This window comes from Labedella populi (genome assembly GCF_004078655.1).
Taxonomy (GTDB): Bacteria; Actinomycetota; Actinomycetes; order Actinomycetales; family Microbacteriaceae; genus Labedella; species Labedella populi.
On record NZ_RZNC01000001.1, the window covers coordinates 1 to 224188 of the forward strand.

A 224188-nucleotide genomic window follows, 5' to 3' on the forward strand; every position below is an offset into this window, starting at 1 on the left:
CGGGCGACGATCGAATCATGAACACCACACCCCGACGCACTGTCGCCACCCTCGCACTGACCCTGATCGCCGCCGCGCTCACCGGCTGCTCCGCCACCGACGCCCTCATCCACAAGGAGAAGACGGGCGAGTACGCCGACGTGACCGCCCTGGCCGACTGGGACGGGAACGCGCCGTGGGTGCCGTCGGACGCGACGGACATCCGCACCCACGAGTCGACCGACGGAAAGTCCGCCGTCCTCCTGCTCGACAGTTCCACCGAGCTCGATCCCACCCTGTGCGCCGAGATCGATCGGCAGTCCGCGCCCGCCTTCTCGATCGAGGGCGCTCCCGATGTGTACAAGACCGACCGCGTGTTCGCGTGCGGCGACTGGACCGTCGCGCCCGCCGAGGACGGCTGGTACGGCTGGACCCCGAGCGACCCGGACGAGAAGGACCAGTCGCCGAGTGCGTGACGCCGAGTGGTCAGGCGCGGGTGAGCGCGCGGCAGCTCCGGAGGAATGACGCCGCGAGAGTGTCGCGGTCGTCAAGGTAGCCCGCCACCATCGCGCCATCCCGGATGAGCATCAGGTCGTCCGCTACGGCGTCCGGATCCTCCAGTTGCAGCGGCGCGACGATCTCGGTGAAGGCCGACTTGCACCACGTGCGGTGTTCGTCGACCGTCCTCCTCACGGCGCTGTCTGCGTCCGGATACTCGGCGGACGCGTTGATGAACGGGCAACCACGGAATCCCGGTTCGCACGCCATCGATCCGACCGCCTCCGAGATGAGCTGGAACGCTCGATCGGCATCGCCGGCCGCATGCTCGATCGCGGCGGAGATGCCTTCGCGTTCCAGCTGCGCCCGGCGCTCGAGGTGCGCGACCACGAGGTCGTCCTTGCTCTTGAAGTGCCGGTAGAACGTGACCTTCGTGGTCCCTGCGCGCTCGATCACCTTCTCCACGCTCACAGCGCGCAGACCGTCGGCGTAGAACAGCTCGGTCGCCGCCTCGATCAACTGTTCCCGCATCGACACCTTCACGGCCCCGATCATAAGCGCCTCCTGTCGCTCTTGTGCATTCCCCGGCTCGGCACTATCGTCGAGCCATGTAGAGTGACTAGTCATTCTACCTCAATCACACAGACAGGAACACTCATGACCGACACCCTTTCCGAACGGCGGCCCATCACCGTCGGCCTCCGCAACCTCTACGCCACCCGCTTCGGCTTCGCGATCGTGTGGGCGGTTCTCTTCGCCCTCACCGCGTCGACACTGAATCCGCTCAGCATCGCGCTGCTCGTGCTCTATCCCGCAGTCGATCTCGTCGCGGCCGTCATCGACCACCGCACGTCACGCGCCAGCCGCCCCGCACCCCTGCTGTTCGTGAACATGGCGCTCAGCCTGCTCACCGCGATCGGCCTCGCGGTCGCTGTGACGTCCGGTCTGCCGGCCGTTCTCATCGTGTGGGGCGTTTGGGCGATCACGACGGGAGGCGTCCAGCTCGTCGTGGGAATCACGCGCCGCTCACTCGGCGGGCAGTGGCCGATGATCCTGAGCGGCGGTATCTCCGTCCTCGCCGGCGCCGGCTTCATCCTGATGTCGGGCGGCCCCTCGGCTTCTCTCGTCGGCCTCGCCGGCTACGCGACGCTCGGCGGCATCTTCTTCCTGATCTCCGCACTCCGGCTCAACAGCACAACCAAGGCGGCGACACGATGACCGAGTACGACGTCATCGTGATCGGCGCCGGCCCGGTCGGTGAGAACGTCGCGGATCGCGTCGTCCGCGGCGGGCTCACCGCCGCGATCGTCGAGGCGGAGCTCGTCGGCGGCGAATGCTCCTACTGGGCGTGCATGCCGACCAAGGCACTCCTCCGCGACGCCGCAGCCCTCCGCGCCGCACGGCGACTGCCCGGAGCCGCCGCCGCGATCACGGGTGACCTCGATCCCGCCGCCGTCTTCGCGCGTCGCGATCGCTTCGCCTCGGGTTGGAAGGACGACGGTCAGGTCGCGTGGCTCGACCAGGTCGGCATCTCCCTCGTCCGCGGTCACGGGCGACTCGCGGGCACCCGGACGGTGACCGTCACCGCGGACTCCGGCGACGTCGTCACCCTCACCGCTCGGCATGCAGTCGTCCTGGCGACGGGCACGAGCGCCTCGGTGCCCGCGGTCCCGGGACTCGCCGACGCCGGGGCGTGGACGAACCGGGAAGCGGTCTCCGCCACCCGTGCACCCGAGCGGCTCGCGATCATCGGCGGCGGCGTGGTGGGCTCGGAGATGGCCACGGCGTTCAGCGCGCTCGGCTCCTCCGTCACCCTCATCGCGAGGGACGGCGTCCTGCCGAACGTCGAGCCGTACGCCTCCGAGCACGTCCTCGCGGCGCTGCGCGACGCGGGCGTCGACGTCCTCATCGGTGGGAGCCCGACCTCGGTGTCGAGGGACGCCGCCGGAACGGTGCACATCGCCCTCGCCGACGGCGGCGTGGTGGAGGCGGACGAGGTGCTCGTCGCCACCGGCCGGACGCCCAACAGCGCCGACCTCGGCCTCGATCGGGTCGGGCTCACTCCAGGGACCTGGCTGACGGTCGATGACACGCTCCGTGTACTCGATGCGTCGGGCGAACCCCTCGGCGACGGCTGGCTGTACGCAGCCGGCGACATCAACCGGCGGGCGCTCCTGACCCACCAGGGCAAGTACCAGGCTCGCGCCGTGGGCGACGTCATCGTGGCGCGCGCGACCGGCGCGGCGGTCGAGGACGCACCGTGGGGCCGTCACACCCCCACTGCAGATCTCCGCGCCGTACCGCAGGTCGTCTTCACCGAACCCGAGATCGCGTCCGTCGGCCACACCGTCGCGAGCGCGGAGCGGGCCGGGCTGAAGGTGCGCTCGGTCGAGTACGACCTCGGAGCCGTCGCGGGAGCCGCGCTCCACGCCGATGGGTACGCCGGGCGCGCGAGCATCCTGATCGACGACGAGGGGGACCGCATCGTCGGCTTCACCGCCGTTGGTCCGGACGTCGCGGAACTGCTGCACGCGGCGACGATCGCCATCACCGCCGAGGTTCCACTCGACCGGCTCTGGCACGCCGTGCCCGCCTACCCGACCGTCAGCGAGGTCTGGCTGCGTCTTCTCGAGACCGCCGGTCTCTGACGCGAGGCCCTGGTCCACACCTTCATCAATCCGCAAGACCACATCAACAGGAGATCATCATGACCACCAAGATCACGTTCATCATCGACAACCCGGCGGACCCCGAGGCGTTCGAATCCGCGTACGCGGAGGTCACCGCTCTCGCCGACCGCCTCCCGGCGCTTCGCCGGCGCGAGTCCGCGAAGGTCTGGCCGAAGGAGGACGGCACGCCGACTACGGCGCACCGCACCCTCGACCTCTATTTCGACTCCTACCAGGACGCCTCGGCGGCGGTCACCACGCCTGCGGCCGGCGAATTCGTGGGAAAGCTCGTCGCCACCGGCGCGTCGTTCACCGGGCTCTTCTCGGACGTCGAGGCGGACTGAGCCCGCCGTTCAGTTCGCCACGCGCGGGACGGTTCCCCGACCCGCGCACGAGCCGACACGAACGGCCCGCCGTCTCCGAGGAGAGGGCGGGCCGCTCGTCTTCTGACAGGCTCAGGACCGGGGAACCGGCTAGACCAGGCGGCCTTCGGGGGACTTCGTCTCCGACGGGTCGGTTTCGGGCAGGTCACCGAGCGCCTCATCGATCGCCTTCAGCACGGACTCGTCGAGCTTCACGCCCGCCGCTGCCGCGTTCGACTCGATCTGCTCGGGCTTCGACGCACCGACGATCGCGCCCGCGACGTTGTCGTTCGACAGCGTCCACGCGACGGCGAGCTGCGCCATTGTGATGCCGAGGTCGTCCGCGATGGGCTTGAGCTTCTGCACGGCGGTCAGGGTCTCGTCGTTCATGAACCGCTTGATCATGTCCGCACCACCCTTCTCGTCGGTGGCGCGGCTGCCCTGCGGGAGTTCCTCGCCCGGCTTGTACTTTCCGGTGAGCACGCCCTGCGCGATGGGCGACCAGACGATCTGCGAGATGCCGAGATCACGCGAGGTCGGGACGACCTTCTCCTCGATGACACGCCACAGCATCGAGTACTGCGGCTGGTTCGAGACGAGCTGGATGCCGAGGTCTTCGGCGAGCTCGTGGGCCTCCGAGAGCTGCTCGGCCGTCCACTCGGACACACCGATGTAGAGGGCCTTGCCCTGCTCGACGACGTCGGCGAAGGCGATCATCGTCTCTTCGAGCGGGGTCTCGTAGTCGTAACGGTGCGCTTGGTAGAGGTCGACGTAGTCGGTCTGGAGACGCTGCAGCGACTCGTCGATCGAGTGCCGGATGTGCTTACGGCTGAGGCCGGTGTCGTTGTGGCCCTTCGGGCCGGTCGGGAAGTAGACCTTCGTGAAGATTTCGATGCCCGCGCGACGCTCTCCCTTGAGGGCCTCGCCGAGGACCGTCTCCGCCGCACCGTTGGCGTAGCCGTCGGCCGTGTCGAAGGTCGTGATGCCCGCATCGAGGGCCGCGCGCACCGACTTCATGGCGGTGTCGTTCTCCACCTGGGAGCCGTGCGTGAGCCAGTTGCCGTAAATGATCTCTGAGATCTTGAGTCCGCTGTTGCCGAGGTATCGGAATTCCATGGTGCAACGCTACGCCTGCCGCTGGAGCGCGCTCACGGGATTGCACGCATTCCCTCGCCGCGCTACGCCGCGAAAGGGCTACACCCGCACGAGGGCGCCACCTCTACCGGGCGCCCTCGCAACCGAACTACCGCCGTCGGGCACATCCCCCGACGAGGCAGACTCCGGCAGATCACCGCTCGGTGACGACACCGCCCTCGACGCGCCAGTGGCGATCGAGTCGTACGGTGTCGAGCATGCGGCGGTCGTGCGTCACGAGGAGCAGCGTGCCGTCGTAGCTCTCGAGCGCCTGCTCGAGCTGCTCGATCGCCGCGAGGTCGAGGTGGTTGGTCGGCTCGTCGAGAACGAGCACGTTGACCCCGCGCGCCTGCAGCAGCGCGAGCCCGGCACGGGTCCGTTCTCCGGGCGAGAGTTCGTCGACGGGGCGCGACACGTGATCGGCGCGCAGCCCGAACTTCGCGAGCAGGGTCCGGACCTCTCCCTGCGGCCACTCGGAGAGGATCGCCTCCACGGCCTCGGCGAGCGGCTTCGAGCCGTCGAGCTGGGCCCGCGCCTGGTCGATCTCCCCGATCGCAACGCTCGTCCCGATGCTCGCGGTGCCCTCGTCCGGCATCTGGCGCCCGAGGAGGCCACGGAGCAGCGTCGACTTGCCAGCGCCGTTCGGGCCGGTGATGCCGATCCGGTCGCCACCGTTGATCTGCAGTGACACCGGGCCGAGCACGAACTCACCGGTCTCCGAGTCGCCCTGCTGGAAGACCGCACCGCTCAGCGTCGAGACGACGGCGCTCGAGCGGGGAGCAGCCCCGATCGAGAACTCGAGCTTCCACTCCTTGCGCGGTTCGTCGACCTCCTCGAGTCGCGCGATACGGCTCTCCATCTGGCGGACCTTCTGGGCCTGCTTCTCACTCGACTCGGTCGCCGCCTTGCGTCGGATCTTGTCGTTGTCCGGCGACTTCTTCATCGCATTGCGGACACCCTGGCTCGACCATTCCCGTTGCGTCCGGGCGCGGCCCACGAGGTCCGCCTTCTTGTCGGCGAACTCGTCGTACGCCTCGCGCGCATGCCGGCGAGCGGTCTCACGCTCCTCGAGGTATGCGTCGTAGCCGCCACCGAACACGCGGTTCGCGGACTGCGCGAGGTCGAGTTCCAGCACCGTCGTGACGCAGCGAGTGAGGAACTCCCGGTCGTGACTCACGAGTACGACGCCGCCGCGCTGCTCCCGCACGAACCGTTCGAGCCGGTCGAGTCCGTCGAGGTCGAGGTCGTTCGTGGGCTCATCGAGCAGGACGATGTCGAAGCGGCTGAGGAGCAGCGCGGCGAGCCCGACGCGCGCCGCCTGACCCCCGCTCAACGCGGTCATCGCGCTGTCAGGGCCGACGGTGCCGCCGCTTCCAAGGCCGAGGTCGGCGAGCACGACGGGGAGGCGCTCGTCGAGGTCGGCCGCGCCACTCGCGAGCCACCGGTCGAAGGCGATGGAGTAGGCGTCTCCCGGGTCGATGCCGGGAGGGGCCGCCTCGGGTGTCGCGAGGAGCGCGGCGGCCGCATCCATGTCGAGGGTCGCTTGGGTGCAGCCGGTGCGCCGACCGACGTAATCCGCGACAGTCTCGCCGGGCACACGCTCGTGCTCCTGCGGCAACCAGCCGACGAACGCGTCGCCCGGATTGAGAGTGATCGTGCCGGCCTGCGGCTCGTCGACGCCGGCGAGCAGCCGCAGCAAGGTCGACTTCCCCGCCCCGTTCGCCCCGACGACGCCCACGACATCGCCGGGCGCGACCGTGAAGTCGAGGTCGTCGAACAGGGTGCGGTGGCCGTATCCGCCGGCGAGGCCGCTGGCCACCAAGGAAGCGCTCATCCGCCCATTCTCCCTGGTGGTTTAGCTGACTCTCCCCGCTCTCGGCGAACCGTTGGTGTGCTAACAAGGGAAACGATCTGAGTTCGTGACGACAGCAGCCAACGTAAGCCCGTGCACGATTGCACCTCAAGCCGCCAGCCCTTCGCACCGGGTACAGCCGTATGGTTTGACACGTGGACTATCTCGACGAAAACGAACTGATGACAATTCGTCGACGTCTCGCAACCGGTGAACTCGCAAGTCTTGATTTCGGCGCGACCAATCCATTGCGGCCGAACGGGCTGGCCAGTGCTCTTGCTCGCCAGTCCGCCGGGCTCGGCAGCTTTCGGAAGTACGACACCGTCCCGCTGGTGGCGGCAACGTTGTTTTACGGCCTCGTGCTGAACCACCCGTTCGAGAACGGGAACAAGCGCACGGCACTCGTTGCGATGCTCGTGTTCTTGCAACAGAACCGGACTCTGCTCGTCGGCGCCTCAGAGAACGAGCTTTATGACATGGCGACTGGCGTCGCAGCGCATAGTTTCCCCCTTCCGCCAGGTGTCGAGCGCGACGCCGACTCCGAGGTTGCATCGATCGGCGCGTGGCTTGCTCGGCGGACGCGCGCGCTCGAGCGCGGCGACAAGACGATGCAGTTCAAAGAGTTTCGCGCGCAGTTGGAGTCGCAAGGGTGCTCCTTCGGCGCTCCAGCAGGCAACTACATCAAGGTTTACCGCCAGACGGCAGACGGTGAGCTATCCGCGAAAATGGGCTACCCGAAAGCAAACTTCAGCGTAGGAGTTCAAGACGTCAAGCGCGTCCGCGGGCTACTCAAGCTCGACGAAACGCACGGCTTCGATTCAGGAGCGTTCTACGAAGATGAACTGGACGCTGTGGTCGACGGCTTTGTGAACACGTATCGCCAAGTACTAGACCGCCTCGCGCTGACCTAATCCGATCGGGTTATCTGCGATGAGGCGTCGCGGCCGCGCGCATCTCCTTGACGTCAAGTCATTCCGTGGGACAAGCGAACTGCCGTTCCGTAGAGACGCTTCACCGTTCAAAGCGAAACAACGAACGCTGGACGATAGCGAAATTTCGTTCTCGCTCGTACTGCATCGTGACGAGCGCATCGTCGTGCGCTGCCGCAACTTCTCCATCGCTATCGTCGTATCCCGTGAACTCGATGAGCATCTTGGCAGTCACGCTGGAGGCGATGAAAGCAGTTTCCGAACAATACTCAGCAAGCCACGCTGGCATCCCGACTACATAGTGCGGGGTCCGCGTTCCGGTAGTTACTCCAATGAAATCTCCGATGCCAAGCGACTCGCCATGAGCTACTGCAGAGAAACGAGAGTATCGGAGACGGCCATCTGGGCCGAGCAGGTTTCCAAACTCGGACGCCAGCCATGTATCACTAGCGACAGCTGGCCTTTCGCCAGCTAGTAGCGTTCGCAGATCATCAGCGACGACGTCTCGGAAGGATGTGACGCTTCTCTCGACACCCGAATCCACCGAGGCCAAGACAGCGTCGGGCTCAAGTTTGTGACGAAGATTGAGTTCACGCTCGAGAGAAGAAAGCCACCGGACCGTTATCTCCTTTTGACTCGGGGCACTCATCAGCCACCAAGCCTTCGCGAAACTCTCGATACACCCGCGACTTGTCGTCACAATGGCGAAAGATGCTCGTTCGTCGGGGAGAGCTGTTGCTACGAGCCGCGCGTGATCAAGCCCCGCGCGGAAGGCAAACACGATTCTGTCTAGGGCGTCGTCAATTGGCGTCGATGTTGTTCGTATGGGAATGGCAGATTGTTGCGCCTTGAGCCTTCCCGCCCGCGAAGTTGCCGTCGGACCGCGATCGACACACCACGCAAACACCTTCAAGAAGGCGTCGGAGGCTCGCAGGTAGCTTGCCGTTAGGCGCCTACGACTCTCGAGCGGCAATCGTACAAGGTGTCCATTTCCGGCGTTCGAGGAAAACTGCACGGCGAGAGAATACTCCTGGGCGAGCAGTCTCTCTCCTCGGGCACATTCCGATTGCGCCTACCGCATCCCATGTCACTCACGCGAATGAGGACGAGCCAAGGTCAATCAACTGCCGGTGGCCGCGAGCGAGGCGAGCAGCCCGAGCTTCTCGGCGGCGTCGCTGTCCTCGTCGGGGTAGTAGAGCACGAGGATGACGTCACCGACGGGCAGTTTCTCGCGGTGGAGTCGGAGTTCGCCGACCGTCGGGTGGTGCAGCGTCGTCGTGCCGCCCTCGAGCGGGCGGAGGTCGTGGCGCGCCCAGAGCGAGCGGAAGCGGGCGCTCGCGAGCGAGAGTTCCCCGACGAGCGCCACCGCCCGCTGGTCCGTGACATCATCACCCAGCGTGTGACGCGCGAGTGCGACGAAGCCCTCAACGGCCCGCTCCCAGTCCTCGTGGAAGTCTCGCTCGGCGGGATCGAGCAGGAGCGAGCGCAACCGGTTCTCGCCCGGAACGAGTCGCGGTGAGAGCGCGACGGCGAGCGGGTTGGACGCGAGCACGTCGAAGTGACGGCTCTCGACGAAGGTGGGCACCCCGATCGCCGCGAGGAGGTGGTGCAGGCGATCCGGGACACGGTCGAGTCGCCGGGAGCGGCGCGGGCGCGGAGCGGTCCCGCCGAGCCCGCGCAAATGGTCGGCCTCGACGTCGTCGAGCTGGAGCACACGCGCGAGGGCATCGAGCACGTGCGGCGAGGGGTTCTTGTCTCGACCGCGTTCGAGCCGCACGTAATAGTCGGCGCTGATTCCGGCGAGGAGAGCGACCTCCTCGCGCCGGAGCCCCGGCACCCGACGGTTCGACCCGACGGTCAGGCCGAACGTCTCCGGCCGGACGAGGGCGCGACGCGCTGCGAGGTACTCGCCGAGCCGCCCCGGCTCCTCGTTCCCGTCCACGCTCCCACGGTACGCGCGTCGCTCGCACCGAGAGAGGCCCTGCCACTCCTCGTCTCAGCCCTCCTCGTCTCAGCGGGGACGTTCCCCGCCGCAGCGGACGGGGCGAGGATTCCGGTGTACCGATCAGAAGGAGATTCACCATGGACATCACCCACCGCACCGTCCTCATCGTGGGAGGCACGTCGGGCATCGGGCTGGGGCTCGCGCGACGATTCGCCGCAGCTAGCAGCACCGTGGTCGTCGGGGGTCGCGACACCAGTCGGGTCGACGACCTCGAGACTGTCGCGATCGACGTGACCGACGCCGATTCGATCGCGCGTGCCCGCGACGAGGTGCTCTCCGCGCACCCCGACCTCGACGTCGTCGTGACGATGTCGGGCGTCATGCTCATGGAGGACCTGCAGGACCCGGCGCACGCGGCGAGCGCCGAGACGACGATCGCGGTGAACCTGCTCGGCACGATCCGCGTGATCGACGCCTTCACTCCGCACCTCCTCGCGCGGGGCGACGCGGACATCATCACGGTGTCGTCGGGGATCGCGTTCCTCCCCTTCCCACCCATGCCGTCGTACGGCGCCTCGAAGGCCGGGGTGCACGCGTACACGGAGTCACTGCGCGCCCAGCTCGACGGCACGGGCGTCCGAGTGACCGAGGTCGTCCCGCCGGCCGTCGCGACGGCCGGCCAGGAGAAGGTCAACCCGGCTGCCCTGCCGCTCGACGCCTACCTCGACGAGGCTCTCGCGCTCCTCTCGGCGGACCCGACGCCGAACGAGATCGTGGTGACCGCGGCACAGCGCTTGCGCTGGGCGGAGCGCGACGGCACCTACGCCGAGCTGCTCGCGGTCCGGTCGCAGGCCCTCTCGATGCTGTCGGGCCGCGCAGGCTGAGCGCTGGGCCGAGCATCGGGGGCCGATCGGGTTCCTGTCACGCCACTACAGTCGGTGTCATGCAGCGACGCGACGATGCCCCCGCACCCCACACGACAGACGGAACACCCGCTCCCCGCACGGTCTGGGTGAGCGGATCGTCGGGCAAACTCGGCAGCGAGGTCGTGCGGCAGCTGCGGGAGGCGGGTGACCAGGTCATCGAGGCCGACCTCGTCGGCGAGTCACCCGTCGACCTGCTCGATCCCGCGGCCGTCGCCGACTCGATGCGCGGGGCCGACGCCGTCGTCCACTGCGCGGCGATCCCCGCGCCCGTGAACATCGAGCCCGTCGACCTCATGCGCATCAACACGTTGTCGTGCTTCAACGCTCTCGAGCAGGCCTGGCTTGCGGGAATCCAGGTCGCCGCCGTAGCGTCGAGCGCCTCGATCTACGGCCCGGCCTGGTCGGAGGAGTGGGCGTCGCCACCCTTGCGCTTCGACTCCGTCCCCGTCGACGAGGACACCCCGCTCATCTTCGTCGACCCCTACGCGCTGTCGAAGGACGTGACCGAGAGCACGAGCCGCATGTTCGCGCGCCGCGGCATGACCGTGACGGCGCTGCGCTTCCACTGGATCGCCTCCGTCGAGCAGGCGCGCGAGCGGGCGGCGACCGAGCCGGAGGAGGAGGGAGCGGTCGGTCTGTGGGGATACACGGATCTGAACGACGCCGCCCGCGCGTGCATCCTCTCGCTCGATCCGCTCCCCGCGCACCGCGGCTACGAGGCCCTCGTGATCGTCGCGGACGACACCCTCTCGGACGTGCCGACGGAGGAACTCCTCGACCGACACCTGCCGACGATCACACGACTCCGCCCGATCGCCGGGGCGGGAAGCGCGTTCGACTCGTCGCGAGCGGCCGAGACCATCGGTTGGCGGCCGGAACGCTCCTGGCGCTGACCCCCCTGGGCTGTACCACCTCCTTCGGAGACGGCTTTCCGTCCGTCATCGCTCCCGAGCGGTTCGAGGAGTTCGCGCCGGGCCTCGACCCCGAGCTGTTGAAGCTCATCCAGAAGACGGCCGCGATGGAACCCGACGAGATCAGCTCGTTCTACGGTCCGGTCAGCGCCGAGAGTCCGGCAGGGACGGCGAACGCCCGGCGACTCGGTCGGCTCCTCACGACGAGGATGGGCCGCCGGACGTTCGGCATCTGCGCGCGCATGGACTGAGCGCGGAATCTCGACGACTCAGTGTGCGTCGACCGGGATCGCCGACCCGCGCACGGTCCTCGCCCATGCCTGCGTGGCGACCTGGACGGCGTCCCACGGGGAGCCGAGCGGAGGCGTGTAGGAGAGGTCGAGGTCGCTCATCGCCTCGACCGTCATGCCGTGGTGGAGCGCGGTCGCGAACGTGTCGACGCGCTTCGCGATCTCCGCACCGCGGGTTCCGACGAGCTGCGCGCCCAGGAGCCGTCCGTCGCTCGTGTCTCCGGTGATGCGGATGCTGATCGGCGTCGCGCCCGGGTAGTACGCCTTGTGGTCGTCGGCGACGGCCGTCGCACTGCGGGGCGCGAGACCGGCACCGACGGCCTCGAGGTCGCGGAGACCGGTGCGGGCGGCGACGAGGTCGAACACCTTCACGACCTGCGTGCCGAGGCTCCCCGCGAAGCGCGCGTCGCCGCCGATCGCGTTCTCCCCCGCGACCCGGCCCTGCTTGTGCGCGGTGGTCCCCAGCGGGAGGTAGGTGACGCCGAGCAGCCGGTGATGCGTCACGACGCCGTCGCCGGCGGCCCAGACGTGAGGGAGGCCCGTGCGCATCCGCTCGTCGACCACGACGGCTCCACCCGGACCCGTCGTCGCGCCAGCGGCGGTGAGCAGACCCGTGTTGGGGCGGACGCCGACGACGACGAGCACGAGGTCGGCGGTCCGCGCGAACGACCCGGAGTCGTCCTCGCCGGCGACGGTGAGTCGCCCGCCGGCTCGAGTCACGGCGCCGACGCGGGCGCCGGTCACGACGTCGACGCCGTTCCGCGTGAGCTCGTCGTGAACGAGCGATCCGAGCTCGGGGTCGAGCGTCGACAGCACTTCGGGTCCACGCTGCAACTGCGTGACGGCGAGCCCGCGGACGGTGAGGGCCTCGGCCATCTCGAGACCGACGTATCCGGCACCCACGATGATCGCGGTGCGGGGATCGCGCTCGTCGAGGTACCGCTCGAGAGCGAAGGTGTCGCCCATCGAGTGCAGCACGTGCACGCCGTCGTCGGGTCCGAGACCGTCCTGCCCTCCGATCCCCGCGATGCCAGCGGTGGAAGGCGACGCCCCGGTCCCGACCATCAACTCGTCGTAGGCGAGGACGTCATCGGAGCCGTCGGCGTTCCGCACCGTGAGCTTCCGCCCGGACACGTCGATGCCCGTCGCGAGGGTGTCGAGCCGCAGCCGCATGCCGGTCGCTTCGAGGTCGGCGTGGGTGCGGTGCGCGAGCGACTGCCACGGGTCCACCTCGCGCGAGAAGTAGTACGGGATCCCGCAGATGGAGAAGTTCGGGAACGAGTCGGCGACGACGACGGTGACGTCGACCGAGGGGTCGAGTTCGCGGGCGCGCAGTGCGGTGGAGATTCCGGCGTCGCTTCCGCCGATCGCTACGAGATGCATGACGTGGCCTTTCAGAGTTTCGCGTCGACGGAGTGGGGGACCACGACGTCGTCGGCCGCGCGAGCGGCGGTGGGATAGAGCACGAGCACCAGGGCGAGGCCGACGACCCCACCGAGGAGCTGCATGAGGATGAAGGGCGGCACGGAGCCGGGCGCGATGCCGGCGAACGTGTCGCTGAACACGCGACCCACGGTCACGGCAGGGTTCGCGAAGGACGTCGAGCTGGTGAACCAGTACGCCGCCCCGATGTATGCGCCGACCGCGGCCGCCGTGACCGAGCCGCTCGCCGTTCGAGCGAGAGAGAAGACGAGAAGCACCAGTCCGGCCGTGGCGACCACTTCCGCGACGAGATGCCCACCGGTTGCGCGGTCGGTCGAGGCGAGCTGCCATGGCACGTCGAACATGACGTTCGCGAGGACCGCCCCGGCACTCCCGCCGAGGACCTGGGCGACGATGTACGGAGCGACGTCGCGCAGCGGCAGTCCCGTATCGGATCGTGCTCCGATCACCCAGTCGACGAGGGTGACGACGGGATTGAAGTGCGCGCCGGACACGGGTCCGAACATGAGGATCAACACCGCCAAGCCCAGTGCGGTCGCGAGGCTGTTCTCGAGGAGCTGCAGGCCGACGTCGTCGGGCGACAGCTCTGCAGCCGCGATCCCGGAGCCGACCACGATCGTCACGAGCAGACCGGTGCCGAGGAATTCGGCTACGAATCGTCGAGCCAGATGCGGACGCGCGGGTGTCGGGTCGGGGAGTGAGTGATCCATGTTGAGTGCCATCTTGACCGATCATCATAGTTCAGTCAATATTGAAACAATGAACATTGAGAGAAGCGACGCGATCGATCGGCGAGCAGCGAAGCACGCCGCACTCGGCGAGCCGGCAAGACTCCGTATCGTCGACCTGCTCACGTTGGGCGACCTCTCGCCCTCCGAGATCCGTGCCGCACTCGGCATCCCCGCGAACCTCGTCACTCATCACCTGAACACCCTCGAGGCCGTCGGCATGGTGTCCCGCTCCCGATCCGAAGCGGACAAGCGACGCAGCTACGTCCACCTCTCCGACGAAGCCCTCGAGGGCCTGACACCGGGGGCCGTGGAGCGCGCCGACAGAGTCGTGTTCGTCTGCACGGCCAATTCGGCTCGGTCGCAGCTCGCGGCCGCACTGTGGGGGCAGCAGTCCGCGATCCCCGCCGTATCCGGGGGCACACATCCTGCTGATCGGATCGACGCCGGTGCGATCGCCGCGGCCGAGCGGCACCGCCTCCCCCTCGCTCACGAGCAGCCGCGCGCCCTCAGCGATGTACTGACCCCGAAGGACTTCGTCGTCACCGTCTGTGACAACGCCCATGAAGAGTTGGGCGTCGCCGGGAACCTCCACTGGTCGATCCCGGACCCGGTTCGAATCGGCACCGCCGCCGCATTCGACACCACATACGCCGAGCTGCAACGACGCATCTCGGAACTCGCACCGCGGCTCGCCGCATCCTGAAAGCGAAGAAGCTCCGACGAGGTCGAGCGTCGCGTACTCACACTGCTCGACGAGCTCAGTGTCTCCCCTCCGTTCACCCGCACGACCGCCTGACCTCCCGCCGGCACCACCAACGAAAGCGAACCATGAGCGACAAGCCCACCATCCTGTTCATCTGCCAGCACAACGCCGGTCGCTCCCAGCTCGGGGCCGCGCTGCTCGAGTACCTGGCCGGCGACCGCTTCGCTGCGACGTCGGCGGGCCTTTCCCCCGCCGAACACGTCAACGAGGCGGTCGCCGCGACGGTCGCCGAGCTCGGCGTCGACATCTCCGACCGCGTCCCCCGCGCGGTGACAGAAGCCGACCTCGACACCGCCGACATCGTCGTGCTCATGAAGCCCGGACTCAGCCTCCCGTCGACGCCGCGCGGTGAGGTGTTGGAGTGGTCGTTCCCCAACCCCGAGGCGTGGGACGTCGACGCCGTCCGGCCTTTGCGAGACGCCGTGTCGGACAAGATCCGGGCGACGATCCTCGCAGACTGACGGTCACGCGTTCGCCGAAGCGCGACCGATCTGAATGGCGGGTTCCTCAGGGAGGGCGCAGCAACTGCCGTAGATCGCCTCGTGGACACCGGCCAGCTCGGCGACGACCGACTCGTGGAATCGGCGTTCCCGGACCACTCGCGCGGGGTAGCGTGACCGTGTGACCACCCCCGATGCCGCGCTCGATGCGTCGCTCGACGCCGCGCCGCTCGACGCCGCCGATCCGCTCGCGTCTTTTCGGGACCGCTTCGTGCAGGGCGGCGACACCGTCTCCTACCTCGACGGGAACTCCCTCGGTCGGCCACTGCGGCGCACCGTCGAGCGGTTGCCCCCGTTCGTGCAGCAGGAGTGGGGCGAGCGACTCATCCGCTCGTGGGACGAGACATGGATGGGGCTGCCGTTCGAACTCGGCGACGCGATCGGCGCCGCGACGCTCGGGGCGGCGCCCGGGCAGACGGTCGTCGGCGACTCCACGACGGTCCTCCTCTACAAGCTCATGCGGGCCGCCCTCACGGCTCGCCCGGGCCGCTCCCGCGTCGTCGTGGACGACGACAACTTCCCGACCGACCGCTTCCTCATGGAGGGCATCGCGCGGGAACTCGGCCTCGAGCTCGACATCATCGAGGTGGACCGCTCCATCGGGGTGACCCCCGACCAGCTCTCGGCGGTGGTCTCGGACGAGACGGCACTCGTCGTCCTGAGCCACGTCGCCTACCGGAGCGGCTACCTCGCGGACATGCCCGGCCTCACCCGCCTCGCGCACGACGCCGGCGCCCTCATCCTCTGGGACGTCTGCCATTCCGCTGGCGCGGTCCCGATGCAGGTGGACGAGTGGGGCGTCGACATCGCGGTCGGCTGCTCATACAAGTACCTCAATGGCGGGCCGGGAGCACCGGCGTTCGCGTACGTCCGCCGCGGGCTCCAGGCCGAGCTCGAGCAGCCGATCCAGGGCTGGATGGGAGCGGCCGACGTCTTCGCGATGGCCGACGTCTACGTGCCGGCCGAGGGGATGCGGCGCTTCCTGAGCGGCACCCCGCCGGTCCTCGCGATGCAGCCGATAACCGACATGGTCGACCTCGTCGCCGAAGCCGGTATCGAGGCGATCCGGACGAAGTCCGTCGCCCTCACCGAGTACGCGTTGCGCCTGACGGACGCCCTGCTCGCGCCTCTCGGCGTCACCGTCTCCACCCCGCGCGACCCCGAGCTCCGCGGCAGCCATGTCACGGTGTCGCACGCCCGCTTCCGCGAGGTCACGGCGGCGCTGTGGCGCCGAGGGATCATCCCCGACTTCCGCTCACCCGACGGCCTCCGGATCGGACTGTCGCCGCTGTCGACGTCGTTCGCCGAGGTGCGCCTCGGCGTCGACGCCATCCGCGAGGAACTCGAGCGGGAGACGGCGGTCTGATGGCGACCTTCGGCGGGCGTCCCACGATCCTTCGATCCATTCAGCCCGGCCAGCTCATCGCCCTCGCGTTCGCCGGCGTCCTGGCGATCGGCACCGCGCTACTGTCGTTGCCCATCGCCGTGCACGGTCGCTCGGCGACGTTCATCGAGGCACTCTTCACGGCGACGAGCGCGTTGTGCGTCACGGGGCACATCGTCGTCGACACCCCGGTCTTCTGGTCGCCGTTCGGCCAGGTCGTCATCCTCGTCCTGATCCAGATCGGCGGGTTCGGGGTGATGTCGCTCGCGACCCTCCTGGGGCTCTTCGTCGCGCGCCGCCTCGGCCTCCGCACGCGGCTCACCGCCGTGAGCGAGACGCACACGGTCGCGGTCGGCGACGTGCGCCGGGTCCTCACCGGCGTCGCCCTGATCACCCTCACGATCGAAAGCGCGGTCGCCGTTCTGCTCGCCCTCCGCTGGTGGCTCGGCTACGGCGAGGACCCCGGGCGAGCGGTCTGGCTCGGTGTCTTCCACTCCGTCTCGTCGTTCAACAACGCCGGATTCGCCCTCTTCAGCGACAACCTCATGGGCTTCGTCGCGGACCCCTGGATCTGTCTGCCGATCTGCGCCTCGGTCATCCTCGGCGGCCTCGGCTTCCCCGTGATCATGGAGCTGCGGAAGAAGTTCCGCTTCCCGCGCGCGTGGACGCTCAACACCATCACGGTCGTGGTCGGGTCGATCGTCCTGCTCGTCGTCGGCGCCGTCGTCTTGACGATCCTCGAGTGGTCGAACCCCGCGACGCTCGGTGCGCTCGACCCCGCCGGCCGCGTGCTCGGCGGGTTCACGGCGTCGGTGATGCCGAGGACCGCGGGGTTCAACTCGATCGACGTCTCGCAGATGCACCCGGCGAGCTGGCTCGTGACTGACATCCTGATGTTCATCGGCGGCGGACCGGCGGGCACGGCCGGTGGGCTCAAGATCACCACGTTCGCCGTCCTCTTCTTCATCATCGTCGCGGAACTGCGCGGAGACACGGCCGTCAACATGTTCGGCAAGCGGCTGCCCCGCTCGACGCACCGCGAGGCGCTCACGGTCGCCCTGCTGTCCGTGGCGCTCGTGATCGGTGCGACGCTCGCGATCATGCTCATGACGGACTACTCGCTCGACCGCGTCGTGTTCGAGGTCATCTCGGCGTTCGCGACCGTCGGGCTCTCAACGGGGATCACGGCCAGCCTGCCGCCCGCCGCTCAGGCGATCCTCATCGTCCTCATGTTCATTGGGCGCCTCGGTCCCGTCGCCCTCGGCTCGGCCCTCGCTTTGTCCACGCAGAAACGTCAGTACGAACTCCCGAAGGAGCGTCCGATCATTGGATAACCGCAACTCATTCCTCGGCCGCCGCAAGCAGCGCGACGGCGACGCGACGTCCGTGGTCGTCATCGGCCTCGGTCGTTTCGGCGGAGCGCTCGCGACCGAGCTCGTCCGATCGGGCACCGAGGTCGTCGGCGTCGACGCCGACGAGGACACGGTGCAGTCCCTCAACGGGATCCTCACACACGTCGTCCGGGCGGACTCCACACGGCAGGCCGCTCTCGACCAGCTCGGTGTCGCGGACTTCGACCGCATCGTCGTCGGGATCGGGTCCGACATCCAGGCGAGCATCCTCACCGCCTCCCTGCTCAAGCGCATGGGCGTGCGCTCGATCTGGGCGAAAGCGATCAGCGAGCAGCACGGGCTGATCCTCGAGCAGCTCGGGGTCGACCACGTCATCTACCCCGAGGCTGACATGGGGCGGCGCGTCGCCCACCTCGTGCGCGGTTCGATGCTCGACTACGTCGAGTTCGACCAGGACCTCGTCGTCGCGAAGACGATCGCTCCGCGCGAGATCATCGGAAAGACCCTTCAGGACGCCGCTGTCCGCCGCCGGCACGGCATCACGATCGTCAAGATCAAGGGCGCCGACGGCGCCTGGCACGCCGCGGGTGCAGCGTCCGTCGTGAACGAGGGCGACACGCTCATCGTCATCGGACCGGTCGAGCGCACGGAACGGTTCGCCGCGCTCCAGTGAGCTGTTCCCTCTGCGGGCGCCAGACGTCGGTCGTGACGGCAAGGGGGCACGAGCCCTCCAGGTCGGAGGCGCAGACCTAGGCGGCGATGCTCAACTCGCGGATGAGGCCGTCCTGCGCGAGGTGGAACGTGTACCGCAGCTGCACACGGCCGCCGGGGAAGTCACCCTCGAGAAGGATGTCGATCACCGCGACGCCGTCGGTCTCGTCCGAGCCGACCCACGTCGACGTGTACGTGTATGCGCTCGCCTCGCCCCGCAGCCAGTCGAGGAGCTCCTCGCGGCCGCGGTAGGTCCGGCCGTTGTCGGTGACGACGGCGTCGGGGGTGAAGACCTCGACGGCGAGCGCCTTGTCGGCGCCGTCCATGAGGTCGAAGTACGTGGTGATAACCGGGGAGAGGTTCGTCGTTGTCATGGCTCGACCCTCCACCTTCCCGTTGGGGGAAGGTCAAGCGGCCGCGGTGGTCAGCGCGAGACGCGGAAGATCGGCCAGCCGATCTCGGTGACGACGTCCTCTGAGCCGTCCGACGGCTCACGGATGTACGTCTCGCGGACCGGACCCGCGACTCCGAGCTCGTGCTCGGCGACATACGCCCCGAGAGCTCCGTAGGTGTGCGCGATCGTCGCGTCGGCTCCGCGGTGCACCGCGACAGCGAGTTCCGCGGGCGGGAGTGTCTCGGCGCGAGCCCTCCCGGTGAGTCCGGGCAGGCCCTCGAGGGAGATCAGTGACTGGAACATCGCCGCGTCGCCACGCTCGTCGAGGAACAGTTCCGTGGCCCACAGCCCGCCGAGCGGGCCCGCCGGCCGCACTCCGGGCCGATCCGTGGCCTCCTGGAGTTCGGCGCGCGCATCGTCGTACCAGGCGCCCAGATCGGCGAGGTCGATGGTCGCCCGGATGACGAGCGCGGGTGTCTCCGGAACGCTCCGGTGCTCGACCGGAACCGGCGCCGACGGCTCGAGCAGGTTCCGCAACGCGCCGACGGCTGCCCGGGTCTCCGCGAGCCGCGCTTCCAGCCGGTCGAGATGCGCGGCGATGAGCGTCGTCCGCGAGTCGACGTCCGCCGTCTGGAGGATCGCACGCACGTCATCGACGGGAACCTCGAGGTCCCGCAGGCGGCGGATCACCTGGGCGTCGGCTATCTGTTCGGGGGCGTAGAGCCGGTACCCGTTGTCGGGGTCGATCGCGGCCGGAATGAGGAGACCCTCGCGGTGGTAGAACCGCAGCGCCTTCGCGCTCAACCGCGTCGCTTGCGAGAAGTCGCCGATCGTCATCGTGGGTGCCACGACACCATCCTCGCGGGTCACGTGGCCTGGGACCAGCGCCCGTCAGGGCCTCGGCAATTCCTCGTCGACGAGCAGTTCGCCGTCGACGAAGCGCACGGCGGAGAGGTCGGGTACGACGACGTCGGGCACACTACCGTCCGACCACGGCGTGTACGCGCCGGCGCCCACACCGATGATCCAACCGGCCCCTGCTGCGCGGGCGGCGGCGATGCCCGCCGGGGCGTCCTCGAAGACGACGCACTCGCCGACGGGCACACTCGCCTGCTCGGCTCCCCGCTCGTAGGGCTGCGGGTCGGGCTTGCCGCGGTCGACGTCCTCGGCGGTGACGAGCCGCTCGGGGAGGGAGATCCCGGCCGAGTTCAACCGCGCGAGCGCGAGTTCCCGGGGCCCGGAGGTGACGGCGACCCAGCGGCCGGACGGCAACGACTCGGTGAGCGCTGCGGCTCCCGTGATCGCGACGGTGCCGTCGACGGTGTCCATCTCGCGGGCGAGCAGATCGTCGAACGCCTGCTCGACGAGGGCGGTCTCGACGAGTTCGGCGATGGTGTCCACCGCCCGGCGGCCGTGCTGCAGGTCGCGCTCCATGTCGAAGTCGGGCTTGTAAGTGGTGGCCCACGCCACCCAGGCGGCTTCCGCCGAGGCGAGCGAGTCGACGAGCACGCCGTCGCAGTCGAACAAGAAGGCAGACGGGCGGCCGAGAACGCGAGGGGACGACATCCCCCCATCCTGTCGCACCGCGCCCGCTGCCGTCCCCTTCGTGAGGTGTCGCTTCTCGCGGCTCATCCGGCCGTTGAGGCGACGAATAGTGACACCTCGCGGGCGGGAGATCAGATCGTGTCGCCGCGGGCCTCGATCTCCTCGACGAGGATCGGGACGGCCGTCGTCGCCGCGTGGATGCCGATGACGCTCGCGATCTCGAGCACTTCGAGCAGCTCGCCGACGGTCGCGCCGTAGCCGAGCGCGTTCTCGTAGTGGAGCTTGAGGCCGGGGACGTAGAGGTGCGTCGCCGCCGCATCGAAGGCGATGTACACGAATTCGCGCACCTTCGGCTCGAGCGTGCCCGTCTTCCACGGCACCGACGAGAAGTTCGTGTACGCCTCGAAGAGCTCCGGGTCGAGCTCGAGCATCTCGTCCCAGAACGAGTGCCAGTAGCCGCGGTTCTCCGTGAATTCGGCCTTCACGCGCTCCTGGTTCTCGTCGAGCGGCGACGGACCGGTCCGCAGACCCTTCTCCTCGAGGACCTTCACGAGCAGCGGCACGCCGATGTTCATGGCGTGGATGCCGAGCGTCGACGTCAGCTCGATGACCTCCATGATCTCCTGGGGCGTCGCACCGACGCCGAGCGCGGCCTTGATGTGCTGGCGGATGCCCGGCTGGTAGAGGTGTGTCGCGGCCGCGTCGACCGCGATGTACATGAGCTCCTTCGTCTTCGCGTCGAGGTGGTTCTTCTTCCACGGCACCATCGAGAAGTCGAGGTACGACAGGAGGAACTCGGGGTCGAGGCGCAGGATGCTCTCCCACAACGGGCTCCACGTGCCGCGCTGCTCGACGAAGGCGTCCTTGATCTCCTGCTGGCGGGGGGTGAACTCGGTCATGTCTGTACTCCTGGTTCGCGGTGGGGTGCACGATTCGTGTGCGAAGTAGTCACTTTGAGCGCTTTGCATCGGGTAGAGGCGACGCAATCCACTCGAAGTGACTACTTCAATGAGGGGAGGGCCCGCTTGGGGCGGGTCAGGCGTTGTCGCGGAGGGTGCGGAGGGCGAGGCGCGCCGCGGTCTGGATGTGTTCCGTGAGCAATCGGGCGGCGCGGTCCGGGTTGCGGGCGGCGATCGCGGCGACGATCTCGCGCATCTCCGTCACGACAGCGGGCAGGCGGTGCCGTGTCGCGAGCGACGTGACGCGGAGCACGCGGACACGCGCCTGGATCGACTCGAGGAGTTGCGTGAGCGACGCCGACTGTGCGCCCTCCACGAGCACGTCGTAGAACACGTCCTTCGCCGCCAGGAACTCCCGGATCTCCGAAGCCGAGTAGCCGTCGGCGTCGTCCGGTGACTCCCGTTCGAGCAGCGACGCCATCTCGTCGACCGTACGGCCGAGTCGGGCCACCTGCTCGTCGGTCGCGCGTTCGACGAAGCGACGCACGACGAGCGACTCGAGAGACGCCCTCACGTCGTAGAGGTCCTCTGCGTCGTCCAGCGACGGTGCAGCAACGTGGGCGCCGCGTTGCGGGATCACGGCGACGAGGCCCTCACTCGTGAGGACGCTGAGCGCCTCACGGACGGTCGTCCGAGACACCCCCATACTCTCGATGAGTTCGCGCTCGACGAGGCGTTGCCCCGGCTTCAACTGGAAGTCGAGGATCGCCTGCCGGAGTGCGGCCACGACCTGCTCCCGGACGGGCGCTGCCGTCCGGCCGAGGAGCGGGAAGCTCCACGGTTCTGCGAGAGGGTCGTCCAGCATGATGCTCCACTGTATCGGCGGGATGGGTCGGAACGGCCAGGGAATCCGGCGGGAGATCGGCCGCCAACCCGGCGGGGGACGGGCCGCCGCTCCGCGAACGGCGCAGCCCGTTTGCGTCACGTCATCGGCGTACCCCCCTCGGTGGTGCGGGATGCGTCGCCTGCCGTGTGACTCGCGATCCACTCGGCGACCCGGGTGTGGTCGGCGGCGGCGTCGAGTTCGTCGGCCGCGGTAGCCCAGAAGCCGATCGCGTCCTCGCCGAGCCCCGTGGGAGCGCCGACCGCACGAGCGAGTCCCGCCGCGATCCGCATGTCCTTCAGCATGAGTCGCAGCCCGAATCCCGAGTCGAACGTCCCGGGCAGAATGAAGTTCGGCCACTTGTTCTCGGTCGAGCCGCTCCGCCCGCTCGAGCCGTTGAAGACGGAGAGCATGACCTCGGGATCGAGCCCGAAACGTTTGCCGGCCTCGATCGCCTCACTCGTCACCCACAGATGCGTCGCGGAGAGCAGGTTGTTGAGCGCCTTGACCGCGTGCCCGGAACCGACCGCTCCGGTCGGGACCACCCGGCCGAGGTGCTCGAGGGCCACGCCGGCCTCAGCGACATCGTCGTCCGCGCCTCCGACCATGATCGTGAGGGTGCCGCCCTGGGCGCCCTTCACTCCGCCGGAGACGGGGGCGTCCACGAGGCGGACGCCGTACTCGGAGAGCCGCTCGGCGAGCGCTCGCGTCTCGAGCGGCTCGGACGAACTCATGTCGACGACCAGGGCACCCTCGGCGAGCGCCTCCGCCGAGAGGAGCTCGTCGGCGACCGCGTTCACGATCGCCGAGTTGGGCAGCATGAGCACGATGAGGTCCGCTCCTGCTGCGGCCTCGGCCGCCGACGCCGCCGGTGTCCCGCCCGCCTGGGTCAAGCGACCGCGAGCGTCCTCACTCAGATCGAACCCGCGCACCGCGTAGCCCGCCGCGATGAGCCGCGCGGACATCGGCGTACCCATGTTGCCGAGGCCGACGAACGCAACGGTCGCCGCGGTGCCCGCCGTCTCGTCGCTCACTTCCCCGCCTGCTCGTTGATGACCTTCTCCGCGACGCGGAACGACTCGAGCGCCGCCGGCACCCCCACGTAGATCGCCGTCTGCAGCAGCGCCTCCTGGATCTCCTCGACGGTGCAGCCGTTCGTGAGCGCCCCACGGACGTGAACGGCGAGTTCGTGCGAGCGGTTGAGCGCCGTCAGCATGCCCAGGTTGAGGAGACTGCGCGTCTTGCGGTCGAGGCCCGGTCGCGTCCACACCTCGCCCCAGCAGTACTCCGTCACGAGCTCCTGGATGGGACGGGCGAAGTCGGAGACGTTCTCGAGCGACTTCTCCACGTGCGCGGCGCCGAGCACGGACTTGCGCATCTCGATGCCGCGCTCGTACGACTCGGCGTGGGTTCCTTCGGTCGTCACGGTCATGCCTCCTGGGTGTCGGGCGCCGCGGGGGTCTCCGCGTCGCCGGGTTCGATCGCGGGCGCCGCGTAGTCGGCGTCGTCCACGGGGTCAGCCCACACGGTCGTGCCGAGTGAGATCGCGGTGTGCGTCATGAAGGAGTCGGGAGCGGCGCCGTGCCAGTGCCGCTCGCCGGGGGGACACCAGACGGTGTCGCCGGCCCGCAGCACACGAACGCTGCCGTCGCCCGCTTGGATGAGCCCACGCCCGGCGAGCACTTGAAGGATCTGACCGTTCTCGTGGTGGTGCCAGTACGTGCGGGCACCGGGCGTGAAGTTGACGGTGTTGATGGTGACACCGTCGGTCGCGGGCATCGTCACGTAGGGGAAGACCGATCCCGTGAACTGGGAGCCGGGCTTGCCGGCGGTTCCCGCGTGCGCGGTGGGCGGAGTGATGATCATGCGTTCGTCTCCTTCTCCTGCGCACCGTCGGGGATGGCACCGTCCGACCCGTCGTGCGATGGGTCGTGGAGGCGGACGCCTCCCGAGATGTCGCCGATCGCGTCGACGACGGTGTTGCTGATCTCGTCCGCGTAGCCGAGCGCCCGTGCGAGCCCGAAGCTCGCGACGGGACCGGCGGAGTTGAGGCTCGCGACACCGAGTCTCGTGACGAGCTGGGTGTAGAGCGTCACGTCCTTGAGCATGAGCGTGTTCGTGAGGCCGCCCTTGAGGTAGTCACCGTGGATGATCTTCGGGAACCTGTTGAGGCTCGCGAAGCTCACTCCCGAGCTCGCGTTGATGACGTCGAGCACCGTCGCGAGGTCGAGCCCCGCCTTCTTCGCCGCGACCATGACCTCCGCCGTGGCCGAGAGCGTCACGGCGTTGAGGAAGTTGTTGAGCAGCTTGACCGTGTGGCCGGCGCCCGACTCCCCGCAGTGGAAGACGGTCGACGAGAAGTGGTCGAGCACGGGACGGACCTGCTCGAGAGCGTCGCCGTCGCCACCGACCATGAGCGTGAGCGCGCCCTTCTCGGCAGCGGCCGCACCGCCCGAGATGCCCGCGTCGAGGTAGACGCCGCCGTGTTCGGCGACCTTCGCCGCGATCGCGCGCGTCGAGTCGGGTGACGAGGTGCTGAGGTCGACGATCACCTGGCCGTCGTGCACGGCGTCGAGGAAGCCCTCGGCGTAGACGATCGCCTCGACGACGCGGCTGTCCGGCAGCGACAGCAGGACGACGTCGCTCGCCGCGACGACATCGACGGCGCTCGCGGCCGCGTCGGCCCCCGCGCCGGAGATCGACTCGGCACGCGTGTCGAAGCCGAGGACGGGAACGCCCGCTGCGGTGATGCAGCGGGCCATCCGGCCGCCCATGTTGCCGAGCCCGATGAACCCGATGCTCGGTGTGGTCGTGTCCGCATCCGTCATGATGCGCTCCCCTCGTTCTCGTGGCCGCTCGGCGTACCGCGCCAGCCCTCTCCGTAGAGTCCGTCGTCGATGCTCGTGGGGTCCCAGGCCCCGGCTCCGCCGGACGGACGGACCGTGTTGACGATCGACGCGCCGCCGTCGGCGCTCACGATCTCGCCCGTCGTGTACGCGGCGTCGTCGCTCAGCAGGAACGCGACGACTCCGGCGATGTTCTCGGGGGTGCCCGCTCGCCGCAGCGGCGTGGTCGAGGCACGAGCTGTCATATCGTTGCCGCCGCCCTTCGTGGTCGCCGCGGCGGCGAAGAGCTCCGTCGGCACGATGCCGGGCGCGACGCCGTTGACACGGATGCCGAGGGGACCGCCGTAGACGGCGGCTCCGTGCACGAGTCCCGTGACCGCGTGCTTCGACGTCTGGTAGGGCAGCAGGTCGGCCGAGCCGCGCAGGCTCGCGATCGACGCGGTGAAGACGATGGATCCGGGAACGGGCTCGCCCGCCGACTCCGACCGGTCGCGGTAGTGCCGCAGCGCCGCGCGGAGCCCGAGGAACTGCCCGCGCACGTTGACCGCCATGACGCGCTCGAAGTCGTCGACCTCGAGATCGGGGATCGGCGCGAAGCTTCCGAAGATGCCGGCGTTGAGGTGGAACACGTCGATGCGGCCGAAGGCCTCGATGCCCGCCCTCATATAGCCGACGACCGCCGTCTCGTCGGAGACGTCTGCGGTGACCGCGATGCTCGCGGTCGGCAGTTCCGCGACGAGCGCCTCGACGGCCGCCGTGTTGACGTCGACGGCGACGACGTGCGCCCCCTCGCTCGCGAGGCGGACGGCCGACGCGCGACCGAGGCCGCTACCGGCCCCCGTCACGACGGCGACAGCCCCCTCGAAGCGGCGGGTCGTGCTGGTGGTTCCGGTCATGCGATGGTCTCCTTCGTCGAGTGCGTCGGCGTCGTCGCCGTCGTCCCGCCGATCGTCGCCGCGAGTCCCGCGAGCGGGCCATCCGCCACCGGCGTGAAGCGATTGAGCGTGTCGGGGTCGTGTCCGGGCACCACGTGGGCGACCTCTCCGGAGGCGACGAGTTCGGTGATGAGGTCGAAGCCCCGGTACATCGCGGGGAGGTCTGCGACGAACGCGAACGGGATGTCGTCCTCGTATTCCTCGTAGTAGTGCACGGCGTCTGAGGCCAGGAGGACCCGACCCTCGGCGGTGTCGACGAGAACGACGCTCTGACCGGGCGTGTGGCCGCCGACCTCCCTCATCGTGATGCCGGGCGCGATCTGGATCTCTCCCTCGAAGGTGCGAAGCCGACCGCCGTCGTGGACGGCTCGCAAGGCGTCGAGCTCCGCGTCCTCGACGGAGTGGTGGAACTGCTTCCGCACGGCGAGCGGCGACGTCCAGAACGCGTACTCGGAAGCCGCGATCGTGACGGTGGACGAATCGAAGTGGTCGAGGTTGCCGATGTGGTCGTAGTGCGCGTGCGTCACGAGCACGGGCGGCGCCTGCTCGGGGGTGATGCCGAGGTGGGCGAAGGCCTCGGCCGGCTGGATCAGGAAGGTGCGCTTGCGGTTGTCGCCGCCGGCACGGGAGAACCCGGTGTCGACGACGATGGTGCGCTCGGCGTTCCGGACGACCCACACGAAGTAGTCCATGTCGAGCGGTTCGTCCGGCCGCCCGTACAAGTGGTGGTTGAGGTAGATCTCGCTCCGGTGGCCCTGCCTCGTGCCGTACTTCACGATCGTGACCTCGTAGAGGGCGTCCGACTCCGCTGTCGTGTGCGTCACCGCGTTCCTTTCCTGTCGCTCCCAGCCGCTGCCGCTGCCGCTGCCGCTGCCGAGATGATGGCCGCGTGCGCCTGAGATGGGCGCACGCGGCCTGCTCATCCGTCTCGTCGCACTATCGCACGAGCGCGTCGTCCGTCTCGGCGGCGTGGTGCTCCGCCGAGATGTCGCGACCGGCGGTCTCCGGAAGCCACTTCCACACCACCGGCAGCGCGAGGAGCGCGACGAGCACCATGTATCCGGCCGGCGCGACGGCGCTTCCCGTGGCTCCCGCGATCCACGTCGCGATGAACGGGCCGGGGCCCGCGATGAACGCGAGCGCGAAGTTGAAGCCGATGGCGCTCGCGGACGAGCGGCTCGAGGCAGGGAAGAGCTCGACGAGCATGACCACCGTCGTGACGCTCACGAGGCACTGCGCCATCGAGAGCAGGACGATACCGAGAACGACCGCTGCACCGTTGCCGCCCGACATGAGCATGAAGACGGGGATCGGCAGGATCACGTAGAGCGCGGTACCCGTGAGGTTGAGCTTGCGACGGCCGAGCCGGTCGCTCAGCGCACCGGCGATGGGGCACAGGATCATGTACACGGTGAGGCCGATAGCGCTCATCGTGAGGGCCGGTCCGCGCTCGATCTCGAGCGTCGTCGTCAGATAGTTCACGACGTACGTCGCCAGGTAGTAGAACCCGAGTCCCTGCACCGCGGCGATCGCGAGGGTGAGCAGGATCGGCTTGAGGTTCCTCCGGAAGTGCCCCGTGAGGGGGTTCTTCTTGACCGAACCCTGGGCCTGCACGTTCTGGTAGACGGGCGTCTCGCCGAGCTTCCACCGGATGTAGAGGCCGATGAGCGCGAGCGGCGCCGCCATGAGGAACGGCACGCGCCAGCCCCAACTGAGCAGCGCCTCCTCCGTGAGCGTGTTGTTGAGGAAGAGCGCGAACAGGCTGCCGACGATCGTCGCGAGGGCGGCGGTGCCCGAGATGATGCTCGCGTAGACGCCGCGGCGGGCCGTCGGGGTGCTCTCGACGAGGAAGGCGGCGGAGCCCGTCCACTCGCCACCGGCGGAGAGGCCCTGCAGGCAGCGGAACAGCACGAGGAGGACCGGGGCGAAGACGCCGATCGTCTCGTACGTCGGGGTCAGGCCGATGAGCGTCGTCGCGATGCCCATCGTGAGCACCGAGACGGAGAGAGCGATGCGGCGGCCGTACTTGTCCCCGATGGGTCCGAGGATGAACCCGCCGAGCGGACGCATGACGAAGCCGACGGCGAAGACGGCGAGCGACGAGAGGATCGCGACGAATGGCGAGGTCTCGGGCGGGAAGAACAGCGCACCGATGATCGCGGCGAAGAAGCCGTAGACCGCGAAGTCGAACCACTCCATGAAGTTGCCGATGCCGACGGCGATTCCGACCTTCGCACGACTCTGCTCGGCAGAGTTGGTGGACTGAGCCACGAGTACCTCCTTGTACTGGGACCGACCCTGGTGGCGGCCGGTGCTGCACGCCAGTGAACAGGATTGTCCGACAATCTGTCAATACCGAATGTCGACCACCCGATCGGACCGCTTGTCTCCGTCGGGATCTTGGGGGTCCTCAGCCTGACGGCACCTACCCTCTCTTGCGCCCGCGACGGCGCGCGGCGTATTGTCGGACAATCCGAGAACTCGCTGCGCGCAACGCCGCCGCGCCGCGCCCGTCGACGACGACACCCCGGTCCCCGTCGTCGACTGCTCGGCGAGCGCGAGAGGAGCACCGTGGAGATCTCGATCACGGAGGCCGCGACACTCGGCGCTCGCTCGCTCGAACGCCTCGGCTACTCCACATCGGAGTCGCGCACCGTCGTCGACCACCTGATCGACTGCGAACTGCGCGGGCTCGCCTACAGTGGACTGGCGCGGGTCCTCAGCATCGCCGATCGACTCTCGACGAGGCCGCGCGGCCACGAGCGGTCCGAAGTCGTGCGCGATTCCCCGGTCGCCGCGACGATCGACGCCCACGACGAGCTGGGCTATCTCGCGGCACCTCTCGCTGCGAGCCTGGTCCGCGAGAAGGCATTCTCGAACGGGATCGCCGCCGTCGCGGTGCGGGACACCTGGTACACGGGGATGCTCTCGTACTACGCCGAACCGCTCGCCGACGCCGGTCTCGTCGTGATGGCCGTCTCGAACGCGTCACCGTGGGTGGCGGTGAGCGGCGGCAGCGATCCGCTCGTGGGCACGAACCCCATCTGCATCGCCGTTCCGACGGCGGACCGCCCCATCGTGTGGGACATCGGCACGTCGGCGATCACGCACGCGGACACCGTGCTCGCCGGCCGGGAGGGGCGATCGCTTCCGGGCGGCGTGGCCTTCGGACCGGACGGGGCTCCGACGACGGACCCGGCGAGTGCTCTCGCCGGAGCGCTGGCACCGTGGGGCGGTCACCGCGGGAGCGGGCTCGCGATGGCCGTGCAGCTGCTCGGCATGCACGCGGGGTCTGCCGCTCTGCCGTCGGAGCTCTCGGGCTTCGGCATGTCGATCGTTGCGATGCGCTCCGACCTCTTCGCCGATGAGGGCCACCTCGAACGGGAGGCGAGCGCGTTCTCCGATGCGGTGCGCACCTCGCGCCCGCTCGACCCGTCCGCTCCCGTGCGTCTGCCGTTCGGCCGCTCCCGCGCGCTCCGGACCGACCGTCGCCGGCGCGGCACGATCGACGTGAGCGATGCGGTCCTCGACGCGGTCGCCGCCCTCTGAGCCACCTGAGGTGACAGCTCTGGCCGCTGTTCCGGCTGTGAAAGCGACCGAAGCCGTCACCCCGCGGGTCTCCGGCGGGAAACACGCGTCATGATCCCGATGCACTCCCCTCTCTCAGGGTGAGCGACACGATGGACGTCGTCGCGATCTGACAACCGGGGGCCCAGCGATGGGAGAGATGGAAGCAGGGGATGACATGGTCAGCATGGAACTTCTCGACACGGTCGACATCGACGCGCGCATGTACTCGGGCGGACCGATGATCCGCGGCCACGTCGAGGTCATCACGACCCTCGAGACCCGACGCTCGATCCGGGTCTGGTGCGATTGCGAGATCGGTGAGGACCACGAGTTCCGCCGCCCTGTGCAGCGCCACCCCGGATCCTCCCCCGGGGTGCACGGCATCTGATCGGCCCTCGCCCTCGGGGGCGGCGGGGCGACGCACTGCATTCGGGCGTATGGAATAACCGGGCGCGCGCCGGCGCTCTACCCCGCATGACACGCATCGGCTTCCTCTCGTTCGGCCACTGGCACCCGGGACCCGGCTCACGGACTCGCACGGGCGGCGATGCCCTCCTCCAGTCGATCGACCTCGCGGTCGCGGCCGAGGAGCTCGGCGTCGACGGCGCATTCTTCCGCGTGCACCACTTCGCGCGCCAGCTCGCCTCGCCGTTCCCTCTGCTCGCCGCGGTCGGAGCGAAAACGAGCCGCATCGAGATCGGCACCGGCGTCATCGACATGCGCTACGAGAACCCCCTCTACATGGCGGAGGACGCAGGGGCCGCCGACCTCATCTCCGCCGGCCGACTGCAGCTCGGGGTAAGCCGTGGCTCACCCGAGACAGCTGTGAACGGCTACGAGGCGTTCGGGTACGTTCCCGGCGACGGCGAGACCGACACCGACCTCGCCCACCAGCACACCGCGGTCTTCCGCGAGGCGATCGCGGGCGCCGGCATGGCCCGCTCGAACACGCTCATGACCGGTGTGGATCAGCCGCTCGCCATCCAGCCGCAGTCCCCCGGCCTCTCCGAGCGCATCTGGTGGGGAGCGGGTTCCCGCGCCACAGCCGTGTGGACGGCGCAGCAGGGCATGAACCTCATGTCATCGACGCTCCTCACCGAGGACACCGGCGTGCCGTTCGACGAGCTGCAGTCCGAGCAGATCGCGATGTTCCGGTCGGCCTGGGCCGAGGCGGGCTGGAAGCGGGAACCCCGCGTCTCGGTGAGCCGCAGCGTGCTCCCCATCGTGACCGACGAGGACCGCGCCTACTTCGGGCGGCGCGAGGCAGCCGACTCGCGGGACCAGGTGGGTTACCTCGACGCGAACACCCTCGCGCGCTTCGGCCGTAGCTTCATCGGCGAGCCCGACGTGATCGCGGCGGAGCTCGCGAAGGACGCCGCGGTCCAGGCGGCCGACACTGTGCTCCTCACCGTGCCCAATCAACTCGGCGTCGAGTACAACACCCACCTCCTCGAGACGATCACGAAGCACGTCGCCCCCGCGATCGGCTGGTCGCCGAACCTCTGATGCCGCGATAGGGTCGCGGCATGTCCTCGCCGACACCGCAGGAACCCTCTCCTCAGGAATCGACGCCACGACCCGTGCGCCCGGGCGACCCGCCGGGCATCGCGACCGCACTCATGCAGGCGAGCCTCGGCCGTTGACGCCGCCGGGAGACGGCAGAGTCAGGCGCGTTTCGACCGCATCGCCTTGAGCTGCTTCAGTGCGGGGTCCGCGGAGAGGGCCTCGTACTGGTCCGACCCGACTGGAACCAGCGCGACGCGTCCGTCAGCGTCGTGATGCGTCCCCCAGCCGTACCGCTTCCCGAGCGGCGATGACCGCAGACACGGCTGATCCTTGGCGAAGAACGCCTCCCGCGCAGCCGAGCGCTCGTCGGCGGGGATCCCCTGACGGATCGCGTAGACCTCGAAGAGCACGTCGTCGCTCGTGAACTCGTAGGGGTGCTGCTCGATGAGTTCATACTGGAGCGTCGCGATCGTCGGACCCTTCGCCGAGACGGGCGGTTCTTCCGCGCCGCTCACCGGGCAGTCCTCAGCGACGGCGATGAAGGTCGAGTGGTAGACGGTGCTTCCCATGTGCCCAGTCTGGCCCTGACAGCCCGGACGATCCACCCCGAGGTCAAGGGCCTCCAGCGCGCGAGCGTTGGCCGTACGCTCGGAAGTCGCGCACCGTGGCGCCGAGCTCCTCCACGACACCCCACAGCGAGAAGGCCCCGAATGACTGCGAACGACACCCCCAACCGCCCCGCGGACGATGAGCCGGAGCTGAACGCGGGCATCGCCGAGGTCACGACGGGCGACGACGACGTCTTCGCGATGAACGAGTCCGAGGCGACCGGCGGCCCGGAGACGGATTCGGAGCCGCCCGTCGAGGCAGCTGAGGACGCACCGGCGACGCCGCCCGAGCCCCAGCACAAGCTCGCCGCCGTCATCTACAACCCGATCAAGGTCGACGTCGAGGCGCTCAAGGCCACCGTCGCCCGCGAGGCCCAAGCGGCCGGGTGGCAGGAGACCCTGTGGTTCGAGACGTCGGTCGAGGACACGGGAGCCGGCGTCACGAAGGAGGCTCTCGAGGCCGGCGCGACGATGATCCTCGCAGCGGGAGGCGACGGCACCGTCCGCGCCGTCGCGGAGGCGATGTGGGACAGCGACGCGAGCCTCGCACTGCTGCCGTCGGGAACGGGCAATCTGCTCGCGCGCAACCTCAACCTCACGCTCGACGACCTCGACACCTCGGTCAACGCGGCCTTCGCGGGCAAGAACCGCAACATGGACATCGCGCTCATGGACATCCGCGGCGAGGACGGGAAGGTCCGGAAGCACGCCTTCCTCGTGATGGCGGGCCTCGGTCTCGACGCCAAGATGCTCGCGAACACGGATGAGGACCTCAAGAAGAAGGTCGGCTGGCTCGCCTACGTCGACGCGATCTTCAAGGCGCTGCGCGACAAGAACCAGCTGCGGCTGCGGTATTCGGTCGACGGCAACCCCGCCCGCTCGCTCCGCGCCCACACCATCATCGTCGGCAACACGGGGACCCTGCAGGCGAACGTCCTCCTCCTGCCGGAGGCCGTGATCGACGACGGCTACTTCGAGATCGTCCTTCTGCGCCCCGAGGGCTTCATCGGTTGGCTGCAGATCGGCGTGAAGGTGCTGTGGGAGAACGGCGTGCTGCGGCGGAGCAGGCTCGGACGCCTGATGCTGAGCAAGGACGTCGACGCCCTCAACTACGTCAAGGGCCGCGAGCTCATCGTGAAGCTCCGGCGCCCGGAGCAGATCGAGCTCGACGGCGACGACTTCGGCAAGGCGACGGCTTTCAAGGCGCGCGTCGTCCCCGGCGGCCTGACGGTACGCGTCCCCGCCGACGCGTAGCCGGGTGCGAGGTCGGCCCTCGCCGTCACGGTGCTCACGCGCCGTAGCCCGTCGTTCTAGTCGGCTGGACGCGAGAACAGATTCACGAGGTTACCGTCGGGGTCGCGGAACAGCGTGGATCTGTTGCCCCACGGCATTGTCGCTGGCTCGAGCACGATGTCCTCGAGCGCATCGCGCAGTCGAGCGAACTCCGCGTCGACATCGACGACGAGGAATTCGATGATGACGGAGCTGTTGGCGGCCGGTCTCGGGGCGTGGGAACCGAGCATGTCGACCGTGACCGTGCTCGCGATCGCGAGGGTGCCGGTGGTCGTTCGGAACTCAGCGAAAACGGGAGCGGGCCGTTCAGCGGCTGCGCCCGTGACCGACTCGTAGAATCGGGCGAGCCGGTCGACGTCGTGAGTGATGATGCGGATCGATGCGAGGTCCATGGTCTTCCTTTCAGCCGCGCCGTCCGGAGCGGTGTCCCCATCGTGGGCAGACCCGGCGACAACGTCCTGTCGGTGTTTAGAGCCGGTTCCCGCGGGGATTCACCGCTCGCAGTTCTCCCTGCACGACGCCGAGATCCTCCGCTCGGAGCGAGCGTCGCTGCGTTCGCTCGCCTGTGAGCTTCACCTCCGCTATGCGGTCACCCCGGAAGGCGCGCAGACCGTCGCGCAGTCGGCACCAGGCGACCAGGTACCAGTCGCCACCTTTGCCGACGAATCCCATGGGCTCGACGCTCCTTGAGGTCGCGACTCCAGCACGATCGACATAGGCGATCTGGAGAACGTGTCCCGTCCGGAGAGCCTCTCCGATCCCTCGCGTCTCTGCATTCGCCGGGCGCTCGTCGAGCAGATGGATGCGGGTCGCAAGCTCAGCTGTCTCCTTCAGGCTCCGATCGTCGGTGACCGCGACGACCTTTCGGAGCGCCGAGATCGCGGCGTCACGGAAGGGGCTGGTCTCGAGCATCCCCAGCGAGATCGCCATGGCGAGGGCCTCATCGACCGTGAATCCCAGTGGTGCGAGCGTGTGGGACGGGTCGAGGCAGTATCCGCCGGTACGGCCGGGTTCCGCCCAGATGGGGACCCCGCTGCTCTGCAGCGCCGAGAGGTCGCGCTCGATGGTGCGCGAGCTCACCTCGAATCTGTCCGCCAGCCACCGCACGCTCCGAGGTCGGGGCGCGACAGCCCTCAGCTCTTCGACGAGCGCATAGAGACGATCGGTGCGGTTCACACCTCGACACTAGATTCCGCGTGGACGCATCACCGACTCCCGGACGAAAACCCATCGCCCACCGCGACACGATGCCGAAGAGGGTGCTCCCTCTCCCGTAAACTCGACGCGTGTCCAAGGTCTTGAGCAGTCTCCCCGTCGGTGAACGAGTCGGCATCGCGTTCTCGGGGGGTCTCGACACCTCCTGCGCCGTTGCCTGGATGCGGGAGAAGGGCGCCGTCCCCTGCACGTACACGGCCGACATCGGTCAGTACGACGAGCCCGACATCGCGTCGGTACCCGGCCGCGCCACCGAGTACGGTGCGGAGATCGCCCGCCTCGTCGACGCGAAGAGCGCCCTCGTCGAGGAGGGCCTCGTCGCCCTCCAGTGCGGCGCGTTCCACATCCGCTCGGGCGGGAAGACCTACTTCAACACCACGCCGCTCGGCCGTGCCGTCACGGGAACGATGCTCGTGCGCGCCATGAAGGAGGACGGTGTCGACATCTGGGGCGACGGCTCCACCTACAAGGGCAACGACATCGAGCGGTTCTACCGCTACGGCCTGCTCGCGAACCCGCGCCTGCGCATCTACAAGCCCTGGCTCGACGCGGACTTCGTCACGGAACTCGGCGGGCGCACCGAGATGAGCGAGTGGCTCGTCGCCCGCGGCTTCCCCTACCGCGACGCGACCGAGAAGGCCTACAGCACCGACGCGAACATCTGGGGCGCCACCCACGAGGCGAAGCTGCTCGAGGAGCTCAGCTCCGGACTCGACCTCGTCGAGCCGATCATGGGTGTCGCCGCGTGGCGTGACGATGTCGAGGTCGCGACCGAGGTCGTCTCCGTGCGCTTCGAGGCCGGTCGCCCGGTCGCGATCAACGGTGCCGAGTTCGACGACGCCGTGCAGCTCGTGCTCGAGGCCAACGCGATCGGCGGCCGTCACGGCCTCGGCGTCTCCGACCAGATCGAGAACCGCATCATCGAGGCGAAGAGCCGCGGCATCTACGAGGCCCCGGGCATGGCGCTGCTGCACATCGCCTACGAACGCCTCCTCAACGCGATCCACAACGAGGACACCGTCGCGAACTACCACGCGGAGGGCCGCCGCCTCGGCCGCCTCATGTACGAGGGCCGTTGGCTCGACCCGCAGTCGCTCATGCTGCGCGAGTCGATCCAGCGCTGGGTCGGCTCCGCCGTCACGGGCGAGGTCACGCTGCGGCTCCGTCGTGGCGACGACTACACGATCCTCGACACCACGGGTCCGTCGCTCAGCTACCACCCCGACAAGCTCTCGATGGAGCGAGTCGGCGACTCCGCATTCGGCCCGGGCGACCGCATCGGTCAGTTGACGATGCGCAACCTCGACATCGCCGACTCGCGCGCGCGCCTCGAGCAGTATGCGGCCTCCGGCATCATCGGCGGCGCGACGGCTGAGCTCGTCGGAAGCCTCGAGGCCGGCCACGCGAACGAGATCGTCGAGTCGGAGGAGCCCTTGGAGGCCGGCGCCCTCGAGCGCGCGACCGACGTCGCCTCCGAGGGTGCCGCGTTCGACTCCGGCACCGACTGACGTTCTCCGGCACCACCCCCGGGTTGTCGCACATCCGCGGTAAACACTGTCACGACCGCGGTCGTGACAACCGAGGACGGGATGCCAGGGACCTGCCCCGGCGCGAGAGACCTGCCATGGCATGCGCGCCCGGCGGGGCGGCGACACCGCCTTGGCGACCGTGTGCGGTGGAACCGCCGCGGATCAGAGGCGCAGGAGAGCGTCGGCGCGGTGGGAGGATCTCTCGACGAGGCGGGCGTTCGCCTCGTCTGGGCCGAGACTCCACGCGCGCGCGTCATCCGGTGACTTGCCGAACGCGATGTGACGGGCGATGAGCCGCTCCACCCTCACGTCGTCGTCGATTTCGAGGTGATAGCGCACGTCGATCACGCGGTCGAGTTCGTTCCACGGGGCCGCGTCGAGCAGGAGATAGTTGCCCTCCGTGAGCACGACGCGCGCCGAGGACGGAAGGGCGATCGCTGCCGCGTACGACTCCTCGATCTCGCGGACGAAGCGCGGAGCGTAGATCGTCTCCGGTCCCGCCGCTCGGCACCGTTCCAGCAGGGCGACGTAGCCCGCAGCGTCGAACGTGTCCGGTGCGCCCTTCCGCTGACGCCGCCCGAGGCGCTCCAACTGCTCGTTGGCGAGATGGAAGCCGTCCATGGGAACGAGGACCGTCTCCACGCGGAGCCGGTTCTGAAGAACCACGGCCGCCGTCGACTTGCCCGAACCCGGCGCCCCCGCGATCCCCACGACGAGGCGCGCCCCCGCCGCCGCGGTCAGCCGGGCCTCGACGTCGGCCACGAAGGCATCCATCCCCACGATCGTCGGGCGCCCACCGTCTGGCCGCCGCGCGGACACGAGCTCGTTCGACATCCGTTTCCTCCGACTCCGTCATTCCTCCCGGCACCGCCTCCCCCGACGCTACGCGAGCGTGCGGGGTGCCGCGCGCAGCGCGCGTGTAGCGGACGACACGCCAGTCGCGCATCCCCTGCAACGGGGGACGTGACAGAGTCGGCGGCTCGGTATCGAATGGAGGAGAGCCTCCGCGGATTTCGTTCGGCCATGGCCGCGGTGGCGTCGGGGGGTGCGGCAGACGCACAGCGGGCGCTGGACCGACACGGCGCCCGTTGCGTCTGACCGGCCGGTACTCCCCGGGTACCCCGCCAACGCCACTCGTCGCCTCTGTGCAGCGGCCCCGCCCGGGCGTACGATGTGGGCGTCCGCGTCGATGCGGACCACCCCAGCCGACGTACCACGAGCGGAGGTCCTCGTGAGCCCTCGTCCCACCGGTCGCATCCAGCGTGCCCCTGACGGCTTCGACGTCGCCCTGTCGCGGCAGTTCGCGGATCCTCCCGCATCCGTCTGGCGCGACGTCACCGCTTCCGAACGAACGGCGCGGTGGTTCGGCCCGTGGGAGGGTGAACCGAGGATCGGCGGCATCATCGCGGTGCGCCTCGCGTTCGAGGACGGAATGCCGACGAGCGAATTGCGGATCGACGCGTGCGACGTCGGGCGGCGACTCGCGGTCACCATGCTCGACGACTACGGCGAGTGGCGGCTCGAGCTCATCGTCGATCCCCCGGCGGACGGACACGAGGATCTCGGAGCGACGAGACTGACCCTCGTCCAACATCTCGGGAACGATCGGGAAGCCGTCGCCGACATGGTCGCGAGCGTGGGCCCGGGGTGGGAGTACTACCTCGACATGCTCGTCGCGGCCCGGGCCGATCGGCCGCTACCCGAGTTCGACGACTACTACCCGTCGCAGTCGTCGTACTACGCGGGCCAGATCGCACAACTGCAATGAGCGTCGAGGCCCGGCGAGCGATGCGTCAGGCCTCGACGACTCCGCTCACATAGCGCCAGAGACCGTTTTGGCGCACGAACCGACTGTTCTCGTGCTGAACGCCTCGCCCCTCGGGGGTGCGGAAGATGGCCTCGAATTCGACCGTGCCCTCGTCGTCGAAGGGGCCGCCGGCGGAGTGACCGAGGATCAGCAATCGTTGCCAACGCACGTCGGCATCGAGGTGCAGTCGAGGCGGCCGCGTCGTCGGATGCCATGTCGCGAGCAGGTAGCGCGCGTCATGGAGGACGAACGCCGTGAAACGGGAGCGCATGAGGCGCTCCGCCGTCGGGGCGGCGGCTTCACCGCGATGCAGCGGACCGCAGCACCGTCCGTAGGGGTCGCCGCTTCCACAGGGGCAGCGGTCGTCGTCGGACAGCGTGACCCCGGCCGTGTCCGATCCCTTCGTCGCCATTCCCCGCACGCTACCAGCCCCAGAAAGCTACACCCGCATGAGGGCGCCAGTTATACATGCCGCCCTCGACACCGAACGGGCGCCGTCGTCGAGAGTACCCGGCCTCAACCGACGCGTCGCCAGGTCCCGCCATCCCGCTCCGTGACGACGGCGTCGAGGGCCTGCGCCACGTGATCCGTCGACGTGACGATGTGTCGGGCGACCTGCAGTGCGAGCTCAACGTCATCGGCGGTGAACCGCACGACGAGGCGTGCTTGCCCTCGGACGACGTCGACACTCGAGGACTCGAGCACGGCGACCTCCTCCGCCGCGTCGGCGGCCGTCGGCTGCACCCGCTCGGGCGAGACGCCGGGGCGCAGCATCCCTATCGTCATCGTCACACGATACGAGGGCACCGCTCGACGGTAGCCCATAGGCTCGGAGAACTGTGAGCATGTCCGATCCCTCCTCCCCCGCGAGCGCGTCCCACGCCGCCTCGACGCCCTCGCCACCCGACGGCTCCACGCCGCGCGGCATCCTCGCCGGTGGACTCGCCCTCACGACGGTCGGTACGTGCGCCCTCATCACGCTCTCGGCGTTCGAGTCGCTCGCCGTCACGACCGTCATGCCCGTCGTGAGCGACGAGCTCGACGGCGCCGCGCAGTACTCTCTCGCGTTCGCCGCCCCGGTCGCCTCGAGCGTCGTGGGCATGGTGGGGGCCGGGATCTGGGCGGACCGCCGGGGGCCGGCCCGCCCGCTCGTGGCCGCCGTGCTCGTCTTCACGGTCGGACTCATCGTCGCGGGACTCGCGTTCGGGATGCCCATGCTGGTCGCGGGACGATTCGTGCAGGGCTTCGGCTCGGGAGCGATGACCGTGGCGATCTACGTGCTCGTCGCGAAGCTCTACCCGCCGCCGCTGCATCCGAAGATCTTCGCCGCATACGCCGCCGCGTGGGTCGTGCCGTCGATGGTGGGGCCCCTCGTCGCCGGCATCGTCGCGGACACGGTCGGGTGGCGGTGGGTGTTTCTCGGCGTCGTCGCCCTCGTGGCTGTCGCGCTCGTGCTCGTCGCGCCCGCGCTGCGCTCGCTCGGCAGCGATGCGGGTGGAACGGTTCCCGAGGAGACCGCCGCCCCGAGCGCGACGCGTGGACTCGGCGATTCCGCTCGTCTCGCCCTCGGCGCAGCCGTCGCGGTCGCCGTCGTCAGCCTGAGCCTGAGCAGCGAGCTGCCCGGCGGCGCGCGGTGGGTCGCGGGGGCGATCGCGCTCGTTCTCATCGCTGTGCTCGTGCACCGTCTCCTACCGCTCGGCACGTTCACGGCCCGCCGCGGGCTTCCCGCGGCGGTGCTTCTGCGCGGGCTCATCGCCGCGACGTTCTTCGCCGCCGAGGTGTACCTGCCACTCCTGCTGCACGACCGCTACGGTCTCCCGCCGTGGCTCTCGGGGGTCACCCTCACGGCTGGTGCGATCGCCTGGGCGAGCGGATCCGCGATCCAGGGTCGAGCTGGCGACGGCACCCCGCATCGCGTCTTCATGCGGGCGGGCGGGGGCTTCCTGTTCCTCGGAACCGTCACGCAGGTCGTCATCGCGGCGCTCTCCCTGCACCCCCTCGTCGCGGTCGTCGCCTGGTTCTTCGCGGGCCTCGGCATGGGACTCATGTTCCCGCGCATCACGACGATCGTGCTCGCCTCGTCCGAGCGCGGCGAGGAGGGGCGGAACACCTCGGCGCTCTCCCTCTCCGAGGCCGTGGGCGCGAGCGTCTCGCTCGCGATCTCGGGTCTCGTGTTCACGCTCGTCACGTCCCTGAATCCGCTCGGCGAGGTGAGCGCCGGTGCCCGTGCGAGCGAGTGGGTGATCGGCTTCGCCTCGGGAGACCCGACGGCGCCCTTCGTTGCGACCCTCGGCTACACCGCGATCATCGCGCTGCTCGCGCTCGTGGTGTCCTTCGTCGTGGGAGCGCCCGCGCGCTCGACGACCACGACACCGACCGCAGCGGCGACTGCGGGCGACGACACCTGACCGGCCGGCTGGCTGGCTCGTCAGATCTGTCAGGCCGCCGGCCGGTGAAGCGGCCAGGACGGATCGGTGTCGACCGGCCCGGAGCCCCTACCGAAGAGATCGCGGGCGCCCTCGATCTCTTCGTCCGTCACCACGTCTCCGACGATGTCGAAGCCGCTCGACGTCGACGAGGCGCCCGACGAGGCTCGTGCCCGCTCGGCGATCCGCGTCGCCGTCCGGGCGATGGATTCGAAGATCCCGGCGACGGTGCCGAGAACCGCTGATCGCCACGATCGTCCGCGCACCGGCTCCGTTCCGTCGAGAGAATCGAGAGGGAACGAGTCGGGAGCGGTTGGGGGCACCGGATTACGCTAGCAGCGGTGCACTGACGCCCCCTACCACCGGTGGTGAACGGCGGTCCGGAAGTACTGGTCGTAGAGGTCGCGCACGGACGATTGGAACCCGTCGCTGAGTGGCGGGATGTCGCCCGCGGCGGCATTCGCTTGCGCCTGCTCCACCGACCGCGCACCGGGGATGACCGTGCTGACACCGGGCTGCTGGGCGACCCATGCGAGGGCGACCTGCGCGGTGCTGAACTCGGCCGAGTCGGGTTCGCCATCGGCGCCCGCGAGGGGCTCGCCGGCCACGAGCGCCGCGAAGTCCTGAGCGGCAGCGACGCCGGTCTCGAAGTCGACACCCGCAAACGTCTCGCCCACGTCGAACGCGTCACCCGAGCGGTTGTAGTTGCGGTGGTCGTTCTCCGCGAAAGTCGTCTCGGTCGTGTACGTGCCGCTCAGCAGGCCGGACGCGAGCGGGACGCGCGCGATGATGCCGACGCCGGCCTCCGCCGCGGCGGGCAGCACACGGTCGAGCGGCTTCAGCCGGAATGCGTTGAGGATGATCTGGACCGTAGCCGTGCCCGGTCGGGCGATCGCGGCGAGTGCCTCGTCCGCCGTTTCGACGCTCACGCCGTAGTGGCGGATCGCGCCCTCCTCGACGAGGGTGTCGAGTGCGTCGTAGACCGCATCGGACGAGAAGACCGGCGTCGGCGGGCAGTGCAACTGCACGAGGTCGAGGGTGTCGACGCCGAGGTTGCGGCGCGAACGGTCGGTCCACGCGCGGAAGTTGTCGAGCGTGTAGTTCTCGGGCACCTGGTCGACGCGGCGGCCCATCTTCGTTGCGACGGTGAGGTCGAGCCCCGGATTCTGGGCCCGGTAGCGACCGATGAGGGTCTCACTACGGCCGTCGCCGTACACATCGGCCGTGTCGAAGAACGTCACGCCCGCCTGCACCGAGGCATCGAGCACCGCGAGGGCGTCCGACTCGGAGACGTCACCCCAGTCCGCTCCGAGCTGCCACGTGCCGAGTCCGATGACCGAGACGGTCGCACCAGTGCGACCGAGAATGCGCTTCTCCATGCGTTCAGCGTACGGGCTGCCCCTGACAACCGGCGACGGGTGGACACCGCCGCTCAGAAAAGCCCGCCCCCGACGTCGGGCGCTCGCAATGTGGTTATGTCGAATCTCTCGAGGGCTGGGTCGATCAGACGGAGAACAGGTTCGTGGTCACGAACTCCGTTCAGGGGATCAGCACCGGGGAGCCGTAGCGGCCGAGCACGGAGTCGTTGGTCAGGAGCGTGGCACCCAGATCTCGCGCCTGGGCGACGAGAACACGATCGAAGGGGTCGGCGTGGTGGCGAGGCAGCCGCGCAGCGTCGATGCCCTGGGGTCCGGTGACCGAGACCTCCCGCCAATCGTTCGCCAGTAGTCCGCGGCGCAGAACGCGTGCGTCAACCTCGAAGTCCGATCGGCCGAGCTCGGCCTTGATGGCGACTTCCCAGATGCTCGCGGCGCTGAAGAGAAGTTCATTGCGTTCGTCCTCGATGAGGCGGAGCGTTCCGTCGCCGAGCCGACGGGGATCGAACGCGGACCACAGTAAGAGGTGCGTGTCGAGGAGGAGCTTCACGGACGCCCGTCGAAGAGCCGGCTCATCTCGTCCGAGGCCCACTCGTTGAAGTCGTCGGGCACCGACGACTGACCCTCCAGGAACCCGACGCGCTGGTGGCGGCCGCGTCCCTCCGGCTCGATGGGCACGAGTCGGGCCACCGGCACCCCGGCCCGAGCGATCACCACCGTCTCGCCCGCGGCGACGCGCGAGACGAGGCGGGAGAGGTGAGTTTTCGCGTCGTGCATGTTCACAACGTCCATGGTGGGCCTCCTCACCGGACTAATAGACCGGACTAACTAACGTGACTCAACGATAGCTGACAGAGGTCACGAGCAGTCAGGTCCGTCCACAGCGCGGCCCCGTAGTGGGGCGAGCGGTGCTCTCGGGAAGGTCGGTAGGAATGAGGAATCGACAACCGACTGCCGGAGAATGATGGAACGAGAACCTGGTCCTCGCGACTGGACGCCCAGCCAGAGCGTCGACGACTCGCCGCCGACGAACACCCGGGCGCGCACGTGGAGTTCGCAACCGGAACCCTGGTCCGCGGGCAGCAGCTATCCCTCTGTCGCTCCGAGGCGACGCACCGCACGCGGATACGGGTGGGTGTCGCTCCTCCTCGGCACGGCGGCGCTCATCTTCGCCTTGCTGGGGATGCTGTCGGCTCAGTCTCACCACGCGGCGGGGATCTCCGGAGCGGGTGTGCTCGCCGTGGGGTTCGGCGTCGCCGCTTTGCGAGCCCGGGCCAATGAACGCCTCGTCGCCCGCGCGGGCATCACGTTCGGCGTCCTCAGCGTCGGTGCGATGGCGTGGTCCGTCGTCTCGCTCATGCTGGCCTCTAACGGGGTTGTCCTTCCGAACGTCGCGTTCTTCGATCGCCTCACCGCGAGTGAGCAGGCCATCACGAACACGGAATACGTTCTCGATGACGCGCCCCAGCCGGTTTCGTCCGTGGACGCCGCCACCGGAACCGCCGTGACCTTCGCAGATGCGGACGCGGAGTGGAACGGCATCAACGTGCTGCTCGGAACCGCGGCTTACACGACTCTTCCCTCGGCGGATGGGCTGTGGCCGACGGCGTTGGCCATCACCACGGATGGCCAGACACTCCTCGCTCCCGACGGGACGCCGCTCGTCGCGATCCCGGCCGGAACGACCGTCGACTACTCGGTGTCACCGGACCGGTCGTCGTACGTGCTCACGGTGACGGCGGTGCAATTCGGGACGGTCGGTCGTTACGATTCGTCGACCCGCACCATCTCCCTGTCGCAGTGAGCGGCTTTCGGCCAGTCAGTCGGTGACCCCGCGGTCGAGGAGGCGGAGGAAGGCGCTGAGTTCGGTGAGTGTGGCTGGCGTGTGCGGCAGGTAGTCGACGAGGGTGGGGCTGTAGACGAGGAACGCCGCCCATTTCGCCCGCGAGATCGCGACGTTGAGGCGGTTCTTCATGAGGAGGAACGACATCCCCCGCGGCGCGTCCGTGGGTGAGGAGGCCGCGAGTGACAGGATCGCGACGACGGCCTCCTGACCTTGGAACTTGTCGACGGTCCCGACGCGCACGTCCGCGAGTCCGGCCCGGCGCAGCGCCTCGTGGACCTCTCCGACATGGGCGTTGTAGGGGCAGACGACGATCACGTCGGACTGCGCCAGCGGATGACGGTCGAGCGGGGCTCCGTCGACGATCGTGCCGGGATCGCTCCACTCGAGGCCGAGCGCTCGGCGCACGATGCTGACGACCGCCTCGGCCTCCTCCGGCGAATGCGTCGCGTTGCCCTCGTGCTCGACGGGGACGACGTGGACGCCGGGTCCGAGCCCGGCGAGGTGACGCTCGGTGGTCGCGGGCGCCGAGTGCAGTTGACCGGCGTAGGACAGGTCGGAGACGGCCGCCGTGACGGCCGGGTCCATGCGCCAGCTCTGGGCGAGGAAGTAGCCGAGCTGGTGCGGGAGGACGTCCTCACCGTCGGCGACGAATCCGAGCGCAGACGTGTCGATGGGTTCGGGGTGGATTCCTTGCGTGACTTGCGGTAGCTGCTGGGGGTCGCCGAGGAGCAGCAGGTTGCGCGCGGCGACACTCGCTGCGATGGTCGGCGCGAGAGAGAACTGGCCGGCTTCCTCGACGACGAGCAGGTCGAGCTGGTCGCGCTCGAAGCGGTCGGTGTTGCTGAAGTCCCACGCTGTTCCGCCGATGACGTAGCCGGTGCCGCCAGCGACACGCTCGGCCGCGAAGGCCGCATGACCGTTCTTCGGCAGGACCGTGAAGGGCCGCTCGGCGTCGTCCGTGCTGACGCTCGCGCTCAGCGCCTTCGCGACGAGCGACGGGGCGAGGCCATTGCGGACGAGCCCCGCGAGCAGGTTCTCGACCGCGGCGTGTGACTGGGCGACCACGCCGACGGCCCAGCGATGGTCGCGCACCAACTCGGCGATCACGTGCGTGGCGACATACGTCTTTCCCGTACCGGGAGGCCCCTGGACGGCGACGTACGAGCGATCGAGATCGAGCAGTGCTGCGACGACGTCCGGCACCGTGCGGGGCACACCGTCTTCGCCGAGCGAGTGCGGGAGCGGGCGGCCGCTGCGTGTGCGGGGCGGACGACGACGGAGGATGTCGACGACGGGATCCGCCGGCCACGCGGCTCCGTCGACTTCGCCGCCCGAGGCCGTGATGGCGTCGACGATGCGATAGCCCCAGTACTCGATGGCTGTGGCCTGTGCTCCCGCTCGCGGCGGCGCCCCGGGCGTGAGTGCGACGGGGACGTCGTCGTACGGGTCGCGGCCACCACGGAGGTTCTCGACGATGACGAGCGTGCCCTCCTCGTCGTTCTCCTGCACGGTGACACCCGTCCACGACCGCGCACCCTGGCTGGACCCGGGATTGGCGAACGGCGCCGGGTAGGCGTAGAGGGCGTTGAGCTCACTGCCCGCCTTGAGCGAGCTGCCGGGCGCGACCGTTCCGCGCAAGCGAAGCACGCGACGGTCGGTGCGCTGATTGCCCTCGCGGAACCAATCGCGCACGACCTCAGCGCTGTCGACGACGAAGACGTCGCGCACGTCCGCCCACTCGTCGAGCGGCGCGACGAGACGGGTGAAGTGCTCCTGCCAGAACACCTTCTGCTCGCGGCGGTGGTAGTCGATCGCGGCGGCGGCGAGAGCGAGCGCGGCGTGATCGGCGTCGCGCTCCGGGTCGAGCGGGTCGCCCGCCAGCCGACTGAGCTCGTCGTGCAGCGGCGAGGGCTCGGCCACCTGCAGTTCTCCGGCCGCCGGAACCGGCTGCCCCGGTTCCACGCCGACCTCGCGGGCGAGGGAGAGGAGATAGTCGCGCAGACGGATGGTGGAGACGCAGTCGTAGCGGTTGTAATCGCCGATCTCGTCGAGTTCCGCCTGGCCCTGCGCACGCTCCACGGCGTCGGGCGAGGCCAGGAGCTCGCGAGCGTGGACGTACGCGTCGATGGAGGCCGCACCGTCCTTCACATCGCTCTCGCGGTGCTCATCGCCCATGTAGAGCGGCTCGAGCTTCTTGATGGAGTACGACCGGGACCCCACACGGACCGACGCGCGGACGATCGGATAGAGGTCGACGAGCACACCGTCGCGCAAGAGCTGGTCCACCTCCTCTTCGCCCGTCCCGTGGCGGGCCGCGAGGGCGAGCAGGTGGGTGCGTTCGTACGCCGCGTAATGGTAGATGTGGAGACCGGGGAACCGCGCGCGACGCTCGGCGATCCAGTCGAGGAAGCCGCGCAGCGCAGCGCGCTCGGCGGCGAAGTCGTGCGCCCACCACGCCGTGAAGCGCTCGTCCACGTCGACGAGGCCGAAGAGGTAGTCGAGACCCCAGCGCGTGCCGACCGGATGACCGGCGCTGCCCTCGGTGTAGAGCGGGTCGCCCTCGAAGTCGAAGAACACGTCACCCGGATCCGGTAGCGGAAGGTGGGCGATGGGCTCGGTGTCGATGAGACGGACGGGCGGCACACCGCCATCGACCGGCGCCTGCAACTGCAGCTCGGCCTGCTCGCGCAGACCCTCGAGCGTCGCCGCGGGGATGCCCTCGACGGGTTCCGTGCGGGCGGCGAGCTGATCGATGGTCGTGACGCCCGCGGCATGCAGCTTCTCCCGCTGGGTGAGCCGCATGCGCGCCACGAGGAGGACGTCGCGCCGCTCCTGGATCTCGCGCTCACAGTCGGCACAACGGCCGTCGATCGCGTAGCGCGGATCGTCCCACCGCACGGGTTCGGTGTCGTCGAGGCGCTCCTGCACGATGCGGACGAGTCGCTCACGCCGACGACGGTAGACCGGCAGGATGTCGGCGACGAGATGGGTGCTGACGGTGCCGTCGCCGAGGATCACGTCGACCTCGTCGTCGACCGGGATGCCCTCGTTCGAGAGCTGTTCGACGTAGGCCGCGAGCTGAAGGAGAGCCGTCACCTTGGGAGACCGCGCGAGCTTCGTGTCCTGCACGCGGTACCGTGCCGGCTTGTCCTCCGTGGCGGGCACGCGGATGATGAAGTCCGCGAAACCGACGAAGGCGCCGTCGAAGAAGACCGCTTGGAAGACGAGCGGCGCACCGTCTCGGAAGGCCTGGATGGTGTCGCGGTGCGCCTGCTCCATCGCCGCGCGGTCGCGCACGTCGGGGCGGTCGAACTCCCGCACGGCATCGCCGAACTCCGCCCGGTACTGCTCGAGCACCCGGAGTTCGTGCTCGTCACCGAGCTTCGAGGAGCGCGCGTACATCGGGTCGTCCTCGACCGTCGCCTCGACCCGGCCGAGCTTCGCATCGATCGATCGCAGGAAGGCGAATTCGCACTTCGATGCCGCGGTGAGATCGCTCGCGCTCGTGATCGGCGTGGTTCCGTCGAGGAGGTACATGCAGTCGGTCCGATCGTCGGGAGGGGGTGCGATTCGAGGCTAACCGTCACCACCGACGGCCGTTCGACTCAAGCTTGGACTTGCCAGAGAACCGCCGGTGCGCCCGTGTGGACGACGAGCGCACGGGCGTTGTCACTACGCCGTGCCCGGCTGCCGCAGCACCGTCCGCAGGAGCGTCGCAACGGCCTCGCGCCCCGCACGGTTCGCGCCGACCGTCGATTGCGACGGACCGAACCCGATGAGGTGCACACGCGGCTCACCCGCGACCCGGGTGCCCTCGAGAGCGATGCCACCGAGCGGACCGCGGAGATCGAGCGGGTCCAGGTGCCCCAGGGCCGCTCTGAAGCCCGTCGCCCAGAGGATCGCGTCGACGGCGGTGAAGGACCCGTCCGCCTCCCGCACACCCGTCGGCTCGATCGCCGTGAACATCGGCCGCCGCTCGAGGACGCCGCGCTCGCGCGCGGCGATCGTGTAGCTCGTCCAGCCGAGGCCCGTGTAGGAGACGACGCTTCCCGTCGGGCGTCCCGCCTCCACGTCGGCGAGGACCTTCTCGATCGTCGCGCGCCCCGTCGTCTCCGGCTGGAAGCCGTCCGCCAGGAAGACCGGCTCCCTGCGCGTGTACCAGAACGTCGTCGCGACGCGGGAGATCTCCTCGAGCTGCTGCACCGCCGAGATACCGCCGCCGACGATCGCGACACGCTGCCCCTCGAACTCGGCGTTCGAGACGTAGTCGCGCGTGTGCAGTTGCCGTCCCCGGAACGTCTCCGCTCCCGGGTGGTCTGGGAGCAGCGGGTTGGTCCACGTGCCGGTCGCATTGACGAGCGCGCGCGTCCGCCACACGCCGGCCGAGCTCTCGACGAGCAGGTCGCCCTCGGGGTCGTCGTCGTCGCGCCGCACGGCCGTCACGCGCACCGGCCGCAGGATCGGGAACCCGAACTCCTCCTCGTACGCCGCGAAGTAGCGTGGCACCGCCTCACGCGACGGGTCGGTGGCGCGGATCGGCGGCTTCGCCATCCCGGGCAGATCGAAGATCCCGTTGACGGTCGCCATCTGGAGCGATTCCCAGCGGTGCTGCCACGCGCCCCCCGGGGCAGCTTCGGCGTCGAGGACGACGAAGGTCCTCGCGCCCGACGGGTCGGCGATCGCGGAGGAGAACCCCCGCCGCCTCAAATGGAACGCTGCCGAGAGCCCCGCCTGGCCGGCTCCGATGACGACGACGGTGGCGCTGCGTTCAGTCATCCTGCGACGCGCCCCCGTCAGCCGACCGGACGTGACGTCGGAGCGTCGCGGACGCGGTGCGCACGCCTTCGAGTTCGTCGTCGTCAAGGGCGTCGACGAAAAGGCGGCGGATCACGCGGAAGTGCGCGGCGGATGCCGTACGGAACAGCCGGGAGCCCTCCGTCGTGAGGACGATCCAGGCGCCACGGTTGTCGTCGCCGCAGCGGTCGCGACCGACGAGTCCGCGCTTCTCCATCCGCCCGAGGTGGTGGGAGAGCCGACTCCGCTCCCAGCCGATCTCGTCGGCGAGGGCGGAGGAGCGCAAGCGATGGCCGTCCGCCTCGGAGAGGGCGAGCAGCACGGAGTAGTCGCCGGACGAGACCCCCGACTGCTCCTGCATCGCCGACGACACCGCGCGCTTCAGCTCGTCGGCAGCTTCGATGTACTCGCGCCAGGCCGCGAGCTCCGTGCTCGTGGGCGTCTTGCGGGTCGCGCTCGCCGTCATGGCTCCTCCTAGTTGACATGTCAATCATAAAGGAGTAGTAATTGACGCGTCAACTAAAAGGAGCACGACATGCAACCCGTCCAGTTCGGTCTCGACACCTTCGGCGACGTCCCCACCCGGGACGACGGCGAGGTCATGAGCCACCCGGAAGCGATCCGTCAGGTCGTCGACGAGGCGGTCGTCGCCGACGAACTCGGCGTCGACGTCATCGCCCTCGGCGAGCACCACCGCCCGGAGTACGCCGTCTCGAGCCCGGACACCGTCCTCGCGGGCATCGCGACGCGCACCTCCCGCATCCGGCTCGCTTCGGGAGTGACCGTGCTGAGCTCCGACGACCCCGTCCGCGTGTTTCAGCGCTTCGCCACGGTGGACGCGCTGTCGAACGGCCGCGCGGAGGTCATTCTCGGTCGCGGCTCGTTCACCGAGTCGTTCCCCCTCTTCGGTTACGACCTCGCCGACTACGACGTGCTCTTCGAGGAGAAGATCGCCCTCTTCGCGAAGCTGCTCGAGGAGAAGCCCGTCACGTGGAGCGGCACGACGCGCGCCGCCCTCGACAACGCCGACGTGTTCCCGAAGACCGCCAACGGCCTGAGGACGTGGGTCGGCGTCGGCGGTTCCCCGCAGTCGGTCATCCGCACCGCTCAGTACGGCCTGCCGCTCATGCTCGCGATCATCGGCGGCCAGCCGGAGCGATTCCTCCCCTACATGGACCTCTACCGCCGCGCGGCCGACCAGCTCGGCACCGTCGCGCACCCGGTCGGCGTGCACTCCCCCGGCTTCGTCGCCGACACCGACGAGGAGGCCGCCGAGATCGTGTGGCCGCACATGAAGGTCATCCGCGACCGGATCGGCGCCCTGCGCGGCTGGCCGCCCATCCAGCGGCACGAGTTCCAGTCCGAAATCGAGCACGGTTCGCAGTACATCGGCTCCCCCGAGACGGTCGCACGCAAGATGGCGAAGACGATCTCGAGCCTCGGCGTGGGCCGCTTCGACCTCATCTACACGGCCGGCACGGTCCCGGCGAGCGCTCGCCTGCGCAACGTCGAGCTCTACGGAAGTAAGGTTCTGCCCATGGTGAAGGACATCCTCGCGAACGCGAAGGCCGACGGGTCGGTGGCGGCATGAGCGGCGTGACGACGGAACGGCTCACGATCGGCATCCTCGGTTCCGGGAAGGTCGGCACCGTGCTCGCGCGGCTCGCACTCGCGGCCGGCCACCGCGTGCTGATCTCCGGCTCCGGCGACCCGGACAAAATCCGCCTCATCGTCGGGGTGCTCGCTCCGGGCGCCGAGGCCGTCTGGAGCGCCGAAGCGGCTCGTGACGCCGACCTCGTCGTGCTGGCCCTCCCGCTCGGGAAGCTGCCGGGCGTGCCCGTCGCTGAGCTCGACGGAAAGATCGTCGTCGATGCCATGAACTACTGGTGGGAGGTCGACGGCATCCGCGACGACCTCACGGACCCGCGCGTCTCGACGAGCGAACGCGTGCAGTCCTTCCTGCCCGGTTCGCGCGTCGTGAAGGCGTTCAACCACATGGGGTACCACGACCTCGACGAGGGGCCGCGCCCCGCGGGAGCGGCCGGCCGCAAGGCGATCGCCGTCGCGGGTGACGACGACGAGTCCGTCGCCGCGGTCGGACGCCTCGTCGATGAGCTCGGCTTCGACGTCGTGTTCGCGGGATCTCTCCGCGACAGCATCCGACTCGAACCGCACGCCGAGGCGTTCGGCGCGAATGAGGACGCGGCGACTCTCGCCGACATGATGGCCCGCTTCGACGAGACGGAGCGCGGTCGCGTCGTCGCCGCGGCCCGAGGGGTCGACGCGTCCGTCTAGTCCCGAGCACGCAGGCCCGGAGCAGGTCGGGCCCGGGCTGTCCAGGCGGTGGGGCGTGTCGGTCGTCGTGGCTAGGCTTGCTGCATGACTGACGCCCTCTTCCAGAGCCTTTTCGCCGCCCTGGAAGCGAGCCCGACGAACGTCGAGTTGCGGGTCCAGGTCGCGCAGCTCCTGCTCGACCGCGGGCGGCTCGACGACGCGGTCACTCAAGCGGCCACGGCGCTCACCCACGAGCCCGGCAACCCCGCGGCGATGCGGGTCCTCACCGCGGCCACAGCCGCCATGAGGGCCTCGGCCCCGGCGGACACCCCCGCTCCCCCCGAGGTCGAGTCCAGGGCGGACGACGTCCGGACCGGCAGTACTCCTCGCGATGAATTCGGCACGGGCGACGCCTCCGCCGGTCTCGAGCCGGGTACGCCGCGCGGCGCTTCGGACCACGGCGACTTCGACTGGACCGCAGCGGAGTCGGACCTCGGCGCCTCGCACGTCCCACCGCCCTACGTGAGCCCTCCCGCTTCCGACGCCGAGCCGTCGGTCATCACCCCCGGCGGCGACGAGGCCGCCGCCGTGGTCGACGAGTACCGCGACCGCGTCACCCTCGCCGACGTCGGCGGACTCGAAGCCGTCAAGCAGCGCCTCCGCGAGAGCTTCCTCGAGCCGATGCGCCACCCGGAACTCGCGAAGGCGTTCGGCAAGACGCTGCGCGGCGGCCTCGTCCTCTACGGCCCTCCCGGTTGCGGCAAGACGTTCATGGCTCGCGCGATCGCGGGTGAACTGGGTGCCCGCTTCCTCACCGCGAGCCTCGCCGACATCCTCGGTTCACACTTCGGCGAGACCGAGAAGAACCTGCGCGCCCTGTTCGAGCACGCACGCAGCCTCACCCCCGCCGTGTTGTTCCTCGATGAGATCGACGCGATCGGTGCGAAGCGTTCGAGCATCGGCACGGGCTGGTCGGGCATGCGCGCGATGGTCGATCAGCTTCTCATGGAGCTCGACTCGATGACGGCCGACAATGACGGTCTCTTCGTGCTCGCCGCGACGAACAGCCCGTGGGAGGTCGACCCGGCGCTCCTGCGTCCGGGCCGCTTCGACCGCATGCTGCTCGTGCTGCCGCCCGACGAACCCGCACGGGAGGCGATCCTGCGGATGCACCTCGACCGCCGACCCGTTGCGGGTATCGACCTCGGCGAGCTGGTGCGTAGCACCGACGGCTTCTCGGGAGCCGATCTCGAACACCTCGTCGCCTCCGCCGCCGAACAGGCGATGCTGCGCTCGATCCAGTCGGGCGAGGTGCAGCCGATCGGGATGGCCGAGCTGCGTCACGTGTTGCGCGAGATCAGACCGTCGACCGGCCCCTGGCTCGCCGGCGCGAAGAACGTCGTCGCCTTCGCCAACACCGACGGGCGCTACGACGACCTCGCGACGTTCCTCGAATCCCGCGGCATCCGATAACCGGTGGCGGACCCGGTCGAGGGCGTCGTCTATCGCGCCGAGTCGTTCCTCGCCGTCGGGCAGGTCGACCGCGCGGACAGCCTGCTCCGCGATGAACTCGTTCAGCGACCGGACGAGCCGGCTTTGCTGCTCACGCTCGCGAAGGTCTTCCAGGTGCGGCGGCAATGGCCCGACGTCGTGCAGACGGCGACCGCCGCCCTCGAGTCGAATCCCGATTCGCTCGCCGCGCGCATGATGATCGCCTGGGCCGCCTACCAGATCGGCGACCTCGCGCTCATGAAGCAGCACCTCGACGTCGTGCTCACCCACCGACCGGATCAACCGACGGCGCTCATGTACCTCGCACTGCACGGCGAGCGCGACCATTCGACGGCCGGCAAGCGGCGCACGCGAGAGATCTACCGCTCAGCCCTGGAACGCAGCGGAGGCGATCCCTGGTATCTCCTGATGGCCGCGAAGATCGAGGTGCGACTCGCCGACTCCGCCGGGGCCCGCCGCCTCGTCGACGCCGGTCTCGCGGAGAACCCGACGGACGTCGACCTCCTGCAGATGAAGGCCGGTCTCGCGACGACCTCGATCGAGGAGTCGATGGGGATCGTGAGCGGACTGCTCGCGGGCTCCCCGGCCGACCCCGCGCTGCGCGCCCGGTTCGACGCCCTCGTCTCCGCACGCCGCCGCGCCGTCCTGTCGATGCTGTGGCTCGCTCCCGCTCTCATCGCCCTCGTGATCGCCTTCCTCGACGGGCCGTTCCGCACGGGTGCGCTCGTCGCCGTCGGTGCGGCGTCGTTCACCGTGTGGGGCGTCCGCAACGCATCGATCCAGGCTCTCCCGCCGGGATACCAGGCCGAACTCGCATCGAACGCGCCGTGGCGACTGGCCGTCCGAAGCGGCGGGCGGACGGCCGCCGCGCTCACGGTCGTCGGGGCGATCCTTCTGGCCTTCCAGGTTCCGTTCGGCGCGTGGTTCCTCGTTCTCGCTGCCGGGAGCTGGGCGGTCGCACGGCTCGCGAGCCTCTCGCACGAGCGCCGGCTCGCGGCGAGCGCCGACGCGGATCTCGCCGCCCTGCAGCCGGGGATCGTGAGCGCGGCCGGAGAGGGCTCGACCATCGGTCCCGCGACGCGCGCCGTTCACCGGCTGCGGTGGCGGCACGCCGTGACGACGCCACTCCTCCTCATCCCCTTCTGCGTCGTGGGCCTCATCCCGGCCGGATCGCCCGACGAAGCCCCCGCCGCGCGAGCGGCGCTCGGCATGATCGCTGCGATCGTCGGGCTCACCGCCATCGCCGCGGCGACCCCCTGGGTGCGCGAACCCGGTCGACAGTCGGCCACGGTGTGGCGGGTCGTCCGCCTCGCCGTTCCCGGGGTGCTACTGACACTCGTCTTCCTGGTGGGGCTCGCGAACGCCGTGTGGGTGACGGGCGCCTGGGCGAGCGGGCAGGCCGAGACTCCGGCCGAGGAACCGACGACCCCGGCGACGATTCCGCCGGGGTACTTCGACGATCTCGAATCGCCGGCCCCGATCCCGACGTTCACGATCCCCGAGTTCGATCTCCCGTCGATCCCTCCGCTCGAGCCGGAAGGGTGAGCGGAGTCCGTCGCCGAGCGCGGCCGCCGGGAACCCCGTACGGCGAGTCGTGGTCGACGACGATCACGGGTCTCGCCGACGACGAGCACCGCGTCATCGTCCGGGGAGGACCACGGCCTTCATACTCCCCGGCGCACGCCCGCTCGTGAGCGCCGCCTCGACGTCGTCGAGTCCGAAGCGACCCGTCACGAGAGCGTCGAGGTCGACCCGCCCGGCCGCGAGGAGCGCGATGGCGATCGGCCACGTGTTGGCGTAGCGGAACACGCCCGTGAGCGCGAGCTCGCGGTTCTGCAGCAGATTCACCGGGATCTCGAGACCGTCCGCCCCGAGACCCACGAGAACGACACGACCGGCCGGCCGCACCGCGGCGATCCCGCCGCGGATGGCCGGCGCGGCTCCCGAAGCGTCGATGAACGCGTCGACACTCAACGCGGAGAGGTCTTCGCCTGCGACATGACCATGAGTGGCGCCGTGCTCAAGAGCGAAGGCGAGTCGCTCCTCGGAGATGTCGGTGACATGGACCTCCGTCGCGCCGAACTCCCGGGCGACCTGGGCCGCGATGACACCGATCGGCCCGGCTCCCGCGATGAGAACGCGGGAACCGGCCGTGACACCGGCCTTCTGCGAGGCCCAGATGCCGACGGAGAGCGGCTCGATGAGCGCGGCTGCCTCGTCCGAGATCGAGTCGGGCACGTCATGTGCGAAGTCGTGGTCGATGAGCGCGAACTCGGCGAACGCGCCGTCGATCGGAGGCGTCGCGTAGAACTCCATGTTCGAGCAGAGGTTGTATCGTCCGGCCTTGCATTCCGTGCACTCGCGACAGGGTTTCTGGGGCTCGATCGACACCCGGCTTCCGATGCGTCCGGGGTCAACGTCGGACCCCACTGCGACGATCGTGCCGGAGGCCTCGTGGCCGAGGACGAGCGGCGAGTCCACGATGAACGGGCCGATACGGCCGTGTTCGAAGTAGTGGGTGTCACTCCCGCACACACCGACGGCGGCGATGCGCACGAGCACCTCGTGCGGGCCGGGGACCGGAACGGGACGATCCGCCAACGAGAGTCGGTGCTCACCCTCCAGGAGCGAGACGCGCATCGTCTCCGGCAGGACCTGCGCTGTCATGGTGTCTCCCGTCGTCGTCATCGCCAGTCCTTCCCCCACGTCGCGGTCGTCATCGAACTCGACGCACGCCAGTTCGCGATCGCCTTCTCGAGTCGCACGCGCGTCTCGCGATGGGTCTCGTCGCCCCACAGGTTGTGCTCCTCGAACGGGTCGTCGACGAGGTCGAAGAGCTGGCCCTCGTCGTAGTCGATGAACTCGACGAGTTTGAACCGCTCGTCGCGGACCATCGTCATGAGGGCCGTCTCCGTAAGGATGAAGTCACGAGCGTGCTCGGAGAACACGTACGTGCGTCCCGTCCACTCGTCACCGCGCAGCGCGGGCAGGAGCGATTCGGCCTCCATCCACTCCGGAGCCGTGAGGCCCGCGAGTTCGAGGAGCGTCGGCGCGAAGTCCATGAGCGAGATGAGACCGGGCAGTTGCTGGTCCGCCGCCACTCGGCCTGGTCCCCAGATGATCCCGGGCACGTGCACGCTCGGCTCGTACATCGTCCACTTCTGCGAGTGCCCGTGGTCGTTGAGGGCGTCGCCGTGGTCGGACGTGAACACGATGATCGTGTCGTCGAGCACACCGCGGGCGTCGAGGGCGTCGATGAGACCGCCGACCTGCTCGTCGATGAGCGACACGTTCGCGAAGTAGTGCCGGCGCTGGCGGTCGAGCTGCTCGGCGGTCGGGTTCTCGAGCTGCACGATCGCGTCGTGGTCGTTCGCCTGGTGGTGCTTCCGCAGTTCCTTGAGCGGCGTCGGTTGCGAATCGAGGTCCTCGTGCGTGCGTTTGGCCTCCGGCATCTCGCGGTCCCGGTACGCATCGAGGTGCCGGGACGTCGGGTCATACGGCGGGTGCGGGCCGGGGAACCCGATCTGGAGGAAGAACGGGGCGTCGTGGCCGGGGTACGTGTCGAGCCAGTGACGGGCCAGGTTGCCGACGAAGTTGTCGGCGTGGAGGTCGTCCGGAAGTTCCCACTCGAAGGCGCCGAGGCGCTCGGCGTAGTCGGGGAGCGTGCGGTACGTCACCCGGCTGGGCTTCTCGTGCCCGCGGATCCAGATCGCCTTGTCCCACTGGTCGAGGAAGTACGGCAGGTTGGGGTGCGCCCTGTCCTTGTTCTCGATCACGTGGCGCTCGTGGAAGCCGACGGGCGCCTCGTACGGATAGGTGTGCATCTTGCCGATGCTCGTGCAGCGATAACCGGAATCGGCGAGCAGTTCCACCCACGAGTGTGACCACTTGTCGTCGTTCCTCAGGACACCGGAGCTGTGCGGGTACAGGCCGGTGAAGAGGCTCGCGCGCGATGGCGCGCACGAGGGCGACGCGACGTAGGTGTTCGTGAACGCCGTCCCCTCTCGCACGAGCCGGTCGAGGTGAGGGGTGTCGACGTGGGTGTGACCGAGCGCCGCGATCGAGTCGAAACGCTGTTGGTCGGTCATGATGAGCACGATGTTGGGTCGCTTCGACCCTGGTGTCGATGTCATGTCTCCCGTTCCTTCCGATGGGGCGTTCGTGGTGGCGGCGCTCACGCGCGGACCCGCTTCGAGCGCGCCGTGGTGATCGACGCGGTGTCGCTCAGGTCGACCTTGGAGTTGTCCGCGGCGATGAGCACGCACACGCCACTGATGACGCACATCGCGACGAGGTAGATGACCGCCGGCCAGAACGAGCCCATGAACACGGAGGCGAGCGCCACGGCGATGGCCGGGGTCGGGGCGCCTCCGAGGAGGGAGGAGCTCTGGTACACGACGCCGAGGCCCGTGTACCGCATGCGCGTGCCGAACATCTCGGCGAAGAACGCGCCCTGGATCGAGAACATCATGCCCGTGCCGACGGCATGGATCGCGATGATGATGAGCCAGGTGGTGAGCGGCTGGTTCAGCTGGAGGATCGGGAAGTAGACGAGTCCGCCGATGGCGCAGATGATGATGCCGGTGAGGTAGACGGGCTTGCGGCCGACCCGGTCGGACCACGTCCCGAAGAGGGGCAGCAGGAAGATCTGGACACCGGCGGAGATCGTGAAGCCGACGAGGATGAGGGTGCTCGGGAGACCGAGGTACGTCGTGACGAACGAGATCGCGAAGACGTTGATGATGTTGTACGTCACGGCGTCCGCCATCCGGGCGCCGATACCGAGGAGCAGATTCCTCCAGCTCTCGCGGATGAGTGAGAAGAACGGGATGCTGCGCACGTCGTCTTCGTCCTTCTCGAACGCGGGTGTCTCGGGGAGCGACCGCCGGATGAGGAAGGCGGCGATGACGAAGACGCCGCTCAGCAGAAACGGGACGCGCCAGCCCCACGACATGAACTGGTCGTCGGGGAGCAGCTGCATGAGGCTGAAGACACCCGTCGAGACGAGCAGGCCGGCGGGCGTGCCCATCTGGTGGAAGCTGCCCATGAGGCCCCGCTTGCCGGCCGGCGCGTTCTCGAGCGCGACGAGGGACCCTCCCCCGAACTCGCCCCCGATGCCGAAGCCCTGGATGAGGCGGGCGAGGAGGAGCAGGACGACCGCCCAGACGCCGATCTGCTCGTAGCCGGGCAGGAGACCGATGCCGAACGTGCAGATGCCGATGAGCAGCACGGTGAGGATGAGCATGTTCTTGCGGCCGATCCGGTCGCCGAAGTGGCCGAAGACGACGGCGCCGAGCGGGCGCATGAGGAAGCCGGCGGCGAAGGATCCGAACGACTGCAGCAGCGACACGGTCGGGTCGGACTCGGGGAAGAAGACCTGCGGGAAGACGAGGGCGGCGGCGGTGCCGTAGAGGTAGAAGTCGTACCACTCGATGAAGGCGCCGGCGAACGCCGCACTGACGGCCTTCCGCGGGCTCGGAGCCTCGGGCGCGGCGCGGCTTACATCCGCGGGAGCGGCGGGGTTGTTGTGTGACGACATGGTTCTGATGCCCTTCCTTGGACGACAGTATGCTCAAATGTGCAGCTTGCGCTGCTCTTCAGTGAAGCGACCGTAGCGCGCCGCCGCGCGGCCTCACAAACGGAAGTTCTGCAAACGCACATTTGAGCGATAATGGACTCGTTCCGATCCGGAGGTACTCCCATTCCCCGCCCGATCCCTGAAGCACGTCGCCCTCCGACCGACGCACAGCAGATGCTCCGCGTCGCGCGCTCCTATTACCTCGATGATGTGTCGAAGGTCGCCATCGCCGAGCGCGAAGGCCTGAGCCGCTGGCAGGTCGCACGGATGCTCGACGAAGCGAGGCAACTCGGCCTGGTGCGCATCTCGGTCGGTGATCCCGCCGACACCGACCGCACACTCGCCGATGCCGTGACGGCGGCTCTCGGGGTGAGGGAGACGATCGTCGTCGGGCGATCCCGGCGGCTCGGCCTGGAGCCCTCGCTGGATTCGATCGGTTCAGCCCTCGCCGGCGTGCTCGCCCGGACCGTCCGAGAGGGTGACGCCGTGGGCTTCACCTGGAGCCGCGCGATCGAGGCGATGGTCACCCACCTCACGGAACTCGCCCCGTGCGATGTCGTCCAGCTCGCGGGGGCCGTCACCCTGACCGGCGACCGGCTCGGATCCGTCGAGATCATCCGGCAGGTCGCACGCCTGTCGCGAGGCACCGCCTACCCGATCTACGCGCCGATCGTCGTCGACAGCGCGGCGACGCGCCACTCCCTCGAAGCGCAGCCGGAGATCGCGGAGTGCCTCGATCGCGCCTCCCGCCTCGACCTGGCGGTCGTATCGGTCGGCACGTGGTCGACGGACGGCTCGGCGCTCTACGGACTCGTGCCGCCGAAGCTCGCGGAGGAGATCTCGCGAGCGGGAGCGGTCGGAGAGATCACCGGCAGGGTCTTCAGTTCGGATGGACGCCTCGTGAGCTCCGAATTCGACAGCCGAGTGATCGGTATCGGGGCAGCGCAACTGCGTACCGTTCCGCACATCGTTGCCACGAGCTACGGTCCGCATCGAGCCGACGCGACCATCGCCGCGGCGCGAGCGGGTTACGTCCACACCCTCATCGTGGACGCTCCGCTCGCGGAGGCGATCATCGACCGCGTCGAGGGCCGCTCCGCGGCGCGCCGGTCGCCGTCGTGACCCCCACCTCCCCTTCGGCAGGCACATCCCCGACACCCGCGATACCAGGAGAATCCATGCAGAGGAACGACGACGCGTCGGAACTCCACCCGAGTGAGCCGCCGGAACTCGGCCCGGTGCACAACGCCGAGCATGCGGCGATCGATGACGGTGGTCATGCCCTTCCCGACTGCTGCGCCCCGAAAGGACGGGAGGCGTTCCTCGCCGCCCCGCCCGCCGGTGAGATCCCCCCGCTCCCCGTGACTGCTGCTCCGTCCCGCCACCGGATCGAACAGGCGGCCATTCCCGCGCAGACCTTCCGCATGGGCGACGCACACGGTGACGAGAACCGCGGCGACGGCGAGACACCCGTGCACGACGTGACGCTCGAGGCGTTCTCCATCGACGCGACGAGTGTCACGAACGATGACTTCGCGCGCTTCGTCGACGCGACCGGCTACCGCACCGAGGCCGAGACCTGGGGTTTCTCCGCCGTCTTCCACCTCGCCATCACCGCTCCCGTCGAGGACATCATGGGTGCGCCGCCGGCGACTCCGTGGTGGCGGGGCGTGAAGGGGGCCGATTGGCGTCATCCCGGCGGCCGCGGTTCCCACATCGACGGCCTCGGCGACCATCCCGTCGTCCACATCAGCTGGAACGACGCGCTCGCGTACTGCGTCTGGGCCGGGCGCTCACTGCCCACGGAAGCGCAGTGGGAGGCGGCGTCGCGGGGTGGCCGCGACGGCTCACGCTTCCCGTGGGGCGACGATCCTCATGGGAACGAGGACGCGGCGGCGCCCACCACGAGACCGCGGCCGGGGGAACCGTGGCGCATGAACATCTGGCAGGGCGTCTTCCCCACGGAGAACACGCTCGACGACGGATTCCTCACGACCGCCCCCGTACGCACGTTCGAACCCAACGCCTACGGCTTGTGGCAGACGATCGGGAACGTCTGGGAGTGGTGTGCCGACTGGTGGCACCCCGGCTACTACAGCGTCTCGCCGCGGATCGACCCGCGCGGCCCGGAACGTGGCCAGGTGCGCGTCATGCGCGGTGGCTCCTACCTGTGCCACGACTCCTACTGCAATCGGTACCGCAACGCGGCGCGCTCGTCGAACACGCCGGATTCCTCGATGGGCAACGGCGGCTTCCGCACCGTTGAGCGCCGCTCCGACGACGAGACGCTGGCGAGTTCGCCGGCAACCAACGCTTCGGGGGCGGTGACAGCGTGAGCGCACACGACCGGAGGTTCCCGAAGAGCGTCTATCGACACGGCGCCGAGCCCGACGCGCGATTCTCGCTCGCGAACGAGCGCACCTTCCTCGCCTGGATCCGCACGTCACTGGCCCTGCTCGCCGGTGGTGTCGCGCTCGAGACCCTCGGGCTCGGCCTTCAGCCCGGGTTCCGGCTCGCCGCCTCGGTGCTCCTCATCGTCGCGGGCATCCTGACCCCGATTCAGGCCTGGCTCGGCTGGACCCGCTCCGAGCGGGCACTGCGACTCGACACGCCCCTGCCCTCGGCGAACCTCGCGTTGCCGCTCGGCGTCGCCGTGCTCGTCGTCGGCGTGCTCGTCCTCCTGGGGGTCGTCTTCGCGTGAGCGGTGATGGGACGGGCGCCCCGGAGGACGCGGACGACCGCGGAGCGCGACCGTTCGACGCCGGTCTCCAGCCGGAGCGGACGGCGCTCGCGTGGCGCCGCACCGCCCTCGCGCTCGTCGTCGCGGCCGTCGTCGGCATCCGGGTGCTTCCGACTCTTCTCGGCGCGTGGGCGGTCGTCCCCGCGGGGGCGGGGGTCGTCCTCGCGGTCGTCGTCCTCGTCGCATCGCATCATCGCTATCGCGAGCAGCACATACGCCTCACGACGGCGTCGACCGATCGCATCGCGCTCCCCGACGGGACGCTGCCCGGCCTGGTCGCCGCGATGACACTCAGCGCGGCGGTCGCGTGCGGCGTCGTGGTCGTCGCCGTCGCGACGCGCTGAACCCCACCTCCCGCAATCAGCGAGGGTTGTGATGGTGGTGCGGGTCAGCCCGGAAGGCACGCTCGTAGATTTCGTACACGATCGTCGCTTTGAGGTCGTTGTAAGCGGCCTCCGCCGTCGTTCTCGACCGCAGCGAGCTTCGCCTCGGCGTACCGCTCACGATCCGCGGGGTTCAGCCGCAACCAGTCCACGAAGAGCGCGTGACGCCGCGGCTCCGCGGCCCCCGGATTCCAGACGTGCAGATTGGTGTTCGGCTGCGCGAGCGTCAGGTGCCTGTGAGGGTCACCGGCCATCTCGTCGCGGAAGATCAGCCGGGAGCCCGCCCGCTCGAGTGCGGGGAGGTAGCGAGACTCGTCGTCGACGTCGGGGACGGTGAGGTCGACGTCGATGACCGGCTTGGCGACGAGCCCGTCGACCGCGGTCGACCCGACGTGGCGGACGGTGAGGGCGTCGTCGCCGATCGCCTCGCGGACGAGTTGCTCGACCGCCGCGTAGTCGGCACTCCACGACGGGTCATGCGCTCGCAGCGGCCCGGGCTCCGTCTGTCTGCGGGCGATGCGCTGCCCCTGTCGGGCCGCGTTCGCCCCGGTGTGGAGCGGCCGCCACAGCGGATGCATCGTCATAGCTTCCACGATCACGGCGCCGGGGCGAGGGCGCAACCCGTCCGGTCACGCCGACCTCATCCGCCGCATCACCGGCACGGGAGCGGTCGCAATGCCGAGATGCGCTCGCGCTCGAAGGTCACCCTCACACCAGCTCCATCACGGGCCCCTCGTGCACCGCCAGATATATCCGGTTGCGGATCGCGTTGGCCTGGTCGGAGGTGAGCGTTCGGTCGATGGGACGTAGGACGATCCTCAGCAGAAGATTGACCTGACCGCCTCGCGTGCCGAGACGAGTGCGCGCCGCCTCGGGTAGTTCCTCATGAGGTGTGCGGCCGAGTACGTGGACGGACTCGATAACGTCAGCGTCGTCCCCGAGTGCAGTGCGGATCCGATCGCCCAATGTCTCTTCGTCCTCCTCCGCTGCCAGGACCACGGAGATGTCCCGTCGGGACGCTGGGAGCATCGATACGGGCTGCCAGGGTTCCAGCGTGAGCATCTGGGAGGCGATCCGGGGGTCTCCCGCCCTCAAGTAGCGGATATCGGGGATGCCTTTCCGCAGCATCAACGCCCGTTCCAACCCCATGCCGAGCGCGAGGCCCGACCACTGCTCAGGGTCGAGGCCCGATCCGCGCAACACATCGGGGTGGATACGCCCGCACTCGGCCAGTTCGAGCCACTCGCCGTTATGGAGCACGTCGATCTGGCGGCCCCCGACCGTGTACGGGTGCGTGACATCGGTCACGGTCCATTCGGCACCCGGGAGCACCGCGCGAACAAGCCCGTCGATCATCGTGAGCATGTCGCCGTCGTCGGTGTCCGCGGTTTCGCGAACGCGCCAGAGATCGACCTGGTGTGGTTCGCCCACGTGGCTGCGGTCGACCACGTCCCGCCGGTAGACCAGACCGGGAGCAACGATCAGCTCGTCGACCCCGTCCTGGCCTGCGTAGTCCTCGAGCGCAGTCGGGAGCGCCGCGCTCGTGTGGCTTCGCAGCATCACCGTGGGGCTGATGTACCGGGTGTAGCGGCGCGCGCGCGTGACGTCACCGGCGTCGTAACCGAGACGGTCGTAGTTCTCGCGCACGGGCACGATCGGCGAGTTCCGGACGTAACGAACGGTGCTGCCCCACTGGGTTTGCAGCGCCGTCACCACCGCATCGAGAAGAACGTGGATGGCGTGTGGACCCTCCGTGGGGTCCGTGAGGTCGCGCATATCCAGCGCGCGGGAAAGCTGGTCAGAAGTCAGATAGTCGGCGTGCGACATGAGAAGGTCTCCGAGACGTTTGCAGGATGGCGAAGGGTGAGAACTTCCCCCCGGCCGCGCCTGCGGAGACCTAGAGCGCTATTGGCGCACGTCGATGACCCCGCGGCCATATCCCGGCCGGGGGTCACGAAATCGCTGCTGCCTGAACACGGCACCAGAGTACATGCCACTGGGCGTGCCGCTCTCGGCCTCGAGACCGTTCTTCCCCAGCAGCAGCGGCCACGGGGACCCCAACTCCGGACCGACACCCGACCGCCCCGGAACGGGTTTCGTCTCAGCCACCCCACGATCGCCTGAACCCGAGAACTCTCGACGTTCAGGTCTGCTGCAGCAGAATCCACACTGCCAGTGAATTGCGAACGGTCACAGGCCCAGATGACTGGAATCGCCGGCGACGCGCGACGAGTCGGGATGCTGGGCCTCAACTCGATGGCTGACGAAGAGAGGAATGGCTGAGACGAGCAGCACCGCAGCACCGATCCAACCGCTGGCTCCTCGCAACGCCGGAACTACGAATATTGCGGCCGCGCCCACGGCTACAAGAACCCCAGCCAGGACGCCATATAGACGCATTCCATAGAGCGAGATGAACGTGAGGTAGTGAGCGCCCACGATGATGAGCGAGGCCGGCAGGAACAACGACGGCGCCAGAGTACCGAGTGCGATCGCCACAAGCAGCCCGAGCGGCACAGTGAACGCGCTCTGCATAGCGAGGGCGATGGAAGGGTGTCCCTTGGGCAGGAAGGCCGGCCCTTTCATGGCCTTCAAGATGAGCGAAGACAGCGGAAAGATCAGCATCCCCCCGATAAACAGCACAGTCATGGCCGCTGCGGCCGCCACCCACTGGTAGGCCGCAGCGGCCGCGGCCCAGATCACCGCGGAGACAAGCGGACCTGAAAACCCACCACGATAGACGCGGCGGACATCTCGTTGTGCAGCTTCCACATCCACACGCTCATCCTCTCAGAGCGCGCAACATCTTCACCGCACCATTGCCAGTTACGCCCGAGGTCCGAGGTCGAATCGACCCTGGGAAGCGACTGGTCTATTCGCTAGGCAGTCGTCAGTCGAAGATGTTGTCTATGAGACTGAAGCTCGCGGCCCTGGACGACTTCGCGACTCTTCGTCGCTTGTTTGACGACCCGTCGTTGTCCGGGTGGGGTGGTCTAGGACGACCGTCCGACGCCCTCATCCGCGCCAAGTACCTCGGAACGCGTCTTTCCGAGGTCGAGTGCTTCATCGTCCTGGTCGAGGAGGAAGCGGTCGGAATCGTCCAGATGCACTCAGAGGGCGGCGGGAGCGCCGGGATCGACCTCATCCTGTCGTCAGCAGCGCGAGGTCAAGGGACCGGTCGACTCGTGGTCGACGCCATAATCGCCCCCGCTCGAGAAAGGGGCATAGATCGGCTCACGGTCGACCCTGACGTGAAGAACGAGCACGGCATCCGATTCTGGCGAGCCGTCGGCTTCGAGCTCCGCTCGACCACTGGCGAAGAGGTCGGCCGAGAGCCCTACCTACTGATGTGCCGCGAGGTCGAGTGATCGAAACAGCTCGATGACCGTCAGTTGCGAAGTCCCAGAGCGGACGGCATGTCGATCAGCTTGTCGTCGCCGTTTGGGAGTTCGATGAAGCCGAGATCCCGCTTCCGGAGATAGTCGGCTGCTGCGCGTGCGTCGTCGGAACCGGCGTGGGGGACGATCCGTGTGCCGGTCAGGTTCACGGTCAGCGCACGCATTTCGGGCCGGTAGCCGGGAGGATACGTCGAGTCGTCATCCATCATGTGGATTCCGCGTAGATCCGTCGAGGTGAGACAGGCGCCCGCCGAGTAGCCGGCGTAGTCGAGGTGCGGTGAGCGGGCGAGCGCGGCCCCCAACCGCGCTTCCGTCGCCGCCCGCGCCAGTACGAACGCATTCCCCCCTACGACCCAGAGCAGATCGGCGGCCGCGAGACGCTCTCTCAGCAGATTCTCCTCGCCGCCCCAATGGTCCCGTAGATCGAGTTCCTCACTGCGATAGCCGAGCCGCGCGAGGTCGTCGACTTCCCGACCCCAACTCAGCAGGCGCTCTTCGTACTCGTCCAACGCATTCATCACGATCAGGGCTCGGCCATCGACACGTCGCAACACTTCCGCCCGCGGACCGAATCGGTAGGCACTGAGATAGATGCGCACCTGCTCACGCTAGCGATTCGCAGAACACACCGTGAGCGATCTATCCCGTTACAACGCTGCGCTTCCACCTGCCGGCACGCAGTCATGGAAATGGGCGCGGTCCCGACGCCGTCCACGCCGGCGGCGCCCAACACGCCACCTCGGCAGCCGCTCGCTCGGGCCGCCACACCGGGCTGCTTCTGAAGCTCGCCGTCGCTCGGCGAACAGAGCCCGGGCGACCCGGCGTCTAAGGTGGGCTGGGGCCCACGGAAGGAACCGCAATGAGCATGGAGAGCGCGGCCTGGAGCTCGCTGTACAAGATCTCGTCCGCCCGGGACGGCAAGCACGGCTTCTCCCGTGAGTCGGTGCGGCGGATCATGACGTTCGCGGTGCCCTACCGGTCCCAGTTGGTGATCTTCATCACCCTCTCGGTCGTGGGAGCGTTCCTCGCGGTCGCGACGCCGGTGCTCGCCGGCCAGGTGGTCGACGTCATCGTCGCGCGGGGCGAGGTCTCAACGATCGTGTGGCTCGCCGTCGTCATCGCCCTCGTGGCCGTGGCCGACGCGGCCGTCTCCCTCGTGACGCGCTGGTACTCGGCGCGGATCGGCGAAGGCGTGATCCTGGATCTCCGCACAGCCGTCTTCAATCATGTGCAGAAGATGCCGATCGCGTTCTTCACCCGCACGCGGACGGGCGCCCTCGTGAGCCGCCTCAACAACGATGTGATCGGTGCTCAGCAGGCCTTCAGCGGCACACTGTCCGGCGTGGTCACCAACCTCGTGGCGCTCATCCTCACCCTGATCGTCATGCTCAGCACGTCCTGGCTCGTGACTGTTCTCGCCGTGATCATGCTCCCCATCTTCCTGTTGCCCGCTCGCCGCATGGGCAGCCGCCTCGCCGCGCTGCGCCGCGAGGCCGCCGACCACAACTCGGACATGAGCACCCAGATGACCGAGCGCTTCTCGGCACCCGGAGCCACCCTCGTCAAGCTGTTCGGCCGGCCCGACGCGGAGGCCGAGGAGTTCCGCGTCCGTGCCGCCCGTGTCCGTGACATCGGGGTTCGGACCGCGATGCTGCAGTTCGTCTTCTTCACCGCTCTGATGCTCGTCTCCGCTCTCGCCCTCGCGCTCGTGTACGGGCTCGGCGGTTCCCTCGCCCTCGGCGGCCAGCTGGACACGGGTGAGGTCGTCACTCTGGCGCTCCTCCTCACCCGCCTCTACGCGCCGCTGACCAGCCTCGCGAACGCACGAGTGGAGATCATGAGCGCGGTGGTGAGCTTCGAGCGCGTCTTCGAGGTACTCGACCTCGAGCCGCTCATCCAGGAGAAGCCGGACGCCGTCGAGGTTCCCGTGGGGCCGGTCGCCGTTGAGTTCGACGACGTCCGCTTCGCCTACCCGTCCGCCGACAAGGTGTCCCTCGCCTCCCTCGAGGAGGTCGCGACCCTCGACACGCGCGGCGGCGAGGAGGTCCTGCACGGTGTGTCCTTCCGGATCGAGCCGGGGCAGACCGTCGCTCTCGTCGGTACGTCCGGCGCCGGCAAGTCCACGATCGCGCAGCTCCTCTCGCGCCTGTACGACGTGGACAGCGGTGCCGTGCGCCTCGCCGACACGGACGTTCGCGACGTCACGTTCGCGTCCATGCGGCGCACCCTCGGCATGGTGACGCAGGACGGCCACCTGTTCCATGAGAGCATCCTCTCGAACCTGCGCCTTGCGAGGCCCGAGGCCACCGAGGACGAGGTGTGGGACGCCGTCCGCCGGGCGCGGCTCGAGCCGCTCATCCGGTCCCTGCCCGACCAGCTGGACACCATGGTGGGCGAGCGCGGCTACCGGCTGTCGGGCGGCGAGCGTCAGCGCATGACCATCGCGAGGCTCCTGCTCGCCCAGCCGCGCATCGTCATCCTCGACGAAGCCACGGCGGCGCTGGACTCGACGTCGGAGGCCGCCGTGCAAGCGGCGCTCAGCGAGGCGCTCGAGGGGCGCACGGCCATGGTGATCGCACACCGCCTCTCCACCATCCGCAGTGCGGACCTCATCCTCGTGGTCGAGGACGGCTCCATCGTGGAGCAGGGCACGCACGAGGAACTGCTCGCCGCGGGAGGACGATACGAGGAACTGCACCGCACCCAGTTCGCGGTGCAGAAGAACGTCGCGGCCGATGAGGAAGCGCTCAGCGGGTCCTAGCCGGCATCGACCGCCGCGCCCAGCACGGCGCAGCCACGCGGTCCGCTTGTGGCAACGTGTCGGCGCTGAGATCCACGAACGGAGGCAACTCCGCCACCAAGGCAGCGATCTCCGGATCGACGTCCGGACGCTCGGTGGGTCCATACGTCACAGATGAAGAAGTCACGTCTCAATCACCTCATTGCGGAAGGTCGTGCATGGAGACATTGCTCTGGGGTCTTTGCCCATTCCTGTTGTGCCTGCGCGGGCATGCGCCCGATCGAGGGCTTCTGCGACTGCACTGTTGACCGAGTCAGGGTCGATGGCACCGGTGTATCGACGTCCGTCGATGAAAAAGGCGGGGGCTTGCATGAGGTGCATGTCGTGCCCCTCATCGACGTCCTGGACCACTCGTTCCGATCCGATCGAGTGCATCCAGTCGTGCTCGAAGCGACGCAGGTTCAGCCCCGCGGCCGCTGCAGCGCGTTGAATCTGGCGTTCGGTGCGAATGGGCGCCTGTGCGAGAAGGGCGTCGCGCATCTCCCAGAATCGTCCCTGTTCTGCCGCAGCTTCGTTGGCGAGGGCCGCTGACCGTCCGAGCGGCTCCTCGAGTGGGAGGTGGCGGAAAGTGTGGCAGACGTCGCTCCCGAAGCGGCCGATCATTTCTTGGCGCATCTCGGTGGCTCCGGGTGAGAATGGCGTCGCGTAGTTTCCGTACTCCACCACGGTGATGATGGCGGCCGATGCATCGCCCAGCACGGGGTCTCGGTCGGGATCGAGCGGGCGGAGAAGGCGGTCGCGGTTCGGGAAGAGACGCTGCTCCCGGCCGCTCAGGATGGAGAAGGCGATCGCGCCGAGGATCGCCGCGAGCGCGGTGGCGGCGATGACTCCGATCTGGGCACGGCTGACGTCGGTGGGGTCGTCGAAGGCGAGCTCGACGACGAAGAGCGAGATGGTGAAACCCATCCCCGACAGGAGACTGACGCCGAAGATCTGGGACAAGCGCAACGAGGGACTCAGAGCGTTGGGGCGCACTCGCGTCATGATCCAGGTGGCCACGGTGATCGAGAGAGTCTTGCCGACGACCAATCCGATGATGATTCCCCAGGTGAGCCGGGATGTGAAGGCGTCGAGGAGTGAGTCCTGGGTGATGCGTACTCCGGCGTTGGCGAGGGCGAAGACCGGGAGGATGAGCCAAGCGACGTAGGGGGTGAGGGCGTTATAGGCGCGTTCGTTCACCGAGACGGCGCGGGCGAGCGAGTTCTCTGCAGTCCGCGCGTAGCGTGCGGTGGGCGCCATCTGGAAGGCCCGGACGTGGTCTTGGGCGCGGCGGATGTCGTCGAACCGTGTGGCGAAGATGGGCAGGAGCAGAGCTATCGCTACGCCGGCGAGGGTCGCGTGGACGCCGGAGAGCAGGAACCCGACCCAGACCAGGATGGAGGGCAGCAGGTAGAGCACTCCCCTCCACACGCGTGCGAAGCGCATCAGCGCGATGATTCCGAGGCCCGCCGCGGCGAGCAGGAGTGGCAGGGGGGTGAAGTCATCGGTGTAGGCGAAGGCGATGACGGCGAGGGCTCCGACATCGTCCGCGACGGCGAGGGTGACGAGGAAGATGCGGAGCGCGGGCGGCATGACCCGGCCGACGAGAGCGAGCATGCCGAGGACGAACGCCGTGTCGGTGGAGACCACGACGCCCCACCCCTCGACGGACCCGCTGCCCCAGGTGACGGCGACATAGACGAGTGCGGGGACGACGAGACCGGCGACGGCGGCGATGAGGGGCACGCTGGCGCGACGCCAGTCCCGAAGCTCGCCGAGTTCGAGCTCGCGGCGGACCTCGAGGGTGACGTGGGCGAAGAAGAGGGCCATGAGCGCGTCGTTGACCCAGTGCAGGAGATCGAGATCGAACGTGAACGAGCCGATCTCGAACCCGAGCGGGAGGTGCCAGAATGCTTCGTAGTTCGAGCCGGGAAGATTGGCCCAGACGAGCGCGATGATCGTGCCTGCGAACAGCACGAGCGCGCCGCGCAGCGCCCCTGGGGTGTTTCGCAGCCGGTTGCGCGCGCTGCGTTTCGGGGACGTCGCGGCGTTCATGAGGAGACTTTCTCGGTCGGCAGGAGCAGGGCTTCGGCGAGGTTGGCCCCCTTGGGGAGGCTCGCCGCGAGAGCGACAACGGCCGCGATCGTCTGGGGGGTGACTGGTGAGGACTCGCGGAGGCGCGGCCGCGGAGACGGGGCAGCGAGTTCCTCTTGGCTCACCTGGTTGGGATCGACCCCGAATCCGGGCTCGATGATGTGGACTCGCATCCCTCGGGGACCGTACTCGTATCTCAACGTGCGGGCGAGCTGCTTGATAGCGGCGGAGACGGCGTTGAAGACGGCGAATCGCGGGGCATGGACGTCGGTGCTGACCGCCCCGATGAACACCATGTCTGCCGGTCCACCGTGGTCGGCCGCGGTGAGCAGTGGTTCGGCGAAGGCTTGTGAGGCGTGGAGGAGGCCACGGAGGTTCACGTCGATCATCTGAGCCCAGTCGCCGGGCACGCCGTCCTCGAACGCAGAGCCGCTGATGACGCCGGATGAGACCACGAGGAGATCGACGTGCCCGAAGCGTTCGATGGCTGCACGTCGAGCGTCGTCGACGTCGAGCGGAGATGTGACGTCGGCGACGGCGGGCATGATCCGGTCATCGACGTCGAGTTGCTGATGCATCTCATGCAGTCGTTCGCGGTCGCGCCCGACCATCACGATACTCGCGCCGAGGCGAACGAATTCGGTGCAGATCGCTCGTCCAATCCAGCCTGTCGCCCCGAAGACGACGGCGACCCGACCGATGAGCGGACCGGGTACGGTCATGCCGCTCATCGGTTCGTCCCCGCACATGCTGCGAAGGGTGCCAGCCGTTGCCCGTACAGGCGGGTCAGGTGCTTCCGGTTGATGGCGTCGAGGACCTCAGCGCTCGGGCTGACGACGCGGTCGCTTTCGAGGTAGGAGCCCGAGGGGACGTCGGCTGAGGCCGCGAACAGCACCCGCGCGGCCCCATGGGACGGCGGTCCGCCCGTCCCGCCAGTCATCGCCGCGCTCAGTGGCGTGTCGTTCAGGCCTGGGCAGAGGGCGACGACCGTGGTGTTTGTGGCGGCCTCCTCTTCGGCCAACAGCGACGACCAGGTCACCATCGCCAATTTCGCTCTGGCGTAGGCAGCGATCGGACGGTAGTCGTGCTCGAGGTCGATGTTGTCGAAGTCGAACTGTTCGATGCGGTGTGCGGAGGAACCGACGTTGACTATCCGGGCGCCTTCGGCGAGCGTCGGAACCAGGAGACGAGTGAACAGGGCCGGCGCGAGTGCGTTCACCTGCAAAGTGCGTTCGAACCCGTCTGACGTGATGATCCGAACCGGTGCGCCGGGGACACCCGCGTCGTTGATGAGCAGATCAATCGAGGTCACCAATGACTGGATGTGGTGCACCGCTTCGACGACCTGTCGCAAGTGGGTGAAGTCCGCTGCGATGTAATGCACGTTCGCGGCGCCAGCGTCACGCACCCGCTGGATCACGCCAGCGGCGTCCTCCCGTGGTTCGACTCCGAGAATGATCAGGGTTGTCGTCATTGTGGCGAGACGGAGCGCTGTCGCCTCTCCGATGCCGCTGGTGGCGCCGGTGAGGACAACAGTTTCCCACTGGGCGTTCACAATGCGTATCCTCCGGCTGCCTGGATATCCTGGCCCGTGATCCAGGCGGAGTCGTCGGAGACGAGGAAGGCGATGACCTTTCCGACGTCGGCCGGTTCCCCGAGCCGTCCGAAGGCGGTCTTGGCCACGATCCCGTCGATCACCTGAGGGAACCGCTCGAAGGCGTTGTCGCCGAGACGGGTGCGTGTCGGGCCCGGGGCGATCGAGTTGACGCGAATCGCCCGACCGCTGAGCTCCTTGGCCAGGAAACGGGAGGCGACCACGAGTCCCCCCTTCATCGCGGCGTAACCGGAGTACCCGGGTTCGGTCTCCCCGGGACGCGCAGCGCTGCTGGAGGTGCTCACGATCGCCCCGCCGTCCTCTATCAGGGGCAGGAGTGCCTGGGTGAGGAAGTACGGGCCCCGCAGCAGCACCCGGTAGTACTCGTCGAAGGCATCCTCGGTCATCTCCTCGAAAGCCATGCCTCCGCCGAAACCGGCATTGTTCACCAAGGCGTGAATGCGCTCCGCGTTCCACTCCCTTCGCAGCACCCCGGTGAGAGCATCGGCGAAGTCGGGGAAGGTCTCGCTGCGACCGATGTCGAGCGGCAAGGCAACAGCAGTGCCTCCACTGTCACGGATCGCTGAGACGGTCTCTTCGGCACCGGCGGGACGTGCGTTGTACGTGATGACGACACCCATTCCGCGGGCGGCGATCTCGATGGCTGCACCGCGTCCGATGCCGGAACTCGCTCCGGTGATGACGACGATCTTCTGGTCGGTTGTCTGTTCGTTCATAGTTCAAGCCAACCGCCAGCTCCACGGAAGACGGTAGGGGAATCGAACCGACTCCTTGCACGATCCTGCCGACCTCGCGGGAAACCGACACCCAGGTATGGGTTTGCTGTTTCACTCTTCGTATGTCCTTTGAAGAGTTCCGCGCGCTCGTCGATCGTCACGCCACCGTTGGCATCGGCACGACAGCGATCCCAGGCGTTGTCGTGTCGCGGATGACCCAGGGAGGGTCGCAAGACGAGTCGAGCACCGGCACGATTCTCGCGGTGGTGGCGCAGGGCACCAAGCGACTCTCCGTCGGTGGAGTCGTGCACGACTACGGCGCCGGCCAGTATCTGGTCGCTTCCGTCGATCTCCCCGTGTCGGGCCACTTCGCTGATGCCACCCCGGAACATCCCGCGCTCGGATTCGGTCTGGAGTTGAGGCCTGAGATCATTGCGGAGCTGATGTTCACGGCCGCTGCGGCAGACTTTCCCCGCCCAGCCCGCGGCGAGTCATCCCCGCCGGCCATCGCCGTCGGAGACACCTCGGAACGCCTGCTCGATGCCACCCTTCGCATGCTCAGGCTCCTCGATCACCCTCGAGACATCCCCGTCATCGCGCCGATGATCGAGAGGGAGATCCTCTGGCTGATCATGTCGGATGAGCAGGGCGCCACCGTCCGGCATCTCGGCCTCGCCGACAGCAGCCTCAGTCGGGTCCGCCACGTCGTTCGATGGATCCGGGAGCACTTCGCCGAGGCCCTTCGCGTCGATGAGCTCGCAGAACTCGCCAGAATGAGCCCGTCGGCGTTCTATCGAGCGTTCCACGCAGTGACGTCGATGAGTCCGATCCAGTATCAGAAGAGCATCCGACTGCAGGAGGCGCGGTTGCGACTGATCGCCGACCCCGGCGATATCGGCACGATCGCCTATGCGGTCGGCTATGAAAGCCCCTCGCAGTTCAGCCGCGAGTACCGCCGTGAGTTCGGGGCCTCCCCGAGCGAGGACGCCGCCTCGCTGCGTGGCGCGGCGCGGCGATAGTCGGCGAGAGCCGCCCCACCTTCTTTAGCGGTCTTTAACGGTCATGGTGATCGCGCACCGCCTCGGAGTCGGTCGACGGCGATGCAGGGAGGGTCGGCGGTGGGGTCGAGGTCGGCTCGCGGCTGCGGTGCTCGTGCGGCTGCGGTGCTCGTGCGGGTGCGGCTGAGGTCGGTGGTCGTCAGGTTCCTCCTTCGTGGGCGAGCGTGATCGCCGCCCGTTCGGCTCGTGCAGGGTCGAGGTAGCGTCCGCTCCGCGAGATCGGGGACCCGTGGGCACCGGTGTCGTAGACGAACGGGTGTCCAGTCGGGATGTTGAGGTCACGCACGGCGGCATCGTCGAGGTGATCGAGGAGGGCGCGCAGGGCGCGGAGAGAGTTGCCGTGACCCACGACGAGCACCGTGTCTCCGCGGGTCAGGGCCGGGTCGATGCGGTCATCGACGAGTGGGTGGAGGCGGAGGATGACGTCCCGCAGGGACTCCGTTCGCGTCATCGCGTCGGCGGGCTGGCCCTCGAACGCAGCGGACGCCGTGAGTCGTGCGAAGGCGTCGTCGGCGAGAGCGGGAGGTCGGCCGTTCATCGACCGCCGCCACTCTCTGAACGCCTCGGCCCCGTACTCGGTTCGTACCGCGGTCTTCGACAACCCGGTGAGTGCCCCGTAATTACGCTCGTTCAGGTGCCAGTCGGCGACCACGGTGCGGGACCGGGCCGCGAGGTGGTCGACGATGATCCGCGCGGACTCGACCGAGCGTTGCAGCGTCGACGTCACGACCACGTCGGGATCGATCGATGCCGCACGGAGAAGCGCCGCGGCCCCACGAGCCTCGTTACGGCCGGTGTCGGTCAGGGGAACGTCGAGGATGCCGCTGAACAGACCGTCCGCGTTGCCCGTGCTCTCGCCGTGACGGACGAGGACGAGTCGGGGGTGTTCGGGCACGATTCACCTGCCTCGGCTCAGATCGAGAGGGAGGAACCATCAGCCTCGAGACAATTCGAGCTCACGCTCCGGCGGGATCCACGGCCGTTCTTCACTGTACGCCGGTGTGCGCGTCAGGACCAGGGCGATTCCCGCCTCCCGTCGACCGGTGCGAACGGGATGACCTGGACCTGCCGATGCCGGCGGTGCATGCTGGCCGTTCGACGCGCTCGCGCCGGACGCGAGGACGCCGTGTCGTGGGGAATATACCCCCTAGGGGTATCGTTTCAGGCGATAGACCGACGAGAGGACCGATCATGGTTGACCCGCACGCGCAACACGAGCACTCTCAAATGATGACCAACGCCCACCAGTCGTCGCACGAATCGCACGACCACTCCCAGCACGCGCCGACGCCGGGTGGTCACGGCGGCGGCGGTGGCCACGAGGGTCACAGCGGTCACGCGGACCATGTGGGTCAGTTCCGGCGACTCTTCTGGGTGATGCTCGTCCTCGCGGTGCCCGTCGTGGCGTTCAGCGACATGTTCGCGATGATCCTCGGATACGACCTGCCGGACATCGCGGCTCTCGAATGGGTGTCCCCGGTGCTCGGCACGGTCATGTACCTCTGGGGCGGTCGCCCGTTCCTCACCGGTGCCGTCGACGAGCTCCGCCGCCGCCGTCCAGGAATGATGCTGCTGATCGGGCTCGCCATCACGGTGGCGTTCATCGCCTCCCTGGGAGCGAGCCTCGGCCTGCTCGATCACGCTCTCGACTTCTGGTGGGAGCTCGCTCTCCTCATCGTGATCATGCTGCTCGGGCACTGGATCGAGATGCGCTCGCTTGCACAATCGGCATCTGCGCTCGAATCGCTCGCCGCTTTGCTGCCCGACGAGGCGGAGCGGGTCGACGGTGACACCGTTGTCACCGTCGCTCCATCCGATCTGCAGCGCGACGACGTCGTGATCGTGCGTCCCGGCGCACGCATCCCCGCAGACGGCGAGGTGATCGAGGGGACCGCCGACGTCGACGAATCGATGATCACGGGGGAGTCCCGCCCCGTCACGCGCGGGCCGGGTGCGACGGTGGTCGCCGGAACCGTCGCCACGGACACCGCGCTGCGCGTGAGGGTCACGGCCGTCGGCGACGACACGGCGTTGGCCGGCATCCGTCGTCTCGTGGAGGAGGCGCAGAACTCGTCATCCCGAGCCCAGCGGCTGGCGGACACCGCGGCGGCGTGGTTGTTCTGGTTCGCACTCGGCGCCGGCGTCATCACGGCGCTCGCCTGGACATTCCTCGGCATGCCTGACGACGCGGTCATCCGCACCGTCACCGTGCTCGTCATCGCCTGCCCCCACGCACTGGGTCTCGCGATACCGCTCGTCGTCTCGATCGCCACGGAGCGCGCCGCGCGGGGCGGCGTCCTGGTGAAGGACCGCCTCGCGCTGGAGAGCATGCGGAAGGTGGACACCGTCCTGTTCGACAAGACGGGCACGCTCACGAAGGGCGAGCCCACCGTCACGTCCATCCGCGCCGCCGGCGACGTCGACCTCGAAGAGGACGAGATCCTCGCCATCGCCGCGGCCGTGGAGCGGGACAGCGAGCACCCCCTGGCCCGCGCGATCGTCGGACACGCGCAACGTCGTGGGCTGACGATTCCGACGGCCACCGAGTTCGAAGCGTCGACGGCTGTGGGCGTCACCGCCACCGTCGAGGGACGCTCCGTCAGCGTCGGAGGGCCGGGGATGCTGGACGCTCACGGCGTCCGTGGCCTGACGGGTCTCGACGACTGGGAGCGCGACGGTCGTATCATCCTGCACGTCGTGCGAGACGGGGTCGTCGTGGGCGCGCTCGCCCTGGCGGATGAGATCCGTGAGGAATCCCGCCACGCGATCGCGGCGCTGCACGGCATCGGTGTCCAGGTCGTGATGATCACGGGAGATGCCGAGGCGGTCGCCCGCTCCGTCGCCGAGGAGCTCGGCGTCGACCGGGTCTATGCCGGTGTCCGCCCCGAAGACAAAGCGGCGAAGGTGGCCGAACTGCAGGGCGAGAAGCGGACGGTGGCGATGGTGGGGGACGGTGTGAACGATTCCCCGGCCCTCGCGCGAGCCGACGTCGGAATCGCCATCGGCGCCGGGACCGACGTCGCGATCGCGTCGGCGGGGGTCATCCTCGCCTCGGACGATCCGCGATCCGTGCTCTCGGTGATCGAACTGTCACGTTCGAGCTACCGGAAGATGACGCAGAACCTGTGGTGGGCGGCCGGATACAACCTGCTGTCCGTTCCGTTGGCCGCCGGTGTGCTCGCGCCCATCGGTTTCGTTCTGCCGATGTCGATCGGGGCCCTGCTCATGTCGGCGTCGACGGTCGTGGTCGCGCTCAACGCCCAGTTGCTCCGACGACTCGATCTGAGCCCGGAGGCCAGTGCCGCGGCGGCGTTCGCCCGGGGAGGCCGAAGCGAGGGCTGACACTGCCGCGGCGATCGATCGTCGGAGCCCGCCCTCGTTCCGCTCAATCCGCTCGATTCGCCGACCGGTATCGTCGAGGGCATGCCCGCTCGTTACCCGACCGCCGTGCTCGCGATCGTCCGCCGGGGCGAGGTCGCCGACGAGTTGCGGCTCACGATCACGACGAACACCGGCCGGGAGCTCGACGAGTGGGTCGTCTACGCGCGGGACTTCGACGCCGCAGCACGAGCCGACGTGGAGCGGCGGCTCGACGACGTCGGGCTCCGCAACGGCCGCTTCGAGGGCAACGCGCGGAGCGGTTGGCGGGCCGTCGTCCAGCCCGTCGACGTCGACCCCGCGGCCGCGAGCGACTGACGTCACCTCGGAGGTCAGTAGGCGATGACGCCTTCGCGGTCGCTGAACGTGCCGGTCGGTCCGTCGGCGCCGATCGTCGCCATCGCGACGACGGCGTCGGTCCCCTCGGTCACGGTCTGGTGGCCCGAGTTCCCGTTGAGATCGGTCGCGGTGTAGCCGGGGTCGATCGCGTTGATGCGCATGCCGGGGAGGTTCTTCGCGTACTGAACGGTGAGGGCGATGACGGCGGCCTTCGACGCCACGTACGGAACGGTCATGACGTGTCCCTCGGCGCGGGACGTGTCGAGGAGGAAACGTGGGAACCCGAGTCCACTCGCGACGTTCACGATCACCGGGTTCGACGACCGCCGCAGGAGCGGGAGCGCCGCTTGTGAGACGCGCACGATGCCCGTGACGTTCGTCGCGAAGACGTGATCGTTCGCCTCGGGAGTGAGGTCGTCGAGGTTCTGCGCCGTTCCGGCGATCCCGGCGTTGTTGACGAGCACGTCGAGAGCCGGGAGCTGAGCGATCGCGGCGGCGACCGACGCGTCGCCTGTCACATCCAGCTGAACCGGGTGGGCGCCGAGTTCCCGAGCGGCGTCCCCGGAGGCGAGGTCGCGCATTCCGGCGTAGACGGTGTGGCCGGCGGCGACGAGGCGGCGGGCGGTTTCGAGCCCGAGGCCCTTGTTGGCCCCGGTGATGAGTGTCGTTGTCATGGCTCGACTCTGCGGCCCATCCGGCGAGTGCCACAGGTACCGCTCGACGGGGGGACCGGCGGTACCACCCGGCGATGCCGGGGTGCGCGCATACTGGCTCCATGAGTGAGTTCGCGACCGTCCTGCGCGCGTGGCGTGACCGCGTCACGCCCGAGCAGGTGGGCATGCCGGCGGGGCCCGGGAGGCGCACGAGCGGACTCCGCCGCGAGGAGCTCGCCGCCCTCGCCGGCGTGAGCGTCGACTACATCGTGCGACTCGAGCAGGGACGGGCAACCAATCCCTCGGCGCAGACCATCACGGCGCTCGCCCGCGCGCTCCGTCTCGACAGCGAGGAACGCGACCACCTCCTCCGCATCGCCGGTGCACCGATCCCCTCCGCACGTGTCGCGCCGCAGCACATCCCACCCGGAGTGATGCGGATCGTCGACCGGATGGGCGACTCGCCCGTCGCGGTCATGACGGCGGCGTGGGACATCGTGCACTGGAACCCACTGTGGGCAGCGCTCTTCGGCGACCCGTCAGCTCATTCCGTCAACGAGCGAAACGTCGCGTGGCGCTACTTCACGCAGGGACCCGGCGACGTCGAGTTCGCGGAGGGGCACAGCGAGGAGTTCACGTCGGACCTGTCCGCCGACCTTCGCCGCGCCGCCGGCCTGTACCCGGATGACGCGCGCATCGCCGGACTCGTCGCCGCCCTGCTGCGCACCTCCCCGCTCTTCGCCGAGGCCTGGGAGACAGCGACCGTCGCCTCACACACGTCGAGCCGGAAGACCGTCCACTCCCCCGTCGTCGGCCCCATCGAACTCGATTGCGACGTCCTGAGCACTCCCTCGACCGACATGCGCATCGTCGTCTACACAGCCGTCCCGGGATCGGAGTCGGCGGAAAAGCTCCAGCTCCTGCGGGTGACGGGGACGCAGGAGTTCGCCCGCGGGCGGTGAACGGTCGGCACAGTCGCTGAGCCTGTCAATCACCCTCCTACGCTGGTCATATGACTACCGATGAGTGGGAAGCCGCGATCGCCCGACTGTGGACGGACGACACCCTCGCCGACGCGGCGCGACTCGAGAGTATGACGGCGCTCGCCGAGGCCTCTCCGCATCCGGCGCTCGGAGCGTTCGAGCTCGGTGGCGCCTTCGATTCGGCAGGGCACGAAGCCGAGGCCGACGCCCAGTACTCCGTGGCGACCGAAGCCGGATTGGGGGAGGTCGACCCGAGCCGCGCAGCTCAACTCGTGATCCAGCACGCGTCGACCCTGAGAAATCTGGGTCGTATCGACGAGGCGATCACGATGCTCCGGGAGGCACCCGCCGACCCCTCGATCGGTGTCGCCCCCGCGGTGTTCCTCGCGCTCGCCCTCCACAGCGCGGGCCGCGTCGACGAGGCTCTCCGCGTCGCGATCGAGGCGATAGAACCGACCCTGCCCCGTTACAACCGTTCGGTTCGCGCCTATGCGGCGGCGCTCACGGGTGACCCGACCGACGAGTAATCGCGGGTACCTCGGGCCGTCGGTTTGAGTACGGGTCCGACGACGTCGGTACTCGGCGCGCTCAGGTCGCAAGTGCAGCGACGCCGTCGTGCGCGAGGGTCGGTGGGGCTCAAGCGCTTCATCACCGATACGTGATCGCGTCGTTCTCCTGCCGACCACGCGGCCGACGCGAGGATCGCGCCTCCTCCACGCGACCGCGCGTCGACTGACTCTCACCGCGCTGCACCGCCCACATGTCCGCATAGAGCCCGCCCATCTCAATGAGTTCCGAGTGAGTGCCCTCCTCAACGATCCGTCCGGCCTCGACCACGAAGATCCGTTCGCATCGCATCACACTGGCCAGACGGTGGGCGATCATGATGACGGTCGCGCCGGGGAGCGAAGCCATGAGGTCATCGATCACGAGCGCCTCGGTCGATGCGTCGAGATCGCTCGTCACCTCGTCGAAGACGTACAGCGGCGACTCCTTGAGGAGCGCCCGAGCGAGCCCCAGTCGGCGTCGTTCGCCTCCCGACAACCCAGCCCCGGCCTCGTCGAGCACGGTACTCACACCGTGAGGAAGCGCCGCGACGAATTCATCGGCGTGGGACCGCTCGAGCGCTCGTCGGACCGCCCGCGGCGAGGCGTCGGGAACGGACAATCGGACGTTGTCCGCGACGGAACGCGAGTACAGCGAGACCTGCTGGGGAACGTAGGCGATGTGAGACCGGACATCCGCGGGCGAGATCCGTTCGAGCGGAATCCCGGATAGCGCGATACTGCCCTCGTCCGGTTCAACCACACGGAGCAGCAACTTCGCGATCGTGGACTTCCCCCCACCGCTCGGGCCGACGAAGGCGACACGCTCGCCCTCACGGATCGAGAAGGACAACTCCCGCAGCGCGGTGGCGCGACCGCGGTAGCCGAACGAGACCGAATCGAACCGGACCCCGCCGCCATGATCGATCTCTGCAAAGCCCGACGACTCGCCTCCCTCGGGCTCGTAGTCGAGGATTTCCCCGACGCGCCGGAGCGCCATGCTCGCTTCCTGCCACTCGAGCTGCAGCCCGATCAGCCGGGAGACGGGATCGATGAAGAAGGCGCTCAGTGCGACGAAGGCCATAAGCGTTCCGAGTGTGAGGTCACCGTCGATGATGCGCGTCGTTCCGAAGAGGAGGAGGAGAAGCCCCGCGGCGGCCTGGAAGAGCGACATCAACGTCGATTGCCCGTTCTCCAGCATCCCTTCCCGGAAGGAGAAGCGGACGCTGCGGATGTACTCGCGCTCGACGCCCTCCATCTCTCTCGGTTCGAAGCCCTCGAGCTTGATGCCCTCCACACCGCGGAGCCCCTCGATGATGCGCGAATTGAGGACGGAAGCCTGCTGCATCTGCTCGCCGTTGACCGCACGGAACGGACGCAGGAACGCGACCACGAGGACGACCGAGACGATCACGAAGACGACGATGACGAGGAAGAGGGAGGCGTCGAGCGAGAACAGCACGGCTCCCGTGACGATCGCCATCACGGCATCGAGCACCGCCGACAGGGCGGCGCCGGTCAGGACGTTCTTGACCGTCATGGCGTCGCCGAAGCGGGTGAGGATATCTCCCACGGGGCGCGAGTCGAAGAACCGGAACGGCATCCGGTAGACGTGCGCGAAGTAGCCGAGGATCAGCGGTACATCGATGCGTTGCGACAGGTGCAGGACGATCCACTGCCGGATGAACTGCACGGCGTGCTGCACGACGTACATTCCGAGGAAGAGCACGCCGAGCGGGACGATGAGTGACTCGAGGCCGTAGGGGATGACCTCGTCGACGATGATCTTCGTGGCGAATGACGTGGCGATGCCGAGGACCGTGAGGATGAGGGAGCCGAGGATCGCCCAGAGGAAGAGCGCCCGGTGCGGGCGGAGGAGGCGGAGGAATCGCCCGACGGGACGGGACTGTGATCCGCCCGGCTCGAACGCGCGCGACGGGGCGAGCAGGACGAGTACCCCGGTGAAGCGTTCGAGGAAGTCGTCGACCGCGACCCAGCGCCGCCGCTTCTCCGCCGGATCGCCGATGAGGAGGCGCCGGGACGTGGCCCGGTGGATGACGACGAAGTGCGGATCGCCCGTTGACGTCGTCACGTGGGCGATCGCTGGTCGGGTGTAACTCGTCGTGAGCGCGTCCTCGCCGACCCTCACGACCTTCGCCTCGAACCCCAACTCGACTGCGCCTTCGACGAGTCCGCGGACCGACACGCCCCGAGCCGCCGTTCCCAGTGCGTCCCGCAATTGTGTGACCGACACGGTCTTCCCATGGGCCGCGCTGACCGCCGCGAGGCACGCGGCACCGCAGTCGGAGCTCTCGTTCTGGCGGACGTGCTGGCGGGTCATCGGTGGGATCCCTCTCTCGTGGTCGTCATGGTCGTCGTGTCGGAGGCGGGCGGGCGCGACCTCAGGGGGAGAACCCGGCGAGCTCCTGGGCGTACTCGAGGTAGGTGACCTCGTCGCGCACGAGGTCAACGGTGATGGTCGTCCCGTTGATCAGATCGTGCTCGGCGCCGTCGCGCGTGCGGACGACGTCGTCGTCGAGCGCCAGGTGCACCACGAAGTAGTTGGCCGTCTCCGTCCCGTCGATCGGCATCGCCGTCACGTCGGCGTCGATGGAGACGACGCGGCCACTGAGCTTCTCGTACTCGACGGCGGGGAGACCCTCCACCGAGACGGTCGCCCGATCCCCCACCTCGACGTGTTGCCGATCCGGCACGGACAGGTAGACGCTCACGTCGAGCCCCTCCTCCGTCGACGCCACGGAGCCGATCCGGTCTCCGGCCGTGACGACGCTCCCCACCTGCACGCCCTCGTCGAGGTGGACCGTTCCGGAGACGGGCGCGGTGATCTGGAAGGCGCTCTCCCCGGTGCTCGCCGCGCGACCACGAATGTCGATCTCCGCGATCTGCTGACGGATCTGGGTCTCCTCCGCCGACGACTCGCTCAAGGCCGTCGAGTCGAGTTCCTCCGCCTTCAACGCGTTGTCGGCGATGGCGCCGTCGATCTCCACGGGTGTGTACCCGAGCGCTTCGAGGCTCTCGCGGCTCACGATCAGCTGGTCCTTCTGTTTCTGCAGCGAGTCGAACTGCCAGTAGAAGGCCGCCTCGTCGGCGACGTCCTGCCGGAAGGAGTTCTCGCCGTCGCGCACGGCCTGCGAGAAGCGAGACTGAAGGTCCAGTTCCTTCTCGAGGAGGGCCTTCTGGGCCGCGACGGTGTCCTTCTCCGCCTGAAGTTCGAGGCTCTCGACCGCGACGACGCGCGCTCCCGCCTCGACCCTCGAGCCGTTCGGTGCGTCGACCGCGGCGATGCGACCCGAGACGCTCGCCATCACGACCGTGCGGTTGGCTCCTTCGATGACGCCGACCCCCTCGATGAGGCTCGGTCGCATGGTCACCGACGACCAGAGGACCACCGCGACGATCGCACCCGCGGTGAGCGCGAGGAGGAGGAGTCCGAAGAGAGGCGGCCGCTTCTCGTAGAGGATCCGACTGTCGGTGAGGCTGTCGAGGTCGACGATGCGCGTCATGGCTCGCGCGAGACCGCCGGCGCGAAGGCGTCGACCTCGACGGACGTTCCGTCCTCGCCGGCGAAGACGAGGTAGACCGTCCCGTCGAGCTCGATCTCGTTCTCGTAGGCGAAGACGTTGATCTTGCTGTACACGACATCGAGGTCGGAGACGTCGCCACGGAACCGGACCAGGATGCAATCGGTCACCTCGACGCGCGGCTCGACTTCGACGTCCGGCGGAAGATCGGCGGGGGACAGAGGCGTCTCCGACTGACGCATGAGCGCCGTCTCGTGCGCGACGACGTGGTCCTCGTTCGCTCTCGGGGTGAGTCGCTGGACGAGGGGACCTCTCGGCGTCCCTCCGCTGTCGCGGATATCCCGCACGAGCGCGACCGCCGTGTCGCGGACATGGCCCGGATCCAGCGCACGTATCCGTCGCCGCACGACGTTCTCGAGTACGAGTGTGCGCGGGTACTCGGTGCCGATCGTTCTTCTCATCTCGTGTCGGTGTCGCTTCCGCGACACTCGTCCTCTCGTCGCAGCGGTAGGGGGAACGGGGGACGGGCAACGCGTTCGGGCGCGCCGCCCGCCCCGAGGTGCTAGATCATCGAGTAGAACTTGTTCTCGAACCCGGCCATGATGAACGGGCTGCCGGCGGGGGACATGCCGGCGACCGCCCCGCGGACCTGCCACTTGATCTTCTGGTAGGTCTTGTTGCGCAGGCCGGCGTGGTAGGCGCGCTCGCCGGCGGCCATGCCTCCGGCGTACAGGCTTCCTCCGATTCCGAGAGCGCCGCCGATGATGCCGATAACCGCGATGGCGCCGATGCCGCCGTCGATGCCGTCCAGTTCGTCGTTCGGGACGTCTCGATACGTGGTGGGCATCTCCAGAACCATGGACATGTAAGTACCTCCTTGTTCGGATGCGGGCACCGGGCGGCGCCTGCGTGACCCGACGGTAGTTGCTCTTCTCCACACCCGCTCGGAGTTTCCACATAGATACGTTTTCTGTGGACAGATTCTTCCGGGCGAGCGATACTGGCGTGCATGAATAGATACTCGTCCGCATCCCGCGATTCGGGCTCCGGCACCCTCGAGCCCCCGCCGCATGACGCGCGTCCCACTGTCGCGCGAGGCGACGTGTCGCCGCTCGGACGCGCGTCGCTCGGAGCTCTCTTCGCCGCGGTGATCGTCAGCGCACCGGGGCTCACCGAGGCGTACGCCAGCGCCATCGCGATCGGCTTCTCCAGCCTGGCACTCGCGCTCGTCGAGTCCACCCGGCCCACCGCGACCCGTCCACCCGGCCTTCCACGACGACGGCGCGTGGCTCCGGCGCTCGTCGCGAGCGTGGCCGTCTTCATCGCGGCTTTCGCCGCATCCTTCGCGGCCGCTGCGGCAGGGAGTCGCGATCTGAGCACCGCCATCGCCGGAGCGGCGTTCATCTTGCTGTTCCCGCTGATCTGGCTCGACGAGCGGTCCCGCTGATCCGGGATGGCGTGAGGTGAGCGCACCGACTCCCTAGGCTGATCTCATGCGCGGCTTCTACCCCGAGATCGAACCGTACGACACCGGCATGCTCGACGTCGGCGACGGCCAGCAGCTCTACTGGGAGGAGTCGGGCAACCCGGACGGCAAACCCGTCGTTTTCCTCCACGGCGGACCGGGCGGCGGCACGAACGCCAATCAGCGCCGCGTCTTCGACCCCTCGAAGTACCGCATCGTGCTCTTCGATCAGCGCGGCTGCGGGCGCAGCACCCCGCACGCGAGTGAGAATCTTGATCTCTCCGCGAACACGACGTGGCACTCCGTCGTGGACATCGAGCGGCTCCGCGAGGCGCGCGGCATCGATCGCTGGCAGGTGTTCGGTGGCTCCTGGGGCAGCGCACTCGCGCTCGCCTACGCCGAAACGCACCCGGAGCGCGTGACCGAGATCGTCCTCCGCGGCATCTTCACGCTGCGCCAGAGCGAGCTCGACTGGTTCTACGAGGGCGGCGCGGGCGCGATCCTCCCCGACCGGTGGGAGGGGTTCGTCGCCCCGGTGCCGGAGAACGAGCGGCGGTCGCTCATCTCCGCGTACCACCGGCTGCTCAACCACCCGGATCCCGCGATCCACGGGCCGGCCGCCGTGGCCTGGTCGGGCTGGGAGGCCGCGGCCATCACGCTCATCCCGCGCGAAGACCTCATCGACACGTTCACCGAGCCCGCCTACGCGCTCGCGTTCGCACGCATCGAGAACCACTACTTCGTGAACAAGGGCTGGTTCGAACCGGAACAGCTGATCCGCGATGCGCCGAAGCTCCGCGACATCCCGGGCGTCATCATCCAGGGCCGCTACGACCTCTGCACCCCGGCATTCACCGCGTGGGACCTGCACCGCGCGTGGCCCGAAGCCGAACTGCACATGATTCCGGATGCCGGTCACGCCTTCGACGAGCCGGGCATCCTCGACGCCCTCGTCACCGCGACGGACCGCTTCGCCAACCGCCCGTAACGCGCGAGCTGCCGCGTCACGCCTCGGCGGGCTCGGTCCTGATTGGTCAGGCGGGGTCGAGTGCCAGGTCGTCGAGGGCGACGACCGCACCCGTCCCGTCGCCGAGCTCCGAGGGTCCGACCGGGCAGTCGAGTTGCTCGCGCACGAACGACTGGTGGTACGGGTCGATGACGTACGACGCACACAGGTAGGCGTGAGATGCGTCGGGGAAGAGGCTCCCACCCGGACGGGTCAACGCCGAGACGAAGACGTCGACGGTGAGGAGATCGTCGCGCACCTCGTGAGCGAAGGGATGCGGTGCCATCGTCGCCGCGGCGAAGTCCGCCGCGAGGACCGGGTTGCCCATCCCCGTCGCCGGGTCGAGCTGGTACCAGAGGGATTCGGGACTCGGACGACTCCACATGATGCGGTCGAGCCGATCCTCGAAGGCCTCGAGTCGGTCTCCGATCTTCTCGATCGCGGTCGGTTCGTCGTCCGGCGCGGCCGCGCATCCGCTGAGAGCGAGCGACGCCAACACCACGGCCGCGGCCGCACTGATCGGGTGTCGTGTGCGCTTCATCCGATCCAGCCTAGGAGCGCCCTCGGCACGACGACAATCGACGGAGGGTTATTCGGACGGTTCGCCCAGGCGCGGTCGGCGACGCCCGCGCCGCTCCTAGACTCGGCTCATGCCCTCGTCCGCTCTCGGCCGCGCCATCGATCGCGCGCGGATCGACGAGCGCTGCCGCGTCACCGATCGGCTGAACGCCCGCCACGGCCGCCTCTACTTCGGCGTGCAGGCTCTCATGGGACTCGTCTGGTGGATCGCCGTCTTCACCGTCCCTCTCGTCCGGGAGCTCACCCTCGGCAGCCTCGACGCCGTGGTCGTCGCGGCCCTCGACATCCCCCTCTTCGTGATCGCGTCGGCTCTCGCGGCCGTCGGTGTGCGGGGGGCCGTCTGGGTCGCCGTTCCGTGGACCGTGCTCGTGACGATCGGCATGGTCGCCTTCGCGACCTTGACCGGCGAGGCGGGTTGGGGCGCTCTCCTCATGATCGGCTCGGCGGTGGGGAGCGTCGCCGCCGGGCTGCTCGTCGTTCTCGGTCGGCTCCCGGCGGAGTGGATCATCCGCGGTCCGTTCGCCTTCCGCCTCGCGCCGGCCGGGCGGCCGAGCGACCACGTCCGCCGCACCGGCTTGCAGATCGTCCTCTTCTGGGGCCTCTTCCTCGTGGTCTTCCCGCTCGTGATCGCGTTTCTCGAGCATCGCTGGCAGGTCGACGTCGACGTCGACGTGCCGATCGTGATCCCGATCCTCGGTGCAGTGATCCTCGTCGCGGCGAGCGCGCTCGGCATCTGGTCTGCCATCACGATGTCGGCGCTCGGCGAGGGCACGCCGCTGCCCTCAGCCACTGCGCGCCGCCTCGTGATCGCGGGCCCGTACCGGTTCGTGCGGAACCCGATGGCCGTCGCGGGCATCGTGCAGGGCGCAGCGGTCGGCCTGATGCTCGGATCCTGGCTCGTCGTGGTCTACGCGATCGCGGGATCGTTCGTCTGGAATGAACTCGTGCGCCCGATCGAGGAGGCCGACCTCGAGGAGCGTTTCGGCGTCGAGTACGTGCAGTACCGCGACCGCGTGGCCTGCTGGGTTCCGCGCTTCCGGAGAGCCTGAGAAGCGTTTCCCGGCGTGCCCTCCGGCGCTCCCGGCACTGCGATTACCGCTTGCTGATCGTCACGGACACGGGATCACCGACGTCCTTGCCGAGCGCCTTCCGCACCTTCGCGTTGAGCGACACCATGTGCCCACCCGCACCCGTCGGGAGGGTGCCTACGTTCTCGAGCGTCACCTCATCGATCGTCGCATCCACGCGAGCGGACTTCCCGTTCCCGAAGAACGCCACCGAGTCGGGGATCTCGACGCAGCTCCACGTCTCCCCCTTCACGTCGACGCCGATGGTGGTCTCAAACTGCACCCGCTCTGCATCCATACCCCCACGCTACGATCCGACCGGCCCCGGCCGCCACGATCGCCGAGTAGCGGGAGCCGCGCCAACAGGCCGACATGTCCGCGCCTGCGCACCTCCGATACCGTTGGCGTATCCGACGTCGAGGGGGATCAGTGACTGCTGAAGGCCACGACCCGCGGGGGCGCACCAGCTCTTCGATGGCTCTTCGGCTCTCGGGAATCCTGATCGCCGCGTCTGCCATCGTGCAGATCGTGTTGCAGTTGGTCGCGGGAAGCCAATGGAGTTTTGCCGTCGGGCGCCCCACCTTCTCAGCGAGTGTCGTTCTTCTCGCCGGCGCCGCGGTCGTCCTGTCCCTCCGGCGGATCGGGGGTGTTGAAAACGATGTCACGGACCATCTGGGCGTGGGGGCCTTACGCGCTCTTGCCGGTCTCCTCGTGATCGACGTCGTCCTGTTGCTGTCGTCGCCGTTTCTCCCGTCCGATCTGGGGGCAGCAGTGGCGTACTCGTACCTGGCCCTGTTCGTCGACCTCCTCGTGCTGATGTGCGCGGTCGTTGCGGTGAGTCGACTCCGTGCGGCTCACCGGGCGCCGCGACCAGCGGTCTTGATCGCTGCCGGCACCGTCACCTGGTACGTCGCGGCGGGGTTGTTCGCCCTCGCGCTGCCGTTCGTCATCCCCGATGCTTCTCAGGGACTCCTCATCACGCTGCACGTGGTGGTCAGTATGATCGGGCCTCTTCTGACCCTCGGGACGGGCCTCGTGTGGCTCGCGGTCTCCCGCGGACAGTGACGGCCACAGCGCCGCTGAGTCGCCCCTCCCGGCGACCGCGGCCGCGGCCGCGCGCTACCGTTGACCCACCACCCGCACGCGCCCACAGAAGGGCCTTGGACAAGGCGGTCGGGTGACCAAAGAACCCGGTGGCCCCGGCACCCGGCCCCGCATGGAGTTCGAGTCGCAGGCACGGGCTCCCTGCTATATTGCATTGCATGACACCTCCCGCTGACGTCTCCGCGCAGCTGCGCAAGGGCGTCGCGGAGTATTGCATCCTCGGGCTCCTGTCACGGGAGCCGATGTACGGCTGGCAACTCTCGGAGACGCTCGTGCGGGCCGGGCTCATCGCGAGCATCGGGACCCTGTACCCGGTGCTCTCGCGACTCCGGGAACGCGGCCTCGTCGTCTCGTTCGAGGAATCGACCGGCGCGGGACCCGTGCGTAAGTACTACCGACTGACCGCCGCCGGTGAGGAGCTGCTCGCCGACTTCCGCGATCAGTGGCCGACCTTCTCACTCACGGTCGGCGCGCTCATCCACGGCGAGACGCCCGACGATCTCCCCACCGACCCCCCGCTCGAAGGGACTCCCGATGCCTGACTTCTCCCCCGCCGCCGACAGCTACCTCGATCGACTCGCGAATGCCCTCCGCGACGTGCGCGAACCGGTGCGCGGCGAGATCTGGTCGGGCATCGCCGAAGAGCTCGACGGCCTCGGCGAGACCGACGCCCGTGACCGCATCGCCGAACTCGGCGACCCGTCGTTCATCGCCCGTGAGGCACGGAACGCCGTCGACGTCGGCACGATGGGCGACACCTCCTCGAGCGCTTACACTGCCGTCGTGGCGCGCCCGCCACTGTCGGAGTCACGCGGACTCGCGATCTTCGGCGCGATCGCCCTCGGAGTCGGTGGCTTCGTCGTCCCGCTCTTCGGATGGGTCGTCGGAGTCGCACTCGTCTGGACGTCGTCGCTCTGGCGCACGCGGGAGAAGCTCATCGCCACGGTCGGCCCGCCCGTCGTCCTCGTCCTCGCGGCGCTCGTCAGCCACGCCATCAATGGCTGGGCGGGGATGTCCGGAACGGAGAACCCGCTCGTGCCGGTCATCAGTGACATCGCGATCTCGAGCGTGGTCGGCGCGCTGTTGCTCAACGTGATCGCGATGGTGTGGTTGCTCGTGCGACTGGGGCGGCGGGCCTAGCAGCGCACCTCACCGAGGCGGAGCGCTCCGCACCGACTCCCGGAGGAGGAGACGCGGCTCGACCGCGCTCGTCGACGGAGACGACGAGCCCGCGGCGAGCACGGCGGCCGCGCGCGCCCCCAGCGCAGCGAAGTCGAGGCGGACCGACGACAGCGACGGCGTGAGCATCTTGCTGAGGGGATGATCGTCGAAACCGATCACGCTGACGTCGTCCGGAACACGCAGCCCCCTCTCCCCGAGTCCGCGCATGAGGCCGATCGCGATCTCGTCGTTACCGCAGAGCACGGCCGTGACCGACCCGTCAGCCGGCATCGCGAGCGCGACCTCGCGAGCGGTGGCGGGATCCCAGGACACATGCCACGGTTCCGGGATGTCGACGACGCCGGCGTCGCGGAGGGCCGCGCGCCACCCGCCCGTGCGCCCGGTGTCGCGTTGCGAACCGGGGACGGCGACGTGATGCACGGTGCGGTGACCGAGCTCGAGGAGACTCGTCGTGGCGTCGTACGCGCCGGCGTACTCGTCGAGGTGCACCTGGTCGATCCCTGCGATGTCCGAGAGGGAGCCGGCCGCGACCACGACCCGGTGCCGACGGCGGAGGATCTCGATCGTGTCGAACGCGATCGGGTCGAAGCCGATGACGATCGCGCCCACCAGTCGTTGCGTGAGGATCGGATCGAGCGCGCGCTGCAGAGCCGTTCCGTCATCGTCGGGTCGCGAGTCCAGGAGGCCGACCGCGACGGTCCAGCCGTTCCGCCGCGACTCGTCGTGGATGCCTTCGATCGTGGCCGCATACCCGTAAGCGCTCGCTTGCGCGGCGAAGACACCCACGATGGTCGAGGTGCCGTGGGCGAGCGCACGAGCCGCCGCGCTCGGCCGGTAGTCGAGCTCCTCGATGGCCGCGAGCACGCGGTTCCGCTTCTCCTCGCTGACCGGCACCGTCCCCTGGACGACCCTCGACACGGTCGGAACCGACACCTTCGCGAGTGCGGCGACGTCGGCCATCGCCGGCACTCGGGAACCGGTGCGCCTTTTCATGTCGTCGATCTTAGAGACGGTCGCGCTCGTCCGTCCTCGAAGGCGGCCGGGCGCGTCTGCGCGGCGCGGATGCGGTCCATGTCGAACTTCTCACGGCGGTCGAACGTGTAGACGCCGTTCTGCTCCTGGAACACGTCGGTCAGCTGGGTGTAGCAATAGCCGAACATCTCGGGATCGTCGATCAGGACGGAGACAAGCCCGTCGAAGCGTGTGTAGAACTCCTCGACCGACCGCGGCCGGCCGCCGTAGCCCCAGGACTCCGCTTCGTCGGCGTCGTGACCGAGCGACGCGTTCCACCAGATCCCGCCGAATTCGCTGCAGAAGTAGGGCTGTCCGCTGTACGGGACGGACCACGGCGGGGTGTCCCGAGGAGGCATCTCACGGTCGCCCTCCCGGTTCGTGTACGGCTCGCCCTGCGCGATCGGCGCCATCATGCGCGCGAACTCCTCGGGGTCCTGCTCGTAGCTGTGCGAGTCCCAGATCTCGGTCTCGACGACACGGTGCGAGTACCCGGAGGCGTCGAGTGCCGGTCGGCTGCGGTCGACGCCCTTCGTCGCGAGGAACATGGCGCGTGTGACGTCGTCGAGCACACTGATCCGGTCGTCGATGAACTGGTACGTCTCGTTGAGCGGGCACCACCCGACGATGCTCGGGTGGGAGTAGTCGCGCTCGAGCACCTCGAGCCACTGCGTGATGTACGAGGACGTCGGCTGCTGCCAGTCCTCCGGTGCACCCGGGATGCGGCAGCCCCAGTCCGCGAACTCACCCCAGACGATGTAGCCGAGCCGGTCCGCGTGGTAGAGGAAGCGCTCCTCGAAGACCTTCTGGTGCAGTCGGGCGCCGTTGAACCCCGCCGCTTGCGACAAGCGGATGTCCCTCACGAGCGACTCGTCGTCGGGAGCGGTGAGGATGCCGTCGGGGTACATGCCCTGATCCAGCACGAGACGCTGGAACACGCGCTCACCGTTGATGAGGAAGCCGCGACCGTCGATGGAGACGCTCCGCAGTCCGGCGTAGCTCGTGACGAGGTCGAGAACGCGACCGTCCGCGTCCTCGAGCGTGAACTCGACGTCGTAGAGGTGCGGGTCGTCGATGCTCCAGAGGCGTACGCGATCGCGGGGCAGGGTCACCTGGAGGGTCGGGGCGAGGTCGAGATCGGCGCGCACGTCGCCCCGCGCGACCTCACCCTCTGCGTCGGAGACGACGACTCGGACACGTGAGCCCGGCGTGTTGGCCGTGAGGGGCACATCGAACAGGAAGGACGACGCGGCCACGTTCGGGGTGATCCGGGGGCGTCGCATCGCGACCGGTGGCACCGGCTCGATCCACACGGTCTGCCAGATCCCCGTCGTGCGCGTGTACTCGGTGACCTGGTTCGAGTAGACCGTCGACTGCTTGCCGCGCGCTTGCGGGCCGGACCGCGGATCCCGCGCGCGGACGACGATCTCCGCCGGCCGTCCCGCGGTGATGTGGGACGAGATGTCGAAGGTGAAGCTCGAGAAGCCACCGCGGTGGCGGCCGACCTCGTTCCCGTCGACCCACACCGTCGTGTCGTGGTCGACCGCGCCGAAGTGCAGCAGGAAACGATTGCCCGTCCAGTCCGACGGCAACGTGACGGTCCGTCGGTACCAGACGGCGGTCATGAAGTCGATGTCGTGCACGCCCGAGAGCTCGGATTCGGGAGCGAAGGGCACGACGATGCGTCCGGAGAGCGGGCGCTGAAGCAGTCCCCGTTCGAGACCGGAATCGCCCCGGTCGATCTCGAACCCCCACTCGCCGTTGAGATTCAGCCACCGCTCCCGGCGGAATTGCGGGCGCGGATACTCGGGGCGCGGAACAGGGCGAGCGTCGTCGGTCATGCTTGAAACCGTAATCATTTCCTCGTACTGTTGCAATGTCCGCCGACCCGCCCTCTTCGGGGCGGCCGGATGAGACCCGACAGATCTACAGAAAAACGCGGCTCGACTCTGACTGCGCTTAATGTAAATATGTCTTTACAAGGCGCGCATCCCCTTCACCACGCAGGCGAAGAAGCCCACGGGAGCGGAGCGCAGAGAGGTACCGCAATGAAGCGCAACCGAGCAGTCGCCCTGACTCTCACCACGCTGGTGGCAGCAGCGGGGCTCTCCGCCTGCTCCGCCGGTGACGACGGTGGAGACGGACCCGTGACGATCTCGATCATGGAATACCAGCAGACCCGCATCGACATCGTGGAGAAGCTGATCCCCGGGTTCGAGGCCGAGATGAAGGAACAGGGCCGCGACGTCACGGTGAACCTCATCGCCGACCAGCTGAACGATGAGCAGTTCAAGACCAAGATCACCCAGCAGTTCATCGCGGGCGAGGCCCCCGACGTGATCGACATGGGCGAGAGCCTCGTGCCCGGTTTCGCCGGCGCCGGCTACCTCGCCCCCCTCGACGAGTACCTCGAGGACTGGGACGGCTGGGAGCACTACTACCCGCAGTTCAAGGAGGCGTCGGTACGCCAAGACGGCAAGATCTACTCCCTCCTCAACACCTCGGGCGTGCTCAACCTCTTCTACCGCGAGGACATCCTCACGGAACTCGGCGTCGACACGAGCCAGCCGCAGACCTGGGACGAGCTCATCGAGCGCCTCGTCGAGGTCCGCGACCTGACCGGCGACACCCCGATCGTCCTCCCCGCCGGATCGGCGTGGGGCGGCGGCACCTGGAACGAGGGCTTCCAGCCCCTCCTCGGTGGCACCGACCAGGACTACTACGACCCCGAGACGGGCACGTGGGACCTCGAGAGCCCCGGCTTCGCAGCGGTCTTCGACCTCTACAGCGACCTCGCCGGCGAGGAACTCCTCCCCGTCCAGGATCTGCTGAACCCGAACCCGTGGCAGCCCACCAAGTACGAGAAGTTCCCCGCCGGCGAGATCCAGGTCGCCGCTCAGGGCACCTGGGGCTGGAAGTTCGACTGGGGCCCCGAGGGCGCCACACCGATCCCCGACCTCACCGAGAAGGTCTCCACGTGGCAGTTCCCCGGCCTCCGCGACGGCGACGAGCCGTTCGGCTGGCTGAACCTCGGCGGCGTCTACACGATCCCGGAGTCGTCCGAGCACAAGGAGGAGGCGATGCTCCTCATGCAGTACCTCACCACGGGCGAGCCGCTCGCCGAGCAGCTCGTCGCCTCGGGCGCCGCGTCGCCGCGTGACGACATCATCGACGTGAAGCCGTACGCCGACGAGCCCGAGTTGCTGCAGGCGGGCGTCGACCAGGAGACGAGCGTCTTCGTTCCCACCGGTGACGGATCGGACCAGATCGCCCAGGCCGTCGCCTCCGCCACGGAGCTCATCCTCACGGGAGAAGCGGACGGACAGGAGGCCTACGAGGCCTTCGTGCGGGACGCGACCGAACTCCTCGGACCGAACCTGGTGAAAGAGTGACGTCGACCCTCGACGTGCCCGTTTCGGCAGCGGCGAACACGCCGCCGCTGCCGAAACGGCGTCGCCAGCGAAACGGCCCGCTGATCGCGCTTCTGCTGGGCCCGTCCGTGATCCTCATCACGCTCTTCATCGTCCTGCCGGCGTTCTACAGCATCTACCTCTCCCTGACGAACACGCAGCTAACGGGCTTCGCCGCGCGTGACCCGCAGTTCGTCGGACTCGACAACTTCACCTACCTGCTGTCGAACGCCGACTTCCTCGGCTCCCTCGGCCAGACCGCCACCTTCACGCTCTTCAGCGCGATCATCGGTCAGACCGTGCTCGGCATGGTCGCCGCGATCCTCCTGAGCCGGCCGTGGCTGCGCGGCAAGGGCCTGTTCGGCGCCGCGGTACTCATGCCCATGATCGTGCCCGAGGTCGTGGCGTCGCTCGCGTGGGCGAGCGTCCTGTCGAACAACTCCGAGGGCACGCTCAACCGGCTTACCGGCCTGTTCGGGGCCGACCCGACGGACTGGCTTCAAGTCGTCCCGCTCACGTCGATCATCATCGTGAACATCTGGCGCGGCGTGGCCTTCGCCATGATCATGTTCCAGGCCGCGCTCGAGGACGTTCCCGCCGAGCTCATCGAGGCCGCGCGGATCGACGGCGCGAGCGCCGTCCAAGTCTTCCGCCACGTCACGCTCCCGCTCATCCGTGGCCCGGTGTTCCTCTACCTGCTGCTCACGACGATCAGCACCGTCGGCGTCTTCGGACTCGTCTACTTCCTCACGCAGGGTGGACCCGGCGGGCAGACCCGCATAGCCGCCATCTACATCTACGAGCGCGCTCTGCAGTTCTCCCAGATCGGTATCGGCAGCGCGGCGTCGATCATCCTGCTCGTCATCGTCCTGGTCCTCGGGATCGTCTACGTCCGTCTCGCGAAAGTGGAGGTCTGACATGGCAACCGCAGTGGCCCCGACAGCCCCAGCCCCCTCCCATCGGAAGATGCGTCGACGCCCGTTGACGCCGCTCGACCGCGTGCAGCGGACCCTCGGATACGTGCTCATCGCCCTGCTCGCGGTCTTCTGCCTCGTGCCGTTCGCGTGGGTCGTGTTCAGCGCCGTCGACGCGAACGCGGGACCCAACGTGCAGTGGCCCGCGTTGTCGTTCGACAACTTCGTGCAGTTCTTCACCAACCGCGGGACCCCGCTCCTGCTCGTCAACAGCCTGATCATCTCGGTGACCGCCACGGTCATCAACCTCGCGCTGGGACTCGCGGGAGGTTATGCCCTCGCTCGCTTCCGGTTCGCCGGGCGCCGGGCCTTCATGTTCGGCATCCTGCTCATCCGCGTCGTTCCCGCCCCGGCGACGATCGTCGCGTTGTACCTGATCATGGTCAACATCGGGCTCTCGAACACCCTCATCGGCCTCATCATCGTGGAGGCGGCCTTCCAGCTGCCCGTCACCCTCTGGCTCCTCGCCGGAACCATCGCCGCGGTTCCGATCGAGCTCGAGGAGGCCGCGTGGATGGACGGCAACTCGCGTCTCCAGGCGATCTGGCGGATCGTGCTGCCGCTCGTCGGCCCCGGGCTCGGAGCCGCCGCGATGCTGAGCTTCATGAACGTGTGGGGCGACTTCCTCACCCCGCTCGTGCTCCTGCAGAGCACCGACCTCTACCCGCTCTCGATCGGACTGTTCCGGGCGTTCAGCGAGTACAACCAGGTCGACTGGGGCCTCCTCGCCGCGAGTGCGATCGTCTACCTCGTGCCGCCGGCGGTCCTGTACATGTTCGTCCGCAAGCACCTGCTGCGGTCGAGTCTCGGTGGGGCGGTGAAGGGGTGAGCGTCGGTTCCGCCGCTCACTTCCCCGAGCGCCTGCCGGTCGTCGTGGTCGGCGCAGGTGCGATGGGGTCGGAGTGGCTCAAGATGCTCTCCGCCTCGTCGATCGCCGCGCCCGTCGGCGTGGTCGATCTCGATCTGGACCTCGCGAACCGCACCGTCGCGTCCCTCGGGCTCGAGGGCGCCGTGGTCGGCTCGTCGGTCGCGGACGTGGCACGCCGCTCGGGCGCCCGGGCCGTCATCAACGTGACCGTGCCGCAAGCGCACGGCGTCGTCAACGAGGAGGCCATGCGCGCGGGGTTCCCCGTGCTGTGCGAGAAGCCGCTCGCCCCGACGATCGCCGAGGCGCTCCGGCAGGTCGCGATCGCCGACCTCACCGGTGAGTTGCTCATGGTGAGCCAGTCGCGCCGCTACTTCCCGCACCTCGCGGTGTTCCGGGAGGCCGTCGGCCGGCTCGGCCGCCTCGCCGCGGTGAGTGCCGACTTCTTCCACGAGGATCACGAGCCCGGGTTCCGGGAGCGCATGGCGCACCCGCTCCTCGTCGACATGTCGGTGCACCACTTCGACCAGTTGCGGTACGTCGCGGGCGATGAGCCCGTCTCCGTGCGGTGCACGTCGTGGAACCCGCCGTGGAGCTGGTTCGACGGCGATGCCGCGGCGACCGCGGACTTCGAGCTCGCCTCGGGTGCGCGGTTCGCCTACGCCGGCAGCCGTTGCACCCCCGGCCTGCAGACCTCGTTCAATGCCGAGTGGCGCGTCTACGGGGAGAACGGCGCGGCGTCGTGGGACGGCGAACAGACCGTCGGCCTCGACGCCGATGGCACCCTTCCCGAGGCGCAGGACGCTCCGGAGGGGATCGCGGGTTCGCTCGCCGAGTTCGTCGGCGCTCTCCGCAGTGGCACGACTCCGCAGAACGAGGTGCGCGCGAACGTGCTGAGTCTCGCGATGGTCGAGGGCGCCATCCGAAGCCGCGACCTCGGCGGCGAGCGCGTCGTGCTCGCCGACCTCATCGAACAGTCGCTCGCTCAGGCCATCGCCGCCGAGCGGAGCGACGACGTCGGCGAGCTGCTCCGCTCCTGGACGAGCGCAGCGGTCGGCATCACCACTCCGGCGTGGGGTTCCACCCACGCCCCGACCGCGTCGGGAGGCGCCCGATGACCGATTCCACCAGTACTTCCACCGCTCCGATCCGGGTGACCGTGTGGGGCGAGAACCGCCACGAGCAGATCAACCCCGTCGTGCGCGGCATCTACCCGGAGGGCATGCACACGACCATCGCGGACGGCATCCGCGGGTTGCTCGGCGACGAGGCGACCGTCACGACGCGAGTGCTCGACGACCCCGAGCACGGCATGACGGAGGAGACCCTCGCGGCGACCGACGTGCTGCTGTGGTGGGGTCACACCGCGCACGAAGAAGTGACCGACGAGGTCGTCGAACGCATCCAGCGTCACGTGCTCGAGGGCATGGGCATCATCGTGCTCCACTCCGGTCACCACTCGAAGATCTTCCGCCGCCTCATGGGCACGACGTGCAGCCTGCGGTGGCGGAACGATGGCAGCGACCGTGAACTCGTGTGGACGGTCTCGCCGCGCCACCCGATCGCGGAGGGTGTTCCGCAGCCGCTCGTGATCCCCGGGCAGGAGATGTACGGGGAGTTCTTCGACATCCCCGACCCCGACGAGCTCATCTTCCTCAGCACCTTCACCGGTGGAGAGGTGTTCCGGAGCGGCATCACGTACCGCCGCGGCTACGGGCGTGTGTTCTACTTCAGCCCCGGCGACGAGGTGTACCCGGTGTACCACAACCCCGGAGTGCAGCGCGTGATCGCGAACGGTGTCCGTTGGGCGCGGCCGACGCGCGAGCGCGAGTCGTACCTCGTGACGCCGATGTACCTGCCGGGCGAGTTCGACCGGCCGGTGCTGACGGACGAGAACGGCGGGCTCATCGACTACTACACGCGCGAGCCCGTCGCGGTCCGCGGTGAGGGTGCCGCGAGCTGAGCGGATCGGGCCGGCGAGCGAGACCGGTCGACGATGCGGTGACACCGGGTCCCGCGAGAGCGCATTCCTTCCCCACGGAGCGCTCCCGCGGGACCCTCTCGCGTTACCGTCGATGCACCCACCGCACGCTCCCGATGGAGGGACCCGAGGACTTCTTCGCCCAGGCTCCCGAGCCGAACCCGAACGCCTCGCTCATCACCGGCACGATCTGCGGCATCCGCGTGCAGGAGATCGAGGACCCCCTCATGCAGAAGATCCGCTACATGGACCTGTTGGTCGACGAGGTCGCGCGGGGGAAGAAGATGACGTCGATCCTGCGGGGGTCGTAGACCTGACCATGGCGTTGTCTTATCCAAGCTTTCTCGAGAAAGCTTGGATAAGATACTGAAGTGGCAAACGAAACCGACAATCTCGGCACGGGTGATACTTGGCCTGTCACCCGGTTCGAGTCGCTTCCCTGGACTCGCTCCGGCGATGAGGTCGGCTCACGCCGACGCTTGAGGGCGGCATCGGGCCCCTACCAAGCGGCGGTACCTCCCTTCATTCGCGATCTCGACGTGAAACTTCCGGCCGAGCTGGTCGCTGCATCGGAAGACGCCAGCCGGGAGCTGACGCGCTTCGATACGGAAGCAGGCACCCTCGCGGCTCCGTTCGCGTCGATCCTGCTTCGCACGGAGAGCGCATCGAGTTCGGAGGTGGAGAACCTGACATCGAGCGCAAAGCAGGTCGCGCTCGCCCAGATCGGCGACTCGACCTCGCAGAACGCGCGGTTGGTTGTCGGCAACGTGGCCGCGATGGAGGCGGCTATCGCCCTAGCGGATGACCTCGATACGGACGCCGTTCTGGCGATGCACCGCGCACTGCGCGAGAAGTCGACCCCCGAGATCGTCGGTCGCTGGCGAGACGAGCAGGTGTGGATCGGTGGTGGCTCCGTGTCACCGCACAACGCGACGTTCGTCCCGCCACACCAGGATCGCGTCCCTGCCCTGATGGACGACGTCATGGCGTTTGCGCGTCGCACCGACCTTCCGGCGATGGCCCAACTCGCCATCGCGCATGCCCAGTTCGAGACGATCCACCCGTTTCCCGACGGCAACGGCCGAACCGGGCGAGCGCTCGTGCAGGCGATGCTGCGTGCCGGAGGGGTGACGAACAACGTGACCGTCCCCGTGTCGGCCGGGCTGCTCGGCGACACCGAAGGCTACTTGCGCGCGCTGACCGCCTACCGCGACGGCGACGTCCGCCCGATCGTCGAGGCGATGTCCGAAGCGTCCTTTGACGCCATCCGTAACGGCCGGATCCTCGAGAAGGACATCACCGAGATCGCGGCGCGCTGGGACTCGAACGTTCGGGCGCGCAGCCACTCCTCGGTGCACCGCCTCAAGAACCTGCTACTCCGCCAGCCTGTCGTGACCATCAAGCTCGTCGCGTCGGAACTCGGTGTCAGTAATCCGGCGGCGGACGATGCCGTTCAGAAGCTGGTCGACGCGGGGGCCCTGACTCAGGTCACCGCGGGGCGGCGCAATCGGCACTGGCAAGCCGATGAGGTTCTTACGGCGCTCGACGCGTTCGGGGCACGCGCCCGCCGCAAGCGGAGCGGCAGCTAGGGGTTGGGGACAAGCTCCACGTCTAGCTGAACCATGGAAGAAGCCCGCGCCACCGTTCACGCGTGCGTTCCCGACGCATCTTGGCAAGATCACGTTCCAGCGCAGCGATGGCTTCGGTGATTCTCGGCACGGATTCAATCACCTGCGAGAGGTGAAGCGAGTCGGTGGCTCCATCCAACGTCCACCTCTGGAGGAACCGGTAGCGCCGCGAGATGCCCGGGCGCGCGCTGACACCTGTCGTGATCGCGACCACGAGGAACGACCCACTGAGGAGGTACATCTGGAGCCTGTACTCGTCCGTTGTATTGCTCGCGAAGACCACGGAAGCGATGATCATCGGCCAAAGGCCAATGAGGTACAACGCCCAACCCAACGCTGAAAGGAGCCATGGCACGTCCCGAGCGCTTCGAATCATGAAGGCTGCTGCGGGCGTACATAGATTGAGGACCGCGGCCATAAGGATCACTGTGACGACACCGAGGAGATCGCTCGTCGCGCCAGCGATAAGTGGCCAGGTGATCACGATGTACGTCGCAGCCGGTGTGATAACCGCCATCGCGAACCAGAGACCGATTATCAAGATTGGGCGCCTCACTCGTTGCACACCGTGTCGACGCGCTTCCCGGATTGAGGCCCGCGCCACCTCGAGCTCATCTTTGCGGGAAGCGAGAGTTCGGACGAGATCTTTCGGCAGGAGAGCTCCTAGCAAACAGCCCAGGAGAAAAACGATCGCGCTGACCACGGCGGTAAGGAGCCAAGTTCCGACGCGCTCGGTGCCGTCGATGAAGACGAAGGCTGAGAGTACCGTCCAGCCGGCCGCGACCGCGGCAATAGCCATACCTAGCCCGCTGAACCAGGCTCGAACCTCCTTCAATGTCGGATTGTCCCGCTTCTGCCGACCTAGCGTCGCGATCGCGAAATACGTTGGGACAAGCGCACCGAGCAGCGCGGGCATCAGCACTGAAGACTCAGCGACGAGCTGCTCGCCGAGCCAGGCCATGCAGTCCCACCGCCCATTCCCGCCCGACGCGCTGATCACGACGACCTGCCAGAAGATGGGCAGCGCTACGAGGACGCCTCCAAAGAAGAGGACGATCGGCATTACTTCTCGAATGGATCGAGGGACGACGAAGCGGCTCAAATCTCGCATACCGTCCAGGAAAGCGATTGCCACCGACATCGCGAGGTCGAGCAGCTCCCTGCTATATTGCAATGCATGACACCTCCCGCTGACGTCTCCGCGCAGTTGCGCAAGGGTGTCGTGGAGTACTGCATCCTCGGGATGCTCTCGCGGGAGCCGATGTACGGCTGGCAGCTCTCGGAGACGCTCGTGCGATCGGGGCTCATCGCGAGCATCGGCACCCTGTACCCGGTGCTCTCGCGGCTACGCGAACGCGGCCTCGTCACCTCGTTCGAGGAGGTGAGCGAAGCCGGCCCGGTCCGCAAGTACTACCGCCTGACCGTCGCCGGCGAGGAGCTGCTCGCTGACTTCCGCGACCAGTGGCCCGCGTTCTCCCTCACCGTCGGCGCCCTCATCCGCGGTAAGGCACCCGACGACTTGACGACCGACCCCATCTGCGCGGCGCGCTCCGTTGTGACGCGATAACCGACCGCGAGGACCATGTCGAGGTTGTAGATCTTGACCTCGCGCTTGCCTTCAATGCGACTGTCAACTCTGAATTGACAGTTGGCTCGCTCTGCTCACCGTCCGCCAAGATGCGGGATATGAGTTGCCGAACGTTCTTCGACGTTCCGTAGAGCTCCGCGAGCTGCGCCTGGGTGAGCCAGACCGTACCGTCGACCGCGCGCAGCTGTACCTCCGCTCCGCCGGGCGCGGAATAGAGGATGATTTCGCCGCTGCCGTTCGTCATCGGCGCCTCCGTTCAGTTTTTCCGCCTACGGAGCGCCACTGACGGTTACGACCGACCGCTGTCTCCCATCTCGAGCGTCACCGGCGCGCTGCTGCTCAACGTCAGTGGTGCTCCGACCACCGATCGCTGAGCCTGTCGAAGCGCCGCGCCACCCGACAATTCGACAAGCTCAGCGACCGCACTACTCGTCCTTGCCGAACTTCGTGTCGGGCTGGCTGTAGAGGAACTCCTCGATCGTGATCCCCCGTCGCTTCGCGATCGCCTCCGTCACGATGTGAATCGCGATCGTCTCGGCGATGACGCGCTCGAAGCCGGTGCTGCCCTCGGGCAACCGCAGCACGCGCACGTTCTCGTGGTCGAGCTCCCGCACCTCCTCGTCGTTCCCGGCGGACACCACGAGCACCTTCACGCCCGCCTCCGCTTGCGACGCCACGACGCCGAGTCCGCGCCCGTCGCCGAAGAGCACGAGGCCGGTACCGGTTCGGCCGGGCTCCATCGGACCGTGCAGGTACTGGTAGGTCTCGTACCCCGCGGTCGGAAGCCGCAGCGCCTCACGGAACACGAGAGCACCCTGCGCTGCCGACGTGAACGAGACGCCGAGACCGGCGAAGTCGACGCTCTGCACGCCGTCGAAGAACTCGGCGAGCGCCTCGGCCTCGGGACGGAACCGCTCGAGCATGTCGGCGACGAGGTCGGGCACCGTCGACTCGTCGATCGATGCGCCGGGCACTCCCGCCGCCCGCAGCAGCGCCGAGTAGGCGGCGAGCGTGCCGATGTAGCCCGCCGTGTACACGGGCGAGTCGATGATGCCGCCGAGGGAGACGATCGCATCGGCGACCTCACCCACCTCCGCCTCGGGGTAGTTCGTAATCGCAATGCGGCGGCCCTCGGGGAACCGACGGGCCACGTCGATCGGTTCCGGGCTCCGACCGGACTCGGTGACGATGACGATGTGGTCGCCCGGGGTGAACCCCTCCGGCGCGTCGAAGAGGTCGGACGCCGTCACGTTGATGCCGCGCACCCCCTGAGCGGTGAGCGCCCACACGAGCGCGTTGGCCGAGTGGCTCGACGCCCCCATCGAGACGACGGCGACCGTCTCGCCCGGCTTCCACGGCGCGATCGACGCGTCGGCGACGGAGTCGCGGATGCTCTCGACCGCCGTGCGGAGGAGCTCCGGCTGCTTCCAGACGGTCGTGGAGAAGGTCTCTCGGTTCTGCATGTGTTTCCTTTCGTGGGGGTGGGAGTCGGTCAGCCCTTGACGGCGCCGGCGGAGAGTCCGCTGACCACCTGGCGCTGGAAGACGAGCGCGATGATGACCGGGGGAATGGAAGCGATCAGGCCGCCGGCGGCGACGAGACCGAAGTCGGTCGTGTACCGGCCGGCGAACTCCGCGATCGCCACCGGCAGGGTCTTCGCCGCATCGGTCGACGTGAAGATGAGCGCGTACATGAACTCGTCCCACGCCAGCAGGAAGGCGAACATCGTCGCGGCGAAGAGCCCGGGCTTGGCCGACGGGAGGATCACGCGGAAGAGCGCCCCGAGTCGCGAGGTGCCGTCGATGCGCGCGGCCTCCTCGAGCTCCGCGGGGATCGTCGCGAAGTAGTTGCTCAGGATCCAGAGCGTGAACGGCACGACGAGCGCGCAGTCCACCACGATGAGACCGATCGTGGAGTCGAGCAGCCCGATCGAGCTGAGGATCAGGTAGAGCGGGATGAGGAGCGCGACCTGCGGCAGCATGTACGTCGCGAGGAAGATCATGAGCGTCGTCCTCTGGAACGGGAACCGCAACCGGGCGAAGGCGTAGGCGCCGAAGATGCCGACGATCATCGAGATCGCGACGACACTGACGCCGACGACGAGCGAGTTCACGAACGCCGCGCGGAACGAGTTGCCGACGGCCGACGAGCTGTCGAAGAGGATCGTCGCGTAACGGTCGAAGACGAACTCGCTCGGCCACCACCGAGCGGGCCGCGCCACGATGTCGCTCTGCGTGGACACGCTCGCGAGGAACGTCCACGCGAGCGGTGCGATGCACCCGAGCGCGACGACGACGGCCGCGACGTAGGTGAGGACGGTACCCCCGGTCGTGCGCTTCACAGCAGGCTCATTTCCGACCGGCGCAGCAGTCGCAGGTAGAGGGCGGACAGGGCGAGGATCACGATGACGATGAGGTAGGAGATCGCCGATCCGAGGCCGTAGTTCTGCTCCGAGAACGCGGTGACGTACGTGTAGTACGAGATCGTCTGGGTGCCGTTCGCGGGGCCGCCGCGGGTCATCGCGTAGACGATGTCGAAGACCTTCACCGCCTCCACGGTGCGGAGCACGAGCACGAGGGCGATCGAGGGGGCGAGGAGTGGGACCGTCACGGAGAAGAACGTGCGGATCCGTCCCGCGCGGTCCATCTTCGCGGCCTCATACAGCTCGTTCGGGATCGACGTGAGACCCGCGAGGAGGAAGAACGCCACGAGAGGCGTCGTCTTCCACGCGTCGGCGACGATGAGGAAGTTGAGCGCCGTGAACGGGTCGGACAGCCACGCCTGGTACTCGTCGATGATGCCGAGTCCCGAGAGCAGCCCGTTGAGCGCACCGTACTGGGCGTTGTAAATGCCCTTCCACATCGCGGCGTTCACGATGGTGGGGAGCGCCCACGGCAGTACGACGAGCGCGCGGATGAGCCAGCGACCCCGGAACTCGGCGTTCAGCAGCCACGCGATCGCGAGGCCGAGGACGAGCTCCAGCCCGGTGGAGACGAGCGTGAAGTAGAGGGTACGGCCCATGGCTTCCCAGAAGCCACCACTCGTGAGGGCCTGAACGTAGTTGTCCAGGCCGACGAAGGGGGTCACGGTCGCGACGGCGGACTTCACCTCGAACATCGAGATGAGGAGCGTGCGCAGCATCGGGTAGACGATGACGCCGAACACGGTGATGAACGCGGGGAGCAGGAGCCAGAACGCGAAGCGTCCCTGCCGCTCCCGGCGCCGTTTCACCGGCTTCCGCTCACCCGTTCCCCGGTGCTGGGGGCCCGCCTCCCGAGAGGGAGGCGTCACCGCCGTCGCGACCGCCATGGTCAGCCCTCCTGGATGTCGTTCGCCGCGGCGACGGCGTCGTCGAGCGCCTGCTGCGGCGTCTTGTCACCGAGGAGCGCCTTCTGCACCTCGACCTGGATGATCTGCGACACGCTCGAGTAGTTCGGCACCGCCGGTCGCAGGATCGAGTCGTCGTAGGCGGCCTCGGCCACCTCGAAGATCTCCGGGTTGGTCTCAACAAGCGCCTCGTCGGAGTAGCTCGACGACCAGTTGGGGAGGCCGGCGTCGACGTACTGGTCCTGAACGCCCTGGCTCGTCAGGTAGGAGATGAACTCCCACGCCGCGTCCTGGTTCGTCGAGTTCGCGCCGATCGAGTACGCCATCGCGCCGTTCACGCCGGGCCGGTCGCCGGACGGGCCGGCAGGGGTCGGCAGCACGCCAGCGTTGATCGACGAGATCGACGGGTCCTGCAGGTCGCGGAGCGTCGAGTCCCAGTTGAGGCCGAACGCGGTGTCGCCCTGCGCCATGGCCTTCGAGACGTCGTCCTCGAGGAACGTCGTCGACGCCGGGTTGGTGAGGCCGTCGTCGATCGTGGCCTTCATCCATTCGAGGGCTGCGACGCCCTGCTCGTTGTTGATGATGAGCTCGCCGTCATCGTTCGTGAACTCGCCGCCGAAAGCTCCGAGCATCTGCGCGTAGTCGCAGATGAGGGCCTCGGCTTGCGCCCAGCTCCACGCGATCGGGTACTCGCTGAGCCCCTCGTCCTTGATGCGCTTTGCGACGTCGAGGACACCGTCCCACGTGGCGAGGTCCTCCTCCGTCGCGCCGACCTGCGCGACCATGTCCCAATTGAAGTAGAAGAGCTTCGTGGCGGGGCCGTTCGGCACCCCGTAGAACTTGTCCTGGTACTCCGCCGTCGGAAGCACGCCCGGGAGCATCTCGTCGTTCCAGGAGTCGGGGAACCGGTCGGTGAGGTCGGCGACGATGCCCTTCGAGGCGAACTCAGCGGGCCAGATGACGTCGATCTGGAAGACGTCGTAGCTGCCGGACGGAGCCGACGTCACGATCTTGTCGTGAAGCGCCTCGTACGAGACGAAGGTGGGTTCCACGTCGATGTCGGGGTGCTCCTCCTCGAACGCGGCGATGATCTCCGCGTAGTCGTCCTCGGTGTAGCCGGCCTGCTTCATGAAGAGCGCGTTGACGGTGCCAGTGCCGTCGCCCGTGCCGCCGCCGGCGTTGGAGACGCCGGTAACGCTGCAGCCGGTCAGCGCGATTGCGGCCATGACCGCAATCCCTCCGGTGATGGTGCCGCGATGCGACCTTGTTGTGACGGTGTTCATGTCGACCTCCCTTGGTCTGTGATGCGTCGAGGTGGTGCATGGGGTTGTGAAGCGGGGTGGTGCGGCGGTGCGGGTGGTGCGGCGGTGCGGATGGTGCGGTCAGCGGGGGTGGGGCTGGGTGGTGCGGCCCGGCGTGGACGGCGCGGTGGCGCGGGTGATGCCGCCTGTTCCGTCCCGCAGGTCCCGCGCGAGCGCGATAGCGCCCGCCACGGGTGGGTGATCGAGCACGCGGAACGGCTGGGTGACCCCGGCCAGGACGAGCTCCGTCTCGAGGGCACGCGCGAGGAGCGGCTGGTTGGTGACGACGCCACCGGCTGCCACGACCGCATCGGCGACGGCGCCGCGGTCGAGGAGCAGTGTCACGTGGTGAGCGAGCTCCGCGGCCGCTGCCTCGATGGTCTCGAGCGCGTCCTTCGATCCCTGCTCCGCGGCATCGAAAACGAGGCGCGCACCTTCCGCCCAGCGGTGCATCGTGGCCGTGGACATGAACATCCACGCGAGCTCGTTGACCCCGGGGGCCGCGAAGTGGCTGAGAAGCGCGCGGCCGAGCGCGTCGGGTTCCCCGCCTTCGTCGGCGCGGCGGATAACGGCGCGCACGGCCTCGCGGGTGAGGGCCGGGGCGCTCCCCGGGTCGGCGATCATCCAGCCGTGCCCACCCACGGCGATGGGTGAGCCGTCCATTGTGGCGCCGACGACGATTGAGCCCGTCCCGGCGATGACCCCGATCGCGTGAGTCACTCCGGCCGCGGGGCCGACGAGCGCCGCGTCGTTCGTGACGAGGACCGGGCCCGGGCGCTGCGCCGAGAGCGCTGCATGGAATGCCTCGATCTGAGCAGGAGTATCGCAGCCGTGCGCGCCCACCACGAGAGCGGCGGTTCCGTCGTCGTCTCCGAGTGTCCGCACGATGGAGAGCAGCGAGCGGATGCTGTCCTGGTGGTCGAGGCCGCGGCCCTGCTGCCAGTCACGTGTGGGGACGGTCCGATCGCGTGCCGCGACGTCGCCGTCCTCGGCGCGCACGTGCGTTTTCGTGCCCCCGACGTCTATGCCGATGATCCTGTCCACAGCCGTCCCGACTTTCTTATGACTCAGAGAGAAAAGAAGTAGTGTGAGCGTAGCCAGTCCTCGTCGGCGGCGTCAATGACGGATTTCGGTGGGTGTCCCGAAATGTCCCGGGGCAGGCCAGGATGGGGAGACGAGATCGAGCAGATGAGACCGAGCAACGGTGCAGGAGTACGGACCGCATGACACACACGCCCTCGCGGACGAGTCGGTCGCGCGCTGCCGCCACCACGAGCACGCTCGCGCTCGTCAATCAGACGGCCATTCTCGATGCGTTGAAGACGAGCGGGCCGATGTCGAAGGTGCAGCTGGGTGAGGCGACCGGCCTCAGCCCCGCCACGGTCAATCGCATCACCGCGGCCCTCATGGCCGACGGACTCGTGGAGCATCGCGGCGTCGAGGCCTCCACCGGCGGGCGCCCCCCGATCGTGCTCGCATTCGTGGGTAGCGCTCGCGTCGTGGCCGCAGTGCAGATCCATTCCGAGGAAATCACGGGGGCGCTCGTCGACTTCGAGGGCGTCGTCGTGGAGCGCGTCGACCGGGCGCTGCCTGCTGGCTCCCCGCCGCAGGGTCTGGCCGTCTACCGCTCGGTGCTCGACGAGCTCGAGCGGCTCGGGCGGGAGCGCGGCACTCCCCCGCTCGCCGTGGGCGTGTCCGTCACCGGCATCGTGACGCCCGACAGCGTCGTATCGGGGCTCGACCCCGCGCGCTGGGCGGAGCTGAACGTCACGGACCTCTCCGAGGGGCGCGACGTGGACGTGATCGTGGAGAACGACGCGAACGCGCTCGCGATCGGCGAGCTACACCGTGGGATCGGGCGCGACAGCCCCAACTTCGTCACGTTGCTGCTCGAGCGCGGCCTCGGCGCCGGCATCGTCACCAACGGCTCCGTGTACCGCGGCCACAACTCCGCCGCAGGCGAGATCGGCTTCCTCCTCGTGGAGTCGTCGTCGTTCGGCAAGCGCTTCGAGGAGAGCGGTGACCTCGAGACCCGCCTCGGCGCCGCCACGATCACGCGCCTCGCCGACGAGGAGGGCATCCCCCATAGCGGCAGCATCGGAGCGATGGAGCTCATCGCTCTCGCCCGCTCCGGCGACGAGCGCGCCCTGCCGCTCGCCAGCCGCGTGCTCGACGACGTCGCCCGCGCGGTGGGCGCGATCGCGAGCATCCTCGACCCGCAGACCATCGTCCTCGGTGAGGGGCTCGACCGGGAGAGCGACTTCGTCGCGCCGGCCCTGCGGTCACGACTGGAGGGGCGGATTCAGCGGGTGCCGGTCATTGCGACCGCGTCACTCGGGGCCGATGCGGTGCTGCTCGGGGCGGCGGAGATGGCGGTTCGGGCCGCTGGGCGGTATGCGTATTTGGCGTGAGTGGAAGCGCTCGCACCCGAACTTCTACGTCCGCTCGGAGTGATCAGCGAGCCGCTCGAGCGCGCTGAGCGAATCGAGATCGTCCTTCTTCGCATCATCCGTTTCGGCGGCTTCAAGAGACCGACGTCGACCATTCGAACTCTGCGTAGCGCTCGGTGGCTGTCTGCGAGGCATGAGCCGCTGATATTGAACCTGGCCCGGTGAGGATCCCGCGCTCGTCGAAGGCACTGCCCGGCCGACGCCGCCGGTTCGAGGCAACACCGCAACGGCGTGCACCGCGCAACGGACGCCGCCGGGGTGGCGGTCACGGAAGTGAGCAGCGGAATCGCCCGCGCGCACGCCGCCCAGGTGATGCTCGATCTCCTCGCCCGCCCCGACCACCCCCGGGCCGTCTACTGCGCAACGGACGAGCAGGCCTACGCGTGCTGTTCGCCTGCCACCGGCTCGGCCTCTCCGTGCCCGAGCAGGTCGCCGTCACGGGCTTCGACGGCACCGAGCACTCCGCCTACTCCCTCCCTCCCCTCACGACCGTGCGCCAACCGATCCACGACATCGCCCGCCGCGCCCTCGACATGGTGCGGGGCGCGGACGCCGCGGGATCGCGGCACGAGACGGTGGAGTTCGAGCTCGTGGTTCGGGAGTCGTGCGGGGAGCACGCGGAGCGGTAGGAGTTGCGGCGGTAGTGGGCTGTCCCGGACGTCAGACGAACGTGGTGATCGCGAAGACGCCGATCACGGCCGAAGCGATGGCGGCGATCAGTGAGACGACGCGGAGGACGCGGTGACGCGAGCTCGGGGTGTGCAGGAGCCAGGCGGCGCCGCCGAAGAGCAGGGTGGCGAGGAGGTATGGGATGTAGAGGCCACCTCTGGACCTCTGGGGAAACGACTCGACTGTGAACCTAAATCGCATCGGCAGGTGATGGAATCCTGCATCGTGAGAACTGCACCTGACAGTGATGCATCACTCACACTGAAACGAGGCCATCGACGAGGACTTAGCTGCCCGGGTTCGCGCTCTAACGGTCCCCTTTCCGGCGGGTCAGGATCGACGCGCTTCCGTCATCTAGTTGCTCTAGAGAGGTGCGCTCAGTCGAAACAAACTCGGTAATTGTTGACCAAGTCGCCCACGATTCTGGCTGCTGGCCCTCCAGCGCAGACAGAATGCGCCCACGGTCGAGGACTAAATGAACGTTGCTTTGAACGGTGTGCCACCACGGGTCACCTGCGGCCATGGCGAACGGAATAGCAAAACCAACAGTCGGGTCAGTCCCGAGTCGCAACCACTCCCTCCAATGTCCGGGCACAACATCCCGCGGCTTCTTTCGGTACTCGAACTGCACGGTGTTTTGAGCTGCCATAAGAATGAATCCCGCACGACCGTCAGGAAAGGGGTTCCAAATGAAGATGTCCACTCCGTCATCGAGGTAGTTGGAAGGAATCTCATCGTCACGAACCGGGATGCCCAGCTGCAATGCGAGCCAGGCCACCGCATCAGGGAAGCCCGAAGGGCGACTATTTCGTGGCGGCCAACCAAATTGGACACTTTTTGCCCCAACGCCCATCTTTGCAAGGAATGCTCGCTCCGCGATGTCGTCGAATATCGGGTCGGAACGGGGATAGTCCTTATCCCGACGAAGGCGACTTCCCTTCAACGACAGAATGACCAACGTGGAGTAGAGGTCCGCCCCGCCGTCGCGGGAAAACGCTATGCCTCGGTCTTCTACCCTGAAGGGGTACAGATCACCGAACTGGCGGGTGCGTCGCTCGACTTCCGCCAAGAGGTCTTCGATCTCCGCTTCAGTCGGCTGGTTTCCGGACGGAAATAGTCCAAGCATTTCGACGGCGCTGAGATAGTCGTCGTCTCCGACGATCAACGAAGCCTCAGCAAACTCCGCGAGTGTATGCGGGTCGTAGTCGGCCGGGGCAGCAAGCTGAGTCACTGGCCCTGGCCCTGGCCCTTCCTGAGTGACTCTATAGAGCCGATGTGTGTCTCTAGATCGCTCCTCAGACCGCTCCACAGGGCCTCAGAAATCTCCTCTTGCTCCAGAGCGGCGATCTTAGTCAACTCACGATTGATTCTTCCTACCGAGGTCGAGAACTGATCCGCGACGTCAGCCATGGCTTCTAGCGCATCAGACAGCACACCGGTCCGTTCCAAGACCTCCGTCGCTCCGGCGTGCCCTAAAGCCTTCGCAAGATCTCCCAACTGACGACTATCTGTGATGACCTTCCCCTCTCCCTTCGGGCCACCGAAGATCCAGAGGAGCAATTGCTCCACCTGATCTCGCCGTTCGTCGGGAACCGGATAGTAATTTGGGTCGGTATATCTAGGCGCCTTGGCACCGATGTATGCCTGAACCGCTCGGCGAGACATCGCATTGCTAAACACACCGAAAGCGGACCTGGCTCTCGACGTGTCAAGTCCAAACTCGTGGTCAGCCTGTTCAAGGATGTCGTAGTCGCGATACATCGCCTTTACTTCAGTGGAGCTACGCCCCACGAGGTTTGCGACGTAGTCGAGGTCTTGGCTCTGCTCACCAACGAGCCGGGCGATGTACCTCGCCTGTGCGTGAGGGTCCCACGGTTCGATACCTGAGATATGCCGAAACCCAAGCAGCGGAGCAACGGTGGATTCATCGTCGACCACCAGAACCGGCAACGTGTCAGGTAGCCGGGCCGGCGGTAGCTTCTTCCAGCCCTTGTTCTCCTTGGCGAAGGACGCCCGAAGATCGGGGTCAGCAAGGCCTTTGAGAGCTGTAAGGCGCCGGTTGCCTTCAATCACGCGGAATGAGTCGCCATGTGGAACCGCGATAAGGGGCTCGCTCATGAAGTATTCATGACGCGCGATGCTCTCCGCGATGCTCAGAGGGTCATAGTGGCGATTGATGAAATGTGCGAGTTCCGACTGGGTTCGTTCATCCCCTTGCATTGACTGGGGAAGTCGCGGGTTGTTCCAGTCCAACAACAGATCGGAAAGCAAGAGATTTCTCAGTACACCAGTACTCGCGATAGACGCCACCCGCCCAGGTTAGCCTCCGAGCAGGTGTTGCCTCTCTCCCCCACGTGGGCCTGCTCCGACGTGTCGGCCGCGGACCGCGAGCCACGCATCCCTTCCTTTGGGTAAGCGATGTACGGCCTAAGCAGGGATGCGCATGGTAATCGCAGACTTGCGCTGCGTCGCGATCAGAGTCGCCGTGGATTCGTCGGATGACTCCTCCCACCCCTGGAACGTGCGTCGCATTGCCAGTACGGTCACGAAGTTGCACCGGACGGCCGGATGCTGTGCAATGCGCTGTCACCCGGCCGAGCAAGCATGTCTGTTGGGTTCCCCGACCTGAGCAAACCACGCCGCAGCGACACGTAGTTAAGCATCGTCGACGAGATCCCCGACACGACATCGACGGACGATTCGCTGAACCCGATGATCTAGCGCACATTGCCTGCCGACCCGTCGGAGCCGGCTACGGCCCCCCCCCTAGAGCCACCCAGCCATGTAGCCGGCTTGCGGATGTGGGTGTCGATTCGGATGCGTCCGCAGTCGGGTGGCCCCAGACCTCCGGGCCCAGGTCAAGGGCTTCGTATGGGCCTAGGCTCTAGCTATGGCACGCATAGCCCGATTTCTTGACGGGACCCAGGACGTTCGCGCACATCGAACTGAGGTGGACTGCTTTGTCCAAGTGGTAGGTCAAGCTCAAAGTTCCGAACTGCTTGCTCATCTCAGCACGTTCGGATCGACCGACCGAGAATCCCCTCCGAAGAGCAGCCAGTCCATTCAACTCGACAAATCAGCGGCGAAAGAACTGGTCACGAGACTGATGGGAATCTTCGGATCGGATTTCTTGGACGAAGTGCCTGCAAGCGGACCTTCAGATCCTAGGTAGGAGCACCGAGTTGCCCTGGTCCGAAGCCATACGGCGCTTCAAACTCGCTAAGAGACATTCCGTGGATATCTGTCAAATCGACGGAGAACTGGATACGCACAACTTGCGGCGGTAGCGGCTCCTGAATAGTGGGTGAGGGAACGTCCCTCATAGAGAAGATCCGGACCCCTGCGATGCCGGCGTCGACGTCCACCGTTCGAGCGAGAACGTCGTCGAGTGAGTTCCCGCATGTGGCTCCGAGCACGTCCCAGAGCTTGAGTTGGAGCGCTGCGCCGTCAAGCCTGTCGACTACCTCACGGACCAAAGACGCCACTGTTCGACCTGACTGAGAAAACGTCACGGGAACTGATGCCAGTAACTGACTATGAGCCCCCGTTCCCAACGACTGCATCAGGGACAGGGTGTGAAGGCGCTTCGCGCTCCGGGCGGCCTTCACCTCGACAGACAAGGAAGGGGTCTGAAACTCGAAGTCGATCACATCGTTCGGGTTACTGTGCCATGCGCTCACCCAAGACTTGGGGTCTCCGCTGGCGGCAATCACCATCAATTCCCCGCAGATACCAACTACATCGGTATCCACCCTTTGTTGTAACTGCCAGAAAAGCGCGGCCCAGGCATCGATATTGGACGCGACATCTCGTTCCGTAGTCGACCCGGCAAGAGACTGAAGCATCGACGAACACATCGACGCGAACACGTCTGCCTGGGCAGACTCTGTCGAGGTGCATTGGATGACTGTAACTCGCAACATTTCGGTTCCAGACACCGAGATGAGTCCACACTGCCTTCCGAAATCGACCGAAAGTGACGCCAGCCTTACTGGAGCTGGTGGGACGTTGCTCTTTTTCGGAACCAGAATCAGCGCAAGCTTTCCCTCATTCGATACTCCAAGGAACATCCGGAGGCTTGAATTAAGTTGTTCCTCGACAAAGTACCCAACGTCACTTCCGCCCGCCTCTCCCGCGGCGCGTGCCTGTAGGTCCTGAAAGACCCCTTTGACGGCGCTCGCAATCATGTCGATTGATCCTCGAGTAGCCATCCGCCGGCTAATCGCTCTGGAATCCAGACAGCCGGGACAACCATTGAGGCGTACGGCGCCGCACCCTTTTTCTCGCACACCCCGAAAGTGTGGACTTGCATCGTGATGAAAGCATCGTCGAATATTGCTCGGTCGCCAGGGTAGGACCTGTTTCGGCCTTGAAAAGGTTGCACCTGGCCCGCAGCGGTTACCGTGCGAATACTCTCCTCCCCAGGCCTCATGAAGAGCACGCGCACCTCCTCCGCCGCGTCATCGGACATTCCAGCCAGCTGAAGTTTGAGTCCTCTTACACTCGGGTGAAGTGAGCGACCCGCGCTAGGAATGCTCTCCAGGAACTCAAGCGCCCGTGCCGCCGAGATGGTGGACATTTGATGTCCATATTCGCTTGTCACGCACTCGACGCTGCTCTTCAGAAGATCCATCTGCCGGATAGCCTCGTCCCCGAGGTCACTATCTGAAACGGGTGTCGTGTCGAGTATCCATCGCTCCCCCGCATTCACTCTCACCGTTGGGATGGAAATGACTGATTGCCGGGTCGGTTTCATCGAGGGATCAAGGTAGAACTGTCGCTCCCAGTCGCGCAGTGTGGAGGTCCCCTGCTCGATCGATCTCAAGCTCGAGAGCATGTGTTTCTCGTGCTCGACGTATCTTTCGAAGGCGTCGCGGAGCGACGGGTCCAGATAGACACGACACTGGCCGAAGAACGATCGCTTGTAGCCGAAAAATCGCGCTCTCTGCTGGATCGAATCGGCGTTCCACAGTCCCGGACCTCGTGGCATGTAGGTGACTGCCAGACCCTCGACCGTGAATCCGCGATCGAGCGCTTGCCCACCCACGAGTACGTATGATTTTGTCTCGTCCCAATCGATGACCGGCGTCTTCGTCTCGCGCGAATTCATCTCGACTACCTGGAGATTACGGAGTACGAACGGGAGATTGCGCCAGCAGGATTCGAAGTTGGTGATGCTCGCATCGGATCGTTCAAGGGAGTTCCAGCTCGATTCAAACTGCGCGCGAAGCGGGTCGGTGTCGCTGGGGTCCTGCAATGCGGCTTGCCAGAGATTGATGACCGAGGTAATCCACCTCACGAACGACGCGTGGGGAGCTGTGACTCGCGAGGGGTGCACAAGCATCGAGCGCGTCTCGGGTCGCCCTGACGCAAGAACATGCGCCCCGCCCAATACGAACAAGCGCAAACTCGCTATCAACGACTCGGGCGGAGGGCCATGTGGGTCGTTGGCCATCTCAAGATCCTCGGACCCTATTACCTCCACCTGCTCGATGGACCGCGAGGCGAAATAGTCGGATCCACCTACATAGGCTTTCCCAGGCTCAATCACTTTGACGAAATCAGGCGACAATACGTCGTTGATCGTTACCAGTAGCGGCGCCTGCGGGGTCGCAGTGTACTGCAGGTAGGCATGGTGGGGGAACTTCGATCTCAGGTCAACTAGCTGTCGATACGTGGCCGACTGCTTGTTGCGCTTGTGCAGCGTGTTGAGGCTTGCCTGATCCGCCTCGTCGTCGATGATGAGGACTTTCAGCCCGCCCCAGTCAATGTCATTGCAAGCGGAAATGAAGTTGTCGATTCGGCCGTGGTGCTTCAGCAAAAGGCACACCGTCGTCTTCTTCAGAATCGCCGGAGTTTCCGGATCATGCCAGTTCTCCCTCACGGCCCTGAGGGCGGTAGCATCGCTCGGATCGCTACCCGCGTTGACGAGGAAGTTCCAGCCATGGCTGTCCGCAGCGGTCAAGTCTCCTCGCAGCCGCTTCACGCCCTGATCGAGGAGCGGTGTCGATATGCCGGAGACGACAATCACTAACGCGAACCCGTTGTCGCGAGCCAACGCGATGACGCTTTCGTAGGAGAGCGTCTTGCCCGATTGGACACGCCCCACAACTAGACCTGTGCGACCACTTACAGATTCCGCCCCCACCTGCGCGTCTCGGAGTATCTGAACCGCGTCACCAGTAAGAGTTGCACGCGACTCCTCCGGAGCTACCCGATTCAGAAAGCCCGTGAACGTTGGCCCCACGGTCACGCTGTCGTCCGGCTGACTCTCCAGCTCGAGAAATGCGCCAGATGTCATCTGTCCCTCACTTCGTTGAAAGCGCCTTAGTCAGCACAGTGTTAACACGGTCCAGGAGAATCCGCGTGTACGGTACGCCAGCGTCGATCGCGAGACTCTCAGCGACCACGAGCGCTACTGCCATCCGCAGGACTGCCTCAAAGGAGTCGCGATCGCCGAGCGCAAATTGGGTGATGAAGGGGTGACTGGCGTTCAGGTTAAGGGTCACGCTGGTCTCACCTGGCACCCCGTGATCGATAGCGCTCGACAGCCAACGAGCAGCTGGTGCATTCTGTACCGCAGCGACCGAAACACGCCAGGTCTTACCGTCATGTTCGAATTCAACAAGACGACCCTGCGTAGAGACAGGCTGGGCCAACCGTGTCGATGAGTTGTTGCCGGCATCTTCCTCAAGCTCTGTAACTACAGGCCCAACGACCTCCTCCAGAATCTCGGGAAGATTGGCCTCCATCGATCGGGCAGTGCTTTCTGTCGCCGCCAGGATGAATCTGGCTTGCTGCCGATTCATCGTCCTGGACCTATACCCCTCTGCTTGCTTCAGCAGGGGCAGCGGCTCCTCATCTAGCTGGTTGCGAAGCTGAGAGAGAAACAACTCCTCGAACTCACCCCACTGAAAACCATCCTTCGTGTGGCTGACGGGAAGGCCATCAACATGCAATTCGCCGAACAACCTCTGCGAGCGATAAGAGTTACCGCCTCCATATATGGAGGCGGGCCTATAAGGAGTATCGCCGGATCCAATGATTGATCGACCGCGTCGAAAAAGTGCAAAACCAGCGTCCTTTGTCGAGCCCTCCTCTCGGAGGGCCGCGAAACCGGTGACCCGAACTTCCGGTGACAACTCGAAGGCGACATCCTTTAGCCAGGTCTGAACCTCACCTCCATCCGCATCTTGCCGAGCATCGACTGCTCGCAGAACTACCGGGTCGCGAAATGCCATACGTTCACCGGCGACAGTGAGGCGAAGCTCCCCCGACCGAAGGAAGGTGCGATAGATGTCTCGCATGTGATCCCTGATCTTTCCCAGGGTTCGACCTCTCGGGACCTGATTCAGTTCCGAGAGCACGATCTTTGTGTAGTGCGTTTTGGCGTCGGTGGACGAAGTCGTCACCACGAGATCTGACGAGTTCCCCCTCAGCACCTCGTCCATGTCAAACCTCACGGTGTAGACGCTGACGTCACCAACACTGGTAGTTTCCACCGCCCATTTGCGCGCAAACCAGATCGAGGCGCTCTTCATCCCCATACCGAACTCGGAAAGACCCGATCGGTCAGGCGGAACCTCGGCAGCTCGGAATGCACGTGCAAAGTCGTCACGGTGAATACCACCGGCGTTATCCACGATGGTGATGACACCGGTCCCGGTTGGATCAATTTCCACGTCCACCATGAGATTGAAACCTGGGTCAGCTTCAACAAGTGCTTCCCGATCGGCGCGCGCGCTCTGGACAGCGTTGTCCACGTATTCACTCAGCGCGTACCACGGCTCGTAGTTCAGATGACTGAGCACACCAAGGATTGAAACCCCAGGGGAGATATCGACCGTTGATCCTCGGTCAGACATCAGCCAGCCAGCTCTAGTTGTTGCGGCACGTCGCGAGAGCCAGCGCTCAGACGTAGCGACCGCAAGAGGGGCTCAGCAATCGCACCTACGACCTCCGCGTTCACAGCGTTTCCAAGCGCCTTGTACGCCACGTTTCGATCCTCAGGGAGCTTGATCCCATCTAGGCTCTGCAGTCGCGCGCACTCACGCGGGGTCATGTAACGCTTCTCCCAACCGATGATCGGAATCTGTGTGTCGGTCATGGCGACAAGGCTTGGCGATGTAGTCGGCCTCTTGACCCTCACTCCAGAGGCCCGCAACTGCAGGACATACTTCCAAAGTGATCGCTGCCCACCCTGTGCGTTCCACTCAAACTTTTGAAAGCTCGACGGGAGCGTCTCCAGCTTCGACCGTTCAAGCCACGGATCAATCCAGTCTCGATTTTCCTCGTAGAAGGTTCGATTGTTTCGAATGAAGTCGACCTTCCATCTTGGAAACTCGTACTGCTGCCGTCTCGCATGACTTGGCAATGCCGCTAACTGATCGGCGAGCCCGAGCCCCTTCAGCGGTCGACCCAAGATACCTGTGTATGAGTCCAGACCGTTCACACCCAGTTCGGCCTGGAGAGCGGCTGGCGTCTCATCGGCGTACGGGTAGGTTGCACCAAATTCCATCGCCCATATTGGGAACGAGGGCAACTTCACCTCCCTCGGCGCGGATGTCAGAAAGTCGTCCCAGACCTCGAGGGCGCGCAGTGCCTCCGGACGAATTGGGCGCGCATCGGCCGGATCTGAATCGAGCACGGACCGGACGTCGGTCTGGGTCGGGACGGGGTCTGGCCAGTCGAATGTATGCAAGCCATCACGCGAAGCGACAATGTAGACACGGTCGCGAATCTGGGGAACGCCAAAGTGATGAGGTGAATAGCGTCTCGCATCGACGTCATAGCCAAGCTGCCGGAGGGTCGCCTGTATCGTGCGGAATGTATCGCCGCCCCGGTGTCGCATGAGGTTTGGGACATTCTCCAGAACCACCTTCTGGGGCTTCTTCGCAGCAATGATGGCAGCCACGTGGAAGAAGAGTTGGCCTTGGAGAGTGTGCTCGAATCCAAGCTGCTCGCCAGCCTTTGAAAACGGTTGGCACGGAAACCCTGCCGCCAGGACGTCATGGTCAGGTATCGACTCAGGATCAACCAGTGCGATGTCACCGGCGGGACGCAGCCCAAAGTTCGATTCATACAGACTGTTCAGCTTCGGCTCCCATTCGGCTGCGAATACGGCTGTCCCACCAAGCCGAGAAAGAGCCACGTGAAAGCCACCAAGCCCCGCAAACAAGTCGATGAAGGTGAAGTGCCGGCCCGTCTGTTCGGGCGCAGAAGGAGCCGGGGTCTCTAGAAACAAGGTCACTTCTTCATTCTGTCGTTCGACCACTGACATTGGTGCGGCGACGCGATAAGCGCCGTCATTCGCCCCCAAGTCCATCTGCCGGTATTCAGTGTCCCGCGAGACACCAATGGCACTCCGAACCACAGCCAGCCCTACAGAACGTAGTTCGCGATCAGCTGCCCGATGTAGTGGATGTTCGACTTCCCCTTGAACTCAAACCGCACCTTGCCGAGGCCGGAGAAGAAGAGGTCGAGCTCGGCGTCGAGGTCGAAGGTGCCGGCGGTCTCGATGCTGAAGGCCTGGATCTTCGAGTAGGGCAGCGACGTGAAGTCCTTCTTCTTGCCGGTCATGCCCTGCGCGTTCATCGCGATGATGCGCTTGTCCGTGAAGGCCACGAAGTCGCGGACGGTCTTCGCGGCGACGAGCACCCGCTCGTTGGGGACGAGAATCGGCTGGAGCTCGCCGGCCACCTCGGCCGGGTTGATCTCGCCGAGTTTGAAGACGCTGCCAGTGGCGAAGTCGATCATGTGTATTCCTTACGTGCGCCATCGCGCGGTCGGGTGTGGCCGGGGCCGAGTGCAGAGCAAACGCCAGGGAGGTTGAGGTCGCCGTCAGGGAAACGGGCGCTCACCCGACAGTAGGTCTCACGAGCCGAAGAGAATAGGCCGCGTTCGAGGGCCGCGGCCTTGTACCGCCCCACCCCTCCCACTGGGGTATCGCCCTCACAGCTGATTATGAGGAAGCATCATGTTTATGTCCATCCCCCCTCCTGCATCCCCCCAGCCTGGCCCGAACCAGCACTCCAACCCGAACCAGCACTCCAACCCGAACCAGCAGCAGCCGTGGCAGCAGCAGCCCTACCCGCTCACCGCCGCGACCCAGCAGATGCCGCCCCAGATGGGTGGCCCCGCCTGGACGCCACCGCCCGGCCAGGCGAAGAAGCCCGCCACCTTCGCGATCATCGCGCTCGTCGTCGGAATCATCGCGTTCCTCACGGGACTCGTCCCCGTCCTCGGCATCCTCCTCGGTGCCGCTGGTATCGCGCTCGGCATCATCGCGCTCATCAAGAAGCAGTCCAAGGGCATGGCGATAGTCGCAATCGTGTTCAGTGGGCTCGCGTTCATCGCCTCGGGCAGCACCACCGCCGCACTCGGAACCATCGCCGGAAACGCCGACTCGCAGTCGGCACCCGTCCCCATTGAAACCACCGAGCCGACCGAAGCCGCCGAAGAGCCCGCCGAGGTCGTCGAAGAGCCTGCCGTCGTCGAGGAGACCGAGGAACCCGCTGCGCCCGCCCCCGAGCCGGAGCCGGAGGAGCCCTCCGTGCCGGCCGAGTACACGTCCGCTCTGTCGAAGGCAGGCACCTACTCCGACCTCATGTACATGAGCAAGGCCGGCATCTACGACCAGCTCACGAGCGAATACGGTGAGCAGTTCTCCGCGGAAGCCGCGCAGTACGCCATCGACAACGTGAAGGCTGACTGGAACGCGAACGCCCTCGAGAAGGCGAAGAGCTACCAGGACACCATGTCGATGTCGCCCGCCGCCATCTACGACCAGCTCATCAGCGAGTACGGCGAGAAGTTCCTCCCGTCCGAGGCCGACTACGCGATCGCCCACCTCAACGACTAGGTAGGCCCGCCGACGAGCGCTCTCGTTCACGGAGCGCTCGTCGGCATTTGGTACTTCGCCGGACGCCGATATGGCTACTGCACCCGAACAATCGGACACACAATGACTGACTACGTGACGCCTGATGCCGCTGAAAGCTCCGAGCACGCCCACGGTGATGAGACGACAGACCAGGAAGCACCAACCTCGGCTCAGCCAAACCTGGTCGCGCGCGCATTCGGTCGGGCGCTGAATGAAGCTTGGTCCGGCTCCAGTGCTCCGGCTTGATCGTCTTCCCGGATTGGTGCATTAGAACGCCCATGGTGCAAGCACCCGACATTGAAGGGCCGGTTTGCCTATTCGGGGGACCGACCCGGTCCGCACCACGTCTAGTTCAGGCAATCGAGGACACCGATGGGAAGATGCCAGGTCACCCTCGTACTGGGTGAGGCGCCGGCCTGGTCCCTCGCCGTACGCTCGCGAGGCGGCTACGTACGTCGTTGGCGAAGAAGTCGTTTGTATGGCGGGCCAACGCCACCGATTGGATTCCCATGGATGCAAACGATGTACTCCAGGCGGAACTACGTCGCGACGGTATCGACGATCTGCGGCAACTCGGGCCTTCCGAGATCGTCGAACTCGGCCTCCGGTATGCGATCTGGCTGCCCGTTGCCACATATGTTTCGTCTCCATGGCTGGCGCCCTTCGCCGTACGGCGGGTTCGAGTTCGCGCTGATGTGCGCGTATCGGGTCCCCCACGCGACCTTTGGGGCTTTCCCGACGAGAGAGGACGCTTCTCCGACGACAACTCGCTCATCAAGGGGATGATTCGCAGCCAGCACGTCTCCGGGCCACATTCACCGTACGGTGCCGGTAGGTTGCGGAACGGGCTCGTTTGCTGTCACATCTGGCCGAAGACAACATCCGATCGCCTACTTTTCTCATTCGTGCCGAATCTTGTATGGCTGCCTCGCTCACTGGCCAGCTACTCAGATGCCCACTTTGTTCACCAAGACGCACATCTCCTCCACCACGTGCTGCGGGCCGCGGCCCGGTGTCGATTCGGACACCTGAGGACGGCAACTGGCCATGATGATGTCGAGCAAGCCTGGAACAGACTCGCATCCGACTCCGCCCGTCTTGAGTATGCGAGCAGTGAATTCAACGAAGTAGCGGACGGTACTCGCATCAGCACTTCCGCTCATCGGCGGACACACCGTTTCGCTGCTTTCCTCGACGAACTTGCGGCGGGCTCGATACCGGAGAAGCGCTTCAGCCGGCGCTACCATGCTGGACGTGGCCGCGGCATTGACCCGACACTTCCAGCTGTGCAGGACGCTGTCGCCGAAGACCATTTGCGCAGTCTGAGCGTGGAGCTTCGACGGACGATGCACGGCTGAAGCGCAGGCAGGGTGAGCTGCAGGACCAGCAGCTCATCTGACCCCACGGCACAGAATCGGGGCGTTGGTTGCCGACAACAACGCTGCCGGCGACCAACCGCCCTTCCACTGCATCGCTAGACGTGGGCGCGCCCGGAGACCGGCTCGGAGTCCTCGCCTGCAGCCTGCCGGACTGCGCGCTCATGGAGCATCGCGAGCAGGAATCTCCGCCACCACGGCTCATCCGCGAGCAGCGGGCTGCCGCGGAGCTGAACGGCGACCACGATCACGCTCGTGGTGGCAGCGACGACGATGTAGAGCGGCGCGGCGAAGGGAGCATCGTCCACTCGCGTCGATGCAACCGCGAGAAACACGCCCGACACCAGTACGGTCGACGCCCACGCCCGGATAGACCGGCCCCGCACCACGAGACCGACAGCCACCGCGAGTGCGAACGTCAGCACGTAGGCCCCCTCAGGCCGCGAAACGAACTCAGCGATCATGTGAGCCCCTCCCCTGATGTTGACCCTGATGTTGAGACCGGCTCGCTTGCGTCCACGGTCAGCATTTCACGTGGATGATCGCGCCCGGCAGAGGAGCGAGGACGAGGTGCAAGCAGCCCTTCGGCTTGAGCTTGTTGGCCGTCACCGCCTGGGTGAGAAGGTAAGAAGCCCAGATACCGCAGGCGACGATCGGCTTCTTCTTGATGAAGAGGCCACACATCCCCGCAGCCACCGAATAATCCTTGATACTCGCCGTCTCCTTGCGATTGAGAGTCATCCCCCATGCTGCGCTTCTCCACTGCCACGTGGGGTCTGCGACGACGGGATAAACCGTATCGGGACCCGGAACCACGACCTGAAACAGCTGGTCCGCGCGCACCTCGTAGTGAGTGTCTACGGGATCACCGTTCGCGTCCGTCGCCCACGCCGGAGCCACCGGCACGTATGCGCCGTCCACGCCATCACTGACAAAACCCGCCTGGCCCTGAGCATCGATCGTCGCTCGGAAGCCGTCCACCGCATACCCGAATTCGTGCTCACTGCCGACGTCGGCAATCACCGTTTGGATTCGTGTTGCACCATCCTCCAACGTCTGGACGGCAACGCCTCCGTCGCTCTGACCCGCAGCGCCTTCCTCGGCGAAGACGATCGTGCCGTCGGAAGCGAGCTCCCCTTCGTCCACCTCTATACCCGATGGGAGCGATAGAGTCGCCGCCAGCTCCGAGCCGCCGATGGTTGCCAATACCTCGATTCCATCATCGCCGTCGATTGGGACCGTCACCTCCGTCGCACCCACCTCTGCGACGAACGACTCAGCAACCGGAGCAGCTTGCACGGGTTCGGCCTGGTCCGGAGCTGCGTCCGAGACCACGTCAGCGATGTTCTCGATCGCGACCTCTTCCAGCGGTTCCGCCGAGACGGATGTTGCTGAAGATCCAGAAACCAAACTGGACACCAGAATCGCCGCCAACCCGGCTCCCGCTACGGACAACCTTCTCCTGCCCCTCGCCCTGCTTGAACGCATAGCGCCCCCACTCGTTATTGAGATTCCCCGACGGATATCGGGTACGAGAGGATAAACTAGCGGTACCTGATTAGATATGCAGTAGGGCAAACGGAGGACCCCTGAGGGGGGACCATCTTGGAGAGGATCGCGGCCAACGGCGCAAGAAACTGTCACCGACGATGCTCTCGCCGAGCACTCTCCGACGATCGCGGGCCGGACAAGGCTCCTCTCCTAGGTCGATCCGGAACCAGGACCTGGGAGATTCCACACGAAAGGGAAACGGTGAGTACTCAACTCAGCAACCTCCAGAACGACATTGCCAAGCTCGACGAGCCGGGTATCGGTCTCGTGCTGATCGGCCTGGTGCTGTCGGTGGTTCTCCCACCGGTCGGGCTGATCGTGAGCGTGTCGAGCTACCGCACCGCGAGGCGATCCGGCGGCCGCGGCACCGTCGCGTGGTGGGGCATCTGGATCGGCGCGATCTCCACGGCGTTGGTGGCGTTTGCGGTTGTGGCGAGCCTGATCGGCGGTCTCATCGCGTAAAGCTTGCGCTTCCACAAATGCGTGCGAGCGAGGACCGCTCGGTGAAATGCGCTGGCTATCCTTGCGGCATGAACGCGCGTGAGGTTGACGAGAGAGACGGCCAGTGGGAGTCGCAGTCCATCGGCTATCGGGTGATGATCGTGAAGGAAGGCGGCGTTCACTGGATCGCCTACGACATGGAATCGGACTCGCTTTCCACCGTCGAGCAGTGGGCGCGGGACAACAGTGAGCAGGCCGAATACTCGATAGCGGCAAGAGTGGAGGCCGACGGTGGAGTCGGTCTCATTTGGCTGACCCCACCGCCGGAATCGTTCCTTGACGCTAGGACTTGATGAACTGCACGCTCGAGATGTCTGATCCTGACTTCTGCCCGGTTGGGGCAGTTATCTGAACAGTCGAGGCCCTTGGTAGTGGCCTGTGAAGTAGGACCCCTTCTGTCCGAGGCGCGGCGTGTAGAACGTGTTCGTCACATTGTTGACCCGCACACTCTTGGTCTCATCGCTTGATCGCAGCATCGACCACTTGATGCCATTGGCGGTGTCTCCCGCGTATCGAGCGCTGTCCCACATGAGACCACCGCGCACACGAACCGTCACAGACGACGGGTAGGAATCGGATAGCGGCACGTCTATCCGCCGATACCTAGGCGAGAACCCCACCCGAGGCGAACCTAACCCTCATCCCGAGCACTAGATAGTCGTCTTTTCGATGGACCACCGCAGGGGGACCATCATCGATCGGCTGAGCTTTCGATCGGTAGGGCCGACCAACGAGCGGTCGCGGGGTGGAACAATCGGGGCCATTCCAGGCCGTGAGAAATGCCTTCATCACGGGCGCTGAGCTTGTCGAAGCGGGGTGCAGCAGTCGGCGGTCTCAGGTTGGCGCCCCTCGACAGACTCAGGAACCGTTAGTCAGGGAGCGGCGGGCCCCGTCGACATGTCGATCGCGAGCGCATTCCGCCGCACATACTCCATCGCGCTCGCGATCGCGCCCTGGGCGACGATGTCGGCGCCGAGGGTCGAGGCGACGAGTTCCGGTGGGTCCGCGTTCATGTAGGTGGCGAGCGCCGCGGTCGTGAGGTCGAGGAGCGGCGGCATCGACGGGGCGAGGGCGCCGGCGAAGACGATGCGTTCCACGTCGAGCAGTCCCCCGAGTACGGCGCCGATGCGCGCGAGGCGGTCCGCCACCCGGTCGAGCATGTCGAGTGCCACCGGGTCGCCCGCGGCGGCGGCCTCGAAGACCGCGCGGGCCTCGATCTTGTCGACGGGGAGCTCCGCGAGCGGGCTGGTCTCCGGGATCGTCCCGACCGTGCGCTGCTCCCGCGCCCAGTCACGGAGCACCGCGCCGACGCCGAGCGTGGAACCGACACCCTCGACGAGGTCGAGCAGATGCAGCTCGCCCGCCTGGCCGCGACCGCGCACGAGGCGGCCGTCGATCACGTAACCGGCGCCGAAGCGCTCCCCGCTCACGATCGTGATGTACGACTCGAGGCCGACGCCCGCGCCGATCGCGCCTTCGGCGAGCGCGGCGAGGTTCGCGTCGTTGTCCACGATCACCGGGCAGCCGCGACCGGCGACCCGCTCGGCGATCCGAGGGTTCACGCGCTGCCAGAACGGGTCACGCTCCGGCGAGCGCCCCTGCGTGTCCACGGGCGCCGGAATACCGATCGCGAGGCACAGCACGGTCGCCGCACCCGCCGCCGCAAGCGCCTCATCGATCCCCGCATCGATCGCCGCGATCCGTTCGTCGCCGTCCGCCATCGGGTTCACCACGCGCTGGGACCGCGCCACCTCACGCCCCCGCAGGTCGGTGACGACCGCGGTGATGGAGTGCGCGCCCGCGTCGACGCCCACGAGCAGGCCGGCGTCCTCGCGGAGCGCGTACCGCCGCGCGGGCCGGCCTTTGCGGTACTCGGCGCCGGACTGCCGTGAGTCGTCGAGCTCCGCGAGCCACCCGAGCTCGATGAGTTCGTCGCACAACGCGATCGCCGTGGACCGGGCGAGGCCCGTGGCCTCGATCACGTCCGTGGCGGTGAAGGCGGCGACGGACCACGCGGTGTCGAGCACGGCGGCGACGTTCACGGAGCGCGGCCCAGCGCCCACCGCTCTGCCCGTCGTCATCGTCGTCGTCGCACTCATGATCGCCAAGAGTATCCCCGCGCCGCACCCGCCGTGTCCACCCTGCGAACTCCGCTACCCACCCCGCGCACACCCTGCATCCACCGAGCGCCCACCCTCACGCCCCACGGTGACGAACCCTCCGCGTAACCGATCCATCACGACCGGCACACAAGGCTCTTGACCCGGACGTCGTCCGATATAGAGTGGAGACCGAGAGTTGATTCACTCACACTATTTATTGGTGGCCCAATGGAGGACCACCGACGGAAGGACGACGATGTCTAGACGAAAGACGGGGGCTCTGCGCGCCGCCGCCGGAGCGATAGGACTGGCCCTCGTGGGCGCGGTCCTCACCGGATGCTCGAGCGGAGGTGCGGAGACCGTGCACTTCACGTTCAACAAGCGTGAAGCGATCAGCTTCATGGAGCAGACGGTCGCCGACTACAACGCCTCCCAGAGCGACTACCGCGTGGTCATGGACACGTCGGGCGTCGACCCGATCTCGGCGAGCTTCGTCCGCGGCAATCCGCCGGACATCATGCTCGCCAACTACAACCACGAGGTCTCCCGCTTCGTCCAGCGCTGCGTGCTCGAAGACCTCTCCGAGACGGAACCCGCGTCACGCATCCGCGACGACTTCCAGCCGCTGCTCGATCAGTTCGGCACGTGCCCCGGTCGAACGACGGCTCTCCCCTACTCCGTCATGGCCGCCTCGGTCATCTACAACAAGACGATCTTCGAGGAGAACGACCTCGAAGTCCCCAAGACGTGGAGCGAGCTCATCGAGGTCGCTGACACGCTCAAGGCCAACGACATCAACCCGTTCTACGGGACGTTCGCCGACGCGTGGACCGTCAACCAAGGCTGGTTCGACTACTCCGTCGGCGGCGCGATCGACGTCCAGGCCTTCTACGACCAGATGGCGGAGCAGGGCACCGAGGTCGGACCGAACTCCGAGGTGTCCTTCCAGAAGGACTTCCTCGAGCCGATCGAGAAGATGCAGCTGCTCGCGAGCGAGTACACGCAGCCCAACGCGGGAAGCCGCGCCTACGACGTCGGCAACGTCGCCTTCGCCAACGGCGAGGCCACGATGTACATGCAGGGCCCGTGGGCGCTCAGCCAGATCGAGCTGACGAACCCCGACCTCGAGATCGGCACCTTCCCCCTGCCGATGACCGAGGACCCCGCCGACCTCAAGGTCCGCGTCAACATGGACCTCGTCACGATGATCCCCGAGGAGGCGTCGAACAAGGAAGGCGCCTTCGACTTCCTCGACTACCTGTTCACGCCGGAGATCATCCAGGAGTACAACAACTCGCAACTCGGCTTCGTACCGACGGACGACGGCTCGGCCCCGGACGACCCCCGCGTCGAAGGGATGATCCCCTACTACGACGCCGGCGCGGTCTATCAGGGCCCCGGCATCCTCAACCCCCGAGCCATCCCCACCGAGAACTACGCGCAGGCACTCGCTCTCGGCACCGACGCCGAGTCGATGCTGCGCACTATGGACGCCGACTGGGCGCGGATCGCGTTCCGCCAACCGGCCGTCTCGAGCGAGGAAGGCAACTGATGACCGCCACACGGAGCATCGTCACCGGAGGTAGCGCCCAGAAGTCGCGCAGCAACAAGCGCGTCGAACCCATCTACTACCTCTTCCTCTTCCCCGCCGTGGTGCTGTTCACGCTGGCGATCACGGTCCCCGGCATCATCGGCATCTTCTTCAGCTTCACCGACTCCATCGGTATCGGGCAGTGGGAGTTCACCGGGTTCACGAACTACATCGCCGCATTCAGCGACCCGGCGATCCTCACGAGCTTCCTCTTCACGTTCGGCTTCGCGCTCGTGACGGTGATCCTCGTGAACGTGATCGCGTTCCTCCTCGCGGTGGGCCTGACGGCGAAGATCCGCTTCAAGATGGGCCTCCGGGCGATCTTCGTCATCCCCATGGTCGTCTCGGGCATCATCATCGCCTACGTCTTCGCGTTCCTCTTCCAGAACTCGTTGCCGGCCGCCGGTTCGGCGCTCGGCATCCCGTTCCTCGAGACGAGCATCCTCGCGAACCCGGACCTCGCGTGGGTCGGCATCGTGATCGTGACGGCCTGGCAGTCGATCCCCGGAACGCTCCTCATCTACATCGCGGGAATCCTGTCCATTCCCGGCGACGTCTACGAGGCGGCCTCCATCGACGGCGCGAACAAGCGCCAACAGCTCGTGCGGATCACGCTCCCGCTCGTCGCGGGCTACGTCGTCATCAACGTGATCCTGGGCTTCAAGAACTACCTGAACGCCTACGACATCATCATCGGCCTCACGAACGGCGGTCCCGGCACCTCCACACGGAGCATCGCGATGACGATCATCCGGGGCTTCCAGACGGGCGACTACGCCTACCAGATGGCGACGGCGACGCTGTTCTTCATCATCACGATCATCATCGCCGTCCTGCAGCTCTCGGTGACGCGCGGAAGGAGCAACATCTGATGTCCACGATCCCCCTCCCCACAAAGAAGACCCCCTCCGCACCGTCCGCCGCCGGAGACCCCACCTCGACCCGCTCCATCACCACCGGTGGAACGATGCCGACGGCGAAGGGCAGGAAGAGCGGCAGCTGGTCGACGACGATCATCCTGTTCCTCTGCGCCGTGACCGTGCTCCTTCCGCTCTACGTGACCATCTCGATGGCGTTCAAGACCGGCCCGCAGTCGGTCGACGGCAACGCCTTCTCGCTCCCCGCCCCGTTCAGCATCGACGGTTTCGTCGAGGCGTGGCAGCTCACCCGGTTCCCCGTGGGCTTCGCGATGTCGTTCATCGTCACGGCGGGAACGGTGGTCGCGACGATCATCCTCGCGTCGTTCGCGTCCTACGCGATCATCCGCAACTGGGATCACCGGTTGTTCCGCTACTCCTTCTTCTACCTGCTCGGCGCGATGTTCATCCCGTTCCCCGTCGTCGCCCTGCCGCAGATCCAGCTCACCGGACGGTTCGGGCTCGACAACCCACTCGGCGTCATCATCCTCGCGACGATGTTCCAGTTGAGCTTCAGCGTGCTGCTGTTCACGGCGTTCCTCCGCTCCATCCCCATGGAACTCGAGGAGAGCGCACGGATCGACGGTGCGAGCACGTGGCAGACGTTCTGGCGGCTCATCTTCCCGCTGCTCGCCCCGATGAGCGCGACGGTCGGCATCTTCGCGTTCCTCTACGCATGGAACGACTTCATGATGCCGTCGCTCATCATCTCCGACGCGGACATGCAGACGCTGCCGGTGCGGCAGAACCTGTTCCAGTCGCAGTTCAGCAGCAACTACAACGTCGCGTTCGCCTCGTACCTGATGGCGATGGCGCCGGCGATCATCGCCTACCTGTTCGCGCAGCGCTGGGTGATGGAGGGCGTCACCCAGGGCGCGCTCAAGGGCTGATCGGCACCACGATTCGGCGGCCGTCGCGGTTTCCGCGGCGGCCGTCACCACGACCTCACCGAACCAGAGAAAGGGTTCCTCTCCATGACCGATGTGCTTCTCAGTGAGTCACGCCGCACCGACCCCGCCACGTGGTGGCGTCAGGCCGCGGTCTACCAGATCTACCCGCGGAGCTTCGCGGACGCGAACGGAGACGGCCTCGGCGACATCCCGGGCGTCGTCTCGCGCGCCGACTACCTCGCGGAACTCGGCATCGACGCGGTGTGGCTGAGCCCGTTCTACCCCTCCGCGCTGGCCGACGGCGGATACGACGTGGCGGACTACCGGAACGTCGACCCGCGGCTCGGAACGCTCGAGGACTTCGACCGGATGATCGCAGCCCTGCACGAGCGGGGCATCCGCGTGATCGTCGACATCGTCCCCAACCACAGCTCGAACCTGCACCCCTGGTTCCAGGAGGCCCTCGCCGCCGGCCGCGGCTCGGCGGAGCGCGAGCGGTACATCTTCCGCGAGGGCACGGGCGAGAACGGCGAGCAGCCACCCAGCGATTGGGGCGCGGCGTTCGGCGGCTCCGCGTGGGAACGCGTCGAGGACGGCCAGTGGTACCTCCACAGCTTCGCGACGGAACAGCCCGACTTCAACTGGGACCACCCCGACGTGCGCGCCGACTTCCTCAGGACCCTGCGGTTCTGGTCGGACCGGGGCGTCGACGGCTTCCGCATCGACGTCGCCCACATGCTCACGAAGGACCTCACGGAGCCGCTCCCGAGCCGCGCGGAGCTCGAGGGTCTGCCGCACGACGGCAACCACCCGCTGAGCGACCGCGACGACGTGCACGAGATCTACGCCGAGTGGCGTCGCGTCTTCAACGAGTACGACCCGCCCCGCACCGGGGTCGCCGAAGCGTGGGTGAGCACGCCCGAGCGGCGCGCCCGGTACGCCTCGGCCGAGGGCCTCGGGCAGGCGTTCAACTTCGACCTGCTCGTCGCCGATTTCGACGCCGCGCAGTTCCGCACGATCATCGCCGACAACCTCGCGCAGTCGGCGGCGTCGGGATCGTCGACCACGTGGGTGCTGTCGAACCACGACGTCACCCGCCATGCGACCCGCTACGGACTGCCGGCTCTCGAGGGGCGACCGGTCAAGCAGGGCGTCGAGTGGATCAAGGCGGGCGGACCGGAGGACTGGATCGACCGCGAGCAAGGCCTCCGCCGGGCCCGCGCGGCGACCCTGCTGCTCCTCGGCCTGCCCGGAAGCGCCTATCTCTATCAGGGCGAGGAGCTCGGGCTGCAGGAGGTCGCGGACATCCCCGCCGACCGCAGGCAGGACCCGGCGTTCTTCCGCGGCGGCGAATTCGACGGCTTCGGTCGCGACGGTTGCCGCGTGCCGCTGCCGTGGACGGCCGCGGGCCCGTCGTTCGGTTTCGGTGAAGCCGAGGCGCACTTGCCGCAGCCGGCGTCGTTCGCGAAGTACGCCGTCGACGTCGAGGCCGCCGATCCCGATTCGACGCTGTCGCTCTACCGCGAGGCGCTCCGGCTCCGCCGCGTGCTTCAGACGGACGAGCAGCTCGAGTGGACCGAGACGGGCCGCGCCGACGTCCTGAGCTTCGTCCGTCCGAACGGCTGGCGCGTCGTGACGAACTTCGGCACGGCCCCGTTTGACCTCGGCGCGGACGCCTCCCGCATCGTCCTCGGCCCGGTCGACGCGGGCTCTCTCCCCGCCGAGTCCACCGTCTGGATCGCCCCCGCCGGTCGCTGAACGAGTGGTTCGTCGTGGGCTTCTCGCCGCGCAAGACGGCCCTCACGATCTACGGATCCACGACGGCTACGGCCCCGAGAATCCGCTCCTCGCCGACCTCGGCCCGCACACCACGGGCGTCGGCTGCGTCTACGTCAAACGCCTCGCCGCGCTCGATCTCGCCGTTCTCGAAAGCCTCGTCCGCAACGCGTGGGCCTCCGCGCCGCCCGCCACCGATCCCCACCAGTTATAGCGTTTGCGCGGATATGAGGCGGTAGACCGCCGCGCATCGGCGCAAACGCACTACTTCACGGGGGTCCGGGGCCGGGCGGGCGGGCCGCGGGACGGCGGCCCGCTACGTGCGGGGGAGGATCGTCGCCGCGATCACGGCGTTCCCGATGATCGCCGCCATCGTGCGTGTCACCGCGTCGGCCGCCGCGGCCGCGACCCAGTCGCCGCGTTCAAGCGCCTTGCTGCGCATGTAGAGGTCGCCGCTCCACGGGATCGCAGCGAGCACCGCCTGCACCCCGCGTGGCTTCTCCGAGATGTAAACCCACGCCGGGCGAGGAGTTCATCCGCGACGGCCTCGTCGTCGAGGGCGTGGACGCGGCGCGAGAGCACACCGTCCTGCCGTACCTCCACGCGTTCCGCGAGCGCGAGATCGCCGAGCACCGCGCCGCCGAGCACGAAGAACAGGACGCTCTCGCCCGCGATGCTCCCCGAGTCCGGCTGGAAGAGCAGGAGCAGCACATCTTCGACGATCAGGCGCTCGCCGAGCGACGAGTCCGAATCGGTCGTGGAACGGGGGTGGGGGTGGGGCGTCATCTGCTCTCTCCCCCGTCAGAGTCGAGCCGATCGTCGGGGTCGATCAGATCGTCGGGGTCCGAGGCGGCCCTCGCCGTCTCGACCTGCTCACGTGCCAGGACACTCGCCCGGGCGATCACGTCGAGTTGAGCCTCGTTGTACAGCTCCCTGAAGGTCTCGACGAAGGTGTCGGACGTGACACGAGGCCCCTTCAAGAGGTGCGCATCCGGTTCGGTCAACCAAGGATGATCGATCACCTGCCGAGCGATTGCCGGAGCGAACATCGCGGCGATCCGCTGCCGGGTCTCATCGTCGGCATCCACGGTGAGCGCCTCGAACTCGGCACTGCCGTCATCGGAATCCGTCTCGACCATCGTCCGGAGATCCTTCATGGCCTCCCGGTCGTACAGTTGCTCGTAGACGAGCATGAGCGATCGTTCGGGCGTCGACAGCCGCTTGGCGACGTCTTCGAAGCCGGGTGGGAGATCGGTCGCCGTGGAGCCTTCGAGGATCGCTCGGATCTCCGCTCGCGCTCGCTGTAACCTCTCGATACTCGCCTCGAGATCCGAGTCGATCGCGAGCAGAGCACCCGCCGGCGAATCACCGCCGGAACCCACGCTCTCGATCTGAGACAGGGGGACGCCGAGGTCACGGAGCCGCCTGATCTGCAGCAGGCGCACAAGGTGCCGGGCACCGTACTGCTTGTAGCCGTTCGACATGCGGTCGGGTTCCTCGAGCAACCCCGATCGGTGATAATGACGCACCGTGTTCACGGTCGTCCCCGCGAGTTCGGCGAGCTCGCTCGTGCTCCAGGGCATCGGTCATCCTCTCCGTCTCACCACGTCCAGGTCTCGGCCGCTGTGCTCAAGCAATTCAAGACCGTATTCCCAGAACAGGGTCAAGGATGAGCCTGCAGCGGAAGGGATCTGCAGAGTTCATCCGAATCCTGACCACCATTCTCCCTACCGACGAGCCGGCATCCCACTCGTTTTCGGTGTGCGCTTGACCGCGTTCCGAGAACACGGCCTTGACTGTGTTCCGAGCACTCGCGCGGACACTACCGATCGGCCGTCCGTGCACCGACACCGGAGGAGCGACAATCGATGGACAACCCCCATGAGCGGCCGAGGGCCGTTATCGAGGAGCGCCGTCGGCGCTGGCCGACCGTCGTGGCCGGGATGATCGCGCTGGTGCTGCTGACGATCGCCGCTGGGACCGCGCTGTTCCAACTCGGGCTACCGAACACGAGCGGCGACGGCGACACCACCCACGTGTACCACGACGCGGACGGCGATTGGCTGCCGTACCAGGTCCATCTCCCTCCGCAGCACGACGACTCCACGGCGCTGCCGGTGATGCTGGCGCTGCACGGCTGCGGCATGACCGGTTTCGGCTGGAACTCGATGGAGCGCACGACGCAGTTCGACGCCCTCGCCGACCGCGAGGGCGTCATCGTCGTGTATCCGAGCCAACGCCCCTTCGCGAACCCCCTCAACTGCTGGAACTCGGCCGACCCTCGCCATCAGCAGCGCGGAAGCGGCGAACCGGCACTCCTCGCGGGAATCGCCCGTGAGGTCGTCGAGACGTATGGAGCCGACGCATCCCGCGTCCACGTCTCCGGGGCGTCGTCGGGTGCCGGCACCGCTGTCATCCTGGGCGTCACTTACCCGGACGTCTTCGCGACCGTGACGTCGGTCGCGGGTGGAGAGTACGGATTGAACCGTGTCGACCCAGACGATCCCGGCGCGACGCCAGCCGTCGAGACCGCGCGGCAGGCGTGGGCGCAGATGGCCGATCGACAGCGGACCGTTCCTCTTCTCGTGATTCAAGGAGGGAATGACGAGGTCGTACCCGAGATCGTCGGCGATCGTCTCGTCGAGCACTGGAGCGCCGTCTACGACCTCGTCGACGACGGGTCGCTCAACGACAGCTTCGCTCTCACGATCGAGACGTCGGCGACGCCGGCCCAGGACGGCCGCCGGGCGTTCGAGCTCACCCGCTTCACCACTGCCGACGACCGGACCCTCATCGAGTACTACGTCGTTCCGACGATGGATCATGCGTGGCCCGGCCCCACGGGCGAGGGCCAGTACACGGACCGTGCCGGACCGGACGCCTCAGCGCTCGCATGGCACCTCGCCGCGCAGCACTCACTGGCGGACTGAGCCGGGACCCCGCGGCTCGCGGCTCCCGCTCGACCCGGTTCCAGGGACACGGGAATCAATGTGCGGAGGAGTTCAACCACCGAGAGGAAGGCACGCGATGCGCAACGTGATCCGGGACCCGATGACGCACGACCACGAAGACGAACTCGTCCTCTTCCGCGTGGGTCTCAGCGCGGATGGCTGGACGCGCCCAGACCTCTGGCTCCCGCCTCACCGCGCCGAGAGCCTCTCCATTGCGACACCCGCGATGGGTCCGGCTCGTGCGACGGCGGTTGTCCAGGAGCCTCACGGCGGGGGCGGGGGTCGCGAGCGTATGGCCGCCGTCGAGACGAGCGCTCACACCTCGGCTCCGTCATCTCGGCGCAAAGCGGGTGAGGTCCTCTGATGCGTACCCTCCGCACCGTCGGTACAGTCCTCCTCGCGATCGGTTTCGCCCTGCTCGCCATGGCCATCCTCATCCGCGATCCCACGGCGCTCGACGCCAACATCGGCGCAGGCGCACTGTCCCTCGTCGGTATCCCGCTCGGTACGGCCGGCCTCGTCCTCGTCGTCGTGAGCGCCATCGTCCGCCGGTCACGCCGCTCGGACTGAGGACGGATCGGGGGCCGGCCATGTGTCCAGGCGGTCCTCGCCGTCGTCATCAGCCGACGGACGGCCGCTGCGTCTCCACCCGATTCTGTGTCGGGAGACGGCGATCTCGTGCAAAGCGTGCAGGGGTCAGGGAGATCACCCTCCCGGACGGCACCGGTCATCCCGGTTCCGGATGACCACACCGCTTTGCGTCGATGCGATGGGCTCATGACGCGGGTGAGCGACGACGCCTCACGCCGCCCCCGTCACCTGCAGGATGATGACAAGGATCGGCAGCGCCAGGTTGTTCACGGAGTGGACGAGGACCGCCGGCCAGATCGATCCGCTCCGACGCATCACCTCCGCGGCGATGAGGCCGACCACGAACGCGGCCGGCAGGGTCAGGTTGAAGCCGTGGACGAGGGCGAAGATGATCGAGCCACCCACGACGCCGACCCACGGTCCAAGCCGCAGGAGGGCGTTCGTGATGACCCCGCGGAAGAGGAACTCCTCCCCGATGGGTGTGAGGACGGCAAGGAAGAGGAACGTCAGGATGAGGGGCAAGAGCCCGCCACCCGCCGCGTCGTAGTAGGAGCCCTGCGGGTCCTCGAGGGGGCCCATCACGGCGAGGACGGCCGTGTTGACGAGACCCTTGAGAACGAAGGCGACCACTCCGAAAAGGAGTCCGAGGAGAATCCAGCGTCCCGACGCCTTCCGGATGGCGAACGCATGCAGGGGCAGACGTCGGACGAGGAAGGCGGCACCGAAACCAACGAGCCCGGCCACTCCCGACGTCGCCGCCAGGATGAGCCCCCACACGGTCGGATCGGTCGAAAGCGCGTCCTGAACCATGATCAGGAGGAGTGGGACGCTTGCGCCCACAACGACGCCCACCAGCAGTTCCGGCCATCCGGGTCGGACCGGCGAAGGGGCCGATCCGGGGGTTTCGAGCGAGTCGTGCATTCGGTCAGTCATGGGGTCCTCTCAGCGGTGGGTCGTTCGTGGCCGTCGGAAGGGGGGTGCTCGGCTCTCCTCGACGCAGTCGGGGTCACCTGGACAGCGCGGGACGGCCTATCGGGTACACGTTCACGCGTCGCGACGCTTCAGGAGCACGACCGCCGCGGCGAATAACACCACCACCCAGACGACGAGTCCGAGCGCCCCTTGCCACGGTTCGAGCACCAACAGCCCCTCCAGGCGTACCGGGGGTTCACCCGGCGCGGCGAAGTCGGGGTAACCCGGGTGAGCGGTGAGGGCGCGACCCAGATTGATCGGGAACAGCAGAGAGACGTTCCGCAGGACGAGCTGTGGCCCGACACCGGACACGAGGCCGAGGGCGATCGGCGCGACGAGTACGAGACCGAGTGCCAATGCGATGCCACCGGCGATGTTGCGGAGAATGGCGCCGATACCGAATGCGATGAGACCGACCAGCACGACGTAGACGAGGCTGCCGATCACGGCGCGCCAGTAGTGCGGGTCGTCGAGGCGGACGTCGATCCCGTTGCCGGCGAGTATGCCGATCGACATCGGGACGGTGATCGCGAGCGACAGGATGCCGACCAGGAATGTGACGACGGCGAACACCATGGCCTTGGCAAGGAGAACCGGCACGCGCCGAGGCACGGCTGTGAAGGTGGAGCGGATCATCCCGGTGTTGTATTCGCCGGCGATCACGAGCACACCCAGCACGCCCACGACGAGCACGTTGATGTCAGCGCCGAGGATCATGGCGTTCACGGCGGCGGCCTGCATCCCCATCTGCGTGGGCTGCTCATCCCCGAGCCACGCGAAGCTCGTCGAGGACGACATCTGAGTCCCGATGCCGACGGTCATCACGAGCAGGGCAGCGTACATCCACCAGGTCGACCCGATGCTTCGGAGTTTGATCCATTCGGAGCGGATCATCCCCCGCAGGCTGAGGCCGTGACGGATCGCAGCGTCCCCTGCCGGGACCACGGTGGACGGTGTCGGCGTCCCGGCGATCATCGAGTCGCCTCCCGTGGTGTTCCGGCCGAGTGGTATTCGACGTCGTCGCGGGTCAGAGCCATGTACGCCTCCTCGAGGGACGCGGCGTACGGTGTCAGTTCATAGATCACGGCACCGTTCTGCGCGGCGATCTCCGCGATCCGCCGTGAGTCGAGGCCGTTGACGGAGAGAAGGTCGGGCTCGGGGAAGGAGATTCCAGCGCCGTGAGCCTCGAGAGCGGTGGCGAGGAGACCGCCGTCGGGTGTGCGCACCGCGACGGTGGTGCCGCCCGCGTCGGCGAGGATATCGGTGACGGCAGCGTCGGCGATGATGCGGCCGCGGCCGAGTATGACGAGATGATCCGCCGTCTGGGCCATCTCGCTCATGAGGTGCGAGGACAGGAGGACGGTCCGCCCCTCCGCCGCGAGACCGCGAACGAACTGACGCACCCACACGACGCCGTCGGGATCGAGACCGTTCACCGGCTCATCGAGGATGAGGGTCGCCGGGTCGCCGAGAAGTGCCGTCGCGAGACCGAGTCGCTGGCCCATGCCGAGCGAGAACCCTCGAACACGTTTGCGCGCGACGGACTCGAGCCCCGTGAGCCGGATGACCTCGTCGACACGGCGAGCGCCGATGCGGTGAGTCGCGGCCACAGCGAGGAGATGGTTCCGAGCACTGCGACCACCGCTCACGGCGGTGGCGTCGAGGAGCGCACCGACCTCGTGGATCGGCGCCGTGTGCTCCGCGTACGGGCGTCCGTTCACGGTGATGGACCCGGAGGACGGCCGATCGAGACCCACGATCATGCGCATCGTCGTCGACTTGCCGGCGCCGTTCGGACCGAGAAAACCGGTCACCCTGCCGGGCCGTGCCGAGAAAGTGATGCCATCGACGGCGGTTGTGGTGCTGAAGCGTTTGGTGAGTGACTGGGCTTCGATCATCGAAGAGGACTCCATCTCGTCGGCGGTGGCCGCGCCGAGTGAGGACGTTCACCGGCCGCGATCATTCAGTGTTCGTACGAGCAGTCCACACGGTGTTCCCGCAACAGGGTCAAGTCGGGCCGGTCGGATCCTCGTTCTGGCCCTACTCGCCGTCCCCCGTCGCATCCTCAGCCCCGCGCGGCCGGGACGATCCCGTCGCCACGCGGACAGGGATCCGCCCCGCTCCAGGGATGAACCGCGGATGCCCGCCGGCTCGGTCGATCGGCGACCCGTGGAGGGGGTGCGCCGCCTGTACCGTGCCGAGCGCCGACATCACCTCGTCCGGCGTCGGCCGCCCGCCGAGTTCCACCGTCAGCGAGAAGTGCACCGGATTGCGTTCGATGTGGAGATCGCTGATCCTCTCGAAGGTTCCGAGGGGTCGGCCGATACCGCGTACGTGGGCGTCGTGAAGGCGGGGAGTGTCGTGAGGCCGGGTGTCTGTCATCGGGGTCTCGCGTGTTCGCGGGCGGGAGCGTGCGCCTCCGTCGAGGCGACGTGCGCCAGTCGATGCAAGACCATGCCGTCACGTCACGCTCAAGCCCCACCCTTGACCCTGTCGCGAGAACACGGTCTGTACTTCTTCTCAGACGCTCGCGCGGACCCTTGACGGGTCCTGCCGCACGTCGAGGATGGGCGTCGGATCCGAAGGAGAGACAGACCGTGGACAACCCGTACCAATTGCTGCAGAGCACGATCCACCAGGTGCCCGAGCTCCTGCAGCCGGCCATCGTCGCCCTCGCCGGAATGGTGCCCTACATCGAGGGCGAGGGCGCGGCAGCCTTCGGTATCCTCGTGGGCATCCACCCGGTCGTCGCCGCGATGGCGGGGGCCACCGGCAACATCCTCTGCGTCGTCGCCGTGGTCCTCCTCGGTTCGCGGATCCGAGGGGCGTTCGTCTCCCGTCGGGCCGCGCGGGCGGGAGCCACTGCGCCGCGACCGGCGAGCACGCACACTCCGCTGGTGGAAGATCGTCCCGTCGTCGCCGCACCGCTCGACGAGTCCGCGGCCGCCCCGACCTCGACCCTCACATCGACCACCGCGATGACGACCACCACCGACCCCAGGAGCCGTCTCGAGAAGACGGTCGGCCCCGGTCGGACCACCGATAAGCCCGCCGAGAAACAGCGCGAGAAGGCGAGCCGCGGGGCGAAGGGTCGCGCGAAGCTCCGCCGGTGGATGGTGAGGTTCGGCGTTCCGGGCGCCAGCCTCCTCGCGCCGCTCGCACTGCCGACCATGCTCACGGCCGCTTTCTTCGTGAGCTCCGGTGTGCGCAAGGGGTGGGTCATCCTCTGGCAGGTCGTCGCGATCGTCCTGTGGACAACTCTCATCGCCGTCGCCGCCACCGGCGCACTCGCCGCCCTCGGCTGGTGACGACCGCTCCCCTTTCACCCCCGTCAGGTAGAGCATTTGCGCCGTTTCAAGGCGTTAGATGTACTGACCCGGTGCGCAATCGTGTCTTCGGCTTCCTGTTCGGGTACGAAGGCACGTTCACATGCGAATTCCCGGCGGCCACGGACGCGCCCACGCGCCTCAAACCGCGCCGGCACGAGCGCCACACCTGACACGCGGCCGACCCCTGCGACTGGATGACGGCGTGGAGCTTCGACCGGTTGCGCATCTGGGCGGAGACGGGTGTGCAGCCGGAGCGCTGACCCGTGTCGTCGGTGCTCGCGTTCTGGCGACCCCGTCGTCCGCGAGCCGCGCGCTGCCGACGCATCCACCCTGCGCGAGCCGACGCCATGCGCGACAGTCCCGACTCCCTCACTCGCTTGGAGGCGCCATGACGACATCGATGTTCACCGAGGCGATGGGAGCCGACTTCGAGCGGCTCCATCCGATGCTGCAGAAGCGCTTCGGCGTCGGGCTCGAGTCGGGGTACGCATGCGTCGGCCGCGGCACGATGACCCGAATCCGGCGCGGCCCGTGGTGGACGGTACCGTTCCTCCAGATCGGCCGGCTGCGGAACATCCTCGTCGCCGACACCGGGACGGATGTCCCGTTCACGGTCGAGAACTTCCCCTATCGCGACCCGTACGGCCGCGAGACGATCACGTTCGTCCGGGAGTACCGCGTCCGTCCGAGCCGGGCCGCTCGGTTCGACGCGACGATGGTGCTCGATGACGGGCACGTCGTCGACTACCTCGGGACGCACCAGCATCTCGTCGTCGACCTCGATCTCCGGGCCGGATCCGACGGATCGCTCCGCCTCACGTCGGGACCACAGCGCTTCTACGAGGGACCGGTCGGGTTCCGCTTCCCGATGTTCGCAAGCGGATACGCGACGCTCGTCGAATCGTACGACGATGAGGCCGAGTGCTTCCGTGTGCGCCTCGAGGTGCGGAATCGGGTGTTCGGTTTCCTCTTCGGGTACGAAGGCACCTTCACGTGCGAATTCCCGGAGGCGTCGGACGCTCCCGCGCGCCTCAAGCCGCGCCGCCACGAACTCCGCACCTGAGCGTTCGGTCGCTGATCCTGTCGAAGCGGGCCGAGCCTTCGAGCGCAACGCCCTTCGACGAGCTCAGGGGCGGGCTAGAGATCGACCTTCTCGTTGTCGGCGTCGAGCGACTCACCCGTCACCTTCGACTTCACGAAGCTCATGAGCGACGCGACCTTGCCACCGGGGCTGTCCCAGTACTCCGCACTGTCGGCGGAGAACTTGAGCAGCGTCACGTTCGGGTCGGAGGGCCCCTCGGGGAACCACGCCTCGATGGCGCCGTTCCATAGCTCCTCGAGCTTCGCGTGGTCGTCGACGAGCTCGGCGGTTCCGGACAGCGAGACCCATGAGTCGTTCGAGCTCAGCGAGACGCCGACGCTCGGATTGAGGGCGATATGCGTGACGGCCGACGCGTTGCGGCCGATGACGAACCACAGGTCGCCGTCGAACTCGCGCTCCTGAACGGTGAGCGGGTGGGCGACGAGCTTGCCCATCTCGTCGACCGTCGTGAGCATGGCGAACCGGAAGTCCTTCAGGAGTTCGGCGACCTTCGCGGTGCCGTCGGTGGTGTCGGTCACGGTGATCCTTTCGATGGTGATGCGCGGTGACGGCAGCCTAAGCGCGTCCCCTCCGCCCGGGCCCGGATCGCGGGGGGCATTGATTCCGCGGCCCGAGTCTGCTCTCGCACGACACAACCACGGCCGCCTCCGCGGGGTCGCCGAGGGTCAGCGTTGGAGCAGCTCACGCAGCGCTCGGACGACGACCTCCGGCGATTCCTCGGCCATGAAGTGGCCCGCGTCGAGGATGCGGTGGTCGAGGTCGGGGGCCCACGCTCCCCACAGGGCGGCGCCGTCGTATCCGAGCGCACTGCCCCAGTCCTGCTGGATCACGGTGACAGGCATCCCGAGGGTCCGTCCCGCAGCGCGGTCCTCGGAGTCGTGCCGCACGTCGGTGCCTGCTGAGGCCCGGTAGTCCGCGACGATCGACCACACCGCAGAGCGGGACGCCCGGAGGTACTCGGATCGGTACTCCGCGGGGATCGCGTCCGGGTTGGACACCCAGCCGTCTATGAAGGACGCGAAGAACGTGTCGGCCGTCGCTTCGATCATCGGCTCGGCTACGCCGACGGGCTGCGCCATGAGGTAGAGGTGCCACGCGACCTTCGCGTCCACGCCGTGCAGGATATTCCACATGTCGAGCGTCGGCAGCACGTCGAGCGACAGCAGATGGGTGACGACGCCCGGGTGATCGAGGCCGGCGCGGATCGCGACGAGGGCGCCGCGGTCGTGCCCGGCCAGGGCGAAGCGGTCGTGCCCGAGCACGTGCGCCACCGCGACGACGTCCGCTGCCATCGTGCGCTTCGAGTACGTGTTCTCGTCGGCCTCAGCGGGCTTGTCGCTCGCGCCGTAGCCGCGGAGGTCCGGCACGATCACGGTGTGGTCGGCGACGAGGTCGGCGGCGACCTGGCGCCACATGAGGTGGGTCTGCGGGAAGCCGTGCAGGAGGACGACGGCGGGGCCGGACCCGGCGACCGCGACGGCGAGTTCGACGCCGTCGTCGACCGTGATCCGGCGGGAGTCGAAACCGGGGAGGGAGAGGGTCATGGGGTTCCTTTCGCTGTGGACGGGACCAGCATCCACCGACCCGATCAGCGCTCGATCAGCGGGTCGGACGTCGCCGCTACGGTGAGGACATGAGCGACATCCGGATCCGAGTGCTCGGCCCCATCACGGCTGAGCGGAACGGTCGCGAGCTGCCGCTGACGAAGCCGCGCACGCGTGAGGTGCTCGGAATCCTCGTCGCCGCGCGCGGATATGTAGTGCCGACGTCGACTCTCATCGGCGACCTCTGGGAGGACGATCCGCCCCACGGAGCCGCGGGTGCCGTGCAGACCTTCATCGGCGAGCTCCGTCGCGCCCTCGACCCCGATCGGCCCCGAAACGCGCCATCCGCGGGGGTCGTAACCCTCGGCGGCGGTTACCGATTGCGCGTCTCGGAGCCGTTCGTCGACGCGTGGAGCGTGCGCCGGGCCGAGCGCGCAGCCGCTGCGCAGCCGCCCGAACGTGCGGACGTCATCCTCACCGAGGCGCTCGCGGAGTGGCGGGGCACCGCGTTCGACGAGTTCGCGGAGCGACCGTGGGCGGCAGCCGAACGGACTCAGCTCGCGACACTCCGATCCCGGCTCGTCCTCCGGCTCGGCGAGGCGCACATCGCCGCCGGGCGTCCGGGCGGCGCCGTCGAACTGCTCGATCCGTTCGTCGTCGAGCAGCCGTGGAACGAGGAGGCATGGCGGCTGCTCGCCCTCGCTCTGTATCGCGACGGTCGGCGGCACCACGCCGGTGCCGTTCTCGCGCAAGCCCAGCGGCGCCTGACCCTCGGTTTCGAGGGCGCGGCGAGCGCCGATACGGTGATCCTCGCGGAACGGATGCGCCTGGAGGATCCGGCCCTCGACGCCCCTCCGGGTCTTCGACTCACCGCCGAGGCCCTCGGTCGGGCGAACTCACGCGCGCAGCTCGAAGCCTCGGCCGCGATGCTCACGAGTCTCGCTCTGTCAGGTGACATCACGGTCGCGCGGGTGCAACGGCTGGCCGCGATCCGGGCGGCCGAGGAGTTCGGAGATGCGCAGCTCACCGCGCAGGTGATCGGAGGCTTCGAGGCACCGGGGATCTGGACGCGATCGGACGACGAGGAGCACGCTGCGGCGATCGTCGCCGCCGCGGCGCGGGCCCTCGCCCGCCTCCCCGCCGAGAGATCACACCGCTTGCGGGCGCGACTACTCGCGACGATCGCCATGGAATCGCGCGGAACGGCCGACCGCGTCGCGGAGGTACTGGAGGCGGAGGAACTCGTCGGGATCGGTGCCGACGACGAATTCCTCGACTGCCTCGTCGCGTGTTCCCGATTCATGCAGATGTTCGTGCGGACCGGCCTCGCCAAGGAGCGGGGGCGGATCGGCTCCAGGATCGAGGGGATCTCGGAGCGCACGGAGTGGTCGACGTTCGAGATCACGGGGCTCCTCATCCGGATGCAGGCGCTGTGCGCGCGTGACGACATCGACCGGGCCCGGCGTGACGCCGACCGCATCGACGACCTGGCGAGGTCACGGAGTCGAGCCCTCGCGACGGTCTTCACGCGGTGGTTCCGCTGGACGTTCCTCGGCGAGGGGACGCGACCGGAGGCCACGGGTCAGATGCCCGGCTTCGAGGAGGGGATCGCGGCCCTCGACGACGTGACGCGGGCCCTGCGCTTCGGCGAGCCGCTCCCCGAGGACGGAGACCTCGGCCCTCACGAGCCGTGGGTGCGCCCACTGCTCCTCGCTCGAGCCGACGCGCACGACGACGCACACGAGGCGCTGCGCACGGCGCCCGACCCACCCAAGGGGCTGCTCCTCGAGGTCTACTGGTGCCTGCTCGCGGAGGCGGCGATCGAACTCGAGGACACCGCGGCGGTCGAGCGCTGCATCGACGCCCTCCGTCCCGCCCGCTTCGAGCGTGCCGCCGGCAGCGGCGTCATCGACCTCGGGCCCGTCTCGTCCTACCTCGCGCGGCTCCGCGCGGTTCTCCCACCCGACGCTGCCGTGGAAGAGGACGAACCGGAATGGCCCGATTCCGAGCCATGGTAGGGGTGATCGAGCCTGTCGACGCGCAGCCAGCCCCGGCACCACGACCCGTCAAGGATTTTCCGGACCGGGGATGGTCAGATCCAGTGGGCCGGGCGGTGCAGCATCGGCGGCAACCGGGTGAGGGCGTCGCCACGCGCCGACTCGAGTTGCGGCTGCGTCACGAAGAGGGCCGTCGACAGGTCGGCTCCTCTCAGATCGGTGTCGCGGAGGTCCGCACCGATGAGATCGGCGAACCCGAGATCGGCGCGCTGCAGATCGGCGGCGATGAGATAGCTGCCGCGCAAGTTGACGGCCCTCAGATCGGCGCCCGCGAGGCGAGCGCCCATGAGGTCGCTGCGCGGTCCGACCTTCTTGTGCCGTTTGCCGGCCGGCTTCGGCGCGGCGGCACGCAGGGCCTCGCTCACCCGTCCGAGCAGCTCGACGACGACATCGCGATGCGTGGCGACGTCCGTGCCGAGGACCTCGGCCGGAGCACCATCGGCGATCCGCTCGGTCGCCGCGAGAACGCGCAGCACCTCGTCGCCGAGGCCACCCTCGAGCCGCGGCGAGAGCGCGACGGCCTCATTCAGGTACCAGAGCAGCTCGTACACCTCGCGCATGATCGGGAAGACCGCGAACATCGACCGCCGGAGTCCGGCGTCACCGCGCCAACTCGCCCCACCGAACGTCGACTGTGCGACGTGCTGCCCCGCGCCGAAGCAGTCGAAGACCGTGCAGCCGCGGAACCCGCTCGGCCGCAAACGGTCGTGGATGCGGCACGCATCGTCGTCCGCGAGATTCACGCACGGGTCACCAGCGGGCTTGTCGATGGCGAAGTCGGCGGAACGCGCGAACGCGAGAGCGACGCAGCAGAGCCCGACGCATGAGGCGCAATCCGCCTTCAGCAGGTCACGCCGATCACCCCGGTGAGGGACCGGCGGCGCCACGTCGACCACGGGAGTGCTCCGTCGCGCGCGGTCAGCGCGCGGCGGCCTCCGCGGCGTAGACGCGCTCGAGCTCCTCCGAGCCGAGGGAAGCGCCCGTGCCGTCACACAGCGATCCGCCGACCATGTGGCGCGTCATCCGCCCGCCCGACTCGTTGATCTGGGCGTCGTGCGTCTCCCCGCAACCGGGGCACGTGGCCGCGACGGTCCGGCGACCCACCTGACGACCGCTCCCGATGCAGGGCATGGAGCGCACCGTGTGAGAGGCCAGCAGAGTGGCGCCCCCGACGGACGTCGTGCCGACGAGTTCCCGGCAGACCGGGCAACGCATGGTCGACGCATCCGCGAGGTTCAGGGGAGCGGCGACCGGCTTGCGAACGCGGGGAGCGGCGGGCTCGCGCGGGGTCGTCTGCGACGAAGAGGCACGCTTGCCGGGAGACCGCTTCGCCGCCGGCGCAACGCGCGGAGCGAGTCCCGACCCGCGGCACATCGTGCCCTGCCGACGGTGATCGACGACGCGGCCGTCGGCGACGTCGACCGTCTGACGACAGATGGGGCAGACGCCGGTGCTGGAACTGGGCATGATCATCCTTCGGCCGGAAGTGGAGGTGGGGGTCGCGCGGGCCGCATCGACGCGCTCCCGTGGGGCGTCGAGCGTGCTCGGGGCACGTCCCTCCAGGGTACGCGATCCACGGCGACCGCGGCCGCCGCCTTCGTCGCGGTCCGGGCTGCTCAGCGTCGCAGGGCGGCCTCGCGAGAATCGACGACGCTCGTCTCGTCGACACCGGTGCCCCGCGACTCCGCCGCCGCCTCGAGCACGCGGAACACGACGGACAACTGGTCGCGGCCCAGCTGACGGGCGATCTCGGGCACGGCGTGCCCGGCGTCCACCGCCGAGTGCAGGGTTCGCAGTTCTGCGTCCGTCCAGGACTGTCCGAAGCGGCGGGCGAGCGGGTCCGCGACCGGCTCCGTTGCGCCGAAGACACGGCGGGCGAGCTCTTCCACGATCGAGCAGGGACCGATGTCGAGTTCCTCGGCGAGTTCGTCGAGGAGGAATCCGACGCGGTACAGCTCGACCAGCCCGTCGCTCTCCGGCTCGATCCATTCGTGTGACACGGCGCGGCCCTGCGTCGCGAACGGACCCGGATCACGAGCGGGCGCGGGCCGCCAGGGCTGCACGGAACTCGTGACGAAAGCGCCGGCCATGATGAACAGCGGTCCGCACGGCCGCGAGGCCGTGTCCTCGTCCGTAATCGCCGCCTCCCCCTCGGAGAGGGTAGCGGGGGTGAATCCGCTCGCGACCGGGCCGACGGCGGGCTCCCCGTCGACGCCGCCGGCCACGGCATCCCCGTCCTGCCGACGTTCGAGGTGTTGTCCGACGAGGATCGCGGCCACGACCACGGCGGCGGCGCCCCCGAGGATCACGAGGGCGGTCAGGACGTCGAGGGTGTCGACGGTGAGAACCACGATCCTCACCGTCCGATCAGCGGGCGCGACGCATCGGCTCCGGGTACGACGGAGAGCGGAGCGGACGCGGGTGAGTCCATGGGTGTTACCTCTCTCGGGTGAAAGGATGACCCCTCCACGCTACGGCGACCACTCGATCTCCGCGCCTCCCCGTTCAGGTCAGCCCCGAACGGGGGACGTGACACCACGCCCGGCGCCGACAACGGCCCGCCGGAGGAGCCCCTGTTCGCCAGCCGCCGGGACGGCTTCGTGGACGGTCACGAATCGCGGATAAAGTGATGCTCGATGACCCCCCTCGTCTTGCGCTCCGTCCGCCTGCCCGGCGAATCGGATGCCGTCGACGTCCACGTGCGCGACGGCCGTGTCCACAGCATCCAGCCCGCCGGTTCGGTGCTCTCCCTCGACGTCGATGTCGAGGAGGTTGCCGCCCAAGGCCGCTACCTCATCCCTGGTCTCTGGGACGAGCACGTCCACGCCACGACCTGGGCGCTCGCGTCGAAAAGGGTCGACGTCTCCCGCGCCGGGTCGGCCCGCGAGGTGACGGAGATCGTACGAGGCTTCGTCACGGACACGGCCGGACCGGACGACACTCTCGTCGGTGTCGGCTTCCGTGACGCCGTCTGGGCGGACGAGCCCTCGCTCGAAGCCCTCGACTCCGCCGGCGGCGGACGCCCCGTCGTCCTCGTGAGCCATGATCTGCACTGCGTGTGGCTCAACTCCGCCGCCGCGTCCCACTTCGACGTGGCGGTGGGTGCCGACGGTCTGCTGCGCGAGGAGCAGGCGTTCGACCTCACCCAGGCCCTCGCGGCCCTCCCGGACACGCTCGTCTCCGCCTGGATGCTCGACGCAGCGGACCTCGCGGCCGCGCGCGGCGTCGTCGGGATCGTCGACTTCGAGATGAGGTGGAACCGGGAGGACTGGCTCCGTCGGTTCTCCACCGGGTTCCGATCGCTCCGCGTCGAGGTGGGCGTGTACGGCGAGGACCTCGATGCCGCGATCACGGAGCACATGTATACGGGAGCGCCGCTCTCCGAGGCGTCCGCCGACCTGCTCAGCGTCGGGCCGCTCAAAGTCATCATCGACGGGTCGCTCAACACTCGGACCGCCTACTGCGTCGACCCCTACCCCCACGGGGGCCGCGGGGTTCTCACCGTTCCCGAATCGGAACTCGTCGAGCTGCTGACGCGTGCGAAGGCTGCGGGATTCACGCCGGCCGTGCACGCGATCGGTGATGCGGCGAACCGGGTCGCACTCGACGCCTTCGAACAGGTGGGCATCACCGGCCGGATCGAACACGCTCAATTCCTCCGACCCGAGGAACTGGCTCGCTTCGCCGCCCTCGGGGTCACGGCGAGCGTGCAACCCGAACACGCCCTCGACGACCGGGACACTGCTGAAGCCAACTGGCCCGGCTCGACCGATCGGGCCTTCCCGCTCCGCTCCTTGCTCGACGCGGGTGCCCGTCTCGCGTTCGGCTCCGATGCCCCGGTCGCGCCCCTCGACCCATGGGTCACGATGTCTGCGGCGACCTCTCGTGCGCGAGACGACGGGCGCGAGCCGTGGCACCCGGAACAAGCGATCTCACGACTCGAAGCCCTCACCGCGTCCACGCGCGGACGGAGCCGCGTCGAGGTCGGAGACGTCGCGGACCTCGTGCTCGTCGACGCCGATCCCCTGACCGCACCGGACAACGTATTCCGTCGCATGCCTGTCGCAGCCACGCTGCTCGGCGGCGGGTTCACTTTCCGTTCCGCGGCGCTTTCGTGAATCGATCGGCGGACAGTCTTGCCGCCGACCGCCGGATCTCTCGACCGGCCTCAGCGGTAGTGCAGTTCTCCTCGAGCGGCCTTCTCGACGACATCGGCGATACGCGCCGCTCGGACGGCAGGCGTCTTGATGGACGCGAGACGGAAGTAGATGCGGAACCGCTCGACAGCGGTCAGCCCGGCGATGAACGCCGCCGCCTCGGGGTTCGCGTCGAGTGCCGCCTGCAGCTCCGGTGACGCGACGGCGTCCTTCTGCCGGTAGGCAGCGTCCCAGCGTCCATCGGCCTTCGCCCGCTCGACCTCGGCGAGGCCCGCGTCGCGCATCCGCCCCTCCGCGATGAGGCGAGCGACGTGTTCCCTGTTGATCTGCGACCAGGGACTGTTCCTCCGCCGGGGAGTGAACGCCTGGAGCGTGTAGTCGTCGTCGAGCCGTGCGGTCTGACCGTCGATCCAGCCGTAGCAGAGCGCCACGTCGAGGGCCTCGGACCAGGTGATCCCCGGCGCGCTCGAGCTCTTCTTGCGAAGTTTGAGCCGAACGCCGCCGTCGGCCGGCGAGCCTCCCAGATACTGCTCCCACTCCTCGATCGTGAGGTCGAGGATCGGCTTGTCCGCGAAACTCACCATGGCGACCAGTGTAGGAGCGACCTCGGACACCGCCCCGAGACGGGCGGCCTCAGTCGTCGAATCGCACCGCGCTCGGGCCCCCGTCGGCCTCCCGAGGGGTGAGCGTCTCACCGGTCTCGCGCTCGATCGCCACGCCGGGCAGGGGGGCGGCGGAGTCGACGGAGACATCGGCGGTGGCGGACTCCGACTCCGCGATCTCGTCGTGCGGGAGAGCCGCGGCGGGGACATCCTCGGGGACATAGACGCCGATGGGGTCCACTCGCGCCGACGCCGAACCGTCGGTGGGCGCCGTGACACCATCCGGAACGATCGCCTCGGCGGCCACCGGCGTCACGGCCGGCGTGTAGGCGCCTTCCGGTTCATAGGCCCCGATGGCGTCGACGCCGGTCGGTCCCTCGTACGCGTCGGCGACGCCGAGCGCGGGGGCCGCCTCGTAGGTGCTCGCGCCATCGTACGGATGCGGAGCCTCGAAGGCGTCGTCGCCCGAGTACACGTCGACGCCGTCGTAGGCGGGCGTTCCGATATCGGCGATGGGACGACGAGGACTCTCCGCCCCCACTGACGTCTCCACTGACGTCTCCACGCCGTCCGGTTCCGCTGGGGAGGACGCGTCCGTCGGTTCACCGTGCATGTTCTCGTTCGACGCCGCCATGCAGCCAGCGTGTCACACGACGCTGCGACCATCAAAGGGTCGCCGCGGGACGAACGGGATGACCGCCACGCGGCGCCGGGAATGCGACGCGTGGCGGTCATCGGCCGCGAGCGTGGACTGCACGGTCGGACGCTCGTCGGCGACGTCTCCAGCGGACGCACCCGCTGGAGAGTCGAGCGCCGGCCGACCCCCCAGCGGGCCGGCGCTCAGGAAGGGTCACGCGCCGCGCGCGATCTCCTCCCGGGCTGTGAGCTGGGCGATCTCGAAGCCGAGCATGATGGCTCCTGCACGCGCACCCTTGAGGCTGCGGCGGGCGATGGCCACGTCGTCTTCGGTGACGGCCCAGGGGAAGCCGTCGCCCAAGTGGGCGATCTGCTCCGCAGGAAGTCGGTTGAGCAAGCGGTCTGCCTTCTGGATCGTTTCCCAGATGGTGTCTTCGTCGAATCGGGTGATCATGAGCTAGGGCTTTCTTTCGGGTTCACTACAGAAGAGCGCGCTCGACGCGGATCATGACGCGGGTACGCCAGAAAAATCGGAGCACGTTCGGGACGGCGGGGCTGGCGCCGTCGAACCCCTCAGTGATCGGGAAGATGACAGGCCGGGGGGCCTGACGGGGGGGTTCAGGAAGGGCAACTGCTAGCGGTGGGAACGAGTTTCGGGTTCGATCCTCCGCAGTGGATCTCGGACGGAGAGCACCCCGTGCAGCGGGCGCCATAGTGCGATGCCATTCGGGTAAAAGGCATGCCTCAACGCTCGTTCAGGAGCACTCCGACCAGGAGACGTCATCGATTCGGGTAATCAACTCCGTACTTTCTACTTCGGGTGAAACCCATCCAACGGTATAGAGAACACCGCGTGTACCCCCCGTTCGGGACAAGGCCCCTGATCGAGGGATGTGGTAATGGAAGTCCTCGGGGGAGTACCCGCGGAGCACGGATCGAGGCAATGCAGCACGCGGGCACCGCTCGTCTCAGAGTCGCCGCAGGCCAGCCCACAGAGTGTCGTCGTCGTCGAGGTCGGCAAGACGTCTGCCCAGTTCGATGGCGCGCAGTCGTGCTCCGATGAGGTGGGTGCGGGCGACGCCCACGTCGACGTCGGTCACGGCCCAGGGGAAGGTGTCGCCGAGGTGGGCGATCTGAGCCGTGGGAAGGAGCCCCAACAGGCGGTCAGCCTTCAGGGCGCAGAGCCATGTCGCCTCGTCGTCGATGAGCGCGATCATGCGTCCTCCTTCGTCCGTGCGCAAGAGCCGTCGATACGGACGACACGGCCCGCCGGACGCACGGGGAACGTCGAACCGTAGGGTTCTATCTGTACCTCATTCGGGGGGCATCCGTCTGCTCTGCGGCGAGGTCCTGTGAAGAGTTGACGGGGCCGTCGCGCCGACGACCGCTTCAGTCGGACTCGCGCGCGGCTTGCGCCGTGATCCGCCGTGCCATCCCGGAGAAGATCACGCCGTGGAACGGCAGGATCGCGATCCAGTAGAGACGACCTGCGAGCCCATGGGGGAAGAACACGGCGCGCTGTCGGTACCGGCTGCCCGTCTCGGTCTGGTCGACCGTCATCTCGAGCCACGCGAGACCCGGCACCTTCATCTCGGCGCGTAGCCGCAGGAAGCGACCGCGCTCGATCTTCTCGACGCGCCACCAGTCGAGGGCCTCACCGGTGTTGAGCCTGGTCGGATGCCTCCGGCCACGCCGGAGGCCGACACCGCCCACGATCTTGTCCATCCACCCGCGCGCCGACCACGCGAGCGGGAAGGAGTACCAGCCGTTCTCACCCCCGATGGACTCGACGACCGCCCACACCCGCTCCGGGGAGGCCGGCGTCTCGCGGGTGCGGTCGTCGGTGAAGACGGTGTGGCCCGCCCAGTCCGGGTCACTCGGGAGTGGATCGCTCGCGGCATCGGCGACGGACGCGTCCTGCCAGCTCGTCTCCACTTCGCCGTCCTTCATCTTCGCGAGCGCGAGGCGCACGGCCCTCCGATACCCCGCCAGGCCGCCGTCGGGTGCCGGGATGTACTCGTCGATGCCGTGCTCGCGGACGACGCAGTCGTACTGGAGCGACTCCACGAGCGGCATCGCCAGGCTGCGCGGTATGGGGGTCACGAGGTTGACCCAGTGGGACGCGAGCCGCGGCGTCAGAACGGGGAGTGGCGCGATGGGACGCTGGGGAAGCCCCGCCTCGACGGCGTACCCGTTCATCATCTGCCCGTACCGGAGGACGTCGGGCCCACCGATGTCGAAGGTCCGGTTCACCCCCGCGGGAAGCGCGGCGGCACCGATGAGGTAGTGGAGGACATCGCGAACGGCGATCGGTTGAATGACGTTGCGTACCCAGCGCGGTGCCGGCATGTACGGGAGCACCTCCGTGAGGTGTCGCACCATCTCGAAGGCAGCGGATCCGGAGCCGATGACGACGCCGGCCTGCAGCACCGCCGTCGGCACGCCGGAGGCCATCAGGACGTCGCCGACCTCGGCACGTGAGCGCAAGTGGCGGGACAGCTCCACACCCTCGGGATGCAGGCCGCCGAGGTACACGATGCGACCCACGCCGGCCCGTTTCGCCGCGATCGCCACATTCTCCGCGGAGGAGCGCTCGGAGTCCTCGAACGACGCGCCGTACGAGCTGGTCATGGAATGCACGAGGTAGTAGGCGACCTCGACGTCGGTGAACGCGGCATCGAGGGTGTCCGCGTCGAGGAGGTCGCCCTGGATGATCTCCACGGCTCCCGCCCACGGCACGTCGCGCAGGCGATCGGGGTTCCGCACCAGGACGCGCACGCGGTAACCGGCGTCGAGGAGGCGCGGCGCGAGCCGTCCGCCGATGTAGCCGGTCGCGCCGGTGACGAGAACGAGTCCGCGGGAGTCGGGGGATTCCATATCCCGAAGCTACGGCTCCGCCGTGCGTGCGCGCCCCGTTGCACGGTGCGACCGTGGGCGGTAGCCCGGTTCACCTCGCGCGACCGCCGGCGTCACGCACGAGATCCTCGACGCTCATGCCCAAGTGTTCGGCGACCAGGAGCAGTTCGGAGGTGTCGAACGGAACAACGCCGTTGACGCGGTCGTACGTGGCGGTTCGCCCGAGGCCGAGCACGCTCGCGAGGGTTCCCGCTCGAATCCGCCGACGTGCCAACTCGGCTCGAATCGTCGCTGCGACGGCTTCAGACCACGACTGCTCCAGATGCCCCATCCCCTCAGAGTACCCATATGGATACTCCCTGTGATGCGCACCGGGTCCGACCTGTGGATGCGCCTCGCGCACGGGTACTCTGGGGCGATGGGGAGAGCTGAGATCGGCGTTGCTGCGGCTTTCGCGTACCAGGTCGTGCGCGAACTCGACACGGTGCGCACCAAGCGCGGCATGACCCACGCCGCCCTGCTCGAGCACCTCAGCATCTCGCGCAACTACTACTACAAGCGACTGCGCGGCGAGCTCCCCCTCAACCTGAACGACGTCGCCGAAATCGCGACGGCCCTCGGTACAACGCCGTCCGCAGTGCTCACTCGAGCCGAGCGCGCGGTCAGGGCGGCCGGCCACGGCCTCTCGGATGTCAGGGGTGTGGACGACACTGATGCCGACGGCCTCCCACTCGCCGCTCTTGATCGTCCGGGATTCGAGTCGCAGCAGGAGACCGAGCAGCACGACTGAACCGGACGCGCGTCCGGGCGACCGGACGGGGGAGCAATGGGGGGACGAGGCGGCACGACAGCGGTGCGGCACGGTGGATGGAGGGCCGCGAGCGCCGCGGGGGCCCCGTCGATCCACGACCTCATCGCGGAACTCGGTGTCCGTGTCGAGTACAGCCTTGATCTGCCGCCGGGGCGACTCGGCGCCTACCTGGACGACGAGCGCCGCATCGTCATCCGCGCCGGATTGAGCGCCCCACTCGAGCGAGAGACTCTGCACCACGAATACATCCACGCCCGATACCGGGATCGCGCGTCGACTCCGGCGGCGGAACGCCGGGCGGAACGCGAGAGCGCCGTCATGCTCATCGACGAGGCATCCTACGCGGAGGCCGAACGATGCGGACTGTCGGCCCTCGACATCGCGCGCCATCTCGACGTGCCGCTCGCGGTCATCGAGGTTTACCAGCGCGAGATCCTCGCGGGCCGCATCGCCGACCCGCGTCTGCGAGCGCGCGGCGCGGCGTCATGAGGCGGGTCGCGTTCAGACCACGTGTCGAACGGCGCCCTGCAGACGGGTCCGCACATCGAAGAGCTCGTTACCCCCGATCGGGTCGACTCCCGACGGACCTGTCCGCAGCAGGTGGGGGAGGCGCGAACGGGTGACCACGAACGCCGCGGGCTTGCGCATCCGATCGAGCTCGGCCGCTCCGTCCTCGAACGCCTCATCGGGAACGACGACGACGACACCCGTCACCTTGACCCGTGCCGACCGCCCCAACTCGCGCGACGCGCGAACCAGCGAGCGCACCGGTTGTTCGACCGACGGTCCTCCCACGGGCACGACCTCCCCACGTGTGACGCGCACGGGTACCCCGAAGTCCTCCGAGCAGATGGCGTAGAGCCCGGTCGGTCCGAGGACGACGTGGTCGATCTTCCGCTCGCCGGGAACAGCCACGTCGTGCCACACCGTGAATGCCATCCCCAGAGCGGAGACCTGACGAGCCGTCGCCTCCTCGGCAAGGGCCTCGGCGAGCGCCCGGCGGATCTCTGCGGGAGCGCGACGGACGAGAGCCGGGTCGTACGGGTCCTCGGGTTCCGCCCCGCGGCCCGCCCACTCCCGGATCAGACGCAAGTAGGCCTCGCGCGCTGCGCCACCGGGATGCCCATAGGAGCGGGCGCGGGGGCGGGAGTTGTCGGCACGCGTCCGATGGCTCGGGGCGGACCACCCGGCACCCTCGGCCGTCGACTCGGTGTCGCTGCTCTCGCCTCGGTCGTAGGCCGCACGCGACGCCGCCTCACCCACTCGCTCCCACGCGCGCTGAACGGCCGTGAACTCGACGGCGTCGCCGCCCGTGTCGGGGTGTGTCTCGCGGAGTCGGCGGCGGTACGCCTTACGCAACTCGTGGGCCGTGGCCGACGGGCTCACCCCGAGTACCTCGTAGGGAGACGCGGAGGCCGGCGAATCGGTCATCCGCAGCATCCTCCTCACTCAGCGCACCCCGTGGCGCGGTCACCTACAGACGATAGTCGAGAGCGGCTGACAGCCGTCCGAGTCCCCGCACGGAACCTCAGCCGACGTGCAGAGCAAGCCAGGACGGCAGATGGGCGAACGCCACCCACACTCCGGCCGTGACCGCGCATGCGCCGACGACGCGCCACAGTGATCTGATCCGACGGGCGGCCGCGATCTCGCGCTCCAGTCGCCGGAAGCGGGTCTCACTCGCCGCCGCGGACGTGCTGTCCGATGCGAGATCAACCCGGCTCGACTCCTCGAACGCCGCGGCGACCCGGGCACCCACGCGCTCCACCGTGTACGCATCGAGGACCACGGGCTGACTCTCGAGCCAGGACCGGACGACGGCCGCATCACGGACGTCGACGGCCCGCGCCCGCACCCCGACACGCACCGCTCGTGCCCCGGCGATCGCGAGGACCGGCCGCGCGGAGACGCTCGGGGGAAGCGTTCGTCCCGCGAGCTGCGCGGTCCGGCGGGCAGCGGCGATGGCCTCCCGGGCGAAAGGGGTCCGGAGTCCGCTCGTGAGGAGATAGTCGTCCGCCACGAAGACCCGCTCGCCGTCGACGTAACGCGTCGTGATCGCGAACAGACCGGCCGGGCCCACGACCACGTGATCGAGATCGCCGCTTGCTCCGGGAGCAGGCAACGAATGCAGCACGATCCAGGAGGGCGACAGCTTGTCCAGTTCGGCTCCGACGAGTCGCTCGCCACGGGCCGCGTCGAACGCCTCCCTCTCGCCGTCGCTCAGGGGGCCGGCGCCGAACACCCGCCGCAGGAGCGACGGACGCCTCTTGTCCCGCTCGAACCTCGATACGTGTTCGGTGCACATCTGCCCGGCACGTCGTCCTCCCACCCGGACGAGGGCGGCGAGATCGGCACGTCCCGTGGCCGAACCACCGACCACGGGGGTCGGCTCGCGGCGCGGCCGGGCGACCGGGCTGACCACCCGGGGCGCGACGCCGTGTCGCGCGAAGCTCGTCTCCGCCATGCGTCCTCCCGGATCCCCGCTGTGAAGCTCCCCCGAGCCTACGGACGGCCTTGGCAACCCGGCAGTCCCGGGCTGCCCCCAGTACGGGAGGATCACCGTCCCCCGTTCTGGTGATCACGCCCCGCGATCGGTTCCGCTCTTGACACAACATCACGGGCACGGGAGGTTGGGGTGGACCCGCCGCCGCATACCGACCGGGAGAACCGCCATGGCACCGAACATCTTCGTCAACATGGCCGTCGGTGACGTCGCGCGGTCCCGGTCGTTCTTCGAGGCCATCGGCTGGAGCGTCAACGAGCAGTTCACCGACGAGCAGTCCGTGTGTCTCGTGATCAGCGACACCGTCTACACGATGCTGCACTCGCGCGAGCGCTTCGGCGGCTATTCGGACAAGGTCCTCGCCGACGCGAGCACGACCATCGAGACCATCCTCGCCGTCACCGTGCCCTCACGCGAGGAGGTCGACAGGGTGACGGAGCGCGCGCTCGCGGCGGGTGGCTCGTCCGCCCGCCTCGCGGAGGACCACGGTTTCATGTACGCCCGGAGCTTCCACGACCTCGACGGGCACCTCTGGGAAGTGCTCTGGATGGCGCCCGAAACCGACTGACTACGTCGAAACCGCCTCTTGGGCGCATACTGACAATGGATGTCGTTCCACGTCCCCGCGGCGGCGCACTCGCCCGGGACGCCGGAGCCGTCGCACCGCTGCCGACCGGCCGGTGCCTCAGGGCGGAACGCGGCGTCCGGACACCAGCGCGAGACCCGACCGAAGGTACACATATGACGAGAGACACGACGGACGAGAACGGCACCACGGCGACGAGCTTCCATGCCAGCCAGGGCGACGACGCCCCGGGACTGCAGATCGCCGAGACCCCCGAACTCGTCCTCGTGTCCACGGGGAGTCGCCGACCGCGTTTCGAGCGCGACGGCATCGTGCGACGGAAGGGCGAGTACGCGCTCGTCGCGGGGCACCTCACGCCGCACGAGTCGATGGTCGAGGACCTCATCGCCGTGCGCGACGTCCTCGACCGTGCCGAGATCGACTTCCTCCTCGTCCGCGGCGACAACGACCGACCGGTCATCGCCGTCGACGTGAAGCGACGCAAGGCTCTCGAGCGCGCCCTCGCGGAGTCGTTCGCCGAGGAGCCCTTCTACTCCGCACCGTTCGTGCCGGCCGGCGACCCCGACGACGCGCTCGAGCCGGACGGCCGCCCGGTGCTCGTAGCCGACGGTTCCCTCGCGGGGTCCTCCCACGCGATCTTCCGCCTCTACCGGCCCCGCATCGAGCCGATCGGTCGCTTGCGCTACGGCCCGGAGACGGCCTTCCAGCTCGAGCTCTGGCGGTTCGGCGACGAGGTCATCACGGCGCCGACGGAAAACGCCCTCATGCGCCGCACCCTGCCGCGTGCGGAGGCCGTCGAGGAGGAGGTCGTCGTCTACGGGCGGTCGTGGCCGACTCTCGAGAGCATGTTCGCCGACCTCGCGAGTGACGTGACCTTCGACATCGACCTCGTCTTCTCCTGGGTCGACGGCTCGTCGATCGAGTTCCAGCGCCAGCGGGCGAAGCGCATGAAGAGCTACGTCGTCGGCGACGGCGACGACTCCGAGGCGCGCTTCCGCCAGATCGACGAACTCAAATACGCGCTCCGCAGCGTCTACATGTTCGCGCCCTGGATCCGGAACATCTACATCGCGACCGATTCCCCGAAGCCCGAGTGGCTCGACGAGCACCCGCGCGTCACGATCATGCCGAGTGAGGCCTTCTTCGAGGACGCCGACGCCCTGCCGACGCACAACTCGCACGCCGTCGAGAGCCAGCTCCACAAGATCCCGGGTCTCGCCGAGCACTTCCTCTACTCGAACGACGACATGTTCTTCGGTCGCCCCGTGCAGCCGAACCTGTTCTTCTCGCCCGGCGGGATCACGAAGTTCGTCGAGGCCAAGACCCGCATCGGACTCGGGGACTCGAATCCCGCGCGCAGCGGCTTCGAGAATGCGGCCCGCGTCAACCGCCGGCTGCTCCGCGAGCGGTTCGGCAAGGTGACGACGCGCCACCTCGAGCACTGCGCGGCACCGTTGCGCCGCAGCGTGATGCAGGAGCTGGAAGCGGAGTTCCCCGAGGACTTCCACCGCACCTCGCACAGCCAGTTCCGCTCGGCCACGGACATCTCGGTGACGAACTCGCTGTACCACTACTACGGTCTCCTGCGCGGGCACGCCGTCGTGCAGACGAACGCGAAGGTCCTCTACGTCGAGACGACGCTCAAGAGCGCACTCCGGCAGATGAAGAAGCTCCTGAAGCGCCGCAATCAGGACATGTTCTGCCTCAACGACGGCAGCAAGCCCGAGATCTCGGTCGAGAAGCGCACGAAGGCCGTCACCGAGTTCCTCGAGCGCTACTTCCCGGTCGTCGCGCCGTGGGAGAAAGAGTACGCGGCGACGCTCTCCGACTCCGCGTCGAGCTCCGCCTAGCCCGCGTTCAGGTAGCGAGGGGCGTCGTAGCGACGTCCCTCGGGCACGGGTGCCTGCAGCGTGAAGACGAGTAGCACGATCCACCCGAGGATCGGGATGAAGCCGAAGAGCCACCAGGCGCCGGTGCGGTTCGTGTCGTGCAGTCGGCGCCAGGTGACCGCGAGCGTCGGGATGAAGGTCGCGAGCGAGAAGAGCCCGATGATCGTCGACGGCAGGGCCGACGGCGGGTACTCCCAATCGCCCGTCGCGGCGCCGTAGGCGAGCCGCACGACCACGGGGAACGCCGTGGCGACGAGGTACCACCACCAGAATTCCGCCCGGCCGGCCCGGCCGGAGAACGTCGCGTACTTCCGGAAGATCCTGCCGATCGCAGGGAGGAACGGCGCCCGGTAGTAGGGCTGGTCGAGGGGTGGCGTGTAGGCGGTCACCCTTCGCATCGTACGGGGCACCGCCAAGCCGCCAACGCCCCCCCCGTTGTCACGAATCAGCGGTCCGACGGCTCGAACACCGACGATTCGTGACGACTCAGGGAGAAATGTCCTCCGTGTCCCGGTTCAGCCGACCGAGAGGGCGAGGCCGTCGAGGATGTCGTGCTCGCTTGTGACGACCGTCGAGATGCCACCGTCGAGCCGTGCACCCTCGGTCCGCACGCGTCGGAGCACCTCAGCCCAGACCATCGCGCCCGCCGGGATGACGTCGACGCGGCCCGGGTGGATGTACGCTCGCGACGCCCGCTCCTCGCGGGGCATGATCGAGAGCTCGTCGCACGCCGTGAGCACGGACTCGAGCGAGAGCTCGGCGCCGTCGATCGCCGCCGAGTCGTAGCGCTCGAGGCCGAGGGCGTGAGCGGTCACCGTCGTGATGGTGCCCGCGACCCCCACGACGGTCGCGGCCTGCGACACGTCGACGGTGCCGAGCGCCTCATCGAGGGCCGAACGGACGTCGGTCCGGACGGCCTCGATCTCGTCGAACGTCGGGGGATCCGTGCGGACATGCCGCTCCGTCATGCGGACGGACCCGATGTCCATCGAGAAGGCCGCGACCGGCTCGTCGGCTCCGAGGACGAGTTCCGTCGAACCTCCGCCGAGGTCGACGACGAGGGTGAGGCCGTCCCGCGTCGGAGCCGTGCTCACCGCGCCGCGGAAGGACAGCGCCGCCTCCTCGTCGCCCGAGATCACCTCGGGCGCGACTCCCACGATCTCGGTGATGCGGCTGATGAACTCCTCGCGGTTGGATGCGTCACGTGTGGCGGAGGTCGCGGCGAACCGCACGCGCTCGGCGCCGTGCTCGCAGGCCAGGGCGGCGAAGCGCTCCGCTGAGGCGAAGGTCCGCTCGAGCGCGTCGTCGGCGAACCGGCCCGTCTCGTCGACACCCTGCCCGAGCCGCACGACGTCGAGCTCGCGCACCACGTCGGTGAGCCGGCCGTCGGCGACGTCCGCGATGAGCAGTCGGAGGGAGTTGGTGCCGCAGTCGTAGGCGGCGACGCGGACGGGGGCGGCGGACGATGCGGTCATGCTCCGACGCTACCCACCGCGCCGCCCCGCCACCACTTCGTCCGGCTCACCCGGCGCCCGGATACCCCCCGCCCCGACTGACACTGCGTACGCAACGGACATCTGCGGGTGCGATTACACCAGCGGTTGTCCGCTGCGTACGCAATCGCGCGTCATCCGCGCGACCTCAACTCGCGGGGATCCCGAAGATCGCCCAGGACGCGGAGAGGGAGGCGCCCGGTTCGAGGACGTCGAGGTCGACGCCCGAGTTGAACGCATCCGGCGGGCACGTCATCGGCTCGACCGCGAGACCGATGCGGTGGACGGGGAGGCCGGGCTTGTCGGCGGTGTGCACTTGCACCCACGGGCATTCCTCGCCCCAGCTGATGCCGACGCCGGAGCCGTCCGCGACCGTGACCGTGACCGTGACCTCACCGTCGACGCGGGAGAGCCCCGTGAAAGCGTGGTCGATCTCCGTCTCCTCGATCGTGCGGCGCGACCGGAAGTCGAACGACTCCTCGGAGACGCCGACGACCGGCCCCGGAATCATCCGCTCACCGTGCACGGTGAGCACCCGATCGGCGGGCAGCTCGAGGTCCCACTCGTCCACGAGGCCGGGGCCCGCCACGAGGTAGGGGTGCGGGCCGACGCCGACGGGCGCGCGCCGCGGACCGACGTTGGTGGCGGTCACGTGCGTGCTGAGGCCCGTCTCGTCGACGGCGAAGGTCACGTCGACGCGGATCCGGAACGGATAACCGGACTGCGCCTCGATGGTCGCGGTGAGCGTGACGCTGGACACGTCCGAGGAGACGACGTCGAAGTCAAGCCAGCTCGCGAGGCCGTGCAACGCGTGTCCGCGCTCCGGTTCCGTCAGCGAGAGCACGAAGTCCTCGCCGTCGAACGAGTACTCGCCGTCGGTCACGCGGTTGGGCCACGGCGCGAGCGTCGCGCCGCGGTACGCCGGCCGAACCTCCTCGGCGTCGAACGGGACGACGAGGTCACGGCCGTGGAGGGTGAGGGAGCGCAGCGTCGCCCCGACGCTCGCGATCTCAGCGACGTAGCCCGCCGCCGAGATCGTGTACGGGGCACCGGACACCGGTCGCTTCGTCGTCAGGGTCTCACGGTCGCTCATCACGTCACCTTTGCTCGTGTGCGTCGGCTCCGAGTGAGCGCGACGGACTCGCATCGACGTTAGCGTGAGCGGGCGGTGCGGGATAGCGCTCGGATCGGCAGTCACGGGAACACGAACGGTCGACCCGCCGTTACCTCTGTCATGACCGTTCCCCTCTCGATCCTCGACCTCGCTCCCATCGCCCCCGGAGAGACGGTGAGCGACAGCTTCGCCGCTTCCGTCGCCCTGGCACAGCAGGCCGAGCGCAGCGGCTACCGCCGGGTCTGGTACGCGGAGCACCACAACATGCCGACGATCGCGTCGAGTGCGACGGCCGTGCTCATCGCCCACATCGCGAGCCAGACCTCCTCGATCCGGCTCGGAGCCGGCGGGGTCATGCTCCCCAACCACTCGCCGCTCGCGATCGCCGAGCAGTTCGGCACACTCGCGTCCCTCCACCCCGATCGCATCGACCTGGGACTCGGGCGCGCCCCGGGCGGTGATCGCACCACCTTCGCTGCGCTCCGCCGCGACCCCGCGGCCTCCGAGGACTTCCCGCAGGACGTCGTCGAGCTTCAGGGGTACCTCGCGGGCCAGTCCCGCGTCCCGGGCGTCAGCGCGACCCCCGGAGCCGGGTCGAACGTCCCCCTCTACATCCTCGGTTCCTCGCTCTTCGGCGCACGGCTCGCCGCGGCGCTCGGACTGCCGTACGCGTTCGCGTCGCACTTCGCCCCTGATGCGCTGCACGACGCGGTCGCCGTGTACCGGCGCGACTTCCAGCCGTCGGCGCAGCTCGAGCAGCCCTACGTCATCGCGGGTGTGAACGCCATCGCGGCCGACGATGCCGACGACGCGCAGCGGCAGTTCGCCGAGATGAAGCGCGCGCGTCTCCTCATGATGCTGCGTCAGAGCGGCCGGATCCCGATCGAGCGTGAGTTCAGCGACGAGGAGCTCGACTACCTGCTCACCGCTCCCGCGGGAACGCAGGTGGCGAGCATGGCGACGTACACCGGCGTCGGCACCGGCGAGGACGTCTCCCGCTACATCGACGACTTCGCTCGGACGGCCGACGCGGACGAGGTCATCGTCGCGCACGGGTCACTCCGCACCGATGGCCGCGTCCGCTCGGTCGAGCTCCTCGCCAACGCCCACGCCCGCGTCGCCGCCTGACCGGGCCGCGGGCCAGCAGGGGACGCGTCGGCGGTCGGGGTACGGACGAGCCTGATCAGGCGGCGCCGGCGGATGCCGCGACGGGCTCGGGGAGACGCAGCGGCTCCTCGGAGCGCGCCACGAGGCGACGCGCGGCCTCGCGGATCTCGATGTTCGACGCGGCGAGGCGGCGAGCGCTCTCCTCCGCCGAGACGTCGTCGAGGGCGACGAACGAGCCGAGCGGCACGACCGAGTGCAGCACCGTGTTCTCGTACACGTGCACGAGGTTGAAGGCGCGTGCGCCGTCCTGCGGACGCGTTCCGCCCACGGGCACGTTGAGATTCTGCGTGTAGCAGGTGGCCGACGCGACCGAGACGGGGATGCCCGCGAACGTCGCGGTCGACGAGTAGTGCAGGTGGCCGGCGATGATCGAGCGGACGTCTGACCCCTCGAGCACCTCGGCGAGCGCCGGCTGATCGCGCAGCTCGACGCTCACGGCCAGATCGAGCACGCTCGGAACGGGCGGGTGGTGCATCGCGAGGATCGTGCCGTGCGGTGCCTCCTCGGACAGCTCCTCGGCGAGCCAGTCGAGCTGCTCCGGCGAGACCTCGCCATGGTGGAAGCCGGGGACGCTCGAGTCGAGCGTGATGATTCGGAGGCCGTTGACGTCGTAGACGCGGTCGACGGGGCGCATCGTCGGGACTTCCCCGAAGAGGCGCGAGCGGAACGCCGCCCGGTCGTCGTGGTTGCCCATCACCCAGATGACCTCGCATCCGAGTCGCTCGGCGACCGGTTCCACGATCGCCCGTAGCGCCTCGTAGGCCTCGGGCTCACCCTTGTCGGCCAGGTCGCCCGTGAAGACGATCGCCTCGGGTCGTCCACCCGACGCCTCGAACTCCTCGAAGAGGGTCCGCAGGTGCTTCGCGCTGTCGACGGCGTCGTAGAGACCGCGCGACCCGGCGAGCAGGTGCGTATCGCTGATGTGAAGGATGAAGTGATCCGGCCGAGGGTATTCGGCCACGCGGGAATTCACGAGAAATCCGTTTCGTCGAGGGCTCCGTTGAGGAGTTACGTTACCCCTGCAACGTAAGCAGGCGGGGGAACTCCGCCTGAACATCTTGACAACTCGGAGGTTCGGACGGCAACAACAACATCACCAGCTACAGCTACGACGCCGACGGGAACCTCACCCTCGTCAACGCCCCCGCACCCCAAGGCGACACCTCCTACACGCACGACTCCCTCGGCCGCGTCCTCACCGTCACCGACGGCAACGGCGACACCACCACCTACGCGTACAACGTCCGCGACGACATCGTCCTCACCACCTTCGACAATGGCGTGACCCTCACCACCGAGTGGTTCGTGAACGGCCTCAAGTCGAAAGACACCGATAGCACGGGACCGGCGACGTTCTTCTACTGGAACGAGCTCGGCCAGCAGTACCGCCAGCAAAACGCCATGTACTCCGGCGGCGTGATCGTCAGCGGCTCCACCATCACGATCGACTTCACCTACGACGACGCCGGCAATATTCTCTCCTACCGGGACTCGAGCTACGGCACCGTCACCTACGTCTACGACGACGCCACCCAGCGCACCCAGATCATCGAACCCACCGGCACCGGCACCACCGGCACCGGCACCGGCACCGGCACCGGCACCGGCACCGGCACCGACGGATACTCCTACTCGCCCTATGGAGAAGCACGAGCGACCGGCTCTAACGCGGCCGTCAGCACCAACAACAATCTCCGCTACATCGCTGGCTACCTCGATTCAGCGAGCGGGCTCTACAAACTCGGATCCCGCTTCTACGACCCCAGCCTCGGGTGCTTCACACAGTTCGATCCGACGGGCCAAGAAAGTAACCCCTACACCTACGCAGGCTGTAATCCCATCAACGCAACGGACCCTCAGGTAATGCTGCCAGCGCCGGCTGCATCACGCTGGGTAGTATCGCCGCAGGGGCAGGCGCCGTGACAGCGTACTCAGGGGCTGTGACGGTCGGATTGCTGCCGACGATCGCCGGATGGGTCCCGTCGGCCGGACTGACGGCCGGAGCGGGGGTCCTTACCGCGGTCGCAACAATAGGTGCCCTCCTAACCTGCGACGTGTTCGGATAGAGAATAGGACCATGACACAGAGGACGTTGACGATTGGATTGCTCCTCGGGGTGGGAGGACTGCTACTGGCTGTCGGCGTCGTCCTTGGGGCCTCGGATGTGGGAGTTCTTGCGAATTTCATGCTGTTCGCGGGTGCTGCCTGTCTCATCGTCGGAATAGCTGCGGCGATTTGGGGAAGACGGAACAGCTAGCGCATCGGCTTCTGTAGGGAAGCAGGCAACCGCACCCAGCAGGTCCGTTCCGGATCCACCGGCACCACCCGCGGGCAATCGACTACGTCTACATCTCCGCCAACCGTCGGCGGCGGCCGTGCCCCTTGTTATGTCGGTCAGTCGTTATCCTGCCGGGTTGCGGGAGGCTCTAGGCGCCGCCCCTCGCGACGAAAAGCCCGGTAGACGACCCGCTCGAATGGTTGAGCTGCTGCGAAAAGGGCTCCGCTCCCGCTGGATGACGTGTCCATCAGTTCAATCACTCGCCGCCCGCCGGCGTTGCCACGCACTCGCTCCACGATCGTGCCGCCTTGCAGCACCTGATGTCTCCCGTCGGCGCCCACATCCCCCGGGTAGGAATACGACAACGTCGCGATGGTGCGCTCCTCGCCGGGCCGGCCTTGCTCTCTGGCTTCGGCGATCGCTATCCACTCTGAGAGTGGCTGAGTTCGATACGCCCATTCCACAGAGTGTTCTCCCGGCGCCAGAACTACCCTTCTCGAGCCGTCCTCCACGTTCAGGGTCATCGCAGCCCGTCGAGGGCCATCATTCGTGATAGTCAGCGCAAAACCGACTCGGAGAGGGACTGCGTCGTCCCGGGGCACCGTGAACTCCGACCCAACTGAGACCGTCTCTGCAATCTCACGATCCCTGGCCCTCGAAGGAGTCGTTCGGTCGGGTCTCCAGATGGTGTCGCTCTGCACCGTCACCTCGACGGTAATCCGCGGCATCTCAGCATCAATCGCCGCTCGGTGCGAATCGTGGCGAAGATGTTGTCCGTGCGTGAACTCGTCACGCGCGATCTTCAACGCCGTCGAAGTGCTCTCCACGCTCTTGCGCGTGTAGGCGATCTGCACGGCGATGAAGATGACGGAGATGGCTGTAGCGAGAGCCGCAGCGAGCGTGCTCCACGCCGTTAGTACTTCGACAAACGTCGGCCCGTCGGCGACGGCAGAAGCGATCAGCATGGGTACATCCTGGCAGCGCTTCACGGGCCTCGAGAGACCCCACGACAACCGACTTCAGATATGTGCAAGCGATCCCATGTGTCAGTATTCCTCCCCCGATGCGGCAACGACCAAACACTAGGGACCCATCAAGAGCGGCATCTTGGGGAGACGAGACGTCAGCAAGTTACATGACGGCCGTGCGCTCGCAGCATTGGGTCTAGTGGGAGCCGACATATGGAGCAGGCAGGGATCGAACGATCGACGGCGGGCAGGGGCACCTCCTCGCACGGCGGCGGAAGCACCGCGGACTTAGCTGGCCGAGGAAGCAGACTGAGCCTCGGCGGGTTCGGGTGACGACGGTAGAACACGACCCCCCTTCTGAACGTATTGGTCTCGGTCAGCACGCCTGCGACGGCGAGGCCACGACAGAATCTCAGCACGGCCCGGGCGCCCACCTTGTCCTCGAAGGCACCCGGGAAGTGCTCGAGGAGGCCGTCGCGGATGGTCGCCGGGAAGATGAAGACCCCGAACCGGGCGGGCCGCACGTAACGGGAGTAGATGAACCACTGCCAGACCGTCGCGGGAAGCGGCAGGTCGAGATCCACGTCTTTATCGAGCCACGGGGGGATCCCGTCGGGGAACTGCGCGATCGCCTCCTGCCCGTCGGCGGATCGAGCCCACACCGCGGCGACCGCCTCTCGTCGAGCACGGTTGATCACCGCGAGTTCCTCGCGCTGCCGGGCCTCTGCGGCTTCGCGTTCAAGCCTGGCCTTCTCAGCAGCGGCCGCCCGCACCGCCTCTCGTCGATGCCGATCGATGTCGGCTTCGACTCGTCGAGCATGAACCTTTTCCCAAATGGCTGTCTGGGAGTCGAGTTCCCGGGTGTGCCGGCTACGAAGACCACCGGCCTCGAGCCGGAATTTGCGGAGGCTCTCAACCTGGAGGTGCCCGTGGTCGCGGCGTGCGTGGACCGTCCAAGAGGTCGGAGGCGGGACTGTGGTCACCGGGTATCCGATCTCGCGGAGCGAGGGGTTGATCCAGTAAATCGCGGCGCCGGTGTCGGCGAGTGTCTCGTGAAGCGGCGAGAGGTGCACTCTCGGCTCGCCCCATTCTGTGGTCATGTGGATGCCGCTACTGATGAATATCCGCATGTCGTGAATGCTCTGCTTGGCGTAGGACTCTCTTCTCTCGAGGAGCTTGTCTGGGCTGAGAGACGAGTATTGGACTTCGATGGCGTACCGGGTGTCGTCAGGGAACGTCACCATGACGTCGGCGACTCGCTCTCGGGAGGCGTTCGAGGGCTTCTCAACGTCCACGACCGCATCAGGGTGCGCCCAACGAGCCCAGCGAGCCATCAGCGCTTTCGCTTCGACGTGGAACCACGTCTCCGGCGAGTGATCGACGGACGGATCGCTCCGGAGGTGCCGGAAATGATCTCGACGAGTGAGAGATCCGACGGTGGTGATGGACGGGTCGGGGCATTTCAGCACCGGGCACATCAGTTCGGTTCGGGTGGTCTGTCTCATGGCCGCGGCTTGGCCGTCAGCGAGCTCCACGAGATCTCCGGTACCGTCGCGGCGCGCGGCGTAAATGCGGCGTGTCTCACCACGCAGGAAGGGGTGATCGATTCCCCCGCCCCGGTCCACACCGGCAGACTACCCGGCGGGTTTCGGCGGCGTCGCCCCCGCTATCGGGGGTCGATCGGTGCAATGAGTGTGGGGTCGATCGGTGCGATGAGTCTGGGATCGCTGTAGTCGACCGATCTGGCGTTGTTGACCTTCCGGTCGACCTCGTAGGTCCGAACGGTCGACGCGATCGAGCTCGAGCTGCGTCGAGTGCGTCGAGCAGCTGCAGGGGTTCAGAGAGTGTGGCCGCGGGGATCAGTCGGCGTGCGAGCTCAGCGCGCACGGACCCGGCGATTTTCTTCTTCTCTGACACCCTGACCATGCACTCACCGTACGGCTGCAGCCGCACTCGCTCGAGGGCGTTTCCACAGGCTGCAGCGCGCTCAGAACGCCAGGTAAGCAGATCGGACACGCCGTGTCCCCTTTCAGGCGAGTTCGCGGTAAGTGAGACGAATCGGCCGCGGAATCACCCGGGAGGCGCCGCAGCGGCCTGCGGCGATCTGCTTCACGAACATGTCAGCAACGTCCGGTGCTTAGGCCGGCTCAGCTGAACGAAAATGTCCTGTAGCTGCTCCGGACGTTGAAGCGTCGTCCTTCCTTGCGTCGCTGCAGGAGGGCGGCGATCGTGTCGATGTCGTCAGGTCGCATATTCAACACGCGACACTTCACGCGCACCTGTTCGACCGTGATCTGCACCCAGCGCTCAGGCCGGTTCATCATGTCCGCCTTGAGCTTGTCCTCTTCGTTCCACTTGAGGCCGGTCGAGTATCCAGCCGCCATCCCCGCGACGTACTCGAGGATGCCGTCGACGCCATTCGGCAGCGTTTCGCACACGACCTCACCAGGACTCGCGGCCGGCTCCACGGTCCGATCGTCAAACAGCTGAATGGGATTCGCATCGTCGATCCACTCAGCCGCCTCGTCCTCGTTCCATTCGATCACCGCAAGAGCGTCGAGGTCCTGGTCCCAGAGCTTCTGGAAGTGCTCGCGATTCGGCCATGCGTGAAGGACGCGCCCCGACAGCATGCCGATCGAGAACCCCCGCCAGACCACATGCCGCACGTTCGAATGCGCGATCAGCTGTTTGACGATCGGACTGTCAACCTCGCGCCGGGGAGTCACTACTACCACCTGGCCGCCCGATTGCTTTTGGAGCCACCGGACTGCACGGGCGTTCTGGGGCTCACGAGATCGTTCACCGTCGGTGAGACGTGAGATCGCGACCGGGTAGTTGTACGACTCTGACGACATGGCATCTCCTTCGCTCGGGATCCTGAATGTGATGCCCGCCACGGACACTTCTCCTCCGCTTGGTGCGCTTGCTGCCAACCGCCCGCCCATCAGCGCACCCAGTTGAAAATCACCTTGAGCGCTCGCGCGAGCCACGGCTCTTGCGTGGCGTTCAGTTCCTGGGCTGCCGCATGGTCTCGCGCGTGGGCTCGCGCGTGCTGTGATTCGGTCATATCCGAAAGCCATCGGATTCGAGACTCGCGGATGATGTAATGCGAGCTGCAGGCCAGTGCCCCGTTGCCGATAGATGGCGAGAGGGTCACCTGGCCGTCGTAGTGGAGTGTCCACCCTGCCTTCCCGAGCGGGGTAACGATCTCCTCGTTACATCCGCAGCAGCAGAGGTGAGCAGCGATGTTGTGCGTCCCGCTGATGTACACCAATCCGGGCTTCAGTGCGGCCGGGAGCTCCTCCACGAACCGGTGGTCGACCTCGAGGCGGCGGCTCATGGGGAGAGTACGGTGATCATGTTGTCGCTGACGGGATACGCGAACACGGCCGCGTCAGAGGCCATATCGGCGTAAAACCCGAGGAGTCGCTTCCACTGGACAACTGCCAAGGCCGCGTTGAGCGCGTTGAGGTCGGAGATCTGAATGTTGCGCCGGTACTCATCTGGCGCCGTACCGCCGGAGGGAATCCGGACGCGCCGCTGGGCGGTGCTGACAGACACTCGTAGCAGTCCCGTCAGCCCGCTGCCGGTATCCGTGACCCCCATGCCCACGTCGATAAACGAGACCCCAGCCCCTTCCAGGGCGTCGACGATACCTTCCCTGTCGGAACCGTCGTCGAGGGCGAGGAACACGAAGTCGAAGTCCGCGACCTCGGCGACAGTGTCACGCTCGAAAAGCACAGGGTGCGGAAAGATGCCCTGCTTGAGCCGGGAGTATTGCGCGGACCAATACTCAGCCTTATTCGGCTGGCCCCGCAGATCAGAAACGTCCGCCGCGCCCGGTGCGCGGAAGGCGTTGTGATTGAGGAAGACGTCGCCGTCGTACAGGTGAATCTCTGCGACGGGCGTCTTCGCTACGAGGTCCAGAATGTGCGATCCCGTGCCACCGAGGCCGACGATCGCGATCTTCAACCCTGCGAAAACCGTGTTCAGACCGGTGATACCGGCCCTGCTCGAAGCAGAGTCGCGGTATACGAACGGGGAGGCATCGGCGTTGACTTCGCGGACGGGGTAGGTGCGCGCGGTGGAGCGCGGATCGATGATGAGCGCCCAGCGTGTGAGCAACTCGACGTAGGTAGTGACCTTGTCGTAGTAGTTCGCGTAGTTGCCGGCGGGTGGCTTCGCCGAGAAGTAGAAATCGGTGCTCCGTCCCGGCAGGAACTCGTTGTGCTGGGCGCTATTGATGACCTTGGAGAGCGGCCTCCCGTCGGCGTCGCAGGGTTCGGCTCCGCCGAAATGGGTTGTGTGGTCCGGCGGCGTGGTCAGCTCGTCGCCCGCGAGCGCGGCCGGCATGACGAGCCGGCCGCGCTGCACGATCTTTTGTGCGGTGACGTAAGGCACGTCGTCGATGACCAGGTACCCGTCGATTAGCTGCACGTCGTACCCCTCGTCGAGGAGGCGAGTGAAGTCGTCCATGTTTAGGACCGCGTAGTGATCTGGACGGCGAAGCTCGTGCCCTTCTTGACCCGAATTCGTCCGGTCGGCGTTAGCGAGCCCGACTCGTTGCCGTGCTGTGCGCGAGTGTAGGTCACGATGTACTCCGTGTCCGCCCCAGGAGCCTGGCCCGGGAAGGCGAACTCGACGACCTGCTCGTAGGAGACCTCCTTGTCGTCGACGAGGTGAGGGCGCGCGTTGACGAAGATCTGGATCACGTTGCCGTTCGGGCGCCCGCGATCAGTGGTCTGGAACTCGTCGTTAGTGGTGGTTTGCTGGTCAGCCATGAGGACTCCCGTCCGTTAGAGGGGCCGATTACCCCCGTCAGTTGTGAATGACGGGACAGCCCTTGAATCGTCCAACGTGTCTCAGGCGGCGCACTCCTTGCAGACGTCGGCGCCGATGTCGAACTGGGCGGGGTGCTTCACAAGCCAGCAGCCTTCACACGTCCGCGTCTTGGGTTCGGGGTGCTCCTCGACTTGCATCTTGCCGAACATCGCGGTGCCGTCGCGGGGCGGCGAATAGGAGAGCCACGGCGCGGCCTCTTCCACCATCATCATGATCATCCGATCGCCCGCCCACGCTGCCTGCCCGTACAGCGTGTTCGACGTTCCCCCGGTGCTGTAGCGGATGTGAGCGTCATTGCGCGTGACGATCCCCCCTTCGCCGCGGCGCTCCAGCATGGTTCGAACCAGCGGGTTCGCCGTCTGGTCGCTCGTCCGGCGTGGTGGGAAGAGACCCCCGCGGGACGCCGCGAACGTGACCGACCCGGTCTCGTCGAGAACGGCGACAACACCAGCAGACGTGAGCAGACCGGCCAACCTCACGCTGATCGCCGCACGCGACGCGTTCGAAAGCGTGAACAGCTCCACGGCACTTCGGGCGCTGGGGCCCTCCGCGCCGAGAACACTCGCGACCATGTCGGCTGGAAGCAGAACGCGGGCCGCGAACGCATCACACGCCGCCTCCTCGAACAAGTCCGGCTCAGGATGCATGAGCACTGCTTCCCCAAGCGTCAGATCCGTGCGCTGCAGGTGATGGCCGAGTTCATGAAGCAGCGTAAAGTGTTGCCGTCGTACCGACATCGACTGAGTGACGACCAGGGTCGGCGGGGTATCGCGATATCCGCCCGCGACGGAGCAATCCAGCTGTGCTTCGGCGGGCACGAACTCCGGAACCCTGATTACCGAGACGTCCTCGCGTTGATCGAGCGCATCGAACGCATCCAGCGTCAGAGCCTCGACGTCACCGTCGCGGCGGCACCAGACGGCGATCATCGCCGCGACCTGCGCAGCCACCCCGTCTACGACCCTCGCCATAGTCAGGCGTCCTCTGCCGCGAGCATTGCTTGAATTCGTTGACGCCAGAGTTCGCGTCCGCTGCCCTTGCCGCGCGCTGCGAGTGCAAATGCACTTCGCCCCAATTCCTCACGGGCCCCGGCCTCGCCGCGCGTACCGGCTCGGGCGCGAATCACAGCGCGCCACCGTGGTTCCATGAGTTCGCGCTCCAGGTCGTCCGGAAGTGGGCGTGCTGCAGCGAGCACATCAGCGACCGGGACTCCCGCAACGTTCGCGACAGCCTCAGCCTGATCAAGGGTGAGCTCGCGCTGGCCCTTGATAACCGACATGGCTACCGCTTGCGTGATCCCCAGCGTCTCCATGAGCGCTGACAGGCTCAGCGGAAACTTTATTGTCTGGTGTGTCTTAGGCGTCTGCGAGCGCTGCGGACGTACCAACGCGAGTTCATCGATGCTGTCGAGCAACCTGTTGAAGGCAATTGCCGCGCCCGAAGCGGGCAAGGGCATAGCACCGAATCGTGGGCTGTCACCATGCCCGAAACCCGCGGCGCGTGTCTTATGCGCTCCGCTGAGCACACGGTGCGTCACGTCCTCTCGGAGTTCGGCGACGACATCGTGAAGCACGATGAATGACATCGTCGCGTGGACGTTCGGCCAGATCGCCACACGACCGCGCAGCGGGCTGTCCTCGCCCTCAAGCACCAGCGCGTTTACATCTGCAACACCCGGTTCGAGGCTCACCGGGTTAACAGTGACCTCAGCTGCGTCGTCGTCCACGCCGACAACGAGAACGGTTGCCTCGCAGCGGCCCCAGATTGCCTCGCGAACCTGACCAGGACGCACGTCATCACCGCTATCGGCCGGTCGACCCGGTGCGCTCGGCGGGAACTGCGCTGTCAACGCCGCCCAACGACCCTCAATGTCCTTCGTCATCACGCTCCCTCAACTTGGATAGACGGGACGGCGACGTCATCGTCCAGGATCAGCCTTAGGACATCCCCCATCACTTGCCTGGCACGAGTCCGATCGCCAGCGAGTTCGACGAGCCTGGCCTTCGCGCTCTGGATGCGACTGTAGGCCGTGCTGCGCCCTACGCCTAGGCGAGAAGCGACCTCTCGCCGATCATCGCCAAAGCGCAGGGCAAGCCTTTCAGCCTCGGTCAGCAGGGCGAAGATGTCCTGCGCGCTGCGAGAGTCAGTCGTCTGCTCGACTGCTTGGACGAACGCGTCGTTCGAATGCGTGTCTTCTGCGTCTTCGATCTCTGCGGTGCTGTGTCGCGCCGTCAGCCAGTCTCCATCCTCGAGGACGGAGGGGAATCGCTGCGCGCACAGGTAGGTGAGGTCGGCGATGTGCAGGCGTCCGCTCAGCTTCAGGACCGCCAGAAGCATCTCCTCAAGTTGCCCCGTCTTTCCAAGCACGACGCGCCCGCCAGCGTCGACAAAGACATCGACACGGATGTCTGTGGCTGCTGTATGAATCTCGTCGAAACTCGCGACGCGGTCCATGTCCTCCTCGCCTTCGCGGAACCAGTGGTTCGCGACCGCCGATGCGCGGAACAGCGGGGACCGCTGCAGCCGCTTCTCAAGCCGATGGCGCAAGGCGCCGTATGGCGTGGTCCTGACGCGATCGATCAGCCAGTGGCGGGCCCACTGTCGCGTCCGACGGGTAGCCGCCTCGTCATCAGGTGTTGCGAGGACGGCGTCAACGTAGCTGGTGGCGCGGTCGGCGAAGAATTCGAGCGCTAGGTCCTCAGCCGTATCGATTTCCGCCAGGCCGGGAAAACGTCGCAATTCGCTGTTGAACACTCGCAGAAGCATCGACAGTGCCGCTGGGCCCAGTACACCTCGCGCGGCTGCCTCATCTCGGATGAGAGTTGTACTCACTCCCAGACTCCTCACCCTGACATGCCACTCACCTCGCAAGGTAGGTATCCGCGGGCTGCATCGGGAGGCGACACGCCGAGGTTCTGACAGATTCAGGAGATCATTTGTGGTCAGCCGAGTCTCGTTATCCGCTTCTCAGCAGGAGTAAGCTCGCCCGTGGAGCTTGCGGGGTCGGAGCGAGCGAACCCCCGCCATACATCTACATTGCCGTCGGCTTACAGGTCGATGCGAGGGGATCGAAGGGGATGCGCGACCTAGGCGCCAGGGGCCAATCCTTCGACCATCATCTGGACCCCATGGACGTTCTCGTCGTGCAGCCAGAGCGTCTGCTGTGGTGATCGGAGGATGCCGGAGCTCGGGCCGACCTCGGCGTCCGGGTCGAGGTTGATGTCGTAGAAGAACTCGAGCGCTCCGACCCCGACCCCGCTCTTGAACGAGGTGAGGATCCGCCGGGTGCGATCGTAGTTGGCCGCCGATGCGCGCAGCGAGAGCATCAACGAATCCCCCTCGAACTGATCGATGATGTCCACCAGCCCAATCCGCACGCCGAGCTGCGAGAAGACGCCGACGGGTTGGTCGACCTCTCCGCTGAGGTAGGCGATGAGCGAGTCGGGGACTCGGCCGGCGTTCTCAGCCACACGACATCCGATGTGCTTCGCGTAGTAGCGGCCGAGCAACGGAAGCATCTCGTCGATGTCCGTGCCGAAGACCTCACCGAAGTCGATCGCGACGTCGGCCAGGGGTAGCTCGAGGATCTCGTCGTGGTTCTCGATGAGGTAGTCCGACCAGATCGAGTAGGCGTCATCGAAGGGCTGGCTCCGTGCGCCATTGCAGGTGTGGCACAGGGACTTTGAGAACATGAAGCCGGCGGCCTTCGGGCCTCGCAGCGATTCGACCGTGTCATCGTGAAGCCAGGCGACGTCGTCGCCGTAGTGACCGCGGCCGAAGATCTTCGTGACCTCCGTGCGCTTCCACTTGTGCTCCCGCGACGTCGCCTCCGCTCCGCACCACCAGCAGACGCCCTTGTAGTCGTAGAGGCAATCCGCGGGAACGGGACTCAGCTCAGTCATGGGAGACCTCAGTTCTGCTCGTCGTTCAGAGCTCGCGCGGATTCTTCGCGCTGCCGCTGCCAGAGGCCGGCGACTCCGCTGGCCTGACGTTGGATGCCGGCACGGTCTCGTCCTTGTGCCTAGCGCCCCACCACGCTCCCTTGAGACGTTCGTGCGTTTCGTTGCGGATGTAATACCCGTGCGTTCGGTATCCGTTGACGGCGACTTGGCCCCGCGGTTGTTCGTCTTCGCTCACGGCTTCGGGCTTCCGTCGGTCTGGAAATCGAGGTGCGGACGACGGGTTTCGTCTTTTTCCTTTCTCTAGATTTTACGGCTTCTGCCCCGGAAATTCGGCCGCTTCCTCGCGTACCGGCCGGGATACTGTGGCGGGATGCGCGACGGGATGCACGACCGGGTAGAAGCCGAAGAGGCGATACATCAGGGCTTGCAGTTCCTTCACGCGAACTTCGCCGTCTTCGACGAGCTCGACCGCCGCACGCGTGGGCTCACGATCGAGCCGCGGAGGTCGCTGGCGGGCGATCGCGATGCCGCGAACTACAGCTCGATACCGGATCAGGTGCGAGCCAGCGTCGGGACTGCGCTCGATCATCTGCTCACCTTGCGCCTCGTCATCGAGCGGGGGCACGCGTTGACGGCGATGGCGCCGTACACGCTCGTCAGGAGCGCGTATGAGGCCTGTGGGACGGCGATGTGGCTGCTGCACCCCAAGACCCGGGACGAGCGGTCCTGCGCGCCTGCAGCTGACCTACGACGCACGCCGGCAGGTTCGAAGCGTCTACACCGACACGGGGATCCCCGATCACGGTTTCGACCGGGCGAAGTCGACCGTCGAGCGGCTGAGGGATACTCGTCCCCGTCTCCGGGGGGAGGACCTCCGTCCCGCCACGATCACAAACCGGTTGCCGGAAGTGGACCAGCTGTTCCCGGGCACCTCCATGCGGCCGATCGTGCTGTGGCGCACCGCGAGCGGAATGGCGCACGGGAATCCCGCGACGATGCTGCAGGTGCTCGACCGGGCGCAGATGACGCCTGCAGCGCACGGCGGCGCCGATTTCAGCGTCACCTCGAGCGCGGCTCACCTCGCGGTGTTCTACGACGACGCCCTGCAGATGCTCGCGGCGGTGCGGGATCTTTACGATCACCGCAATCGCGCTCGAGCGGCGCCTGAGCCCTACACGTGGGAGCAGTTATCGGCGGGGCAGATCTCGATGCCGAACAGCGGGAAGACCTCGATCGGGTTCACACATCCCCCGCCGGCGGCGTCGTAGACGCGGAGCTTCGCGACCTCGGGGTTGGTGTTTCCGGCGACGTTGACCCGGATGTCGAGGTGGCAGCCGGAGGACGGAGCGACGTTACCCATGGCTCCGATCTGTTGGCTGGCTGCGATCTGGTCGCCGACATCGACGATCCGGTCGGACTTGTACATATGCAGGTAGCTGACGGTGAATCCTTCGGGGGTCTTGATCGACAGGAACAGGGCGCTGCTGAGAGTGACCTCGCCCGGCACCATCGCGTACACCGGGCGCCCGCAGGGGTTGAGCCAGTTCGGGAGATCCACGGCCGGGTGCCAGGTGCCCGCGCCGGCAGCCGGGGACTCGCGCGTCCCAAAGCGGCTCGTCATGTTGAACGGTTGCTCGAGGGGTTACATCGCCTCGCCTGAGGATCCCGGGGCCGCGCAGGCTCCTCCCCCGCCGCCGGCGGCTGATCCGCTCAACTTTTCGACGAGCGTCTTACCTGCCGGCACCCACTTGTCGTAGGCGTCCGGGAAGGCACCCACCTGGACGGTCTGAGCCGCTTTCCCGGGTGTCATGAGTTCCCACGCCGGCACGTCGAGGAGCCCGTCGATCAATTGCTGCTCCGTGAAATAGATGCCGTCGACGGGTCGAGACCGCTTCGTTTCCGCGTGAACCTGCGCCGCGATCGTGAGTTCTGCGGACGTGAGCCGGCGGTCGACGACCATAACGAGGTCGACGTCACTTCGGCCGGGTTTCCAGTCCCCGAGCGCAGCCGATCCCACGATGATCACCCCGCGGAGCAGGTCGGGAAGCCGCTGCCGATGCTCGAGCGCGAAGCGGCCGGCGATCTGCTCCGGCGCGACCGCGTCCCCTCACTCATTCGACATCGGAGCCATCCTGGCAAACCGTCGAATCCGGTGTAGCTTTCGGGCAGGACAGGTTGGAGGGCCGATGCGTGATGTGACGACGCCATCGCCTCGGAAGAGGCGAATCGTCGACGGCGTCAGCTGGGTCGTCTTCGTGGCCTGGTTGATCCTCTGCATCGGAATGACCGTCTGGACCGTCGTCGAGGGGCGCGACCCGGGAATACTCATCATCCTCTGGCCCCTCCTGCTCTTCATGGCGATCGGACCGATCCGTTCGATGCACGGCAAGCATGCGGATTCATCCGCGGACGACTGATCCCTGATCAGGCGCGGAGGAGGAAGCCGTCCGCGAGGAGGCGGCGCACGTCGGGGAGCGTCTCTGCGATCAGAGCGGACTCGTCGACCTCGAGGAGCTGCGCGATCGCGGAAAGGATCGCGCCGACCGTGAGCGTTCCGTCGCTCGCGCCGACGAGTGCCGCGAGCCCCGTGCCGGCGGAGATCGCCCGACGGAAGCCACCGCCCTGGCGGAGGAGGATCGCCGTCGGGTCATCGTGGCCGGGCTCGAAGTGGTGCTCGATCGTCACATCGCCCGCCACGACGAGAGCCTCGTCGGCGAGCGCGGCGTCATCGAGCCCCGCCGCCCGCTCGACGGCCTCGACGCAACGACCGATGTGCTCGCCGAGTCCTTGCGTCTCGAGCGAACCGGTTACCCGCTCGAGGCGGACCACGGGCGGTCGGTCGTCGTTCGGGCGGTGCAGGGTGACGAACCCGAAGCCGACCCCGCGCACACCACGCTCCTCGAAGTCGTCGAGCCACGCCTCCGAGAGCCGGGCGAACTCCGCCGTCCCCTCACGCGTGCCGCCGTCGCGGATCCACGTCTCGGCGTAGAAGGCCGGGTCGAGGTGCTCCCGCTCCACGACCCATGCGTCGAGTCCGAGGTCCGCGAGCCACCGCTCCACGCGCGAGAGTCCATCCGACGCCGTCGTGTACTCCCAGTTGCCGAGCATCTGCGCGGTTCCGCCGGCATCCAGGTGCTCGGCGCAGCCACGAATAACGGTCTCGACGAGGGCGTCGCCGACAAGGCCGCCGTCGCGGTAGTCGTAGAGCGGGACGCCGTCGACCCGGGGCGTGATGACGAATGGCGGGTTCGTGACGATGCGGTCGAACCGTTCTCCGGTCACGGGCTCGAAGAGGCTGCCGAGGCGCACCTCGATGTTGTCGATGCCGTTCAGCAGGGCGTTCGCACGAGCGATCTCCACGGCACGCGCCGAGATGTCCGTGGCGACGACCCGAGTCGCCGCACGGGAGGCGTGCATCGCCTGGATGCCGCAACCAGTGCCGAGGTCGAGCACCGACTCGACGGGCGTCGGGATCGTGATGCCCGCAAGCGTGAGCGAGGCACCGCCGACACCGAGGACGTGGTCTTCGGGAAGCGCGCCGCCGACAGCCCGCTCGCCGAGGTCGGAGAGGATCCACCAGTGCCCCTCGCCGCGCTCGTCCGTGTAGGCGTAGGGGTGCACGTCGAGCGCGGCGGTCCAGTCCGTGCCGGAGCCGGGCTCGATGATCCGGAGCAGCCCCAACTCCGCCGCTCCGTCCGGGCCGAGCGTCGGGAAGGCTCGATCCACGTCGTCTCCCTCGACGGAGCGTGCGAGGAGGAACAGATCGAGCAGCACGTCGAGCGCATCCCGTTCACCCGCGCGGCGGCGGGCATCGACCACTCGACATCCGGGAACGACGTGCTCGCGGCCGAGCGCCGCTTCCGCCTCAGGACCGAGCCGGGCTGCGACGGCATCGGTCGTGTACGCGGCCGCCGCGAGGTCGGATCGGAGACGGAGGAGGAGGTCGGGATTCACCCTCTCATTCAATCGCACGGATGAAGACACGACTCAGGCACCGCCTGCATGATGGACGACCGGACCTCGGAAAGGCACGTCTTGATCTCGACACTCATTGCAGCGAACCCCGCGCTCGTCCGTTCCCTGCTCGTGCTCACCACGGTGGCCGCAATCGTCCTCGCGGCGTCCCTCGCGGCTCGCGGGCGCCGCGGCCGGCTCGGCGCGGCGTTCCTCTCCCTGGCCGGTGTCGTCGTCGTCCTCGCACTGACATTGAGTCCCGTCGGGTGGACGAGCCCGCAACAACGCTCCTGCAACGTCGAGCCGTACAACTTCTTCAGCGACACGGCGAACGTCGCGCTGTTCCTCCTGCCGGCGATCTTCCTCGTCGTCGCGACGCGGAGTACCGCACTCGTCGCTGTGCTCGGCCCGCTTGGGTCGGCGACGATCGAGGGCGTGCAGTACGCGTTCCCGGATCTCGGCCGCCGTTGCGACGTCGACGACCTGCTCGCCAATTCGGCCGGTGCGATCGCCGGTGCCATCATCGGGGGAATCATCCTCCTGTCCGTACGGCTCGTCGAGCGTTATTCGGCTCGCGGCGAACGCTCCCACACCCCCGGACCAGACGTTCGTGTCCCGGAGTATCGTTGATGACTCGAACGGCGGATCGGGCCGTTCCGGACAGCGGAGGGGTGCCATGGTCGACGTCGACATCGCTCGGCTGCGCGAGTTCGCTCGCGACGAGCTCGACGTCCTGATCGAGCACCGCAGCCGTCAGGGCGAGGACCCGTGGGAGTTCCTCCCCGACATGCCGACGGTCGACGAACTCGTCGTCCTCTCGCTGCGCGACGACGCCCTCGACGAGCGGAATCAGACGGCCGAGTACCTCATGGCGCGGCTCGCCGCCCGTTCCACGCGCGCCGACGCCGACGATCACCGCCGTGCCCTCGAGCGCATCGACGCGGAGATCATCCGCGCGATCGGGATCGAGCACCCCGCCCTCACGCGCACGGCCTGGATGATGCTCGGCCGGATGCAGCACGTGCGCGATGACGCGGCGGACGCCGGCGGCGTCTGAGCACGTCACTCCAACGGACGCTCCGTCACCGCCCGCTCGATCGCGTCGGTGATCGGTTCATCACCGGCGACCATCTCCCATGTGAACCCCGAACTCCCCGCGTTCTCGAGGACCCCCGTGATCGCCCAGGCCACATCGTCGCGACTGATCGCGCCGATGGGAAGGCTCCCGGTCGCGGCGAGCGCGACCCGTCCCGATCCGGGCGATGAGAGCAGTTCGCCCGGTTGCAGGATCGTCCACGCGAGGGTCGAGGCGCGCAAGCGACGCTCCGATGCCTCCTTCGCACCGAAGTAGGCGTCCCAGAAGCCGCCGTAGAGGGCCGCCGGCCGCGTTCGGCCGACGCCCATGCCGGTCAGGAGGACGAACCTCGACACCCCAGCGAGCTCGGCCGCCTCGATGACACGGATCGCGCCGTCCCGATCCACGCGTTCCGGGTCGCCCGCGGCCGCGAAGACGACAGCGTCGACGCCCTCCAGGAGCCGAGTGAGCTGCGACACGTCCGCGTGCTCGAGGTCCACCGTCACCCCTCGCACCCGGGTGTCGCCGGTCCCGTGACCGTCGACCGACCTGGCGAGCGCGAGCACGCGATCACCGCCCGCGACGAGCCGATCGACGACGCGACGTCCTGTCTGGCCTGTGGCCCCGAAGACCGCGACGAGCGACGTCACGAGTCCCGCTCCCAGTCCGGCAGATGGCCGTCGACGTAGCGACTCCCGAAGGCCCCCTCCGGAAGGATCTCCCGCACGCGGCCGATCAGCGCGCGCGCGATCGTCGCCTGCGCGGCCGCTGCATTCTCGTCGACGCGGCGGGGATCCCGCGTCCCGAAGATCGGCACGATGTCCGTCCCCTCATTGAGTAGCCAGGCCAGGGCGAATTGCGGGAGGGACAGTCCGGCCTCCTCCGCGACGACCGCGAGCCGCCGGACCGCGTCGGCATTGCGCTCGAAGTTCCCGGGCTGCCAGCGCGGGTCCCACTGCCGCATGTCACCCTCGGCGTACTGGTCGGCGGACTTCACCGCACCGCTCAGGAACCCGCGCCCGAGGGGCGAGTAGGCGACGAAGCCGATCCCGAGCTCGCGGAGGACGGGGAGGACGGCCTCGACTCCGCGCTCGAACATCGAGTACTCGCTCTGCAGGACCGTGACGGGGTGCACGGAGTGCGCTCTCCTGACGATATCGGGACCGGCCTCGCTGAGGCCGAAGTGGAGAACCTTCCCGGCCTCGACCAGTTCGCCGACGGCACCCGCGACGTCCTCGATCGGAATCCGAGGATCCACACGGTGCTGGTAGAGGACGTCGATACGGTCGGTGTCGAGATACCGGAGACTGTTCTCGACGACCGTCCGGATGCGCTCCGGTCTGCTGTCGAGCTTCGCGCCGGCCGACTGGTCGGCACCCATGTCGTAGCCGAACTTCGTGGCGACAACGACCTCGTCACGGAAGCCGCGGACGGCGTCCCCGAGCAAGCGCTCGTTGCTCCCGGGGTCCGCGCCGTTGTAGAGCTCCGCCGTATCGAACAGCGTCACACCGATGTCGTAGGCGTGGCGGATGGTCGCGATGCTCTGCACGTCATCGGCCGGGCCGTATGCCATCGTCATGCCCATGGTGCCGAGGCCCAGGGCCGAGACCTCCAGCCCGTTGCCGAGCCGTCGTCGTTCGATTCTCATCAGTCGTTCCTCCCGGATCTATCAGCGAGGAGCCCTGCCTCAATGGTGAGGTGATTCACTCGCCTCACCACCGTAGAACCGGAGCGTATCCCGAGTCAAGTCACTCGCCTTTGCTATAATGGGGGAATGGAGACGCCCTCAGCCACGTATCACCAGAGAGTCGCGCTCGAGAAGCGTGCGCTCATCCTGCAAGCGGCGACGGACCTTTTCTCGGAGTTCGGTTACGACAAGGCCTCGTTGGCACGGGTGGCCGACCGGGCGGGCGTGTCGACGGCGACGATGTTCAACCATTTCCGGACCAAGGCGGAGCTGTTCGAGGCGATCGTGCTGCAGTTCTGGCAGGCGGCCCCCGACGAGGACGCCGCTCCGCCCTCTCCCGGCGACCCGCGAGTGGGATTGTCCACACTCGGAGCCCGCTACGCACGGCTTCTCGGAAGGCCCGGTATGGCCGGGCTGCACCGGATGGTCATCGCGGAGGCACCGCGGTTCCCGGATCTCGCACGCGTACAGTTCGATCTCGGCAAGCAACCGTTCTTCGAACTCGTGCGCGATTACATCGACTCCGAAGCGCGAGAGGGGTCTCTCCGCGTCCCCGACGTGGTGCGAGCGACGACCGAGTTCCTCGGCATGATCGCGAACTTCGTGCTCTGGCCGCAGCTCCTGCTTGGGGACTGGTCGCCGACCGAGACGGCGGTCGACGAGACGATAGCGAGCGCCGTGGAGACGTTCCTCGCCCGCTACGCCGCCTCGTGACCCGGGCGACGCCGGTCTGCCGTTCCCCCCGCACCGCGTTCCTCCCGGGTGCTTCCGAGCCGAACCCGTAGAATCGCACGAGTCAGGCCGCAGAAAACGGCGCTGCAGCCCCCTATGAACAGACGCCTTCACAAGAGCCTCCTGCGCTCGCTGCCCGCGACGGCTCTCGCGATGGTGTTCTCGTTCGTCTCCGTTCCCGCGCTCGCACTCACTCAGCCCTCGAGCATCGGCACAGGTCCGGAGCGCGCTGTCCTCGCTCCCTCCGCCGTCGACGAATCGACCGAACCGACCGTCTCCCTCGACATCGACAACGAGTCGGCGTCGGTCGACGGCGACGACCCGCTCCGTCTCACGGTCACGATCGACAACACCACGCTCACCGAGCTCCCCGCCGGTGTCGTCGTCCTGTCGGCGGGGATCGCGACCATCGGGTCGCGCGCGAGCCTGCACGCACACGTCGACGGCACGGACCCGCTCCCCACTCCGGCGGGGCTCATCGAGGTGCCCATCCCCTCGGTCCCTGCCGGTTCGAGCTTCACGTCGGAGCCGATCGTCGTCGCCCACGACCAACTCCGGATGCCCACGGACTACGGCGCCGTCCCGCTGTCCGCAGCCTTCTCCGCCGGCCCGGTCACCGTCGAGGCGCACAGCACCTATGTCGCGGCCGAGGCGAGCCCCACGGGCAGTATCGGACTCTCGATCGTGATGCCCGTGACGACGCCGACCGAACAGGACGGTCTCATCGGAGCCGAGTCCCTCTCGACCTACACGGCACCGGGAGGCGTGCTGACCCGGCAACTCGACGGCGTCGTCGGGCGCGACGTGACCCTGGCCGTCGACCCGATGATCATCGCGTCGATCCGTGCGCTCGGGCAAGCCGCGCCCGCGAGCGCCACGGAGTGGCTCGACCGCCTCGCGACCATCCCGAACGACATGTTCCCACTCCAGTACGCAGACGCGGACGGCGCTCTGCAGGCGGCCGCAGGACTCGAGACGCTATTGCAGCCGACGTCGCTCGAATTCGGCGTCCCGACCGACTACTCGGCGATCGCCCCGACACCGACCGCGACCGCCGAGGCTCCCGAGACTCCCCCGGCCGATGGCGAGCCGGCCGAGGACCCGCAGGGCGCCCGGCCCACACTCGACGAATTGCTGACGTGGGAGTGGACGACCGACGATCTGCTGTGGCCCACAGAGGGCACGGTCTCGGCGGATGCTTTCGAGACGTTCGCACGGAGCGGCGTGACCGAGACGATCGTGACGACCGACAATCTCGAGGACACGGCCGTGGGAGCAGCCGCCCTCGTCGGTGACAAGCGGGTGCTCGTCTCCGACGACGCCATCTCCACGGCGCTCCGCGCGGCGACCACCGCCGCGACGACGACCGACTCCACCGACGCGATCGCGGAGCTCACCGCCGAACTCGCCGTGACCGCACGTGAGTCCGGAGCGACCGGCCGCACCGTACTCGCGACCCTCGACCGCGGCTGGCCGCCCACCTCCGCCGGCCTCGGCGAGGCCCTCGACGCGGCCTTCGCGCTGCCCATGGTCGAACCCGTTTCGCTCGCTCAGGTCCGCGGAGAGGAACGAACAGAAACCACCATCGCCGGTTTCGAGTCCGACGGTGCGCGGACCAGCGCCGCGAAGCTCCTCGTGGACCGAGAGAAGCAGCTCGAGACGTTCTCGTCGGTGCTCACCGATCCCGAGCTCCTGACCGGGCGCGAGCGCGCACAGATCCTCGCCCTCCTCGCCGTCGACTGGCACGACACCCCCGACGAGTGGACGGAAGCCCTCGTCGCCCACAATCAGCAGACGACCGACCTCCTCGGTTCCGTCTCGATCCTCAATCCGAGCGACGTCCTGCTCGTCGGCAACGAGAGCGCGATCCCGTTCGGCGTGCGCAACGACTCCCCCTACGACATCGCCGTCGAGGTCACAGCGGTGCCCTCGAACATCCGACTCGACGTCGGAGCACCTCAGACGATCGAGGTCTCGGCACAGTCGCGACAGACCGTCCGGGTGCCGGTGAAGGCGCAGCTCGGCAACGGCGACGTGAGCCTCACCGTCACGCTCGCGTCCCTGTCCGGCGAGCGCATCGGCCCCCCGGTCACGGCGACCGTCGCCGTCCGAGCCGATTGGGAGGGCATCGGCGCCGTCATCGCGGTGCTCCTCGTCGTCGCCATGCTCGTCGCCGGGATCATCCGCACGGTCCTGCGCCGCCGTGAGCGCCGCTCGGAGAAGGCAGCAAAGACAGTGGCCGCCGACGACGACGCAACGCTCCGAACGACCGCGGACAGCATCCCGGGCAGCCGGACGAAGGAGAACGAGTGACCCCGGGAGACGGACCGTCGATCGGACGCGCGAGCGCCTTCCTGGCCTCGGGGACCATGGTGTCGCGCATCCTCGGATTCGTCATGGCGATCCTGCTCGCGCAGACGGTCGGCGCGGTCGGTCGCAGCGCCGACGCCTTCGCCCTCGCGAATCGCCTGCCGAACAATCTGTACGCGCTCATCGCCGGCGGCGTCGTGAGCGCCGTTCTCGTGCCCTCGATCGTGAAGGCGATCGTCGGTGAGGACCGCGGGCGTGCCTACGTCAACAAACTGCTCACCCTCGGCATGGCGATCCTGTTCGGGGCGACGATCGCCGCCGTCCTCCTCGCTCCCGTCCTCGTGCGCCTGTATGGGGGAACGATGCCGGAGGAGCAGTTCCACCTCGCGGTGACGTTCGCGTACTGGTGTCTCCCGCAGGTGTTCTTCTACGGCCTCTACGCCCTGCTCGGCGAGGTCCTCAACGCCCACAAACTCTTCGGACCGTTCACATGGGCGCCCGTCTTCAACAACGTCGTCGCGATCTCGGGTCTCCTCGTCTTCGGCGCGATGTTCGGTGCCGATCCCACCGGCGAACGCGGTGTCACGACATGGAGCATTCCGATGGTCGCGGTCCTCGCGGGCTCGGCGAGCCTCGGCATCGCCGTGCAGGCCCTCGTGCTCTTCCTCTTCTGGAAGCGTGCCGGTCTCCGCTTCCGCCCCGACTTCGGGTGGCGCGGCATCGGGCTCGTCGAGACCGGCAAGATGGCCGGCTGGACGCTCGCCATGATCGGGGCGACGCTCGTCGCCGGCATCGTGCAGACGAACGTGACCATGATCGCGTCGGGCGAGGACGCGGCGACCGCCGCCCTGCAGTATGCGTGGCTCATCTTCATGCTGCCGCACTCGGTGATCGCGGTGTCCGTCGCGACCGTGTACTTCACCCGAATGGCGGAGCACGCCCACGCCGAGCGGACGACGGAGTTGAAGGCCGATGTCGCCACGGCGATTCGGCAGATCAGTCTTCTGATCGTTCTCGCCGCGGCCGTGATCGCGGCGTGCGCGATGCCGTTCGCGAGCCTCTTCACGGGTACCTTCACGGATGCGGGTGCGCTGGCCGGTCCGCTCGTCGCCTACATCGTCGGGCTCGTGCCGTTCACCATCCTCTTCGTGCTGCAGCGCACGTTCTACGCGCTCGGGGACACCCGCACACCCTTCTTCTTCACGGCTGCTCAGGTCGTCCTGTTCTCGGCACTCGCGATCGGGTGCGGTCTGCTCCTCCCCGAAGCGCTCATCGGCATCGGCGTCGCCGCGTCGATCACGATCGCCGGGACGGTGCAGATGCTGCTCGCCTTCGTGTTGCTGCGCCGGAAGCTCGGCGGACTCGACACGGCGCCCGTCGTGCGGGCCCTCGTCGTCTACCTCGTCGCGGCGATCCCCACCCTCGCCGTGGGCCTCGTCGCCGCGTGGCTCCTCGGAGCCTTCGTCGACGGCGGCTTCGCGACCACGAGCGTCGTCGGCGCACTGCTCTCCATGATCGTCATCGGTCTCGTCATGTCGGCGGTGTACTTCGCGCTCCTGATCGTGATGCGCTCGCCCGACCTCCGTTCGGCCCTCGCGCCGATCCTCCGCCGCTTCCGACGCCGCTGACCCGGCTCCGTCGACCCGGCTCCGTCGACGCCGGCCGGCCGTCACCTTCTCTGAGAGGAACCCGTGTTCACCGGACTCAGCGCCTTCCCCCACTCCCCGCTACGCAACGACGTCTTCGACGAGGAGTCGTACGCGTCCCTCGTCATGCGACTCGTCACGGCCGGCGTCGACTCGATCACGGCACTCGGTTCCACGGGGTCGTACATGTACCTCGATCGTGCGGAGCGACGCCGAGTCGCGGAGACGGCGGTTCGGCATGCGGGAGAGATCCCCGTCCTGGTCGGGATCGGCGCCCTCCGCACCTCTTTCGTGCGGCATCTCGCGGACGACGCGCAGCAGGCGGGCGCGAGCGCCGTGCTGCTCGCGCCCGTGACCTACCAAGCCCTCGGCGACGACGAGATCTTCGGTCTCTTCGAGGACGTGACGAGCGGTCTGTCCGTCCCTCTCGTCGTCTACGACAACCCCGGCACGACCCACGTGAGCTTCTCCGACGAGCTCTACGCCCGGATCACGGCCCTGCCGAACGTGGCTTCCCTCAAGATCCCGGGTGTCCCCGCCGAACCCCGGGAGGCACGGGCGCGGGTGGACTCGATCCGCGCGCACGTTCCGTCGGGGGTCAGCATCGGGGTCTCCGGGGATGCATCAGCGGCGACCGGACTCAACGCCGGCTGCGACGTCTGGTACTCGGTGATCGGCGGAACCCTGCCCGAGACGGCGCTCCGTCTCACCCGCGCGTCGCGTGCCGGCGATCACGTCGCGGCGACGGCGGAGTCCACGCGACTCGAACCGCTCTGGGCGCTCTTCCGCGACTTCGGCAGCTACCGTGTGACCGCTGCGATCGCGGAATACCTCGGCCTCGTCGCCGCGGATTCGCTCCCGCGCCCCGTCCGCGGACTCGAGGGAGATGCGCGCCGACGCGTCGCTCGTGTCGTCGAGGAGCTCGAACTCCGGGCCTGACGCACTGACGAGGCCGCCGGGTCGTTGGTCCGCACACCCGAGCGTCCCGTCACGCTCCCGTGCCGGGGAATAGCACGCACCTACAATGGGTTCCATCAGGCGACACGTCAAACGAGGAGTTTCGAGTGCGCAACGTCATCATCATCGGATCCGGCCCCGCCGGTTACACGGCCGCCATCTACGCGGCCCGCGCCGGGCTCGAGCCCGTGCTCCTGGCCAGCTCCGTCGAGGCCGGTGGCGAGCTCATGAACACCACGGAGATCGAGAACTTCCCCGGCTTCCCGGACGGGATCATGGGGCCCGACCTCATGGCCAAGTTCCAGGAGCAGGCCGAGCGGTTCGGCACCGAGGTCATCCTCGACGACGTCACCGAACTCGACCTGCGCGGCGAGACGAAAACCGTCAAGACCGGTTACTCGGGTGATTTCGAGGGCCGTACGGTCATCTTCGCGACCGGATCGGCGTATCGGAAGCTCGGCCTCGGGGACGAGGACCGTCTCTCCGGTCGCGGTGTCTCATGGTGCGCGACGTGCGACGGCTTCTTCTTCAAGGGCAAGGAGATCGCGGTCGTCGGCGGCGGCGACTCGGCGATGGAGGAGGCGACCTTCCTCACGCGCTTCGCATCGAAGGTCTACGTGATCCACCGCCGCGACTCGCTCAAGGCGTCGAAGATCATGCAGGACCGCGCCTTCGCCAACGAGAAGATCGAATTCGTGTGGAACTCCGAGGTCGTCGGCATCACGGGTGAGGGCGCCGTCGACGGCCTCACCCTCCGCGACACCATCGACGGGTCCGAGCGCCATCTCGCCATCGGCGGACTCTTCGTCGCGATCGGCAACGACCCCCGCACGCACCTCGTCCACGGTCAGCTCGACCTCACCGACGAGGGCACCATCGCCGTCGAGGGTCGGTCCTCGCGCACCAACCTCCCGGGTGTCTTCGCCGCCGGTGACGTCATCGACCCGCACTATCGTCAGGCCATCACGGCTGCCGGTTCCGGAACCGTCGCCGCTCTCGACGCCGAGCACTACCTCTCGGCCCTCGACGACGCGGAGAAGCTCGACGAGGAGGGTGAAACGGCCGAGGCCGAAGCCCTCATCGCCTCCGCCTGACCCGACGGTCCATTCACCAACTCAACCCCGCGGCAATAAGGAGTACAACATGACTGCACGTGCAGTAGACCAGGCCTCGTTCCAGACCGAGGTCCTCAACAGCGAGAAGCCCGTTCTCGTCGACTTCTGGGCCGAGTGGTGCGGCCCGTGTCGCATGGTCTCCCCGATCCTCGACCAGATCGCGGCGGAGAACCCCGACAAGCTCGACATCGTCAAGGTGAACGTCGACGAGAACCCTCAGCTCGCGATGGAGTACCAGATCGTCTCCATCCCCGCGATGAAGGTGTTCCAGAACGGTGAGGTCGTCCAGACGGTCATCGGCGCCAAGCCGAAGGCCGCCCTCGAGGCCGACCTGGCCGCCGTCCTGGCGTAACCCGACACCTCGAGAGGCCCGTCCGGTTACGCCGGACGGGCCTTTTCCGTACCCGCGTTCCCGAACCCTCTCGGCTCGCCCCGATAGCATTCGTACAGACGAGAACGGAAACGCAACGTGTCAGACCAGAGCATCCCCCGCTCACCGGGCAACAACCTCGACCCCTGGTATGCGAACTACGCCGAACGCACGTCGGGCCTCGCGGCCAGCGAGGTCCGGGCCCTGTTCGCCGTCGCCAGCCGCCCCGAAGTCGTGTCGCTCGCGGGCGGCATGCCCTTCGTGTCGGCGCTCCCCGCGGAATTCATCACGGGATCGCTCGAAAAGGTCATGCGTGAGCAAGGCGGGGCCGCCCTGCAGTACGGCTCCGGTGCGGGTCAGCCGGCCCTCCGCGAGCAGATCCTCGAGGTCATGGCCCTCGAGGGCATCCGGGGCACCGTCGACAACGTCGTGACGACGACGGGCTCCCAGCAGGCGCTCGACCTCGTCACGAAGCTCTTCATCGATCCGGGGGACGTCATCCTCGCCGAGGCGCCGAGCTACGTGGGGGCGATCGGCGTCTTCCGTTCCTACCAGGCGAGCGTCGTGCACATCGCGATGGACGACGACGGGCTCAACCCGGACGCGTTGCGCGAAACGATCGCGCATCTCCGGGGCCAGGGTCGGCGTATCAAGTTCCTCTACACGATCCCGAACTTCCACAATCCGGCGGGAGTGACCCTGTCGGCCGCTCGGCGCCCGGAGATCCTCGAGATCTGCCGGCAGAACGAGATCCTCGTGCTCGAGGACAACCCCTACGGACTCCTGCACTTCGACGAGAAGGCGCCTGACGCGCTTCGGTCGATCGACGAGAACGGTGTAATCTACCTCGGTTCGTTCTCGAAGACCCTCGCTCCCGGGTTCCGGGTCGGCTGGGCGCTCGCCCCCCACGCGATCCGCGAGAAGCTCATCCTCGCGGCCGAGTCCGCCGTGCTCTCGCCGAGCGCGTTCAGTCAGCTCACCGTGTCGGAGTACCTCGCCTCGACCGACTGGAAAGCCCAGATCGACACGTTCCGCGGCGTCTACAAGGCGCGCAAAGAGGCCATGGTCGCCGCGCTCGAGGAATACCTGCCCGACCTGTCCTGGACCGACCCCGACGGCGGCTTCTACGTCTGGCTCGCTCTCCCGGACCGCCTCGACTCGAAGCAGATGCTGCCGCGGGCGGTGAAGGAGCTCGTCGCCTACACGCCCGGTACCGCCTTCTTCGCCGACGGGCGTGGTCGTCATGCGATGCGGTTGTCGTTCTGCTACCCCACGCCGGAGAACATCCGCGTCGGCATCCGCCGGCTCGCGACAGTCGTCAACGGCGAGCTCGACCTGCTCGACACCTTTGCAGGCACCGGACCGCTGCAGATCGCCTCCCGTGATCTGCACGTCTCGGCCCCGCCGCCCGACCTCGACTGACGCCGCCACGCGCCCGCCCCTCGCGACCGTCACCACCCGGAGAGAGAACGATCCATGACCGACAACCGGAACCTCACCATCGTGGTCCTCGCGGGCGGAATCTCGCATGAGCGGGACGTGTCCCTTCGATCGGGCCGTCGCGTGGCGGACGAACTGACCGATGCCGGCCACCGCGCCATCCTCCGCGATCCCGGAGCCGGGATTCTCGACTGGATCGCCGAGACGGCCCCCGACGTCGTCTGGCCGGCTCTCCACGGCGCGAGCGGCGAAGACGGCGCGCTCCAGGCGCTGCTGCGCGGGCGCGGTATCTCGTACGTCGGATCGCACCCCGAAGCTGCGGGTCTCGCGTGGTCGAAGCCGACGGCCAAAGCGCTCGTCGCTCGCGCCGGTGTCGCGACACCGGCGTGGCTCGCGCTGCCACGCGAGACCTTCACCGAACTGGGCGCCGGCGCCGTCCTCGGCGAGGTCGCCCGGACGATCGGTACTCCGGCCGTCGTCAAGCCGTCCCAGGGCGGATCAGCGCAGGGCGTGACGATCGTGGACGATGCCGCGCAGTTACCGCGGGCCATGGTGGACGCCTACACCTACTCGGACGTCGCTCTCATCGAACGGAAGGTCGAGGGCACGGAGCTCGCCGTCACCGTCATCGACACGGCTGATGGTCCCCGGGCCCTTCCCGCCGTGGAGATCGAGCCGCTCTCGGGTGTCTACAGCTTCGAGGCTCGCTACAACGCGGGCGAGACCATCTTCTACGCCCCGGCTCGAGTGAGCGATGCCGTCGCCGAGGCTGCAGCGGAGACGGCGATCGCGGTGCACGAGTTGCTCGGGCTCCGCCACATCTCCCGCGTGGACCTCATCGTCGCCGCCGACGGCACTCCGTGGTTCCTCGAGGCGAACATGCTGCCCGGGCTCACCGAGACGTCCCTCGCCCCGCAGGCGATCGAAGCAGCAGGCCTCGAGCTCTCGAGTGTCTACTCGGAGCTCGCTCGCGCGGCTGCCATCGATTCGACGTCGTAGCCGTTCCGATCAGGGCGACGTTCTCAGCCGCCGTAGCCCGGTTCGCCGATCTCCGCGAGGATCCGGTTCAGGTCCGCAATCGTGGCGAATTCAATGCTGATCTGGCCCTTCTTCGCTCCGAGGTTGATACGTACCCGGGTGTTGAGCCGGTCACCCAAGTGTTCACCGACCTCATCGAGGTGTCCGCGACGACTTCCGGGTAGCGGCTTGGCCCGCTTCGGAGGAGCCGAGAACTGGGCGGCCGCGGCTTCCGCAGCCCGGACCGACAGGTCCTCGTTGACGATCTTGTCGGCCAGCCGCTGCATCGATTCCGGGTCGCCGGTCGACAGGATGGCGCGTGCATGGCCGGCCGAGAGCACGCCGGCGGCGACGCGGATCTGCACCGCAGCAGGCAACTTGAGCAGCCGCAGGGTATTGGAGATCTGCGGGCGCGATCGACCGATGCGCGTCGCGAGTTCCTCTTGAGTGATCCCGAAGTCGGCGAGCAACTGCTGGTACGCGGACGCCTCTTCGAGCGGGTTCAGCTGTGCGCGGTGCAGGTTCTCGAGCAGCGCGTCGCGCAGCATGTCCTCGTCGGCCGTCTCACGCACGATCGCCGGGATCGTCTCGAGGCCGGCCTCCTTGGAGGCGCGCAAGCGGCGCTCACCCATGATGAGCTCGTATGTGTCCGTGTCGGCGATGGCGCGGACGACGATGGGCTGAAGGACACCGAACTCACGAACCGAGTGGACGAGTTCAGCGAGAGCATCCTCATCGAAGACCGTGCGAGGCTGCAGAGCGTTCGGGACGATCTTGTGCGGGTCCAGTGCGGCGAAGCGGGCGCCGGGCACAGCGACCAGATCGTCAGACTCCGCAGGCGGGACGTTCGCCGGTGTCGACGCCTCTTCCACCCTGTCGGCGGGCGACTCCTCAGCGGAGCGTGTGCGCTTCTCCGCATGAGACCCTCCCGGGAAGAACACGTCGACGGGACGCTCCGACTGATCGGCCGTCTGTGTCGGGATGAGGGCACCGATACCCCGGCCGAGTCCTGTTCGCTTGGTCGCCATTACGCGTGTGCTTCCTTGTCCTGATGGCTGGTCGTTTCCCGTCGGGCGATCTCCGCGGCCGCCTCCAGGTAGGAGATCGCACCGACGCCCGCCGGGTCGTAGGTGATCACGGTCTGACCGAAGCTCGGAGCCTCGGAGATCCGAACTGCCCGAGGGATGACCGTCTGCAGCACGCGATCCGCAAAGTGCGAACGCACGTCATCGGCCACCTGGTTCGCGAGGTTGGTGCGTCCGTCGAACATCGTCAAGAGGATCGTCGTGAGTTCCAGTGACGGATTCAAGTGCTTCTGGATCAACTCGATGCTGCCGAGCAACTGACTGAGACCCTCGAGTGCGTAGTACTCGCATTGGATCGGGATGAAGACCTCCCGGGCAGCGACGAACGCGTTGATCGTCAGCAGTCCGAGGGACGGCGGGCAATCGATGAAGACATAGTGCCACTTCTGCTCCGCTGAATCGAGAAGCGCCTCTAGGGCGGTCCGGAGCCGATGCTCGCGTGCGACCTGAGAGACGAGCTCGATTTCGGCGCCCGCCAAGTGGATGGTCGACGGGGCACAGAAAAGGTTCTCGTGTTCAGGGCTCTGCTGAATCACATCGGCGAGGGGAAAGTCGTCGATGAGTACGTCGTAGACGCTCGGGACCTCAGCCGAATGGGGAACTCCGAGCGCCGTCGATGCGTTTCCTTGGGGATCGAGATCGATCACCAGCACACGGGCGCCCGCCTTCGCGAAAGCAGCAGCCATATTGACAGTCGTGGTGGTCTTGCCAACGCCGCCCTTCTGGTTCGACACCGTGAAGACGCGAGTACGAGAAGGCAAAGGCACATCACGGGAGTCGAGCGCCTTGCGTCGTGAACGCAGGTTCGCGAGTTCCCGGGCGAGGGGAGTCGACACGTCGAAGCGCTCCGTCTCCATGGCGCTCCTTCTTCCTCACGACTGTTTCACGTGGAACACCCGGTGAGGGGCATCCGCTTACTCTACGTGTTTCCAGGACCTAGACACCCGACTGTCGCACCTCTGCCGAGGGCACCTGTTCCCGAGACGTCGACCGCATTGCACGAAGAACGACTTTGTCGAGGAGACTCGAGGGTCGGGTGAAGAAGCAAGTCTACGGGTTCCGCTCCCTCGAACAAAAGTGCCTCGCCCGCCGAGAAGTTATCCACAACTGGGCGGCGCGGCGGTGGAGAAACTCGAAGCCTTCGACGACGACCGGCGCCAAGATCCGCGTGAATCCGGGGCACAGGCACGGATTCCACAGTGTTTCCAGCACTGTGGATATCTTTGGTTATCCACCGCTGCAGCGGGTGCTCGTGGTGCTTCGGCCGCGCGCGAGCTCCGTTTCACGTGAAACATCGCCAATGGCGACCGAGTCTCGGAGAGCGACCGTCACCCGCATGGCAGCGGCGCCGGACGACGACAGAGAGCCGGCCCACCGCCGGTGTGCCGGCCTGTGCGATGATCGCCACATCAGGACACCCCCGCGAACGCCGACAGAGGGCGAGCTCTGCCGATGGACCAGCCCATCCGGTCAGCCATTCACGTGCGCCACCCAGGAAGCGCGGCGGAAGCCCCTGAGTACGCCTCACCCGTCCTGCCGTTTCACGTGAAACGCTCCGCACTCGACAGCGGCGATCCTCAGCACGCCCCGCCGCGGAGGGTCCGCTGAACGACGAATGCAGCAACGCCCGCTGAGCGCGACTAGACAGAGTCGCGGCGACCACAAGATGTCATCGATAGCGGCGACCGCCGGGCGAGACTGCGACTCTACTCCGGCGGGCCCCCCTTTCCCGGCGGGCCCACTCGATAGCATACTCACGCGGTCTCACGTGAGACAGTGCGTCGCCACGGCTCGCTCGGCAGCGATCTACGCTACTGCTCGTCATGTTACGGACCTCAGGTCCTCATTCATGAGCGAGGCCTGAGGCAACACGAGGTACAGTCACCACGAGGTGCAGCGTAGAGTGCGCTCACTCCCGGGAAGGCACGCGAACAGGTCTGCGGTCGCGACAGACGCCATCGCAGGCTAACCGAACCGGACACGTTTCACGGGAAACGGACCTCGATTCTCAAACGACGAGCGCGCTAACCGCGGGCTCGAACGGTGCCGCGAACGACGCGCGTCACATCGTCAAGCACACCCTCGCCGAGGACATCCACCCGGACATCCGAGACGCGATACTTCCGGAGTTGCTTCTCCGCCGAAGCGATCTCAGCATCGACGGACGCACCCTTCATGAGCACGAGCTCGCCGCCATCGCGCAGGAGCGGGGCCGTAAGAGGAAGAAGTGTGCGCAAAGCACTCACTGCTCGCGCCGTAACCTGATCCAGGGGATCGTCGAGCCGGACATCCTCTGCTCTCGCCCGCAGAATCGTCACGTTCGACAGTTCGAGTTCCGCCGACTGCTCCTCGAGCCATGCGACACGGCGCTCCATCGGCTCGATCAAGACGAAGTGAACGTCGGGTCGAACAATCGCCAGGACGAGCCCCGGCAATCCGGCCCCCGTGCCGATATCTCCGACACGACCCGGCCGCAGAAGAGGGGCCATGATGGCGCTGTTGAGGATATGCCGGCTCCACAGCCGCGGGGGTTCCAGTGGGCCGATGAGCCCGCGCTCTTCACCGAAGCGACCCAGATTGTGTGCGAATCGGCGCAACTCGGGGATGCGATCACCCGCGAGTGACGCGGCTACTGCCGGTTCCGCCTCAACGAGGATCTCGGTCACGAATTCACCGGCATCGTTTCACGTGAAACGCCACTCACGAACGGGTGATCACGGTGTGACGGTCGTGGCCTTCGCCGCTCGACTCCGACACGAACCCGCGCTCGGAAACGAGATCATGCACGAGTTTGCGTTCGTAGCTCGACATCGGGGGCAGCGCCGCGTCTTGCGCTCCGCCTTCGATGCGAGCGATCGCGGCATCGACCAGGCGAGCGAGTTCGGCCTGGCGAGCATCACGCGACCCACCGACATCGAGGATGAGCCGCGAGAAGGATCCATTCGTGTTCTGCACGACCAACCGGACGAGCTCTTGGAGTGCGCCCACGACGTCGGGCTTGGCCAAGACCCGCAGGTTCGATTCGCCCGTTGCCGTGACCGAGATGTATGCGCGGCCATTGCGCACGTCGATCTCGAGGTCGCCGTCCAGATCGCAGATATCGAGGAACTCCTCGATGTAGTCCGCAGCGATCTCGCCCTCTTCTTCGAGCTGCTCGACCGTGGGGTCGTCACGGCGAGGCTTCTCGGTGCCTTCCCGATCGATGACGTCCGACATCCTTCTACTTTCCACTCGTTGCGGGACCGGATTCCGGCGTCCCAGGTCGCTTGTTCTGAGCCGCCTTCTTGGCGCGGTTCTTTCCCACGGGCTGCTGCCGCTGGGTGGGCTTCTTCTCCTGGATGACGACGGTGCCGCCGCCATCCTTCGTGTCGGACACCTCGAGCTTGCCCTTACGAGCGAGTCTCTCCTCGCGCTCCTTGGCGGCTTCCGTGCCCGGCATCGGCATGTTGCGGATGATGATGAACTGCTGAACCATCGTCCAGATGTTGCTCGTCAGCCAGTAGAACATGACGCCGAGAGGGAAGGCGAAACCCGAGAACAGGAACACGAAGGGCAGCAGGTACAAGAGGATCCGCTGCTGACGGAACATGGGGGAGGCCTTGGTCTCCTCCGAGATGTTCTTGGACACGATCTGCAGTTGAGTGACGAACTGGGACGCCGTCATGAGGACGACCATCACGGCGGCGATCACCATGACGCCGACCTCGCCCTCGCCCATCGCGGTGGAGAAGCTCATGTGCAGCGGGGCTCCGAAAAGACTCGCACTACCGAATTGCTGCGCGAGCTGCTCGTTGAGCGGGCCGACGCCGGTCTTCGAGTGCTGAGCGTCATTGAGCACCGAGAACAGCGCGAAGAAGATCGGCATCTGCACGAGCAGGGGCAAGCAGGATCCGAGCGGATTGGTGCCGGCGTTCTTGTATACCGCCATGGTCTCTCGACTCATGGCCTCCCGGGACAACTGATCGCGTTTACCGCGGTACTTGTCCTGGATCTTCTTCAGTTGGGGCGCGACCTCCAGCATCTTGCGCTGGTTCTTGATCTGCCGGACGAAGAGCGGGATCAGGAGTGCACGGACGACGAGCACGAGCCCGACGATCGACAGCACCCAGGTGATGCCGGCTGCCGCCTCCAGGCCGATGGCCGAGAAGAGTGCGTGCCAGCCCACGAGGAGGAGCTCGACCACCCATTTGAGTGGCCAGAGAATGAGGGACAACGGGTCCATGTGGTGATCAGCCCTTTCTCTGGCTGGAAGGAAGAACGAAGCCCATGCGGGTCACGACGTGACGGAACGACCGCTTCTCCGGGATCTCGTCGAAACCGCCCTCGGCCCAGGGATGACACCGCAACAAGCGGCGAGCTCCGAAGAAGGCCCCGATCAAAAGGCCGAAACGCTGAATAGCCTGAAGCGTGTACGACGAGCAGGACGGGTAGTAGCGACACACGTCGCCGTACAGGGGGGAGACGACGCGACGGTACACGATCAGAATCGCCACCGCGACATTGCGGGGAACGAGCACGAGCGCGTCGAAGGCGATGAGGAGGGGATGCCGGAGATCGGCGCTCGACCGGGTCGCGGTCATCGTGCCCTGGCCTTGGTCGTGATTGCTCTCTCGATGTCGGCGACGAGGACCGTGTATGGAGCGTGTGCCGCAGGCGGAAGAGCGCGGATCACGATGTCGGTCCCCTCAGTAGTCCTGGCCAGAGCGGAAAAAGATGCGGCTTTGAGCCGACGCCGCACCGTGTTGCGTACGACTGCGTTGCCCACCGTCTTTGCAACAATGAACCCGAATCGTGGCGGACCACCATTCGGGTTCATCGAGACATAACTCACCGTGCTCTCCGAGACGACGCGGCGACCGCGGCGCACGACCGCTCGGTAGTCGTCGGCCTTCGCGATGCGATTGACCTTCGCGAGCACCGTCGATCACCGAGTCCGGAGCGCCGAGGCGCGATTACGCGGAGAGTTCGGTGCGACCCTTGCGGCGACGTGCCGCGAGGATCGAGCGACCCGCGCGGGTGCGCATGCGCAGACGGAAGCCGTGCACCTTGGCGCGACGACGGTTGTTCGGCTGGAACGTTCTCTTGCTCATGACTCTTCTCCTGATGAATGAATCCGCAGCCGCGATAGCGTGCGGCAGGGAAAGCTCGGTGCCCGAGGGCAGGCGTCAACTGATTAAAACTACGGCTTCGCGGCGCGTCGGTCAAACCCGGTAGCGCGGGGACGCGGTATGCACAGGAGTTCCGCAGGGCCCTGGCCGCGCGTCGTCCGCCCGACGTATGGTGTGTTTTGCCTCTCCCCCCGGTTCTGGTTACCGTGATCAGGCAGTTATCCACAGGCTGACGGAAGAGCCTCCGCGGAGGCTCAGCCGCTGCGGTTCCATCTGTGGCGCGGCGCGTCCCGTCGTCCACTTCATCATCACTCGCCGGCACCCGCCGTGCGATCGACCTCTCGGGGGCACCATGGCAGACGACCAGCAGGACATCGCTCGACGGTGGCAGATGGTGCTCGACGCCCTCACCGCGGACGACCGCATCACGGCGCCCCTCCACGGCTTCCTCGGTCTCGTCGTTCCGAAGGGCGTCATGGGAGGGACCTTCTACCTCGAGGTTCCGAACGACTTCACCGCCGGCCAGCTGAACCAGCGGATGCGCGCACCGATCCTCGCGGCCCTCGCCGCGACCGAGCACGAGCACGGCGCTCACACGTTCGCCGTCGTGGTCAACCCGGAGATCGTCGACAACGACCTGCAACCGGCTTTCGAGTCGAGCACACCGACCGCCGCGCCCACGGCGACCCCCGGTACCTACACGGAACAGACCGCCACGGTCATGCCCACCACGGACCAGGTCCTGCCTGCTCGACAGAACGACACGCGTCTCAACGCAAAGTACTCCTTCGACAGTTTCGTCATCGGTCAGTCCAACCGCTTCGCCCATGCCGCGGCGGTCGCCGTCGCCGAAGCGCCGGCCAAGGCGTACAACCCGCTCTTCATCTACGGCGAGTCGGGGCTGGGCAAGACCCACCTCCTCCATGCGATCGGCCACTACGCGATCTCCCTGTACCCGGGCATCCGCGTCCGTTACGTGTCGAGCGAGGAGTTCACGAACGATTTCATCAACTCGATCGCGAACAACCGCGGGGCCGCATTCCAAGCGCGCTATCGGGACATCGACATCCTGCTGATCGATGACATCCAGTTCCTCCAGAACAAGGCCGAGACGCAAGAGGCCTTCTTCCACACGTTCAACACCCTGCACGACCACAACAAGCAGGTCGTCATCACCAGCGATCTCCCGCCGAAGCACCTCACGGGCTTCGAGGATCGGATGCGCTCCCGCTTCGAGTGGGGTCTCATCACCGACGTCCAGACACCCGACCTCGAGACCCGCATCGCGATCCTCCGGAAGAAGACGCAGAGCGAGCGGCTCCAGATCCCCGACGAGGTGCTCGAATTCATCGCCTCCAAGGTCTCCTCGAACATCCGCGAGTTGGAAGGCACGCTCATCCGTGTCACTGCGTTCGCGAGCCTCAACCGGACGCCCGTCGACATGGCCCTCGTCCAGACGGTGCTGAAGGACCTCATCACACTCGATGACGACAACGTCATCTCACCCGTCGACATCATCAACACGACGGCCGCCTACTTCAAGCTCTCCGTCGAGGACCTGTACGGGTCGAGCCGTTCACAGGCCGTCGCCATCGCCCGCCAGATCGCCATGTACCTCTGTCGAGAGCTCACCAACCTCTCCCTCCCCAAGATCGGTCAGCTGTTCGGCAACCGCGACCACACCACCGTCATGTACGCGAACAAAAAGATCTCGGACCTCATGCAGGAACGTCGTTCCATCTACAACCAGGTCACGGAACTCACGAGCCGCATCAAGCAGGGGAACCGCTAGGTCCTCCTCCGCGGTCGACCGGCATGCTCGCCGCGCCCGGGATCACATCACGCCGCGCATCGTGATCCGCGGGTCTTCGGCGCGCCCGCACGACCCCCTGACGCGTGTATTGACAGCGCCCCGTGCCCTGGCCAGAATGCGACTCTGCACAGTGTGGATAACCTGTGGAAACACAGTCCTTAAACAGGCCGCTTAATGTTGAAAGTGGCAACCGTCATGTGAACAACGCGTTTTCACGCGCTGAACGTGCAGGACCTGTTCGCCCCGAATCACACACCACTCACACAACTCACACCGGTGTAGTTCCCTACGCCCGACTGGTCGACGAGTAGTTATCCACATTCTCCACAGGCGTTAAGACCTTTAAGAGTTAATTAATCTCTCTCTCGGTCCGCCAACCTCGTGGTTCGTCTCGGGCACGGGCACAGCGCCTCGTCGCGGTCGTCGGGTTGCGCTGTCGCCCTGCGGATAGCATGGTGTCGTCTAGTGCCCAGAGGACAGAGGTGACAAGTGCGGTTCAGCGTCAATAGAGATGTGTTCAGCGAAGCGGTGTCCTTTGCGGTGAAGCTGCTTCCGCAACGCACGACACTTCCCATCCTGAGCGGCGTCCTCATCGAGTCCACCGCCGACGGGCTCACCCTCTCGAGCTTCGACTACGAGGTCTCCGCCCAGACCACGATCGCCGCCGACATCGCGGAGGAGGGGTCGATCCTCGTCTCGGGACGTCTCCTCGCCGACATCGCCTCCCGCCTCCCCAACGCTCCGGTCGAATTCAGCACGGACGACAACCGCATCTCGGTGACGTGCGGCTCCGCCCACTTCACGCTCCTCTCGATGCCGGTCGAGGAGTATCCGACCATCCCGCAGGTGACCGGAGAGCACGGCCTCGTTCCGGCCGAAGAGTTCGCCACCGCGATCGCGCAGGTCGCCGTCGCGGCATCGCGCGACGACGTCACCCCCGTCATCACCGGTGTGCAACTCGAGGTCACCGGTACGAAGATCAGCCTCGTCGCCACCGACCGTTACCGCGTCGCGGTGCGCGAGATCGAGTGGGACGGTGGCGCGGACGCGCCGTCGCTCACCGCACTCGTGCCGGCGCGCACTCTGCAGGAGGTCGGCAAGACCTTCGGACACAGCGGCACGATCACCGTGTCGTTCACGAGCAAGGACGATCGCGAGATCATCGCCTTCTCCGCCGACAACAAGACCGTGACGTCCCTGCTCATCAAGGGATCCTTCCCCCCGGTGCGTCGTCTCTTCCCCGAGCAGGTCGACAACCACGCCGTCATCAACACGGCCGAACTCATCGAGTCGGTCCGCCGCGTGTCCCTCGTCCTCGAGCGCGAGGCCGCGCTCCGGTTCAGCTTCTCGATCGACGGACTCACCATGGAAGCCATCGGTTCCGAGCACGCGCAGGCCTCCGAGTCCATCGACGCTCTCCTCACCGGCGAGGACATCGTGCTGTCGTTGAAGCCCTCGTTCCTCATCGACGGCTTGAACGCCGTGCGGAGCGAGTTCGTCCGGTTCTCCTTCACCAAGTCGGAGAACACCAACAAGCCGGGCCCCATGTTGATCACGAGCCAGTCCTCGAAGGATCAGCCGGGCGCCGACAGCTTCAAATACCTGCTGCAGCCCAACCTGCTGCTGCGCTGAGAGGAGCCATCGCCATGAGCGATCTGCACATCGGTCTCGTCGGTCTCGGTCGGATGGGTGGCAACATGCGCACCCGGCTCCGCGCCGCCGGAGTCGAGGTCACGGGGTACGACCGCGACCCGAACGTCTCCGACGTGGCGACGGTCGCCGACCTCGTCGCCGCGTTGCCCGCACCACGCACCGTCTGGGTGATGGTTCCGGCCGGCCCGGTCACCGATTCTGTCGTCACCGAGCTCGGTGGTCTGCTCGAGGCCGGTGACCTCATCATCGACGGCGGCAACACCCGGTTCACCGATGACCTCCGCCGAGCCGAGTCGCTCGCGCTCTCCGGCATCGACTACATAGACGTCGGAGTCTCCGGCGGAGTGTGGGGCGCCGAGAACGGATACGGCCTCATGGTGGGCGGTCCCGCGGAACAGGTCGAGCGAGTGATGCCGGTCTTCGACGCTCTGCGTCCCGAGGGCCCCCGCGACGAGGGCTTCGTCCACGTCGGACCCGTCGGCGCCGGCCACTACGCCAAGATGGTGCACAACGGGATCGAGTACGCGCTCATGCAGGCGTATGCCGAGGGATACGAGCTCCTCGAGAAGCGCGACGACCTCATCACCGACGTCCCCGGAACCTTCAAGGCCTGGCAGCGCGGCACGGTGGTCCGGTCCTGGCTCCTCGAACTCCTCGTCCGCGCGCTCGAGCAGGACCCGGAGCTCGGCGACATCGAGGGCTACGTCGAGGACTCCGGCGAAGGGCGCTGGACGATCGAGGAGGCCATCGACAACGCGGTCCCCGTTCCCACGATCTCCGCATCGATCTTCGCGCGATTCGTGTCGCGACAGGAGGACTCGCCGGCGATGAAGGCCGTCGCGGCACTGCGCAACCAGTTCGGCGGTCACGCCGTGAAGAAGATCGACGACTGACCTCCCGGTCGGTACTCGTGGAAACGGCAGACCTGCGGCACTTCCTCGCCGTCGCGGCGGAGGGGCACTACTCCCGAGCCGCCAACCGCGAGCACGTCTCGAGGGCGACGATCCAGTCGTCGATCGCCGCTCTCGAGACGGAACTCGGGCGCAATCTCGTGTCCGACGTCGAGGACGGGGTCGTCCTGACGGACGCCGGGACGGCGTTCGTCGAGGAGGCCGCGGCCCGCGTCGCCAAGGCCCCGACGCCGCCCGTGAATCGGGGGGGAAAGGCGAAGGCGTCGAAAGGCAAGGGGCGCGCACCCATCGTCAAGGGCGAGCCGAAGCCGTTCAAGAAACGACAGGGTCGCTGACCGCTCGTCCTTCCATCGCCGAGGCTCTCGCGACTCCGCCGTTGTCGCCGTCGGCGGCTATCGTTGCACGGTGATCGTTACGCACCTGAACCTCGGGGACTACCGCAATTACGCGGCAGCCGACGTCCCGATGCATCCGGGCGCGAACCTCTTCGTCGGTCGTAACGGGCAAGGGAAGACGAACCTCGTCGAGGCCCTCGGCTATCTGTCGACGCTCGGATCCCACCGGGTGTCGAGCGATCAGGCGCTCATCCGCGCCGGCGCCGACTCCGCCGTCATCCGCGCTCGACTGCGGCATGACGAGCGCGACTTGCTCGCCGAGGTTCAGATCAACCGCTCTTCGCCGAACCGGGCACAAGTGAATCGCTCCCAGATCAAGCCACGCGAGTTACCGCGGTACTTCTCGAGCGTGTTGTTCGCCCCGGAGGACCTCGGGATCGTCCGGGGCGATCCGTCCGCACGCCGGCGCTTCATCGATCAGCTCATCGTGCTGAGGTCTCCCCGCATGGCCGGAGTCCTGGGCGACTACGACCGTGTACTCAGGCAGCGCAACACGCTCTTGAAGTCGGCGCGGTCGACCGGCCTCAAGGAATCGCAACTGACGACGCTGGAGATCTGGGACGACAAGCTCGTCGCTCTCGGGAGCGAGATCATCGTCGTCCGCGCCGCGCTCGTCGCGGCGCTCGGAGCACCGGTGGCTTCGGCGTACTCCGCCGTCGTCGGCGAGGATCACCGCCCGACACTCGCTCCCGTGCTGTCGATCGGCGGCGTCGACGCGGAGGACCCCGACGACGGGGTACGTGGAGAGCACACCGTGAGACCGGCGGCCGTGATCCCGACGACGGCAGCGGAGGCCGCCGGACTGTTCCGCGCCGCACTCGCCAGTCGGCGGAGATCCGAGCTCGATCGCGGGCTCACCCTCGTCGGCCCGCACCGCGACGACGTCGCATTCGGGCTCAACGGGCTCCCGGTCAAGGGATACGCGAGTCATGGGGAGTCGTGGTCGTTCGCGCTCGCGCTCAAACTCGGCGCGGCGCAGCTGTTGCGGGCCGAGTCGTCCCTGGGCGACCCGGTCCTCATCCTCGACGACGTCTTCGCGGAGCTCGATCAGGGGCGTCGGAGCCGTCTGGCGGCGGCGATCGCCGGCTTCGAGCAGGTGCTCATCACGGCGGCGGTCCTCGACGACGTCCCGGACACCCTCACGGCGCACACCGTCCACATCCGGGCCGGGGAGGTCGTCGATGAGTGAAGCGAGCGACCGGGCAGGCGGGCTCTCCGAGGCGTCCCGCGTCTATCTGCGTTTCAAGGAGATCTTCACGGGGACGCGATCACGACCCCAGCGCTCTCGGCGCTCGCGGGACGATGACGAGAGCGTGCCCTTCGGACACGGACGCGACCCGAAGGGACTCGGAGACATCGTCGGAGCACTCACCGCCGACCTCGGTTGGGACTCCCCACTCGCCCAGTCCGAACTCATGAGTCGCTGGACGGAGCTCGCCGGAGAGGAGACCGCGAAGCACTCGGCCCCGGTCGGCATCGAGAAGGGACTGCTGACGGTCCAGTGCGAATCGACGGCGTGGGCGACGCAGCTCCGTCTCATGCGCACGGAGATCATGACGCACATCACGACGCGGTTCCCCCAGGCCGGCATCTCGAACATCCGTTTTCTCGGGCCAGACGTCCCATCCTGGAAACGCGGCCCCAGATCGGTCCAGGGGCGCGGCGTACGCGATACCTACGGTTGACCCGACAAAACAGGTCACCGGGCGAAGAAAAGCGCCTCAGACGGGCGAATAAGCCACGGTGCAACACCGTGATTTGGTAGAATGGAGACCATCCCATCCACGGTTTGGAGTCCAATTCCATATGTCATCGGAACCGCGCAACACCCCTGACGGCAACGACTACGGCGCAAGTCAGATCCAGGTTCTCGAGGGCCTCGAAGCAGTCCGCAAGCGACCCGGCATGTACATCGGGTCCACAGGACCGCGCGGTCTCCACCACCTCGTGTACGAGATCGTGGACAATTCCGTGGACGAGGCGCTCGCGGGCTATTGCGACAAGATCACCGTCACGATCCTCGAGTCCGGCGGCGTCCGCGTCGTCGACAACGGTCGAGGCATCCCCGTCGACATGCATCCGGTCGAGAAGAAGTCGACCGTCGAGGTCGTCCTGACGATCCTCCACGCCGGTGGCAAGTTCGGGGGCGGCGGATACGCGGTCTCCGGTGGTCTGCACGGCGTCGGCTCCTCGGTCGTGAACGCGCTCTCGAGCAAGCTCGAGGTCGAGGTCCGTCGTCAAGGGGCGATCTACACGCAGCGCTACCACAACGGTGTGCCGGAGGCACCGCTCGACAAGGTCGGTGAGTCGGACGAGACCGGCACGACCATCACGTTCTGGCCGAACGGCGAGATCTTCGAATCCGTCGAGTTCGACTACGAGACGCTCCGCACGCGGTTCCAGCAGATGGCGTTCCTCAACAAGGGGCTCCGCATCGAGCTGAGCGACGAGCGCACCTCGCGCGGCGAGATCCAGGACGTCGCGGGCGAGATCGATGAAGCGGCGCACGAGAAGGGCCGCGAGGACGTGTTCTTCTACGAGCGCGGACTCGTCGACTACGTCGAATACCTCAACTCGGCGAAGCGGGCGGAGATCGTCGGGGGTGACATCATCTCGTTCGAGTCGGAGGACACGGAGCGCAAGATCGCACTCGAAGTCGCGATGCAGTGGACGACGGCGTACACGGAGAGTGTGCACACCTACGCCAACACGATCAACACGCACGAGGGTGGGACGCACGAAGAGGGTTTCCGAGCGGCGCTGACCGTCCTCGTCAACCGATACGCCAAGGCGAACAACATCCTCAAGGAGAAGGACGACAACCTCACGGGTGAGGACATCCGCGAGGGTCTCACCGCGGTTGTCTCCGTGAAGCTCGGCGAGCCGCAGTTCGAGGGTCAGACGAAGACCAAGCTCGGCAACACCGAGGCGAAGTCGTTCGTCCAGAAGGTCGTCGGCGACCAGCTCGGCGACTGGTTCGAGCGCAACCCGCAGCAGGCCAAGGAGATCATCCGCAAGGCGATCCAGTCGGCGACGGTGCGCCTGGCGGCCCGGAAGGCGCGTGAGACCGCGCGCCGCAAGGGCCTCCTCGAGGGCGGCGGCATGCCCGGAAAGCTCAAGGACTGCCAGTCGAAGGACCCCTCGATCTCCGAGATCTTCATCGTCGAGGGCGACTCGGCCGGCGGCTCGGCCACGCAGGGGCGCAACCCGATGACGCAAGCGATCCTCCCGCTTCGCGGAAAGATCCTCAACGTCGAGAAGGCCCGCCTCGACCGTGCGATGGGCAACGCCGAGGTCCAGGCGATGATCACGGCCTTCGGCGCCGGGATCGGTGAGGACTTCAACCCGGAGAAGGCGCGGTACCACAAGATCGTGCTCATGGCCGATGCCGACGTCGACGGTCAGCACATCACGACGCTGCTGCTCACGCTCATCTTCCGGTACATGCGTCCCCTCATCGAGATGGGTTACGTCTACCTCGCACAGCCGCCGCTGTACCGCATCAAGTGGTCGAACGCGCCGCACGACTACGTCTACAGCGACATCGAGCGCGACGCGTTCCTGGCGGAGGGACTCAAGAACGGGCGCCGCGTCCCGAAGGACAACGGGATCCAGCGCTACAAGGGTCTCGGCGAGATGGACTACAAGGAGCTGTGGGAGACCACGATGAACCCGGAGACGCGCACGCTCCTCCAGGTGACGCTCGACGACGCGGCCGCCGCCGACGAGATCTTCTCGACACTCATGGGCGAAGACGTCGAGAGCCGGCGTTCGTTCATCCAGAAGAACGCGAAGGACGTCCGCTTCCTCGACATCTAGCAGCACGGACACGGTCTCTCCCTTCGACAAGCTCAGGGACCGGAAGGACGGCGGCCCACGGTCGCTGAGCTTGTCGAAGCGACGACGGCAGGAAGAGAAACATGGCAGACGACGACATCACCCCCGACGAGACGGTGCCCGAGACGGGCGTCGGACCGCACGGCAGGATCGACCAGGTCGACCTGCAGCTCGAGATGCAGCGCTCGTACCTCGACTACGCGATGAGCGTCATCGTCGGTCGTGCGCTCCCCGAGGTGCGCGACGGGCTCAAGCCCGTGCACCGCCGCGTGATCTACGCGATGTACGACGGCGGTTACCGTCCGGACAAGGCCTTCTCCAAGTGCGCTCGTGTCGTCGGTGACGTCATGGGGCAGTTCCACCCGCACGGCGACTCGGCGATCTACGACGCGCTCGTGCGTCTCGTGCAGCCGTGGAGCCTCCGGTACCCGCTCGCGCTCGGTCAGGGGAACTTCGGTTCGCCCGGCAACGACGGGGCCGCGGCACCGCGGTACACCGAGACGAAGATGGCACCCCTGGCTCTCGAGATGGTGCGGGACATCGACGAGGACACCGTCGACTTCGGCGACAACTACGACGGCCGCACGCAGGAGCCGCTCGTCCTGCCGAGCCGCTTCCCGAACCTCCTCGTGAACGGTTCGGTCGGCATCGCGGTCGGCATGGCCACGAACATCCCGCCGCACAACCTGCGCGAGGTGTCCGAGGGCGCCCTCTGGTACCTCGCCAACCCCGAGGCGCCGCGTGAGGAGCTGCTCGCGGCGCTCATGCAGCGCATCAAGGGGCCGGACTTCCCCACGGGCGCTCAGATCCTCGGGACCAAGGGCATCCACGACGCGTACATGACCGGTCGGGGGTCGATCACGATGCGCGCCGTCGTGAGCGTCGAGGAGATCCAGGGCCGCACGTCCCTCGTCGTGACGGAGTTGCCGTACCAGGTCAACCCGGACAACCTCGCGATCAAGATCGCCGACCTCGTGAAGGACGGCAAGGTCTCGGGCATCGCGGACATCAACGACGAGACCTCCGGTCGTACCGGCCAGCGCCTCGTCATCACGCTCAAGCGTGACGCGGTCCCGAAGGTCGTGCTCAACAACCTCTACAAGCACACGCAGCTGCAGGAGAACTTCGGCGCGAACATGCTCGCGATCGTCGACGGCGTGCCGCGGACCCTCGCGCTCGACGGCTTCATCTCCGCGTGGGTCGACCACCAGATCGAGGTCATCGTCCGGCGGACGCAGTTCCGGCTCAACAAGGCGGAGGCCGACGCACACATCCAGCGCGGTTACGTCCTCGCGCTCGACGCCCTCGACGAGGTCATCGCCCTCATCCGTCGCTCGCCCGACGTGGAGGAGGCCCGCACCGGACTCATGGAGCTTCTGGGCGTCGACCAGCTCCAGGCCGACGCGATCCTCGCGATGCAGCTCCGTCGCCTCGCGGCGCTCGAGCGCCAGAAGATCATCGACCGCCTGGCCGAGCTCGAACTCGAGATCGCCGAGTACAAGGCGATCCTCGCGAGCCCGGAGCGCCAGCGCACCATCGTCTCCGACGAACTCACCGAGATCGTCGAGCGCTTCGGCGACGAGCGCCGCACGGAGATCATGTTCGGCTTCGACGGCGACATGTCGATGGAGGACTTGATCCCCGAGGAGGAGATGGTCGTCTCCGTCACCCGCGGCGGCTACATCAAGCGCACCCGGAGCGACAACTACCGCCAGCAGCACCGCGGCGGCAAGGGAGTGAAGGGCGCGCAGCTGCGCGCCGACGACGTCGTCGAGCACTTCTTCGTGACGACGACGCACCATTGGCTCCTCTTCTTCACGGACAAGGGCCGCGTCTACCGCGCGAAGGCGTACGAGGTGCAGGAAGCGGGCCGCGACGCGAAGGGCCAGCACGTCGCCAACCTGCTCGCGATGCAGCCCGACGAGCAGATCGCCCAGATCCTCGACATCCCCGACTACGAGGCCGCGAAGTACCTCGTGCTCGCGACGCGCAACGGTCTCGTGAAGAAGACGACGCTGACCGAGTACGACACGAACCGCTCCGGCGGCATCATCGCGATCAACCTGCGGGAGGGTGACGAACTCGTCTCGGCGCTGCTCGTGGAGGAGGACAGCGACATGCTGCTCGTCTCGCGGCACGGCATGTCGATCCGTTTCACGGCGAACGACGAGACGCTCCGTCCCATGGGTCGCTCGACGTCCGGAGTGATCGGAATGCACTTCCGTGGCGACGACACGTTGCTGTCGGCGTCGGTCCTCCCGGCCGATGGTGCGGCCGCGTCGGTCTTCGTCGTGACCGAGGGCGGGTACGCGAAGCGCACCGCCGTCGACCAATACCGGCTCCAGGGTCGAGGCGGAATCGGCATCAAGGTGGCGAGACTGAGCGAGGATCGCGGGGTCCTCGCCGGGGCTCTCATCGCCGGTGAGGACGACGAGGTGCTTGTGGTTCTTGCCAGCGGCAAGGTGGTACGCTCTGCCGTGGCCGAGGTCCCCACCAAGGGACGTGACACGATGGGCGTGGTCTTCGCCCGTTTCGCGGACGACGACCGCATCATCGCTCTGGCGAAGAACAGCGACAGGAACCTCACTGCAGAAGCGGTAGCGGAACCCGACGCGTCCGGAACGACTGACCCGAGCGCCCCGAGCGTGGACGAACAGCAGGAAGAGCAGGCATGAGCACCGTCGCAGACAAACTCGCGAAGAAGTCGGCCAAGAAGCCGTCGAGCAAGCAGGTCCGCCTGAAGCTCGTGTACGTCGACTTCTGGTCGGCGGTGAAGCTGTCGTTCCTCCTCGCGATCGCGGTCGCGATCATCACGATCGTCGCCGCATTCCTCATCTACACCGTCGTCGAGCGCACGGGTGTCCTCGACAGCATCAACGGCCTGTACCAGGCCGTCGCCGGTGAGGGCGAGGACCTCACGGCCCTCTTCGGGCTCAACCGCATCATGGGCTTCGCGCTCGTCGCCGCGGTACTCAACCTCATCGTGGTCACGGCGCTCGGTGCTCTGAGTGCCGCGCTCTACAACATGAGCGTCAAGATCACGGGCGGCGTGCTCGTCGGTTTCACCAACAACTGACGCACCCGCGAACACGGTCCTCGAGTCCCTGCGGACTCGGGGACCGTTCCGTTGAAGGCACCGATTGGGATTAGCTCGCTATTTCGGGTAATCTCTACTTCGGTCCACCCACGGGGATATAGCTCAGGCGGTTAGAGCGCTTCGCTGATAACGAAGAGGTCCGAGGTTCAAGTCCTCGTATCCCCACTCCGCTCATCAAGATCAACACCTGATGGTTCGCTCGTCAGGACGTGTGACGGTGGGTGCGGGGCCTTAGCTCAGTTGGTAGAGCGCCTGCTTTGCAAGCAGGATGTCGGGAGTTCGATTCTCCCAGGCTCCACATCGTTCGACGGGAACATCCGCCGCTCCCTGACATCCGACCCGTTGGAGTTTCGCATCCGTCTCTCCTCCTCAAGGCGGTTGTCGCGGCCGGGCATCCGTGGTCGACTGTGACCGGAGGCTGATCCCATGAGCGAAGCGACCGAACGTACAGCACCACCCCTGGGCAGCGTCGTGCGGCTCTGGCACGGCTGGGTCGAGACCGTGAACAAGGACGAGTACATCGCCTACATGGACCGGTCGGGAATGGCCGGCTACCGCGAGACGCCCGGGAACCTCGGCGCGTACATCATGTCGCGCGACCACGAAGACGGCCGCTCCACGATCGTCACGGTCTCCTACTGGGAGTCCTTCGACGCGATCCGCTCGTTCGCGGGTGACGAGATCGACCGGGCCCGCTTCTACCCCGAGGACGACCAGTACCTCGTCGACCGCGAGTGGATTGTCACCCACTTCACCGTCGGCGCCTGAGGCGTCCGGTCGTTCAGCTCAGGTCGGGCTCCGAGGCCCGTCGCGCGAGGGCGGCGCCCGCCTCGATGAGGGCGTCGATCGTGTCGTTGAGGGCGCGGTCGCGGCCCACGAGGTCGACGAGGCTCACCGCGGCGGGGAACGCGGAGACATCCGCGTCGATCGAACCGGCGACGAGCATGGTGCGACCGGGAGCGAGGGCGGCGACGTACGCGGGCGCCTTGCCGGCGGCCGTCTGACCGTCGAAACGTCCCTCACCCGTGATGATGACGTCCGCCGTGGCGACGATCGCCGGGATGCCGAGTTCGGCGCCGATCGACTCGGCGCCCGACCGGATCTCCGCGCCCCACTGCAGGAGCGCCCAGCCGGTCCCGCCCGCCGCCCCGGCGCCGGGCGTTGCGGGGTCGACCGTCCCGAGGGCCGCGAGACGCGAGAGGTTCCCGTTCATCACCGGGATGTCGTCGGGCTCGGCCCCCTTCTGCGGACCGAAGACGGCGGCGGCCCCGAATGGGCCGAGGAGCGGATTCGAGACGTCGCAGAGCACGACGACTCCGCCGGCGGGCACGGGTCGCATCGACGAGAGGTCGAGGGCGACGGCGTCCGCGAGTCCCGCGTTTCCGGGGCCGATCGCGTCGCCGTCGGCGTCGATGATGCGGGCGCCGAGCACGGCGAGCATCCCGGCGCCTCCATCCGTCGAGGCGCTGCTCCCGACGCCGACGAGGAGCCGAGTGGCGCCGGCGTCGAGCGCCGACGCGATCACCTCGCCGAGACCGTGGGTACTCGCGGTGAAGGGCTGATTCGTTCCCCACAGTTCGATGCCCGCCGCCGATGCGAGTTCGACGACCGCCGTCCCGTCGGGGAGTTCGAGCCACGCGCTCGTGGCCGGGCCCTCCGGTCCCTCGACCTCGACATCGTGGCGGATCCCGTCCGGCCTCGCGACGGCGAAGCCCTCGACGGTACCCTCGCCGCCGTCGGCAAGGGGTGCACTGACGATCTCATCGTCCGGCCGCTCGCGCCGCCAACCTTCCGCGACGGCGGAGGCCACGCTGTCGGCGCTCGCGGTGCCCTTGAAGGAGTCCGGGGCGACGACGACACGCATGCACCCATCATGCCCGGTGGGCGCGGATGACATAAGCCCAGCGGCACGTCGACCCCTGCCCGAGAGCGCCCGAGTCTCGGAGAATCGCATGATGGCTACTTCTGCACACGATGGTCCTGATGCCGCACACGTCCGACCGGAGGGCGTCGACGACGCCACCGTCGCCGCTCTCGGGAAGCTCTCCGAGGCCCTCGAGGTCGTCGAGCACGCCCGTGGGTTGCTCTACGGCTTCCACCGGCTGACGGGTACGGCGGATCTGGCGCTCGGAGAGGCGGTCGGCTTCCTCCGCGAGGCGGGTCACGACGAGCTCGCGGACACCGTCGAGCGCGACCTCGTCGGTCGCAACGTCATCGAGGGACGCTGGACCTTCCAGATCGTCGAGGATTACGACGACGGCTACTACGCGACGTTCCGCGACCTTGAGCGCGAGGCCCGCGAGCGGCTCGCGAACGGCAAACGCCACCTGTTCGAGGCCGAGATGAAGGAGGACCGTCGCACCCACGGACTCCGTCACCACGAAGCGCTGCCGGTCGACGCCGACGAGGTCGACTAGCCGGGTCCGTCTCTCACCTCTCCGCCGCACCAGCCGATCGTCGCAGTCGGGCTCGTCTCCGGCCACGTGGACCACGGCCGATCGACGGCCAACCAAGACGATCCGCGGTTTCGAGTCAAGCCTTTTGTTGATCTCCCGCCCTTTGGCAACGTGGCCCGCGATCGACGGCCGCGGGGAGGGGTGGGATGACGAACACTATGGCGACGGATGAATGATGCGATCGGTACGGACGGGTTTCCCGTATGGCTGACGCTGATCTCCTGGACAGCCGTCGCGGTCGCGACTCGAGGGGAGTCCGATGATGGAGCAGTGGCCGCTATGGCCCAGTGTGATCGCTCTGGCGGTGTCGGTCGGCATCATCGTCATCGCGGGAACGCCCCTTGCTCGCGCCGCCGACGAGTTGGCAGACCGCACCGGCATGGGGGAGGCCGTGGCGGGTGCCGTGTTCCTCGGCGCGATGACCTCGCTACCGGGAATCATCACGACGGCGACGGGAGCACTCGAGGGAGACGCCGGCTTCGCGCTCGCGAATCCCGTCGGAGGCATCGCCCTGCAATCGGTGTGGCTTGCCATCGCGGATCTGTTGTACCGCCGCGCGAACCTCGAACACGCCGCCGCGTCCCTCGAGAACCTGCTGCAATCGGTCATCCTGATCGCGCTGCTCGGATTGCCGGTCATCGCCTTCGCGACCCCGCAATTGACCGTCGGCTGGATCCATCCGGTGACGGTCTGCATACCGATCCTCTACTTCTTCGGGTTGCGCCTGCTGCGCCGGATGCACTCCACGCCGATGTGGAAACCGACGCGCACTCGCGAGACCCGCAGTGACGAGTCGCAGGTAGAGTACTCCGGCTCGATCGCGAAGGTCTGGCTCACCGTCGGCCTTCTCGGCGCCCTCGTGGCGGTGACCGGATGGGTGATCGCCCGAGCGGGCCTGGGTGTCATCGCCGCGACCGGGTGGTCGAGCAGCATCACCGGGTTCACCGTGACGACCCTCATCACCTCGCTTCCCGAGCTCATCGTGTTGATCGCCGCCGTGCGCTCCGGCGCCCTCACCCTCGGGGTCGCGAACATCATCGGCGGCAACGTCTTCGACGTCCTCACCCTCACGGTCGCCGACAGCTTCTACCTCGACGGCACGATCTATACAGCCGCTGGCGACGAAAGCCTCGTGCTTCTCGGCGGCACCCTCATGATCACGGCGGCTCTCGCGGCCGGTCTCCTCGTCCGGGACCGAAAAGGCATCGGGTTCGAGGGCGTGAGCATCGCGGTCCTCTATCTGGGGACCATCGGCCTGGCGATCGTCTCGCTGTGAGCGACACGCGTCAGGCGACGGGGCACGCCGGAGTCGTCTCGGCAAGAGTGACGGTACCGGACTTCCTCCGGCTGAGCACGAGCTCGGGGATCAGCGTCATGAGCGCGAGGAGCGACATGGCCGCACCGAGAAGGAGCGGTGAGAGAACGCCGAACGCATCGGCCGCGACGCCGCCGAGCGCGGTGCCGAGGAGGATGCCACCCGTCACGATGGTCGGGAGCATGGACGTGACAGCCGGCCCCGAGCCACCGCGCTCCACCACACGAGCGGTGTGAGCCGGGTTCAGCGACACCCCGGTCAGACCGACGACGACGAGCGCGAGCAGCACGACGGCGAGCGAGGTCGGTGCGAGCCAGAAGGCCAGGAGCCCGGCGGTGAGTACGACGAGTCCGATCGCGACGACGAGTGTCGGTCCGCGCGGCGTGAGCCGGCCCACGACGGTGTTGCCGACGACGGAGGCGAGCCCGTAGAGGGCGAGCAGCCAGGGCACGATCGTGGGATCGACACCGGTCACCTGCTCGAGGATCGTGCTGAAGAACCCGAACCCGGCGAGCGTCGCCCCGATCGCGAGACCGGCTGTGCCGAAGAGGACCCAGAGGCGGGCGTCGCGCAGCGGCCGCAGCGTCTCGCGGAACGGCAGCGGCGCGACACCGCTGAGCTTCGGCATGGCCGCGACGATCGCGACGGCGGCGATAAGCACGAGGAGAGTGTCGAGGTGGAACGCCCAGCGCCACTCGAGCAGTCGGCCGGCGAGCGTCGCGAGCGGGAGTCCGAGCGTCGTTCCCACAGTCACACCGGTGAAGATCGCCGCGGTGGCACGCGACTGCAGTCGATCAGCCACGATCCGCACGGAGACGGAGAGCGCCGTTGCGAAGAACGCCGACATGGCCGCACCCGACACGAAGCGGAGCGCGAGCATGACGGGCCACGGCGAGAGCGTCCCGATGGTCTGAGCGATCGCGAAGACGACCATGAGTCCGGCGAGGATCCAGCGCGGACCGAAACGGGACAGGGGCATCCCGATGAGCCAGGCACCGACGACCTGACCGGCCGCGAATCCCGAGATGAGGAAGGCCGCTTGCCCGATCGGGACCCCGACGTCCGGCGCGATCGCCGGGAGCAGACCCGCCGCCATGAACTCGCTCGTCACCATCGCGAAGATGCCGCCGGCGATGAGCCAGATCGTGAGCGGCATGCGGTCGGCGCGCGTGGCGCTGGTCGTCGTCATGAGGGGCGCAACCAGGACGGACGCTCGCGCATTCCGTCCAGCCGTCCGCCCGGCTGCTAGGCGCCCTTCTTGCTCTTCTTCCGCGTGGACTCGACGCTGCGTTTGAGGGCCTCCATCAGGTCGATGACCTCGCCGTCACCATCGTCGTCCTCGGTCTTGCCGAAGGTCGCGTCGGTGTCGACGGTGTCGCCCTGCTCGATCTTCGCCTGGATGAGCGTGCGCAGTTGCTGCTGGTACTCATCGGTGAACTTCGACGGATCGAAGTCGGACTCGAATGACGCCACGAGTTGGCCGGCCATCTCGAGCTCGCGCTTCTGGATGCGGACGTCGGCGTCGAGCGAGGGGAACGCGGCCTCCCGGACCTCGTCGTCCCACAGCAGCGTCTGCAGGACGAGCACGTCGTCCCGCACCCGCAGCGCGGCGAGACGCGTCTTGCTCCGGAGGGCGAACTGCACGATCGCGGTGCGGTCCGTGTCCTCGAGGGTGCGGCGGAGGAGGACGTACGACTTCGTCGACTTCGAGTCCGGTTCCAGGTAGTAGCTCCGATCGAACATGAGGGGATCGATCTGATCCGTCGGGACGAACTCGACGACGTCGATCTCCTTGCTGCGCTCCTCCGGGAGACTCGAGATGTCCTCCTTCGTGAGGATCACAGTGTGCTCGCCGTCGTCGTACGCCTTGTCGATGTGCTCGTACGCGACCTTCTCGCCGCAGATCTCGCAGTGCCGCTCGTAGCGGATCCGGCCGCCGTCCGCGTCGTGCACCTGGTGCAGGGAGACGTCGTGGTCCTCCGTCGCCGAGTACAGCTTCACGGGCACGTTCACGAGGCCGAACGTGATCGAGCCCTTCCAGATGGACCTCATGGAAACAGTAAACACCGGTCGGGACCGAAATACCGAGGGGTTGACGGTATCAGCGGCCGAAAGCCTATGGTGAGGCATGGCGGTGCAGAGATCGACGGGGTCGGCAGGGACGCAACTCGTCGAGATCCAGGGGCGCCGGGTGCGGCTCACGAACCTCGACAAGGTGCTCTACCCCGAGACGGGGACGACCAAGGCCGACGTGATCGGGTACTACTCCGCGATCGCGCCGTACCTCCTGCCGTACACCCAGAACCGGCCCGCGACGCGGAAGCGCTGGGTGCACGGTGTCGGCACCGACGACGACCCGGGTGACGTGTTCTTCCAGAAGAACCTCGACGCCTCGACGCCCGACTGGATCGCGCGCGTCGACATCGAGCACAGCGACCACCACAACACCTATCCGCTCGTGAACGGCGTGCCGACGCTCGTGTGGCTCGCGCAGATGGCGAGCCTCGAGATCCATGTGCCGCAGTGGCGGGTCGATGGCAGTGGCGCCCGACGGAACCCGGATCGACTCGTGCTCGATCTCGATCCGGGCCCCGGGACCGGGCTGCCCGAGTGCGTCGAGATCGCACGGGGCGCCCGCGTCATCCTCGAGGGGATGGGGCTCACACCCATGCCGGTGACGAGCGGAAGCAAGGGCATCCACCTGTACGCGAAGCTCGACGGGACGCAGTCGTCGGACCGGGTGTCGGACGTCGCCCATGAGCTCGCGCGCGTGCTCGAGAGCGACATGCCGGATCTCGTCGTGAGCGACATGAAGAAATCGAAGCGCGCGGGGAAGGTGCTCGTCGACTGGAGTCAGAACAGCGGAGCGAAGACGACGATCGCGCCCTACTCTTTGCGCGGGCGGTCGCACCCGACGGTTGCCGTCCCACGCTCGTGGGACGAGCTCGACGATCCGGGGCTCGATCATCTCGACTACAGGGCCGTCCTGGCACGGATGGAGGAGAGGGACGACCCGCTCGCCGTCATCCTCGACGGCGACACTGAGACAGGTGATGAGCCCGATCGGCTCACGATCTACCGGTCGAAGCGTGACGCGACGAAGACGCCCGAGCCGGTGCCCGCGGCGTCGCCGGCCCAGGGCAACGACGACACGTTCGTCATCCAGGACCACTACGCGCGTCGCCGTCACCACGACTTCCGCCTCGAACGGAACGGTGTGCTCGTCTCGTGGGCGGTCCCGAAGGGTACGCCGGCGCGGGGCGAGAAGAACCGCCTCGCGGTGCAGACGGAGGACCACCCCCTCGACTACGCGACCTTCGAGGGCAGTATCCCGAAGGGCGAGTACGGCGCCGGCACCGTCACCATCTGGGACAGCGGCACCTACGAGACCGAGAAGTGGCGCGAGAACGAGATCATCGTCACCCTGACGGGCCGCTCCGGCGGCGGACTACGAGAGAAGGCGAAGTTCGCACTCATCCACACCGGTCGAGGCGACGACGCGAAGAACTGGCTCATGCACCGCATGGAACTCGAGGGCACCGACACCGTGGTCGACGGCGAGGCACGTGACGCCGCACGAGAGGCCACGCCCGCGAAGCGAACCTCGAGCGGTAGTCGGCGCAGCGGTGACCCGGAGCCGACGCCGCCGGCCCGCCGGACGGTCGGAGGGTCGTCGCGTTCTTCCGCGCGACTGCCGGAACCGATGCTCGCGACCCGCGGAACGACTTCGGACGTGAGCGACGGCGCGTGGGCCTTCGAGATGAAGTGGGACGGCATCCGGTGCCTCGTGCGCATCGAGGACGGGGAGGTGCGCCTGGGATCCCGCAACGGCATCGACCTCACCGCCACCTTCCCGGACGTCGCGGCGGCACTCGCCGAGGCGTTCCCAGACGACGCCGTGCTCGACGGCGAGATCGTGGCTCTGCACAAGGGCCGCCCGGATTTCGGTCGGCTACAGAACCGCCTCGGGCTCACGAAGGAGGCCGACGTGGCGCGCGCGGTCGCGCAGATCGAGGCCGACATCATGGTGTTCGACGTCCTCGAGAGCGAGGGGCGTGATCTCTCGCGGGAGCCGTATCTCGAGCGCCGTGCCCTGCTCGAGGAACTCGCCACGACCCCCGTGGGGACGACGTCGGATCGGTCCCGCGTGCAGGTGCCGCCGGCGTTCGAGGGCGACGTCGACTCGGCGGTGTCGACGTCGAAGCAACTCGGTCTCGAGGGTGTCGTCGCGAAGCGCACCGATTCGCCGTACCGGCCCGGAAGACGCTCACGCGATTGGATCAAGCTCCCCCACGAGCGCACGCAGGAGGTCGTCATCATCGGGTGGCGTCCGGGCAACAACTCGCTCGCCGACTCGGTCGGCTCGCTCCTCGTCGCGGTGCCGGGTGACGGCGGCGATCTCGAATACGCAGGCCGCGTCGGAACGGGCTTCACGGAGAGCCATCGTCGGCGCATCCGATCGCTGCTCGACGCACGCGCGCGGAAGACCGCGCCGGTCGAGGTGCCGAAGCCGGACGCGAACGACGCGAACTGGGTGCGAGCGGACCTCGTCGGGGAGGTGACGTTCAGCGAATGGACGCAGACCGGTCGACTTCGACACCCCGTCTGGCGCGGTCTGCGTACGGACAAGTCTCCCTCGGACGTCGCTCGCGACGCCGGATGACCCGGGCTACCGTGTGAGGGTGGTCGAGTCCCCCGGTGCCGCTGGTGTCATCACCCGTCTGCGAGCGGCCGGATGCATTTTCGCCGAGGAGGAGGCCGAGATCCTGCTCACCTCGTCCGAAAGCGACGCCGAACTCGAGCGGTTCGTCTCCCGGCGGGTGGCCGGGACGCCGCTCGAGTACATCGTGGGGTGGGCGGAGTTCCGGGGTCTGCGGATCGGTGTCGACGAAGGGGTGTTCGTACCACGACGCCGCACGGAGTTCCTCGTGGACCTCTGCGTCGATGGGATCGGTCCGGCCTCCGTGGTGCTCGACCTCTGCTGTGGAGCCGGTGCGCTCGCGGCGGCGATCGTCGCGGAGGTGCCCGACGCGGACGTCTATGCCGCGGACATCGATCCCATCGCTGTCCGCTGCGCTCGTGGGAATCTGTCGGCCGATCGAGTGCTCGAGGGTGATCTGTTCGCGGCGCTCCCGGTCTCGCTGCGCGACCGGGTCGAGGTCATCGTCGTGAATGCACCGTACGTTCCGACGACGGAGATCGCCTTCATGCCGCTGGAGGCCCGCAACTTCGAGGCGCTCGTCGCCCTTGACGGCGGCGACGACGGCCTCCACGTGCACCGTCGTGTGGCCGCAGAGGCTCGCGACTGGCTCGTCCCCGGCGGTGTCCTCGTGATCGAGACGAGCGAGCATCACGCCGAGCGCACCCGCGCACTCTTCGCTGATCGGGGCTTCGACGCGCAGGTCAGACGCGACGAGGACCGGGACGCGACCGCGGTCACCGCCCGGGCACCACACTGACGCGGCGGTGGTCAGCGGCCGGGCTGCTCGGACGGAGACCGTGACGCCTCAGACGCGGCGGGCGGCGTACTGCTCGCGGACGACGGGAACGGTCGCCGGAGCGAGCTCGGCGACGGTCTCGATCTCCCAGTCGGGAAGCGATCCGAGCGCGACCCACGCCGCCTGACGCGCCGCGCCGTTCGCGACGTACTCCCCCGGCGCGGGGACGGTCACGGGGACGTCGAAGATCGTCGAGGCGATCTCGCGGACCGCCGGGTTCATGGCGGCTCCGCCGATCAGCAGGACACGAGACGCCTGTACGCCGAGCGCACGGTGCGCGTCGAGACCGTCGGCGAGGCCGCACAACATGCCCTCGATCGCGGCGCGTGCGAGACCCGGACGCGTGAATGTGGCCCGCGTCATCCCGAACAGCGTCGCCGTCGCGTCGGGGAGGTCGGGGGTGCGCTCGCCGTCGAAGTACGGCTGGAGCACGAGTCCCCCGGCGCCCGGCTCCGCCTCGAGCGCGATCGTGGCGAGCTCGTCGAAGTCGACACCGAGGACCGCGGCGACCGTGTCGATGACGCGTGCGGCGTTGAGCGTCGCGGAGAGCGGAAGGAAGCGACCGGTGGCGTCGGCGAAACCGGCGACCGTTCCCGAGCTATCGGTCGTCGGCTCCTCCGAGACGGAGAAGACCGTGCCCGAGGTGCCGATCGAGACGACGACGTCGCCGGGGCCGGCGGACAATCCGAGTGCGGCCCCTGCGTTGTCGCCGGCGCCCGATCCCACGAGGGCGCCCGCCGAGGTGCGCCCGGCGGAGTCCGCCGGGCCGAGCACGCGCGGCAGGATCGCGTCGTGGCCGAGGGCCGCGACGAGCAGTTCGCGGTCGTACTCGCCCGTCGTCGACGACCAGTAGCCGGTGCCCGATGCGTCGGATCGGTCGGTCGCGAGTTCTTCGAGAACGGGTCCGAGTTCGCTCTCCCCCGCCGGCCCGTAGCCGCGCAGCCGCCAGCTCAGCCAGTCGTGCGGAAGCGCGACGGCGGCGACCCGAGCGGCGTTGTCCGGCTCGGCATCGCGCAACCAGCGGAGCTTCGTGATCGTGAAAGACGCGACCGGGACGAGACCGGAGCGTGCGACGAGCTCCTCCGCGCCGAACTCGGCGATGAGGTCGCGGGCTGCTCCCGCGCTCCGCGTGTCGTTCCAGAGCAGGGCGTCGCGGATCACCCGTCCTTCGGAGTCGAGCGCCACCATGCCGTGCTGCTGACCGCCCACCGAGACCGCGTCGACATCGTCGAATCCGCCGGCCCCCGCGATCGCTTCGCGGAGTGCGGTCCACCATGCTGCGGGGTCGACTGCGGTGCCGTCGGGGTGGCTCGCGCGCCCCTCTCGGACGAGTGCGCCCGACTCCGCGTCACGGATGACGACCTTGCAGCTCTGCGTGCTCGAGTCGATGCCGGCTACCAGCATGGGTTTCGTCCTGTCTCGTGAGGATGGTTCGGCGTCGCCGCGCGTGAAGATGAGCCGAGCTGCGGTTCGTGACCGTGGCGCGGGTGGTGCGATCGGGTCGGCTCGTCCCAGACGAACCGACCCGATCGGGACGCACGGAGTACGTCAGTCGCGGGCGCCCATGAGGTGCTCGAGGGCGAGCTGCTGCAGGCGGACGAAGCCGAAGCCCTTGCCGTGGAAGTACGCGTCGGCGTCGAAGTCCTCGTAGGCGGAGCGGTCCGCGAGGAAGTCGTCGTACGACTCGCCTTCGCCGAGGGTCGGCGTGCGCAGCTCGGCGACCCTCGAGGCCTCGAGCGCCTCCTGGACCTCGGGGTCGGCGCGGAAGGCCTGAGCGCGCTCCTTGAGCAGGAGGTACATGCGCATGTTCGCTGCAGCCGACTCCCAGACGCCTTCGTCACCCTCGGTGCGGCTCGGCTTGTAGTCGAAATGACGCGGGCCGTCGTAGGCCGGTCCGCCGTTGACTCCACCGTGCTCGAGGAGGTCGACGAGCGAGAACGCGTTCTGCAGGTCGCCGTGACCGAAGACGAGGTCCTGGTCGTACTTGATGCCGCGCTGGCCGTTGAGGTCGATGTGGAAGAGCTTGCCCTGGTAGAGCGCTTGCGCGATGCCGGCCGTGAAGTTGAGCCCGGCCATCTGCTCGTGGCCGACCTCGGGGTTCACACCCACGAGCTCGGGGCGCTCGAGCGTGTTGATGAACGCGATCGCGTGCCCCACCGTCGGGAGCAGGATGTCGCCGCGGGGCTCGTTCGGCTTCGGCTCGATCGCGAACCGGATGTCGTAGCCCTTGTCGGTGACGTAGTCGCCGAGCAGGTTGACCGCCTCGCGGTAGCGCTCGAGCGCGGCATGGATGTCCTTCGCCGCGTCGTACTCGGCGCCTTCGCGGCCGCCCCACATGACGAAGGTCTTCGCGCCGAGCTCGGCGGCGAGGTCGATGTTGCGCAGCACCTTGCGGAGCGCGAAGCGGCGGACGGCGCGGTCATTCGACGTGAAACCGCCGTCCTTGAAGACGGGAGCGGAGAAGAGGTTCGTGGTGACCATCGGCACGACGATGCCGGTGTCGGCGAGGACCTTCTTCAGGCGGTCGATCTGCGTCTGGCGCTCGGCGTCGGACGAGCCGAAGGCGAAGAGGTCGTCGTCGTGGAAGGTGAGGCCGTACGCACCGAGCTCGGCGAGCTTCTCGACGCCGCGCACGACGTCGAGGGCTTCGCGGGTGGGGCCGCCGAACGGGTCAGCACCTGTGTAGCCGATGGTCCAGAGACCGAACGAGAAGCGATCGGCGGGCGTGGGGGTGAGGGACATGGTGGTTCCGTTTCTCAACGTCATTGGTGATAAGTAGTGAGTCACAACATATCCGCCCCCTGTTCCCCGTGTCAAAGGTCGCCAGTCACTCGTGATCGCGAGACGAATCGGAAAGAACCCTCGATCGATGCCATGATCGTGAATGCCGAGCACCTGCCAAACCGCGCCACACGTACCCGTACAGAGAAGGCCGCCGATGTCGATCAACCCACGAGACGATGCGTCACGGGGTGCTCCGCCCGAACGCGGTGCGTCGACGAACCTCTCGACGATCCTCCGCCGTGTGCACCGCTCGGGGCCGGCGTCGCGCGCCGAACTGACGCGGGAGACGGGGCTCAACCGTTCGACGATCTCGGGTCTCGTGGGCGAACTCGTCGAACGCGGGCTCGTCGTCGAGGTCGAACCCCGCTCGACGAAGCAAGTGGGCCGGCCGAGCCCCGTCGTGCAGGCCTCGCCGCAGGTTCTCGCCGTCGCGCTCGTGCCCGAAGTCGATGCGGTGACGATCGGGCTTGTGTCGTTCGACCGGCAGGTGATCCGACGGGTGCGGTTCGAAACCGAGTCGATCCCCACCGTGCGCGAGGCCGTCGTGATCGCGCGGGCGCTCTTCCAGGGCATGCGCGACGGCCTCGGGCCGGAGTATCGGATCGCGGGCATCGGGGTGGCCGTCCCGGGGCTCGTCCGCGCGGTCGACGGATTCGTGCGGTGGGCTCCGCACCTGGACTGGCGTGACGAGCCGCTCGGCGCCCTTCTCGAGGAGGCGACGGGGTACCGGGTCTTCGCCGCGAACGACGCGAACCTCGGTGCGCGGGCGGAGAACCTCTTCGGGGCCGCGGCGGAGGCGTCCAACATCCTCTACATGAACGGCGGACCGAGCGGCATCGGCGGCGGCATCATCGTCAACGGTGAGCTCGTGGGCGGTGCCGAGGGCTACGCGGGCGAGTTCGGGCACAACCGGGTCGCCGCTCCGACCGATTCCGAGGTGACCGACGGCGAGCTCGAGGCGAGCGTGAGCCAGAACCGGCTGCTCTCCGTGCTCGGGCTGAGGAGCGCGAGTCTCGACGAGCTCGAGGTGGCGCTCCTCGCGTCGGAGCGGCCCGAGGTCCGCGCCGAGGTGCACCGGCAGCTCGGCGTGCTGAGCGTGGGCGTCCGGAACATGATCAACATCCTCAATCCGGAGAAGGTCGTGCTCGGAGGGTTCCTCGGGGTGCTCTTCGATTTCGAGACCGCGTACTTCCTCGATCTCCTCGAGGCGAACACCCTCGCGCCATCGTGGGAGAGCGTCACGGTCGTGCGCGCCGAGCTCGGGTCCGACCTCCTCCTCGTCGGCGCCGCAGAACTCGTCTTCGACGGGGTGGTCGCCCGCGCCGAACTCTGACCCCTCTCCCCCCTGAACACTTCGTATGTTCTTGAAAATGCGTGCACAGAGGAAGTGTTCAGGGGGGAGAGGGAGGGGCTAGGTGAGGGTGTGGCGGAAGAAGGCCGCGGCCTCCTCGGCGTCGACGGGGCCGCCACCCTCGTGCCCGTTGAATCGCCAGATCGCGAGCTCGGTCGGGCCGGCCCAGGCGTTCCGTGCGGCGGCAATCGTGCTCGGAGGGCAGATCGCGTCCATGAGGGCCGCGGAGAATCGCGCGGGGACCGCGGCACGCTTGGCGAAAGTGACGCCGTCGATGTAGGACAGGGAGCGGAGCACGTTCTCGACCCCGTCGCGGTGCACGGCGAGGTAGTCGGCGACTTCACGGTAGGGGTACGCGTCGGTGATGCCCGCCGCCCGTTCGATGTCGCACAGGAACGGCACGCACGGTGCGGCCGCCTTCACGCCCTCGTGGAGCGACGCGGCGGCGATCGCGACCCCGCCGCCCTGACTGATGCCGAACACAGCGATCCTCTCGGGGTCGACGATCGGCAACTCGGCGGCGGTGTCGACGGCTCGGACGGCGTCCGTGATGAGCCGGACGTAGTAGAGCGATTCAGGGCTCTCGATGCCGCGCGTGAGGAAGCCGGGATAGTGGGGGCCCGCGCCGACGGGGTCGGCTGTGTCGCCGCGGCTCCAGCTCGACCCCTGACCACGCGTGTCCATGTAGAGGTGCGCGAAACCGGCGGACGCCCAGTAGAGGTTCTCGGTCGGTCTGCCGCGGCCTCCGCCGTAGCCGATGAACTCCACGACGGTCGGCAGCGGAGCGGCGGCACCCGCGGGGGCCCGCAGCCACGCACGGACGGGCTGTCCGTCGAAACCGGTGAACGTGACATCGAACACGTCGATCGTCGCGAGTCCGGCGCCGACTCGCTCGACGACGACGGGTGCCGCCGCCGCGCGTGCCCGCGTGATCGTCTCCGCCCAGAATTCGTCGAAGTCCTCGGGTTCCCGCACTGCGGAGGTGAACTCCAGGAGAGCCTCGCCGGTGAGGTCGGTGTACATGCAGGTCCCTTCGTCATCGATCCGTTGGTCAGAGTATCGCCACCGCCTTTGTTGTCGCGATCCACATATGTGTTGTGTTCGCTTGGATCGTCACGTATGGTGACTCGTGCGGTCGTCGAAGCGCTTCAACGATTTCGGCAACCGGAGCCCGCCCGGCTCGTCACACCCTTCGATCACACGGTCCTCGAGACCACCCCGGCAGCAGACAACGGAGTCGCCATGGCAACCATTCACGACGTCGCTCGTGCTGCCGGCGTGTCGATCAGTACCGTCTCCTACGCCCTCAGCGGCAAGCGATCGATCGCCGACAGCACGCGTCGACGCGTCGCGGACGCCGCCGTGAGCCTCGGGTACCAGCCGCACGCCGGCGCACGGATGCTCGCCGGAACGCGCACGCAGATCTTCGCCCTCACCGCCCCGCTGCGACACGACACCTATGCGCCCGCGCACATGGCGTTCGTGCTCGCCGTCGCGACGGCCGCACGCCGCCACGATTACGACATCCTCCTCCTCACGGAGGATGAGGCGACGAAGGGCCTCTCCCGTGTGGCGTCGAGTCGGCTCGTGGATGGCGTCATCGTCCTCGACGTCTCCGTCCGGGATGAGCGGATCGCGCTCGTGCAGAACCTCGGGGTTCCGACCGTCGTGATCGGCATCCCGGACGACCCGGCGGGTCTCGCGTGCGTCGACCTCGACTTCGAAGCCGCCACCCGGCTCGCGATCGACGGTCTCGCCGATCGTGGTCACCGACGGATGGCGCTGCTCGGCCACCCTGACGAGATCTACGAGCGGGGCTCCAACTTCCCCATCCGCGTGCGGGACACGTTCCTCTCCCACACTGCCGACCTGGGCTTGCCGGGGCGGTTCAGCACGAGCGAGACCGACAGTGGTGCCGTGCGTGCGGCCCTCGACGCGCTGCTCGCCGGCGATGAGCGCCCGACGGCGCTCATCATGCACTGCCAGGAGTCCGTCCAGGCGACGGTCCTCGACCACCTCAGAGACCGCAAGATCTCGGTCCCGGAGGACATGTCGATCATCTCGGTGGGGTCGACGTTCGACACGACGAAGTTCTCGCCGGCGCTCGACGTCATCCCCCTGATCCCGGCCGCGACGTGTGACGCCGCCGTCGACATCCTCGTCGCCTCACTCCCCGATCCGCCCGATCCGCGCGTCCAGTACGTCGCCCCGGAGTACAGAGCCAACGGCTCCGTCGCCCCGGTCCCCGCCCCCTGACCACCACGACCCCGGATGCCGCCGTCGTCTTCGAACTGTCGAAGCGCTTCGACAGCCAGCGCCACCGGCGCGCGGTGCGCCGCCTGAACACCGCATTTTCTCCAGAGAGGTAGGAAAGACATGAGACACAGCAGAACCTTGATGAGCGCCGCGGTCCTCGCGGCCGGCGCCCTCGTCCTGTCGGGATGCTCCGGTTCCGGAAGCTCCAAGCCCGACGACGTGCTCACCCTGTGGCACTTCGAGAGTGAGACGAGCGCGATGGGAATCGCGTGGGAGCAGGCCATCGAGACGTTCGAGGAGGAGACGGGCGCGACCGTCGAGTTCGAGGCGAAGGCCTTCGAGCAGATCCGCTCCACCGCGAGCCAGGTCCTCAACTCCGATGAGGCGCCCGACATCCTCGAGTACAACAAGGGCAACGCGACCGCCGGGCTCCTCGCGAGCCAGGGCCTCCTCGCCCCGCTCGACGACGCCGTCGAGGAGTACGGCTGGGACGACATGCTCGCCCCGTCCCTCCAGACGACCGCCCGCTACGACGAGCAGGGCGTCATGGGTTCGGGCAGCTACTACGGCATCCCGAACTACGGCGAGTTCGTCGAGGTCTACTACAACAAGGACGCCTTCGCGGAAGCCGGCCTCGAGGTGCCGACGACGCTCGCCGAGTTCGAGACCGTCATGCAGGCCTTCGTCGACCAGGGTGTGACGCCGCTCGCCGAGTCGGCGGCCGAGTATCCCCTCGGTCAGCTCTGGTACCAGCTCGCCCTGTCGCAGGCCGACCGCGACTTCGTCGACGCCTACCAGCTCTACACCGACACCGTCGACTTCGAGGGTCCCGAGATCTCCTATGCGACGGAGACCGTGAAGGACTGGACCGACAAGGGCTACATCAGCTCGGACGCCACCGGTCTCAAGGCCGAGGACGCGGGCACGTCGTTCATCAACGGCACCTACCCGATCTTCTTCTCGGGCAGCTGGTGGCACAACCGCTTCACGACCGAGATCACCGACTTCGACTTCGGGACGTTCCTGTTCCCCGGGTCGGAGATGTCGCCCGGATCGGCCGGCAACATGTGGGTCATCCCGGAGCGCGCCCAGAACAAGGAACTCGCCGAGCAGTTCATCGACATCACGATGCGACCGGAGATCCAGGCCCTCATCGGCAACAACGGCGGCGTGCCCGTCGCAGCCGACCCCGCGGACATCACGGATGAGAAGAGCGCGGAGCTGATCGCGAACTTCAACACGCTCACGGAGCGCGACGGCATCGCCTTCTACCCGGACTGGCCTACGCCGACGTTCTACGACGAGCTCAACGCCGGTCTTCAGGAGCTGCTCAACGGCACCCTGAGCCCGACCGAGGTGCAGCAGCAGCTCGGTGAGGACTACCAGAGCGGCGTCGACGACATCGTCGGCTGACCCCTCGACCAGAATCGGTGGGCCGTGGACGCGCTCCACGGCCCACCGCACCAGGAGATGACGAAGGACACGTAATGACCACCCAGACCACGGCGCCCCCGAAGCGCCGACCCGGCTCCGAGAGCCTGATCCCGGGAACACGCAGTCGCACGTTCTGGGTGTACCTGATTCCGGGTCTCGCCCTCTTGACGCTCGTCATCATCGTTCCGCTCGTGTGGAACGTGTATCTGACGTTCACGTCCTACCGCGGAATCCGTCCGCCCGAGTGGATCGGCCTCGAGAACTGGGTCAAGCTCGCGGGCGACTCCACGTTCTGGACCTCGTTCGCGAACTCGATCGCGATGATCCTCGCGATGGTCGTCGTGCCGACGCTCCTCGGCCTCGTGCTCGCGGCGGTCCTCTTCGATCTCGTCGGACGGAAGTTCGGCGGCAAGCTCGCGAGCTTCTTCCGGGCCACCTACTACTTGCCGCAGATCCTTCCCGCGGTCATCGCGGCGATCGTGATCGGCTGGATCCTCCGGCCTCAGGACGGCGCACTCAACACCATCCTCGAGTCGGTCGGCCTCGGCGGCCTCGCCCACAACTGGCTCGGTAGCCCCGACACCGCCCTCATCAGTCTCATGGTCATCCTCGTGTGGGTCCAGATCGGCTACCCCGTCGTGATCTTCATGGCAGCCCTCCAGCGGGTCGACCCGGAGCTCTACGAGGCCGCCGAACTCGACGGTGCCAATTGGTTCCAGCGGTTCCAGGCGATCACCGTCTCGATCATCCGGCCGGAGATCTTCGTCGTCGTGCTCACCGGAACGATCGCGGCGCTCAAGGTCTTCGGGCCCGTCTACACCCTCACGCGCGGCGGCCCCGGCGACTCGACGATCGTCCCCGCGTACTACGCCTACAGCGAGTTCTTCCAGTCCCAGCAAGTGGGCTACGGCGCGACCATCGCGACCGCCCTCACCATCGTCATCGCGATCGTCTCGGTGGTCTTCATCGTCGTTCAGCGCCGACTCGAGAAGCAGGAGGAGGCACGATGACGACATCGACCCTCGACACCACGGCGATCGTCACGGGCGCGGAGCCCGGTTCCCGCGCCGCACGGAAGAAGAAGCCCGTGTCGCGTCGCCCCGGTGCGAAGAAGAGCGCGAGCGACTGGGTCGTTCTGGCCTTCGCGGTCCTCATCGGGCTGCTCATCGCCGCTCCGATCCTCCTGATCCTCCTGAACTCGTTCAAGTCGCCCTCGGACTACGCCTCGAACGGTCCTCTGTCCGTGCCGCAATCCCTCTACACCGACGGCATCGTCGCGTTCTGGGAGCGCGTCGACTTCCCCGTGAAGCTCTGGAACAGCATCTTCATCAGCGGTGTCGTCGCGCTCGGTGCCGTCGCGATCTCGGTGCTCAACGCCTTCGCGCTCGGCATCGGTCGGGTGAGGGGACGGACGTGGATCGTCGTCCTGATCCTGCTCGCGAACATGCTGCCGCAAGAGGTCCTTCTCTACCCGCTCTACTTCATGTTCAAGGCGGCGGGCCTCTACGACAACACGTGGAGCGTCATCATCATCTTCATCGTGATCCAGAGCGCGTTCGGGACGTACCTGCTCGCGTCGGTCTACGGCACGTTCCCCAAGGAGGTGCTCGAGGCCGCGGCGCTCGACGGAGCCGGGAAGTGGCGGATCCTGACGAGCGTGGTGTTCCCGATCTCCCGACCCACGCTGAGCGTCCTGCTCATCTTCTTCTTCATCTGGACCTGGAACGAGTTCCTCATCCCGCTCACGTTCCTCGTCTCGAACGCCAACCAGACCGTGCCCGTCGCGATCGCGTCGTTGCAGGGCGACCGGCTCATGGATGTGACCACGACGAGCGCCTCCGCGCTCCTCGGGCTCATCCCGACGCTGGTGTTCTTCCTCATCTTCCAACGCACCCTCACCCGGGGCATCAC

At 67.5% G+C, this 224188-nt stretch carries 226 protein-coding genes, 2 tRNA genes and 2 pseudogenes (1 of these 230 cut by a window edge); 106 read left to right on the forward strand and 124 right to left on the reverse strand.

Annotated features, from left to right (window positions below; genetic code table 11):
* Nucleotides 1–17: 17 nt before the first annotated feature.
* Nucleotides 18–455, forward strand: a complete 438-nt coding sequence (locus tag ELQ92_RS00005; RefSeq protein WP_128496767.1) for a hypothetical protein — start codon at nucleotides 18–20, stop codon at nucleotides 453–455.
* Nucleotides 456–465: 10 nt separating this feature from the next.
* Here the strand turns inward: ELQ92_RS00005 and ELQ92_RS00010 are convergent, their stop codons facing one another.
* Entirely contained in the window at nucleotides 466–1032 is a 567-nt protein-coding gene (locus ELQ92_RS00010; RefSeq protein WP_128496768.1) for a TetR/AcrR family transcriptional regulator, read from the reverse strand.
* 102 nt (nucleotides 1033–1134) lie between these two features.
* On the opposite strand from ELQ92_RS00010, the gene ELQ92_RS00015 reads away from it, so the two are divergent.
* The 3 genes from ELQ92_RS00015 to ELQ92_RS00025 are packed head-to-tail and all read left to right on the forward strand — an operon-like array spanning nucleotide 1135 to nucleotide 3490.
* A complete protein-coding gene (locus ELQ92_RS00015; RefSeq protein ID WP_128496769.1) occupies nucleotides 1135–1695 on the forward strand; it encodes a hypothetical protein in 561 nt (186 codons plus the stop codon).
* Nucleotides 1692–3125: a dihydrolipoyl dehydrogenase family protein gene (locus ELQ92_RS00020; protein WP_128496770.1), complete on the forward strand. Its 1434-nt coding sequence runs from the start codon at nucleotides 1692–1694 to the stop codon at nucleotides 3123–3125. Before ELQ92_RS00015 ends, ELQ92_RS00020 begins: the two co-directional genes overlap by 4 nt.
* 59 nt (nucleotides 3126–3184) lie before the next feature.
* Nucleotides 3185–3490: an EthD domain-containing protein gene (locus ELQ92_RS00025; RefSeq protein WP_128496771.1), complete on the forward strand. Its 306-nt coding sequence runs from the start codon at nucleotides 3185–3187 to the stop codon at nucleotides 3488–3490.
* A gap of 129 nt (nucleotides 3491–3619) precedes the next feature.
* Here ELQ92_RS00025 and ELQ92_RS00030 read toward each other — a convergent pair whose 3' ends face one another.
* Together ELQ92_RS00030 and ELQ92_RS00035 are read right to left on the reverse strand one after the other, a co-directional pair.
* A complete protein-coding gene (locus tag ELQ92_RS00030; protein WP_128496773.1) occupies nucleotides 3620–4624 on the reverse strand; it encodes an aldo/keto reductase family protein in 1005 nt (334 codons plus the stop codon).
* A gap of 172 nt (nucleotides 4625–4796) precedes the next feature.
* Complete coding sequence (locus ELQ92_RS00035) at nucleotides 4797–6476, reverse strand: ABC-F family ATP-binding cassette domain-containing protein (protein ID WP_128496775.1); 1680 nt, start codon at nucleotides 6474–6476, stop codon at nucleotides 4797–4799.
* A gap of 173 nt (nucleotides 6477–6649) precedes the next feature.
* Between ELQ92_RS00035 and ELQ92_RS00040 the strand changes: the two genes are divergently transcribed.
* Nucleotides 6650–7405 (forward strand): type II toxin-antitoxin system death-on-curing family toxin, encoded by a 756-nt coding sequence (locus tag ELQ92_RS00040; RefSeq protein WP_128496777.1) that lies wholly within the window; start codon nucleotides 6650–6652, stop codon nucleotides 7403–7405.
* 100 nt (nucleotides 7406–7505) lie between these two features.
* On the opposite strand, the gene ELQ92_RS00045 is transcribed toward ELQ92_RS00040, so the two are convergent.
* On the reverse strand, nucleotides 7506–8438 hold the full coding sequence (locus tag ELQ92_RS00045) for a hypothetical protein (RefSeq protein ID WP_166426651.1): 933 nt from the start codon (nucleotides 8436–8438) through the stop codon (nucleotides 7506–7508).
* A 105-nt stretch (nucleotides 8439–8543) separates the two neighbouring features.
* Nucleotides 8544–9365, reverse strand: coding sequence for a helix-turn-helix domain-containing protein (locus ELQ92_RS00050; protein ID WP_128496781.1), 822 nt, complete (start codon nucleotides 9363–9365; stop codon nucleotides 8544–8546).
* 140 nt (nucleotides 9366–9505) lie between these two features.
* Here ELQ92_RS00050 and ELQ92_RS00055 point away from each other — a divergent pair, with 140 nt between their 5' ends.
* Genes ELQ92_RS00055 through ELQ92_RS00065 form a run of 3 tightly spaced genes read left to right on the forward strand, consistent with a single transcriptional unit; the run spans nucleotide 9506 to nucleotide 11456 of the window.
* Complete coding sequence (locus ELQ92_RS00055) at nucleotides 9506–10252, forward strand: SDR family oxidoreductase (protein ID WP_128496783.1); 747 nt, start codon at nucleotides 9506–9508, stop codon at nucleotides 10250–10252.
* Between the two features lie 59 nt (nucleotides 10253–10311).
* Nucleotides 10312–11187 carry an NAD-dependent epimerase/dehydratase family protein gene (locus ELQ92_RS00060; RefSeq protein ID WP_128496785.1) on the forward strand — a complete coding sequence of 292 codons (876 nt, stop codon included), beginning with the start codon at nucleotides 10312–10314 and terminating at the stop codon, nucleotides 11185–11187.
* Nucleotides 11160–11456 carry a hypothetical protein gene (locus tag ELQ92_RS00065; protein WP_128496787.1) on the forward strand — a complete coding sequence of 99 codons (297 nt, stop codon included), beginning with the start codon at nucleotides 11160–11162 and terminating at the stop codon, nucleotides 11454–11456. The genes ELQ92_RS00060 and ELQ92_RS00065 overlap by 28 nt, the downstream gene beginning before the upstream one ends.
* An 18-nt stretch (nucleotides 11457–11474) precedes the next feature.
* On the opposite strand, the gene ELQ92_RS00070 is transcribed toward ELQ92_RS00065, so the two are convergent.
* The gene (locus ELQ92_RS00070) at nucleotides 11475–12878 is read right to left on the reverse strand and encodes an FAD-dependent oxidoreductase (RefSeq protein WP_128496789.1); all 1404 of its coding nucleotides are present in this window, start codon (nucleotides 12876–12878) and stop codon (nucleotides 11475–11477) included.
* Nucleotides 12879–12889: 11 nt separating this feature from the next.
* Nucleotides 12890–13660, reverse strand: a complete 771-nt coding sequence (locus tag ELQ92_RS00075) for an MIP/aquaporin family protein (protein ID WP_243694783.1) — start codon at nucleotides 13658–13660, stop codon at nucleotides 12890–12892.
* A gap of 37 nt (nucleotides 13661–13697) precedes the next feature.
* Between ELQ92_RS00075 and ELQ92_RS00080 the strand changes: the two genes are divergently transcribed.
* The 5 genes from ELQ92_RS00080 to ELQ92_RS00100 all read left to right on the forward strand — a co-directional run bounded on the left by ELQ92_RS00080 (nucleotide 13698) and on the right by ELQ92_RS00100 (nucleotide 18341).
* The gene (locus ELQ92_RS00080) at nucleotides 13698–14372 is read left to right on the forward strand and encodes an arsenate reductase/protein-tyrosine-phosphatase family protein (RefSeq protein WP_128496793.1); all 675 of its coding nucleotides are present in this window, start codon (nucleotides 13698–13700) and stop codon (nucleotides 14370–14372) included.
* 125 nt (nucleotides 14373–14497) lie between these two features.
* Nucleotides 14498–14893: an arsenate-mycothiol transferase ArsC gene (locus ELQ92_RS00085; RefSeq protein WP_128496795.1), complete on the forward strand. Its 396-nt coding sequence runs from the start codon at nucleotides 14498–14500 to the stop codon at nucleotides 14891–14893.
* Between the two features lie 160 nt (nucleotides 14894–15053).
* A complete protein-coding gene (locus ELQ92_RS00090; RefSeq protein ID WP_128496797.1) occupies nucleotides 15054–16298 on the forward strand; it encodes a kynureninase in 1245 nt (414 codons plus the stop codon).
* Nucleotides 16298–17650, forward strand: a complete 1353-nt coding sequence (locus tag ELQ92_RS00095) for a TrkH family potassium uptake protein (RefSeq protein ID WP_128496799.1) — start codon at nucleotides 16298–16300, stop codon at nucleotides 17648–17650. Before ELQ92_RS00090 ends, ELQ92_RS00095 begins: the two co-directional genes overlap by 1 nt.
* Nucleotides 17643–18341: a potassium channel family protein gene (locus ELQ92_RS00100; RefSeq protein ID WP_128496801.1), complete on the forward strand. Its 699-nt coding sequence runs from the start codon at nucleotides 17643–17645 to the stop codon at nucleotides 18339–18341. Before ELQ92_RS00095 ends, ELQ92_RS00100 begins: the two co-directional genes overlap by 8 nt.
* 76 nt (nucleotides 18342–18417) lie before the next feature.
* On the opposite strand, the gene ELQ92_RS00105 is transcribed toward ELQ92_RS00100, so the two are convergent.
* From ELQ92_RS00105 to ELQ92_RS00160, 12 genes are all read right to left on the reverse strand, one after another.
* Complete coding sequence (locus tag ELQ92_RS00105) at nucleotides 18418–18753, reverse strand: nuclear transport factor 2 family protein (protein ID WP_128496803.1); 336 nt, start codon at nucleotides 18751–18753, stop codon at nucleotides 18418–18420.
* 50 nt (nucleotides 18754–18803) lie between these two features.
* A complete protein-coding gene (locus ELQ92_RS00110) occupies nucleotides 18804–19622 on the reverse strand; it encodes a MerR family transcriptional regulator (RefSeq protein WP_208004187.1) in 819 nt (272 codons plus the stop codon).
* A gap of 42 nt (nucleotides 19623–19664) precedes the next feature.
* Nucleotides 19665–20339: an HAD-IA family hydrolase gene (locus ELQ92_RS00115; protein WP_128496805.1), complete on the reverse strand. Its 675-nt coding sequence runs from the start codon at nucleotides 20337–20339 to the stop codon at nucleotides 19665–19667.
* 110 nt (nucleotides 20340–20449) lie between these two features.
* Nucleotides 20450–21217 carry a carboxymuconolactone decarboxylase family protein gene (locus tag ELQ92_RS00120; RefSeq protein WP_128496807.1) on the reverse strand — a complete coding sequence of 256 codons (768 nt, stop codon included), beginning with the start codon at nucleotides 21215–21217 and terminating at the stop codon, nucleotides 20450–20452.
* 136 nt (nucleotides 21218–21353) lie between these two features.
* Nucleotides 21354–22082, reverse strand: coding sequence for a GntR family transcriptional regulator (locus tag ELQ92_RS00125; RefSeq protein WP_128496809.1), 729 nt, complete (start codon nucleotides 22080–22082; stop codon nucleotides 21354–21356).
* A gap of 116 nt (nucleotides 22083–22198) precedes the next feature.
* Nucleotides 22199–23134, reverse strand: a complete 936-nt coding sequence (locus ELQ92_RS00130; RefSeq protein ID WP_208004189.1) for an NAD(P)-dependent oxidoreductase — start codon at nucleotides 23132–23134, stop codon at nucleotides 22199–22201.
* Nucleotides 23131–23526 carry a carboxymuconolactone decarboxylase family protein gene (locus tag ELQ92_RS00135; RefSeq protein WP_128496811.1) on the reverse strand — a complete coding sequence of 132 codons (396 nt, stop codon included), beginning with the start codon at nucleotides 23524–23526 and terminating at the stop codon, nucleotides 23131–23133. The genes ELQ92_RS00130 and ELQ92_RS00135 overlap by 4 nt, the downstream gene beginning before the upstream one ends.
* 2 nt (nucleotides 23527–23528) lie before the next feature.
* Complete coding sequence (locus ELQ92_RS00140) at nucleotides 23529–23966, reverse strand: cupin domain-containing protein (protein ID WP_128496813.1); 438 nt, start codon at nucleotides 23964–23966, stop codon at nucleotides 23529–23531.
* On the reverse strand, nucleotides 23963–24928 hold the full coding sequence (locus ELQ92_RS00145) for an NAD(P)-dependent oxidoreductase (RefSeq protein WP_128496815.1): 966 nt from the start codon (nucleotides 24926–24928) through the stop codon (nucleotides 23963–23965). The genes ELQ92_RS00140 and ELQ92_RS00145 overlap by 4 nt, the downstream gene beginning before the upstream one ends.
* Nucleotides 24925–25842, reverse strand: coding sequence for an SDR family NAD(P)-dependent oxidoreductase (locus tag ELQ92_RS00150; RefSeq protein WP_128496817.1), 918 nt, complete (start codon nucleotides 25840–25842; stop codon nucleotides 24925–24927). Before ELQ92_RS00150 ends, ELQ92_RS00145 begins: the two co-directional genes overlap by 4 nt.
* A complete protein-coding gene (locus ELQ92_RS00155; RefSeq protein ID WP_208004191.1) occupies nucleotides 25839–26705 on the reverse strand; it encodes an N-acyl homoserine lactonase family protein in 867 nt (288 codons plus the stop codon). Before ELQ92_RS00155 ends, ELQ92_RS00150 begins: the two co-directional genes overlap by 4 nt.
* Before the next feature lie 112 nt (nucleotides 26706–26817).
* The gene (locus ELQ92_RS00160; RefSeq protein ID WP_128496821.1) at nucleotides 26818–28152 is read right to left on the reverse strand and encodes an MFS transporter; all 1335 of its coding nucleotides are present in this window, start codon (nucleotides 28150–28152) and stop codon (nucleotides 26818–26820) included.
* 300 nt (nucleotides 28153–28452) lie between these two features.
* On the opposite strand from ELQ92_RS00160, the gene ELQ92_RS00165 reads away from it, so the two are divergent.
* The 3 genes from ELQ92_RS00165 to ELQ92_RS00175 all read left to right on the forward strand — a co-directional run bounded on the left by ELQ92_RS00165 (nucleotide 28453) and on the right by ELQ92_RS00175 (nucleotide 30957).
* Nucleotides 28453–29430 carry an Ldh family oxidoreductase gene (locus tag ELQ92_RS00165; RefSeq protein WP_166426652.1) on the forward strand — a complete coding sequence of 326 codons (978 nt, stop codon included), beginning with the start codon at nucleotides 28453–28455 and terminating at the stop codon, nucleotides 29428–29430.
* Nucleotides 29431–29626: 196 nt separating this feature from the next.
* Entirely contained in the window at nucleotides 29627–29839 is a 213-nt protein-coding gene (locus ELQ92_RS00170; protein ID WP_166426653.1) for a hypothetical protein, read from the forward strand.
* 86 nt (nucleotides 29840–29925) lie between these two features.
* Nucleotides 29926–30957: an LLM class flavin-dependent oxidoreductase gene (locus tag ELQ92_RS00175; RefSeq protein ID WP_128496827.1), complete on the forward strand. Its 1032-nt coding sequence runs from the start codon at nucleotides 29926–29928 to the stop codon at nucleotides 30955–30957.
* A 158-nt stretch (nucleotides 30958–31115) separates the two neighbouring features.
* Here ELQ92_RS00175 and ELQ92_RS00180 read toward each other — a convergent pair whose 3' ends face one another.
* Nucleotides 31116–31526, reverse strand: a complete 411-nt coding sequence (locus tag ELQ92_RS00180) for a DUF6157 family protein (RefSeq protein ID WP_128496829.1) — start codon at nucleotides 31524–31526, stop codon at nucleotides 31116–31118.
* Between the two features lie 141 nt (nucleotides 31527–31667).
* Here ELQ92_RS00180 and ELQ92_RS00185 point away from each other — a divergent pair, with 141 nt between their 5' ends.
* Nucleotides 31668–32819, forward strand: a complete 1152-nt coding sequence (locus ELQ92_RS00185; protein WP_243694784.1) for a diacylglycerol/lipid kinase family protein — start codon at nucleotides 31668–31670, stop codon at nucleotides 32817–32819.
* A 56-nt stretch (nucleotides 32820–32875) separates the two neighbouring features.
* On the opposite strand, the gene ELQ92_RS00190 is transcribed toward ELQ92_RS00185, so the two are convergent.
* Nucleotides 32876–33250 carry a VOC family protein gene (locus ELQ92_RS00190; protein WP_128496831.1) on the reverse strand — a complete coding sequence of 125 codons (375 nt, stop codon included), beginning with the start codon at nucleotides 33248–33250 and terminating at the stop codon, nucleotides 32876–32878.
* A gap of 76 nt (nucleotides 33251–33326) precedes the next feature.
* Nucleotides 33327–34034, reverse strand: a complete 708-nt coding sequence (locus ELQ92_RS00195) for a helix-turn-helix transcriptional regulator (RefSeq protein ID WP_128496833.1) — start codon at nucleotides 34032–34034, stop codon at nucleotides 33327–33329.
* Between the two features lie 110 nt (nucleotides 34035–34144).
* Between ELQ92_RS00195 and argG the strand changes: the two genes are divergently transcribed.
* Nucleotides 34145–35581, forward strand: coding sequence for an argininosuccinate synthase (argG, locus tag ELQ92_RS00200; protein WP_128496835.1), 1437 nt, complete (start codon nucleotides 34145–34147; stop codon nucleotides 35579–35581).
* Between the two features lie 183 nt (nucleotides 35582–35764).
* Here the strand turns inward: argG and ELQ92_RS00205 are convergent, their stop codons facing one another.
* The gene (locus ELQ92_RS00205) at nucleotides 35765–36436 is read right to left on the reverse strand and encodes a nucleoside/nucleotide kinase family protein (RefSeq protein ID WP_243694785.1); all 672 of its coding nucleotides are present in this window, start codon (nucleotides 36434–36436) and stop codon (nucleotides 35765–35767) included.
* A 397-nt stretch (nucleotides 36437–36833) separates the two neighbouring features.
* Here ELQ92_RS00205 and ELQ92_RS00210 point away from each other — a divergent pair, with 397 nt between their 5' ends.
* Nucleotides 36834–37370 carry an SRPBCC family protein gene (locus ELQ92_RS00210; RefSeq protein ID WP_128496837.1) on the forward strand — a complete coding sequence of 179 codons (537 nt, stop codon included), beginning with the start codon at nucleotides 36834–36836 and terminating at the stop codon, nucleotides 37368–37370.
* A 25-nt stretch (nucleotides 37371–37395) separates the two neighbouring features.
* Here the strand turns inward: ELQ92_RS00210 and ELQ92_RS00215 are convergent, their stop codons facing one another.
* The gene (locus ELQ92_RS00215; protein WP_128496839.1) at nucleotides 37396–37821 is read right to left on the reverse strand and encodes a YchJ family protein; all 426 of its coding nucleotides are present in this window, start codon (nucleotides 37819–37821) and stop codon (nucleotides 37396–37398) included.
* Nucleotides 37822–37925: 104 nt separating this feature from the next.
* Nucleotides 37926–38195, reverse strand: coding sequence for a hypothetical protein (locus ELQ92_RS00220; protein WP_243694786.1), 270 nt, complete (start codon nucleotides 38193–38195; stop codon nucleotides 37926–37928).
* Nucleotides 38196–38254: 59 nt separating this feature from the next.
* Between ELQ92_RS00220 and ELQ92_RS00225 the strand changes: the two genes are divergently transcribed.
* Nucleotides 38255–39817: an MFS transporter gene (locus ELQ92_RS00225; RefSeq protein ID WP_128496843.1), complete on the forward strand. Its 1563-nt coding sequence runs from the start codon at nucleotides 38255–38257 to the stop codon at nucleotides 39815–39817.
* Between the two features lie 29 nt (nucleotides 39818–39846).
* Here the strand turns inward: ELQ92_RS00225 and ELQ92_RS00230 are convergent, their stop codons facing one another.
* The 4 genes from ELQ92_RS00230 to ELQ92_RS00245 all read right to left on the reverse strand — a co-directional run bounded on the left by ELQ92_RS00230 (nucleotide 39847) and on the right by ELQ92_RS00245 (nucleotide 42003).
* Entirely contained in the window at nucleotides 39847–40158 is a 312-nt protein-coding gene (locus ELQ92_RS00230; RefSeq protein WP_128496845.1) for a hypothetical protein, read from the reverse strand.
* 33 nt (nucleotides 40159–40191) lie between these two features.
* Complete coding sequence (locus ELQ92_RS00235) at nucleotides 40192–41214, reverse strand: aldo/keto reductase (RefSeq protein ID WP_128496847.1); 1023 nt, start codon at nucleotides 41212–41214, stop codon at nucleotides 40192–40194.
* 160 nt (nucleotides 41215–41374) lie between these two features.
* Entirely contained in the window at nucleotides 41375–41761 is a 387-nt protein-coding gene (locus ELQ92_RS00240; RefSeq protein WP_128496849.1) for a type II toxin-antitoxin system VapC family toxin, read from the reverse strand.
* Nucleotides 41758–42003, reverse strand: coding sequence for a type II toxin-antitoxin system Phd/YefM family antitoxin (locus tag ELQ92_RS00245; protein WP_128496851.1), 246 nt, complete (start codon nucleotides 42001–42003; stop codon nucleotides 41758–41760). The genes ELQ92_RS00240 and ELQ92_RS00245 overlap by 4 nt, the downstream gene beginning before the upstream one ends.
* A gap of 343 nt (nucleotides 42004–42346) precedes the next feature.
* Between ELQ92_RS00245 and ELQ92_RS00250 the strand changes: the two genes are divergently transcribed.
* Nucleotides 42347–43015 (forward strand): hypothetical protein, encoded by a 669-nt coding sequence (locus ELQ92_RS00250; protein ID WP_128496853.1) that lies wholly within the window; start codon nucleotides 42347–42349, stop codon nucleotides 43013–43015.
* Nucleotides 43016–43030: 15 nt separating this feature from the next.
* Here ELQ92_RS00250 and ELQ92_RS00255 read toward each other — a convergent pair whose 3' ends face one another.
* The 3 genes from ELQ92_RS00255 to ELQ92_RS00265 form a co-directional block, all read right to left on the reverse strand.
* Nucleotides 43031–46594: a TM0106 family RecB-like putative nuclease gene (locus ELQ92_RS00255; RefSeq protein ID WP_128496855.1), complete on the reverse strand. Its 3564-nt coding sequence runs from the start codon at nucleotides 46592–46594 to the stop codon at nucleotides 43031–43033.
* A 135-nt stretch (nucleotides 46595–46729) separates the two neighbouring features.
* Nucleotides 46730–47833: an NAD(P)-binding domain-containing protein gene (locus ELQ92_RS00260; protein WP_128496857.1), complete on the reverse strand. Its 1104-nt coding sequence runs from the start codon at nucleotides 47831–47833 to the stop codon at nucleotides 46730–46732.
* The gene (locus tag ELQ92_RS00265; RefSeq protein WP_128496859.1) at nucleotides 47826–48317 is read right to left on the reverse strand and encodes a MarR family winged helix-turn-helix transcriptional regulator; all 492 of its coding nucleotides are present in this window, start codon (nucleotides 48315–48317) and stop codon (nucleotides 47826–47828) included. The genes ELQ92_RS00260 and ELQ92_RS00265 overlap by 8 nt, the downstream gene beginning before the upstream one ends.
* A gap of 69 nt (nucleotides 48318–48386) precedes the next feature.
* On the opposite strand from ELQ92_RS00265, the gene ELQ92_RS00270 reads away from it, so the two are divergent.
* The 4 genes from ELQ92_RS00270 to ELQ92_RS00285 all read left to right on the forward strand — a co-directional run bounded on the left by ELQ92_RS00270 (nucleotide 48387) and on the right by ELQ92_RS00285 (nucleotide 53182).
* Nucleotides 48387–49442, forward strand: a complete 1056-nt coding sequence (locus ELQ92_RS00270) for an LLM class flavin-dependent oxidoreductase (protein WP_128496861.1) — start codon at nucleotides 48387–48389, stop codon at nucleotides 49440–49442.
* Nucleotides 49439–50146: an NADPH-dependent F420 reductase gene (locus ELQ92_RS00275; RefSeq protein ID WP_128496863.1), complete on the forward strand. Its 708-nt coding sequence runs from the start codon at nucleotides 49439–49441 to the stop codon at nucleotides 50144–50146. The genes ELQ92_RS00270 and ELQ92_RS00275 overlap by 4 nt, the downstream gene beginning before the upstream one ends.
* Before the next feature lie 84 nt (nucleotides 50147–50230).
* Nucleotides 50231–51598, forward strand: a complete 1368-nt coding sequence (locus ELQ92_RS00280) for an ATP-binding protein (protein WP_128496865.1) — start codon at nucleotides 50231–50233, stop codon at nucleotides 51596–51598.
* A gap of 3 nt (nucleotides 51599–51601) precedes the next feature.
* Entirely contained in the window at nucleotides 51602–53182 is a 1581-nt protein-coding gene (locus ELQ92_RS00285; protein ID WP_128496867.1) for a tetratricopeptide repeat protein, read from the forward strand.
* A 93-nt stretch (nucleotides 53183–53275) separates the two neighbouring features.
* On the opposite strand, the gene ELQ92_RS00290 is transcribed toward ELQ92_RS00285, so the two are convergent.
* From ELQ92_RS00290 to ELQ92_RS00300, 3 genes are read right to left on the reverse strand one after another with little or no spacing between them, the layout of a single operon-like run.
* A complete protein-coding gene (locus ELQ92_RS00290; protein ID WP_166426654.1) occupies nucleotides 53276–54325 on the reverse strand; it encodes an NAD(P)-dependent alcohol dehydrogenase in 1050 nt (349 codons plus the stop codon).
* Nucleotides 54322–55770 carry a sulfatase family protein gene (locus ELQ92_RS00295; RefSeq protein WP_128496869.1) on the reverse strand — a complete coding sequence of 483 codons (1449 nt, stop codon included), beginning with the start codon at nucleotides 55768–55770 and terminating at the stop codon, nucleotides 54322–54324. Before ELQ92_RS00295 ends, ELQ92_RS00290 begins: the two co-directional genes overlap by 4 nt.
* A 41-nt stretch (nucleotides 55771–55811) precedes the next feature.
* Complete coding sequence (locus ELQ92_RS00300) at nucleotides 55812–57176, reverse strand: MFS transporter (RefSeq protein ID WP_128496871.1); 1365 nt, start codon at nucleotides 57174–57176, stop codon at nucleotides 55812–55814.
* Between the two features lie 213 nt (nucleotides 57177–57389).
* Between ELQ92_RS00300 and ELQ92_RS00305 the strand changes: the two genes are divergently transcribed.
* The 4 genes from ELQ92_RS00305 to ELQ92_RS00320 are packed head-to-tail and all read left to right on the forward strand — an operon-like array spanning nucleotide 57390 to nucleotide 60299.
* A complete protein-coding gene (locus ELQ92_RS00305) occupies nucleotides 57390–58337 on the forward strand; it encodes a sugar-binding transcriptional regulator (RefSeq protein ID WP_166426655.1) in 948 nt (315 codons plus the stop codon).
* A 56-nt stretch (nucleotides 58338–58393) separates the two neighbouring features.
* On the forward strand, nucleotides 58394–59551 hold the full coding sequence (locus tag ELQ92_RS00310) for a formylglycine-generating enzyme family protein (RefSeq protein WP_128496875.1): 1158 nt from the start codon (nucleotides 58394–58396) through the stop codon (nucleotides 59549–59551).
* Nucleotides 59548–59916, forward strand: coding sequence for a YidH family protein (locus ELQ92_RS00315; RefSeq protein WP_128496877.1), 369 nt, complete (start codon nucleotides 59548–59550; stop codon nucleotides 59914–59916). The genes ELQ92_RS00310 and ELQ92_RS00315 overlap by 4 nt, the downstream gene beginning before the upstream one ends.
* Entirely contained in the window at nucleotides 59913–60299 is a 387-nt protein-coding gene (locus tag ELQ92_RS00320) for a DUF202 domain-containing protein (protein ID WP_128496879.1), read from the forward strand. The genes ELQ92_RS00315 and ELQ92_RS00320 overlap by 4 nt, the downstream gene beginning before the upstream one ends.
* A 44-nt stretch (nucleotides 60300–60343) precedes the next feature.
* Here the strand turns inward: ELQ92_RS00320 and ELQ92_RS00325 are convergent, their stop codons facing one another.
* The 3 genes from ELQ92_RS00325 to ELQ92_RS00335 all read right to left on the reverse strand — a co-directional run bounded on the left by ELQ92_RS00325 (nucleotide 60344) and on the right by ELQ92_RS00335 (nucleotide 63116).
* Nucleotides 60344–60922, reverse strand: a complete 579-nt coding sequence (locus ELQ92_RS00325; protein WP_128496881.1) for a GrpB family protein — start codon at nucleotides 60920–60922, stop codon at nucleotides 60344–60346.
* Nucleotides 60923–61046: 124 nt separating this feature from the next.
* A complete protein-coding gene (srmL, locus tag ELQ92_RS00330; RefSeq protein ID WP_128496883.1) occupies nucleotides 61047–62165 on the reverse strand; it encodes a PheS-related mystery ligase SrmL in 1119 nt (372 codons plus the stop codon).
* A 363-nt stretch (nucleotides 62166–62528) separates the two neighbouring features.
* Complete coding sequence (locus ELQ92_RS00335) at nucleotides 62529–63116, reverse strand: DUF7010 family protein (protein WP_128496885.1); 588 nt, start codon at nucleotides 63114–63116, stop codon at nucleotides 62529–62531.
* Nucleotides 63117–63247: 131 nt separating this feature from the next.
* On the opposite strand from ELQ92_RS00335, the gene ELQ92_RS00340 reads away from it, so the two are divergent.
* On the forward strand, nucleotides 63248–63706 hold the full coding sequence (locus tag ELQ92_RS00340; RefSeq protein ID WP_166426656.1) for a GNAT family N-acetyltransferase: 459 nt from the start codon (nucleotides 63248–63250) through the stop codon (nucleotides 63704–63706).
* 20 nt (nucleotides 63707–63726) lie between these two features.
* On the opposite strand, the gene ELQ92_RS00345 is transcribed toward ELQ92_RS00340, so the two are convergent.
* Nucleotides 63727–64335: a Type 1 glutamine amidotransferase-like domain-containing protein gene (locus tag ELQ92_RS00345; protein WP_128496889.1), complete on the reverse strand. Its 609-nt coding sequence runs from the start codon at nucleotides 64333–64335 to the stop codon at nucleotides 63727–63729.
* Nucleotides 64336–64595: 260 nt separating this feature from the next.
* Here ELQ92_RS00345 and ELQ92_RS00350 point away from each other — a divergent pair, with 260 nt between their 5' ends.
* A complete protein-coding gene (locus ELQ92_RS00350) occupies nucleotides 64596–66497 on the forward strand; it encodes an ABC transporter ATP-binding protein (RefSeq protein WP_128496891.1) in 1902 nt (633 codons plus the stop codon).
* Between the two features lie 162 nt (nucleotides 66498–66659).
* Here the strand turns inward: ELQ92_RS00350 and nhaA are convergent, their stop codons facing one another.
* The 4 genes from nhaA to ELQ92_RS00370 are packed head-to-tail and all read right to left on the reverse strand — an operon-like array spanning nucleotide 66660 to nucleotide 70940.
* Nucleotides 66660–68570, reverse strand: coding sequence for a Na+/H+ antiporter NhaA (gene nhaA / locus ELQ92_RS00355; protein ID WP_128496893.1), 1911 nt, complete (start codon nucleotides 68568–68570; stop codon nucleotides 66660–66662).
* Nucleotides 68567–69340, reverse strand: coding sequence for an SDR family oxidoreductase (locus tag ELQ92_RS00360; protein ID WP_166426657.1), 774 nt, complete (start codon nucleotides 69338–69340; stop codon nucleotides 68567–68569). The genes nhaA and ELQ92_RS00360 overlap by 4 nt, the downstream gene beginning before the upstream one ends.
* Nucleotides 69337–70164, reverse strand: coding sequence for an SDR family NAD(P)-dependent oxidoreductase (locus tag ELQ92_RS00365; protein WP_128496897.1), 828 nt, complete (start codon nucleotides 70162–70164; stop codon nucleotides 69337–69339). Before ELQ92_RS00365 ends, ELQ92_RS00360 begins: the two co-directional genes overlap by 4 nt.
* Nucleotides 70161–70940, reverse strand: a complete 780-nt coding sequence (locus ELQ92_RS00370; RefSeq protein ID WP_128496899.1) for an SDR family NAD(P)-dependent oxidoreductase — start codon at nucleotides 70938–70940, stop codon at nucleotides 70161–70163. Before ELQ92_RS00370 ends, ELQ92_RS00365 begins: the two co-directional genes overlap by 4 nt.
* Nucleotides 70941–71062: 122 nt before the next feature.
* Between ELQ92_RS00370 and ELQ92_RS00375 the strand changes: the two genes are divergently transcribed.
* Nucleotides 71063–71959 carry an AraC family transcriptional regulator gene (locus ELQ92_RS00375; protein ID WP_128496901.1) on the forward strand — a complete coding sequence of 299 codons (897 nt, stop codon included), beginning with the start codon at nucleotides 71063–71065 and terminating at the stop codon, nucleotides 71957–71959.
* A gap of 178 nt (nucleotides 71960–72137) precedes the next feature.
* Here the strand turns inward: ELQ92_RS00375 and ELQ92_RS00380 are convergent, their stop codons facing one another.
* Complete coding sequence (locus ELQ92_RS00380; protein WP_243694787.1) at nucleotides 72138–72893, reverse strand: 2,3-bisphosphoglycerate-dependent phosphoglycerate mutase; 756 nt, start codon at nucleotides 72891–72893, stop codon at nucleotides 72138–72140.
* A 332-nt stretch (nucleotides 72894–73225) separates the two neighbouring features.
* Here ELQ92_RS00380 and ELQ92_RS00385 point away from each other — a divergent pair, with 332 nt between their 5' ends.
* The gene (locus ELQ92_RS00385) at nucleotides 73226–75340 is read left to right on the forward strand and encodes a heavy metal translocating P-type ATPase (protein WP_481808272.1); all 2115 of its coding nucleotides are present in this window, start codon (nucleotides 73226–73228) and stop codon (nucleotides 75338–75340) included.
* Nucleotides 75341–75421: 81 nt separating this feature from the next.
* Nucleotides 75422–75694: a hypothetical protein gene (locus tag ELQ92_RS00390; RefSeq protein WP_128496907.1), complete on the forward strand. Its 273-nt coding sequence runs from the start codon at nucleotides 75422–75424 to the stop codon at nucleotides 75692–75694.
* A 14-nt stretch (nucleotides 75695–75708) separates the two neighbouring features.
* Here the strand turns inward: ELQ92_RS00390 and ELQ92_RS00395 are convergent, their stop codons facing one another.
* Nucleotides 75709–76389 (reverse strand): SDR family NAD(P)-dependent oxidoreductase, encoded by a 681-nt coding sequence (locus ELQ92_RS00395; protein WP_128496909.1) that lies wholly within the window; start codon nucleotides 76387–76389, stop codon nucleotides 75709–75711.
* A gap of 101 nt (nucleotides 76390–76490) precedes the next feature.
* On the opposite strand from ELQ92_RS00395, the gene ELQ92_RS00400 reads away from it, so the two are divergent.
* On the forward strand, nucleotides 76491–77330 hold the full coding sequence (locus tag ELQ92_RS00400; protein WP_128496911.1) for a helix-turn-helix transcriptional regulator: 840 nt from the start codon (nucleotides 76491–76493) through the stop codon (nucleotides 77328–77330).
* 50 nt (nucleotides 77331–77380) lie between these two features.
* Nucleotides 77381–77878, forward strand: coding sequence for a tetratricopeptide repeat protein (locus ELQ92_RS00405; protein WP_128496913.1), 498 nt, complete (start codon nucleotides 77381–77383; stop codon nucleotides 77876–77878).
* A 121-nt stretch (nucleotides 77879–77999) separates the two neighbouring features.
* Here ELQ92_RS00405 and ELQ92_RS00410 read toward each other — a convergent pair whose 3' ends face one another.
* From ELQ92_RS00410 to ELQ92_RS00425, 4 genes are all read right to left on the reverse strand, one after another.
* The gene (locus ELQ92_RS00410; protein ID WP_128496915.1) at nucleotides 78000–80237 is read right to left on the reverse strand and encodes a peptidase domain-containing ABC transporter; all 2238 of its coding nucleotides are present in this window, start codon (nucleotides 80235–80237) and stop codon (nucleotides 78000–78002) included.
* Between the two features lie 61 nt (nucleotides 80238–80298).
* Nucleotides 80299–81420, reverse strand: a complete 1122-nt coding sequence (locus ELQ92_RS00415) for an HlyD family secretion protein (RefSeq protein ID WP_128496917.1) — start codon at nucleotides 81418–81420, stop codon at nucleotides 80299–80301.
* Nucleotides 81417–81899, reverse strand: a complete 483-nt coding sequence (locus tag ELQ92_RS00420) for a hypothetical protein (RefSeq protein ID WP_128496919.1) — start codon at nucleotides 81897–81899, stop codon at nucleotides 81417–81419. The genes ELQ92_RS00415 and ELQ92_RS00420 overlap by 4 nt, the downstream gene beginning before the upstream one ends.
* A gap of 101 nt (nucleotides 81900–82000) precedes the next feature.
* Nucleotides 82001–82303 carry a hypothetical protein gene (locus ELQ92_RS00425; RefSeq protein ID WP_128493349.1) on the reverse strand — a complete coding sequence of 101 codons (303 nt, stop codon included), beginning with the start codon at nucleotides 82301–82303 and terminating at the stop codon, nucleotides 82001–82003.
* 144 nt (nucleotides 82304–82447) lie between these two features.
* Between ELQ92_RS00425 and ELQ92_RS00430 the strand changes: the two genes are divergently transcribed.
* Both ELQ92_RS00430 and pip read left to right on the forward strand, forming a co-directional pair.
* A complete protein-coding gene (locus ELQ92_RS00430; RefSeq protein ID WP_128496921.1) occupies nucleotides 82448–82885 on the forward strand; it encodes a hypothetical protein in 438 nt (145 codons plus the stop codon).
* Between the two features lie 46 nt (nucleotides 82886–82931).
* Nucleotides 82932–83891 (forward strand): prolyl aminopeptidase, encoded by a 960-nt coding sequence (gene pip, locus ELQ92_RS00435; protein WP_128496923.1) that lies wholly within the window; start codon nucleotides 82932–82934, stop codon nucleotides 83889–83891.
* Nucleotides 83892–83937: 46 nt separating this feature from the next.
* Here pip and ELQ92_RS00440 read toward each other — a convergent pair whose 3' ends face one another.
* Nucleotides 83938–84450: a hypothetical protein gene (locus tag ELQ92_RS00440; RefSeq protein WP_128496925.1), complete on the reverse strand. Its 513-nt coding sequence runs from the start codon at nucleotides 84448–84450 to the stop codon at nucleotides 83938–83940.
* Between the two features lie 226 nt (nucleotides 84451–84676).
* On the opposite strand from ELQ92_RS00440, the gene ELQ92_RS00445 reads away from it, so the two are divergent.
* Entirely contained in the window at nucleotides 84677–85537 is an 861-nt protein-coding gene (locus tag ELQ92_RS00445; RefSeq protein WP_243694878.1) for a methyltransferase family protein, read from the forward strand.
* Nucleotides 85538–85580: 43 nt separating this feature from the next.
* On the opposite strand, the gene ELQ92_RS00450 is transcribed toward ELQ92_RS00445, so the two are convergent.
* Nucleotides 85581–85853: a DUF1905 domain-containing protein gene (locus tag ELQ92_RS00450; protein ID WP_128496929.1), complete on the reverse strand. Its 273-nt coding sequence runs from the start codon at nucleotides 85851–85853 to the stop codon at nucleotides 85581–85583.
* A 176-nt stretch (nucleotides 85854–86029) separates the two neighbouring features.
* Here ELQ92_RS00450 and ELQ92_RS00455 point away from each other — a divergent pair, with 176 nt between their 5' ends.
* The 3 genes from ELQ92_RS00455 to ELQ92_RS00465 all read left to right on the forward strand — a co-directional run bounded on the left by ELQ92_RS00455 (nucleotide 86030) and on the right by ELQ92_RS00465 (nucleotide 87799).
* On the forward strand, nucleotides 86030–86620 hold the full coding sequence (locus tag ELQ92_RS00455; RefSeq protein WP_128496931.1) for a hypothetical protein: 591 nt from the start codon (nucleotides 86030–86032) through the stop codon (nucleotides 86618–86620).
* Between the two features lie 197 nt (nucleotides 86621–86817).
* Nucleotides 86818–87201, forward strand: coding sequence for a PadR family transcriptional regulator (locus ELQ92_RS00460; protein WP_128496933.1), 384 nt, complete (start codon nucleotides 86818–86820; stop codon nucleotides 87199–87201).
* Nucleotides 87194–87799: an HAAS signaling domain-containing protein gene (locus tag ELQ92_RS00465; RefSeq protein WP_128496935.1), complete on the forward strand. Its 606-nt coding sequence runs from the start codon at nucleotides 87194–87196 to the stop codon at nucleotides 87797–87799. The genes ELQ92_RS00460 and ELQ92_RS00465 overlap by 8 nt, the downstream gene beginning before the upstream one ends.
* 9 nt (nucleotides 87800–87808) lie before the next feature.
* On the opposite strand, the gene ELQ92_RS00470 is transcribed toward ELQ92_RS00465, so the two are convergent.
* Nucleotides 87809–88834 carry a LacI family DNA-binding transcriptional regulator gene (locus ELQ92_RS00470; RefSeq protein WP_128496937.1) on the reverse strand — a complete coding sequence of 342 codons (1026 nt, stop codon included), beginning with the start codon at nucleotides 88832–88834 and terminating at the stop codon, nucleotides 87809–87811.
* Complete coding sequence (locus ELQ92_RS00475; RefSeq protein ID WP_128496939.1) at nucleotides 88831–90693, reverse strand: glycoside hydrolase family 2 protein; 1863 nt, start codon at nucleotides 90691–90693, stop codon at nucleotides 88831–88833. Before ELQ92_RS00475 ends, ELQ92_RS00470 begins: the two co-directional genes overlap by 4 nt.
* 207 nt (nucleotides 90694–90900) lie before the next feature.
* On the opposite strand from ELQ92_RS00475, the gene ELQ92_RS00480 reads away from it, so the two are divergent.
* From ELQ92_RS00480 to ELQ92_RS00510, 7 genes and pseudogenes are all read left to right on the forward strand, one after another.
* A complete protein-coding gene (locus ELQ92_RS00480) occupies nucleotides 90901–92244 on the forward strand; it encodes an ABC transporter substrate-binding protein (protein ID WP_128496941.1) in 1344 nt (447 codons plus the stop codon).
* Nucleotides 92241–93179, forward strand: coding sequence for a carbohydrate ABC transporter permease (locus ELQ92_RS00485; protein WP_208004193.1), 939 nt, complete (start codon nucleotides 92241–92243; stop codon nucleotides 93177–93179). The genes ELQ92_RS00480 and ELQ92_RS00485 overlap by 4 nt, the downstream gene beginning before the upstream one ends.
* Before the next feature lies 1 nt (nucleotide 93180).
* Nucleotides 93181–94065, forward strand: coding sequence for a carbohydrate ABC transporter permease (locus ELQ92_RS00490; protein ID WP_128496943.1), 885 nt, complete (start codon nucleotides 93181–93183; stop codon nucleotides 94063–94065).
* Nucleotides 94062–95219, forward strand: a complete 1158-nt coding sequence (locus ELQ92_RS00495) for a Gfo/Idh/MocA family protein (protein ID WP_243694789.1) — start codon at nucleotides 94062–94064, stop codon at nucleotides 95217–95219. The genes ELQ92_RS00490 and ELQ92_RS00495 overlap by 4 nt, the downstream gene beginning before the upstream one ends.
* Nucleotides 95216–96064 carry a ThuA domain-containing protein gene (locus ELQ92_RS00500; protein ID WP_128496945.1) on the forward strand — a complete coding sequence of 283 codons (849 nt, stop codon included), beginning with the start codon at nucleotides 95216–95218 and terminating at the stop codon, nucleotides 96062–96064. Before ELQ92_RS00495 ends, ELQ92_RS00500 begins: the two co-directional genes overlap by 4 nt.
* Before the next feature lie 146 nt (nucleotides 96065–96210).
* Nucleotides 96211–96393 (forward strand): annotated as a pseudogene (locus ELQ92_RS00505) (DUF2200 family protein); the annotation flags it as partial.
* Nucleotides 96394–96621: 228 nt separating this feature from the next.
* Entirely contained in the window at nucleotides 96622–97671 is a 1050-nt protein-coding gene (locus tag ELQ92_RS00510; protein ID WP_243694790.1) for a Fic family protein, read from the forward strand.
* 22 nt (nucleotides 97672–97693) lie between these two features.
* On the opposite strand, the gene ELQ92_RS00515 is transcribed toward ELQ92_RS00510, so the two are convergent.
* Nucleotides 97694–98773, reverse strand: a complete 1080-nt coding sequence (locus ELQ92_RS00515) for a hypothetical protein (RefSeq protein ID WP_128496951.1) — start codon at nucleotides 98771–98773, stop codon at nucleotides 97694–97696.
* A gap of 114 nt (nucleotides 98774–98887) precedes the next feature.
* Between ELQ92_RS00515 and ELQ92_RS16415 the strand changes: the two genes are divergently transcribed.
* A complete protein-coding gene (locus ELQ92_RS16415) occupies nucleotides 98888–99277 on the forward strand; it encodes a PadR family transcriptional regulator (RefSeq protein ID WP_128496952.1) in 390 nt (129 codons plus the stop codon).
* A 239-nt stretch (nucleotides 99278–99516) separates the two neighbouring features.
* The gene (locus ELQ92_RS16165) at nucleotides 99517–99672 is read left to right on the forward strand and encodes a hypothetical protein (RefSeq protein WP_166426650.1); all 156 of its coding nucleotides are present in this window, start codon (nucleotides 99517–99519) and stop codon (nucleotides 99670–99672) included.
* Between the two features lie 51 nt (nucleotides 99673–99723).
* Here ELQ92_RS16165 and ELQ92_RS00530 read toward each other — a convergent pair whose 3' ends face one another.
* The 5 genes from ELQ92_RS00530 to ELQ92_RS00550 form a co-directional block, all read right to left on the reverse strand.
* Nucleotides 99724–100761 (reverse strand): SIS domain-containing protein, encoded by a 1038-nt coding sequence (locus ELQ92_RS00530; protein WP_128496954.1) that lies wholly within the window; start codon nucleotides 100759–100761, stop codon nucleotides 99724–99726.
* Between the two features lie 29 nt (nucleotides 100762–100790).
* Nucleotides 100791–101639, reverse strand: a complete 849-nt coding sequence (locus ELQ92_RS00535) for a carbohydrate ABC transporter permease (protein WP_128496956.1) — start codon at nucleotides 101637–101639, stop codon at nucleotides 100791–100793.
* Nucleotides 101636–102607, reverse strand: a complete 972-nt coding sequence (locus ELQ92_RS00540; RefSeq protein ID WP_128496958.1) for a carbohydrate ABC transporter permease — start codon at nucleotides 102605–102607, stop codon at nucleotides 101636–101638. The genes ELQ92_RS00535 and ELQ92_RS00540 overlap by 4 nt, the downstream gene beginning before the upstream one ends.
* A 2-nt stretch (nucleotides 102608–102609) precedes the next feature.
* On the reverse strand, nucleotides 102610–103851 hold the full coding sequence (locus ELQ92_RS00545) for an extracellular solute-binding protein (RefSeq protein WP_243694791.1): 1242 nt from the start codon (nucleotides 103849–103851) through the stop codon (nucleotides 102610–102612).
* Between the two features lie 156 nt (nucleotides 103852–104007).
* On the reverse strand, nucleotides 104008–104970 hold the full coding sequence (locus tag ELQ92_RS00550) for a BadF/BadG/BcrA/BcrD ATPase family protein (protein ID WP_243694792.1): 963 nt from the start codon (nucleotides 104968–104970) through the stop codon (nucleotides 104008–104010).
* A 179-nt stretch (nucleotides 104971–105149) separates the two neighbouring features.
* Between ELQ92_RS00550 and ELQ92_RS00555 the strand changes: the two genes are divergently transcribed.
* Nucleotides 105150–106337, forward strand: a complete 1188-nt coding sequence (locus ELQ92_RS00555) for an ROK family transcriptional regulator (RefSeq protein ID WP_128496962.1) — start codon at nucleotides 105150–105152, stop codon at nucleotides 106335–106337.
* A 200-nt stretch (nucleotides 106338–106537) separates the two neighbouring features.
* Entirely contained in the window at nucleotides 106538–107005 is a 468-nt protein-coding gene (locus tag ELQ92_RS00560; RefSeq protein WP_166426658.1) for a substrate-binding domain-containing protein, read from the forward strand.
* A 31-nt stretch (nucleotides 107006–107036) separates the two neighbouring features.
* Here the strand turns inward: ELQ92_RS00560 and ELQ92_RS00565 are convergent, their stop codons facing one another.
* The 8 genes from ELQ92_RS00565 to ELQ92_RS00600 all read right to left on the reverse strand — a co-directional run bounded on the left by ELQ92_RS00565 (nucleotide 107037) and on the right by ELQ92_RS00600 (nucleotide 116801).
* Nucleotides 107037–107246, reverse strand: a complete 210-nt coding sequence (locus ELQ92_RS00565) for a hypothetical protein (RefSeq protein WP_128496966.1) — start codon at nucleotides 107244–107246, stop codon at nucleotides 107037–107039.
* A 106-nt stretch (nucleotides 107247–107352) separates the two neighbouring features.
* Nucleotides 107353–108276, reverse strand: coding sequence for a hypothetical protein (locus tag ELQ92_RS00570; RefSeq protein ID WP_128496968.1), 924 nt, complete (start codon nucleotides 108274–108276; stop codon nucleotides 107353–107355).
* Nucleotides 108273–109163 (reverse strand): hypothetical protein, encoded by an 891-nt coding sequence (locus tag ELQ92_RS00575; protein ID WP_128496970.1) that lies wholly within the window; start codon nucleotides 109161–109163, stop codon nucleotides 108273–108275. Before ELQ92_RS00575 ends, ELQ92_RS00570 begins: the two co-directional genes overlap by 4 nt.
* A gap of 1046 nt (nucleotides 109164–110209) precedes the next feature.
* Nucleotides 110210–111232: a PD-(D/E)XK motif protein gene (locus ELQ92_RS00580; RefSeq protein WP_166426659.1), complete on the reverse strand. Its 1023-nt coding sequence runs from the start codon at nucleotides 111230–111232 to the stop codon at nucleotides 110210–110212.
* Complete coding sequence (locus tag ELQ92_RS00585) at nucleotides 111229–113346, reverse strand: Z1 domain-containing protein (RefSeq protein ID WP_128496974.1); 2118 nt, start codon at nucleotides 113344–113346, stop codon at nucleotides 111229–111231. Before ELQ92_RS00585 ends, ELQ92_RS00580 begins: the two co-directional genes overlap by 4 nt.
* 7 nt (nucleotides 113347–113353) lie before the next feature.
* On the reverse strand, nucleotides 113354–114856 hold the full coding sequence (locus ELQ92_RS00590; RefSeq protein ID WP_166426660.1) for an ATP-binding protein: 1503 nt from the start codon (nucleotides 114854–114856) through the stop codon (nucleotides 113354–113356).
* Nucleotides 114857–114909: 53 nt separating this feature from the next.
* Complete coding sequence (locus ELQ92_RS00595) at nucleotides 114910–116370, reverse strand: DNA cytosine methyltransferase (protein WP_243694793.1); 1461 nt, start codon at nucleotides 116368–116370, stop codon at nucleotides 114910–114912.
* A 56-nt stretch (nucleotides 116371–116426) separates the two neighbouring features.
* Complete coding sequence (locus tag ELQ92_RS00600) at nucleotides 116427–116801, reverse strand: PH domain-containing protein (protein ID WP_128496978.1); 375 nt, start codon at nucleotides 116799–116801, stop codon at nucleotides 116427–116429.
* 220 nt (nucleotides 116802–117021) lie between these two features.
* On the opposite strand from ELQ92_RS00600, the gene ELQ92_RS16485 reads away from it, so the two are divergent.
* Nucleotides 117022–117906, forward strand: coding sequence for an Ltp family lipoprotein (locus ELQ92_RS16485; protein WP_243694794.1), 885 nt, complete (start codon nucleotides 117022–117024; stop codon nucleotides 117904–117906).
* A 968-nt stretch (nucleotides 117907–118874) separates the two neighbouring features.
* Here ELQ92_RS16485 and ELQ92_RS00610 read toward each other — a convergent pair.
* From ELQ92_RS00610 to ELQ92_RS00620, 3 genes are all read right to left on the reverse strand, one after another.
* Nucleotides 118875–119240 (reverse strand): hypothetical protein, encoded by a 366-nt coding sequence (locus tag ELQ92_RS00610; protein WP_128496980.1) that lies wholly within the window; start codon nucleotides 119238–119240, stop codon nucleotides 118875–118877.
* A gap of 161 nt (nucleotides 119241–119401) precedes the next feature.
* Nucleotides 119402–119767, reverse strand: coding sequence for a hypothetical protein (locus ELQ92_RS00615; protein ID WP_128496982.1), 366 nt, complete (start codon nucleotides 119765–119767; stop codon nucleotides 119402–119404).
* A gap of 58 nt (nucleotides 119768–119825) precedes the next feature.
* Entirely contained in the window at nucleotides 119826–120737 is a 912-nt protein-coding gene (locus ELQ92_RS00620) for a hypothetical protein (RefSeq protein ID WP_128496984.1), read from the reverse strand.
* Nucleotides 120738–121055: 318 nt separating this feature from the next.
* On the opposite strand from ELQ92_RS00620, the gene ELQ92_RS00625 reads away from it, so the two are divergent.
* Together ELQ92_RS00625 and ELQ92_RS00630 are read left to right on the forward strand one after the other, a co-directional pair.
* A complete protein-coding gene (locus ELQ92_RS00625) occupies nucleotides 121056–121316 on the forward strand; it encodes a hypothetical protein (RefSeq protein ID WP_128496986.1) in 261 nt (86 codons plus the stop codon).
* A 68-nt stretch (nucleotides 121317–121384) separates the two neighbouring features.
* A complete protein-coding gene (locus ELQ92_RS00630; protein WP_128496988.1) occupies nucleotides 121385–121648 on the forward strand; it encodes a hypothetical protein in 264 nt (87 codons plus the stop codon).
* Between the two features lie 579 nt (nucleotides 121649–122227).
* Here ELQ92_RS00630 and ELQ92_RS00635 read toward each other — a convergent pair.
* Nucleotides 122228–123454 (reverse strand): ROK family protein, encoded by a 1227-nt coding sequence (locus tag ELQ92_RS00635; RefSeq protein WP_128496990.1) that lies wholly within the window; start codon nucleotides 123452–123454, stop codon nucleotides 122228–122230.
* A 259-nt stretch (nucleotides 123455–123713) separates the two neighbouring features.
* Between ELQ92_RS00635 and ELQ92_RS00640 the strand changes: the two genes are divergently transcribed.
* From ELQ92_RS00640 to ELQ92_RS00660, 5 genes are all read left to right on the forward strand, one after another.
* Nucleotides 123714–125009: an ABC transporter substrate-binding protein gene (locus ELQ92_RS00640; protein ID WP_128496992.1), complete on the forward strand. Its 1296-nt coding sequence runs from the start codon at nucleotides 123714–123716 to the stop codon at nucleotides 125007–125009.
* Nucleotides 125009–125920 (forward strand): carbohydrate ABC transporter permease, encoded by a 912-nt coding sequence (locus tag ELQ92_RS00645; protein ID WP_128496994.1) that lies wholly within the window; start codon nucleotides 125009–125011, stop codon nucleotides 125918–125920. The genes ELQ92_RS00640 and ELQ92_RS00645 overlap by 1 nt, the downstream gene beginning before the upstream one ends.
* 95 nt (nucleotides 125921–126015) lie before the next feature.
* Nucleotides 126016–126855 (forward strand): carbohydrate ABC transporter permease, encoded by an 840-nt coding sequence (locus ELQ92_RS00650; protein ID WP_166426718.1) that lies wholly within the window; start codon nucleotides 126016–126018, stop codon nucleotides 126853–126855.
* A gap of 84 nt (nucleotides 126856–126939) precedes the next feature.
* The gene (locus ELQ92_RS00655) at nucleotides 126940–128613 is read left to right on the forward strand and encodes a glycoside hydrolase family 13 protein (protein ID WP_128496998.1); all 1674 of its coding nucleotides are present in this window, start codon (nucleotides 126940–126942) and stop codon (nucleotides 128611–128613) included.
* A gap of 4 nt (nucleotides 128614–128617) precedes the next feature.
* A complete protein-coding gene (locus tag ELQ92_RS00660; protein ID WP_128497000.1) occupies nucleotides 128618–128845 on the forward strand; it encodes a hypothetical protein in 228 nt (75 codons plus the stop codon).
* A gap of 102 nt (nucleotides 128846–128947) precedes the next feature.
* On the opposite strand, the gene ELQ92_RS16490 is transcribed toward ELQ92_RS00660, so the two are convergent.
* The 3 genes and pseudogenes from ELQ92_RS16490 to ELQ92_RS00670 form a co-directional block, all read right to left on the reverse strand.
* The gene (locus ELQ92_RS16490) at nucleotides 128948–129118 is read right to left on the reverse strand and encodes a hypothetical protein (RefSeq protein WP_243694795.1); all 171 of its coding nucleotides are present in this window, start codon (nucleotides 129116–129118) and stop codon (nucleotides 128948–128950) included.
* Between the two features lie 44 nt (nucleotides 129119–129162).
* Nucleotides 129163–129417: pseudogene (locus tag ELQ92_RS16775) on the reverse strand (GPP34 family phosphoprotein); the annotation flags it as partial.
* Complete coding sequence (locus ELQ92_RS00670) at nucleotides 129414–130214, reverse strand: helix-turn-helix domain-containing protein (protein WP_128497002.1); 801 nt, start codon at nucleotides 130212–130214, stop codon at nucleotides 129414–129416. The pseudogene ELQ92_RS16775 and the gene ELQ92_RS00670, both read right to left, overlap by 4 nt.
* A gap of 285 nt (nucleotides 130215–130499) precedes the next feature.
* On the opposite strand from ELQ92_RS00670, the gene ELQ92_RS00675 reads away from it, so the two are divergent.
* The 3 genes from ELQ92_RS00675 to ELQ92_RS00685 all read left to right on the forward strand — a co-directional run bounded on the left by ELQ92_RS00675 (nucleotide 130500) and on the right by ELQ92_RS00685 (nucleotide 132152).
* Entirely contained in the window at nucleotides 130500–131561 is a 1062-nt protein-coding gene (locus tag ELQ92_RS00675; RefSeq protein ID WP_128497004.1) for an extracellular catalytic domain type 1 short-chain-length polyhydroxyalkanoate depolymerase, read from the forward strand.
* A gap of 97 nt (nucleotides 131562–131658) precedes the next feature.
* Nucleotides 131659–131946 carry a hypothetical protein gene (locus ELQ92_RS00680; RefSeq protein ID WP_128497006.1) on the forward strand — a complete coding sequence of 96 codons (288 nt, stop codon included), beginning with the start codon at nucleotides 131659–131661 and terminating at the stop codon, nucleotides 131944–131946.
* Entirely contained in the window at nucleotides 131946–132152 is a 207-nt protein-coding gene (locus tag ELQ92_RS00685) for a hypothetical protein (RefSeq protein ID WP_128497008.1), read from the forward strand. The genes ELQ92_RS00680 and ELQ92_RS00685 overlap by 1 nt, the downstream gene beginning before the upstream one ends.
* A 231-nt stretch (nucleotides 132153–132383) precedes the next feature.
* Here the strand turns inward: ELQ92_RS00685 and ELQ92_RS00690 are convergent, their stop codons facing one another.
* From ELQ92_RS00690 to ELQ92_RS00700, 3 genes are all read right to left on the reverse strand, one after another.
* Nucleotides 132384–133106 (reverse strand): CPBP family intramembrane glutamic endopeptidase, encoded by a 723-nt coding sequence (locus ELQ92_RS00690; RefSeq protein ID WP_128497010.1) that lies wholly within the window; start codon nucleotides 133104–133106, stop codon nucleotides 132384–132386.
* Nucleotides 133107–133217: 111 nt separating this feature from the next.
* The gene (locus ELQ92_RS00695; RefSeq protein ID WP_128497012.1) at nucleotides 133218–134120 is read right to left on the reverse strand and encodes an ABC transporter permease; all 903 of its coding nucleotides are present in this window, start codon (nucleotides 134118–134120) and stop codon (nucleotides 133218–133220) included.
* Complete coding sequence (locus ELQ92_RS00700) at nucleotides 134117–135043, reverse strand: ABC transporter ATP-binding protein (RefSeq protein ID WP_128497014.1); 927 nt, start codon at nucleotides 135041–135043, stop codon at nucleotides 134117–134119. The genes ELQ92_RS00695 and ELQ92_RS00700 overlap by 4 nt, the downstream gene beginning before the upstream one ends.
* Before the next feature lie 699 nt (nucleotides 135044–135742).
* Here ELQ92_RS00700 and ELQ92_RS00705 point away from each other — a divergent pair.
* Together ELQ92_RS00705 and ELQ92_RS00715 are read left to right on the forward strand one after the other, a co-directional pair.
* On the forward strand, nucleotides 135743–136453 hold the full coding sequence (locus ELQ92_RS00705; protein ID WP_128497016.1) for a small multidrug efflux protein: 711 nt from the start codon (nucleotides 135743–135745) through the stop codon (nucleotides 136451–136453).
* 409 nt (nucleotides 136454–136862) lie between these two features.
* Nucleotides 136863–137537, forward strand: coding sequence for a DUF4166 domain-containing protein (locus ELQ92_RS00715; protein ID WP_128497018.1), 675 nt, complete (start codon nucleotides 136863–136865; stop codon nucleotides 137535–137537).
* A gap of 74 nt (nucleotides 137538–137611) precedes the next feature.
* Here the strand turns inward: ELQ92_RS00715 and ELQ92_RS00720 are convergent, their stop codons facing one another.
* The gene (locus ELQ92_RS00720; protein ID WP_243694796.1) at nucleotides 137612–138094 is read right to left on the reverse strand and encodes a pyridoxamine 5'-phosphate oxidase family protein; all 483 of its coding nucleotides are present in this window, start codon (nucleotides 138092–138094) and stop codon (nucleotides 137612–137614) included.
* Nucleotides 138095–138241: 147 nt separating this feature from the next.
* On the reverse strand, nucleotides 138242–139120 hold the full coding sequence (locus ELQ92_RS00725; RefSeq protein ID WP_128497020.1) for an alpha/beta fold hydrolase: 879 nt from the start codon (nucleotides 139118–139120) through the stop codon (nucleotides 138242–138244).
* 89 nt (nucleotides 139121–139209) lie between these two features.
* Between ELQ92_RS00725 and ELQ92_RS00730 the strand changes: the two genes are divergently transcribed.
* Complete coding sequence (locus ELQ92_RS00730) at nucleotides 139210–141138, forward strand: AfsR/SARP family transcriptional regulator (protein ID WP_128497022.1); 1929 nt, start codon at nucleotides 139210–139212, stop codon at nucleotides 141136–141138.
* Between the two features lie 74 nt (nucleotides 141139–141212).
* Here ELQ92_RS00730 and ELQ92_RS00735 read toward each other — a convergent pair whose 3' ends face one another.
* From ELQ92_RS00735 to ELQ92_RS00745, 3 genes are all read right to left on the reverse strand, one after another.
* Complete coding sequence (locus ELQ92_RS00735) at nucleotides 141213–142073, reverse strand: pentapeptide repeat-containing protein (protein ID WP_243694797.1); 861 nt, start codon at nucleotides 142071–142073, stop codon at nucleotides 141213–141215.
* 22 nt (nucleotides 142074–142095) lie between these two features.
* On the reverse strand, nucleotides 142096–142644 hold the full coding sequence (locus ELQ92_RS00740; protein ID WP_128497024.1) for a hypothetical protein: 549 nt from the start codon (nucleotides 142642–142644) through the stop codon (nucleotides 142096–142098).
* Nucleotides 142645–142793: 149 nt separating this feature from the next.
* Nucleotides 142794–143528: a hypothetical protein gene (locus ELQ92_RS00745; RefSeq protein ID WP_128497026.1), complete on the reverse strand. Its 735-nt coding sequence runs from the start codon at nucleotides 143526–143528 to the stop codon at nucleotides 142794–142796.
* 285 nt (nucleotides 143529–143813) lie between these two features.
* Here ELQ92_RS00745 and ELQ92_RS00750 point away from each other — a divergent pair, with 285 nt between their 5' ends.
* Nucleotides 143814–145295: an amidohydrolase gene (locus tag ELQ92_RS00750; RefSeq protein ID WP_128497028.1), complete on the forward strand. Its 1482-nt coding sequence runs from the start codon at nucleotides 143814–143816 to the stop codon at nucleotides 145293–145295.
* A gap of 50 nt (nucleotides 145296–145345) precedes the next feature.
* Here ELQ92_RS00750 and ELQ92_RS00755 read toward each other — a convergent pair whose 3' ends face one another.
* The 6 genes from ELQ92_RS00755 to ELQ92_RS00780 all read right to left on the reverse strand — a co-directional run bounded on the left by ELQ92_RS00755 (nucleotide 145346) and on the right by ELQ92_RS00780 (nucleotide 149759).
* Complete coding sequence (locus tag ELQ92_RS00755; RefSeq protein WP_128497030.1) at nucleotides 145346–145918, reverse strand: YdeI/OmpD-associated family protein; 573 nt, start codon at nucleotides 145916–145918, stop codon at nucleotides 145346–145348.
* Nucleotides 145919–145967: 49 nt separating this feature from the next.
* On the reverse strand, nucleotides 145968–146570 hold the full coding sequence (locus ELQ92_RS00760; protein ID WP_128497032.1) for a hypothetical protein: 603 nt from the start codon (nucleotides 146568–146570) through the stop codon (nucleotides 145968–145970).
* Nucleotides 146571–146786: 216 nt separating this feature from the next.
* A complete protein-coding gene (locus ELQ92_RS00765; protein WP_128497034.1) occupies nucleotides 146787–147026 on the reverse strand; it encodes a hypothetical protein in 240 nt (79 codons plus the stop codon).
* A 514-nt stretch (nucleotides 147027–147540) separates the two neighbouring features.
* Complete coding sequence (locus ELQ92_RS00770) at nucleotides 147541–147789, reverse strand: hypothetical protein (RefSeq protein ID WP_128497036.1); 249 nt, start codon at nucleotides 147787–147789, stop codon at nucleotides 147541–147543.
* A 172-nt stretch (nucleotides 147790–147961) separates the two neighbouring features.
* Nucleotides 147962–149449 carry an SDR family oxidoreductase gene (locus tag ELQ92_RS00775; RefSeq protein ID WP_128497038.1) on the reverse strand — a complete coding sequence of 496 codons (1488 nt, stop codon included), beginning with the start codon at nucleotides 149447–149449 and terminating at the stop codon, nucleotides 147962–147964.
* 70 nt (nucleotides 149450–149519) lie between these two features.
* Complete coding sequence (locus tag ELQ92_RS00780) at nucleotides 149520–149759, reverse strand: helix-turn-helix domain-containing protein (protein WP_128497040.1); 240 nt, start codon at nucleotides 149757–149759, stop codon at nucleotides 149520–149522.
* 87 nt (nucleotides 149760–149846) lie between these two features.
* On the opposite strand from ELQ92_RS00780, the gene ELQ92_RS00785 reads away from it, so the two are divergent.
* Nucleotides 149847–150218, forward strand: coding sequence for a helix-turn-helix domain-containing protein (locus tag ELQ92_RS00785; protein ID WP_166426661.1), 372 nt, complete (start codon nucleotides 149847–149849; stop codon nucleotides 150216–150218).
* Between the two features lie 36 nt (nucleotides 150219–150254).
* Nucleotides 150255–150728 carry a hypothetical protein gene (locus tag ELQ92_RS00790; RefSeq protein WP_128497044.1) on the forward strand — a complete coding sequence of 158 codons (474 nt, stop codon included), beginning with the start codon at nucleotides 150255–150257 and terminating at the stop codon, nucleotides 150726–150728.
* A gap of 12 nt (nucleotides 150729–150740) precedes the next feature.
* On the opposite strand, the gene ELQ92_RS00795 is transcribed toward ELQ92_RS00790, so the two are convergent.
* Complete coding sequence (locus tag ELQ92_RS00795; RefSeq protein WP_128497046.1) at nucleotides 150741–151670, reverse strand: J domain-containing protein; 930 nt, start codon at nucleotides 151668–151670, stop codon at nucleotides 150741–150743.
* A gap of 97 nt (nucleotides 151671–151767) precedes the next feature.
* Entirely contained in the window at nucleotides 151768–152703 is a 936-nt protein-coding gene (locus tag ELQ92_RS00800; RefSeq protein ID WP_128497048.1) for a nuclease-related domain-containing protein, read from the reverse strand.
* Nucleotides 152704–152911: 208 nt separating this feature from the next.
* Between ELQ92_RS00800 and ELQ92_RS00805 the strand changes: the two genes are divergently transcribed.
* Together ELQ92_RS00805 and ELQ92_RS00810 are read left to right on the forward strand one after the other, a co-directional pair.
* A complete protein-coding gene (locus ELQ92_RS00805) occupies nucleotides 152912–153310 on the forward strand; it encodes a VOC family protein (RefSeq protein ID WP_128497050.1) in 399 nt (132 codons plus the stop codon).
* Between the two features lie 173 nt (nucleotides 153311–153483).
* Nucleotides 153484–155178 carry a stealth family protein gene (locus ELQ92_RS00810; RefSeq protein ID WP_128497052.1) on the forward strand — a complete coding sequence of 565 codons (1695 nt, stop codon included), beginning with the start codon at nucleotides 153484–153486 and terminating at the stop codon, nucleotides 155176–155178.
* Here ELQ92_RS00810 and ELQ92_RS00815 read toward each other — a convergent pair.
* The 3 genes from ELQ92_RS00815 to ELQ92_RS00825 all read right to left on the reverse strand — a co-directional run bounded on the left by ELQ92_RS00815 (nucleotide 155175) and on the right by ELQ92_RS00825 (nucleotide 157803).
* On the reverse strand, nucleotides 155175–155606 hold the full coding sequence (locus ELQ92_RS00815) for a DUF805 domain-containing protein (protein WP_424979475.1): 432 nt from the start codon (nucleotides 155604–155606) through the stop codon (nucleotides 155175–155177). The two genes, ELQ92_RS00810 and ELQ92_RS00815, sit on opposite strands and share 4 nt — an antisense overlap.
* A gap of 126 nt (nucleotides 155607–155732) precedes the next feature.
* On the reverse strand, nucleotides 155733–156692 hold the full coding sequence (locus ELQ92_RS00820; RefSeq protein WP_128497056.1) for a Ppx/GppA phosphatase family protein: 960 nt from the start codon (nucleotides 156690–156692) through the stop codon (nucleotides 155733–155735).
* A gap of 166 nt (nucleotides 156693–156858) precedes the next feature.
* On the reverse strand, nucleotides 156859–157803 hold the full coding sequence (locus ELQ92_RS00825; protein ID WP_128497058.1) for an aldose 1-epimerase family protein: 945 nt from the start codon (nucleotides 157801–157803) through the stop codon (nucleotides 156859–156861).
* A 141-nt stretch (nucleotides 157804–157944) separates the two neighbouring features.
* On the opposite strand from ELQ92_RS00825, the gene ELQ92_RS00830 reads away from it, so the two are divergent.
* Nucleotides 157945–158952, forward strand: a complete 1008-nt coding sequence (locus tag ELQ92_RS00830; protein WP_128497060.1) for an LLM class flavin-dependent oxidoreductase — start codon at nucleotides 157945–157947, stop codon at nucleotides 158950–158952.
* Between the two features lie 55 nt (nucleotides 158953–159007).
* Here ELQ92_RS00830 and ELQ92_RS00835 read toward each other — a convergent pair whose 3' ends face one another.
* Entirely contained in the window at nucleotides 159008–159964 is a 957-nt protein-coding gene (locus tag ELQ92_RS00835) for a phosphodiesterase (protein ID WP_243694798.1), read from the reverse strand.
* Nucleotides 159965–160272: 308 nt separating this feature from the next.
* Between ELQ92_RS00835 and ELQ92_RS00840 the strand changes: the two genes are divergently transcribed.
* Complete coding sequence (locus ELQ92_RS00840) at nucleotides 160273–160914, forward strand: RHS repeat-associated core domain-containing protein (protein WP_128497064.1); 642 nt, start codon at nucleotides 160273–160275, stop codon at nucleotides 160912–160914.
* A 471-nt stretch (nucleotides 160915–161385) separates the two neighbouring features.
* On the opposite strand, the gene ELQ92_RS00845 is transcribed toward ELQ92_RS00840, so the two are convergent.
* The 13 genes from ELQ92_RS00845 to ELQ92_RS00910 form a co-directional block, all read right to left on the reverse strand.
* Nucleotides 161386–162234: a hypothetical protein gene (locus ELQ92_RS00845; protein ID WP_128497066.1), complete on the reverse strand. Its 849-nt coding sequence runs from the start codon at nucleotides 162232–162234 to the stop codon at nucleotides 161386–161388.
* A 158-nt stretch (nucleotides 162235–162392) separates the two neighbouring features.
* A complete protein-coding gene (locus tag ELQ92_RS00850; RefSeq protein ID WP_128497068.1) occupies nucleotides 162393–163862 on the reverse strand; it encodes a competence protein CoiA family protein in 1470 nt (489 codons plus the stop codon).
* 522 nt (nucleotides 163863–164384) lie between these two features.
* Nucleotides 164385–165134, reverse strand: coding sequence for a hypothetical protein (locus tag ELQ92_RS00855; protein ID WP_208004197.1), 750 nt, complete (start codon nucleotides 165132–165134; stop codon nucleotides 164385–164387).
* Nucleotides 165135–165181: 47 nt separating this feature from the next.
* Nucleotides 165182–165577, reverse strand: coding sequence for a ubiquitination-like system serine protease family protein (locus ELQ92_RS00860; protein WP_128497070.1), 396 nt, complete (start codon nucleotides 165575–165577; stop codon nucleotides 165182–165184).
* A complete protein-coding gene (locus tag ELQ92_RS00865; RefSeq protein ID WP_128497072.1) occupies nucleotides 165574–166713 on the reverse strand; it encodes a ThiF family adenylyltransferase in 1140 nt (379 codons plus the stop codon). The genes ELQ92_RS00860 and ELQ92_RS00865 overlap by 4 nt, the downstream gene beginning before the upstream one ends.
* 2 nt (nucleotides 166714–166715) lie before the next feature.
* Nucleotides 166716–167018: a multiubiquitin domain-containing protein gene (locus tag ELQ92_RS00870; RefSeq protein WP_128497074.1), complete on the reverse strand. Its 303-nt coding sequence runs from the start codon at nucleotides 167016–167018 to the stop codon at nucleotides 166716–166718.
* Nucleotides 167019–167099: 81 nt separating this feature from the next.
* Nucleotides 167100–168029 (reverse strand): ImmA/IrrE family metallo-endopeptidase, encoded by a 930-nt coding sequence (locus ELQ92_RS16420; RefSeq protein WP_208004199.1) that lies wholly within the window; start codon nucleotides 168027–168029, stop codon nucleotides 167100–167102.
* Nucleotides 168030–168052: 23 nt separating this feature from the next.
* Nucleotides 168053–168961, reverse strand: a complete 909-nt coding sequence (locus ELQ92_RS00885; protein WP_128497076.1) for a hypothetical protein — start codon at nucleotides 168959–168961, stop codon at nucleotides 168053–168055.
* Entirely contained in the window at nucleotides 168961–169833 is an 873-nt protein-coding gene (locus tag ELQ92_RS00890) for an RNA polymerase sigma factor sigma-70 region 4 domain-containing protein (protein ID WP_128497078.1), read from the reverse strand. The genes ELQ92_RS00885 and ELQ92_RS00890 overlap by 1 nt, the downstream gene beginning before the upstream one ends.
* A 332-nt stretch (nucleotides 169834–170165) precedes the next feature.
* Nucleotides 170166–170981, reverse strand: coding sequence for a hypothetical protein (locus ELQ92_RS00895; protein ID WP_128497080.1), 816 nt, complete (start codon nucleotides 170979–170981; stop codon nucleotides 170166–170168).
* Between the two features lie 307 nt (nucleotides 170982–171288).
* A complete protein-coding gene (locus ELQ92_RS00900; protein ID WP_128497082.1) occupies nucleotides 171289–171570 on the reverse strand; it encodes a hypothetical protein in 282 nt (93 codons plus the stop codon).
* Nucleotides 171571–172152: 582 nt separating this feature from the next.
* Nucleotides 172153–172602, reverse strand: a complete 450-nt coding sequence (locus ELQ92_RS00905) for a M23 family metallopeptidase (RefSeq protein ID WP_128497084.1) — start codon at nucleotides 172600–172602, stop codon at nucleotides 172153–172155.
* 21 nt (nucleotides 172603–172623) lie between these two features.
* A complete protein-coding gene (locus ELQ92_RS00910) occupies nucleotides 172624–173064 on the reverse strand; it encodes a nucleotidyltransferase domain-containing protein (protein WP_341811040.1) in 441 nt (146 codons plus the stop codon).
* Between the two features lie 103 nt (nucleotides 173065–173167).
* On the opposite strand from ELQ92_RS00910, the gene ELQ92_RS00915 reads away from it, so the two are divergent.
* Nucleotides 173168–173398: a hypothetical protein gene (locus ELQ92_RS00915; RefSeq protein WP_128497087.1), complete on the forward strand. Its 231-nt coding sequence runs from the start codon at nucleotides 173168–173170 to the stop codon at nucleotides 173396–173398.
* Nucleotides 173399–173405: 7 nt separating this feature from the next.
* Here the strand turns inward: ELQ92_RS00915 and ELQ92_RS00920 are convergent, their stop codons facing one another.
* Nucleotides 173406–174935 (reverse strand): DUF7059 domain-containing protein, encoded by a 1530-nt coding sequence (locus ELQ92_RS00920; protein WP_243694799.1) that lies wholly within the window; start codon nucleotides 174933–174935, stop codon nucleotides 173406–173408.
* Between the two features lie 81 nt (nucleotides 174936–175016).
* Between ELQ92_RS00920 and ELQ92_RS00925 the strand changes: the two genes are divergently transcribed.
* On the forward strand, nucleotides 175017–175565 hold the full coding sequence (locus tag ELQ92_RS00925) for a VanZ family protein (RefSeq protein ID WP_166426663.1): 549 nt from the start codon (nucleotides 175017–175019) through the stop codon (nucleotides 175563–175565).
* 46 nt (nucleotides 175566–175611) lie between these two features.
* Nucleotides 175612–175992: a hypothetical protein gene (locus tag ELQ92_RS00930; RefSeq protein ID WP_128497090.1), complete on the forward strand. Its 381-nt coding sequence runs from the start codon at nucleotides 175612–175614 to the stop codon at nucleotides 175990–175992.
* Between the two features lie 5 nt (nucleotides 175993–175997).
* Here the strand turns inward: ELQ92_RS00930 and ELQ92_RS00935 are convergent, their stop codons facing one another.
* Both ELQ92_RS00935 and ELQ92_RS00940 read right to left on the reverse strand, forming a co-directional pair.
* Nucleotides 175998–176660: an SDR family oxidoreductase gene (locus tag ELQ92_RS00935; protein WP_166426664.1), complete on the reverse strand. Its 663-nt coding sequence runs from the start codon at nucleotides 176658–176660 to the stop codon at nucleotides 175998–176000.
* Entirely contained in the window at nucleotides 176657–177658 is a 1002-nt protein-coding gene (locus tag ELQ92_RS00940) for an aldo/keto reductase (protein WP_128497094.1), read from the reverse strand. The genes ELQ92_RS00935 and ELQ92_RS00940 overlap by 4 nt, the downstream gene beginning before the upstream one ends.
* A 126-nt stretch (nucleotides 177659–177784) precedes the next feature.
* On the opposite strand from ELQ92_RS00940, the gene ELQ92_RS00945 reads away from it, so the two are divergent.
* The 8 genes from ELQ92_RS00945 (at nucleotide 177785) to ELQ92_RS00980 (ending at nucleotide 187266) form a co-directional block, all read left to right on the forward strand.
* Nucleotides 177785–178411: a TetR/AcrR family transcriptional regulator gene (locus ELQ92_RS00945; RefSeq protein WP_128497096.1), complete on the forward strand. Its 627-nt coding sequence runs from the start codon at nucleotides 177785–177787 to the stop codon at nucleotides 178409–178411.
* A gap of 114 nt (nucleotides 178412–178525) precedes the next feature.
* Nucleotides 178526–180742, forward strand: coding sequence for a DUF6049 family protein (locus ELQ92_RS00950; protein ID WP_128497098.1), 2217 nt, complete (start codon nucleotides 178526–178528; stop codon nucleotides 180740–180742).
* Nucleotides 180739–182367, forward strand: coding sequence for a murein biosynthesis integral membrane protein MurJ (gene murJ / locus ELQ92_RS00955; protein WP_279432147.1), 1629 nt, complete (start codon nucleotides 180739–180741; stop codon nucleotides 182365–182367). The genes ELQ92_RS00950 and murJ overlap by 4 nt, the downstream gene beginning before the upstream one ends.
* 63 nt (nucleotides 182368–182430) lie before the next feature.
* The gene (locus ELQ92_RS00960; RefSeq protein ID WP_128497099.1) at nucleotides 182431–183324 is read left to right on the forward strand and encodes a dihydrodipicolinate synthase family protein; all 894 of its coding nucleotides are present in this window, start codon (nucleotides 182431–182433) and stop codon (nucleotides 183322–183324) included.
* Between the two features lie 125 nt (nucleotides 183325–183449).
* The gene (gene trxB, locus ELQ92_RS00965; RefSeq protein ID WP_128497101.1) at nucleotides 183450–184436 is read left to right on the forward strand and encodes a thioredoxin-disulfide reductase; all 987 of its coding nucleotides are present in this window, start codon (nucleotides 183450–183452) and stop codon (nucleotides 184434–184436) included.
* 49 nt (nucleotides 184437–184485) lie between these two features.
* Nucleotides 184486–184809: a thioredoxin gene (trxA, locus tag ELQ92_RS00970; RefSeq protein ID WP_128497103.1), complete on the forward strand. Its 324-nt coding sequence runs from the start codon at nucleotides 184486–184488 to the stop codon at nucleotides 184807–184809.
* A gap of 117 nt (nucleotides 184810–184926) precedes the next feature.
* Nucleotides 184927–186249: an aminotransferase-like domain-containing protein gene (locus ELQ92_RS00975; protein ID WP_128497105.1), complete on the forward strand. Its 1323-nt coding sequence runs from the start codon at nucleotides 184927–184929 to the stop codon at nucleotides 186247–186249.
* Between the two features lie 54 nt (nucleotides 186250–186303).
* On the forward strand, nucleotides 186304–187266 hold the full coding sequence (locus ELQ92_RS00980; protein ID WP_128497106.1) for a D-alanine--D-alanine ligase family protein: 963 nt from the start codon (nucleotides 186304–186306) through the stop codon (nucleotides 187264–187266).
* Nucleotides 187267–187289: 23 nt separating this feature from the next.
* On the opposite strand, the gene ELQ92_RS00985 is transcribed toward ELQ92_RS00980, so the two are convergent.
* The 8 genes from ELQ92_RS00985 to rpmH all read right to left on the reverse strand — a co-directional run bounded on the left by ELQ92_RS00985 (nucleotide 187290) and on the right by rpmH (nucleotide 193459).
* Nucleotides 187290–188312: a ParB/RepB/Spo0J family partition protein gene (locus ELQ92_RS00985; protein WP_128497107.1), complete on the reverse strand. Its 1023-nt coding sequence runs from the start codon at nucleotides 188310–188312 to the stop codon at nucleotides 187290–187292.
* A complete protein-coding gene (locus ELQ92_RS00990) occupies nucleotides 188312–189226 on the reverse strand; it encodes a ParA family protein (protein WP_128497108.1) in 915 nt (304 codons plus the stop codon). The genes ELQ92_RS00985 and ELQ92_RS00990 overlap by 1 nt, the downstream gene beginning before the upstream one ends.
* Before the next feature lie 1167 nt (nucleotides 189227–190393).
* Nucleotides 190394–191035, reverse strand: coding sequence for a 16S rRNA (guanine(527)-N(7))-methyltransferase RsmG (gene rsmG, locus ELQ92_RS00995; RefSeq protein WP_128497109.1), 642 nt, complete (start codon nucleotides 191033–191035; stop codon nucleotides 190394–190396).
* A gap of 34 nt (nucleotides 191036–191069) precedes the next feature.
* Entirely contained in the window at nucleotides 191070–191585 is a 516-nt protein-coding gene (locus tag ELQ92_RS01000) for a Jag family protein (protein ID WP_128497110.1), read from the reverse strand.
* Nucleotides 191586–191589: 4 nt separating this feature from the next.
* Nucleotides 191590–192591, reverse strand: coding sequence for a membrane protein insertase YidC (gene yidC, locus ELQ92_RS01005; protein ID WP_128497111.1), 1002 nt, complete (start codon nucleotides 192589–192591; stop codon nucleotides 191590–191592).
* Between the two features lie 7 nt (nucleotides 192592–192598).
* Complete coding sequence (gene yidD / locus ELQ92_RS01010; protein ID WP_128497112.1) at nucleotides 192599–192949, reverse strand: membrane protein insertion efficiency factor YidD; 351 nt, start codon at nucleotides 192947–192949, stop codon at nucleotides 192599–192601.
* Nucleotides 192946–193287, reverse strand: a complete 342-nt coding sequence (rnpA, locus tag ELQ92_RS01015) for a ribonuclease P protein component (RefSeq protein WP_128497113.1) — start codon at nucleotides 193285–193287, stop codon at nucleotides 192946–192948. Before rnpA ends, yidD begins: the two co-directional genes overlap by 4 nt.
* 34 nt (nucleotides 193288–193321) lie before the next feature.
* Nucleotides 193322–193459: a 50S ribosomal protein L34 gene (gene rpmH / locus ELQ92_RS01020; RefSeq protein WP_055823896.1), complete on the reverse strand. Its 138-nt coding sequence runs from the start codon at nucleotides 193457–193459 to the stop codon at nucleotides 193322–193324.
* A gap of 370 nt (nucleotides 193460–193829) precedes the next feature.
* Between rpmH and dnaA the strand changes: the two genes are divergently transcribed.
* The 12 genes from dnaA to ELQ92_RS01080 all read left to right on the forward strand — a co-directional run bounded on the left by dnaA (nucleotide 193830) and on the right by ELQ92_RS01080 (nucleotide 205951).
* Nucleotides 193830–195269, forward strand: a complete 1440-nt coding sequence (gene dnaA, locus ELQ92_RS01025) for a chromosomal replication initiator protein DnaA (RefSeq protein ID WP_128497114.1) — start codon at nucleotides 193830–193832, stop codon at nucleotides 195267–195269.
* A 510-nt stretch (nucleotides 195270–195779) separates the two neighbouring features.
* On the forward strand, nucleotides 195780–196922 hold the full coding sequence (gene dnaN, locus ELQ92_RS01030; protein WP_128497115.1) for a DNA polymerase III subunit beta: 1143 nt from the start codon (nucleotides 195780–195782) through the stop codon (nucleotides 196920–196922).
* A gap of 23 nt (nucleotides 196923–196945) precedes the next feature.
* A complete protein-coding gene (gene gnd / locus ELQ92_RS01035) occupies nucleotides 196946–197836 on the forward strand; it encodes a phosphogluconate dehydrogenase (NAD(+)-dependent, decarboxylating) (RefSeq protein ID WP_128497965.1) in 891 nt (296 codons plus the stop codon).
* Between the two features lie 17 nt (nucleotides 197837–197853).
* Nucleotides 197854–198189 (forward strand): LysR family transcriptional regulator, encoded by a 336-nt coding sequence (locus ELQ92_RS01040; RefSeq protein ID WP_128497116.1) that lies wholly within the window; start codon nucleotides 197854–197856, stop codon nucleotides 198187–198189.
* 70 nt (nucleotides 198190–198259) lie between these two features.
* Nucleotides 198260–199438, forward strand: coding sequence for a DNA replication/repair protein RecF (gene recF, locus ELQ92_RS01045; protein ID WP_128497117.1), 1179 nt, complete (start codon nucleotides 198260–198262; stop codon nucleotides 199436–199438).
* Nucleotides 199431–199934, forward strand: coding sequence for a DciA family protein (locus ELQ92_RS01050; RefSeq protein ID WP_128497118.1), 504 nt, complete (start codon nucleotides 199431–199433; stop codon nucleotides 199932–199934). The genes recF and ELQ92_RS01050 overlap by 8 nt, the downstream gene beginning before the upstream one ends.
* 121 nt (nucleotides 199935–200055) lie before the next feature.
* Nucleotides 200056–202068: a DNA topoisomerase (ATP-hydrolyzing) subunit B gene (gyrB, locus tag ELQ92_RS01055; protein WP_128497119.1), complete on the forward strand. Its 2013-nt coding sequence runs from the start codon at nucleotides 200056–200058 to the stop codon at nucleotides 202066–202068.
* Nucleotides 202069–202169: 101 nt separating this feature from the next.
* A complete protein-coding gene (gene gyrA / locus ELQ92_RS01060) occupies nucleotides 202170–204761 on the forward strand; it encodes a DNA gyrase subunit A (RefSeq protein WP_128497120.1) in 2592 nt (863 codons plus the stop codon).
* Nucleotides 204758–205162 carry a DUF3566 domain-containing protein gene (locus ELQ92_RS01065; RefSeq protein WP_128497121.1) on the forward strand — a complete coding sequence of 135 codons (405 nt, stop codon included), beginning with the start codon at nucleotides 204758–204760 and terminating at the stop codon, nucleotides 205160–205162. The genes gyrA and ELQ92_RS01065 overlap by 4 nt, the downstream gene beginning before the upstream one ends.
* A gap of 112 nt (nucleotides 205163–205274) precedes the next feature.
* Nucleotides 205275–205348, forward strand: a tRNA-Ile gene (locus tag ELQ92_RS01070).
* 60 nt (nucleotides 205349–205408) lie between these two features.
* Nucleotides 205409–205481, forward strand: a tRNA-Ala gene (locus ELQ92_RS01075).
* A gap of 128 nt (nucleotides 205482–205609) precedes the next feature.
* A complete protein-coding gene (locus ELQ92_RS01080; protein WP_243694800.1) occupies nucleotides 205610–205951 on the forward strand; it encodes a hypothetical protein in 342 nt (113 codons plus the stop codon).
* Between the two features lie 13 nt (nucleotides 205952–205964).
* Here the strand turns inward: ELQ92_RS01080 and ELQ92_RS01085 are convergent, their stop codons facing one another.
* Nucleotides 205965–207047, reverse strand: a complete 1083-nt coding sequence (locus ELQ92_RS01085; RefSeq protein ID WP_128497122.1) for a glycerate kinase — start codon at nucleotides 207045–207047, stop codon at nucleotides 205965–205967.
* Nucleotides 207048–207138: 91 nt separating this feature from the next.
* On the opposite strand from ELQ92_RS01085, the gene ELQ92_RS01090 reads away from it, so the two are divergent.
* Both ELQ92_RS01090 and ELQ92_RS01095 read left to right on the forward strand, forming a co-directional pair.
* A complete protein-coding gene (locus ELQ92_RS01090; RefSeq protein WP_128497123.1) occupies nucleotides 207139–207600 on the forward strand; it encodes a hypothetical protein in 462 nt (153 codons plus the stop codon).
* Between the two features lie 298 nt (nucleotides 207601–207898).
* The gene (locus ELQ92_RS01095; protein ID WP_208004200.1) at nucleotides 207899–208915 is read left to right on the forward strand and encodes a sodium:calcium antiporter; all 1017 of its coding nucleotides are present in this window, start codon (nucleotides 207899–207901) and stop codon (nucleotides 208913–208915) included.
* Nucleotides 208916–208925: 10 nt separating this feature from the next.
* Here the strand turns inward: ELQ92_RS01095 and ELQ92_RS01100 are convergent, their stop codons facing one another.
* Both ELQ92_RS01100 and ku read right to left on the reverse strand, forming a co-directional pair.
* Nucleotides 208926–210143 (reverse strand): MFS transporter, encoded by a 1218-nt coding sequence (locus tag ELQ92_RS01100; RefSeq protein WP_128497124.1) that lies wholly within the window; start codon nucleotides 210141–210143, stop codon nucleotides 208926–208928.
* A gap of 56 nt (nucleotides 210144–210199) precedes the next feature.
* On the reverse strand, nucleotides 210200–211006 hold the full coding sequence (gene ku / locus ELQ92_RS01105) for a non-homologous end joining protein Ku (RefSeq protein WP_128497125.1): 807 nt from the start codon (nucleotides 211004–211006) through the stop codon (nucleotides 210200–210202).
* A gap of 76 nt (nucleotides 211007–211082) precedes the next feature.
* On the opposite strand from ku, the gene ELQ92_RS01110 reads away from it, so the two are divergent.
* A complete protein-coding gene (locus ELQ92_RS01110; RefSeq protein WP_128497126.1) occupies nucleotides 211083–213617 on the forward strand; it encodes an ATP-dependent DNA ligase in 2535 nt (844 codons plus the stop codon).
* Between the two features lie 19 nt (nucleotides 213618–213636).
* Nucleotides 213637–214413 (forward strand): putative protein N(5)-glutamine methyltransferase, encoded by a 777-nt coding sequence (locus ELQ92_RS01115; protein ID WP_128497127.1) that lies wholly within the window; start codon nucleotides 213637–213639, stop codon nucleotides 214411–214413.
* A 48-nt stretch (nucleotides 214414–214461) separates the two neighbouring features.
* Here the strand turns inward: ELQ92_RS01115 and ELQ92_RS01120 are convergent, their stop codons facing one another.
* Nucleotides 214462–215856 (reverse strand): xylulokinase, encoded by a 1395-nt coding sequence (locus ELQ92_RS01120; RefSeq protein ID WP_128497128.1) that lies wholly within the window; start codon nucleotides 215854–215856, stop codon nucleotides 214462–214464.
* 144 nt (nucleotides 215857–216000) lie between these two features.
* Complete coding sequence (xylA, locus tag ELQ92_RS01125; RefSeq protein ID WP_128497129.1) at nucleotides 216001–217194, reverse strand: xylose isomerase; 1194 nt, start codon at nucleotides 217192–217194, stop codon at nucleotides 216001–216003.
* Between the two features lie 196 nt (nucleotides 217195–217390).
* Here xylA and ELQ92_RS01130 point away from each other — a divergent pair, with 196 nt between their 5' ends.
* Complete coding sequence (locus ELQ92_RS01130) at nucleotides 217391–218569, forward strand: ROK family transcriptional regulator (RefSeq protein WP_128497130.1); 1179 nt, start codon at nucleotides 217391–217393, stop codon at nucleotides 218567–218569.
* Nucleotides 218570–218647: 78 nt separating this feature from the next.
* On the opposite strand, the gene ELQ92_RS01135 is transcribed toward ELQ92_RS01130, so the two are convergent.
* Nucleotides 218648–219610 carry an acetylxylan esterase gene (locus tag ELQ92_RS01135; RefSeq protein ID WP_128497131.1) on the reverse strand — a complete coding sequence of 321 codons (963 nt, stop codon included), beginning with the start codon at nucleotides 219608–219610 and terminating at the stop codon, nucleotides 218648–218650.
* Between the two features lie 219 nt (nucleotides 219611–219829).
* On the opposite strand from ELQ92_RS01135, the gene ELQ92_RS01140 reads away from it, so the two are divergent.
* The 4 genes from ELQ92_RS01140 to ELQ92_RS01155 all read left to right on the forward strand — a co-directional run.
* Nucleotides 219830–220843, forward strand: coding sequence for a LacI family DNA-binding transcriptional regulator (locus tag ELQ92_RS01140; protein WP_128497132.1), 1014 nt, complete (start codon nucleotides 219830–219832; stop codon nucleotides 220841–220843).
* Nucleotides 220844–220963: 120 nt separating this feature from the next.
* Complete coding sequence (locus ELQ92_RS01145; protein WP_128497133.1) at nucleotides 220964–222256, forward strand: ABC transporter substrate-binding protein; 1293 nt, start codon at nucleotides 220964–220966, stop codon at nucleotides 222254–222256.
* Between the two features lie 74 nt (nucleotides 222257–222330).
* Nucleotides 222331–223287, forward strand: a complete 957-nt coding sequence (locus tag ELQ92_RS01150) for a carbohydrate ABC transporter permease (protein ID WP_128497134.1) — start codon at nucleotides 222331–222333, stop codon at nucleotides 223285–223287.
* Nucleotides 223284–224188, forward strand: partial view of a carbohydrate ABC transporter permease gene (locus tag ELQ92_RS01155; RefSeq protein WP_128497135.1) — the 5' portion only. Its footprint extends 19 nt past the window's final position; 905 of the gene's 924 nt are visible here — the first part of the coding sequence; its start codon is at nucleotides 223284–223286; its stop codon lies beyond the right edge, outside the window. Before ELQ92_RS01150 ends, ELQ92_RS01155 begins: the two co-directional genes overlap by 4 nt.

What these genes read in the sequence shown, in the direction of transcription:
- ELQ92_RS00005 (WP_128496767.1), top strand. Translation starts at nt 18, where the DNA reads ATGAACACCACACCCCGACGCACTGTCGCCACCCTCGCACTGACCCTG.
- ELQ92_RS00010 (WP_128496768.1), bottom strand. Translation starts at nt 1,032, where the DNA reads ATGATCGGGGCCGTGAAGGTGTCGATGCGGGAACAGTTGATCGAGGCG.
- ELQ92_RS00015 (WP_128496769.1), top strand. Translation starts at nt 1,135, where the DNA reads ATGACCGACACCCTTTCCGAACGGCGGCCCATCACCGTCGGCCTCCGC.
- ELQ92_RS00020 (WP_128496770.1), top strand. Translation starts at nt 1,692, where the DNA reads ATGACCGAGTACGACGTCATCGTGATCGGCGCCGGCCCGGTCGGTGAG.
- ELQ92_RS00025 (WP_128496771.1), top strand. Translation starts at nt 3,185, where the DNA reads ATGACCACCAAGATCACGTTCATCATCGACAACCCGGCGGACCCCGAG.
- ELQ92_RS00030 (WP_128496773.1), bottom strand. Translation starts at nt 4,624, where the DNA reads ATGGAATTCCGATACCTCGGCAACAGCGGACTCAAGATCTCAGAGATC.
- ELQ92_RS00035 (WP_128496775.1), bottom strand. Translation starts at nt 6,476, where the DNA reads ATGAGCGCTTCCTTGGTGGCCAGCGGCCTCGCCGGCGGATACGGCCAC.
- ELQ92_RS00055 (WP_128496783.1), top strand. Translation starts at nt 9,506, where the DNA reads ATGGACATCACCCACCGCACCGTCCTCATCGTGGGAGGCACGTCGGGC.
- ELQ92_RS00060 (WP_128496785.1), top strand. Translation starts at nt 10,312, where the DNA reads ATGCAGCGACGCGACGATGCCCCCGCACCCCACACGACAGACGGAACA.
- ELQ92_RS00070 (WP_128496789.1), bottom strand. Translation starts at nt 12,878, where the DNA reads ATGCATCTCGTAGCGATCGGCGGAAGCGACGCCGGAATCTCCACCGCA.
- ELQ92_RS00075 (WP_243694783.1), bottom strand. Translation starts at nt 13,660, where the DNA reads ATGGCACTCAACATGGATCACTCACTCCCCGACCCGACACCCGCGCGT.
- ELQ92_RS00080 (WP_128496793.1), top strand. Translation starts at nt 13,698, where the DNA reads ATGAACATTGAGAGAAGCGACGCGATCGATCGGCGAGCAGCGAAGCAC.
- ELQ92_RS00085 (WP_128496795.1), top strand. Translation starts at nt 14,498, where the DNA reads ATGAGCGACAAGCCCACCATCCTGTTCATCTGCCAGCACAACGCCGGT.
- ELQ92_RS00095 (WP_128496799.1), top strand. Translation starts at nt 16,298, where the DNA reads ATGGCGACCTTCGGCGGGCGTCCCACGATCCTTCGATCCATTCAGCCC.
- ELQ92_RS00105 (WP_128496803.1), bottom strand. Translation starts at nt 18,753, where the DNA reads ATGACAACGACGAACCTCTCCCCGGTTATCACCACGTACTTCGACCTC.
- ELQ92_RS00115 (WP_128496805.1), bottom strand. Translation starts at nt 20,339, where the DNA reads ATGTCGTCCCCTCGCGTTCTCGGCCGCCCGTCTGCCTTCTTGTTCGAC.
- ELQ92_RS00120 (WP_128496807.1), bottom strand. Translation starts at nt 21,217, where the DNA reads ATGACCGAGTTCACCCCCCGCCAGCAGGAGATCAAGGACGCCTTCGTC.
- ELQ92_RS00125 (WP_128496809.1), bottom strand. Translation starts at nt 22,082, where the DNA reads ATGCTGGACGACCCTCTCGCAGAACCGTGGAGCTTCCCGCTCCTCGGC.
- ELQ92_RS00140 (WP_128496813.1), bottom strand. Translation starts at nt 23,966, where the DNA reads ATGATCATCACTCCGCCCACCGCGCACGCGGGAACCGCCGGCAAGCCC.
- ELQ92_RS00145 (WP_128496815.1), bottom strand. Translation starts at nt 24,928, where the DNA reads ATGACGGATGCGGACACGACCACACCGAGCATCGGGTTCATCGGGCTC.
- ELQ92_RS00150 (WP_128496817.1), bottom strand. Translation starts at nt 25,842, where the DNA reads ATGACCGGAACCACCAGCACGACCCGCCGCTTCGAGGGGGCTGTCGCC.
- ELQ92_RS00170 (WP_166426653.1), top strand. Translation starts at nt 29,627, where the DNA reads ATGGTCAGCATGGAACTTCTCGACACGGTCGACATCGACGCGCGCATG.
- ELQ92_RS00175 (WP_128496827.1), top strand. Translation starts at nt 29,926, where the DNA reads ATGACACGCATCGGCTTCCTCTCGTTCGGCCACTGGCACCCGGGACCC.
- ELQ92_RS00180 (WP_128496829.1), bottom strand. Translation starts at nt 31,526, where the DNA reads ATGGGAAGCACCGTCTACCACTCGACCTTCATCGCCGTCGCTGAGGAC.
- ELQ92_RS00185 (WP_243694784.1), top strand. Translation starts at nt 31,668, where the DNA reads ATGACTGCGAACGACACCCCCAACCGCCCCGCGGACGATGAGCCGGAG.
- ELQ92_RS00190 (WP_128496831.1), bottom strand. Translation starts at nt 33,250, where the DNA reads ATGGACCTCGCATCGATCCGCATCATCACTCACGACGTCGACCGGCTC.
- ELQ92_RS00205 (WP_243694785.1), bottom strand. Translation starts at nt 36,436, where the DNA reads ATGTCGAACGAGCTCGTGTCCGCGCGGCGGCCAGACGGTGGGCGCCCG.
- ELQ92_RS00215 (WP_128496839.1), bottom strand. Translation starts at nt 37,821, where the DNA reads ATGGCGACGAAGGGATCGGACACGGCCGGGGTCACGCTGTCCGACGAC.
- ELQ92_RS00220 (WP_243694786.1), bottom strand. Translation starts at nt 38,195, where the DNA reads ATGACGATAGGGATGCTGCGCCCCGGCGTCTCGCCCGAGCGGGTGCAG.
- ELQ92_RS00225 (WP_128496843.1), top strand. Translation starts at nt 38,255, where the DNA reads ATGTCCGATCCCTCCTCCCCCGCGAGCGCGTCCCACGCCGCCTCGACG.
- ELQ92_RS00235 (WP_128496847.1), bottom strand. Translation starts at nt 41,214, where the DNA reads ATGGAGAAGCGCATTCTCGGTCGCACTGGTGCGACCGTCTCGGTCATC.
- ELQ92_RS00245 (WP_128496851.1), bottom strand. Translation starts at nt 42,003, where the DNA reads ATGGACGTTGTGAACATGCACGACGCGAAAACTCACCTCTCCCGCCTC.
- ELQ92_RS00255 (WP_128496855.1), bottom strand. Translation starts at nt 46,594, where the DNA reads ATGTACCTCCTCGACGGAACCACGCCGATCACGAGCGCGAGCGATCTC.
- ELQ92_RS00260 (WP_128496857.1), bottom strand. Translation starts at nt 47,833, where the DNA reads ATGACTGAACGCAGCGCCACCGTCGTCGTCATCGGAGCCGGCCAGGCG.
- ELQ92_RS00265 (WP_128496859.1), bottom strand. Translation starts at nt 48,317, where the DNA reads ATGACGGCGAGCGCGACCCGCAAGACGCCCACGAGCACGGAGCTCGCG.
- ELQ92_RS00270 (WP_128496861.1), top strand. Translation starts at nt 48,387, where the DNA reads ATGCAACCCGTCCAGTTCGGTCTCGACACCTTCGGCGACGTCCCCACC.
- ELQ92_RS00275 (WP_128496863.1), top strand. Translation starts at nt 49,439, where the DNA reads ATGAGCGGCGTGACGACGGAACGGCTCACGATCGGCATCCTCGGTTCC.
- ELQ92_RS00280 (WP_128496865.1), top strand. Translation starts at nt 50,231, where the DNA reads ATGACTGACGCCCTCTTCCAGAGCCTTTTCGCCGCCCTGGAAGCGAGC.
- ELQ92_RS00290 (WP_166426654.1), bottom strand. Translation starts at nt 54,325, where the DNA reads ATGACGACGACGGGAGACACCATGACAGCGCAGGTCCTGCCGGAGACG.
- ELQ92_RS00295 (WP_128496869.1), bottom strand. Translation starts at nt 55,770, where the DNA reads ATGACATCGACACCAGGGTCGAAGCGACCCAACATCGTGCTCATCATG.
- ELQ92_RS00300 (WP_128496871.1), bottom strand. Translation starts at nt 57,176, where the DNA reads ATGTCGTCACACAACAACCCCGCCGCTCCCGCGGATGTAAGCCGCGCC.
- ELQ92_RS00305 (WP_166426655.1), top strand. Translation starts at nt 57,390, where the DNA reads ATGCTCCGCGTCGCGCGCTCCTATTACCTCGATGATGTGTCGAAGGTC.
- ELQ92_RS00310 (WP_128496875.1), top strand. Translation starts at nt 58,394, where the DNA reads ATGCAGAGGAACGACGACGCGTCGGAACTCCACCCGAGTGAGCCGCCG.
- ELQ92_RS00325 (WP_128496881.1), bottom strand. Translation starts at nt 60,922, where the DNA reads ATGACGATGCATCCGCTGTGGCGGCCGCTCCACACCGGGGCGAACGCG.
- srmL (WP_128496883.1), bottom strand. Translation starts at nt 62,165, where the DNA reads ATGTCGCACGCCGACTATCTGACTTCTGACCAGCTTTCCCGCGCGCTG.
- ELQ92_RS00340 (WP_166426656.1), top strand. Translation starts at nt 63,248, where the DNA reads ATGAGACTGAAGCTCGCGGCCCTGGACGACTTCGCGACTCTTCGTCGC.
- ELQ92_RS00350 (WP_128496891.1), top strand. Translation starts at nt 64,596, where the DNA reads ATGAGCATGGAGAGCGCGGCCTGGAGCTCGCTGTACAAGATCTCGTCC.
- nhaA (WP_128496893.1), bottom strand. Translation starts at nt 68,570, where the DNA reads ATGAACGCCGCGACGTCCCCGAAACGCAGCGCGCGCAACCGGCTGCGA.
- ELQ92_RS00360 (WP_166426657.1), bottom strand. Translation starts at nt 69,340, where the DNA reads ATGAGCGGCATGACCGTACCCGGTCCGCTCATCGGTCGGGTCGCCGTC.
- ELQ92_RS00370 (WP_128496899.1), bottom strand. Translation starts at nt 70,940, where the DNA reads ATGAACGAACAGACAACCGACCAGAAGATCGTCGTCATCACCGGAGCG.
- ELQ92_RS00375 (WP_128496901.1), top strand. Translation starts at nt 71,063, where the DNA reads ATGTCCTTTGAAGAGTTCCGCGCGCTCGTCGATCGTCACGCCACCGTT.
- ELQ92_RS00385 (WP_481808272.1), top strand. Translation starts at nt 73,226, where the DNA reads ATGATGACCAACGCCCACCAGTCGTCGCACGAATCGCACGACCACTCC.
- ELQ92_RS00390 (WP_128496907.1), top strand. Translation starts at nt 75,422, where the DNA reads ATGCCCGCTCGTTACCCGACCGCCGTGCTCGCGATCGTCCGCCGGGGC.
- ELQ92_RS00395 (WP_128496909.1), bottom strand. Translation starts at nt 76,389, where the DNA reads ATGACAACGACACTCATCACCGGGGCCAACAAGGGCCTCGGGCTCGAA.
- ELQ92_RS00400 (WP_128496911.1), top strand. Translation starts at nt 76,491, where the DNA reads ATGAGTGAGTTCGCGACCGTCCTGCGCGCGTGGCGTGACCGCGTCACG.
- ELQ92_RS00405 (WP_128496913.1), top strand. Translation starts at nt 77,381, where the DNA reads ATGACTACCGATGAGTGGGAAGCCGCGATCGCCCGACTGTGGACGGAC.
- ELQ92_RS00410 (WP_128496915.1), bottom strand. Translation starts at nt 80,237, where the DNA reads ATGACCCGCCAGCACGTCCGCCAGAACGAGAGCTCCGACTGCGGTGCC.
- ELQ92_RS00415 (WP_128496917.1), bottom strand. Translation starts at nt 81,420, where the DNA reads ATGACGCGCATCGTCGACCTCGACAGCCTCACCGACAGTCGGATCCTC.
- ELQ92_RS00420 (WP_128496919.1), bottom strand. Translation starts at nt 81,899, where the DNA reads ATGAGAAGAACGATCGGCACCGAGTACCCGCGCACACTCGTACTCGAG.
- ELQ92_RS00425 (WP_128493349.1), bottom strand. Translation starts at nt 82,303, where the DNA reads ATGTCCATGGTTCTGGAGATGCCCACCACGTATCGAGACGTCCCGAAC.
- ELQ92_RS00430 (WP_128496921.1), top strand. Translation starts at nt 82,448, where the DNA reads ATGAATAGATACTCGTCCGCATCCCGCGATTCGGGCTCCGGCACCCTC.
- pip (WP_128496923.1), top strand. Translation starts at nt 82,932, where the DNA reads ATGCGCGGCTTCTACCCCGAGATCGAACCGTACGACACCGGCATGCTC.
- ELQ92_RS00440 (WP_128496925.1), bottom strand. Translation starts at nt 84,450, where the DNA reads ATGAAGCGCACACGACACCCGATCAGTGCGGCCGCGGCCGTGGTGTTG.
- ELQ92_RS00445 (WP_243694878.1), top strand. Translation starts at nt 84,677, where the DNA reads ATGGGACTCGTCTGGTGGATCGCCGTCTTCACCGTCCCTCTCGTCCGG.
- ELQ92_RS00450 (WP_128496929.1), bottom strand. Translation starts at nt 85,853, where the DNA reads ATGGATGCAGAGCGGGTGCAGTTTGAGACCACCATCGGCGTCGACGTG.
- ELQ92_RS00455 (WP_128496931.1), top strand. Translation starts at nt 86,030, where the DNA reads ATGGCTCTTCGGCTCTCGGGAATCCTGATCGCCGCGTCTGCCATCGTG.
- ELQ92_RS00460 (WP_128496933.1), top strand. Translation starts at nt 86,818, where the DNA reads ATGACACCTCCCGCTGACGTCTCCGCGCAGCTGCGCAAGGGCGTCGCG.
- ELQ92_RS00465 (WP_128496935.1), top strand. Translation starts at nt 87,194, where the DNA reads ATGCCTGACTTCTCCCCCGCCGCCGACAGCTACCTCGATCGACTCGCG.
- ELQ92_RS00470 (WP_128496937.1), bottom strand. Translation starts at nt 88,834, where the DNA reads ATGAAAAGGCGCACCGGTTCCCGAGTGCCGGCGATGGCCGACGTCGCC.
- ELQ92_RS00475 (WP_128496939.1), bottom strand. Translation starts at nt 90,693, where the DNA reads ATGACCGACGACGCTCGCCCTGTTCCGCGCCCCGAGTATCCGCGCCCG.
- ELQ92_RS00480 (WP_128496941.1), top strand. Translation starts at nt 90,901, where the DNA reads ATGAAGCGCAACCGAGCAGTCGCCCTGACTCTCACCACGCTGGTGGCA.
- ELQ92_RS00490 (WP_128496943.1), top strand. Translation starts at nt 93,181, where the DNA reads ATGGCAACCGCAGTGGCCCCGACAGCCCCAGCCCCCTCCCATCGGAAG.
- ELQ92_RS00500 (WP_128496945.1), top strand. Translation starts at nt 95,216, where the DNA reads ATGACCGATTCCACCAGTACTTCCACCGCTCCGATCCGGGTGACCGTG.
- ELQ92_RS00515 (WP_128496951.1), bottom strand. Translation starts at nt 98,773, where the DNA reads ATGCCGATCGTCCTCTTCTTTGGAGGCGTCCTCGTAGCGCTGCCCATC.
- ELQ92_RS16415 (WP_128496952.1), top strand. Translation starts at nt 98,888, where the DNA reads ATGACACCTCCCGCTGACGTCTCCGCGCAGTTGCGCAAGGGTGTCGTG.
- ELQ92_RS16165 (WP_166426650.1), top strand. Translation starts at nt 99,517, where the DNA reads ATGATTTCGCCGCTGCCGTTCGTCATCGGCGCCTCCGTTCAGTTTTTC.
- ELQ92_RS00530 (WP_128496954.1), bottom strand. Translation starts at nt 100,761, where the DNA reads ATGCAGAACCGAGAGACCTTCTCCACGACCGTCTGGAAGCAGCCGGAG.
- ELQ92_RS00540 (WP_128496958.1), bottom strand. Translation starts at nt 102,607, where the DNA reads ATGGCGGTCGCGACGGCGGTGACGCCTCCCTCTCGGGAGGCGGGCCCC.
- ELQ92_RS00545 (WP_243694791.1), bottom strand. Translation starts at nt 103,851, where the DNA reads ATGGCCGCAATCGCGCTGACCGGCTGCAGCGTTACCGGCGTCTCCAAC.
- ELQ92_RS00555 (WP_128496962.1), top strand. Translation starts at nt 105,150, where the DNA reads ATGACACACACGCCCTCGCGGACGAGTCGGTCGCGCGCTGCCGCCACC.
- ELQ92_RS00565 (WP_128496966.1), bottom strand. Translation starts at nt 107,246, where the DNA reads ATGCGATTTAGGTTCACAGTCGAGTCGTTTCCCCAGAGGTCCAGAGGT.
- ELQ92_RS00575 (WP_128496970.1), bottom strand. Translation starts at nt 109,163, where the DNA reads ATGAGCGAGCCCCTTATCGCGGTTCCACATGGCGACTCATTCCGCGTG.
- ELQ92_RS00580 (WP_166426659.1), bottom strand. Translation starts at nt 111,232, where the DNA reads ATGATTGCGAGCGCCGTCAAAGGGGTCTTTCAGGACCTACAGGCACGC.
- ELQ92_RS00585 (WP_128496974.1), bottom strand. Translation starts at nt 113,346, where the DNA reads ATGACATCTGGCGCATTTCTCGAGCTGGAGAGTCAGCCGGACGACAGC.
- ELQ92_RS00595 (WP_243694793.1), bottom strand. Translation starts at nt 116,370, where the DNA reads ATGGACTTGGGGGCGAATGACGGCGCTTATCGCGTCGCCGCACCAATG.
- ELQ92_RS00600 (WP_128496978.1), bottom strand. Translation starts at nt 116,801, where the DNA reads ATGATCGACTTCGCCACTGGCAGCGTCTTCAAACTCGGCGAGATCAAC.
- ELQ92_RS16485 (WP_243694794.1), top strand. Translation starts at nt 117,022, where the DNA reads ATGTTTATGTCCATCCCCCCTCCTGCATCCCCCCAGCCTGGCCCGAAC.
- ELQ92_RS00610 (WP_128496980.1), bottom strand. Translation starts at nt 119,240, where the DNA reads ATGGTCTTCGGCGACAGCGTCCTGCACAGCTGGAAGTGTCGGGTCAAT.
- ELQ92_RS00615 (WP_128496982.1), bottom strand. Translation starts at nt 119,767, where the DNA reads ATGATCGCTGAGTTCGTTTCGCGGCCTGAGGGGGCCTACGTGCTGACG.
- ELQ92_RS00630 (WP_128496988.1), top strand. Translation starts at nt 121,385, where the DNA reads ATGAACGCGCGTGAGGTTGACGAGAGAGACGGCCAGTGGGAGTCGCAG.
- ELQ92_RS00635 (WP_128496990.1), bottom strand. Translation starts at nt 123,454, where the DNA reads ATGAGTGCGACGACGACGATGACGACGGGCAGAGCGGTGGGCGCTGGG.
- ELQ92_RS00640 (WP_128496992.1), top strand. Translation starts at nt 123,714, where the DNA reads ATGTCTAGACGAAAGACGGGGGCTCTGCGCGCCGCCGCCGGAGCGATA.
- ELQ92_RS00645 (WP_128496994.1), top strand. Translation starts at nt 125,009, where the DNA reads ATGACCGCCACACGGAGCATCGTCACCGGAGGTAGCGCCCAGAAGTCG.
- ELQ92_RS00650 (WP_166426718.1), top strand. Translation starts at nt 126,016, where the DNA reads ATGCCGACGGCGAAGGGCAGGAAGAGCGGCAGCTGGTCGACGACGATC.
- ELQ92_RS00655 (WP_128496998.1), top strand. Translation starts at nt 126,940, where the DNA reads ATGACCGATGTGCTTCTCAGTGAGTCACGCCGCACCGACCCCGCCACG.
- ELQ92_RS00670 (WP_128497002.1), bottom strand. Translation starts at nt 130,214, where the DNA reads ATGCCCTGGAGCACGAGCGAGCTCGCCGAACTCGCGGGGACGACCGTG.
- ELQ92_RS00675 (WP_128497004.1), top strand. Translation starts at nt 130,500, where the DNA reads ATGGACAACCCCCATGAGCGGCCGAGGGCCGTTATCGAGGAGCGCCGT.
- ELQ92_RS00680 (WP_128497006.1), top strand. Translation starts at nt 131,659, where the DNA reads ATGCGCAACGTGATCCGGGACCCGATGACGCACGACCACGAAGACGAA.
- ELQ92_RS00685 (WP_128497008.1), top strand. Translation starts at nt 131,946, where the DNA reads ATGCGTACCCTCCGCACCGTCGGTACAGTCCTCCTCGCGATCGGTTTC.
- ELQ92_RS00690 (WP_128497010.1), bottom strand. Translation starts at nt 133,106, where the DNA reads ATGACTGACCGAATGCACGACTCGCTCGAAACCCCCGGATCGGCCCCT.
- ELQ92_RS00695 (WP_128497012.1), bottom strand. Translation starts at nt 134,120, where the DNA reads ATGATCGCCGGGACGCCGACACCGTCCACCGTGGTCCCGGCAGGGGAC.
- ELQ92_RS00700 (WP_128497014.1), bottom strand. Translation starts at nt 135,043, where the DNA reads ATGATCGAAGCCCAGTCACTCACCAAACGCTTCAGCACCACAACCGCC.
- ELQ92_RS00715 (WP_128497018.1), top strand. Translation starts at nt 136,863, where the DNA reads ATGACGACATCGATGTTCACCGAGGCGATGGGAGCCGACTTCGAGCGG.
- ELQ92_RS00725 (WP_128497020.1), bottom strand. Translation starts at nt 139,120, where the DNA reads ATGACCCTCTCCCTCCCCGGTTTCGACTCCCGCCGGATCACGGTCGAC.
- ELQ92_RS00730 (WP_128497022.1), top strand. Translation starts at nt 139,210, where the DNA reads ATGAGCGACATCCGGATCCGAGTGCTCGGCCCCATCACGGCTGAGCGG.
- ELQ92_RS00740 (WP_128497024.1), bottom strand. Translation starts at nt 142,644, where the DNA reads ATGCCCAGTTCCAGCACCGGCGTCTGCCCCATCTGTCGTCAGACGGTC.
- ELQ92_RS00750 (WP_128497028.1), top strand. Translation starts at nt 143,814, where the DNA reads ATGACCCCCCTCGTCTTGCGCTCCGTCCGCCTGCCCGGCGAATCGGAT.
- ELQ92_RS00755 (WP_128497030.1), bottom strand. Translation starts at nt 145,918, where the DNA reads ATGGTGAGTTTCGCGGACAAGCCGATCCTCGACCTCACGATCGAGGAG.
- ELQ92_RS00760 (WP_128497032.1), bottom strand. Translation starts at nt 146,570, where the DNA reads ATGGCGGCGTCGAACGAGAACATGCACGGTGAACCGACGGACGCGTCC.
- ELQ92_RS00765 (WP_128497034.1), bottom strand. Translation starts at nt 147,026, where the DNA reads ATGATCACCCGATTCGACGAAGACACCATCTGGGAAACGATCCAGAAG.
- ELQ92_RS00770 (WP_128497036.1), bottom strand. Translation starts at nt 147,789, where the DNA reads ATGATCGCGCTCATCGACGACGAGGCGACATGGCTCTGCGCCCTGAAG.
- ELQ92_RS00775 (WP_128497038.1), bottom strand. Translation starts at nt 149,449, where the DNA reads ATGGAATCCCCCGACTCCCGCGGACTCGTTCTCGTCACCGGCGCGACC.
- ELQ92_RS00780 (WP_128497040.1), bottom strand. Translation starts at nt 149,759, where the DNA reads ATGGGGCATCTGGAGCAGTCGTGGTCTGAAGCCGTCGCAGCGACGATT.
- ELQ92_RS00785 (WP_166426661.1), top strand. Translation starts at nt 149,847, where the DNA reads ATGGGGAGAGCTGAGATCGGCGTTGCTGCGGCTTTCGCGTACCAGGTC.
- ELQ92_RS00790 (WP_128497044.1), top strand. Translation starts at nt 150,255, where the DNA reads ATGGGGGGACGAGGCGGCACGACAGCGGTGCGGCACGGTGGATGGAGG.
- ELQ92_RS00795 (WP_128497046.1), bottom strand. Translation starts at nt 151,670, where the DNA reads ATGACCGATTCGCCGGCCTCCGCGTCTCCCTACGAGGTACTCGGGGTG.
- ELQ92_RS00800 (WP_128497048.1), bottom strand. Translation starts at nt 152,703, where the DNA reads ATGGCGGAGACGAGCTTCGCGCGACACGGCGTCGCGCCCCGGGTGGTC.
- ELQ92_RS00805 (WP_128497050.1), top strand. Translation starts at nt 152,912, where the DNA reads ATGGCACCGAACATCTTCGTCAACATGGCCGTCGGTGACGTCGCGCGG.
- ELQ92_RS00810 (WP_128497052.1), top strand. Translation starts at nt 153,484, where the DNA reads ATGACGAGAGACACGACGGACGAGAACGGCACCACGGCGACGAGCTTC.
- ELQ92_RS00820 (WP_128497056.1), bottom strand. Translation starts at nt 156,692, where the DNA reads ATGACCGCATCGTCCGCCGCCCCCGTCCGCGTCGCCGCCTACGACTGC.
- ELQ92_RS00825 (WP_128497058.1), bottom strand. Translation starts at nt 157,803, where the DNA reads ATGAGCGACCGTGAGACCCTGACGACGAAGCGACCGGTGTCCGGTGCC.
- ELQ92_RS00830 (WP_128497060.1), top strand. Translation starts at nt 157,945, where the DNA reads ATGACCGTTCCCCTCTCGATCCTCGACCTCGCTCCCATCGCCCCCGGA.
- ELQ92_RS00845 (WP_128497066.1), bottom strand. Translation starts at nt 162,234, where the DNA reads ATGCTGATCGCTTCTGCCGTCGCCGACGGGCCGACGTTTGTCGAAGTA.
- ELQ92_RS00860 (WP_128497070.1), bottom strand. Translation starts at nt 165,577, where the DNA reads ATGAGCCGCCGCCTCGAGGTCGACCACCGGTTCGTGGAGGAGCTCCCG.
- ELQ92_RS00865 (WP_128497072.1), bottom strand. Translation starts at nt 166,713, where the DNA reads ATGGACGACTTCACTCGCCTCCTCGACGAGGGGTACGACGTGCAGCTA.
- ELQ92_RS00870 (WP_128497074.1), bottom strand. Translation starts at nt 167,018, where the DNA reads ATGGCTGACCAGCAAACCACCACTAACGACGAGTTCCAGACCACTGAT.
- ELQ92_RS00885 (WP_128497076.1), bottom strand. Translation starts at nt 168,961, where the DNA reads ATGACGAAGGACATTGAGGGTCGTTGGGCGGCGTTGACAGCGCAGTTC.
- ELQ92_RS00895 (WP_128497080.1), bottom strand. Translation starts at nt 170,981, where the DNA reads ATGACTGAGCTGAGTCCCGTTCCCGCGGATTGCCTCTACGACTACAAG.
- ELQ92_RS00900 (WP_128497082.1), bottom strand. Translation starts at nt 171,570, where the DNA reads ATGATCGAGCGCAGTCCCGACGCTGGCTCGCACCTGATCCGGTATCGA.
- ELQ92_RS00905 (WP_128497084.1), bottom strand. Translation starts at nt 172,602, where the DNA reads ATGACGAGCCGCTTTGGGACGCGCGAGTCCCCGGCTGCCGGCGCGGGC.
- ELQ92_RS00915 (WP_128497087.1), top strand. Translation starts at nt 173,168, where the DNA reads ATGCGTGATGTGACGACGCCATCGCCTCGGAAGAGGCGAATCGTCGAC.
- ELQ92_RS00930 (WP_128497090.1), top strand. Translation starts at nt 175,612, where the DNA reads ATGGTCGACGTCGACATCGCTCGGCTGCGCGAGTTCGCTCGCGACGAG.
- ELQ92_RS00940 (WP_128497094.1), bottom strand. Translation starts at nt 177,658, where the DNA reads ATGAGAATCGAACGACGACGGCTCGGCAACGGGCTGGAGGTCTCGGCC.
- ELQ92_RS00945 (WP_128497096.1), top strand. Translation starts at nt 177,785, where the DNA reads ATGGAGACGCCCTCAGCCACGTATCACCAGAGAGTCGCGCTCGAGAAG.
- ELQ92_RS00950 (WP_128497098.1), top strand. Translation starts at nt 178,526, where the DNA reads ATGAACAGACGCCTTCACAAGAGCCTCCTGCGCTCGCTGCCCGCGACG.
- trxA (WP_128497103.1), top strand. Translation starts at nt 184,486, where the DNA reads ATGACTGCACGTGCAGTAGACCAGGCCTCGTTCCAGACCGAGGTCCTC.
- ELQ92_RS00980 (WP_128497106.1), top strand. Translation starts at nt 186,304, where the DNA reads ATGACCGACAACCGGAACCTCACCATCGTGGTCCTCGCGGGCGGAATC.
- ELQ92_RS00985 (WP_128497107.1), bottom strand. Translation starts at nt 188,312, where the DNA reads ATGGCGACCAAGCGAACAGGACTCGGCCGGGGTATCGGTGCCCTCATC.
- ELQ92_RS00990 (WP_128497108.1), bottom strand. Translation starts at nt 189,226, where the DNA reads ATGGAGACGGAGCGCTTCGACGTGTCGACTCCCCTCGCCCGGGAACTC.
- ELQ92_RS01000 (WP_128497110.1), bottom strand. Translation starts at nt 191,585, where the DNA reads ATGTCGGACGTCATCGATCGGGAAGGCACCGAGAAGCCTCGCCGTGAC.
- yidC (WP_128497111.1), bottom strand. Translation starts at nt 192,591, where the DNA reads ATGGACCCGTTGTCCCTCATTCTCTGGCCACTCAAATGGGTGGTCGAG.
- yidD (WP_128497112.1), bottom strand. Translation starts at nt 192,949, where the DNA reads ATGACCGCGACCCGGTCGAGCGCCGATCTCCGGCATCCCCTCCTCATC.
- rpmH (WP_055823896.1), bottom strand. Translation starts at nt 193,459, where the DNA reads ATGAGCAAGAGAACGTTCCAGCCGAACAACCGTCGTCGCGCCAAGGTG.
- dnaA (WP_128497114.1), top strand. Translation starts at nt 193,830, where the DNA reads ATGGCAGACGACCAGCAGGACATCGCTCGACGGTGGCAGATGGTGCTC.
- ELQ92_RS01050 (WP_128497118.1), top strand. Translation starts at nt 199,431, where the DNA reads ATGAGTGAAGCGAGCGACCGGGCAGGCGGGCTCTCCGAGGCGTCCCGC.
- gyrB (WP_128497119.1), top strand. Translation starts at nt 200,056, where the DNA reads ATGTCATCGGAACCGCGCAACACCCCTGACGGCAACGACTACGGCGCA.
- gyrA (WP_128497120.1), top strand. Translation starts at nt 202,170, where the DNA reads ATGGCAGACGACGACATCACCCCCGACGAGACGGTGCCCGAGACGGGC.
- ELQ92_RS01065 (WP_128497121.1), top strand. Translation starts at nt 204,758, where the DNA reads ATGAGCACCGTCGCAGACAAACTCGCGAAGAAGTCGGCCAAGAAGCCG.
- ELQ92_RS01080 (WP_243694800.1), top strand. Translation starts at nt 205,610, where the DNA reads ATGAGCGAAGCGACCGAACGTACAGCACCACCCCTGGGCAGCGTCGTG.
- ELQ92_RS01085 (WP_128497122.1), bottom strand. Translation starts at nt 207,047, where the DNA reads ATGCGTGTCGTCGTCGCCCCGGACTCCTTCAAGGGCACCGCGAGCGCC.
- ELQ92_RS01090 (WP_128497123.1), top strand. Translation starts at nt 207,139, where the DNA reads ATGGCTACTTCTGCACACGATGGTCCTGATGCCGCACACGTCCGACCG.
- ELQ92_RS01095 (WP_208004200.1), top strand. Translation starts at nt 207,899, where the DNA reads ATGATGGAGCAGTGGCCGCTATGGCCCAGTGTGATCGCTCTGGCGGTG.
- ELQ92_RS01100 (WP_128497124.1), bottom strand. Translation starts at nt 210,143, where the DNA reads ATGACGACGACCAGCGCCACGCGCGCCGACCGCATGCCGCTCACGATC.
- ku (WP_128497125.1), bottom strand. Translation starts at nt 211,006, where the DNA reads ATGAGGTCCATCTGGAAGGGCTCGATCACGTTCGGCCTCGTGAACGTG.
- ELQ92_RS01110 (WP_128497126.1), top strand. Translation starts at nt 211,083, where the DNA reads ATGGCGGTGCAGAGATCGACGGGGTCGGCAGGGACGCAACTCGTCGAG.
- ELQ92_RS01120 (WP_128497128.1), bottom strand. Translation starts at nt 215,856, where the DNA reads ATGCTGGTAGCCGGCATCGACTCGAGCACGCAGAGCTGCAAGGTCGTC.
- xylA (WP_128497129.1), bottom strand. Translation starts at nt 217,194, where the DNA reads ATGTCCCTCACCCCCACGCCCGCCGATCGCTTCTCGTTCGGTCTCTGG.
- ELQ92_RS01130 (WP_128497130.1), top strand. Translation starts at nt 217,391, where the DNA reads ATGTCGATCAACCCACGAGACGATGCGTCACGGGGTGCTCCGCCCGAA.
- ELQ92_RS01135 (WP_128497131.1), bottom strand. Translation starts at nt 219,610, where the DNA reads ATGTACACCGACCTCACCGGCGAGGCTCTCCTGGAGTTCACCTCCGCA.
- ELQ92_RS01140 (WP_128497132.1), top strand. Translation starts at nt 219,830, where the DNA reads ATGGCAACCATTCACGACGTCGCTCGTGCTGCCGGCGTGTCGATCAGT.
- ELQ92_RS01145 (WP_128497133.1), top strand. Translation starts at nt 220,964, where the DNA reads ATGAGACACAGCAGAACCTTGATGAGCGCCGCGGTCCTCGCGGCCGGC.
- ELQ92_RS01150 (WP_128497134.1), top strand. Translation starts at nt 222,331, where the DNA reads ATGACCACCCAGACCACGGCGCCCCCGAAGCGCCGACCCGGCTCCGAG.